The sequence below is a fragment of the Bradyrhizobium sp. Ghvi genome (assembly GCF_900115265.1).
Taxonomy (GTDB): Bacteria; Pseudomonadota; Alphaproteobacteria; order Rhizobiales; family Xanthobacteraceae; genus Bradyrhizobium.
Map to the genome: position 1 here is coordinate 55471 of NZ_FOVU01000008.1, position 230686 is coordinate 286156.

The 230686-nt window shown below is 63.1% G+C and carries 213 protein-coding genes, 1 tRNA gene, 1 other RNA gene and 4 pseudogenes (1 of these 219 cut by a window edge); 94 read left to right on the plus strand and 125 right to left on the minus strand.

The genetic code is table 11. From position 1 onward, the window contains the following. The first annotated feature begins 41 nt into the window (after nucleotides 1–41). From BM374_RS26785 to BM374_RS26795, 3 genes and pseudogenes are all read left to right on the plus strand, one after another. Entirely contained in the window at nucleotides 42–1400 is a 1359-nt protein-coding gene (locus BM374_RS26785; RefSeq protein WP_244552701.1) for a dihydrolipoyllysine-residue succinyltransferase component of 2-oxoglutarate dehydrogenase complex, read from the plus strand. A gap of 26 nt (nucleotides 1401–1426) precedes the next feature. After that, nucleotides 1427–1744: pseudogene (locus tag BM374_RS26790) on the plus strand (MBL fold metallo-hydrolase); the annotation flags it as partial. Nucleotides 1745–2053: 309 nt separating this feature from the next. Then, on the plus strand, nucleotides 2054–4060 hold the full coding sequence (locus BM374_RS26795; RefSeq protein ID WP_092299211.1) for a putative bifunctional diguanylate cyclase/phosphodiesterase: 2007 nt from the start codon (nucleotides 2054–2056) through the stop codon (nucleotides 4058–4060). Nucleotides 4061–4067: 7 nt separating this feature from the next. Here the strand turns inward: BM374_RS26795 and hutU are convergent, their stop codons facing one another. Genes hutU through hutI form a run of 3 tightly spaced genes read right to left on the minus strand, consistent with a single transcriptional unit; the run spans nucleotide 4068 to nucleotide 8536 of the window. Beyond that, complete coding sequence (gene hutU / locus BM374_RS26800) at nucleotides 4068–5738, minus strand: urocanate hydratase (protein ID WP_092299877.1); 1671 nt, start codon at nucleotides 5736–5738, stop codon at nucleotides 4068–4070. A 27-nt stretch (nucleotides 5739–5765) separates the two neighbouring features. Continuing rightward, nucleotides 5766–7325 carry a histidine ammonia-lyase gene (gene hutH / locus BM374_RS26805; protein ID WP_092299214.1) on the minus strand — a complete coding sequence of 520 codons (1560 nt, stop codon included), beginning with the start codon at nucleotides 7323–7325 and terminating at the stop codon, nucleotides 5766–5768. After that, entirely contained in the window at nucleotides 7322–8536 is a 1215-nt protein-coding gene (gene hutI, locus BM374_RS26810; RefSeq protein ID WP_092299217.1) for an imidazolonepropionase, read from the minus strand. Before hutI ends, hutH begins: the two co-directional genes overlap by 4 nt. A 79-nt stretch (nucleotides 8537–8615) precedes the next feature. On the opposite strand from hutI, the gene BM374_RS26815 reads away from it, so the two are divergent. From BM374_RS26815 to BM374_RS26850, 8 genes are all read left to right on the plus strand, one after another. Next, nucleotides 8616–9974, plus strand: coding sequence for a formimidoylglutamate deiminase (locus BM374_RS26815; protein WP_092299220.1), 1359 nt, complete (start codon nucleotides 8616–8618; stop codon nucleotides 9972–9974). Continuing rightward, nucleotides 9971–10699, plus strand: a complete 729-nt coding sequence (gene hutC / locus BM374_RS26820) for a histidine utilization transcriptional repressor HutC (protein WP_092299223.1) — start codon at nucleotides 9971–9973, stop codon at nucleotides 10697–10699. The genes BM374_RS26815 and hutC overlap by 4 nt, the downstream gene beginning before the upstream one ends. A gap of 104 nt (nucleotides 10700–10803) precedes the next feature. After that, the gene (locus BM374_RS26825) at nucleotides 10804–11748 is read left to right on the plus strand and encodes an ABC transporter substrate-binding protein (protein WP_092299226.1); all 945 of its coding nucleotides are present in this window, start codon (nucleotides 10804–10806) and stop codon (nucleotides 11746–11748) included. A 71-nt stretch (nucleotides 11749–11819) separates the two neighbouring features. Beyond that, a complete protein-coding gene (locus BM374_RS26830; RefSeq protein WP_092299229.1) occupies nucleotides 11820–12593 on the plus strand; it encodes an ABC transporter permease in 774 nt (257 codons plus the stop codon). Beyond that, nucleotides 12590–13375, plus strand: a complete 786-nt coding sequence (locus BM374_RS26835; protein WP_177248551.1) for an ABC transporter ATP-binding protein — start codon at nucleotides 12590–12592, stop codon at nucleotides 13373–13375. The genes BM374_RS26830 and BM374_RS26835 overlap by 4 nt, the downstream gene beginning before the upstream one ends. Beyond that, nucleotides 13368–14609 (plus strand): Zn-dependent hydrolase, encoded by a 1242-nt coding sequence (locus BM374_RS26840; protein ID WP_092299235.1) that lies wholly within the window; start codon nucleotides 13368–13370, stop codon nucleotides 14607–14609. Before BM374_RS26835 ends, BM374_RS26840 begins: the two co-directional genes overlap by 8 nt. Nucleotides 14610–14666: 57 nt before the next feature. Beyond that, nucleotides 14667–14963 carry a hypothetical protein gene (locus tag BM374_RS26845; RefSeq protein WP_092299238.1) on the plus strand — a complete coding sequence of 99 codons (297 nt, stop codon included), beginning with the start codon at nucleotides 14667–14669 and terminating at the stop codon, nucleotides 14961–14963. 71 nt (nucleotides 14964–15034) lie between these two features. Beyond that, nucleotides 15035–15757 carry a DUF72 domain-containing protein gene (locus BM374_RS26850; RefSeq protein WP_092299241.1) on the plus strand — a complete coding sequence of 241 codons (723 nt, stop codon included), beginning with the start codon at nucleotides 15035–15037 and terminating at the stop codon, nucleotides 15755–15757. A gap of 2 nt (nucleotides 15758–15759) precedes the next feature. On the opposite strand, the gene BM374_RS26855 is transcribed toward BM374_RS26850, so the two are convergent. The 5 genes from BM374_RS26855 to BM374_RS26875 all read right to left on the minus strand — a co-directional run bounded on the left by BM374_RS26855 (nucleotide 15760) and on the right by BM374_RS26875 (nucleotide 20781). Beyond that, the gene (locus BM374_RS26855; protein ID WP_092299244.1) at nucleotides 15760–15948 is read right to left on the minus strand and encodes a hypothetical protein; all 189 of its coding nucleotides are present in this window, start codon (nucleotides 15946–15948) and stop codon (nucleotides 15760–15762) included. 11 nt (nucleotides 15949–15959) lie between these two features. Continuing rightward, nucleotides 15960–16289 carry a four-helix bundle copper-binding protein gene (locus tag BM374_RS26860; RefSeq protein WP_092299247.1) on the minus strand — a complete coding sequence of 110 codons (330 nt, stop codon included), beginning with the start codon at nucleotides 16287–16289 and terminating at the stop codon, nucleotides 15960–15962. Nucleotides 16290–16365: 76 nt separating this feature from the next. Then, nucleotides 16366–17439, minus strand: a complete 1074-nt coding sequence (locus BM374_RS26865) for a flavodoxin family protein (RefSeq protein WP_092299250.1) — start codon at nucleotides 17437–17439, stop codon at nucleotides 16366–16368. 213 nt (nucleotides 17440–17652) lie between these two features. Next, entirely contained in the window at nucleotides 17653–18261 is a 609-nt protein-coding gene (locus tag BM374_RS26870; RefSeq protein ID WP_092299253.1) for a cysteine hydrolase family protein, read from the minus strand. Nucleotides 18262–18459: 198 nt separating this feature from the next. After that, nucleotides 18460–20781, minus strand: a complete 2322-nt coding sequence (locus tag BM374_RS26875) for an FdhF/YdeP family oxidoreductase (RefSeq protein WP_092299255.1) — start codon at nucleotides 20779–20781, stop codon at nucleotides 18460–18462. Nucleotides 20782–20957: 176 nt separating this feature from the next. On the opposite strand from BM374_RS26875, the gene fdhD reads away from it, so the two are divergent. Continuing rightward, on the plus strand, nucleotides 20958–21725 hold the full coding sequence (fdhD, locus tag BM374_RS26880; protein WP_092299880.1) for a formate dehydrogenase accessory sulfurtransferase FdhD: 768 nt from the start codon (nucleotides 20958–20960) through the stop codon (nucleotides 21723–21725). Nucleotides 21726–21824: 99 nt separating this feature from the next. On the opposite strand, the gene BM374_RS26885 is transcribed toward fdhD, so the two are convergent. The 12 genes from BM374_RS26885 to BM374_RS26940 are packed head-to-tail and all read right to left on the minus strand — an operon-like array spanning nucleotide 21825 to nucleotide 31161. Continuing rightward, nucleotides 21825–22859 (minus strand): Gfo/Idh/MocA family protein, encoded by a 1035-nt coding sequence (locus tag BM374_RS26885; RefSeq protein WP_092299258.1) that lies wholly within the window; start codon nucleotides 22857–22859, stop codon nucleotides 21825–21827. Nucleotides 22860–22865: 6 nt separating this feature from the next. Next, nucleotides 22866–23315: a type II 3-dehydroquinate dehydratase gene (gene aroQ, locus BM374_RS26890; RefSeq protein ID WP_092299261.1), complete on the minus strand. Its 450-nt coding sequence runs from the start codon at nucleotides 23313–23315 to the stop codon at nucleotides 22866–22868. Between the two features lie 13 nt (nucleotides 23316–23328). Next, nucleotides 23329–24075 (minus strand): amino acid ABC transporter ATP-binding protein, encoded by a 747-nt coding sequence (locus BM374_RS26895; protein WP_092299264.1) that lies wholly within the window; start codon nucleotides 24073–24075, stop codon nucleotides 23329–23331. 59 nt (nucleotides 24076–24134) lie between these two features. Beyond that, complete coding sequence (locus tag BM374_RS26900; protein ID WP_092299267.1) at nucleotides 24135–24962, minus strand: transporter substrate-binding domain-containing protein; 828 nt, start codon at nucleotides 24960–24962, stop codon at nucleotides 24135–24137. 51 nt (nucleotides 24963–25013) lie between these two features. After that, on the minus strand, nucleotides 25014–25670 hold the full coding sequence (locus BM374_RS26905) for an amino acid ABC transporter permease (protein ID WP_092299270.1): 657 nt from the start codon (nucleotides 25668–25670) through the stop codon (nucleotides 25014–25016). 10 nt (nucleotides 25671–25680) lie between these two features. Then, a complete protein-coding gene (locus BM374_RS26910; protein WP_092299273.1) occupies nucleotides 25681–26349 on the minus strand; it encodes an amino acid ABC transporter permease in 669 nt (222 codons plus the stop codon). Between the two features lie 51 nt (nucleotides 26350–26400). Next, nucleotides 26401–27255, minus strand: a complete 855-nt coding sequence (locus BM374_RS26915) for a shikimate dehydrogenase (RefSeq protein ID WP_092299883.1) — start codon at nucleotides 27253–27255, stop codon at nucleotides 26401–26403. 14 nt (nucleotides 27256–27269) lie between these two features. Continuing rightward, the gene (aroE, locus tag BM374_RS26920) at nucleotides 27270–28097 is read right to left on the minus strand and encodes a shikimate dehydrogenase (protein WP_092299277.1); all 828 of its coding nucleotides are present in this window, start codon (nucleotides 28095–28097) and stop codon (nucleotides 27270–27272) included. 3 nt (nucleotides 28098–28100) lie between these two features. Next, a complete protein-coding gene (locus tag BM374_RS26925) occupies nucleotides 28101–29342 on the minus strand; it encodes a CaiB/BaiF CoA transferase family protein (protein WP_092299280.1) in 1242 nt (413 codons plus the stop codon). Further along, nucleotides 29339–29806, minus strand: coding sequence for a MaoC family dehydratase (locus BM374_RS26930; RefSeq protein ID WP_092299283.1), 468 nt, complete (start codon nucleotides 29804–29806; stop codon nucleotides 29339–29341). The genes BM374_RS26925 and BM374_RS26930 overlap by 4 nt, the downstream gene beginning before the upstream one ends. Nucleotides 29807–29825: 19 nt before the next feature. Then, nucleotides 29826–30212: a VOC family protein gene (locus tag BM374_RS26935; protein WP_092299286.1), complete on the minus strand. Its 387-nt coding sequence runs from the start codon at nucleotides 30210–30212 to the stop codon at nucleotides 29826–29828. Between the two features lie 4 nt (nucleotides 30213–30216). Next, a complete protein-coding gene (locus tag BM374_RS26940) occupies nucleotides 30217–31161 on the minus strand; it encodes a ketopantoate reductase family protein (protein WP_092299289.1) in 945 nt (314 codons plus the stop codon). A 99-nt stretch (nucleotides 31162–31260) separates the two neighbouring features. Between BM374_RS26940 and BM374_RS26945 the strand changes: the two genes are divergently transcribed. From BM374_RS26945 to BM374_RS26950, 3 genes and pseudogenes are all read left to right on the plus strand, one after another. Further along, nucleotides 31261–32241, plus strand: coding sequence for a LysR family transcriptional regulator (locus tag BM374_RS26945; protein WP_092299292.1), 981 nt, complete (start codon nucleotides 31261–31263; stop codon nucleotides 32239–32241). Nucleotides 32242–32327: 86 nt separating this feature from the next. Continuing rightward, nucleotides 32328–32468: pseudogene (locus BM374_RS39520) on the plus strand (MFS transporter); the annotation flags it as partial. Nucleotides 32469–32675: 207 nt separating this feature from the next. Continuing rightward, a complete protein-coding gene (locus BM374_RS26950) occupies nucleotides 32676–34628 on the plus strand; it encodes an alpha/beta hydrolase domain-containing protein (RefSeq protein ID WP_092299295.1) in 1953 nt (650 codons plus the stop codon). Between the two features lie 181 nt (nucleotides 34629–34809). Here the strand turns inward: BM374_RS26950 and BM374_RS26955 are convergent, their stop codons facing one another. Further along, nucleotides 34810–35322 (minus strand): Lrp/AsnC family transcriptional regulator, encoded by a 513-nt coding sequence (locus tag BM374_RS26955; protein ID WP_092299298.1) that lies wholly within the window; start codon nucleotides 35320–35322, stop codon nucleotides 34810–34812. Between the two features lie 134 nt (nucleotides 35323–35456). On the opposite strand from BM374_RS26955, the gene BM374_RS39200 reads away from it, so the two are divergent. The 6 genes from BM374_RS39200 to BM374_RS26985 all read left to right on the plus strand — a co-directional run bounded on the left by BM374_RS39200 (nucleotide 35457) and on the right by BM374_RS26985 (nucleotide 41728). After that, nucleotides 35457–35723 (plus strand): hypothetical protein, encoded by a 267-nt coding sequence (locus tag BM374_RS39200; protein WP_143270246.1) that lies wholly within the window; start codon nucleotides 35457–35459, stop codon nucleotides 35721–35723. Then, entirely contained in the window at nucleotides 35690–36979 is a 1290-nt protein-coding gene (locus BM374_RS26965; RefSeq protein WP_092299304.1) for a 3-methyl-2-oxobutanoate dehydrogenase (2-methylpropanoyl-transferring) subunit alpha, read from the plus strand. Before BM374_RS39200 ends, BM374_RS26965 begins: the two co-directional genes overlap by 34 nt. Nucleotides 36980–36982: 3 nt before the next feature. Next, nucleotides 36983–37996 (plus strand): alpha-ketoacid dehydrogenase subunit beta, encoded by a 1014-nt coding sequence (locus tag BM374_RS26970; RefSeq protein ID WP_092299307.1) that lies wholly within the window; start codon nucleotides 36983–36985, stop codon nucleotides 37994–37996. 1 nt (nucleotide 37997) lies between these two features. After that, nucleotides 37998–39269, plus strand: coding sequence for a dihydrolipoamide acetyltransferase family protein (locus tag BM374_RS26975; protein ID WP_092299310.1), 1272 nt, complete (start codon nucleotides 37998–38000; stop codon nucleotides 39267–39269). Nucleotides 39270–39276: 7 nt separating this feature from the next. Continuing rightward, nucleotides 39277–40674, plus strand: a complete 1398-nt coding sequence (lpdA, locus tag BM374_RS26980; RefSeq protein ID WP_092299313.1) for a dihydrolipoyl dehydrogenase — start codon at nucleotides 39277–39279, stop codon at nucleotides 40672–40674. 289 nt (nucleotides 40675–40963) lie between these two features. Beyond that, entirely contained in the window at nucleotides 40964–41728 is a 765-nt protein-coding gene (locus BM374_RS26985) for a hypothetical protein (protein ID WP_177248552.1), read from the plus strand. Between the two features lie 37 nt (nucleotides 41729–41765). On the opposite strand, the gene BM374_RS26990 is transcribed toward BM374_RS26985, so the two are convergent. From BM374_RS26990 to BM374_RS27055, 14 genes are all read right to left on the minus strand, one after another. After that, entirely contained in the window at nucleotides 41766–42215 is a 450-nt protein-coding gene (locus tag BM374_RS26990) for a tetratricopeptide repeat protein (RefSeq protein WP_244552703.1), read from the minus strand. 169 nt (nucleotides 42216–42384) lie between these two features. Next, nucleotides 42385–42789 (minus strand): hypothetical protein, encoded by a 405-nt coding sequence (locus tag BM374_RS26995; protein ID WP_092299319.1) that lies wholly within the window; start codon nucleotides 42787–42789, stop codon nucleotides 42385–42387. A gap of 12 nt (nucleotides 42790–42801) precedes the next feature. After that, nucleotides 42802–44424, minus strand: coding sequence for a type II and III secretion system protein family protein (locus BM374_RS27000; RefSeq protein ID WP_092299322.1), 1623 nt, complete (start codon nucleotides 44422–44424; stop codon nucleotides 42802–42804). Nucleotides 44425–44839: 415 nt separating this feature from the next. After that, complete coding sequence (locus BM374_RS27005; protein ID WP_092299325.1) at nucleotides 44840–45259, minus strand: TadE family protein; 420 nt, start codon at nucleotides 45257–45259, stop codon at nucleotides 44840–44842. Next, entirely contained in the window at nucleotides 45256–46671 is a 1416-nt protein-coding gene (locus BM374_RS27010) for a pilus assembly protein TadG-related protein (protein ID WP_092299328.1), read from the minus strand. Before BM374_RS27010 ends, BM374_RS27005 begins: the two co-directional genes overlap by 4 nt. 8 nt (nucleotides 46672–46679) lie before the next feature. Then, entirely contained in the window at nucleotides 46680–47117 is a 438-nt protein-coding gene (locus BM374_RS27015; protein ID WP_092299331.1) for a hypothetical protein, read from the minus strand. 53 nt (nucleotides 47118–47170) lie between these two features. Continuing rightward, nucleotides 47171–47818: a methyltransferase family protein gene (locus BM374_RS27020; RefSeq protein WP_092299334.1), complete on the minus strand. Its 648-nt coding sequence runs from the start codon at nucleotides 47816–47818 to the stop codon at nucleotides 47171–47173. A gap of 2 nt (nucleotides 47819–47820) precedes the next feature. Then, the gene (locus tag BM374_RS27025) at nucleotides 47821–48729 is read right to left on the minus strand and encodes a type II secretion system F family protein (RefSeq protein ID WP_092299337.1); all 909 of its coding nucleotides are present in this window, start codon (nucleotides 48727–48729) and stop codon (nucleotides 47821–47823) included. After that, nucleotides 48726–49658 carry a type II secretion system F family protein gene (locus BM374_RS27030; RefSeq protein WP_177248553.1) on the minus strand — a complete coding sequence of 311 codons (933 nt, stop codon included), beginning with the start codon at nucleotides 49656–49658 and terminating at the stop codon, nucleotides 48726–48728. The genes BM374_RS27025 and BM374_RS27030 overlap by 4 nt, the downstream gene beginning before the upstream one ends. Beyond that, a complete protein-coding gene (locus BM374_RS27035; RefSeq protein WP_092299343.1) occupies nucleotides 49655–51097 on the minus strand; it encodes a TadA family conjugal transfer-associated ATPase in 1443 nt (480 codons plus the stop codon). The genes BM374_RS27030 and BM374_RS27035 overlap by 4 nt, the downstream gene beginning before the upstream one ends. Continuing rightward, complete coding sequence (locus tag BM374_RS27040; protein ID WP_092299346.1) at nucleotides 51094–52299, minus strand: CpaE/TadZ family protein; 1206 nt, start codon at nucleotides 52297–52299, stop codon at nucleotides 51094–51096. Before BM374_RS27040 ends, BM374_RS27035 begins: the two co-directional genes overlap by 4 nt. Then, on the minus strand, nucleotides 52299–53258 hold the full coding sequence (gene cpaB / locus BM374_RS27045; protein ID WP_092299349.1) for a Flp pilus assembly protein CpaB: 960 nt from the start codon (nucleotides 53256–53258) through the stop codon (nucleotides 52299–52301). Before cpaB ends, BM374_RS27040 begins: the two co-directional genes overlap by 1 nt. Before the next feature lies 1 nt (nucleotide 53259). Next, nucleotides 53260–53766 (minus strand): A24 family peptidase, encoded by a 507-nt coding sequence (locus BM374_RS27050; protein ID WP_092299351.1) that lies wholly within the window; start codon nucleotides 53764–53766, stop codon nucleotides 53260–53262. Between the two features lie 101 nt (nucleotides 53767–53867). Next, nucleotides 53868–54083: a hypothetical protein gene (locus BM374_RS27055; RefSeq protein WP_092299354.1), complete on the minus strand. Its 216-nt coding sequence runs from the start codon at nucleotides 54081–54083 to the stop codon at nucleotides 53868–53870. A gap of 1557 nt (nucleotides 54084–55640) precedes the next feature. Here BM374_RS27055 and BM374_RS27060 point away from each other — a divergent pair. Further along, nucleotides 55641–55982, plus strand: coding sequence for an H-NS histone family protein (locus tag BM374_RS27060; protein WP_092299357.1), 342 nt, complete (start codon nucleotides 55641–55643; stop codon nucleotides 55980–55982). 976 nt (nucleotides 55983–56958) lie between these two features. Further along, the gene (locus tag BM374_RS27070; protein ID WP_092299888.1) at nucleotides 56959–57195 is read left to right on the plus strand and encodes a hypothetical protein; all 237 of its coding nucleotides are present in this window, start codon (nucleotides 56959–56961) and stop codon (nucleotides 57193–57195) included. Nucleotides 57196–57721: 526 nt separating this feature from the next. On the opposite strand, the gene BM374_RS27075 is transcribed toward BM374_RS27070, so the two are convergent. The 8 genes from BM374_RS27075 to BM374_RS27115 form a co-directional block, all read right to left on the minus strand. Then, nucleotides 57722–59839, minus strand: coding sequence for a putative bifunctional diguanylate cyclase/phosphodiesterase (locus BM374_RS27075; RefSeq protein WP_092299363.1), 2118 nt, complete (start codon nucleotides 59837–59839; stop codon nucleotides 57722–57724). Nucleotides 59840–59866: 27 nt separating this feature from the next. Continuing rightward, nucleotides 59867–61222, minus strand: coding sequence for a globin-coupled sensor protein (locus BM374_RS27080; RefSeq protein WP_092299366.1), 1356 nt, complete (start codon nucleotides 61220–61222; stop codon nucleotides 59867–59869). Further along, nucleotides 61197–61502, minus strand: coding sequence for a globin family protein (locus BM374_RS27085; protein ID WP_092299369.1), 306 nt, complete (start codon nucleotides 61500–61502; stop codon nucleotides 61197–61199). Before BM374_RS27085 ends, BM374_RS27080 begins: the two co-directional genes overlap by 26 nt. Nucleotides 61503–61718: 216 nt before the next feature. Further along, a complete protein-coding gene (locus BM374_RS27090; RefSeq protein ID WP_092299372.1) occupies nucleotides 61719–62714 on the minus strand; it encodes a PAS domain-containing protein in 996 nt (331 codons plus the stop codon). A gap of 768 nt (nucleotides 62715–63482) precedes the next feature. Beyond that, on the minus strand, nucleotides 63483–66632 hold the full coding sequence (locus tag BM374_RS27100; protein WP_092299375.1) for an efflux RND transporter permease subunit: 3150 nt from the start codon (nucleotides 66630–66632) through the stop codon (nucleotides 63483–63485). Beyond that, on the minus strand, nucleotides 66629–67705 hold the full coding sequence (locus tag BM374_RS27105; RefSeq protein ID WP_092299378.1) for an efflux RND transporter periplasmic adaptor subunit: 1077 nt from the start codon (nucleotides 67703–67705) through the stop codon (nucleotides 66629–66631). The genes BM374_RS27100 and BM374_RS27105 overlap by 4 nt, the downstream gene beginning before the upstream one ends. Further along, nucleotides 67702–68751 (minus strand): efflux RND transporter periplasmic adaptor subunit, encoded by a 1050-nt coding sequence (locus BM374_RS27110; RefSeq protein WP_502689462.1) that lies wholly within the window; start codon nucleotides 68749–68751, stop codon nucleotides 67702–67704. Before BM374_RS27110 ends, BM374_RS27105 begins: the two co-directional genes overlap by 4 nt. A 65-nt stretch (nucleotides 68752–68816) precedes the next feature. After that, on the minus strand, nucleotides 68817–69596 hold the full coding sequence (locus tag BM374_RS27115; protein ID WP_244552705.1) for a histidine kinase dimerization/phosphoacceptor domain -containing protein: 780 nt from the start codon (nucleotides 69594–69596) through the stop codon (nucleotides 68817–68819). 210 nt (nucleotides 69597–69806) lie between these two features. Here BM374_RS27115 and BM374_RS27120 point away from each other — a divergent pair, with 210 nt between their 5' ends. Next, nucleotides 69807–70457 carry a TetR/AcrR family transcriptional regulator gene (locus BM374_RS27120; RefSeq protein ID WP_092299384.1) on the plus strand — a complete coding sequence of 217 codons (651 nt, stop codon included), beginning with the start codon at nucleotides 69807–69809 and terminating at the stop codon, nucleotides 70455–70457. On the opposite strand, the gene BM374_RS27125 is transcribed toward BM374_RS27120, so the two are convergent. The 3 genes from BM374_RS27125 to BM374_RS27135 form a co-directional block, all read right to left on the minus strand. Then, nucleotides 70454–71143, minus strand: a complete 690-nt coding sequence (locus BM374_RS27125) for a TetR/AcrR family transcriptional regulator (protein WP_092299386.1) — start codon at nucleotides 71141–71143, stop codon at nucleotides 70454–70456. The genes BM374_RS27120 and BM374_RS27125 overlap by 4 nt on opposite strands. Nucleotides 71144–71147: 4 nt before the next feature. Then, nucleotides 71148–71585 carry a hypothetical protein gene (locus tag BM374_RS27130; RefSeq protein WP_092299898.1) on the minus strand — a complete coding sequence of 146 codons (438 nt, stop codon included), beginning with the start codon at nucleotides 71583–71585 and terminating at the stop codon, nucleotides 71148–71150. Between the two features lie 76 nt (nucleotides 71586–71661). Beyond that, nucleotides 71662–71904, minus strand: coding sequence for a hypothetical protein (locus tag BM374_RS27135; protein ID WP_244552706.1), 243 nt, complete (start codon nucleotides 71902–71904; stop codon nucleotides 71662–71664). Between the two features lie 161 nt (nucleotides 71905–72065). Here BM374_RS27135 and BM374_RS27140 point away from each other — a divergent pair, with 161 nt between their 5' ends. The 10 genes from BM374_RS27140 (at nucleotide 72066) to BM374_RS27180 (ending at nucleotide 77484) form a co-directional block, all read left to right on the plus strand. Next, a complete protein-coding gene (locus BM374_RS27140) occupies nucleotides 72066–72266 on the plus strand; it encodes a hypothetical protein (protein ID WP_092299392.1) in 201 nt (66 codons plus the stop codon). Continuing rightward, nucleotides 72263–72418: a hypothetical protein gene (locus BM374_RS38765; protein WP_177248554.1), complete on the plus strand. Its 156-nt coding sequence runs from the start codon at nucleotides 72263–72265 to the stop codon at nucleotides 72416–72418. The genes BM374_RS27140 and BM374_RS38765 overlap by 4 nt, the downstream gene beginning before the upstream one ends. A gap of 22 nt (nucleotides 72419–72440) precedes the next feature. Beyond that, nucleotides 72441–72659 carry a hypothetical protein gene (locus BM374_RS27145; RefSeq protein WP_092299901.1) on the plus strand — a complete coding sequence of 73 codons (219 nt, stop codon included), beginning with the start codon at nucleotides 72441–72443 and terminating at the stop codon, nucleotides 72657–72659. A gap of 40 nt (nucleotides 72660–72699) precedes the next feature. Beyond that, nucleotides 72700–73017, plus strand: coding sequence for a hypothetical protein (locus BM374_RS27150; RefSeq protein ID WP_143270247.1), 318 nt, complete (start codon nucleotides 72700–72702; stop codon nucleotides 73015–73017). Between the two features lie 4 nt (nucleotides 73018–73021). After that, nucleotides 73022–73618 carry a PepSY domain-containing protein gene (locus BM374_RS27155; protein WP_092299398.1) on the plus strand — a complete coding sequence of 199 codons (597 nt, stop codon included), beginning with the start codon at nucleotides 73022–73024 and terminating at the stop codon, nucleotides 73616–73618. A 40-nt stretch (nucleotides 73619–73658) separates the two neighbouring features. Then, on the plus strand, nucleotides 73659–74825 hold the full coding sequence (locus BM374_RS27160; RefSeq protein ID WP_092299401.1) for a DUF3734 domain-containing protein: 1167 nt from the start codon (nucleotides 73659–73661) through the stop codon (nucleotides 74823–74825). 27 nt (nucleotides 74826–74852) lie between these two features. Further along, nucleotides 74853–75644: an acetoacetate decarboxylase gene (locus BM374_RS27165; RefSeq protein ID WP_092299404.1), complete on the plus strand. Its 792-nt coding sequence runs from the start codon at nucleotides 74853–74855 to the stop codon at nucleotides 75642–75644. A 70-nt stretch (nucleotides 75645–75714) separates the two neighbouring features. After that, nucleotides 75715–76503 (plus strand): 3-hydroxybutyrate dehydrogenase, encoded by a 789-nt coding sequence (locus BM374_RS27170; RefSeq protein WP_092299407.1) that lies wholly within the window; start codon nucleotides 75715–75717, stop codon nucleotides 76501–76503. A gap of 27 nt (nucleotides 76504–76530) precedes the next feature. Further along, nucleotides 76531–76779: a hypothetical protein gene (locus BM374_RS27175; RefSeq protein WP_092299410.1), complete on the plus strand. Its 249-nt coding sequence runs from the start codon at nucleotides 76531–76533 to the stop codon at nucleotides 76777–76779. Nucleotides 76780–76875: 96 nt separating this feature from the next. Next, on the plus strand, nucleotides 76876–77484 hold the full coding sequence (locus BM374_RS27180; protein WP_143270248.1) for a sll1863 family stress response protein: 609 nt from the start codon (nucleotides 76876–76878) through the stop codon (nucleotides 77482–77484). 320 nt (nucleotides 77485–77804) lie between these two features. Here BM374_RS27180 and BM374_RS27185 read toward each other — a convergent pair. The 5 genes from BM374_RS27185 to BM374_RS27205 all read right to left on the minus strand — a co-directional run bounded on the left by BM374_RS27185 (nucleotide 77805) and on the right by BM374_RS27205 (nucleotide 82642). Continuing rightward, nucleotides 77805–77880 (minus strand) — tRNA-Lys (locus tag BM374_RS27185). A gap of 168 nt (nucleotides 77881–78048) precedes the next feature. Further along, on the minus strand, nucleotides 78049–78633 hold the full coding sequence (locus BM374_RS27190) for a Spy/CpxP family protein refolding chaperone (RefSeq protein WP_092299413.1): 585 nt from the start codon (nucleotides 78631–78633) through the stop codon (nucleotides 78049–78051). Between the two features lie 206 nt (nucleotides 78634–78839). Further along, entirely contained in the window at nucleotides 78840–79844 is a 1005-nt protein-coding gene (locus tag BM374_RS27195; RefSeq protein ID WP_092299416.1) for a TRAP transporter substrate-binding protein, read from the minus strand. Between the two features lie 238 nt (nucleotides 79845–80082). Next, nucleotides 80083–81645, minus strand: a complete 1563-nt coding sequence (locus BM374_RS27200) for a 2-isopropylmalate synthase (protein WP_092299419.1) — start codon at nucleotides 81643–81645, stop codon at nucleotides 80083–80085. A gap of 583 nt (nucleotides 81646–82228) precedes the next feature. Next, a complete protein-coding gene (locus tag BM374_RS27205) occupies nucleotides 82229–82642 on the minus strand; it encodes a hypothetical protein (RefSeq protein ID WP_349510000.1) in 414 nt (137 codons plus the stop codon). A gap of 136 nt (nucleotides 82643–82778) precedes the next feature. Between BM374_RS27205 and BM374_RS27210 the strand changes: the two genes are divergently transcribed. The 10 genes from BM374_RS27210 to BM374_RS27255 all read left to right on the plus strand — a co-directional run bounded on the left by BM374_RS27210 (nucleotide 82779) and on the right by BM374_RS27255 (nucleotide 93044). Further along, nucleotides 82779–83981, plus strand: a complete 1203-nt coding sequence (locus BM374_RS27210; protein ID WP_092299422.1) for an SMP-30/gluconolactonase/LRE family protein — start codon at nucleotides 82779–82781, stop codon at nucleotides 83979–83981. A gap of 96 nt (nucleotides 83982–84077) precedes the next feature. After that, on the plus strand, nucleotides 84078–84830 hold the full coding sequence (locus tag BM374_RS27215; RefSeq protein ID WP_092299423.1) for a 3-deoxy-manno-octulosonate cytidylyltransferase: 753 nt from the start codon (nucleotides 84078–84080) through the stop codon (nucleotides 84828–84830). Further along, nucleotides 84827–85342: a GNAT family N-acetyltransferase gene (locus BM374_RS27220; protein WP_092299426.1), complete on the plus strand. Its 516-nt coding sequence runs from the start codon at nucleotides 84827–84829 to the stop codon at nucleotides 85340–85342. Before BM374_RS27215 ends, BM374_RS27220 begins: the two co-directional genes overlap by 4 nt. A gap of 271 nt (nucleotides 85343–85613) precedes the next feature. Continuing rightward, the gene (locus BM374_RS27225) at nucleotides 85614–86858 is read left to right on the plus strand and encodes an ABC transporter substrate-binding protein (protein WP_092299429.1); all 1245 of its coding nucleotides are present in this window, start codon (nucleotides 85614–85616) and stop codon (nucleotides 86856–86858) included. Nucleotides 86859–86959: 101 nt separating this feature from the next. After that, entirely contained in the window at nucleotides 86960–87835 is an 876-nt protein-coding gene (locus BM374_RS27230) for a branched-chain amino acid ABC transporter permease (RefSeq protein ID WP_092299433.1), read from the plus strand. Nucleotide 87836: 1 nt separating this feature from the next. Further along, nucleotides 87837–88763, plus strand: coding sequence for a branched-chain amino acid ABC transporter permease (locus BM374_RS27235; RefSeq protein ID WP_092299436.1), 927 nt, complete (start codon nucleotides 87837–87839; stop codon nucleotides 88761–88763). After that, complete coding sequence (locus BM374_RS27240) at nucleotides 88763–90244, plus strand: ATP-binding cassette domain-containing protein (RefSeq protein WP_092299439.1); 1482 nt, start codon at nucleotides 88763–88765, stop codon at nucleotides 90242–90244. Before BM374_RS27235 ends, BM374_RS27240 begins: the two co-directional genes overlap by 1 nt. A gap of 41 nt (nucleotides 90245–90285) precedes the next feature. Next, nucleotides 90286–91521: an ABC transporter substrate-binding protein gene (locus tag BM374_RS27245; protein ID WP_092299442.1), complete on the plus strand. Its 1236-nt coding sequence runs from the start codon at nucleotides 90286–90288 to the stop codon at nucleotides 91519–91521. A gap of 171 nt (nucleotides 91522–91692) precedes the next feature. Further along, entirely contained in the window at nucleotides 91693–92592 is a 900-nt protein-coding gene (locus BM374_RS27250; protein WP_092299445.1) for an SMP-30/gluconolactonase/LRE family protein, read from the plus strand. 80 nt (nucleotides 92593–92672) lie between these two features. After that, on the plus strand, nucleotides 92673–93044 hold the full coding sequence (locus tag BM374_RS27255) for an NIPSNAP family protein (RefSeq protein WP_244552707.1): 372 nt from the start codon (nucleotides 92673–92675) through the stop codon (nucleotides 93042–93044). Between the two features lie 11 nt (nucleotides 93045–93055). Here the strand turns inward: BM374_RS27255 and BM374_RS27260 are convergent, their stop codons facing one another. From BM374_RS27260 to BM374_RS38770, 3 genes are all read right to left on the minus strand, one after another. Beyond that, entirely contained in the window at nucleotides 93056–93604 is a 549-nt protein-coding gene (locus tag BM374_RS27260; RefSeq protein WP_092299448.1) for a DNA-3-methyladenine glycosylase I, read from the minus strand. Between the two features lie 84 nt (nucleotides 93605–93688). Further along, nucleotides 93689–95980 (minus strand): hypothetical protein, encoded by a 2292-nt coding sequence (locus BM374_RS27265; RefSeq protein ID WP_143270249.1) that lies wholly within the window; start codon nucleotides 95978–95980, stop codon nucleotides 93689–93691. Between the two features lie 88 nt (nucleotides 95981–96068). Next, nucleotides 96069–96239: a hypothetical protein gene (locus BM374_RS38770; RefSeq protein ID WP_177248555.1), complete on the minus strand. Its 171-nt coding sequence runs from the start codon at nucleotides 96237–96239 to the stop codon at nucleotides 96069–96071. 389 nt (nucleotides 96240–96628) lie between these two features. Here BM374_RS38770 and BM374_RS27280 point away from each other — a divergent pair, with 389 nt between their 5' ends. The 10 genes from BM374_RS27280 (at nucleotide 96629) to BM374_RS27325 (ending at nucleotide 109200) form a co-directional block, all read left to right on the plus strand. Next, a complete protein-coding gene (locus BM374_RS27280; protein ID WP_092299460.1) occupies nucleotides 96629–97483 on the plus strand; it encodes an amidohydrolase family protein in 855 nt (284 codons plus the stop codon). 28 nt (nucleotides 97484–97511) lie between these two features. Next, nucleotides 97512–99068 (plus strand): NAD(P)-binding domain-containing protein, encoded by a 1557-nt coding sequence (locus tag BM374_RS27285; protein ID WP_092299464.1) that lies wholly within the window; start codon nucleotides 97512–97514, stop codon nucleotides 99066–99068. Nucleotides 99069–99110: 42 nt separating this feature from the next. Continuing rightward, entirely contained in the window at nucleotides 99111–100451 is a 1341-nt protein-coding gene (locus BM374_RS27290; protein WP_092299467.1) for a coproporphyrinogen-III oxidase family protein, read from the plus strand. A gap of 308 nt (nucleotides 100452–100759) precedes the next feature. Next, entirely contained in the window at nucleotides 100760–101749 is a 990-nt protein-coding gene (locus BM374_RS27295) for an ATP-grasp domain-containing protein (RefSeq protein WP_177248556.1), read from the plus strand. A gap of 3 nt (nucleotides 101750–101752) precedes the next feature. After that, entirely contained in the window at nucleotides 101753–103108 is a 1356-nt protein-coding gene (locus BM374_RS27300; RefSeq protein WP_143270251.1) for a hypothetical protein, read from the plus strand. A gap of 21 nt (nucleotides 103109–103129) precedes the next feature. Continuing rightward, nucleotides 103130–104389, plus strand: coding sequence for an ATP-grasp domain-containing protein (locus tag BM374_RS27305; RefSeq protein ID WP_092299477.1), 1260 nt, complete (start codon nucleotides 103130–103132; stop codon nucleotides 104387–104389). A gap of 4 nt (nucleotides 104390–104393) precedes the next feature. After that, nucleotides 104394–105614, plus strand: a complete 1221-nt coding sequence (locus BM374_RS27310; protein ID WP_177248557.1) for an ATP-grasp domain-containing protein — start codon at nucleotides 104394–104396, stop codon at nucleotides 105612–105614. 36 nt (nucleotides 105615–105650) lie between these two features. Then, the gene (locus tag BM374_RS27315; protein WP_092299484.1) at nucleotides 105651–106955 is read left to right on the plus strand and encodes a phosphatidylserine decarboxylase family protein; all 1305 of its coding nucleotides are present in this window, start codon (nucleotides 105651–105653) and stop codon (nucleotides 106953–106955) included. Nucleotides 106956–106994: 39 nt separating this feature from the next. Continuing rightward, nucleotides 106995–107837, plus strand: coding sequence for a hypothetical protein (locus BM374_RS27320; protein WP_143270252.1), 843 nt, complete (start codon nucleotides 106995–106997; stop codon nucleotides 107835–107837). A 94-nt stretch (nucleotides 107838–107931) separates the two neighbouring features. Beyond that, nucleotides 107932–109200 carry a cation:proton antiporter gene (locus BM374_RS27325; protein ID WP_092299490.1) on the plus strand — a complete coding sequence of 423 codons (1269 nt, stop codon included), beginning with the start codon at nucleotides 107932–107934 and terminating at the stop codon, nucleotides 109198–109200. Nucleotides 109201–109915: 715 nt separating this feature from the next. Here BM374_RS27325 and BM374_RS27335 read toward each other — a convergent pair. Both BM374_RS27335 and BM374_RS27340 read right to left on the minus strand, forming a co-directional pair. Then, nucleotides 109916–111202 (minus strand): cytochrome P450, encoded by a 1287-nt coding sequence (locus tag BM374_RS27335; protein WP_092299496.1) that lies wholly within the window; start codon nucleotides 111200–111202, stop codon nucleotides 109916–109918. Next, nucleotides 111162–111809 (minus strand): acyl-homoserine-lactone synthase, encoded by a 648-nt coding sequence (locus BM374_RS27340; RefSeq protein WP_177248558.1) that lies wholly within the window; start codon nucleotides 111807–111809, stop codon nucleotides 111162–111164. The genes BM374_RS27335 and BM374_RS27340 overlap by 41 nt, the downstream gene beginning before the upstream one ends. Nucleotides 111810–111850: 41 nt before the next feature. On the opposite strand from BM374_RS27340, the gene BM374_RS27345 reads away from it, so the two are divergent. Further along, nucleotides 111851–112675, plus strand: a complete 825-nt coding sequence (locus tag BM374_RS27345; protein ID WP_177248559.1) for an autoinducer binding domain-containing protein — start codon at nucleotides 111851–111853, stop codon at nucleotides 112673–112675. Nucleotides 112676–112681: 6 nt separating this feature from the next. Here BM374_RS27345 and BM374_RS27350 read toward each other — a convergent pair. Then, a pseudogene (locus BM374_RS27350) lies at nucleotides 112682–113133 on the minus strand (GDP-mannose 4,6-dehydratase); the annotation flags it as partial. A gap of 322 nt (nucleotides 113134–113455) precedes the next feature. Here BM374_RS27350 and BM374_RS27355 point away from each other — a divergent pair. After that, entirely contained in the window at nucleotides 113456–114325 is an 870-nt protein-coding gene (locus BM374_RS27355) for an alpha/beta hydrolase family protein (protein WP_092299505.1), read from the plus strand. Here BM374_RS27355 and BM374_RS27360 read toward each other — a convergent pair. From BM374_RS27360 to BM374_RS27380, 5 genes are all read right to left on the minus strand, one after another. Then, nucleotides 114270–115250, minus strand: coding sequence for an alpha/beta hydrolase family protein (locus tag BM374_RS27360; protein ID WP_244552708.1), 981 nt, complete (start codon nucleotides 115248–115250; stop codon nucleotides 114270–114272). The genes BM374_RS27355 and BM374_RS27360 overlap by 56 nt on opposite strands. 162 nt (nucleotides 115251–115412) lie before the next feature. Beyond that, nucleotides 115413–116372, minus strand: a complete 960-nt coding sequence (locus BM374_RS27365) for an ABC transporter permease (protein WP_092299508.1) — start codon at nucleotides 116370–116372, stop codon at nucleotides 115413–115415. Then, nucleotides 116369–117481, minus strand: a complete 1113-nt coding sequence (locus BM374_RS27370) for an ABC transporter permease (protein WP_092299511.1) — start codon at nucleotides 117479–117481, stop codon at nucleotides 116369–116371. Before BM374_RS27370 ends, BM374_RS27365 begins: the two co-directional genes overlap by 4 nt. Further along, complete coding sequence (locus BM374_RS27375) at nucleotides 117474–119021, minus strand: sugar ABC transporter ATP-binding protein (RefSeq protein ID WP_092299515.1); 1548 nt, start codon at nucleotides 119019–119021, stop codon at nucleotides 117474–117476. The genes BM374_RS27370 and BM374_RS27375 overlap by 8 nt, the downstream gene beginning before the upstream one ends. A 55-nt stretch (nucleotides 119022–119076) precedes the next feature. Further along, nucleotides 119077–120207 carry a sugar ABC transporter substrate-binding protein gene (locus BM374_RS27380; protein WP_092299518.1) on the minus strand — a complete coding sequence of 377 codons (1131 nt, stop codon included), beginning with the start codon at nucleotides 120205–120207 and terminating at the stop codon, nucleotides 119077–119079. Between the two features lie 308 nt (nucleotides 120208–120515). On the opposite strand from BM374_RS27380, the gene BM374_RS27385 reads away from it, so the two are divergent. After that, nucleotides 120516–121826 carry an ABC transporter substrate-binding protein gene (locus BM374_RS27385; RefSeq protein ID WP_092299521.1) on the plus strand — a complete coding sequence of 437 codons (1311 nt, stop codon included), beginning with the start codon at nucleotides 120516–120518 and terminating at the stop codon, nucleotides 121824–121826. Between the two features lie 222 nt (nucleotides 121827–122048). Here BM374_RS27385 and BM374_RS27390 read toward each other — a convergent pair whose 3' ends face one another. The 4 genes from BM374_RS27390 to BM374_RS27405 form a co-directional block, all read right to left on the minus strand. After that, a complete protein-coding gene (locus BM374_RS27390) occupies nucleotides 122049–123218 on the minus strand; it encodes a Gfo/Idh/MocA family protein (RefSeq protein WP_092299524.1) in 1170 nt (389 codons plus the stop codon). A 43-nt stretch (nucleotides 123219–123261) separates the two neighbouring features. Further along, entirely contained in the window at nucleotides 123262–123576 is a 315-nt protein-coding gene (locus BM374_RS27395; RefSeq protein ID WP_092299911.1) for a septal ring lytic transglycosylase RlpA family protein, read from the minus strand. A gap of 103 nt (nucleotides 123577–123679) precedes the next feature. Continuing rightward, the gene (locus tag BM374_RS27400) at nucleotides 123680–124525 is read right to left on the minus strand and encodes a CmcJ/NvfI family oxidoreductase (RefSeq protein ID WP_092299527.1); all 846 of its coding nucleotides are present in this window, start codon (nucleotides 124523–124525) and stop codon (nucleotides 123680–123682) included. A 333-nt stretch (nucleotides 124526–124858) separates the two neighbouring features. After that, a complete protein-coding gene (locus BM374_RS27405) occupies nucleotides 124859–125266 on the minus strand; it encodes a hypothetical protein (protein ID WP_092299914.1) in 408 nt (135 codons plus the stop codon). Between the two features lie 359 nt (nucleotides 125267–125625). Between BM374_RS27405 and glgC the strand changes: the two genes are divergently transcribed. Then, nucleotides 125626–126888: a glucose-1-phosphate adenylyltransferase gene (glgC, locus tag BM374_RS27410; RefSeq protein ID WP_092299530.1), complete on the plus strand. Its 1263-nt coding sequence runs from the start codon at nucleotides 125626–125628 to the stop codon at nucleotides 126886–126888. Continuing rightward, the gene (gene glgA, locus BM374_RS27415; protein WP_092299533.1) at nucleotides 126885–128336 is read left to right on the plus strand and encodes a glycogen synthase GlgA; all 1452 of its coding nucleotides are present in this window, start codon (nucleotides 126885–126887) and stop codon (nucleotides 128334–128336) included. The genes glgC and glgA overlap by 4 nt, the downstream gene beginning before the upstream one ends. Before the next feature lie 250 nt (nucleotides 128337–128586). Here the strand turns inward: glgA and BM374_RS27420 are convergent, their stop codons facing one another. Further along, nucleotides 128587–129378: a DODA-type extradiol aromatic ring-opening family dioxygenase gene (locus BM374_RS27420; RefSeq protein WP_092299537.1), complete on the minus strand. Its 792-nt coding sequence runs from the start codon at nucleotides 129376–129378 to the stop codon at nucleotides 128587–128589. A gap of 156 nt (nucleotides 129379–129534) precedes the next feature. Between BM374_RS27420 and BM374_RS27425 the strand changes: the two genes are divergently transcribed. Beyond that, complete coding sequence (locus tag BM374_RS27425; protein WP_092299540.1) at nucleotides 129535–129714, plus strand: hypothetical protein; 180 nt, start codon at nucleotides 129535–129537, stop codon at nucleotides 129712–129714. 7 nt (nucleotides 129715–129721) lie between these two features. Here BM374_RS27425 and BM374_RS27430 read toward each other — a convergent pair whose 3' ends face one another. Together BM374_RS27430 and BM374_RS27435 are read right to left on the minus strand one after the other, a co-directional pair. Continuing rightward, complete coding sequence (locus BM374_RS27430; protein WP_092299543.1) at nucleotides 129722–131194, minus strand: carboxylesterase/lipase family protein; 1473 nt, start codon at nucleotides 131192–131194, stop codon at nucleotides 129722–129724. Nucleotides 131195–131274: 80 nt separating this feature from the next. Then, entirely contained in the window at nucleotides 131275–131523 is a 249-nt protein-coding gene (locus BM374_RS27435; RefSeq protein WP_092299546.1) for a hypothetical protein, read from the minus strand. 191 nt (nucleotides 131524–131714) lie between these two features. Here BM374_RS27435 and BM374_RS27440 point away from each other — a divergent pair, with 191 nt between their 5' ends. The 4 genes from BM374_RS27440 (at nucleotide 131715) to BM374_RS38775 (ending at nucleotide 135719) form a co-directional block, all read left to right on the plus strand. Then, nucleotides 131715–134402 (plus strand): flavin-containing monooxygenase, encoded by a 2688-nt coding sequence (locus BM374_RS27440; protein WP_092299549.1) that lies wholly within the window; start codon nucleotides 131715–131717, stop codon nucleotides 134400–134402. A 132-nt stretch (nucleotides 134403–134534) separates the two neighbouring features. Beyond that, nucleotides 134535–134810, plus strand: coding sequence for a hypothetical protein (locus BM374_RS27445; protein ID WP_092299552.1), 276 nt, complete (start codon nucleotides 134535–134537; stop codon nucleotides 134808–134810). Nucleotides 134811–134938: 128 nt separating this feature from the next. Next, nucleotides 134939–135253, plus strand: coding sequence for a hypothetical protein (locus tag BM374_RS27450; protein ID WP_092299555.1), 315 nt, complete (start codon nucleotides 134939–134941; stop codon nucleotides 135251–135253). Between the two features lie 70 nt (nucleotides 135254–135323). Further along, entirely contained in the window at nucleotides 135324–135719 is a 396-nt protein-coding gene (locus BM374_RS38775; protein ID WP_177248560.1) for a hypothetical protein, read from the plus strand. Nucleotides 135720–135768: 49 nt separating this feature from the next. Here BM374_RS38775 and BM374_RS27455 read toward each other — a convergent pair whose 3' ends face one another. The 16 genes from BM374_RS27455 to BM374_RS27530 all read right to left on the minus strand — a co-directional run bounded on the left by BM374_RS27455 (nucleotide 135769) and on the right by BM374_RS27530 (nucleotide 153830). Then, complete coding sequence (locus tag BM374_RS27455) at nucleotides 135769–136290, minus strand: septal ring lytic transglycosylase RlpA family protein (RefSeq protein WP_092299558.1); 522 nt, start codon at nucleotides 136288–136290, stop codon at nucleotides 135769–135771. A 152-nt stretch (nucleotides 136291–136442) separates the two neighbouring features. Then, nucleotides 136443–136610 carry a hypothetical protein gene (locus BM374_RS38780; protein ID WP_177248561.1) on the minus strand — a complete coding sequence of 56 codons (168 nt, stop codon included), beginning with the start codon at nucleotides 136608–136610 and terminating at the stop codon, nucleotides 136443–136445. Nucleotides 136611–136764: 154 nt separating this feature from the next. After that, complete coding sequence (locus tag BM374_RS27460; protein ID WP_092299561.1) at nucleotides 136765–139275, minus strand: M56 family metallopeptidase; 2511 nt, start codon at nucleotides 139273–139275, stop codon at nucleotides 136765–136767. After that, nucleotides 139272–139664 (minus strand): BlaI/MecI/CopY family transcriptional regulator, encoded by a 393-nt coding sequence (locus BM374_RS27465; protein ID WP_092299564.1) that lies wholly within the window; start codon nucleotides 139662–139664, stop codon nucleotides 139272–139274. The genes BM374_RS27460 and BM374_RS27465 overlap by 4 nt, the downstream gene beginning before the upstream one ends. A gap of 254 nt (nucleotides 139665–139918) precedes the next feature. After that, nucleotides 139919–141571: an NAD-dependent malic enzyme gene (locus BM374_RS27475; RefSeq protein ID WP_092299570.1), complete on the minus strand. Its 1653-nt coding sequence runs from the start codon at nucleotides 141569–141571 to the stop codon at nucleotides 139919–139921. Nucleotides 141572–141890: 319 nt separating this feature from the next. Then, the gene (locus BM374_RS27480; RefSeq protein WP_092299573.1) at nucleotides 141891–142889 is read right to left on the minus strand and encodes a tripartite tricarboxylate transporter substrate-binding protein; all 999 of its coding nucleotides are present in this window, start codon (nucleotides 142887–142889) and stop codon (nucleotides 141891–141893) included. Nucleotides 142890–142991: 102 nt separating this feature from the next. Next, a complete protein-coding gene (locus BM374_RS27485) occupies nucleotides 142992–145322 on the minus strand; it encodes a mechanosensitive ion channel domain-containing protein (RefSeq protein WP_177248562.1) in 2331 nt (776 codons plus the stop codon). Nucleotides 145323–145877: 555 nt separating this feature from the next. Beyond that, nucleotides 145878–146837: a polyphosphate kinase 2 family protein gene (locus BM374_RS27490; RefSeq protein WP_092299579.1), complete on the minus strand. Its 960-nt coding sequence runs from the start codon at nucleotides 146835–146837 to the stop codon at nucleotides 145878–145880. Beyond that, a complete protein-coding gene (locus BM374_RS27495) occupies nucleotides 146797–147816 on the minus strand; it encodes a branched-chain amino acid ABC transporter permease (protein WP_092299582.1) in 1020 nt (339 codons plus the stop codon). Before BM374_RS27495 ends, BM374_RS27490 begins: the two co-directional genes overlap by 41 nt. Further along, nucleotides 147813–148694 carry a branched-chain amino acid ABC transporter permease gene (locus BM374_RS27500; protein ID WP_092299585.1) on the minus strand — a complete coding sequence of 294 codons (882 nt, stop codon included), beginning with the start codon at nucleotides 148692–148694 and terminating at the stop codon, nucleotides 147813–147815. Before BM374_RS27500 ends, BM374_RS27495 begins: the two co-directional genes overlap by 4 nt. A gap of 7 nt (nucleotides 148695–148701) precedes the next feature. Further along, on the minus strand, nucleotides 148702–149406 hold the full coding sequence (locus BM374_RS27505) for an ABC transporter ATP-binding protein (protein WP_092299918.1): 705 nt from the start codon (nucleotides 149404–149406) through the stop codon (nucleotides 148702–148704). Next, nucleotides 149406–150176 carry an ABC transporter ATP-binding protein gene (locus tag BM374_RS27510; protein ID WP_092299587.1) on the minus strand — a complete coding sequence of 257 codons (771 nt, stop codon included), beginning with the start codon at nucleotides 150174–150176 and terminating at the stop codon, nucleotides 149406–149408. The genes BM374_RS27505 and BM374_RS27510 overlap by 1 nt, the downstream gene beginning before the upstream one ends. Before the next feature lie 221 nt (nucleotides 150177–150397). Further along, nucleotides 150398–151102: a hypothetical protein gene (locus BM374_RS27515; RefSeq protein WP_092299590.1), complete on the minus strand. Its 705-nt coding sequence runs from the start codon at nucleotides 151100–151102 to the stop codon at nucleotides 150398–150400. A gap of 30 nt (nucleotides 151103–151132) precedes the next feature. After that, nucleotides 151133–152158 carry an ABC transporter substrate-binding protein gene (locus BM374_RS27520; protein ID WP_092299593.1) on the minus strand — a complete coding sequence of 342 codons (1026 nt, stop codon included), beginning with the start codon at nucleotides 152156–152158 and terminating at the stop codon, nucleotides 151133–151135. 68 nt (nucleotides 152159–152226) lie between these two features. Beyond that, entirely contained in the window at nucleotides 152227–153012 is a 786-nt protein-coding gene (locus BM374_RS27525) for an ABC transporter permease (RefSeq protein ID WP_092299596.1), read from the minus strand. Then, nucleotides 153012–153830 (minus strand): ABC transporter ATP-binding protein, encoded by an 819-nt coding sequence (locus BM374_RS27530; protein ID WP_092299599.1) that lies wholly within the window; start codon nucleotides 153828–153830, stop codon nucleotides 153012–153014. Before BM374_RS27530 ends, BM374_RS27525 begins: the two co-directional genes overlap by 1 nt. Before the next feature lie 134 nt (nucleotides 153831–153964). On the opposite strand from BM374_RS27530, the gene BM374_RS27535 reads away from it, so the two are divergent. Continuing rightward, on the plus strand, nucleotides 153965–154747 hold the full coding sequence (locus BM374_RS27535; protein WP_177248563.1) for an ATP-binding cassette domain-containing protein: 783 nt from the start codon (nucleotides 153965–153967) through the stop codon (nucleotides 154745–154747). Next, nucleotides 154744–156303: an ABC transporter permease/substrate-binding protein gene (locus tag BM374_RS27540; protein WP_092299602.1), complete on the plus strand. Its 1560-nt coding sequence runs from the start codon at nucleotides 154744–154746 to the stop codon at nucleotides 156301–156303. The genes BM374_RS27535 and BM374_RS27540 overlap by 4 nt, the downstream gene beginning before the upstream one ends. Nucleotides 156304–156398: 95 nt before the next feature. On the opposite strand, the gene BM374_RS27545 is transcribed toward BM374_RS27540, so the two are convergent. From BM374_RS27545 to BM374_RS27565, 5 genes are all read right to left on the minus strand, one after another. After that, the gene (locus tag BM374_RS27545; protein WP_092299605.1) at nucleotides 156399–157361 is read right to left on the minus strand and encodes an ABC transporter permease; all 963 of its coding nucleotides are present in this window, start codon (nucleotides 157359–157361) and stop codon (nucleotides 156399–156401) included. Then, a complete protein-coding gene (locus BM374_RS27550) occupies nucleotides 157351–158337 on the minus strand; it encodes an ABC transporter ATP-binding protein (RefSeq protein ID WP_092299608.1) in 987 nt (328 codons plus the stop codon). Before BM374_RS27550 ends, BM374_RS27545 begins: the two co-directional genes overlap by 11 nt. Beyond that, nucleotides 158334–159500 (minus strand): COG1470 family protein, encoded by a 1167-nt coding sequence (locus BM374_RS27555; RefSeq protein ID WP_092299611.1) that lies wholly within the window; start codon nucleotides 159498–159500, stop codon nucleotides 158334–158336. Before BM374_RS27555 ends, BM374_RS27550 begins: the two co-directional genes overlap by 4 nt. Nucleotides 159501–159746: 246 nt before the next feature. Next, nucleotides 159747–161459: a sulfatase-like hydrolase/transferase gene (locus BM374_RS27560; RefSeq protein ID WP_092299613.1), complete on the minus strand. Its 1713-nt coding sequence runs from the start codon at nucleotides 161457–161459 to the stop codon at nucleotides 159747–159749. 194 nt (nucleotides 161460–161653) lie between these two features. Continuing rightward, complete coding sequence (locus BM374_RS27565) at nucleotides 161654–162304, minus strand: TetR/AcrR family transcriptional regulator (protein WP_244552709.1); 651 nt, start codon at nucleotides 162302–162304, stop codon at nucleotides 161654–161656. 103 nt (nucleotides 162305–162407) lie between these two features. Between BM374_RS27565 and BM374_RS27570 the strand changes: the two genes are divergently transcribed. Further along, nucleotides 162408–163028 (plus strand): ferric reductase-like transmembrane domain-containing protein, encoded by a 621-nt coding sequence (locus BM374_RS27570; RefSeq protein WP_177248564.1) that lies wholly within the window; start codon nucleotides 162408–162410, stop codon nucleotides 163026–163028. 412 nt (nucleotides 163029–163440) lie between these two features. Here BM374_RS27570 and ilvC read toward each other — a convergent pair whose 3' ends face one another. The 7 genes from ilvC to miaA all read right to left on the minus strand — a co-directional run bounded on the left by ilvC (nucleotide 163441) and on the right by miaA (nucleotide 170442). Then, entirely contained in the window at nucleotides 163441–164460 is a 1020-nt protein-coding gene (gene ilvC / locus BM374_RS27575) for a ketol-acid reductoisomerase (protein WP_092299617.1), read from the minus strand. A 133-nt stretch (nucleotides 164461–164593) separates the two neighbouring features. Then, nucleotides 164594–165196 carry a LysE family translocator gene (locus tag BM374_RS27580; RefSeq protein ID WP_092299619.1) on the minus strand — a complete coding sequence of 201 codons (603 nt, stop codon included), beginning with the start codon at nucleotides 165194–165196 and terminating at the stop codon, nucleotides 164594–164596. 7 nt (nucleotides 165197–165203) lie between these two features. Beyond that, nucleotides 165204–166079, minus strand: a complete 876-nt coding sequence (locus BM374_RS27585) for an EamA family transporter (RefSeq protein WP_092299622.1) — start codon at nucleotides 166077–166079, stop codon at nucleotides 165204–165206. Between the two features lie 49 nt (nucleotides 166080–166128). Next, complete coding sequence (locus BM374_RS27590) at nucleotides 166129–166824, minus strand: class I SAM-dependent methyltransferase (RefSeq protein WP_092299626.1); 696 nt, start codon at nucleotides 166822–166824, stop codon at nucleotides 166129–166131. A 3-nt stretch (nucleotides 166825–166827) separates the two neighbouring features. Beyond that, nucleotides 166828–167370, minus strand: coding sequence for an acetolactate synthase small subunit (gene ilvN / locus BM374_RS27595; RefSeq protein ID WP_092299629.1), 543 nt, complete (start codon nucleotides 167368–167370; stop codon nucleotides 166828–166830). 25 nt (nucleotides 167371–167395) lie between these two features. After that, a complete protein-coding gene (locus tag BM374_RS27600) occupies nucleotides 167396–169171 on the minus strand; it encodes an acetolactate synthase 3 large subunit (RefSeq protein ID WP_092299632.1) in 1776 nt (591 codons plus the stop codon). A gap of 329 nt (nucleotides 169172–169500) precedes the next feature. Beyond that, nucleotides 169501–170442 (minus strand): tRNA (adenosine(37)-N6)-dimethylallyltransferase MiaA, encoded by a 942-nt coding sequence (gene miaA / locus BM374_RS27605; RefSeq protein WP_092299635.1) that lies wholly within the window; start codon nucleotides 170440–170442, stop codon nucleotides 169501–169503. 11 nt (nucleotides 170443–170453) lie between these two features. Here miaA and serB point away from each other — a divergent pair, with 11 nt between their 5' ends. Further along, on the plus strand, nucleotides 170454–171359 hold the full coding sequence (gene serB / locus BM374_RS27610; protein WP_092299638.1) for a phosphoserine phosphatase SerB: 906 nt from the start codon (nucleotides 170454–170456) through the stop codon (nucleotides 171357–171359). 94 nt (nucleotides 171360–171453) lie between these two features. Here the strand turns inward: serB and BM374_RS27615 are convergent, their stop codons facing one another. The 11 genes from BM374_RS27615 to BM374_RS27665 form a co-directional block, all read right to left on the minus strand. After that, a complete protein-coding gene (locus BM374_RS27615; RefSeq protein ID WP_092299641.1) occupies nucleotides 171454–172962 on the minus strand; it encodes a Do family serine endopeptidase in 1509 nt (502 codons plus the stop codon). 143 nt (nucleotides 172963–173105) lie between these two features. Then, entirely contained in the window at nucleotides 173106–173312 is a 207-nt protein-coding gene (locus BM374_RS27620) for a DUF2065 domain-containing protein (protein ID WP_092299644.1), read from the minus strand. 72 nt (nucleotides 173313–173384) lie between these two features. Then, the gene (hflC, locus tag BM374_RS27625; RefSeq protein ID WP_092299647.1) at nucleotides 173385–174281 is read right to left on the minus strand and encodes a protease modulator HflC; all 897 of its coding nucleotides are present in this window, start codon (nucleotides 174279–174281) and stop codon (nucleotides 173385–173387) included. Next, on the minus strand, nucleotides 174278–175414 hold the full coding sequence (gene hflK, locus BM374_RS27630) for an FtsH protease activity modulator HflK (RefSeq protein ID WP_092299650.1): 1137 nt from the start codon (nucleotides 175412–175414) through the stop codon (nucleotides 174278–174280). Before hflK ends, hflC begins: the two co-directional genes overlap by 4 nt. 160 nt (nucleotides 175415–175574) lie before the next feature. Further along, the gene (locus BM374_RS27635; protein WP_092299653.1) at nucleotides 175575–176090 is read right to left on the minus strand and encodes a dihydrofolate reductase; all 516 of its coding nucleotides are present in this window, start codon (nucleotides 176088–176090) and stop codon (nucleotides 175575–175577) included. After that, complete coding sequence (locus BM374_RS27640) at nucleotides 176090–176575, minus strand: GNAT family N-acetyltransferase (protein WP_092299655.1); 486 nt, start codon at nucleotides 176573–176575, stop codon at nucleotides 176090–176092. The genes BM374_RS27635 and BM374_RS27640 overlap by 1 nt, the downstream gene beginning before the upstream one ends. A 5-nt stretch (nucleotides 176576–176580) precedes the next feature. Further along, the gene (locus BM374_RS27645) at nucleotides 176581–177375 is read right to left on the minus strand and encodes a thymidylate synthase (protein ID WP_063689078.1); all 795 of its coding nucleotides are present in this window, start codon (nucleotides 177373–177375) and stop codon (nucleotides 176581–176583) included. Nucleotides 177376–177584: 209 nt separating this feature from the next. Beyond that, complete coding sequence (locus BM374_RS27650; RefSeq protein ID WP_092299658.1) at nucleotides 177585–179099, minus strand: tripartite tricarboxylate transporter permease; 1515 nt, start codon at nucleotides 179097–179099, stop codon at nucleotides 177585–177587. A gap of 7 nt (nucleotides 179100–179106) precedes the next feature. Next, the gene (locus BM374_RS27655) at nucleotides 179107–179871 is read right to left on the minus strand and encodes a tripartite tricarboxylate transporter TctB family protein (protein ID WP_092299661.1); all 765 of its coding nucleotides are present in this window, start codon (nucleotides 179869–179871) and stop codon (nucleotides 179107–179109) included. Between the two features lie 92 nt (nucleotides 179872–179963). Beyond that, on the minus strand, nucleotides 179964–180494 hold the full coding sequence (locus tag BM374_RS27660; RefSeq protein ID WP_092299664.1) for a chromate transporter: 531 nt from the start codon (nucleotides 180492–180494) through the stop codon (nucleotides 179964–179966). Continuing rightward, nucleotides 180491–181108: a chromate transporter gene (locus BM374_RS27665; protein WP_092299667.1), complete on the minus strand. Its 618-nt coding sequence runs from the start codon at nucleotides 181106–181108 to the stop codon at nucleotides 180491–180493. Before BM374_RS27665 ends, BM374_RS27660 begins: the two co-directional genes overlap by 4 nt. 97 nt (nucleotides 181109–181205) lie before the next feature. On the opposite strand from BM374_RS27665, the gene ssrA reads away from it, so the two are divergent. From ssrA to BM374_RS27725, 12 genes are all read left to right on the plus strand, one after another. Continuing rightward, nucleotides 181206–181572: a transfer-messenger RNA gene (ssrA, locus tag BM374_RS27670) on the plus strand. A 113-nt stretch (nucleotides 181573–181685) separates the two neighbouring features. Continuing rightward, complete coding sequence (locus BM374_RS27675) at nucleotides 181686–182204, plus strand: SspB family protein (RefSeq protein WP_092299670.1); 519 nt, start codon at nucleotides 181686–181688, stop codon at nucleotides 182202–182204. 85 nt (nucleotides 182205–182289) lie between these two features. Further along, nucleotides 182290–183723: a class II fumarate hydratase gene (gene fumC / locus BM374_RS27680; RefSeq protein ID WP_092299673.1), complete on the plus strand. Its 1434-nt coding sequence runs from the start codon at nucleotides 182290–182292 to the stop codon at nucleotides 183721–183723. Nucleotides 183724–184001: 278 nt separating this feature from the next. Continuing rightward, nucleotides 184002–184190, plus strand: coding sequence for a DUF4169 family protein (locus BM374_RS27685; RefSeq protein WP_092299676.1), 189 nt, complete (start codon nucleotides 184002–184004; stop codon nucleotides 184188–184190). After that, nucleotides 184187–184441: a ribbon-helix-helix domain-containing protein gene (locus tag BM374_RS27690; RefSeq protein WP_092299679.1), complete on the plus strand. Its 255-nt coding sequence runs from the start codon at nucleotides 184187–184189 to the stop codon at nucleotides 184439–184441. Before BM374_RS27685 ends, BM374_RS27690 begins: the two co-directional genes overlap by 4 nt. A gap of 113 nt (nucleotides 184442–184554) precedes the next feature. Next, nucleotides 184555–184830, plus strand: a complete 276-nt coding sequence (locus BM374_RS27695) for a FeoA family protein (protein ID WP_092299683.1) — start codon at nucleotides 184555–184557, stop codon at nucleotides 184828–184830. Nucleotides 184831–184853: 23 nt separating this feature from the next. Further along, nucleotides 184854–186725: a ferrous iron transporter B gene (feoB, locus tag BM374_RS27700; protein WP_092299686.1), complete on the plus strand. Its 1872-nt coding sequence runs from the start codon at nucleotides 184854–184856 to the stop codon at nucleotides 186723–186725. 198 nt (nucleotides 186726–186923) lie between these two features. Next, a complete protein-coding gene (locus BM374_RS27705) occupies nucleotides 186924–187427 on the plus strand; it encodes a GNAT family N-acetyltransferase (RefSeq protein WP_244552710.1) in 504 nt (167 codons plus the stop codon). A gap of 203 nt (nucleotides 187428–187630) precedes the next feature. Continuing rightward, a complete protein-coding gene (locus BM374_RS27710) occupies nucleotides 187631–187864 on the plus strand; it encodes a hypothetical protein (RefSeq protein ID WP_092299689.1) in 234 nt (77 codons plus the stop codon). Nucleotides 187865–188181: 317 nt separating this feature from the next. After that, the gene (locus BM374_RS27715; protein ID WP_092299692.1) at nucleotides 188182–189696 is read left to right on the plus strand and encodes an ATPase domain-containing protein; all 1515 of its coding nucleotides are present in this window, start codon (nucleotides 188182–188184) and stop codon (nucleotides 189694–189696) included. Further along, entirely contained in the window at nucleotides 189693–191399 is a 1707-nt protein-coding gene (locus BM374_RS27720; protein WP_092299695.1) for an ATP-binding protein, read from the plus strand. The genes BM374_RS27715 and BM374_RS27720 overlap by 4 nt, the downstream gene beginning before the upstream one ends. A gap of 124 nt (nucleotides 191400–191523) precedes the next feature. Further along, nucleotides 191524–191886 carry a hypothetical protein gene (locus BM374_RS27725; protein ID WP_177248565.1) on the plus strand — a complete coding sequence of 121 codons (363 nt, stop codon included), beginning with the start codon at nucleotides 191524–191526 and terminating at the stop codon, nucleotides 191884–191886. An 80-nt stretch (nucleotides 191887–191966) separates the two neighbouring features. Here BM374_RS27725 and BM374_RS27730 read toward each other — a convergent pair whose 3' ends face one another. The 4 genes from BM374_RS27730 to BM374_RS27745 form a co-directional block, all read right to left on the minus strand. Beyond that, entirely contained in the window at nucleotides 191967–192212 is a 246-nt protein-coding gene (locus tag BM374_RS27730; protein WP_092299701.1) for a hypothetical protein, read from the minus strand. 25 nt (nucleotides 192213–192237) lie between these two features. Further along, nucleotides 192238–193362 carry a DUF2336 domain-containing protein gene (locus tag BM374_RS27735; RefSeq protein ID WP_092299930.1) on the minus strand — a complete coding sequence of 375 codons (1125 nt, stop codon included), beginning with the start codon at nucleotides 193360–193362 and terminating at the stop codon, nucleotides 192238–192240. A 319-nt stretch (nucleotides 193363–193681) separates the two neighbouring features. Further along, nucleotides 193682–197299 (minus strand): AsmA family protein, encoded by a 3618-nt coding sequence (locus BM374_RS27740; RefSeq protein ID WP_092299704.1) that lies wholly within the window; start codon nucleotides 197297–197299, stop codon nucleotides 193682–193684. A 145-nt stretch (nucleotides 197300–197444) separates the two neighbouring features. Beyond that, entirely contained in the window at nucleotides 197445–198674 is a 1230-nt protein-coding gene (locus tag BM374_RS27745; RefSeq protein ID WP_092299707.1) for a cytochrome P450, read from the minus strand. A 133-nt stretch (nucleotides 198675–198807) separates the two neighbouring features. Here BM374_RS27745 and BM374_RS27750 point away from each other — a divergent pair, with 133 nt between their 5' ends. After that, complete coding sequence (locus BM374_RS27750; RefSeq protein WP_092299710.1) at nucleotides 198808–199419, plus strand: TetR/AcrR family transcriptional regulator; 612 nt, start codon at nucleotides 198808–198810, stop codon at nucleotides 199417–199419. 19 nt (nucleotides 199420–199438) lie between these two features. Here the strand turns inward: BM374_RS27750 and BM374_RS27755 are convergent, their stop codons facing one another. The 3 genes from BM374_RS27755 to BM374_RS27765 all read right to left on the minus strand — a co-directional run bounded on the left by BM374_RS27755 (nucleotide 199439) and on the right by BM374_RS27765 (nucleotide 205995). Continuing rightward, on the minus strand, nucleotides 199439–202024 hold the full coding sequence (locus tag BM374_RS27755) for an EAL domain-containing protein (protein WP_092299933.1): 2586 nt from the start codon (nucleotides 202022–202024) through the stop codon (nucleotides 199439–199441). Between the two features lie 159 nt (nucleotides 202025–202183). After that, entirely contained in the window at nucleotides 202184–203476 is a 1293-nt protein-coding gene (locus BM374_RS27760; RefSeq protein WP_092299713.1) for an MFS transporter, read from the minus strand. Between the two features lie 89 nt (nucleotides 203477–203565). Beyond that, the gene (locus BM374_RS27765) at nucleotides 203566–205995 is read right to left on the minus strand and encodes a bifunctional diguanylate cyclase/phosphodiesterase (RefSeq protein WP_092299716.1); all 2430 of its coding nucleotides are present in this window, start codon (nucleotides 205993–205995) and stop codon (nucleotides 203566–203568) included. A 283-nt stretch (nucleotides 205996–206278) separates the two neighbouring features. Between BM374_RS27765 and BM374_RS27770 the strand changes: the two genes are divergently transcribed. Further along, nucleotides 206279–207445: an ABC transporter substrate-binding protein gene (locus BM374_RS27770; protein ID WP_092299719.1), complete on the plus strand. Its 1167-nt coding sequence runs from the start codon at nucleotides 206279–206281 to the stop codon at nucleotides 207443–207445. 6 nt (nucleotides 207446–207451) lie between these two features. Here BM374_RS27770 and BM374_RS27775 read toward each other — a convergent pair whose 3' ends face one another. The 4 genes from BM374_RS27775 to BM374_RS27790 form a co-directional block, all read right to left on the minus strand. Beyond that, nucleotides 207452–208429: a hydroxyacid dehydrogenase gene (locus BM374_RS27775; protein ID WP_092299722.1), complete on the minus strand. Its 978-nt coding sequence runs from the start codon at nucleotides 208427–208429 to the stop codon at nucleotides 207452–207454. Between the two features lie 12 nt (nucleotides 208430–208441). Further along, complete coding sequence (locus BM374_RS27780) at nucleotides 208442–210295, minus strand: TRAP transporter large permease (protein ID WP_177248572.1); 1854 nt, start codon at nucleotides 210293–210295, stop codon at nucleotides 208442–208444. 22 nt (nucleotides 210296–210317) lie between these two features. Then, on the minus strand, nucleotides 210318–211349 hold the full coding sequence (locus tag BM374_RS27785; protein WP_177248566.1) for a TRAP transporter substrate-binding protein: 1032 nt from the start codon (nucleotides 211347–211349) through the stop codon (nucleotides 210318–210320). 334 nt (nucleotides 211350–211683) lie between these two features. After that, a complete protein-coding gene (locus BM374_RS27790; RefSeq protein ID WP_092299725.1) occupies nucleotides 211684–212127 on the minus strand; it encodes a DoxX family protein in 444 nt (147 codons plus the stop codon). A gap of 96 nt (nucleotides 212128–212223) precedes the next feature. Here BM374_RS27790 and BM374_RS27795 point away from each other — a divergent pair, with 96 nt between their 5' ends. The 3 genes from BM374_RS27795 to BM374_RS27805 all read left to right on the plus strand — a co-directional run bounded on the left by BM374_RS27795 (nucleotide 212224) and on the right by BM374_RS27805 (nucleotide 216499). Continuing rightward, nucleotides 212224–213141: a LysR family transcriptional regulator gene (locus BM374_RS27795; protein ID WP_092299728.1), complete on the plus strand. Its 918-nt coding sequence runs from the start codon at nucleotides 212224–212226 to the stop codon at nucleotides 213139–213141. A 131-nt stretch (nucleotides 213142–213272) separates the two neighbouring features. After that, complete coding sequence (locus BM374_RS27800; protein WP_092299731.1) at nucleotides 213273–214739, plus strand: caspase family protein; 1467 nt, start codon at nucleotides 213273–213275, stop codon at nucleotides 214737–214739. 92 nt (nucleotides 214740–214831) lie between these two features. Further along, a complete protein-coding gene (locus tag BM374_RS27805) occupies nucleotides 214832–216499 on the plus strand; it encodes a SulP family inorganic anion transporter (protein WP_092299734.1) in 1668 nt (555 codons plus the stop codon). A gap of 94 nt (nucleotides 216500–216593) precedes the next feature. Here BM374_RS27805 and BM374_RS27810 read toward each other — a convergent pair whose 3' ends face one another. The 3 genes from BM374_RS27810 to BM374_RS27820 all read right to left on the minus strand — a co-directional run bounded on the left by BM374_RS27810 (nucleotide 216594) and on the right by BM374_RS27820 (nucleotide 219894). Continuing rightward, entirely contained in the window at nucleotides 216594–216956 is a 363-nt protein-coding gene (locus tag BM374_RS27810) for a hypothetical protein (protein WP_092299737.1), read from the minus strand. A gap of 103 nt (nucleotides 216957–217059) precedes the next feature. After that, complete coding sequence (locus tag BM374_RS27815; protein WP_177248567.1) at nucleotides 217060–218361, minus strand: Spy/CpxP family protein refolding chaperone; 1302 nt, start codon at nucleotides 218359–218361, stop codon at nucleotides 217060–217062. Between the two features lie 108 nt (nucleotides 218362–218469). After that, nucleotides 218470–219894 (minus strand): FAD-binding oxidoreductase, encoded by a 1425-nt coding sequence (locus BM374_RS27820; protein ID WP_092299943.1) that lies wholly within the window; start codon nucleotides 219892–219894, stop codon nucleotides 218470–218472. Between the two features lie 87 nt (nucleotides 219895–219981). Here BM374_RS27820 and BM374_RS27825 point away from each other — a divergent pair, with 87 nt between their 5' ends. After that, a complete protein-coding gene (locus BM374_RS27825; protein ID WP_092299742.1) occupies nucleotides 219982–220488 on the plus strand; it encodes a thioesterase family protein in 507 nt (168 codons plus the stop codon). Nucleotides 220489–220547: 59 nt separating this feature from the next. On the opposite strand, the gene BM374_RS27830 is transcribed toward BM374_RS27825, so the two are convergent. Continuing rightward, the gene (locus tag BM374_RS27830; RefSeq protein WP_092299745.1) at nucleotides 220548–220718 is read right to left on the minus strand and encodes a DUF1328 domain-containing protein; all 171 of its coding nucleotides are present in this window, start codon (nucleotides 220716–220718) and stop codon (nucleotides 220548–220550) included. 238 nt (nucleotides 220719–220956) lie between these two features. Between BM374_RS27830 and BM374_RS27835 the strand changes: the two genes are divergently transcribed. The 8 genes and pseudogenes from BM374_RS27835 to BM374_RS27870 all read left to right on the plus strand — a co-directional run bounded on the left by BM374_RS27835 (nucleotide 220957) and on the right by BM374_RS27870 (nucleotide 228934). Beyond that, nucleotides 220957–223542 (plus strand): ATP-dependent helicase, encoded by a 2586-nt coding sequence (locus BM374_RS27835; protein ID WP_092299748.1) that lies wholly within the window; start codon nucleotides 220957–220959, stop codon nucleotides 223540–223542. Between the two features lie 3 nt (nucleotides 223543–223545). Further along, nucleotides 223546–223833 (plus strand): type II toxin-antitoxin system HicB family antitoxin, encoded by a 288-nt coding sequence (locus BM374_RS27840; RefSeq protein WP_092299751.1) that lies wholly within the window; start codon nucleotides 223546–223548, stop codon nucleotides 223831–223833. Between the two features lie 88 nt (nucleotides 223834–223921). Further along, on the plus strand, nucleotides 223922–224338 hold the full coding sequence (locus tag BM374_RS27845) for a hypothetical protein (RefSeq protein ID WP_092299754.1): 417 nt from the start codon (nucleotides 223922–223924) through the stop codon (nucleotides 224336–224338). After that, nucleotides 224338–225004, plus strand: a pseudogene (locus BM374_RS27850) (OmpA family protein). The gene BM374_RS27845 and the pseudogene BM374_RS27850 overlap by 1 nt, the downstream one beginning before the upstream one ends. A 168-nt stretch (nucleotides 225005–225172) precedes the next feature. Beyond that, nucleotides 225173–225691 carry an Mpo1 family 2-hydroxy fatty acid dioxygenase gene (locus BM374_RS27855; protein WP_177248573.1) on the plus strand — a complete coding sequence of 173 codons (519 nt, stop codon included), beginning with the start codon at nucleotides 225173–225175 and terminating at the stop codon, nucleotides 225689–225691. Nucleotides 225692–225724: 33 nt separating this feature from the next. Next, the gene (locus BM374_RS27860; RefSeq protein ID WP_092299760.1) at nucleotides 225725–226756 is read left to right on the plus strand and encodes an NAD-dependent epimerase/dehydratase family protein; all 1032 of its coding nucleotides are present in this window, start codon (nucleotides 225725–225727) and stop codon (nucleotides 226754–226756) included. 28 nt (nucleotides 226757–226784) lie between these two features. Then, entirely contained in the window at nucleotides 226785–227411 is a 627-nt protein-coding gene (locus BM374_RS27865; protein ID WP_092299763.1) for a methyltransferase family protein, read from the plus strand. 218 nt (nucleotides 227412–227629) lie between these two features. Next, on the plus strand, nucleotides 227630–228934 hold the full coding sequence (locus BM374_RS27870; protein ID WP_092299766.1) for a PQQ-dependent sugar dehydrogenase: 1305 nt from the start codon (nucleotides 227630–227632) through the stop codon (nucleotides 228932–228934). A gap of 83 nt (nucleotides 228935–229017) precedes the next feature. Here the strand turns inward: BM374_RS27870 and BM374_RS27875 are convergent, their stop codons facing one another. Continuing rightward, nucleotides 229018–229842 (minus strand): aspartate dehydrogenase, encoded by an 825-nt coding sequence (locus BM374_RS27875; RefSeq protein WP_092299946.1) that lies wholly within the window; start codon nucleotides 229840–229842, stop codon nucleotides 229018–229020. Nucleotides 229843–229880: 38 nt separating this feature from the next. Beyond that, nucleotides 229881–230686, minus strand: the 3' portion of a protein-coding gene (locus BM374_RS27880) for a LysR family transcriptional regulator (RefSeq protein ID WP_092299769.1). Its footprint extends 112 nt past the window's final position; only the last 806 of its 918 coding nucleotides appear in the window; the start codon falls outside the window, past its right edge; the stop codon is at nucleotides 229881–229883.

Consider the following 230686-nt stretch of genomic DNA (forward strand, 5'->3'; position numbering starts at 1 on the left):
GCGTTTGCCTACGGCCCTGAGTACCTCTTGGACAAGTCCCAGTGCTTTCGAGACTGATATCGTTGCTGAGCCGCATTCCCGCGGTGAAATGGGCGTTCAAGCGGCTTCGACCCCCGCCGCCTGGCGGCAGCATCGACGCGGCGCCGAGCGCTGCGGATGAGCAGCCGGCGATCATCGCAGAAGCTGCTCCGGCCCTGGACAGCCTCAGCACCGTGCCGATGCCCGGCGAGACCGTCATCGAAGCGGCAGCACCTGACCGCGAGGATCACGCCACCGTCTCTGTCATCGAACAGCCCCCGTCCGCGGCCGTGATCATCGCCGCCATCGACGATTCATCTCTGGAGACGTCGGCAGAGGTCGCGCCCATCGTCGTCGAACAGGCTTCAGTCCCTTCGATTGAGGTCGCGGGCGAGCCGGTTGATCCGCTTGAAGTCGTCAGGAGCGATCCGCCTGCGGAACGTCTGACCGAGGCTGAACCAGAGGTCGTCAACGACGCACCCGCTTCGCTTGTCGAAGTCGAGGCAATCGACGCTCCCGAGCCGGTCGCCAGCAGCGATCTCGCCGTAGAACTCCTGGCGGATGGCGAACCCGAAATGGTGGAAGAGGCCCCGGTCTCTTCTTTCGAAGTCGAAGCGATCGAAACGGCTGAGTCGATCATCGGCAGCGATGCATCCCCGGAAACGCCTGAGGATGTCGAGCCTGTCCCGGCGGAGCAGGTCCTGGTCGCTGCTGCCGAGATGGAGACAATGTCGGGCCCGGTCGGCGAGCTCGTCGTCGAGGACGAACCGGTGTCCGCCGCTTCCGTGGCGATCGAACCGGTCGCCGTCGACGAGGCCTCGGTCATCGTGGTCGACGCCGGGATCACCGTGCCCGCCTCCACCGAGGCCAGCGTCGACAGCGAGCCCGCTCCCAGCGTCGCAGCGGACATCGAGCCTGATGTCGCCAACGATCTTACGCCCATCGCGCCGATAGCCGCAGAAGTTGGGTCCGCGCTCGCGCCTGCTGGCGCCGCGCAGGTCGAGCCGGCTCCCGCTCCGAAGAGTCCGAGCGCGCCGAAGGTCCGGGCAAAGATCGTGGAGCCCGCCGACCGTGCCACGCTGATCCGGCAACGCTGGTCCGAGACCGGGATCAGGATGTGGAATCCGAGGCTTCACGGCACTGGCGACGCGACCTTGAACATCCAGGGCCGCATCGAGCTGCTGCCGCCCGAGCCCGGAGAGACGATGCCGCGCTACGACACGCTGGAATTCAAGATGCTCGGCGGCCAGATCGTCTGCGAGGGCGTCATCGTCGAGGCGCCCGTGCATGCGAGCCAGCGCAGCTTTACGAGGCTCGCCGAGCCGCGTGGCGCCGACCGGCCTCGCGAAGCGGTGCGGGAACGACAGGCCGCCCTCGCTTGACCCTTCGGGGACACAACGGTCGAGCACGGCGCAAGCGTGAGGTGCTGTTCTTCTGCAGCGGCACCGTAGCGCTGTACCGGTTGGTGGGACAGCCGACCTATCCCGGCATCGTCGACGATTATCGCGCGACCTTCGCCAAGGTCAAAGCGATGAGGATCGACGTGCTGCTCGGACCGCATCCCGAGGTCTACGGCATGCAGGACAAGCGCGCACAGCAGATCAAGAGCGAGACGCCCAATCCGTTCATCAAGCCGCGCGAGCTTGCGACCTACGCGACCGGTCTGGCGGACGATTTCGACAAGGCGCTCGCCAAGCAGACCGCCGCGCTACAGGCCGCGAAGTAGAAGGCGACTTCGCCTCTTCCCAGTGGGAGAGGCTAACCGAGTGCCGTGCCAGATGTGGCAATGCGCGGCACTCGGGCCTATGGTTAGCAGAACCTAGCCGCGATCATTTCGGGACGATCTGTCGCGGGAGACAAGGCTTGCTTCCACCTCACATCCTTAACATCCCCTCACCAATGCACGCGGGCCGGCAATTCGGGACCGGCACGCAACCATAGCTGGTGTTCCCGCATGGAACCAATCTAACGCCGTCTTTACCCGCACCGTGCAACATCGCCTTCGATTTTGAAGGGATTTGGGGCACGTATTGCAATGCCTGCCGTCGATTTGAGAGCTCACCTCGCCGCCGCGATACTGCTGTTTCGCGTACCGGAGGACCCGGATCTGACGCGCGCGCAATTCGACGCCTTCTCCAAGCAGATCCCGCTGCTTTACTGCATCCTGATCAGCAACACGATCGCGGTCGCCTACACCTACTTCAACGTGGCACCGGATTGGCTGACGATGATCGTCCCGAGCGTGCTGACGCTGCTCGCGGCGCTTCGCACGTTCTGGTGGCTGCGCCAGCGTCATCTGGTGCGCAGCGACGCCGACATCCTGCGCAATCTACGCGCCACCAACTGGATGACGCTGCCGATCGGCGCCGGCTTCACCGCCTGGTCGTTCGCGCTCTATCCTTACGGCGATCCTTTCGCCAAGAGCCAGGTCGCGTTCTACATGGCCGTGACCGTGATCGGCTGCATCTTCTCCCTGATGCATCTACGTTCGGCGGCACTGATCGTGACGCTCGTCGTCGACGTGCCCTATGTGCTGTTCTTCTGGGCCACGGGCGAGCCGACACTGAAGGGGATCGCGATCAACAATCTGCTGGTCTCCGGCGCGATGGTGACGGTGCTGTTCATCTACTATCGCGACTTCGCCGACCTCGTTGCCAGCCGCAAATCGTTGCTGGCGCAGCAGGCGGCGACACAGGCCCTGTCGGACGAGAATTTTCGTCTCGCCAATCTCGATGCCCTGACCGAGTTGCCGAACCGCCGCCGCTTCTTCGCCGAGCTGTCGAGCGCCTTCACTGACGCCGAGCGCAGACACGTGCGCGTCGCGGTCGGGATCATCGACCTCGACGGCTTCAAGCCCATCAACGACAATTATGGACACTCGATCGGCGACCGCGTCCTGATCGAGGCCGGGCGCCGCATCCGCGACGTCTGCGAAGGATTTGGGCCGCAACGCGTGGAATTCGCGCGCCTGGGCGGCGACGAATTCGGCCTCGTGGTGTGCGGCGATCCCGAGGATGCCGACCTGCTGCGTCTCGGCGAGCGTATCGGCGAGCAGGTCAGGCTGCCCTACCAGCTCGACACCGCCCATACCGGCCTCTCTTGCTCGATCGGCTTTGCGCTGTATCCGCGCTCGGCGACGACGGCGGAAACGCTCTATGAATGCGCGGACTACTCACTCTACCACGCCAAGCGTCATCTGCGCGGACGGGCGGTGATCTTCTCCAGCGAGCTCGAGGCGGAGATCCGCAGCCGCGGCGTGATCGAGAATATGCTGCGCACCGCCGATTTCGACGCCGAGATGGAGCTGGTGTTCCAGCCGATCGTCGATGCCATGAGCGAGCACACCGCGGGTTTCGAGGCGCTGGCGCGCTGGCAGAGCCCCCGCCTCGGCTGGGTCTCGCCGGCTGACTTCATTCCCGCCGCCGAGCGGATCGGCCTGATCCGTACCCTGACGCAGGCGCTGCTGGTGCGCGCGCTCGCGGCCGCCAGGACCTGGCCGGATCATACCCGCCTGTCGTTCAACCTCTCGGCGCACGACATTTGCTCGCCCGACGGCATCCTGCCGCTGATCGCCATCATCGACAAGAGCGGCGTGCCGCCGCGCCGGCTCGACTTCGAGATAACCGAGACCGCCGTCACGTTCGACTTCGTGCGCGCGCAGCAGTCGATCGCCGCGCTGAAGGCGATGGGCTGCGGCATTTCATTGGATGATTTTGGCACCGGCTATTCGTCGCTGAGCCACGTGCACCGCCTACCGCTGAACAAGATCAAGGTCGACCGCAGCTTCGTCGCCGACATCAACGAAAACCCGGTCAGCCACAAGATCATCAAGTCGCTCACGGGCCTGTGCGACGACATGGAGATCGCCTGCGTGGTCGAGGGCGTCGAGACTCGCGCCCAGCTCGACAGCCTGCGCCGCCTCGGATGCGACTTCGTGCAGGGCTATTACTTCGCCAAACCCATGCCCGGGGCGGCGATCGAGGATTATCTGACCAAGGAACGCGAGCGCCTGGACCAAGGCGCAGCCAAGGTCGTGGCCTGAGGCAGCGCTAGGTCGAGAGGCTCGGCAGATCGAGCCCCATGGCACGGGCGCAGTCGATCGCGAGGTCGTAGCCCGCGTCGGCATGGCGCATGACGCCGCTGGCGGGATCGTTCCAGAGCACGCGCGCGATGCGCTTTGCCGCTTCCGGCGTACCGTCGGCGACGATCACCATGCCGGCATGCTGGGAATAGCCGATGCCGACGCCGCCGCCATGATGCAGTGATACCCAGGTCGCGCCGCTGGCGCAATTGAGCAGCGCGTTGAGCAGCGGCCAGTCCGACACCGCATCCGATCCGTCCATCATCGCCTCGGTCTCGCGGTTCGGGCTCGCCACCGAGCCGCTGTCGAGATGATCGCGGCCGATCACGATCGGCGCCTTCAATTCGCCGCGCGCGACCATCTCGTTGAAGGCGAGCCCAAGACGATCGCGATCGCCCAGGCCAACCCAGCAAATCCGCGCCGGCAGGCCCTGGAACTTGATGCGCTCTTTGGCCATGTCGAGCCAATTGTGCAGATGCTTGTCGCCAGGCATCAGCTCCTTGACCTTGGCGTCGGTCTTGTAGATGTCCTCGGGATCGCCGGACAGCGCGGCCCAGCGGAACGGCCCCACGCCGCGGCAGAACAACGGGCGGATATAGGCGGGCACGAAGCCGGGGAAATCGAAGGCATTCTTCAGGCCCATGTCTTGTGCCATCTGGCGGATGTTGTTGCCGTAGTCGAGCGTCGGAATGCCCTGCGCATGGAAATCCAGCATGGCCTGGACGTGCTCGACCATCGACATCTTCGAGGCGCGCTCCACCGTCTTCGGATCGGATGCGCGCTTGGCTTCCCAATCGGTCAGGGTCCAGCCTTTCGGCAAATAGCCGTTGATCGGATCATGCGCGCTGGTCTGGTCCGTGACGATGTCGGGCTTGACGCCGCGGCGGACCAGCTCCGGAAAGATTTCCGCGGCATTGCCGAGCAGGCCGACCGAAATCGCCTTCTTGGTTTTCGCGGCGTCCGCCATCATCGCGAGCGCTTCGTCGAGCGTCGCGGCCTGGCGATCGAGATAGCCGGTGCGCAAACGCATCTCGATGCGGCTTGGCTGACATTCGACCGCGAGCATCGAGGCGCCCGCCATGGTCGCCGCCAGCGGCTGCGCACCGCCCATACCGCCGAGACCGGCAGTGAGGATCCATTTACCGGCGAGGTTACCGCCATAGTGGCGGCGCCCGACCTCGACAAAGGTCTCGTAGGTGCCCTGCACGATGCCCTGGCTGCCGATGTAGATCCAGGAGCCCGCCGTCATCTGGCCGTACATCATCAGCCCCTGACGATCGAGCTCGTTGAAATGGTCGAGTGTCGCCCAATGCGGCACGATGTTGGAATTGGCGATCAAGACGCGCGGCGCATCTGCGTGAGTACGGAAGATGCCGACCGGCTTGCCCGACTGGACCAACAGGGTTTGATCGGCTTCGAGCTTACGCAACGCATTTGTGATCCGGTCAAAACTCTCCCAGTCACGTGCGGCGCGGCCGATACCGCCATAGACGACGAGTTCGCTCGGGCGCTCCGCGACGTCAGGGTCGAGATTGTTCATGAGCATTCGGAGCGGCGCTTCCGTCAGCCAGCTCTTGGCGCTGATGTCGCTGCCACGGGGCGCGCGGATGGTGCGGTCATTGTCCAGTCGGCGGTTCATGCGGAACACCCCTCAGTCAAGTCTAGTTCAGTCGAGTTTTGGAAATGGATCGGATGAAAGCGCCGCGATCGCCACGGCCGGCAACGCATCGCCTTCGATCAGCGCAGCGGCGCTCGCGAGATCGCCGGCCATGTAGCGGTCCGCGCCGAGCGCGGGCACGTGCTCGCGAAGCTTCGCGATGACGGCAACAAGCGGCGCACTCGTCGCATGCGGCGCGCGCAACGTGATACCTTGAGCGGCAACCAGAAGCTCGATCCCAAGGATCGCGGCGAGATTGTCGGCCATATCGGACAGACGACGCGCGGCGTGCGCGGCCATCGAGACATGGTCTTCCTGGTTGGCGCTGGTGGGTGTCGAATCGATCGAGCAGGCAGCCGCGCGCTGCTTGTTCTCGGCATAGAGCGCGGCCGCCGTCACCTCGGCGATCATGAAGCCTGAATTGATGCCGGGGTCGGGGGTGAGGAACGGCGGCAGGCCGAAATTGAGCGCGGGATCGACCAATGTCGCGATCCTCCGCTCGCTGATTGCGCCGATCTCCGACAGCGCCAGCGCGATCGTGTCGGCGGCAAACGCGACCGGCTCGGCGTGGAAATTGCCGCCGGAGACGATTTCGCCGGTCTCGATCAGCACCAACGGATTGTCGGTCACGGCATTGGCCTCGACCATCAGCGCGCGTGCGGCCTGCGTGATCAGGTCGAGCGCCGCGCCCGCGACCTGCGGCTGGCAGCGCAGGCAATAGGGATCCTGCACGCGTTCATCGCCTTCGAGATGCGACAGGCGGATGTCGCTGCCCTCGAGCAGCGCGGTCAGCGTCGCCGCCGCCGCGATCTGACCGGCATGGCCGCGCAGCGCCTGGATCTCGGGACGGAACGGCACGGTCGAAGCCATCGCCGCATCGACCGACAGCGCGCCGGTGACGAGCGCGGCGCGAGCCAAGCGGAATGCACGCAGCACGCCTGATATGGCATAGGCGGTCGAGAATTGCGTCCCGTTGATCAGCGCGAGACCTTCCTTGGGTCCGAGCGTCAGCGGCGCAAGGCCGGCTGCCGCCAGCGCCTCGGCACCGGACACGGTTTTCCCATCGAGGATCGCCTGCCCTTCGCCGATCATCACCGCTGTCATGTGCGCGAGCGGCGCGAGATCGCCGGAGGCGCCGACGGACCCTTGCTGCGGCACCAGCGGACAGACATTTCGCGCCAGCATCGCCTGCAACTGCTCGATCACCTCGCGGCGCACCCCGGAAGCGCCGCGCCCGAGCGAGATGATCTTCAGCGCCATCATCAGCCGGACGATCGGCTCCGGCGTCACTGGTCCGACCCCGCAGCAATGTGAGACGATGAGATTGCGCTGGAGCAGCGCGGTCTGATCGGGCGGTATGCGTCTCGAGGCGAGCTTCCCAAAGCCGGTGTTGATGCCATAAACGGGATCCGCGGCCTGCGCCGCCTTCGCCACGATCTCCGCGGCCGCCTCGACAGGCGGCCAGAATGCATCATCAAGCACGACGGACGCGCCTCCAAGCACGCGCGCGAGTTCGTCGAGGCGCACCGCCCCAGGCTTGACGACGATCGTTGCGCCCTGCTCCGTCACTGGCCTCTCCAGACACGGCAGTGCAGCGGATTGAAGCCGATGCGGTAGACCAGCTCGGCCGGCCGCTCGACCTCCCAGATTGCGAGGTCGCACCACTTGCCGGCTTCAAGGGTGCCGGCTTCGTCGAGCACGCCGAGTGCCCGCGCGCCTTCACGGGTGATGCCGGCAAGACATTCGGCGACATTCATCCGGAACAGCGTCGCGCCCATGTTCATGGTGAGTAGCAACGAGCTCAGTGGCGAGCTGCCGGGATTACAATCGGTCGCAAGGGCCATGGGGACGCCGTGCTTGCGGAACACCTCGACCGGCGGCTTTTGCGTCTCACGGATGAAGTAGAAGGCCCCCGGAAGCAGCACGGCCACCGTGCCGGCCTTGGCCATCGCCGCGGCGCCGGCTTCGTCGGCGTGCTCGAGATGATCGGCCGAGAGCGCGGAGAATCTTGCGGCGAGTGCAGCGCCGCCGAGATTCGAGAGCTGATCGGCATGCAGCTTGACCGGCAGACCAAGCGCCCTCGCCGTCTCGAACACGCGCGCCGTTTGCTCAGCCGAGAACGCGATGCCCTCCATGAAGGCATCGACGGCATCGGCAAGGCCCGCCTTCGCGACGGCGGGGAGCATCTCCTGGCAGACGAGATCGATGTAACGATCCTTGTCACCCTCGGCCTCCACCGGCAGCGCGTGCGCGCCGAGGAACGAGGTGCGGATGGCAACCGGTCGCTGGCGGCCGAGGCTGCGTGCGGCAGAGAGTTGCCGCATCTCGGTCTCGGCGTTGAGGCCGTAGCCAGACTTGATCTCGACCGTGGTGGCGCCCTCGCCGATCAACGCATCGAGCCGCGGCAATGCACTCGCTATCAGTTCGGCTTCACTCGCCTTGCGCGTCGCCGCCACCGTCGAAACGATGCCGCCGCCGGCGCGCGCGATCTCCTCGTAGCTCGCGCCCTTCAGGCGCAGCTCGAATTCGTAGGCACGGTTGCCACCATAGACGAGATGGGTGTGGCAGTCGACGAGCCCGGGTGTGATCCAGCGCCCTTCGCAATCGATCCGCTCGATGGCGCCGGCATCAACAGGAAAATCCGCGGCCGAGCCCGCGTAGACGATGCGGCCGCCGCGCGCGGCGATCACGCCATGCTCGATCTCACCGAGATCGGGACGGTCGGCCCGCATCGTGGCGAGGCGGGCATTATGCCAGATCCGGTCGAAGCGCTCTGCCATGCGGATACCCGTCGGATGCTTGACTTATATGTCTAGACATATAATCGTAAGGCGGTTCTGTCCAGCCGGCGTGTCATCCATGTCCCGACTGCATTTCGCCTCCGCGCTCCTGCCCTCGGGCTGGGCCAATGACGTGCAGGTGGTGATCACCGCCGGCGCGATCGCGGAGGTGACGGCCGATGTGGCGCCAGCCGCCGGAGACGAGCGTCACGAGATCGCGCTTCCGGGATTGGCCAGTCTGCACAGCCACGCCTTTCAGCGCGGCATGGCGGGACTTGCCGAACTGCGCGGCGATTCCGCCGATACGTTCTGGACCTGGCGCGAGACGATGTATCGTTTCGCACTATCGATGACCCCGGACGACGTCGCCGCCGTCGCGACGCTGCTTTATGTCGAGATGCTGGAGCAGGGTTTTACCCGCGTCGGCGAATTCCATTATCTGCATCACGATCGGGACGGCTCGCCTTTTGCCAACCCCGCCGAGATGGCCGCGCGCATTGCGCAGGCTGCGGAAACCTCAAGCATCGGTCTGACGCTGCTGCCGAGTTTTTATGCGCACGGCTCCTTCGGCGGCGCCGCACCGCATGGTGGCCAGCGCCGCTTCATCTGCTCGGTCGATCAGTTCGCCTCGCTGATGGCGGCGTCGCGCAAAACGATCGCGCGCTTGTCGGGCGCCAATATCGGCATCGCGCCGCACAGCCTGCGCGCGGTGGCGCCGCACGAGCTCGCGGCGATCATTCCCCTTGCGGAAGGCGGACCGGTGCACATCCACGCCGCCGAGCAGGTGAAAGAAGTCGAGGATTGCCTGGCCTGGTCGGGGCAGCGGCCCGTGCATTGGCTGCTGGAGCACGCACCACTCGATCAGCGCTGGTGCCTCATTCACGCGACCCATATGGCGGATACGGAAGTGACGGCATTTGCAAAGACCGGCGCGGTCGCGGGGCTCTGCCCTATCACCGAAGCAAGTCTCGGCGACGGCATCTTTCCGGGGCGGGAATTTCGCGACGCCGGCGGTCTGTTTGGCGTCGGCACGGATTCCAACGTGCTGGTCGGTGTCGCCGACGAATTGCGCCAGCTCGAATATGGCCAACGACTGAAGCATCGCGCGCGCAACGTGCTCTCCGGCGGCGCCGGCCGTTCGACCGGTCGCACGCTGTTCGACGATGCCCTTGCGGGCGGCGCGCGGGCCCTGGCACAGCCCACAGCCGGCCTCTCGCCCGGCGCGCGCGCCGACATCGTCACGCTCGATGCCGCACATCCATCTCTGGCAGGACGCCGCGGCGATGCCCTCATCGACGGCTGGATCTTTGCGGCTGGCGGCGGCGCAATCGATTGCGTCTGGGCCGGCGGTAACAAGGTCGTTGAGGGCGGGCAGCACAAACTGCGCCACTCCGCGCGTGAAGGCTTCAATGCCGCGATTCGAAGGCTCGTAGCATGAGCCTTGCCACAGACAGCGCCGACAAGCCGACGCTCTACAAGCGCATCCGCGCCGATATCGAGAAGCGCATTCTGACCGGCGAATGGCCGCCGGGCCACCGCATTCCCTTCGAGCACGAGCTCGTGGCGCGCTACGGCTGTTCGCGCATGACGGTGAACAAGGCTTTGTCGGAGCTCGCGCAGGCGGACCTGATCGAGCGACGGCGACGCGCCGGCTCGTTCGTGCGCCGGCCACAGCATCAGTCGGCCGTGCTCAAGATCGCCGATATCCGCGCCGAGATTACCGCGCTCGGCCGCAGCTATGGTTACGAGCTGATCGGGCGTAAGTTGCGCGCGGCGACCACTGCCGATCGCGCGCGTCTCGGCATCAAGAAGGCCGGCAAGGTGATTGCGATCGCCTGCCGTCACAGCGCCGACAACGTGCCCTTTGCGGTGGAGGACAGATTGATCGATTTGTCCTCGGTGCCATCCGCTGCGACCGCGGATTTCTCGCGCGAGCCGCCCGGCTCTTGGCTGCTTCATCATGTCCCATGGACTGAAGCCGAGCACACGATCAGCGCCATCGTTGCAGATGACCGGACCGCGGAAGCACTCGACATCGCCGTCGGCGCGCCCTGCCTCGTGATCGATCGCTATACCTGGCGCAGCGCACGCACGATCACCGCGGTGCGCCTGCTTTATCCGGGTGACTCTCACCGCCTTGTCGCGCGATTCAAGGGAGGCTGAGAGAACGATGTCGGCACAAATCGTGCAACGGTTCCCGCAACGGCCCATAGGGGCCGACAGAGATCAACAGGACGTCAAACCTTCTGGGCAAGAGGACGATAATCATGCGTAGTTCGACAGTATTTGCGACCATTATTGCGCTCACGGCCGCCAGCCCCGCGCTCGCCGACGATGTCAAGGTCGGCATCGGCATCTCCGGATGGACCGGCTTCGCGCCGCTGACGCTGGCAAAAGAAGCCGGCATCTTCAAGAAGAACGGCCTCGATGTCACTATCAAGAAGATTCCCCAGAAGGACCGCCATCTCGCCATCGCCTCTGGCGACGTGCAGTGCGCGGCGACCACGGTCGAGACCTGGATCTCCTGGAACGCCAACGGTGTCGCGACCAAGCAGATCTTCCAGCTCGACAAGAGCTATGGCGCCGACGGCATGGCCGTGCGCAACGACATCAATTCGATCAAGGAGCTGAAGGGCAAGACCGTTGCGGCCTCCGCGCCCGGCACCTCGCCCTATTTCGCGCTGGCCTGGATGCTGAAGAAAAACGGCCTCACGGTGAAGGATGTCACCGTCGTCAACCTCGAGCCGGCTGCGGCCGCGCAAGCCTTCGTCTCCGGCCAGAACGATGCCGCGATGACCTATGAGCCGTATCTGTCGACCGTGCGCGCCGCGCCAGACAAGGGCAAGATCATCGCGACCACGCTAGACTATCCGATCGTGATGGACACGTTCGGCTGCACGCCGAAATTCCTAAGCGAGAACCCGAAAGCGGCGCAGGCCCTCGCCAACAGCTATTTCGAAGCGCTCGACATGATCGCCAAGGATCAGGCCAAGGCCTATGAGATCATGGGCGCGGACGTGAAGCAGACCGGCGAGCAGTTCGGCAACTCGGCAAAGTACCTGCGCTGGCAGGACAAGGCCGCGAACCAGAAGTTCTTCGCGGGCGACTTCCTTGCCTTCAACAAGGATGCGGCCGATCTCCTGCTCGAAATCGGCATCATCAAATCAGCGCCGAAAGTCGAGGACCTCTTCGACGCCAGCTTCATCAAGTAAGCTCCGACACGCTGCTGGTCCCGCCGCGCAGCGGGATCAGCGCATGATCGGCCATTCGGATAGATCTGACGATGCGTCCCCTGGATTCCGTGACATCGAAGCAGCGCGTGGCCTATGGCCTCGCGTTCTTCGTGCTGTTCGTCGCCCTCTGGTCCTGGGCGACCTTTGGCGGCCATGTGTCAAAGACATTTCTCGCCAACCCGCTGACCATGGTGCAGGAGGGTTATGATCTCCTGGTCAAGCAGGGCTTCCTGTTCGACATCGGCATGACGGTCTGGCGCGTCGTCGGCGGCTTTGCGCTGGCAGCGATCATCGCGGTGCCGCTCGGCGTGCTGATGGGCGCCTACAAGCCGATCGAAGCTTTCCTCGAACCGTTCGTTTCCTTCGCGCGATACCTGCCCGCCTCCGCCTTCATCCCGCTGCTGATCCTGTGGGCCGGTATCGGCGAACTGCAGAAGCTGCTGGTGATCTTCATCGGCTCGGTGTTCCAGGTCATCTTGATGGTCGCCGTGACCGTCGGCGCCACACGGCGCGATCTGGTGGAAGCCGCCTACACGCTCGGCGCCAGCGACCGCGGCATCATCCGCCGCGTGCTGCTGCCCTCCTCCGCACCAGAGATCGCCGAGATCCTGCGACTGGTGCTTGGCTGGGCCTGGACCTACGTCATCGTCGCCGAGCTGATCGGCTCATCCTCCGGCATCGGCCACATGATCACCGACAGCCAGGCGCTGCTCAACACCGGCCAAATCATCTTCGGCATCATTGTCATCGGGCTGATCGGCCTGCTGTCGGACTTCATGTTCAAGGCGTTCAATGCCTGGCTGTTTCCGTGGAGGCTGGCATGACGATCCTCAGGATCGAGCAGGTCTCGCGCATTTTTCCGGCACGTCACGGCAACGCGCCGACCCGGGCGTTGGAACCGACCGACCTTGTCATCGGCAACAACGACTTCGTCACCATCCTGGGCCCGTCCGGCTGCGGCAAGTCCACGTTGCTGCGCATCGTTGCCGGACTGGACCGCCCCACCAGCGGACGCGTCACGCTCGACGGACGCGAGGTCACCGGCCCCGGCGCCGATCGCGGCATGGTGTTCCAGTCCTACACGCTGTTTCCCTGGCTCACCGTGCGCGAGAACATCGCCTTTGGCCTGCGCGAACGCGGCGTAGCCGAGGCGGAGCGCAACAAGGTCGCCGACGGCTTCATCCGTCAGGTCGGACTATCAGGCTTCGAGAACCACTGGCCGAAGCAACTCTCCGGCGGCATGCAGCAGCGCACCGCGATTGCGCGCGCGCTCGCCAACGATCCCAAGATCCTGCTGTTAGATGAGCCGTTCGGCGCGCTGGACAATCAGACCCGCGCCCTGATGCAGGAAATGCTGCTCGGGATCTGGGAGCGCGACCAGAAGACCGTGCTGTTCGTCACCCATGACATCGAGGAAGCGATCTTCCTCGGCAGCCGCGTCATCGTCATGAGCGCCCGTCCCGGCCGCATCAAGGCCGAGATCGCCGTGGACCTGCCGCATCCGCGCTCCTACAAGATCAAGACCACGCCCGAGTTCGTGCAGCTCAAGGAACGGCTGGTCGAGGAGATCCGCACCGAGGCGCTGAAGGTTGCCGAACATGCCTGATATTCATCCCCGTGCCAATGGCGAGCGCGTCCTCGCCGATCTCAACGCGCTTCGTGCGCTCGGCAGCTACAAGACCGGCGTGCACAAGCCGACCTTCTCGGAGCCGCACAAGCAATCGCTGGACTGGCTGGTGCGGAAGCTACCCGAGGCCGGGCTCACCGGCGCGATCGACGGCATCGGCAACATCGTCGGCACCAGCACCAAGCTCGGGCCGAAACTGCTGGCCGGATCGCACCTGGAAAGCCAGAACTATGCCGGCTGGCTCGATGGCCCGCTTGGCGTCGTCTATGCCATCGAAGCGGCCCGCGTGCTCAACACCGATTCCTCCATGAAAGGCGCTGTCGAGGTCGCTGCGTGGTGCGACGAGGAAGGTCATTTCGGCAACTTCCTCGGCTCACGGTCCTATGTCGGACAAGTGACGGAGGCGGAGATCGATGCCGCGCGCGACCGCACCAGTGGCCGCGCCATGCGCGACGCGCTGACCGACATGGGGCTCGCGGGACGTGCGCGCATCACGGCCGAGCCGGGACGGCACGTCGGATATCTCGAGGCCCATATCGAGCAGGGCGATACGCTCGAAAGCGGCAAGCTCGCGATCGGCGTCGTGACCTCCATCGTCGGCATCTGGCAGTACCGCATCACCTTCACCGGCGAGCAGAACCATGCCGGCACCACGCGCATGGCCGTGCGCAAGGATGCGGGTCTCGCGCTGGCAAAGTTCTGCGTGGCGATCGACGAGCGCTTCCCGGCGGCCTGCGGGCCGCGCACGGTCTGGACCACCGGCCGCATCACGCTTGACCCGGGCGCGCCGAGCATCATTCCCGGTGGCGCAGAAATGCTGTTCCAGATCCGCGACGACGATCCGGCCGTGATCGCGCGGCTGGAGGAATTGCTGCGAACGATGGCAGTCGAAGCGAGCGCGAAGGGACCGTGCACCGTCAAGGTGGAGAAGATCCGCACCGGCGCGCCGGCCATGATGAATGCCGGCATTCAGGACGCCATCGAAGGCGCGAGCAAAGTACTGGCCGGCGGACGATCTATCCGCATGCCCAGCGGCGCCGGCCACGACGCGCAGATGCTCGCGACGATCATGCCCGCGGGCATGCTGTTCGTGCCCTCGATCGGCGGCATCAGCCATCACTGGACCGAGAACACCGCCGACGTCGACATCGTCACCGGCGCGCAGGTTTTCGTCGATGCCTGCCGGAGGATTCTCTGTAGCTCCGCTATGTGACCATCCGCAATGGAACCAACATGCTGATTCGTGCCTTGAAGACCAAGGAGGATCAACATGGCACGAACAGCATGGAAACGTCCCGGCTCGCCGATCGGCAAGAAGGGACCGCGCAAAGCAAATCCCTCATACAAGCGCCGTTCGCGTCAACCGTGGTCGACGGCGGACGTCAGGATGTTGCGGCAGCTTGCGAAGGGCAACACGCCCACGGGCGTCATGAGCATCAAGCTTCAGCGCCCGATCGCAGCGATCCGCAGCAAGGCGCATCGTGAGGGCATCTCGCTGAAGCCGATCAATCGGTCGCCCTATAACCGGCGGGCGACCCGGCCCCGCGCAGCGAAGCGGCGACGCTAACCAAGCAGGCCCGGTCTCCCATATGAGGCCGGGCACCGCCAGGGAAAGCTTCAACCTATGATTGGCCTCGAATGGCGCGCGTTCTGATTGGTACCTCCGGCTGGCACTACGACTCCTGGCGCGGACCGTTCTTCCCCGAAGGTCTGCCGCTGAAGCAGCAGTTGCGGTACTATGCCAGCCAGTTCGATACCACGGAGCTGAACGGTGTATTCTACCGCACACCAACGCCGGAGGCGGTCGAGGCGTGGCAAGAACAGACCGGCGGCGATTTCGTCTTCGCCTGGAAGGCCTCCAAGTTCATCACGCATTGGAAGCGCCTGACCGATCGGTCTCAGAACAGCCTCGAGCTTTTGGAGGACCGCATTTCGCGCCTGCGGGGCAAGGCAGGGCCGATCCTGTTCCAGCTACCTCCGCAATTCGAGGCGAATGCCGACAGGCTCGGCTCGTTCTTCAAGCTGCTGTCACGAAAACGCCGCTACAGTTTCGAGTTTCGGCACCCGAGCTGGTATCAACCTCGCATCCTGCGGATGCTGGCCGACGAGAACATCTCGCTCTGCCTATCCGATCATCACGATGCGCCCGCGCCGTGGAAGCGCACGGCGGACTTCGTCTATGTGCGCGGCCACGGTCCAAGTGGGCGCTATCATGGCCATTATACAAAGCCTGCGCTCGCGCAATGGGCGGGACGGATCAAATCCTGGAAACGGCAAGGCTGCGACGTCTATGTCTACTTCGACAATGACCAGAAGAGTGCCGCGCCGGCCGACGCGCTGAAGCTGAAGGCGCTGCTCTAGAGCTATGGCCCGCCCGCGACCGAGCCGGCGATGACCATGGCGAGTTCGGCGAGATCGATCTTGCCATTGACGACCAGCTCCTCGGCGCCGCCATCGACCTGGAGCGCTTCTACTTTCAGCGCTCGCGGCCGGTTGGCGGCCTGACGCTTGAGTTCGCCGATGATGGCTTCCTTGAGTTTCTCTTCCAGCATGGGACCGGGTCTCACGCTGCCATGGTGCGGCAGGACTCGGCGCAGGCGCGGCACATGGCGACACATTCGTCCATGTCGCCAATCCGCTCGCAATCCTGCGCGCACTCCGCGCAGATCTCGGCGCATTCCCGACACGTGTGCTTGTGGTGGGGCGTGTTGATCAGCATGAAATGCGCCGAGGTACGGCACATCTCGGCGCAGGCCATCATGAGACGGAAATGCTTGGGCTCGACGTGCTTGCCGCCGACTTCGAGGCAATGGTTCATCGCCATGCCAAGGCAAGCCCGGTAGCAGTTTAGGCACAGCTCGATACAGCGAGTCATCTCTTTGGTTTGGGCCATGGTCTCTCCAGCTCTCGTAGCCCCTTTTCCAACCAGTCAAAGCCAGCCGGCGCCCTTCGTTCCCAGGCCCGCCGCGTCATTTGGGGTTGGGATCTTCAAGCCCGGCCGCCGGGTCGTCGCGCCGTTCCCGTGCGAGTCGGACGGCATTTCCGAGCGCGCGCGCCGCATTCAAAACCTCCTGTTGAAACGCGCGGTCTTCATCCAGATCCCGATGCGACGTGGCGTATTTTTCCATGTAGCCGACATAGCCATCCATCTCGCCGAAGCGGCCCGACGAGACCAGATGCATGTCGGTCAGCCAATCGGACAGAGCACGACGCACGCCTTCCGTGCCGACGCTGTCGCCGTGGACAATCAGGCCGAAATGCCGACCGGCGAGATGGCGCGGATACGGCCAGCCCTTCAGCTCGATCGCCTTCGCTTCGGCAGCTTTCTTGCCATGGGTCGACGTCGGATCCGGGTTGCCGCCATCGGCGCAGACCAGGCGATCCATCATCGCCTTGAGTCCGCCGGGAACGTGATACCAGTTCACCGGCGTTACGATCAGAATGCCGTGAGCCGCCACCCAGAGCGGATAGATCTCGTTCATCCAGTCGCTGGTCTGGCCAAGCGAATAGTTCGGGTAACAACTGCACGGCCAGTGGCAGAGCGGCATGGCCGTCGAGACGCAGGATTTGCAGGGATGGATATTCTTTCCGAATTCCGAAGCCAGGCGAGAGAGATCGAGAATGTCGACGGCAAATCCCATCTCGAGAAAAACCGGCTCGGCCAGCTTGACCATGCGCCAAGTCTTCGACATTTCGCCGGGACAGGTGTGCTCACTGCGAGCGGAGCCGTTGATGATGAGGATTCGCGCCGGCACGCTGGCGTCGTCATGGCGGCGCTGGGCGTCCAACACCGCCGCGCGGGTCTCCAGCCAGTCGACTGCCAACTCGTACTCCGGATCAGCAAAGCCTGCGCCCGCCTTCCGCGTTAGCGGCGCCTTGCGTGAATTGCTGTAAGCGTCCCAGGCGGCGCCGATGATTGCATCGAGCTCGCGCTGAAGCGGCGCGAAGGCGGGATCGACGAACTCGCGTCTATAGCGCCGCTCGAACTCGTCTCGCGACAGCTTGACGGGCGGCATCCCCTTGCGAATGTCGGGTTCCGTCATGCCGGGTCCTCGATGAGCGGGTGCGATCCCACCAACCCAAAATCGGCCGTGCGGTTCCAGCGTGCCTCAAAGAGAGGAACCCGCACGGCCCAGCGTATGTCCATTGGCGAAGCAACAGCCACGCTGACACGACCCGAGCTCGTCGCGGCCCACCTCAACATCGATCGCGAGGTCATCGAGAGGCTGCGCAAGGACAAGCAGCCGGTCGTATAGCTACTCGCGCCAAAACTCGCCCAATTCCTCTGAGGTCACCAGGTCGACCTGGCCGTGGAAGCGCGTCCGGTACATCGTCATGAGCGCATCGTGCCCGACATCCGACGAGCTGCACAACGCGTCCTCCACGATGACGACTCTGAAGCCGAGATCGACAGCACTCAGCACCGTCGAGAGGACACAAACGTCCGTCTCGGCGCCTGATACCACCACCGTTCCGATGCCGAGCTCAACCAGAAGACTTGCGAGGGCGGGATTGCTGAACGCCGAGTAGGCCGGCTTGTCGACGATACGCAATGGCGGCACATAACGCGCCAGCGCTGGCACGAGCTCGAGCGCGGATGGCGGAAGCTGGTCGCGGGTCGCCTGGTGCCAACGCCGAAAATAGCTTTGCCACTGGCCCGGCCGGTCTTCCGGAGATTTCGGCGTGATGAAGCGCGTGAAGATCGTCCGCGGTTGATGACATGAAACGATTCCGACGATTGTCGGCAAGACGCGCTCCATCCAGGGCGTTGCCCAAAGGCCGCCGGGAGCGAAGATGTTCTGCATGTCGATGCATAGATGGACTGCATCCCGGATTTTGGCGACATCTGACTTGCCGTCCCTCATCGTTCTCCACCATCACGGTCGGCGACATTCTGCGCGTCTCCGCGCATCCGGCATAGGAACCCTCATAATGCCGAGGCGTTCCACTGCTGCCTTTGTAGAAGGGAAGACGTTTCGCCGATCCAGCGCTCGATCGAAACCTCCGAAAAGCCAACCTGGAGATCGGTCCTGAGATGGATTTCATGACAAGGGCGCAGATTGTCACTTCGCTGAGATCGGAATCTCGCCGCCTTCGATGAGCTCGGGGACGATGTCCTTGAAGAGCCGCACCGGGATTGATTTTGCCGCGGGAACCTTACTGCCCTCTGCGTGGTGCCACAGCGGAATCAAGCAATTGCACTCGGGGTAGTACCCCGCGATTGTCCTCCGCGGGATATCATAGGGCACCACCTGGAGCTCGCTCAGGCTGCGCTCGACGCCATCGCCGGCTTCCGTCACCAGCGTGACGGTATCGCCTGACTTGATACCATCCGCCTCCATGTCGGCGGGATTCATCAGGACAACGTAGCGGCTGCCCTGGATGCCGCGGAAACGATCGTCCTCGGTGTAGATCGTCGTGTTGAACTGCCCATCGGCGCGTATGGTCATCAGCTCGTAGATGCCGTCGCGCTCCTGCGGTGGCGCGAAGGCGGACTTGGGAACGGTGAAGTTCGCTTTGCCGTTCGGCGTCTTCCATTTGCGCTCGCGCGCAGCGAGCGGTCGCGGGAAGCCACCTGGCTCGAGCATGCGCTTGTTGAAATCCTTGAACTGGTCGGGATAGGTGCGCTCGATGGCGTCGCGCACGCGCGAATAGTCCGCGATCCAGGCATCCCAATCGATCCTGGGATTTGGCTTCAGCGTCGCCTTGGCGAGGCCGGCGATGATCGCCGGCTCCGACAGCGCATGCTGGGCCACCGGTTTGCGCTGTCCGCGCGAGCCGTGGATGCATGCGGTGGAATCCTCCATCGAGACGGCTTGCGCACCACTTGCCTGCTCGTCGATCTCGATGCGGCCGAGGCACGGCAGCAGATACGTGACCTCTCCCGGCACGATATGGCTGCGATTCAGCTTGGTCGCAATCTGCACCGAAAGGCGAAGGCCTGACCAGGCCGGCTCCATCAGCGACCGCTCCGGGATGGCACGGACAAAATTGCCGCCGAGGCTGACGAAGCCGCGGACATCTCCCTTCAAGATGCCGTCGCAGGTATCAACGGTTGTCAAGCCATCCCACCGTGGCGGCACGAATCCATAGAGCTCGGCGATCTTATCGAGCGGCACGAGCTTCGTCTTCTCGGAGATACCGACGGTGCGCTGGCCCTGCACATTGGAATGGCCGCGGATCGGCGAGATGCCGGCGCCGGGCTTACCGATGTTGCCGCGGAGCAGCAGGAGGTTGACGATCATCTTGGTGGTCTCGACGCCATGCTTGTGCTGGGTGACGCCCATCCCGTAGTTGGCGATCACCGCATTGGCTGCCATGTAGGCGTTCGCCGCCTCGAGCATGGCTGACCGCTTGAGACCCGACGCCCGCTCGATTTCGTTCCAGTCCTGATCACGGCAGAACGCAGCAAATTCTTCAAAACCCGCGGTATGCTGCGCGATGAAGTCGACGTCGACCACGCGTGGCTCGGCATATTTCGATGCCCGATCGTCTGCCTCGATCACCCATTTGCAAATCCCGAGGATGGCCGCGGCGTCGCCGCCAAGGCGAACCTGATGGTATTGCGAACTGATGCGCGTGCCTCCCGCAATCATTTGAACGGGATCTTGCGGATTGACGAAGCGCTCCAGCCCCCGTTCCCGGAGCGGGTTGAAGGTTACGATCGGCACGCCGCGCTGGGCCGCCTCCTGCAGCGGGTGCAGCATGCGCGGGGCGTTTGTCGTCGTATTGTGGCCAAAGAAGAAGATGCAGTCGGTCTGCTCGAAATCCTTCAGCAATACCGTGCCGACAGGCGAGCCGATCACTTGCGGCAGCGCCACAGAGGTGGTCTCGTGGCACATGTTGGAGCTGTCAGGGAAGTTGTTGGTGCCGTACATGCGGCCGAACAGCTGGTACATGTAACTCGCCTCGAGCGATGCGCGGCCGGACGTGTACATGACGACCGAGCGGGGATCGAGCCTGTTCAGCTCGCTGCCGATCTCGCGGAACGCCTCGCTCCAATCGACCGCCACGTATTTGTCGCTGACGGGATCGTAACGCATCGGATGGGTCAGGCGGCCCTGCTCTTCCAGGTCATGGTCGGACCAGGTGCGGAGATCGGCGAGTGTGTGCTGCGCGAAAAAAGTCGGCGTGACCGTCTTGCCGGTTATTTCCCAAGCGGTCGCCTTGGCACCATTCTCGCAGAACTCAAAGGGGCGCGGATCGGCCGGCTTTGCCCAGGAACAGCTCACGCACATGTAGCCATCTGGCTTGTTCTGCTTCAGCAGAATCTCGCTGCCGAGAATCGCAACCTCTTCCTGCGTGAGGATGTGCATGAGCGCATTGAGCGAGCCCCAGCCACCGGCCGGTGCATCATAGGTTTTGACTTTTGCCTTTTGCCGCATGGCCGGCCCTTCGCTTGCTGGCCCCGTGCGGAAAACGGAAGCGAGCGTCGCTGGTTCCTCCCCCTTCGGAACATTGGGCGCGCTGGCGCGTCGATACTTCGTCGAGGATGAACATCATGCACGGCTCCCGCTCACCCAGACGCGATCGCGCCTCGGCGCCGACAGCTTCGATCAAGATGCCCCGGCTGACGTCGCACGGAACACAGGACGAGCGCGTCATTGCCGAGGAGTGTCCCGTGGCACTCGTCTTTGACGGAACGACCCTTGCCGTTCTGATGGCCACGCCGTCAAATCTCGCCGACCTCGCGCTCGGCTTCAGCCTGACCGAAGGCATCATCGACGACGCCGGCGAGATCGACGACTTGTCGGTCGTCACCGCTGCCGGCGGCATCGAGGTGCGAACCTGGCTGCGGCCGCGGGCCGGACGCCTGCTGAAGGATCGGCGCCGAAGGCTCGTTGGCCCGACCGGCTGCGGGTTGTGCGGTATCGAGAGTCTGGCCGAAGCCAACCGGATAAATCGCATCATTCAACGGCAGATCAGCCTTACGCCGGATCAGATCCGCGCCTCGATCGAGCAGCTCGGCACAGCGCAAATCCTCAATCACGCAACGCGTGCCACCCATGCCGCCGGCCTTTTCCGGCCCGGCCACCATGACATGATCCTGCGCGAGGATGTCGGACGCCACAATGCGCTGGACAAGCTCGCCGGCGCGCTGGCCTCGCAGGGCGTGTCCGGCCGCTCCGGCGCCGTCATCCTCACCAGCCGGATCTCAGTCGAGATGGTGCAGAAGACCGCCGCGATCGGCGCCGGCATCGTCGTCGCAGTCTCCGCGCCGACTGCGCTTGCGATACGAACAGCCGAGGCCAGCGGGCTGACGCTCATCGGCATCGCGCGCGGCAGCGATTTCGAGATTTTCAGCCATCCCGCGGGGGTTTATCGCTGAACCTCCGGCAGGGACGCCCCCGCGCGCGCCTGGTGCCTTGGTCACCCGCGAAATGTCGTGGTTTCCTGCACCGCACTTCGATACCCCGATGTCCCGGTATCAAACCGACACCAAATCTCCGGTTTCCGCTGCGCGCTTGACCGCATCGATCACTCTGAGGGTTTTCAGCCCTTCGCGCCCGCTCACCACAGGCGCGGCCGTACCGCGGATAACCGCACAGAAATTGGCGATTTGCAGACCAAGCGGGTCTTCTTTCTCGTAGCTCAGCCGCTCGCGCTCGATCGGCGCCCACCAGCTGGCCTTGCTTGGGTGGTGCCACAGATCGAGTTGCGGAATAGCCAGCGATGCCCTCGTGCCGCCGATCTGGTAACAGGTCTCGAGCGTGTGGCTGTAGGCGGAATTCTCTCCGGTGGTGAATTCCCAGCTCCAGGGCGACTGAATGATGTCGGAGACATTGACCGTTCCCAGCGCGCCGGAGGCGAAGTGCAGGATCATCACCGCTGTCTCTTCAACCGCGTTGCCGCGCAGTCGATTGGATTGGGCAGCCTGTACCGCCACGATATCCCCACACAGGTAGCGCAGCAGGTCGACATCGTGGATGAGATTCAGGAAGACCGGCCCCGCCCCCTTCTCGCGGCGCCAGGCCACGTCGAAATAATCGTCCGGCTTGATCAGCCAGAACATGCCATGCACCGACACGATCTGGCCGAGCCGACCGCTGTCGATCTCCGCCTTGGCGCGCTGGATCATCGGGTTGTGGCGACGATGATGGCCGGTGAGCAGCGGCACGCCGGCTCGCTCGGAGGCTTCGACCAGGGCTTCTGCAGCGACGACGTCATCCGCTAACGGCTTCTCGATAAGCGCCGGGATGCGAGCTGCGATACAATCCATGCCGTTGGTCACGTGCATCTGATTGGGGGTGGCGACAACCACCCCGTCCGGCCGATTTTCGGAGAGCATGTCGTGAAGGGACGGAAACCAATCCACCTTCAGCGAAACCGCCAACTCTCGTGCCGCCGGCGTCGGATCTACGATCGACGACAATACCGCCTCCGGCCGTGCGAGAATATGCTCGATGTGTCGCTTGCCGATGAGACCCGCTCCCGCCACCGACAGGCGGACGGCTTCACCCATGCGATGCTACCCCTTCGTCTCATCGATCAGCTTGGCGACACGCCGCAGGCCGAGCAGATAGCCCTGCGTGCCGAAGCCTGCGATGACCCCATCCGCTCGTTTGGAGACAAACGAATGGTGACGGAATTCCTCGCGCTTGTGCACGTTGGAAATGTGCACCTCGATCACCGTGCCCTCGAACGTGTTTAGAGCATCAAGGATGGCGACCGACGTATGGGTGAAGGCCGCGGGATTCATTACGATGCCGGCCGCCGTCTCGCGCGCCTCGTGGATCCAGTCGATGATTTCATATTCTCTGTTGGATTGATGAAAGCGAACCTCAAGGCCGAGCTCCCCCGCCAGCGCCCGGCAATCCCGCTCCACATCAGCGAGCGTCTCGTGGCCATAGATGTGGGGCTGACGCTTGCCGAGCAAATTGAGATTTGGCCCGTTGAGGACGTAGACAAGACGACTCATGGAAGAACTCCGTTCAGTGATGGGCGAGGATTTCGCCAAGAAACTGCCTGGTGCGGGCGTGCTTTGGATTGCGGAAGAAAGCGTCGGGCGCACCTTCTTCGATGATCTGGCCTTCGGCCATGAATATCACACGATCGGCAACCTGGCGGGCAAAACCCATCTCGTGGGTGACGCAGATCATGGTCATGCCGTCGTTGGCGAGGCCAATCATGGTGTCGAGCACCTCCTTGACCATCTCGGGATCGAGAGCCGAAGTCGGTTCGTCAAACAGCATCACCTTGGGCTGCATGCAGAGCGCGCGCGCGATCGCGACGCGCTGTTGCTGGCCGCCCGAAAGCTGGGCCGGATACTTCTCGGCCTGGTCACCGATGCGCACGCGCTCGAGGTATTTTCGCGCGATCGCTTCCGCCTCGGTCTTGCTGACGCGGCGCGCGCGAATGGGCGCGAGCGTGCAGTTCTGTAACACCGTCATATGCGGAAAAAGGTTGAAGCTCTGAAACACCATACCGACGTCCTGGCGTACGACATCGATAGCCTTGATGCTGTCGTCCAGCCGATGGCCGTTCACCACGATGCTTCCCTGCTGGATCGCCTCGAGGCGGTTGATGCAGCGGATCAGCGTCGACTTGCCTGAACCGGACGGCCCGCACACCACGATCTTTTCGCCCTTGCGCACGGTGAGATCGACGTTGCGCAGAGCTTGGTACCCGCCGTACCACTTCTGCACGCCTTTCATTTCGATCAGGATCTGGTCCTGCATGCTGGTCTCCGCTGTCGGGCAGCGGCCAACGCGGATCGCGCGTCGGCCGCTTGCGGTGGCTACTGGACTGTGAAGGGAACGCCGGGGACCGAGTCCGGGAAGATCGGCACGGGCGCCTTCATCCACTTGGCGTAGAAGCCGGCTAATTTGCCATTGGACTTGATCTGGTCGATGAATTTGTTGGCCGTCTCGTTCCACTCCTTGTCTCCCAAACGGGTACAAGCCCCGTTGTACAGAGCGGTGAAGTGAAGCTTGGGCTCGAACCCGAGTTCCGGCTTCGCGGCGTTCAGACGCTGCGGGTAGAAGCTGTTTGCGCCGACGGCCTGCACCTGGCCGGAGAGCAATGCCTGGATCGTGGCCGCGTCATCGTCAAACCTGCGGATTTCGGTGCCCGCTGGCGCACTGTTGGTGACCTGAGTGTCCTGCGTCGAGGATCTCGGAACGCCGATAACGTACTTGCCCATGTCAGCATTGCTGTTGATCGGGGTCGCCTGGGCAGCGACGAGCGTGATCTCGTTGGCAACATAGGGCTTGGAATACTGCACGGCCTTTGCACGTTCGGGCAGCATGGCCATCGTCGCGAACAGAATGTCCACGCGGCCCGTCGTCAGTGCCGGAATACGATTGGCGACCGCGAGCGGGACGAACTCGGCCTTCACACCGAGATAGTCAGCGAAGGCGCGCCCCATGTCGGCATCGATGCCATCCTGCTTTCCCGAGCTGTCGACATAGCCCCAGGGAGGATTGTCGCCCTGAATGCCGATGACTACGACGCCCTTCTTCTTGACGTCTTCCAGAGTGCCCGCCTGCGATTTGCCTGCGGCGGCGATTGCCGCCAACGCCAGCAGCGCGCCCCCGAGCTGGCGACGATTGAATAAAAACAACATGAGTATCTCCTCCTGGTGATGGCTGTGTTTGATTGGGTAGGGACGCCATTCCTACCTTTGACTGGCCAGGGCCAGCCTGGCCTCCATCCGGCTGCCCCACCATGAGAGTGGCCAGCATAGGATGAAATACATTGCGCCGACCACGCCGAAGACGAGCAACGGCTGGAAGGTCTGGTTCGAAACGATCTGACCGGCGCGGGCGAGCTCGATGAAGCCGACGATAGCGGCGAGCGAGGTGCCCTTGATGAGCTGCACGAGATAGCCGATGGTCGCCGGCAGTGAGATGCGGATGGCCTGCGGCAGCACGATGTCGCGCATGCGGGAGGAATAATGCAGCCCGAGCGCCATCGCCGCCTCGGTCTGACCGCGAGGGACCGCCTGGATTGCACCGCGCCAGATCTCGCCGAGGAAGGCGGAGGCGTTCACGGTAAAGCCGATCGCCACAGCGACGAAGGCGTCGAGCTTCAGCCCGGTGAGCGCCAATCCGTAATACACGACGAAAAGCTGCAGCAGCAGCGGCGTGCCCTGGAATACCCCGATGTAGATGCGGGTGATCCATTCCACACCCTTGTGACCACAGGTGCGCAGCAATGCGATAGCGAGTCCCGCCGTGCAGCCGCCTGCGAATGCGACCAGCGTCAGCAGCACGGTCCATTGCAGACCACGCAGCAGGAAGCCGAACTCCGGAAGACCAAAATGCGGTGTCATAATCTCCTCCTCAGCGTGTCGGATATGAGAAGAAGCGGTGAGAGATGGCCGCAAAGCCCAGCATCAGTAGCCAGGAGATCCCGAGATAGAGGAAAGTGACGGAGAAATAGACCTCGAAGCTGCGGAATGTGTCGCTTTCGATGCGCTGCGCAACCGATGTCAGTTCGTAAGCGGACACCGCCGAGCATATCGACGATGTCAGCGTCAGCATGATGAACTGCCCTGTGAGCGAAGGGTAGATCGCACGAAGAGCGGGCTTGAGCACGATGAAACGGAATACCTGTCCTTTGTGCAGTCCAAGCGCGTAGCCCGCCTCGACTTGTCCCTTGTGAATGGATTGCACCCCGCCGCGGATGATCTCGATGGCGTAGGCGCCGCCATTGACGCCGAGGGCGATGATGGCGGTGGCTGTCGGATTGAGCTTCAATCCAATGAGTGGCAGGGCGAAGAACAGAAAAAAGATCTGAACCAGGAAAGGAGTATTGCGCACGATCTCGACGAAGCCGATCACGAAGGCACGCAACCAGGCCGCCTTCGCATCGCGTGCCGCGACGCCGGCGACACCGATCATCATTGCAAGCGTCATTCCGGCGAGCGCCAGGGCCAACGTACCCACACACCCCCACAGTAGGGTGGGCATCGCATGCCAAACCACGGAGAAATCGAGCGTATAGCCCATCTTGCGTTTCCTCTCGGGCGTTGTGCGTGCCGCTCGCCCATCGGCTGGGTGTTACCCTCCCAGGGTCGCGAAAGTCGCGAAGAAGACGTCCGGATCGGGTGAGATGCCCGTGAACAGGCGGAATGCCTCCGTGCCCTGGAAGATCGCCATGCCGCCGCCGTCGACCGTGCGGCAGCCGAGGGCACGCGCCGTGCGCAGCAGTGCGGTTTCCAGCGGGAAGTAGACGATCTCGGCAACCCACAGATCGGCACGCAGCAGGCCCGTCGGCAGCGGCGTGCCCGGATACTTGTCCATGCCGATGGGCGTCGCGTTGACAATTCCGTCCGCGGCAGCCACAGCCGCAGCGACATCATGCCCGACCTTCAATCGCCCTTCCGCAAAGCGGGGGGACAAGCCGTCCACCACATTCTGCGCCTTGGCCGGATCGACATCGATGATGGTCAGTTCCTCCACGCCCAGTTTCATCAATGCGAAAGCGACCGCCACGCCGGCACCGCCGGCGCCGAGTTGGACGACGCGGCCGAGCGGCGCCCCGGCCATGTTGCGGCGAAAGTTCTCGGCGAAGCCGAACCAGTCCGTGTTGTGGCCGGTCATTCGGCCATTCCTGATCACCACGGTGTTCACCGCACCGAGCGCCTGAGCGTCAGGCGAGAGCTCGTCCAGCAGTGGAAGGATCGCCTGCTTGCAGGGATGGGTCACGTTTAACCCGTCAAAGCCCATCCGCTTTGCAGCCGTAAGCAACTCCGGCAGCGCCTCCACACCGAGCTTCAACTCTGTCAGATCGATCTTTTTGTAGAGATAGCGGATGCCGGCGGCGTCCGCGGCCGCTTCGTGCATCGGCGGAGTGCGGGAGGCAGCGATTCCACTGCCGATCAGCCCGACGAGAAAGCTGGACTTCGGATGCATGCTCGGCATCGCCGTCAGCTCAATGGGACAGTCAGCTCGGCGATGACCTGAGCCGTGCTTGGTCGAACGCCACGCCACCAGGCAAAAGCTTCCGCCGCCTGCTCGACCAGCATGCCGACGCCGTCGGCGAGCTTGGCTACGCCTTCGGTGCGGGCCGCTCGCAGAAAGGGAGTGAGCCCCTTGCCGTAAGCGAGTTCGTACGCGAGCTCCGCGCCCCGAAAGACATTCCCCGGAAGCGGCGGCATCTCACCGCGCAAGCTGGCGGATGTCGCGTTGACCACGACGTCGTAGCCCTCGGCAAGATCGGCCAACTCGGCATAGCCGCTGACGATCAGGGGACCACAGCCGGCAAACTCTTCGGCCAATGCCACCGCCTTCGACAGCGTTCGGTTGACCAGAACCAGCTCGGACGGCTCCTGGCGCAGGAACGGCAGCAGCGCGCCACGCGCCGCTCCTCCAGCGCCGAGCATCAGGACGCGGCGGCCGGCCATTTTGACGCCAAGATTGACCGTGATGTCGCGCACGAGGCCAATCCCGTCGAAATTCTCGGCAATGATCCGATCGCCCTCGAACTTCAGGCAGTTTGCGGCGCCTGCTCGTTTGGCACTCTCTGAAAGCACGTTTGCATAGGCGAAGGCATCGAGCTTGAACGGGGCGGTGATATTCAGCCCCTTGGCGCCCCCGGTCCGGAATTGTTCAACCCGTTCCTTGAAGCCATTGAGGGGGCCCTCGATCGCCTCATACACAAGGTCCTGTCCCGTCATCTTGGCGAAAGTGCCGTGGATGAGGGGTGATTTGCTGAAGCCGATCGGATTGCCAATCACCGCATAACGATCGCTCATGGCTCACTCCCGCACGGCGGCTTCGTTGTACAACACGCCATCGCGCACCATCGCCTCGACGGCTTCGCTCGACAGTCCGAGCGAGGCCGCAATGCGCCGATTGTCCTGGCCGAGCAGTGGCGCCGGGGTACGCACCGTGGTGTCACACCCGGAGAAGCGGAACGGCAGGTTCGGCAACGTCACCTTACCTAGCACAGGATGTTCCTGCTCGACCAGCATGCCGCGCGCATGGATCTGCGGATCCTTCACGACCTCCTCGATGGTCTGCACGGGAGCGGACGGCACACCTGCTTCGTCGAGGGCCGCGAGACAGGCATCCCGGGACGGTTGCGACAGCGTCCAGTTGCGCACGAGCTCCATCGCTTCGGCATAATGGGCGTTCCGCGCGGCCGGCGTGGTGAATCGCTCGTCGGATGCCAACGTGGCTCCCCCGATCAGATTCGCCAACCGCCGCCACGCGTCGTCGACTTGCGCAGCGATGACAAGATTGCCGTCCCTGGCCGGAAAGACGCCGTAGACAGTCGAGTCCGGCTGGCCGCTGCCGGTCTGCTTCGGCAGATCGGTACCGCCGGAGAGGAAGTAGCGCTGAACCGCATAGTCGTGCATCGAGACCATGCAGTCGTACAGCGCCAGATCGATATGCTGGCCCCGCCCGGACGATGCGCGGCCGACCAACGCTGCGTTGATCGCAGCCACACCGTGAATGCCGGTATACATATCCGCGAGCGGCATCCGCAACAGCGGCGGCGCTTCGCCGGGGGTACCCAATTGCGCCAGGGCGCCCGACATCGCCTCCGCGATCAGGCCGAAGCCCGGACGGTCGGCGTAGGGACCGGTGTGGCCATAGGCGGAGACCGAGCAGTAGATCAGTCCGGGGTTCCGCGCCGAGAGCGCCTTGTAACCGAGCCCGAGGCGTTCGAGTGCACCCGGGCGGTAGTTCTCGATGAAGACATCGGCCGTGTCGACCAGCTTCATCATCATGTCGAGACCGCGCTTGTCGCGCAGGTCGATGCACAGTCCCTGCTTGCCCATGTTCTGCTGCAGGAAGTAGCCGGATTGTCCGTCCTTGAAATAGCCGTGGGCGCGGCCCGCGTCGCCTTGCTTCGGACGCTCCACCTTGATGACCTCCGCGCCCATCGCGGCGAGGCAGCGGCCCATGAACGGGCCGGCCAGAAAATGGCTGTAGTCGATGACGCGAATGCCCTTGAGCGGCAAATTCTGGAGCGGCGGATCTTGCTCGGTCATGCCTGCTCTCCTGCGGCGGCCTTAGGGCGCATCGGGATCATCAGCCGATGCTCACCGAGCTGCACGACTTCGCCGTGCTGATTGATCAGCTCCGAGGGAAGCACCACGATGCCCCACCCATCGCGCTTTGTTGCGCGCATCGAGCCGACGCGGAACTTTACGTGCACGGTGTCACCGAGCTTGATCGGCAGCTTGAAATCCCAGGTCCAGCCCAGCGACATCCCCGGAAGGAAGCGGTAGTCGGCGCGCGTCTTCAGACCGTCGGCGAGGGACAAGCCAAACAGCCCGTGCGCGACCCGCGTGCCGAAGGGTGTAGTTTTGGCGTATTCCTCGTCGACATGAACAGGCGTGAAATCACCTGTCAGTTCGGCATAGGCGTTCACCATCGCCTCGGTGACGGTCACCGAAGGGGTAACGCATTCGTCGCCGACCTTGGCATCGTCCCAGTATCGTTCATCGGTCATGTCGCGTCTTCCTCAAACTCTAGGCACGGGGATTGATCGCCAGGGCCGCTTCTACGGCACCTGCGCTGGCTTGCAGGATTTCGATGTTGAGCCCGCCCGGCAGCTCGAGCCAGTTCGGCCCCGCAGGCAACGCCTTGGCACCCCAGGCGGCGGCACGGGCGAGTACACCTTCGTAATCGTCGACCATGATGCCGAGATGGGCGAGACGGCCCTCCGGTCCGACAAAATGCGGATCCTCGATCAGTTGCACGCTTCCGAGCACCCAAACCTGACGCGGCCGTGCGCCATCGGCGGGCTGCTCGTCGCGAATGGAAAGACCAAGCACCTCACGAAAGAAGCCGACGTGATGGTCGACATCCGGCACACGGATCGCGACGTGTTCGACGTAAGCGCGGGGCAGCGACATCGTCTCAGGCCTTTCCCGGATAGTCGCTGCGGGCGTATTCGAGCCCCTTGACCAACGCGACGAGTGTTGAATTGACGGGGGTCGGCACGTTGAGCTTGGCGCCCCAACGCACGACCGAGCCGTGAATGTAATCGACCTCGGTCAGATTGCCGGATTGCAAGCTCTGCAACATCGATGTCTTGAACTGGGGCGGTAGTCCAGCGGACGCCATCGTCCAGGCGAGGCGCGGATCGGCGATGGAGATCTTCACGCCGGCAGCCTGCGCGACGGCGATGCCCTCCGAGATCGCGGCCAGCGCGCAATCTTCCAGGATCGGCAGCGAATAGAGACCGCCATAGGTCAATCCGGTAATGGCGGTGATTCCTCCTCCGGCGACGTTGATGAACAGCTTGTCCCACATCGTGCCAAGGATGTTGTCGCTCAGCAGCGTGAGAATGCCGGCACCATTAAAAGCCTCGGAAATCCGCTGTGCGCGTTCCGTCAAGCGTCCATCGAGTTCGCCGATGATGGTTTCCTTGCCTACGACCCCGGAGCGAACGTGACCAGGGCCGAGCAGCACGCCACCCACGTAGGTCTTGCCCGCCATGACCCGGTCACGACCGACTTCCTCGGAAAGGATGTCCTCGTGACCAAGACCGTTTTGAAGCGACATGACAACCGTCTGCGGCCCGATGATCGGCGCTGCCGCACGGATTGCATCCCGCGTGTGATAGGACTTGACGAGGACGATGACGAGGTCCGCCACTGCGCCGACCTGGATCGCCGAGGTGCAGGCGGAGACCTTCACGACGGTCTCGGCGTCTCCCTCCAGCATCCGGAGACCACCGGCATTGATCGCGTCGACATGGGCCTGGAACGGATCGATCAGCCAAACTTCGGCTCCGCCACGCGCCAGCGTCCCCCCGATGGTCGAGCCCAAGGCTCCCGCTCCGATAAAGCAGATCCTCATCCGAACGCTTCTCCTCGCCTTTTTGGCGTTGAAGCGTGCTAGCAGGCCGCCCTGTATTTGGATATGCTATGATCCTTATACCCATTATTGCGGATTGCAATGAAGCTCCGGGACCCCTCCGAGACGAATCTGCTGGAGCCTCGCCTGCTCCGGCTGTTTGACGCATTGTTCTCCACGGGCAGCGTCACCAAGGCAGCCGAAAAGCTCGGTCAAAGCCAGCCGACCATTTCGATCTGGCTGGCGCGCCTGCGGAAGGAACTGGACGATCCGCTCTTCATTCGCTCGGCTGAGGGAATGCTGCCGACTCCGCGCGCCGAGGCGCTCATCGGCACGGCCAGACAAGCGCTGGAGATGCTGCGACGTCTGGCGGAGCTTCGTTCCGAGTTCGATCCAGCGACTGCAAAGCGGCGCTTCGTCATCTGCATGACGGATGCGAGCCACATCACACTGCTTCCGGCCATGCTCGCCCACGTTCGTCGTGTTGCGCCGGGCATCCGTATCGAGGCCGCGCAGATCGGCGGCGATACCCCACGAATGCTGCAGTCTGGCGAGGCCGATCTGGCGCTCGGCTACATCTCGGACCTCGACGCTGGACACTTCCAACAGTCGCTCTTTCCGCAGGACTGGGTCTGCCTTGCGAACGCAAGACATGCCCGGATCCGTGACCGCATCACCGCAAAGGATTTCAGGCGTGAGGCGCACGTCCTCATTCGCTCCGGCACCGGACATCAATTGCTCGCGGACGCGCTTCGGGAGCAGCAGATGCTTCTCGACGTTGCGCTTGAGCTCCCGGGCTTTTTGGGGCTACCCGCAATCGTCGGGACGACTGACCTGATCGCAACGCTTCCAAGGCACATCGGCGAAACGCTGGCTCACTATTACGGACTGCGCGTGCTCGATTGCCCACTGGCGATCGCCGATTTTACCGTGAAGCAATATTGGCACGCCCGCTTCCATCACGACCCCGCGAACCAGTGGTTGCGTGGCCTATGCGGGGAGCTCTTTCAACAGCAGGACGTGCGGGGTCTGCATCGTTCCGCTCGGCCAAGGAAACGAAGGCCACGCGATTTGCCGTCATAATCGTTGCACTGCCTGATATCTGAACACGCGCTTCGTCAACGCCCTCGCAAACGCCCAGCTTTCGCGAAGAGCAGCGCGCCTGGCGCTATCTGATCGGGTGGGTCAAGGAAGCCACGGGCCAGACCTCGACTGGCCTCCTGGTGCTCGCAGTGCTGCCCCTGATCGCGGGCATCCTCGCCCTCATCGGCGGCCACGACAGCAAGCACGAGTTTGCCGAAGAGGGGCGGCAAGCCTTTCCTACATCATCCCGGCACGCCAGCGCCTGTGCCTCGCCGGCTCGGGAGAGATATGCAGCCGAACGTTTGCCAGGCCGACAATTCTCGGGTTGGCGACCGTCTCGAGCATCACGATCCGGCGGCTACGCTTGCGCGGCTTGCCACCTCGAGCGCGCCGCGCTCTACTCGCGGAGTCAGGATTCTGGGAGGAGGCACGACATGGTACGCCACCGCGCGCTATTGAGCGGACTGATAGTCCTCGCGCTTGCCACGTCTGCCAAGTCCGAAGTGACCCGCTTCAACGTCCTCGAGCGCACCACATCCGCCCTGCAGGGCCGCAGCTTCGGTGCCGCCGGTCAGGTCGAGAAGATCGCGGCGAGTGCAACCATTGCGCTCGATCCGGCCAATCCCCGCAATGCTGTGATCGCCGATCTCGAGCGTGCGCCGCGCAATGCGGAGGGCAAGGTCGAGGCCACCAGCGACGTCATAATCGTCCGCCCCGCCCATCCGAACGGCATTCTCCTGTTCGAGATCCCGAACCGCGGGCGCCGACTCATTTCGGCTTGGTTCGACGACAGCTCGATCAAGGGCAGCGTGCACCTCGAGGAGGCTGATGACGCCGGCCGCGGTTTCCTGCTTGCGCAGGGATATACACTGGTTTGGGCCGGGTGGCAGGCGGATGCACCTACGGGCCCCGGCCTGTTGGGCATCCGTGTGCCGGTCATCGCCGGACTCACTGAAACCATACGAGAAGAATGGAGCTTCGGCGACAACACCAGCCCGCATCGCGCGACGCTGAGTTATCCGGTCGCCGACCGGGCAAGCGCCCATCTGACGGTGCGCCCCCGCGCCGACGATCCCAGGCAAAATCCACCCGAGCTCAAATTCAGCTTCGTCGACGACACCAGCATCGAGATTACACGGCCGCCCGGCATGATTCCGGATGCGCTCTACGAGATGACCTATACGGCGCGCGATCCAAAGGTGATCGGCATGGGCCTTGCCGCCATTCGCGATGTCGTCTCATTCCTGCGCCGCGAAGGCAGTTCGGCGAATCCGCTCGCGGTCGACGGGCAGAGCAGCGTCTCGCGCGCAATCGGGCTTGGGATCTCGCAATCGGGCCGGGTGCTCCGTGACGTGCTTTACCATGGCATGAATGAGGACGAAGCCGGGCGGCTGGTGTTCGAAGCGATGATGCCGATCATCCCCGGCGCGCGGCGCAGCTTCACCAATGACCGCTTCGCCGAGCCCGGCCGCAATCCGGGGCCGGAGTTCGATCGGCTTTATCCGGTGCTGCGTTTTCCCTTCACCTATGCCGTCACCGAGGATGCCTTCACCGGCCGGCGCGACGGTCTGCTGCTGCGCTGCAGCCTGACCAATACCTGTCCGCGCATCATGCAGGTGGATTCAGAGTTCGAGTTCTGGGGCTCAGAAGCGAGCCTGCTCGTCACCGACACGCGCGGGCGCAATCTGGAGCCACCGCCCGAGGTGCGGCTCTACATGATAGCCGGCATGCCGCACGGCAATGTCGCGAGCGCGGTCGTCACCCGCAAGCCTGCTTGCACGTTGTCGCTCAATCCAGTGTATGGCGGCCCGGCCTACCGGGCGCTGCTCACGGATCTGCGCGCCTGGATCACCGACGGCGTCGCGCCGCCGGCGAGCCGCTATCCCACGCTGGCGCAGAATACGCTGGTTGCAGCCGGCGACGTCTATCCGGTGCCGATCCCGGGGCTGTTCTATCGCGCGCAATATGCGCATGCGGAAGCGATCGAGCAGGCCGCGCCGTTGCCGAAGGTGCATGGCGAGTATCCGCTCTACCTGCCGCGCGCAGGCGCTGACGGCAATGCGCTTGCGGGCATCCGCCTGCCGCTGCTCGCCGCGCCGCGCGCGACCTATACGGGCTGGAACCCGATCGCCGGCGCCGATGGCGCGCAGACGCTCTGCACCCAGATGGGCGGCACCCTTCCCTTCGCCGGCTCTCGCACAGAGCGTCTCGCGAATGGCGATCCGCGTCCGTCGATTGAGGAGCTCTATCCCACGCCGGAGTCTTACGTCGCAGCGGTCAAGGCCGCGACAGCGCGGATGGTCGATGATCGCCTGCTGCTGCCCGAGGATGCCGCCGATGCGGTCGCTGCCGCACAAGCCGGCACGCTGGCCCGGCTTGCGCCTTGATTGGGCCGATGAGGTGGATGCTGACTGAAACGCAGGGTTTGTATTCTGAAAAAATGCGATGCACTGCGCTATCGACTGCACCGCAGCCCGTTCCCGTTCCATCTGCTCGGAGAGGCGTGATTGCAACGGATTCCTGCCGATGCGGCAGGGCGGAGCCGTTGCGATGAAGCGCCACTCCTCGCTAGACCTGCACTGAGGTCAGCTTCTTCAGGCAGCGCAGCGCAAACGATGAGCGGCTGTGGCGGATGCCTGGGATGCGATAGAGCTTTTCGCGCAGGAAACGTTCGTAACCGGCGGTGCTCTCGACCGCGACCTTCACGACGTAGTCGTAGTCGCCGGTGGTGAGATAGGCTTCGATCACCTCCGGCAAGCTCGTGAGCAATTGGCCGAAACGTTCGAGCATCTCCTCGTCGTGGCGATCGAGCGTCAGCTCTATGATGACTGTTTCAGGCAGGCCGAGCTTATCCTGATTGAGCAGCGCGACGTAGCCATCGATATAGCCCTGCGTCTCCAAACGCTTCAGCCTGTTCCAGCATGGCGTGGTGGAGAGCCCGACTCTCTCGGCGAGTTGCGCCGTCGTCAGGCGCGCATCCTGCTGCAACGCGCGCAGGATCTTGCGATCGATCTCGTCGAGCCGAAGCGCATCCTTCCGGGGAGATTTGACCGGCCCTGCGGCACGTTCGACTGGCGCCATACCGAGAACTCCATTCTGGGCTTATAGTCTGAATGTAGAATATCCATACTGCCAATCCAAGCTGCACCCAGATTAAAGGAACAACAATCCTGACCTTTTCCAGTACGTTATGCCAGTAAAACGAGACATATGCGGTGTTTCTTCTCGAACTCCAGACCAGCGATATGCACGCCGCACTCGGTCGCCTGCTCGACCAGGCGCGCGTTGCAGGGCTGCGGCTTACTGCCGTCAGCGCACGGGCAGAAGCGAGCGAATGCCGCATCTCGGCTTCCATAGACATTGATGACCGCGACATCGTCGACCGGCTCGTTCGCCGGGTTGGCGCGTTGTTCTGCATCGATGCGATCGAGGTGAGAGGTGAATGCCAATGCCCGACTCCGACCTCACACATGACACCGTGATCCCGCAGCGCGAGGCAGCTCAATCCACGGAGCCTGCGCCACTGAAGCTGCACGTGCCGGAACCGGCAGTGCGCCCGGGCGGCACGCCCGATTTCTCGAACATCCGCATCCCGCGCGCGGGTCAGGTGGATCGTCCCAGCGTCGACGTGGACGCCGAGGCGATACGCGACCTCGCCTTTTCAGTCATCCGCGTGCTCAATCGCGACGGCGAGGCCGTCGGTCCCTGGGCCGGCCAGCTTAGCGACGACGAATTGCTCGAGGGCCTGCGTCACATGATGACGCTGCGCGCGTTCGACGCGCGGATGCAGATGGCGCAGCGCCAGGGCAAGACATCGTTCTATATGCAGCATATGGGCGAAGAGGCCGTGAGCTGCGCCTTTCGCAAGGCACTTCTCCCGGGCGACATGAACTTTCCCACCTACCGCCAGGCGGGCCTCTTGATCGCCGGCGGTTATTCGCTGGTCGAGATGGCCTGCCAGATCTACTCCAACACGCACGATCCCCTGAAGGGACGCCAACTGCCCGTGATGTATTCCTCCCGGGAGCATGGCTTCTTCTCGATCTCCGGCAATCTTGCCACTCAGTACATCCAGGCGGTCGGCTGGGCGATGGCATCTGCGATCAAGAACGATACCAAGATCGCAGTCGGCTGGATCGGCGACGGCGCAACCGCCGAATCCGACTTTCATGCCGCGCTGGTGTTCGCCTCGACCTACCGCGCGCCGGTCGTGCTCAACATCGTCAACAATCAATGGGCCATCTCGACGTTCCAGGGCATCGCGCGCGGCGGCTCCGGCACGTTCGCCGCGCGCGGCCTCGGCTTCGGCATTCCGGCGCTACGCGTTGACGGCAACGATTACCTCGCGGTCCACGCAGTCGCAAAATGGGCCTGCGAGCGCGCCCGCCGCAATCTCGGCCCGACCCTGATCGAGCACGTGACCTATCGCGTCGGCGCCCATTCCACCTCGGACGATCCCGCGGGCTATCGGCCGAAGACGGAATCGGAGGCATGGCCGCTGGGAGACCCCGTGATCAGGCTGAAGAACCATTTGATCGTACGCGGCGCCTGGTCAGAAGAGCGGCAGAAGCAGGCGGAGGCCGAGATCATGGACACCGTGATCGCGGCGCAGAAGGAGGCCGAGAGCCACGGCACGCTGCATTCCCCTCAGCATGCCTCGGCGCACGACATGTTCGAAGGCGTGTTCTCGGAGATGCCGCCGCATCTACGCCGGCAGCGCCAGGAAGCCGGAGTCTGAGCGATGCCGCGCAAAACCATGATCGAGGCGATCCGCGAGGCCATGGACGTGATGATGTCGCGCGACGGTGACGTCGTCGTGTTCGGCGAGGACGTCGGCTATTTTGGCGGCGTATTCCGGGCAACGCAGGGCCTGCAAGCGAAATATGGAACGAGCCGCTGCTTCGATACGCCGATCAGCGAGCTCGGTATCGTCGGTATCGCCGTTGGCATGGCAGCCTATGGCTTGAAACCCTGTGTCGAGATCCAGTTTGCCGATTACATGTATCCGGCCTACGACCAGATCGTCTCGGAAGCCGCGCGGCTGCGCTACCGCTCCAACGGTCAATTCACCTGCCCGCTCGTCGTTCGCATGCCCACCGGCGGCGGCATCTTTGGCGGGCAGACTCATAGCCAGAGCCCGGAAGCGCTGTTCACCCATGTCTGCGGTATCAAGACCGTCGTGCCGTCGAACCCGCGCGACGCCAAGGGCCTCTTGATTTCTGCCATCGAGGACCCCGATCCCGTGATCTTCCTGGAGCCGAAGCGGCTCTATAACGGCCCGTTCGATGGCCATCATGACCGGCCGGTGACGCCGTGGTCGAAGCATGATCTTGGTGAGGTCGACGACGGACATTTTGCAATTCCGCTCGGCCGCGCTGCCATCCGCAGGCAGGGCACGGCCGTCACCATCCTTGCCTACGGCACGATGGTTCACGTCGCCGAGACGGCCGCGGCGGAAACCGGTATCGACGCGGAGATCATCGATCTGCGTACCTTGCTGCCGCTCGATCTCGATACCATCGAAGCCTCGGTCAGGAAGACCGGACGCTGCGTGATCGTGCACGAGGCAACGCTCACATCCGGCTTCGGGGCCGAGCTCTGCGCGCTGGTCCAGACGCGATGCTTCTATCATCTGGAGGCACCGATCGTTCGCGTTGCCGGCTGGGATACGCCCTACCCGCATGCGCAGGAATGGGACTACTTCCCAGGACCGGCGCGGATCGGTCGCGCGCTAATCGAAACGCTGGAGGCTTGAGATGGCCGAGCGCGTGGTCAGGCTGCCGGACGTCGGCGAAGGCATCGCCGAAGCCGAGCTCGTGGAATGGCATGTGAAAGTCGGTGACGTCGTCCGGGAGGACGCCGTGCTCGGCGCCGTCATGACCGACAAGGCGACGGTGGAAATTCCCGCGCCGACGGACGGACGCGTCACCTGGCTCGCCGGCAATGTGGGCGATCTTCTGGCCATCGGTTCGGACTTCGTTCGGCTGGAGGTCGACGGCAAGGGCGAGCCGGCGAAGGAGCAGGCCAAGCTCGCATCGCACGTGACGGCTGCTGCGGCCAAGAGGTCCGATCCTGTCGCAACCGCGCCGCGGGCGCCGGCGAGCGAGCCGCCGGACGCGCAGGGCTCGCAGCCCTCCGCCTCGCCCCTTCACCGCGCAGTCGAACGCCCTTTGGCCGCTCCCGCTGTCCGCCTCCGCGCCCGCGAGGCAGGCGTCGACTTGCGGCAGATTCGCGGTACCGGCCCGGCTGGGCGGATCACTCACGATGATCTCGACGGCTATCTCGCGCGGGGCCGCACCGGGACGACAGCGAGGCCGCATCCGGCGCAAACTGCGGTCACCGATATCAAGATCGTCGGCTTGCGCCGCAAGATCGCCGAGAAAATGTCGATTGCGAACTCCCGCATGCCGCACATCACCTATGTCGAAGAGGTTGATGTCACGGCTCTCGAGGATCTGCGCGCGAAGGTCAACGGCCAGAAGCGGCCGGGCAAGCCGAAGCTGACATTGCTGCCGTTCCTGATGCGCGCCATGGTACGCGCAATCGCCGAGCTGCCGCATCTCAATGCCCATTTCGACGATGAGGCCGGGATCGTGCACCAGCACGCCGGCGTTCACATCGGGATAGCCACCCAGACCCCGACCGGTCTGATGGTCCCCGTCGTCCGGCATGCGGAGGCGCGCGATATCTGGGATTGCGCCACCGAGGTCGCGCGGCTCGCCGAGGCGGCTCGCCACGGCAACGCGACTCGCGACGAACTCACCGGCTCAACGATCACCATCACATCGCTCGGCGCGCTGGGCGGGCTCGCGACGACGCCCATCATCAATCATCCGGAGGTCGCGATCGTCGGCGTCAACCGGATCGCCATCCGGCCGCACTGGGACGGCACGGCCTTTGTGCCGCGCCAGATGATGAACCTGTCATCCAGCTTCGACCATCGCGTGATCGACGGCTTCGATGCAGCTCAATTCGTGCAACGCATCAAGCTATTGCTGGAAACGCCCGCCATGATCTTCATTGACTGATTGAACGATGCCTGAAATCACCTGCAAGCTCCTTGTCATCGGCGCGGGCCCCGGCGGCTATACCTGCGCGATCCGCGCCGGTCAGCTCGGCATAGATACTGTTATCATCGAAGCCGAAAAGCCGGGTGGCACCTGTCTCAATGTCGGCTGCATTCCTTCGAAAGCCGTGATTCACGCGGCCCACGAGTATGAAACGATTGTCGCTGCAGCCGAGGGTAAGAGCGAGCTCGGAATCTCCAGTACAAAGCCATCGCTCGATTTCGCCAAGACCATAGCCTGGAAAGACGGCATTATCAGGCGCCTGAACGGCGGCGTGGCCGGCCTCCTGAAGAAAGCAGGCGTCAGGCTCATCGCCGGGCACGCTCGCTTTCGCGATGGCAAGTCCATCGAAGTCGAAACGCAATCCGGCCCTCAGATGATCCATGCCGAAACCGTGGTGATCGCGACGGGCTCCGAGCCCGTCGCGCTTCTGCACATGCCACTCGGAGGCCGAGTGATCTCGTCGACCGAGGCGCTTGCGCTCGCCGAGATTCCGAAGAAGTTGGTCGTGGTCGGCGGCGGCTATATCGGTTTGGAGCTCGGCACGGCGTTCGCGAAAATGGGCGCGGCCGTCACGGTCGTCGAGGCCGCGCCACGCATTCTGCCGCAATATGATGGCGAGCTAAGCGCACCGGTCGCCCGGCGCCTGAGCGCGCTAGGAGTCTCTGTTCTGACAAGCGCGAAAGCCAAGGCGCTCGTCGCGGATGGCACCGCGCTCGCGATCGAGACCGCCGACGGCCAGCAGACGACGCTGGATGCCGACAAATTTCTGGTTACGGTCGGCCGTAGGCCTGTGACGTCTGGCTTTGGCCTCGAGATTCTCGATCTCGACAGGAGTGGGCCTTTCATCAGGATCGACGACCGGTGCCGCACGTCGATGCGCGGCATCTACGCGATCGGCGACGTCACGGGAGAGCCGATGCTGGCCCATCGCGCCATGGCGCAGGGCGAAATGGTCGCAGAGATCGTCGCCGGTCAGCGCCGCGCCTGGGATCGGGTTTCGATCCCGGCGATCTGCTTCACGGATCCAGAGATCGTGACCGTCGGCCTGTCACCGAGCGAGTCAAGCGGCAGGGGTTTCGATGTCAAGACGGATCTCTTCCCTTTCAAGGCCAACGGCCGCGCACTGACGCTGGAGCGCGAGGACGGCTTCATCCGGACCGTTGCGCGGGCCGACAACCATCTTTTGCTTGGTATCCAGGGCGTAGGCGTCGGCATTGCCGAGCTTTCAGCCGCATTCAGCCTAGCGCTGGAGATGGGCGCGCGGCTCGAGGATATCGCGATGACCATCCACGCGCATCCGACCCAAAGCGAAGCGTTTCACGAGGCAGCACTGAAATCGCTTGGACACGCGATTCATTTCTAGAACATCTATCGCCGGCATCCTGGCCGTCATCGGCGGCCACGACAACAAGCATGAGCTTGCTGATCAGAAGCGGTAGGAGTCAGCTGCGGGTTATTGATATTCAATGACTTAGCGGTCGCACCTCTGGACTTCTCAAACTGCAGCGGGCGCCGGTTCGCCCTACGCTTGGAGCGACTCACGCCGCGGCTTAGAGTCTTTTCCGTTCCGATTGATCGGCTCCCCGGGTATCCTATTCTGGCCGAGTCGGCGGAACTTCTGAAGTTGATAGATGGCTGCATGGAGAGCGGAGATGGGCCGGCTCGATAAGCAGATGGAGCCCTTCCACCCTGCCGCTCATCTGACGACGGCGGATCGCGAGAATCTAGAGCTAGAGCAAGTCGACACGGAATCATTCGTTGATGCGGCCCGAGGGGAAGCCGCCTCGTCGCCCGCGCATTTTGGGTCGGGCCGGGCGGCGACCGGCGTAACGGGCTCGACCAATTGGCGCGATCGAGCACGTCGCATCTGGCGGCGCCATCTCCAGCGCGATCAACTCCCCCGGACGACCGGAGGGTCGATGGGAAACTTCGAGCGGTGGTCGATCGCACTGCTGAGCGTCGGCTTCGTCGTGAGTTGCGTTTGCGCGATCATGGTCTTCATGCAGGTCAATGCGCACAAATTGGAGATCGCAACACTGCAACGTGACATCATCGCGCTCAAGCTACACGTAGCCAGGCTCGATCAGATCGCAAGCGCCAATGAGATGCGTGAAAAGGCAAGCAGTGGAACGCCCAAGGCGCCGTCGGAGACCCTACCCGACCAGGCTCCGCTCATCCTGTCACGTGAAGAGATTCAGCTTGTCCGAGACTATATCAAGCCTGCACCAGTTGCTGGCCCCGCGACTGAGACGATAAAGGTCGGCGATCCCGTCGTGGGAGAAACCGTTGCCTTTCCCTCTCCGATCACGGAGAAGGTGCGGAAACTGCTCGGCGCACGATTTACCGTTCGCAATGGCGTTGTTGTCATCGTCCGCAGTGGCAGCCGTCACGCTGATGCTGTGATTGGGCCAAATTGACGAGAGTTGGCCGTGATCGCAGCAGCCGATCGACCACTTAAGGCTGGTTGTTTGGCGGTCTTTCAATGAACCGCCGGCTGCCGTTGAGAAGCTCTAGGTTATTGGCAATGACCGGGTTGCCTGGATCGAGCGAATAAGCTTTCTCGAACTTTCGGCGCGCCGCACTCAGATTGCCGCGCAGCATGTACGAATATCCCTGATCGTTCAGGATCTGCACAGTCTCGCCTCCCAGGCGGATCGCCTGAGCATAAGCCTGGTCGGCAAGGTCGAAGCGGCGCAGCTTGTCGTAGCTTGCGGCGAGCCCAATCCAGGCCGTGACGTCCTTGGGTGATTTCTCGACGGCATCCTTGAAATAGCGCTGTGAGATTCCGTAACTGCCGCGATTGTAATGCTCCAGGCCCAGCCGCACAGGCTCGTCCGAGGGGTAGTACTTGACGTCGGTCGGCTCCTGCACGGGGTCGCCGCCCGGCGGATCGACGGGAGCCACGATGGCGGCTTCCCTCGTGGTGTAGTCACATCCCGCAAGGCCTGGCGCCAACCAGCAGCAGGCTAGCATTACAATGGCACGTCGCATAACCCTTGTCCCCCGCCCGGTTCAGCGCATTCACTGCACCAAGCGCAAATACCCGTGGCTCAACTCACTTACCAAAAAACCACTACCTACTTCCTGGCGCTGGCCCGCCGACCGGCACTGAGATTCCCGACGATGTTCCCGCCCCCAATCCTTCCACGCTGATGTTCTGGGTTGGAGCAGTCCGCACGCCCATCTGTTTCGTCGGATCGCCGTTGTCGGGAAGCTGATCCACAGGCTGTTTCGTGTTGCCATAGCGCGTCACGGCGGCGCCCACACGTCGCGCATCGTATGCGATCCGGCGATCACCGACGTATCGCGGCCATGGATGGATCGTGTGGGTGACGGCGTTGACCTGCTTGGCATCGCCGGCGGTCATCGTAATGGTGTCGGAACGCTGGAAATAGCGGTCCACCTCATCATGACCGGCGAGACCATAACACCCCCCAAGGAGGAAGGGCGCGAACAGAGCCAGATACCTTATGGTCATCTCTCGCTTCCTCTAGTTGAGGGTTTTCACGACCGGCTGATCGACAGCAGCGGCCGGAGCCACGACGGGCGCTCGGACTTCAGGAGCGATGATGTGGCCGTAGGGACCCTTCACCTCGCCACCGGAATTGACGTAGTCATTGTAACGTTTGCGAACTTCCATCTGGCCGTTGAGGAAGAAGTCGACATCGTTCGCCGGCAGGCGGGAATCGAGCGGCGACGCCAATTGCTGACCGGGGGCCGCCGGCGCGACCAGGTGCGGCGTCACGATGATCACCAGATCCGTTTCCTCCTGCTGGTACGACTTGCTGCTGAACAAGGTCCCAAGCACGGGCACCGAGCCGATCCAGGGCAATTGCGAAACGTCCTGGCGATTGCGGGTCTGGAGCAGGCCGGCGACTGCAAAGCTCTGGCCGTCGCGCAACTCCACCGTCGTTCGCGCATCGCGTCGGGTGAGGGCCGGAACGGTCGTGCCCTGGATGGTAATCGCATTGGTGAAATCAAGCTCGCTCACGGATGGCTCGACCCGAAGATTGATCACGCCGCGCGAGAGCACGGTGGGGACGAAGGAGAGCTCAACACCGAACTTCTTGTAATCGATCGTGATGGTGGGAAAACCGTTCGTCGTCTGGGTCGGTATCGGCACTGGAAACTCGCCGCCGGCCAGGAAGCGGGCTGCATCACCGGAAAGCGTCGTCAAGTTAGGCTCCGCCAGCCGGCGAGCCAATCCCTTCGTTTCTAGCGCCGAGATCAACAAGTCCACCGAGCCGCCGTTGCTGGTTCGGATGATGCTGGTCAACAAGCTTCCGAACGGGACAGGAGCCACACCGCCCGCAGTGCCAACAAGCGTATTCAATGTACCGAGCAATGGGATAGAGCCAGCCGGCGGGCCCACGTTTGGCATCGCCACTCGGCCGCTATTCGGGTTGATCGAATTCGACCCGCCGAGGCCAGTATTACCAATATTCGATCCGCTGGCGTTCGCGGCATAAAGGTTCATACCAAGGTCGCGGCCAGCCTGCCTGAAAACCTCGAGAAAGCGCACCTCCAGCATCACCTGCTGCGGGGCCGCGACGCTCATCGCGTTGACGACCGTGCCCCCTTTCGCGACCGTGCTGGTGGCGATCGCCATGGCCCGCTCGGCCGTAACCGCATCGGCGGCCGTTCCGCTGAGCACCACCTGGCCCTCGGATGCCGAGACGCGGATCCCCTGCCCGCCAGTGCTGCTGCGAATGTTCTGCTGGAGATTGCCGGTATCGATCACGACCTCGACGTCGAGGATGCCGATCTGCTTCATCGAGGAGTCGAGAAGGATGACATTCGTGGTGCCGGTCTGCTTGCCCTGGACGTAGATGAGGTGATCGCTCAGCGACTTCACATCGACGATGTCAGACGAGCCCGCCACGATCGTCGCAAAGGGTGTGTCGACCTTGAAGGTGCGCGACTTGTTGACGACGACCTTGACCCGCTGGACGTCGTTCATTTCGCTGACGAAGACGCCGCCCGAGGAGCCCCGCCGGTCCGCAGCCGCCGCAGGATCCGCGAACCCATACGAGGCGAGCGCCACCGCCAGCCCCATCGCACCGAAGGCGAGAAGCCGCCCTACCTTCTTACCCGAAACGCGATGACCACCCATTCGAGTCCCCCACTGTGATCCGCGGCTATCCCCGCAAATCTACGTGCTCGATGTCCCCAACAATTCTCCTCTGCGTATCACGACGCAGAGTTTACAAGCTGTCCCACTACAATTCGTTACTTACATGCTTCCAAGATCATCGTCCCTCAAACAGCCTTCTTGCAAGAAGAGACGCTGACTGAACGCTCTCAAACGGCACAGAAAACTTGGCAATGTTGCCAGCAAGCATCATTTCCTCTGCTTCCATCGTCGAATGTCGCTGGCTCGCCCACATGGTGATGTCCACGGACGCGCCAACGCGGACCGGCGCAGCCGCGAGGCGATCGGGTAAACGTAAGGTATGCTGCCATATTCAGGGTGAGTCGGGCCAAGCCCATTGAGGCCGGTCGGGTGCTCATTGGCTGATCCCGGGGTACTAAAAGGGAATGCTCGTGGAGGCGCTCGGCGCATTCAATTTTGTGCCCCATATCGGCATCAGCATTTTAAAGGCTGTTTGAGAAGCTGTAATGGTCAGATTGCTGGGGCTGGATCCTGCGGTCATTGTCGGCGTGAGGCCGCCGAAATACAGGAAAGGCGCAATATTCTTCCTCTGTGCGACAGGCAGGTAGGTGTTGATATCGATACAACCGGAGGGTGATGTGTTGTTGGTCACATCAGGTGTGTAGCACCTGATCATCGTTGCCCGGGCGCCCGCGCTCGCGAGTGTCCGCAGGGATTGTATGGTAATCGCATAGCGTCCGACATCGAAGATTGCGAATATCAATGTGAAAAGCGCTGTGAAGACGAGGACGAATTCGAACGCCGCGACACCGCGATTGTCGAGCTTTCTCATCACAGCACCAAACCGACAACCTGGGTGTAAGCGACGGGACCACACCCTTGCGTGCTCAGGAAGCCGCCCCCGCTCATGGTGAGTGTTTTGGCGATCACCTCTGAACACGTCGTGTTTGAACTTTGAGTCCCTCCATTCCAGGTCACGTCGACGAACGGGAAATACACCGCCCCGCCTAATGCGACCGCACCACCGCCGTTGATCGTGACGGCATTGCTGGACTTCGTCGGCGCCTGATCGTCGATCAAAACGCCGTTCAGATCTGCCGAAAACGTGTTGGTGACGGGAGCAGAGAGAGCAACCGTGCCGCCGCTGATGGAAAGGCTCGAATCTCCCAACAATACCAGGGTCACGCCCAGACCTGTGCCAGCAGGCGGCCATTTTGTGCAGGCGTTGCAGGTGACCGTTCCGCCATTGATTTTTATTGTCGCATTATAAAAGACGTACGTGCCCGGAGCGAAATCCAACCAGTCTCCGGTCGTCACCGTCAGGCTTCCATACGCCCCAGTGGCAGGAGGAGCATTCGGGGACGTCGTATAACAAGTCTTGGTGCCGGCGGGCGGCGCTGGCGAGGTGGGACATGTTACCTTTGTCTTCGGATTGGAACTGCCAGTCCTGCTGTTGAACGATTCGCTGTTCAACTTGCTAAGCGGATTGGTTGCGTTCGGCATAAAATAGTTGTGCGTCACAGTGATGTTGCCGCACGTACTGACTGGGGTGCAGCCAGTTTGACCGTAAACCGCCCATCCCGAACCCGTGAAAGTTGGCGTGCTGGCAAACTGAACGGTGGTGTCCGACATCATCCCGCAGCCAGTTCCGTTGTTGCTGAGGTTGCCACCAAGCTTAAGCGCGCCTGAGTCAGGCCCAAGCGCCAACGCACACAGTTTTGTCGGGTTCTGGACCAGAGCAATGGCTTGGGAGGGAATGTTGACCGATTTAACACCCAGCACTCCCGCCAAGTAGGTCGGCTGTTGCTGGCTGACGATGGCGCGAACGGCATTACCGGTGCCTTTAGGTGGCGTTGTGAATGTGCCCCCATTGTAGTCGCCGACAAAATCGCCGATATCGATCTGCACCGCCCGCGAGATCTTGTTCGGAAGGGTCGTCACACAATGGCTCCCGGGATAGGCCGTGTTGTCCTTTGGATTTGAGTTGCAAAATGCATTCTGTGCCGCGAATTCCTTGCCGCGATAATCCACTGTTTGTGGATCGCAGTTCGACGCGCCGGCAATCGTGCATGCAAGCCGCAAGGCGCCCGAATAGGCTGCCGCATCGGCGGCGTTCTGCGCGTTCTTCTTGGTGACGTACCAGGATCCGGCCTCGGCCCCAAGCGAGACCACTCCGATGAGCGGCACGAGAGCGATGGCTGTCGCGAATGCGGTTGAGCCTCGTCGCGAATGGATCAGATCACGCATGGCAACACCTACTGGAAACGTTCTGAATAAAGCAGCGTGTACGTACAAGAGGTGGGACAAAGCACCGGTCTCCAAAGAGAACCAATCGGAGCCAAAGTGACAGTCGTCGTAAATGTAAAGTATTTCGGTGAGGCAAGATTGCTCGACGAGCAGGCAGCGCCCGCATCTCCGCATATGACCTGGATGTTGCCGATCGTATAACCGCCGACTGTGTTCTGCAGCCCCGGCCTCCAGGTCACCGTACCGTCGGGGCCGAGCGGATTGTAGTACTGCAAATATTGGCCGTAGCCGCGCAACGCCGACCACGCGGCGGTAAACTGGAAGCCCGCGGCGGCTACGTCGGCGAGCGGCACAAGCAGGAACGAAACCAGGAATATGTAAACGATCATGGTCTCAAGCGCGACGGCGCCACGTTGATCCGCGATGAACGACTTATTGCGGCTCATGAGTTACCTCGACCGATATTCACCGGTCCGGTCATGGACCGGATCAACAACACTCACCAAACGTAAGGGATCACCCTCCAGCGCGAAGCCTCGTAACTCGAATATTCAGGGCAGTTGCGCCGAAGCAGGTCCTCTTCGTAATGAATTCGGCAAATCTGGACGCCGATATGCAGGACGAGCAGGATCACTGTCAGCGGCGTCAGGCTTCTCAGCACCACACCCAACAGCGCGATCTCTTCGGCAAGATAGAGCGGGTGCTTGATCCAGCGGTACGGACCCGTTTGCACGACGTTACGCGCCTGCGGCACCAGACTGAACGACCTGCCGAGATGCCTGATGGTGACCAGCATCATGACCATGCCGATCAACACGCAAGCGGTGGACGCCAGATTCGGCAACGCTTTGTCGGTTTCGCCGAAGAAGGCGATGGTCCATGGCATGTAGGTGCCGACGAACGCTGCGATCCTTGGGAGAAGGCCATTCGCGTGCGCCTTTGCCGGCGGCCGCGTGATGATCAACAGCGCCAGCAGCACGTAGAAGACAGCGAGACAGAAACTCGACAGAAGCGACGGCCAGGGATCACCAACCGACGATCCGACCTTGATCGCAACGCCAAGCGCCAGCAACAAGAACCACATGCCGCCGAACAATTGCATGGTCCGGTCGTAAGGGAAGATTTTTGACAGGGCGACCGTGGTCATGGCTACTTACCGAAGCTGGCGAAGGAGCGCACGAGGTGCAGAATGGGACTTCCGCCCAGAATGACGAACATGGCTGGAAGCAGGAACAGGACCATGGGAATGGTCAGCTTGGCGCCCAGTTTGTGTGCTCGTTCTTCAAGCTTGGTAATACGTTCTCGGCGGAGATCGACGGCGATACTCCGCAGCGCCTGACCGATCGGCGTCCCGTATTGCAGGCTTTGAGCGACCATGATTCCGAACCGGCGCAGCCCATCCGACGTAGCTCCCAGCTTCTCGAACGCCTCGCTGCGGCTAGGCAGTACCCGGAGATCATCGAGAAGATTCCTCAAGACCCCAGCTATGGAGGGATTGGTCTCGTCCATTTCCTGCGCAACGCGTGCCAGCCCGCTCTCCAGGCCCATTCCCGACTCGCTGCACACAACAAGCAAATCGATCATATCCGGCGTGCCCAGCCGAATGGCAGCATCAAACCGCCGCTTCAATGCCCCCAGGATCAACCGCGGTCCCACGATTCCGACCGCCATGCCGATCAGCGTGAAGACCAGCACGTCCAGCAACGGCTTCCCCAGGAGCTGAGCGCCCCCTCCAGCGATGATCGGGCACAAGAACATGCTGACTGCCTTGATGCCGATCCAGGTCGGCAGGGCTCGACGATGATTGAAACCGGCTGATTGAAGAATCGCTCGTAGCTGATCCAGATTTTCCTCCGCGTAGAAGCGGCGGTACCGCATGCCGAGCGACGAAAACCAACCCGTCATGTCTTGGAAGGGCGCCGACCGTCCGGCAACGCCCATAACGGCGTTCGACACCCGCGTGTCCAAAGCACGAATATGCATTTCGCGGAGGATCAACACGCAGCTCGCGGCACCGGCTGCGAATGCGAGGGCCACCAGACCAATATCAAGCGTCATAGTGCCGTTTCCCGTCTGACCATCCAACTTATCACCAAGGCCCCGATGAGCACCGAGACCACCGCGTAAGCCAGCAGCTTGTTTCCAACCGGATCAGTGAACAACAGATCGACCGTTTGCGGATTGGCTGCGTACAGCGCCCCGCCCCCGAGCAAGGGCGAGATCGTCAGCGCCCGCGAAGAAAAGATCACTTCTCCCGCCAGCGCCTTGGCCCGCGCGGCCAGTGCAACGCGTTGCCTCACGGTGTCTCCCAGGTTCTGTAAGGTCTCCGCAAGGCTACCACCCGACTTCAACTGAACTGCAAGGGTCACCGCGAACATCGCATATTCCGCCACCTGCGTTCGCCGATAGACACCTTGGACGGCGTCCTCGGGAGGTCTTCCGAGATTCACCTCGCTGCACACGATGGCAAACTGCCCGGCCGTTGGCTGCGGCATGTCGCGCGCGAGGGCGCGAAACGCTTCGTGCACAGGCAGACCCGATCGAACGGTGCTGGTCACGAGCTGGATCGCATCAGGCAGCTGTCGAAAAAGTTGCCTGGCGAAGCGACGCTGCTGCCATCCAAAGAGGCCGCGCACCACGACTATGGCGGCAATTGCCGCCGTGACGGACAGGTAGAGAATGGAGAATCCCAGCAGGCGATTGGTGTAGAGGATCGCTGCTGCTGCGATGGCACCCGCAAGCAACACATAGGCTGGATGCCAGGTGTAAGGTATCTCGCGATTGTAATTGGCCAACCGATGGAGCAACAGCGACGGAGACCCGGCCTCCAACCGGCGAATGGATGGCAGGTTGGCTGGATGGGAAGCTGGCAAAGCAACCGCCAGCCGGCGATTGATGCGTCGCTCCCGAGCGTCTAGCCACAACGCAAGGGCTGCTGCGCACATCGCGAGCGCCAGAAAACACGCGATTACCGACTCCGGCATCATATTTGCCTCATTGCCTCGGCCCATGCTCCATCGAGTCCGTAATAGACGAGACGGCTCTTGAATTTCGGAGTTGCAAGGTTGCACCTGTAGGTGCCCGATAGGCGACCCTGCTCGTCCTCCTCCTTGTATTCGAAGGCTGCGATGTCATTGGTGGTGATCACGTCCCCTTCGAGGCCGATCACCTCACTGATCTGGACGATACGACGTTGCCCGTCCCGCATGCGTTCGACCTGCACGATGAGATCGAGTGCAGCGACGATCTGCGCTCGAATGGCCCGCGACGGCAGATTGACTTGTCCCATCTGCACCATATTTTCGATGCGGGTTAGGGCGTCCCGGGTACTATTCGCGTGGACTGTGGAGATCGAACCGTCATGGCCGGTGTTCATCGCCTGGAGCATGTCGAACGCTTCCGCGCTGCGAACCTCGCCAACGACGATCCGGTCGGGGCGCATACGCAGGGCGTTCACCAGCAGATCCCGTTGCGTCACCTGTCCTGTGCCCTCCAGACTGGGAGGCCGGGTCTCCAGGCTGATCACGTGCGGCTGCTGAAGCTGCAACTCCGCCGCGTCCTCGATCGTTACAATGCGTTCGCTGTGATCGATGAATTGACTCATCGCGTTCAGGAGTGTCGTTTTGCCGGATCCGGTACCGCCGGAGACCAGAACATTGAGCCGAGACCGGGCGGCGATCTCCAGCAGCTTTCCGATGGCCGCGGTCATTGAGCCATTTTCGATCAATCCGGCGATATCCAAACGGAGGCTTGGAAATTTCCGGATTGAGATGCACGGACTATGGATCGCCAGCGGCGGGAGAATGATGTTGACGCGGCTGCCATCCAGCAGGCGACAGTCCACCATCGGGCTGGATTCGTCGACGCGGCGGCCAACCTGCGCGGCAATCTTCTGAGCAACGGAGGCGATATGATCATTGTCCCGGAATCGCACCGCAATTCGTTCCAGCCTGCCGCTTCGCTCGACGTAGACGTTGCTAGGACCGTTCACCATGATATCGCTGATCGATTGATCGAGCAGCAGCGGACGAAGCGGTCCGTAGCCCGTCATGTCGTCGGCAATCTCGTCCGCGAGCTGAAGCTGCTCGCGCCCCGACAGCTCGAGCCGTTCCTGGTTGGCGATTTGATGGATGATCTCCTCGATCTGCCGCCGAAGAACGTCCCGCGAAACGGTTGCCGCCACCGCTGGCTCGATCTGCTCGATGACCCGTTCACGCAACGACGCCGGGATCAGAGGGTGATGGACCGGGTCGTCGCGCCTTGACGCAGCTACGAGCACGTTCGGCGCAAGTGACGCGCCCATTGGCGTCGATGCAGCCAAGCTGGTCGCGGTCGGTGGCAAACCTGGCGCCGATGCAGGCAGGCTTGTCGCCGATGAAGGTATGTAAGCTGGCGCTTCGTCGTCACGCCTCCCGAACTTTTTCATCGCAGATGTGCCGTGAGCACCCTCCTCCACCAGCTCTTCCGTTCGGCGCCGACACCGCTGATCTCCCGTACAATCGGTGCCAGGTGACGCCGCAATTTTCTGACGTGCTTCAGGGCTGGAATTCCCAGATTGAGCGCCTCCGTCATGCCCTTGCCGAGATCGGGAACGACGATGTCGGGCTCTGCACCCAGCGCCTTGACAACCGCCGCCCTCGGAAGCCCCCCGGGACGACCGGCCCGGTTGAGTAAGGTAAAGACCCGGTCTTTGCCCGCGATGTTGATCACGGCGGTGCGCAGCGCATGGGCATTGCGAAGTCCGGTCACCTCGGATTCGAGCAGCACCAATACGTGACGGGAAAGCGCAATCACGGGATAGATCGATGGCGGAAACGGGACGGGTACATCGACGACGATGTAGTTGAACCGTTGACGGAGCAGACCCAGCACGTGTCGTATGCCGGCTTCCGTGATTTCGAGCTGCGCATCGAGGTCCTCGTCGGCCGAGACCAGACAGACCCGCTCGTTGACTTCGATTGCCGCTCGCTCGAGAAAGAGGGTGTCCGCCCGCATCGGATTTTCCAGAGCGATGCGCAGCCCCGGCCCGGGACGGACACCCAACATCACGGCGGCCTCGCCGCCTTGCAAATGAAGATCAAGCAGCGCCACCTTGGCCTTGGTGGTCTCGGCAAGTTGTAGTGCCAGATTGATCGCGATGCTCGTGGCGCCGGCGCCGCCCTGCGCCCCGCAGATCGAAACCACGTGACCGCCACGGTCGATTTGGTTGGTGGCAACGTCGCCGAGCAGCTTGGGGCGCAACTGGTCCAGCACCAGATCTCGCGTGAGCGGCCGCGGCAGATACTCGGCCAGCCCGAGTTCCAGAAGCTCACGGTAGAAAGTGATCTCCCTGTTCTCGCCGATCACGGCTACGCGGACATCGGGCGGACAAACGCCGGCCAGCCTTTCCAGCTCGGTGAAGGGATCATCGATGCCGCTGATGTCTGTTACCAGCGCGAACAGGTCTGTGTCGGATTCCAGCATCCGTATCGCATTGCGGATCGTACCGCGCCTGATCGAGAGGTTGGCGCCTTCGAGGCCCTTGCGCAAAGCCGCGGCGCTGATCTCGTCATTTACGAAACAGACGATGCGGTTACGCGTGACGATCGATGTCGATTCTTCGGGCGGAGGAGCTATGGCGATGTTCATCAACGTTTCTCCGAAACTCTGTTGACATAACCTTCGGCCGTTGCGGTCTGGTGCACAACTTCCGAGGCCCCCTCGCAACTGACGAGAGCGTCCTCGTCTTGCTTTCTGACCGTGTATTGCTTGGCCTCGCCGCCCGAATGAATGACGACTGCCGTTCTCTGGCGTGCGATCGCGTACTGGCGAGCAAGCTCCGGGGACACATCACAGCTCGACATCGCGCCGGTGTCGGCCTTGTCCCATTGATCGACTGCAGCACGCACGGCCAGAGACAGCGTTCCGAGCTGCTTTGCCACGGTGACTTTCTTGACCTGCTCCTGCGCAAGCTCCAGGGACACGGTTTGCGTTTGCTTGCCTGCCATTCCGCCAATTGGTCGTGCACCCTGCGCGATCTCCTGGTCGACCGCGATGACCCGAACGTTGCGCAGAACGGTCTCGCTCAGGGCTCGACGTGCGGTGTCGACCTTCTCGAATACCTGGGTCAATACGACGTCCACGTGATCACCCGGCCTGATCAGGCCGGAGACACCCGCCTCCTCGTCAACCTTGATGCTGATGGCACGGCTGTCCGGTGCAAGGACGCTGGCCAGGAAGCCTCGATCCCGCGGACGCAGAATGTCCTGCAGCGTCACGGGACTGCCCGCTTCAACGAACCTGCGGATCAGAGAACCGGGAAGTCCGGCCTTCGACTCGGGCGTTTCAAGGATCGCGCCCTGGGGAATGCGCTCCGGTGGCACCGATCGCACGGTGAAATCTTCTTCGCGGGCCAAAGTCCCCTTCGGCAAGGGCCGCGCCGCGACAAAGTATCCGACGGTCGTCGCCGGTGCGGGTGCCGTCTCGGTGACTTGCGCCGGAGCCGGAGCGGGCGCCTTCGGCAGGTTCATGTTATAGGCGATAAGCCCGAACGCCGTGGTTGCGAGCAGAAGCACCATGATGATCGACAGACGCAACGCGGATGACATCTCACAATCCTTTGCTCAAAATCGTCCAGATACCCCCGCACGCGATTGCAACTCCGTAGGGCAGCGGGGCGTGTCGCAAATGGCGCCAACGTTCGATCGCGTAAACCCGGCGTGGGAGTGACGATTTGGCGGGTGCCAGTTTGGGATGAGGCAGGTGGCGCATCATCAGATGCACCAGGGCGAGAACGCCGCCGGCCAGCGCAGTTATGGTCACGAGCTGAATCTGGCCGGTCGGCGGAAAGCCGATCGCCAGCGCAGTCAGCAATTTGACATCGCCGCCGCCAATTCCTCCGCGCGCGTACAGGACGAACATCAGCAGAAAGAGGATCGCGGCCGATATCAGCGACTCGGCGACTTGCATTGGGTTGGGCAATTGACTGGCGATCCCTAGAGCCGCCAGCGCCAGACACATTTCGTTTCGGATCAAGCGCGTCGCAACATCGATCGTTGCAACGTGAAGCAACAATACGATTTCAAGAATCGAGGCTGTGGGAGCAATCCAACTCATGAATGCACGCCTCAGAAAAGCGGAACGCGCGCGAGCTAAGGGGGAGTACGAGCAAAGGGGGGCGCATTGGAATTGCCCCCCTCTGGCGCCCGATGGCCGTATCAGCCAGCGATCGCAGTAGCGAAAGCGGTGGTGATAGCGGTGATCCCGGTCGTCAGCGCGGCCCCGATCTGCCCACCGGCTCCACCACCGAACACAGCACCCACTGCGCCAACGATGCAAACCGCGACGATGATGTACTCGAATGACACCACGCCGTTCTGGTCCGTCCGCAGACGCTTCAACGCTTCCTTGGTCTCGATGAAATGTTGCAACATAGGAAGAATCCCTTCGTTCAAGATGAATTTGCAGCACCTCGGCAACTTGCAGCGGCTGCGGATTTATGTCCGGCCCCGCCAGCGACAAACTATTCATTAAATATTTATTATCGTCAACATTTAATGAATTAACGGCTTGGGTATAATTAACGCGCCAAAAAACAGGCAACGAAATCCAGAAAATAGCAAAACCAACGCAATATGAAGGTGTTGGCAGACCGCGGCAGATTATGGACGGGGCAGCCGGCCGAGAGTCGATAAAGATTCACCGGATTATCACGGGGTCACCGGCGGTATAATCTTTATTATTCTGAAGTTCGCGAACTGGATGAGCTATGGCGCTGCATCAGCGTGTCAGCGGGTCGCCGTAGCCGCCGTGCGCCTTGCTCTGCCCCGACATGATCCTTTGCGATTTCTGACGTTGCGATGCCCTGCAGGAAGCTTCGCGTCTCCTGTTGCTGTCCCGCGCGCACCTTTCTCGTTCGCTTTAACGCGCAACAGGGCCCCGGCAAGCCGCATTCGAAATCCATGTGAAGCTGAAACCGAAACCAATTCCCGGTTGGCTCGCAAAATCGATCAAATCGACCGTCATTAAATGACATATTTGATTATTGTATATAATCATGATGACTCCATCGCAAAGTTGAAAAATATGTTGGGAAAAAGAAAACATGGGAGGTTGGAATGGAAGCTGCCCGCCGCTTTCGCGCAATGGCGTTGCTTTGTCGACAGGCCGCCGCACTGCAACCTGAGAGAAGCTGGAAACTGCTTGCAGAGGCAGAGTACTGGGAGCATTTGGCGGCTGCGGCTGTAGCTCATTGAGCTTCGGTCGAACGTTCTTTGTCTTTCTTTTCGTCGACTTCTTACTTCAAGTCATTTTCTGAGGCATGTGATGTCGAGTACGCGTCGGATTTGTTCGAGTGCCGTTCTGAGCGAACGGCACCAGGCGCTTCTGGAGGAGCTTAGAGAGGTGGAGAAGCTTCGAAGTAAGCTCCGACATGTAGAAGCAAAAACAATCGGCAGAAGACGGCGTATCAAAGCGAGCAACAGAGCAAGAGCTGTTTAGAGACCGGCCGGGTCCGAAGCTCGACCCGCGTTGGCTCACTCGCGCTATTCGATGAACGGATTGCCCACGTTCCTCGCATCTGCCACGACCTTGAAAGAGGATTGGGCGCCTCATCCCCGCAGTAGCGAGCCTCGGCGACGACGTTGCTGAGACATGTCGCCGACCGGCTAGGCCGGTTGCTCCACAACGCTTGAACCAACTCGGCGGCGGACAACGCGATGAATTAATTGTATTCTTGGGCACCTAATTGATAACGGTCCAGCACCCCAGGGATGCCGTCAACGCAAGATACCTGGAGGTCACAATACGTCGATAACCCCTCGCAGCGAATTAAAGACTCCGCCACGATATTACCATTATCGCGCCTTTCTCCCTGCCACCTCTCGCATTTAAATGTGGATTGCACCGATCATTATCTAACTGACGGCTTGTCTGCTCCCGGATTTCCGACTTGTCTGCCTGGGCCTTATGCCCAAGATTCGGATGGAGTCATGAACACCGCGCATTTCAGTTCGCTCTCGGTTGACGAGCTCTGGATACTTCATCAAGACATCGCCGCCAAACTCACGCAGAAAATATTGGCGCAAAAAGCACATCTGGAGGAAAGGCTCCGCAGGATTGGACTGGCCAACGAGCTCACACGGCTCAATCATAAGCGCCGCCGTCCATATCCGCCCGTCCGTCCCAAATATCGCAATCCGAAGAACCCAGCGGAGACATGGTCGGGTCGCGGCAGGCAGCCGCGATGGCTGCGGCCGCAGCTTCGAAGCGGCCGAAATTTGGACGATTTCCTGATCGATCAGGCTTCAGAGCAAAAACGGCACACAAATTGAGCGCCGATTGCGGCATTGGATGGGAATGCTAGCGCCGGCTGTCACCTCTGGGGCTCCGAGCTTTTCACATCATCGTTAAAACGCGCGTCATAAGCATGCTTGGAGGCATGGCGATAGGAGGGCACTTGCGGTCTGCGTGATGGTCTAGCTGAATCGCTGGGGAGCGGCGCAATGAAGACATCGACGAGAATTTCAAGCGCGCGACGGCCCGCGTCTAATCATGGTGACCTCTGAAGTGTCGCCCAACCGCATTGCACGCTCGAAGGAATGGAAGGAGGAGGACAAAAAGAACTCTGATTGCGATCGGCGTCATCCCGCGCCGCAGGAGTGGTGGGTCATGATCGTGCAGGCGACCGGCGGTCGTGTCGATCGTCACCGGAGATGGAATTCCTGCGCGCTGAGTCGGTCCCGGTCTGCGCGAGGGCAGGACGACGACAACGAACAGAACGTTCACCAGTAGCCATATTCCCACAATGAGAAGGAAAGTACGCACGAGAACGACCATCGTTGGTCTAAAATCTGCCGGGCTTACTCCTGCCTCATACCCGGCACGCAGCCGGCAACACCGCGTTCGCGGACAGAGCCGCTTCAGCGCAGCCGGCAAATTTGGCATCTCTCGATGCCATGGGTCCTGAGCGCTTCGCGGGCGTCCAGGATTGCTCGCAGCCTAGTCCCGCGCAATACTCGCGTCTGTGCGCTTTCGAACATTCATGCCCCTTCAAGTATGCTAGGTCTATGCATCATGCGGCGAGAGCCGGAACAGGGATGGCTCATCCGTCGGGACGGCCGTCCTCACCCGCAATCCCTGAACAGGGGGCGGGACATGGAGCACGGCCAAATATCGCAGCACGATGAGCGGCGAATTTGGCGGTCTGCACAGAGCCAGTATCGAGTTTCGGCAGTTGACTCCCAGTGGATCCGAACAAGCAAACTGATTGCTCGGGCGAGGATAAGTTTAAAAGCTAAGCCGGCACACATGAAGGACCTCCAACGACGTTTGGAAAAGGTCCGCGCTGACGCCAGAGAGTTTAGGCTGATGAGTCAGCAGGCGACGGACATAGAAAAGCGCGAACTGTTTAAGCGCTTGGCGGATGAGCTCGCCTTCGAGGCTCTCGAGCTTGAGCTAATCGTGAAGAAAAATGAGCCAGCTGATCCGTGCGAAAAGCACGAGGTCGTGGAGTTTAAGCCACCCTCTCAGCGAAAGCGCGGCTGACTTGCGACGGACAGAACAGATAGTCCGTTTTGCCCGCCCCAATATCCTATTCTACGACAAGCACGTAATCAACTTGTCCCCATCGGATCCGTGCGCTGTATCGAATGGGTGAAGAGTAAACAAGGGAAAAGCCGAATCGCAATCCGGCCGCGTTCACCCTGGTTAGAAAACGCCGCACCAGAGGCGCTTTGTTCTATCGAAGAATTTAAAAAAGCCCCGCGGGCCTATTTCCTCAATGGTGGTGGGCGCACCAGGGCTCGAACCTGGGACCCGCTGATTAAGAGTTCAGGCCCCGGGTGGAGCACAATCAATGACTCACCGGTCGCTCCGCCGGGCTTATCGGGCTGGAAATGGGCATTCGTCGCACGATCCTCGTCGTTACAATGCCTGATCTGAGGGGCCTATTCTGACTTTACGGGTCAATGGCGGGTACATTCGGCTTGAGCTGCGGCTTTGCGACAGCGCGCGACAGATCGGGGCAGTGAGCCCCATTTGTGCTGCGCACTCGCAGGGCTCTGTCGCAACATTAGCTCGCGTCCAACAATCCATCAGCGTACGGCATTCCTGTAAGGACCAGCTCTGAACACGGGACAGGCCTGCCCAACAGATAACCCTGAACGAACTCCACTCCCTGGCTGCGCAAGTACTGGAGCTGCTCCACCGTCTCGACACCTTCTGCCGTCACCTGTACCTTGAGCCCGCGCGCCAATGTCATGATGGACGCGACGACCGCCCTGCTCGCAGGCTTGCTCGGCAGCTCGCTCGTAAACGAACGATCGATCTTCAGCTTGTCGAATGGAAATGACACGACGGAACCCAGCGAGGCATAGCCGACGCCGAAGTCATCCAGCGCGAAGGTTATTCCGATATCCTTCAGTTGGCGAAACAAGAGCAGATTCTCCTCCCTGTTTTGCAGCAACATCGACTCCGTCACTTCCAGCTCAAGCCGATGCGGCGGTAGCCCGGTTTTCATCAGCACACCGATGATCGAGTCGAAAAGAAACCCTCCTCGGAACTGAGCCGGAGACAAATTGACTGCTACTTTGATTTCTCCGGGCCACGTCACGGCGTCTGTGCACGCCCTTTCCAGGGTCCATCGCCCCAATGCTTCCATCAGCCCGGTTTCTTCCGCAACCGCGATGAACTCATCTGGATAAAGCAAGCCTCGAGAGGGATGGCGCCATCGCACCAACGCTTCCGCGCCACGCGGCCGCAGGGTCCCTGCCTCGCAGATGGGCTGATAGTGGAGCTCGAACTCACCGCGCGCAACTGACGCACGTAGCTCATTGACGAGCCGGTCGCGGGCTTGCGCGCGGCTGCGCATTTTATCTTCAAAGACTTGAAATCCGCCCCGCCCCTCCGATTTGACGCAATAGAGAGCCAAATCGGCCCTGTAGAGCAGCTCTGGAGCCGTAAGACCATGCAAGGGCGAAATCGATATTCCGATGCTGACGCCGACGGAGGCCTCTTGCGACTCTATCGAGAAAGGTACGGCGATCACTTGCAGGAGATCGATCGCGAGCGCTTGGATCTCTTTACGCTCGTTCCCCGAGCTGAGCTGCACGATCGCAAATTCGTCGCCGCCCAGGCGTGTAATCAGGGCCGCCTTCGGAACGACTGAGACCAGACGTTCACTCAGCTGCTTGAGCAAGGCATCACCGGCGGCATGACCGAGCGTGTCATTCACATGCTTGAAACCATCGAGATCGAGAAGATAAATGATCAGCTTTTGCCGTCTTGCCTGCGTTTGGGAAAGTCGTTCCGAAAGATCGTCCAGGAGCGCTGCACGGTTTAGAAGACCAGTCAGCGCATCGTGGCGGGCTGCATGACAGAGCTGCGCCTCCGCCTTCTTTCGCGCAGTAATATCGATCCGGATGGCCATGTAGGCGACCGGTTTGCCGTCCGGTCCAAGCTGGGGTGTGATCACGGTGTCGACCCAGTAAAGCTCTCCGCTTTTTGCTCTGTTGCAAAGCTCGCCTCGCCAAACACCTCCTCGGGCGAGGCAACGGTACATCTGACGAAAAATTTGCGGTGAATGCACCCCCGATTTCAGAAGGCGGTGATTGCTTCCAACCAGTTCCTCCCGAGCGTACCCGCTGATGTCGCAAAACCGGTCATTGGCGTACGTGATCGTGCCCCTAACATCCGTGATCGCGACAATGACGGCCTGGTCGATCGCATACTGCTTCTCGATCAGCTCCTGCCTCGCTTCTTCAGCCCGGACCTCTGCGAGGCGAAGTTCCGTGACATCCCGATGCCGTTCGACGAACCCCCCGTCGGGCATCGGATGCATGTCGAGCTCGACGAACGACCCGTCCCGCAATTCATATGTGGTGCGGAACGCTTCGCTCCGACGTATGGCCGCCAGGTATTCGGCCAATTGGGCATTCACCTTCGCCCCTATGATACGGGCATACCGGCTTTTCAGAAGGTCCTCCGCCAAGAGACCCGGCGACACCTCCGAAGACGCCAGCGAATAGAGGCTGCGGTGCTGTTCATTGCCTATCACCAGCCTGGACCGGCCGTCGAAGACGCACAGGCCATGAGAGCTGCTTTCGATGGCGGTGTGAAGCAGCTGCTCCCAGTTCACCTCGCGCTTGGACACGCGCCCGGCGATCTCGAAATCGTTCGTTACTGTACTCATTTTGTCGCCGAACTCTGGAATATTACGCTAGGCTGCCCGAATTTCGGCAAAGAACGTCTCCACCTCCGAGCGAAGAGCCGCAGCCTGGACCGATAACTCTTCGGACGCGCTCAGGAGGCTTCCCGCCGTCTGCCGCGTTTCAGCGGCCGCCTCGCTCACGCCGGCGATGTTGCTTGATACTTCCTGCGTGCCCTGGGCGGCCTGCTGGACGTTGCGCGCGATCTCCGCCGTAGCCACGCCCTGCTCTTCCACCGCCGCCGCGATGACTGTCGCGATCTCGCTGACCGACCCGATTGTGCGGCCGATGTCCTGGATCGTCCCCACCGACTCCTTCGTTGCGCCCTGAATCGAGAGGATTTGCTCACCGATCTCGCCGGTGGCCTTTGCCGTTTGCTCCGCCAGGGCTTTGACCTCCGAAGCGACGACGGCGAAGCCGCGTCCGGCCTCGCCGGCCCGCGCTGCTTCGATGGTGGCATTGAGAGCGAGCAAATTGGTTTGTCCGGCGATGGTGCTGATCAGCTCCACCACGTCGCCAATTCGCTGGGCCGCTCTCGCAAGGCTCTGGACCGTGTCGCCGGAGCGGGCCGATTGCTCCACCGCGGTCCGGACGATCCTGGTCGATTCAGATACCTGGCGACCGATCTCCTGAATTGAGGAGGTGAGCTGCTCGGTCGATGCGGCGACGGCCTGCACATTCGTCGATGCTTCTTCCGAGGCGGCGGCTACGGCATTGGACTGCTGGGTCGACTGCGACGCGCTCGCAGCGAGGGTATTCGCAGCGTTCTGAAGATTGCCAGCCGAGTCGCCGATCGCACCCACGGCTGCCTTCATCCGGGCATCGAAGCTTCGAATGGCAGCGCGGATCGTCTCCTGGCGTTTTTCCCGCTCGGCAAGCATTGCCTCCTGGTAGACGGAGATGGCGATCTCCATGTCGAGCATCACGGCGCAATTCACGGCGCTCAAGAGTTCGCAGAGATGCCTTGGCCTCCAGCGGTAGCGGCGAACAGCTAGAGCGACGAGTTGGTTCAGGACAAAATTGTATCCACCAATGTACCAGCGCGGCTCAAGGCCGATCTTGTTGTGGACCATGCCGATGGCACGAACCCCTTTCAAGTACTCGTCGTCGAACCGACCGTTGAACAGCCGCGCCCAGTGCGTGCCCTGGGCCGTCTTCAATCTGGGAATATCGCTCCCAATCAGTGCGGCAAGCTGAGGTTCGCTCGTGACATGCCGGTAAAAGCCCTCCAGAATCCGCGGCACAGCAGGTTCGGCGATCACCCAGAATTCCCGCAACAACACCCCGCTGCGAGATGTGATTCCCATGAAACGCATTCTAGCCTGGCGATGCTCGCCGGAATCAACGCGTGCGGGTAGGCTGATCATTGTTAAATCCTTTCAAGTCTGACTGAAAAAAAATGGATGGGAGTTCGGCAGGTCGCCCTGAGCAGCTGTTGAACAGCGAATGCCAGTGTTCCCTTTGCTTGATCATGAGCCGGCCGATGGTGTGCTCATCCAGAAGAACGCCGGGATGCGACTGCCGCGTTCGCCTGTAGAACTCAGCGATGATTTGGCCACTTGGCGCGTCGACCAAATTCCACAGCTGCTCCGCAAGGAGCTGAGTGCGCGTGTCGATTCCGAGGTACCGAATGATCTGTGTCATCATGCCCGCACGCCTTGCCGGAGCCCAACGTGCAGAACAATAATACCGACCCTGCTAACCTTCTGTTAGGCAAAATTGGCGCGTGCGGTTCGGCTTATGCGGCTATCCGGGATTGGCGATGCACGATTCTGCGCAACCCAACGCCAGATTTGCGAGATGCCGCGTTGGCGATCGACAACTCGACCAATTTTGCAAGATCGGTGCAGGTCAGGCGCCAATTTAGCGGGGACGCACGGCAGGCTTGCCTGCTTCTGGAAACAGGAATTCGACACCCGCTCTTGCAAGGGCCGCTTCGATCAAAGGAAGCGCCGGGTCGTTGTGCGATGGAGCGCCGTCCAGCTCCTCGAGGCGACGGATGGTCGCACGCGTGGTGCCCGCAGCCTGCGCCAGATCCAACACCGACCATCGCAGCAGGCCGCGCGCAGCCCTAATTTGCGCCCCGGTGACGCGGTGCACGCCTGAACGCGTCGTATTGCGGTCGAGATCAACGCTGATGCCGAGCCACTCCTTGATATTCCCAGCGTCATCCAGCAGCGGTTGACCAGTGGAACGCTTCCACCTGAAAGTGCCGTCGGCTTGGAGAAAGCGGTGCACCACGTCATAGCCGCGTTTCTCCCGGCTTGCCGCCGCACATACTCTGAGCATCTTCTCCTGGTCGTCTGGATGGACGAGCTGGAGCCAACCAGATTCGGACGCAACGAGCTGGCTGCCATGATCGCAATTTACGAGTTCGTGGATTCGACCGTCCGATTTGGCGATCCATACCACGGCTCCGGCGGCCTTGATGAGGGCACGATACCGCTCGTCGGCAGTCCGCAGCCGGTTGAGCTGATCCTCGCGAGCCGTGATATCCGTGCAGACGCCGATTGCCTTCTCTGCCGCCCCCTCCGAGTCCACGAAGACGATGATCTGACAGTAGATCCAGGCGATGTTGCCGCCGGGGCGAATGACGCGGAATTTCCGTCTGATGGTCGAGGCCTTTTGGATGACCCGCTCTGCCTCCGCCTGCGCGCTGCGATCGTCGGGATGGGTGACCTGGAGGATGGCCGCAAAGGATGGCGTTACCCTTCCCGGCTCGATGCCCAGAAGATCATAATACCCGCGCGACCAGTGCATTTCGTTGGTACGCAGATTCCAGCTCCACAGCCCGCACCGCAGTTCACGCTCGATCAGGCCGAAGCTTTCTTCGGTGCCCCTCTTCAAGAGGTCCAACATTTCTTGCTCTCATCCAAATGCTGCACAGTTAGCAAAGTTGGGAATGTTGTCCAGCCGCATGCCAGTTGGTCGCCTTGGGTTGAATGACGCTGGCGCCGGTTGACATCGCTATCGGCCGAGCACCGTCGGCTGGCAGGTCAATGGCGGTGACGAGCATGCAGCTTCGGAGCATGACAAACATCAGTTCATATTTGCTTCCGCAATCTGGTTGATGCTGAGACTCACAATGCCATCGGCGAGACCGCTCTATTCAGATGCGCCGTGCTCACAGGCTAATCGCAGACAAGATACCTGCGATGGCGGCTGTAAACGTAGCGGCATTCGCTACTCGAGTAGTCGCTCGAGCGCGTCCCCCCATAGGGGTACCCAGCGTAGGCGCCGGCTGCGTATGCGCCGACATAAGTCGCGGCGCGCGCTCCATAGCCGTAGCCGTGCTCGCCGCCGTAGCGATAGTCGGCACCACCAATTTTGACCGCCGTCGCCCGCGCGGCGCCGACGACAGCCGGCCCGGCGCCAGCACCTCGCGCGGCGAGATCAACACGCGGCCCGGCTGCTGGACCCAGGCGAGGGCCGGGACCAGGGACAGTAGCGGCAGGACCGAGAGCTGCGAGTGGTGGGGGCCCTGCTGGCGCCATCGGCGGAGGAGCGGCGGGCGCCATCGGTGGCGGCGGAAACTGTGCAAACGCAATAGAGGGGGCAAGCGAACTTGCCGCGACCACAGCGACAGCAAGGATTGATAGCTTCTTCGAGAGCATCGTCGTCTCCATTCTAGATTTGGGGCTCGAGCACAGGCTCCGGGGCGCCATGAGCGGGCCTCTCTTCGGCCGGCACGTCGTTCGCAGCCGCTCTGGGATCGTGTGAAGGTGATTCATCCGCATGATCCGGATGGATCCGGAACCAGGCCACATACAGCGCCGGCAGGAAGAGCAGTGTCAGCAGCGTGCCGACGATAATGCCGCCCATCATGGCGTAGGCCATCGGGCCCCAGAAAATCTCGCGCGCGATTGGAATCAGCGCGAGACTTGCCGCGGCAGCCGTCAGCAGGATCGGGCGCATGCGGTGCTCGGTTGCTTCCACCACGGCATCCCAGGCCGGCCTACCCTCCTTCTTCAGATCCTCGATCTGCACGATCAGGATCACGGAGTTTCGTACCAGGATGCCGATGAGGGCGAGCACGCCGAGAATGGCGACGAAGCCCAGCGGCGCGCCGCTCGGCAGCATGGCCATGACGACGCCGATCAGTGCGAGCGGCGCGACCGCGAACACCAGGAACAGGCGCGAGAAGTTCTGCAGCTGCACCATCAGCACGGTGGCCATGACGAACAGCATCAATGGCACGACTGCGATAATCGGGCCCTGGCTCTTGGCACTCTCCTCCACCGAGCCGCCGATCGTGATCGAGTAACCCGCGGGCAGCTGCTTGGTGAACTCCGCCACCTTCGGCGCGAGCTGGTCGACGACCGTCTTCGGCTGAACGCTGCTGACGACCGCGGCTTTCAGAGTAATGGTCGGAATCCGCGCGCGGCGCCAGATCGTGGGCTGCTCCAGCTCGTAGCGCAGATTGGCGACGGCTCCGAGCGGCACCGATTGGCCGGCGAGCCCGGTCAATTGCAGGTCGCGCAGCGTATCGATCGAGGCGCGCTCCGGTGCGGTTGCGCGTCCCGTGACATTGACGAGATAGATGCTGTCACGCACCTGGGTGATCGGCGAGCCCTGCAGCACCGAATTCAGCGTGGTGGCGATGTCTTCCGAGGTGACGCCGAGCTGGCGCGCCTTGTCCTGGAGCACGTCGACCTTGGCGACGCGCGCGGGCTCCATCCAGTCGAACACCACGTTGCCGAGGTCAGGATTGCTGCGAATGACGCCGGCAAGCTTCTGTGAGAGATCGCGAACCTCTGCGATATCGGGACCACTCAGGCGGTATTGCACCGGCCGTCCTACGGGCGGGCCGACCTCGAGCAGCTTGACATAGGTGTCGGTGCCCGGGAACGTCTTCCTCAAATAGTCCTCGAACTGGGACTTGAGCTTGTCGCGCGCGGCGATGCCGCCCTTAGTCACGATCACCTGCTGACCGAACCAGGTGTTCGGTGTCTGCACGTCGAACGACAGCACAAAGCGCGGCGCGCCTGTACCGACATGGGTCGACCAGTGCTCGACCGAAGCATTGCCCTGCAACTGCTCGCGCTCGAAGCGCGCTATTTGCGCGTTGGTCTCGGCGATCGAGGCGTTCTGCGGCAAGTTCCAGTCGATCACGAGTTCGGCACGGTCCGAGGACGGAAAGAACTGCTGCTGCACGAACTGCAAGCCGAACAGGGCGAGCAGGAAGGCGCCGGCCGTTACCGCTATGGTGCTCCAGCGGTGATGCATGCAGAACAGCAGCAGGCGCGCGAACATCTGCGCGACGCGGCCCTTCTGCTCGTGATGTCCCTTCATCTTCGCCGGCAAAATGGTGACGCCAAGCAGCGGGGTAAACAAGACGGCGACGATCCACGAGACGATCAACGAGACCGCAATTACCACGAACAGAGTGAAGGTGAACTCGCCGGCGTTGCTGCTGTTGAGCCCGATCGGGATGAAGCCAGCCACCGTGACGAGCGTTCCCGTCAGCATGGGAAACGCGGTCGAGGTATAGACGTGGGTCGCCGCCTTCTCCAGGGGATCGCCGATCTCGAGCCGTGCCACCATCATCTCGACGGCGATCATGGCATCATCCACCAACAGGCCAAGCGCGATGATCAGGGCCCCCAGCGAAATGCGCTGCAGCGAAATGCCGCAATAGGCCATCACGACGAAGGTGATCGCAAGCACGAGCGGAATGGCGATGGCGACCACGAGCCCCGCCCGCACGCCCAGGCTCACGAAGCTGATGCCGAGCACGATGATCACCGCCTCGAACAGTGCTTCGGTGAAGCCCGAAACGGCATGTTCGACCACCACCGGCTGGTCGGCGACGAGGTGCACCCCGACGCCGATCGGCAGGTCGGCGATGATCTTCGTCATCTGCGCCTTCAGCGCTCCGCCGAACTGGAGCAAATTGGCCCCGGATTTCATGCCGATCGCGAGGGCGATGGCGGGCTGACCGTTGTATCGAAACAGAGTCGAGGGCGGATCGGCGTAGCCGCGCGTGATGGTCGCAACGTCGGTCAGCGGAAAGAAGCGATCGTTGATGCGCAGATTGACCGCCCTCAAGCTCGCTTCTGATGTGAATTGGCCGTTCACGCGAACGCTGATCCGCTCAGGCCCCTCCTGGAACACGCCGGAGGGTGCCACGGCGTTCTGTCCCTGCAGCGAATTCATGATGGCGTGGACGTCGAGCCCGAGCGCCGCAATCTTGCGGGTGGAGAATTCGAGGTAGATCACCTCGTCCTGCGCGCCGAGAATGTCGACCTTGCCGACATCGGGCACGGTGAGCACCTTGGCCCTGACATCCTCGACCTGGTCGCGGAGCTGGCGCTGGCTCAGGTCATCGCTGGTGAAGGCATAGACGTTGCCGAAGACGTCGCCGAAGCGGTCGTTGAAGCCGGGCCCGATCACGCCTTGCGGGAAATCGCTCTTGATGTCGGCGATCATGTTGCGGACGCGGACCCAGGTCGGTTTCACATCGGCCGCCTTGGTCGAATCCCGCAAGTAGACGAAGACGGTAGTCTGGCCCGCGACCGTCACGCTCTTGGTGTAGTCAAGCGATTCCAGCTCCTCCAGCTTCTTCTCGATCCGGTCGGTAACCTGCCGCGTCATCTCCTCGGGCGAGGCGCCCGGCCACTGCGCCTGGATCACCATGGTCTTGATGGTGAAGTCAGGATCCTCCTGGCGCCCGAGCTGGAGATAGGCAAACAGGCCTGCCGCCATGAAGGCGATCATGAAATACCAGACCAGCGAGCGATGGCCGAGCGCCCAGTCCGAAAGGTTGAACGACTTCATGGCTCTTGATCCTGTTCGATGCGGACGTGCTGTCCCGGCTTGAGGCTGTGAATTCCGGCGGTGACGATTCGAGTGCCCGCGGCAAGTCCGCCGATGACGCGGATGCCCGCCGGTTCGGCGACGCCATCGATCTTCTGCAGCGAGACGGTGCTGGTGGATTGATCGACCACCCAGACGAAATCGGCGCCGTCCTTGGCGAGTACCGCTGATGGGGGCAGGCGCAGGTTCTTGCCCTGGTCCTTGCCGAGCGTGACCGTGACGGTCGCGCCGAGACGGAAGCTTTCAGGCGGGTCGTCGAGCGCGATACGGACACGTCGCAACCGCGTCACCGGATCAGCTTGCGGCGCGATTTCGCGGATCCTGCCCACGACCTGAACAGCGGGAAAAAGCTGCAGGCTGATGGTGAACGGAAGACCGACTTCGAGCGGCACGGGAAGGTCTTCGCCGATATCGACGACCGCCTCGCGAATGTCGGGCCGCGCAATCGTCACCACGGTTTGACCGGGCGAGACTACCTGGCCGACTTCCGCGCCGACCGCGGTGACGACGCCACCGAAATCGGCCTTGATCTGGGCATAGCCGAGCTGTTCGATCGCCTTGGTCAGGCTCGCCTGCTCCTGCGCGACGCTGGCTTCGGCGCCGGCGCGGGCCTGCTCGGCATTATCAAGCGTCTGCCTGGTGGTCGCATCACTGCTGATGAGCGTGCGTTGCCGCTCTTCCGTGGCCCTGGCCGTCTCAAGCTGTGCCCCGGCTTTCGCCAGCTGGGCTTTGGCCGCTCGAACGGCGAGATCGAGTGCGTTGGGATCGATCGTGCCGATGATTTGGCCCTCGCGAACGACGTCGCCGACATAGACCGGACGCGATGTCAGGCGTCCGAGCACCCGAAATCCGAGGTTGGTCTTGTAGCGTGGCTCGACGGCGCCGACGGCAACCGCGCTGTTGCCGCTGCTCGGCTCAGCCAGCATGGAGAGCACGGGCCGCACCGGCTCGGGTGCGCTCGTCTCCTGCTGACATCCTGTTAGCAACGAGGCCGCCGCGAGCGTGCCAGCCATCATCATGACCTGCCGCTTCATGACCGGCCTCCCTCCTCAGCGACCGACTGGCCGACACTCAACAGCTTGCCGCCGTCGACGACGACGCGCTCGCCGGGCTCGAGGCCCGCCTTGATCAGCACCTGACCGGCTTCATAAGCGCCGACCGTGACCGGCTTCAGCAACGCCGTCTGCGTTTTCGGATCGACGGTCCAGACCGCGGGCTTCCTGCCCGCGGCCATCAGCGCGCTCCAGGGCAGGACGATCTCGTCCAGGGGCTTCGCCTTGACCGTCCCTGCAACGGCGCTGCCAAGCGTCATCGCTGCCGGCGGGTTATCGATGGACACCTTGACCCGGATCGTGGAGCTCTTCGCATCGATCGCTGGTGAAATCTCCCTCACCTCTCCCGTCGCTGTCACGCCGGGATCAGAGACCAGCGCCAGCGTGACGCGGCGGCTGTCGGTCTGGCCGAGAAAGACGGATTCATAGACGTCGAAGACGGCATCTCGCTCCCCGTCCTGGGCGAGCGAGAACAGGGGTTGCGCGGCCGGCACGACCTGGCCGACCTCGAGATTTCGCGCGGTCACGACGCCGTCGGCTTCGGCGCGAAGGACGGTATAGCCCAGCGCATCCTGCGCGGTGCCGAGCTGCGCCCGGGCCGCTTCCAGCACGCCCTCCGCCGTCCGCAAGCCCTCCTGGGCCTGATCGTAAACGGTGCGGGTGGTGAAGCCGCTTGCGATCAGCGCTTTCTGCCGCTCGAACGTTGCCTTCGCCACGCGCAGCTGAGCTTCGGCGGAGGCCACTGCCGCGGTCGCAGCATCCACGTCGGCCGCCTGCTCGGCGGGATCGAGCCGGGCGAGGACGTCGCCCTTGTTGACATGAGCACCGACGTCCACGGCGCGGGCAACCACACGTCCGCTAACGCGGAACGATAGATCGGCACGGAAGCGAGCCTGAACCTCGCCCGTCAATGTGATGGTGGCCTGCCGCTCGCGCGGCTGCACGATCGCGGTCCGGACCAATGCGGCGCGGTTGGGCGTCTGCGCCGAGTGATCGTTGCAACCGGTCAGAGCAAGGCTGACAAGCACGGCCGCTGCGACGCACCTCGCCGCATGTGGCGCTCGAACGGTACGAATTGGATGAGCCTGGATTGTCATGGCGCGACCGGGCGGCGGGAAGGCGACAGCAGCCCGCCGAGCGCATCGGCGGCTTGGCGGGAAGCGAGCGCGGCGTCACTTGGAGCGGCGGCTTTGGCGCGGCGCGGAGCCCTGATCTGGCGCGTTGCGATGGTCCAGTTTGCGTCCCGCTCGCGCTGGGTCAGCGGGAATGACAAGACGATCGAGGTGAACTCGGCGCCAAAACCCTGCTCGATCCGGCCGCCGAGCCCCCGCGCGATATCCTTGGCAATTCGCAATTCGCGATCGGAAACGTCCCGCGCGGGACGCGAGCCGTTGTCCAGGATCACGCAGTTCACCAGCGCGCCGTTGCGTGTCAGCTTGACCTTGATCTGCCCGGCCCGCCCGTCGAAACAGGCGTGCCTTGCCGCGTGCATCACGAGCTCATGGACGACCAGCCCCAGGTGCCAGCAGCGCTCCGGCTGAAGCGCAAGGGATTGGGTCGCGAAGGCCAATTGAATGTCCATCCGATCCAGGACCGCCCGCCGCATGCCGCCGCCGAGCTTGCGAATGAAGGTGGCGGCGTGGATCAGCGTGTCGCCCGCGGGCGTGGCCAGCGCGCGATGCACATCGGCGTAGCCATGCAGCAGCTCGACGACATCGCTCAGCGCGCGTTTGGCTTCCGTCGCCTCGACCCGGATGGCCGCGGCGGAGACCAAGTCGATGGCGAAGGCGACACCATTGGTGACCCTGTGATGCAGCTCGCGCAGCAGCACGCCTGGGTGCACGCCGGACGGGTCTGGGTTCGAAACAGTCACGACATTCTCCTCATTCGGCTCGGACCATCGGGGCTCGAACGCCCCCAGCTTTGCGACCCGATCGTTCGGGACCACCCGGCTGGCCCGCAAAAGCGTCGAGATCGGAATATAATAAACTATACCGTATATTTTCTTTTTCTTGCCTTTCTTCGCGGGCCGTGTCAAGCGGGAAAGCGAAACGCACAGACTCGTGATTTCGGAGGTTTAAGAATGAAGAAGACGAAGCGAGGCAGACCGCCCAAGGATCTCGCCGGAGACGCGCCGGCACGCATTCTCGATGCGGCCCAGCAGCTGTTTTTGGAAAAGGGCTACCGCAGCGCCAGCATTGACGACATTTCCGAGCTCGCCCCTGCAAGCAAGCCGACGATCTATGCCCATTTCCCCGGCAAGGAAGCGCTGTTCGCGGCGGTGGTGGCCCGCACGGTTGAGGGACTGACCGATTTCGAGGGCTTCTCGCCGGAAGGCCGCACCATTGAAGACAAATTGATGAACCTCGGTACCGCAATCGTCGAAAGATTCGTGGAGGAATCGGTGGACCTGGTCCGCGCGACCATCGCCGAATCGCAGCGATTTCCCGAATTGAGCCGCAACGTTCATGACACCGCGCGTGAACGCTCCCAGGCAGCGGTGTCCCAGTTGCTGGACGATGCCACGCAGAAGCTCGCGCGCAACCCGAGGGGCCCGTTTAGCCCCAAGCGAAGCCGCGCCACCGCGCAGATCTTCCTTGACCTCATTCTACTGCCGATGCTGTTCCGCTCGCTCGTCGGCGAGACGCCGAAGGACTTGGAGAAGGAGCTTCCCGGCTTCGTGCGCGAGCGCGTCGGTTTTTTCCTGGCAGCCTGCGAGACGGATTGGTCTTAGGAGGATGAAGGCCCGTCCTCTTGATTTGGTCGGCGGGGAGGCGTCCGCGTCAGCCGGCGGCGCGACGCCATCTCGACCGACTGCCAGGATGGCGCACGCGCCAGAGCGCCCGCACAAAATCTGAACATCTCGTCGAAGCTTGGCCCCAGCGTCGCAGTGCCTAGCCCTGCGGGATCGAGATGGACATCCATAGCGTCCAACAGGCAGCAGGTCAGCGCCATCGGGCTGCCGCCCTGCACTTCACCACTGGCTTGCCCGGCGCCGATGATCGGTCGTATCAGTGCTCTGATTCTGTCACGGTAGACGAGAACGACGGGCCAGCTCTGACGGACGGCCAACGCCACCAGATCCTGAAGCCCTCCGTGCTTCGCCAGCCGGGATTCATTGCAGTCGGCCAGCGCCTTGAGGATTGCGGCCAGGTGCCGCAGCGTCGGTCCGCTGCCGCCCGCCGCTTCAGATGCCGCGTCGACCATTTCGTCGAGCATGCGCTCGACGACGGCTGCCTCGATCGCGCGCTTCGAGGGAAAGAAGCGGTAGATGTTGGCCGGGGACATCGACAGGCGCCGCGCAACATCCGCAACGGTGGTCTTGTTGTGACCGATCTCGCAATATAGCTCGACCGCTGCCTGGATGATCCTGTTCCGGACATCGTGCCTGCCGAGGTGATGCGCATGTTCTCGCTTCATGTGATCACTGCGCCGGAAGGTTCAGCAGTTCGCTGCGACAGGCTTCGCTGAAATCGCGCAGAGGATCCATTTCGTCGATAAAGTCCGGAAGGTCGACCAATGACCGGTTTGGCGACAGATAAGTCTCGATGATCAGGCGACCGGTTCGCTCGGCGGCGTGAACGACGTCGTCACTGGACAGGATCCGCATGCGGCCGATGAGCGTATAGAGCCCGACGAGCTGCGGGATTTCCGCCCTGTCGCTGACGAGCGCGTCGGCATAGAGCCGGGACGCCTCCTCGATAAAGCTCTTGTACAACCGTTCGCGCTTTTCGAACGAGCGAGCATGATGACGCTCTCGAAGCCTTCGGCGCCGGCTGAACCATCCGCTCATGATGGTCGAGATCGCCCCGAAGGCGGAGCCGCCGAAGGCGGCAAGGGCCGGGATATACATTGTGGTCATCGATCTTTCCTGTGGCCGGTCGCGGCGCGGACGCATCAGGAGAGTGCTCAAGTGGCGCCCGCCGCGACGTCGCGCCTTAGCGGCTCCTCGCCGATCCGGTGCTTGCCTGCTCGAATACCGTCCTGCATGCCTGGCTAAGGCTCGATTTCTGCTGTCGCAGACAGGCTTCGACTCCCGACGGATCGGGAATGTAGGCGCTGCACAGACGAAAGGCGTCGGGCGTACACGCTGCCCTCTGCTCTGCCGTGCCCTGGTTTTCCTGCGCCGATGCAGCTGCGCTGCCAATCGCCACCACGATTGCTGCGAACAGCGCCGGCATCAATCTCGTCATGTCAGTTCCTTTCTCTGCGTGAGACTCTGGCTTGCTGGCGGACTTGCCCGCCCGATCCGCACACGCGCTTGTGAGGCCTTCGTCTTGACTTCGGTCCCGGCGCGTGATTTATATGAACTATACGGTGTATTTTATTAAGGAGGCGCGGAATGTCAAGCCTGCTGTTCGCTTTGATGCGCGAAAACCCGATACCGGGCCTCGCTGTCGCATCACTGAATGTCGTCATCGCCCTGTGCCTCATGGCATTGAGCCTGCTGCTGGGAATCACGATCGCAATGATCGCATGGGCCCATTCGCTCGCCACGCGCGAGCCCGCCCCGGTTCAGTTGGAGCGGAGGACGGTCGCATGACGCCGGCCCTGCTGATCGCCCGCGACTGCATCATCTACTGGGTCAACGTCTGGATCGCGCCGGTCGAATACGTGTTCGACATGATCGAGACCGAGCTTGCGCGCAGAGGCGTTGCGTCTGACCAGACCGACAACCTTCCACTTACTGTGTGAGACGATGCCGGATGGCCCCACGATGCTGAACTTCATCGAAGTCTTCGATGTGATGGACGTGGATCCAGACAGCGGCGATGCCGTGTGGACCGGCCTCACCGGCACGCGGTCGGCGCTCAGGCGTGACGGATTCACGATTGATCCTGACGTCGCGACCTATTGTCCGACCGATTGGCTCGACGAGCGCGGCTATCTCGACGCCGAGCTCGCACGCAAGCATCCACGGCCGTGGAGCATCTGATGATGCGACGTAGCGATGCCGTTGTCGGGAGTCTCGTGCCGTGAGCCGACAAACCATCATGGCCATGCGCGCTGGCCGAGGGACCGAAGCCTCCCTGCCCCTGCGCGGCTACTTTCTGTCCGTCGGCGGTGCGCTGCTCTTCCTGCTTTGGGCAGCGGGCTCAATGCTGCCGGCGCCATGGCCTGGCCGCTTTACCGAGCCGGATCCCGCGGTACCTCCGATCCGCATCCACTCTGCGATGAAAGGACCGGAGCTCGTGGTGATCGACACCAACCAGTCACTGCCCGCGCCCTCCGCCAAGGAGATCGTCGTCGCCCACGCGGCCGCGCAGGCCATCGACCGACCTGACCGAGATTGATCCAATGCCCAAGCAACATCTGTTAGCCCTGATCGTTTGGACCGCCATGCTGACAGCGAGCGGCGCCGTCGCGGACGTCCAGAGTCCTGCGGATACCGATAGAAGCACGACCGCGCCAGCCGACGCCGAGGACGCCACAATCCGCCGCGTACTCACGGAGTTCCGCACGGTTCGCGTCCCGCTCAGCCGCGCCATGGCGATCGCCGAGCGTCTGCATGAGGGCTCGAAGACAGCCGACATCAGCTTCGAGTCTGCCGGCGCCCCCATCTACCGCGTCCGCACGATCCGGAATGAACGGGTATGGGAGAACACCGTCGACGCGAACTCCGGCGGCATCGCGGGAAAGGAAGTGACGTCTTCGCTGCGGCAGCTCGGCCGCGAAGACCTCGCCAACATGATCGCACTCAAATGGATCAAGCAGGAGTTGTCTGACGCCGTGCAGGTCGCAGAGCGAGCCGCGGCCGGCAGCGCGCTTGCCGGTGGGCTGGTCAGGCAGGACGGCAGGCTCAACTTCGTCGTGGTCGTCGCCGCGGGTGACGATTTGAAGGAAGTCATGCTCGCTCCGCCCAATGTCGCAAAGCAAGGCCCGATCCGTCGCTAGGCCTGCGAACTACGCCCGAAAATGAAAGAAAACACTCACGATGAACTTCCAGCCTCGATCACAGATCTCGTCCGCCTCACGGCGCCTGCCCTTCGATTGCATCGCCCTGCTGTTGCAGGGCGGGGGTGCGCTCGGTGCCTATCAAGCCGGCGTCTATGAAGCCCTGGCTGAAGCCAGCATTCATCCCGATTGGGTCGCCGGCATTTCGATCGGCGCGATCAATGCCGCCATCATCGCCGGCAATCCGCCGGAGTCCCGCGTCGACCGTTTGCGCGATTTCTGGACCCAGGTCACCTCGACGGCGCCGTGGGAGTGGTCCGCTTTCAGCGATTGGGCGAAGACCGACAGCACGCGGAACCTCATCAATCAGATGAGCGCCGGTCTGGCGGCCACGTGTGGCGCAACCGGCTTTTTCTCCGCCCGTCCCGTCCTGCCCTGGCTGCAGCCCGGCGGAGCCAGCGATGCGACCAGCATCTATGACACGCGCGCGCTCAGGACCACGCTGGAGCGTTTGGTCGACTTCGATCGTCTCAACGCCGGGCTGACGCGCTTCAGTGCCGGCGCAGTCAACGTTCGGACCGGAAATTTCGTCTACTTCGACAACACGACCCATACGATCCGGCCAGAGCACGTCATGGCCAGCGGCGCGCTGCCGCCCGGCTTTCCGGCCGTGGAAATCGAGGGCGAGCATTACTGGGACGGCGGCCTCGTCTCCAACACGCCGCTGCAATGGGTGATCGAATCCGACGCTCCGCAGGACATGCTCGCATTCCAGGTTGATCTCTGGAGCGCACGCGGCCAACTTCCCCGCAACATGGCTGAGGTCGTCACGCGGCACAAGGAAATCCAGTTTTCGAGCCGGACGCGCGCCAGCACCGACCAGTTCAAACGCGTACAGCGGCTGCGGCGCGCGCTCACGCATCTGCTCGGCCGGTTGCCCGACGATCTCACCCAGCATGAGGACGTGAAGCTGCTCAGCACCGCAGTCTCCCGCAACGTCTACAACATCGTCCATCTGATCTATCGCGCGCGCAATCACGAGGGACACTCGAAGGACTACGAGTTCTCGCGGCTTTCCATGCAGGACCATTGGCGCGCCGGCTATCAAGATGCGCTGCGCACCCTGCGCCATCCCGAGGTGCTCGCCCGGCCAACGAGTCCCGACGGGGTCTTCACCTTCGATCTCGAACATGACGGCCGCGAGTAGCGGTTCCTGACGACACGGAGAACGCATATGCGTGAGACTGACGTGAAACGGCGAGCCTTTGCCATGCCCCTCACCAATCCGGCCTATCCTCCCGGGCCCTATCGATTCGTCGATCGCGAATATCTGATCATCACCTATCGTACCGATCCGGCCAAGCTCCGAGAAATCGTTCCGGAGCCGCTGGAGGTGAACGAACGGGAAGCTCTCGTCAAATACGAGTTCATCCGGATGCCAGACTCCAGCGGCTTTGGCGACTACACGGAAAGCGGTCAGGTCATTCCGGTCTCCTTCCGCGGACGCGAGGGCGGCTACACGCACTGCATGTTCCTGAACGATGAAGGCCCCATCGCCGGCGGACGTGAGCTGTGGGGATTCCCGAAGAAGCTGGCGCAGCCGACACTGCGAACCGAGACCGATACGCTGATCGGCACGCTGGATTACGGCCCACTGCGCGTCGCGACGGGAACGATGGGCTACAAGCACCGCGAGGCCGATCTGGCGAAGGTCAAGGCCGCTCTCAACGAGCCGACCTTCCTGCTCAAGATCATCCCGCACGTCGACGGCAGCCCACGGATCTGCGAACTCGTTCAATATCGTCTCGAGGACATCGTGCTGAAGGGTGCCTGGACCGGGCCTGCGGCCCTCGCGTTGACGCCACATGCCCTGGCGCCCGTGGCCGAACTGCCGGTCCTGGAGATCATCTCCGCCGTCCACATCCGCGCCGATCTCACGCTCGGCCTCGGAACGGTGGTGCACGACTATCTGCAACATCAGGCGCGCGGCTCGACCCGCACCAACGAGAAGGCTCTGGTCTTTTGACTTCAACTGCGCGTCGCGATCCCCGGTGCGGCGCCGATCCGGCTTTGCGTGTTGCGAGGAAGTGTAAGAAATGGGAATTCTGAACGGTAAGACGGCGGTCGTCACCGGCTCGACCAGCGGCATCGGTCTCACCTGTGCAAAGGCCTTCGCTGGCGCCGGCGCCAATGTCGTTATCAATGGCATGGGCGCACCTGACGATATCGAGCAGGCGCGTGCTGCCATCGAGCGCGAATTCGCGGTCAAGGCGATCTACTCTCCCGCGGACATGACCAAGCCGCGCGAGATAGCCTGGCTCATCGCACATGCCGAAGAGACCTTCGGCAGCGTCGACATCCTGGTCAACAATGCCGGCATCCAGCACGTTGCGCCGATCGAGGACTTCCCCGCCGAGAAGTGGGATGCGATCATCGCGATCAACCTGTCCGCCGCCTTCCATGCCATCCGTGCGGCGGTACCCGGCATGAAGAAGCGCGGCTGGGGCCGCATCATCACCACCGCTTCGGCACATTCGATGGTCGCCTCGCCCTTCAAGTCGGCCTATGTCGCGGCTAAGCACGGCATCGCCGGCCTCACCAAGACGGTCGCGCTGGAGCTCGCACGCTCCAAGATCACCTGCAACTGCATCAGCCCCGGCTATGTCTGGACGCCGCTCGTCGAGAAGCAAATTCCGAACACGATGGCGGCCCGGCGCATGCGCAGAGACGAGGTGATCAGCGATCTCCTGCTCGCCGCGCAGCCCACCAAGGAGTTCGTCACCGTCGAGCAGGTCGCCTCGCTCGCGCTGTTCCTGTGCAGCGACGACGCCGCCCAGATCACAGGCGCCAACCTCTCAATGGATGGGGGCTGGACGGCGGCCTAGCCCGTTCAATTCAAGGAGCATTCGATCATGTCTTCCCTCAAGGAATCCAGCACCTTCCACCAGACCAGGTGCTTCCAGCTCAACCTTGCGGAGGACAACGGCCTGCGAGATGCCCTGCGCGTCTGCGAGGTCACCTACAATGCGGATGTATTGCCGCGCGATACCGAGCTGATGGCTCCGAGCGACTTCTATGCGGCGATGTGTTTCGGAGCATCGCGCACTCGGCCAAGAACCGGGACCGAAAGGGCAAGGCTTTTTCCCTATCTCGCGGCCTGAGGGACCTCGGCCAGACGGCGAGGCCGTTGACCCAAGTCAACGCCAGCAAAGCCGATCTCGGGGATCATTCAACTCGAACAGTCAATGGAGACGGTCATGTCAGAGCAGAGCAGCATGCATTTCTACCTGAATTGGGCCAAGGAGCGCATCGACGAGATGGACGCCGCGCTCGCCTCGTTCGAGGTCAGGGCCGACGAGGCGAAAGCCGAGTCCAAGGTCAAGGCCGAGCAGATCATCGCCGATCTGAAGAAGCGCCGCGACGAATTCCAGGTGCAGCTCAAGGCGCAAGCCGAAGCCGGCGAAGCGGCTTGGGCCCGCAGCAGGACTGAACTCGAGAAGCAATGGAACGGCTTCGAAGCGCAGATGAAGACCTATTTTGAAAGTGCCGGCAAGCAAGTTGAGCAGCAGCAAGAGACCTTCAAGAATATCGCCGCCGCACAGGCAAAGGCTTGGCGTGAGGCCGCCGACAAGTTCCGAGAGGCCGCGGGCAAGGTTGCCGCCACGCACACCGGCGACTTCGATGCCGCCTTCAGGCAGATGAAATCCGATGCGTCCGAGGCGGAAGCACGCCTGCAGAAGCTGAAGCAGGTCGGCAGCGACTCATGGTCCGTGCTGAGTGCAGCTCTCGCGGAGTCTCGCAGGGCTTTCGATCAGGCCAATCAGGCGGCATGGAATGCGCTGAAGGGCCCCGGCTCGAAGAGCTGAAGGCCGTGTGGTTTTCGACGTGGGGGACTTGAGACGATTATCAAGCTCTCCCGACCGCACAAGTCCTTCAAGGATTTGCGCGACACTGCATCGGTGGGCGGAACAGACCGTCCGTTTCGCGCGCCACAACATCCTATTCCACGACCAGCGCAAGACTGGCCTGTACACTGGCGATGCGTCAGCTGTATCGAACCGCGTGAAGACACAGGCCAGTCGCTCAGCAATGCGCTTGTGCGACGTCCAACTTAGAAAGCGTCGCACGAAACGCCACTCGTCTAGCGCGTGAAATGAAAAAGCCCTGCATTAGCAGGACCTTGATATGGTGGGCGCACCAGGGCTCGAACCTGGGACCCGCTGATTAAGAGTCAGCTGCTCTACCAACTGAGCTATGCGCCCGAAAGGCGGTCAATGCCTTGCGAGGCCGGTCGTTTAGCAAAGCGATCCGGGTCTGGCAAGCGATGTGGCGCATGTTTTCCAAGCTTCTTCCACAGCCCCCGGAAATGCGAAAAGCCGCTGGATTCCAGCGGCTTCGCCAAGGTTAATCCCCGGGAATTTCCGGTGCCCTCAAAGGCGCCCTTCCCGATCCGGGCCGTCATCGCGGTCGCCGCCGCGGAAATGGTCCATGCCGTGCTCCATCATGCGGCCCATGCCACGCTCCATGAAGTGGTGGCGCGGGCCGTCCTCGCCGCCGCCGAACGGGCCGCGGTGGCGGGTCAGCACGGCGAGACGGCGCTTCTGGCCGTCATCGAGGGTCTTGTAGAGCGGGTCGGCGGCGTCCGCGATCTTCTTCAGCGCTGCCGAGCTCGCGCCCATGTCGTCGGCACGTTGGCGCAGGCGGGCGATTGGATCGTCAGGCTTGTCGGCGTCACCAGGACCGGCGTTCATCCGCGCATTGGCGCGGTCGATGCGCAGCTTGGCGAAGTCGCGCACGGCGGCCTCGACCGGCGGCCACAGCTTCTCCTGGTCGGCATTGAGCTTCAGCCCGGCATGCACGGCAGCGATTCGCGCGTCGACGAAGGCGGCGCGATCTTCGGGGTTCATGCGCATGTGGTGGAAGTGCTCCATCCACGGATGATGATATTGGGCGTAGACCGCGCCCGAGCCGGCGATGCTGAGCACGGCGATGGCGGCGATGGTGAACTTCCTCATGAGAACCTCCTCTGGAAGGGTGTTCCGAAGATGGGCGCCGGCGGGCTGACGTGCAACTTACAAGTTGGACAGACAGGACGATCTTACGAAGGTGTAACGCTCGATTTTACCTCCGGCCGCAATCGGAAATCATTCGCAACAAAAAGGCTTCCGTGCGGCCCGCACGGAAGCCTTCATTCATCGCCCGTAAAGATCAGTTCGTTGCGCTAGTTCGTCGTACTCTTGGCTTCCTTCTGGAATTCGTCGATCAGCGGCTGGCCGACGCGGCTTGCGGCGTCCTTGTAGACCGGCTCCATTGCCTTGCGCATCGCCTCGTCCTGCTCCGGCGTCAGCTTGATGATCTCGGTCTTGCCGCTCTTCTTGATCTCGGCCAGCGCGTCCTCGTTCTCCTTCTGTGACTGCGCATTGTTGAAGTCGGTCGCCTCCTTCATCGCCTTCGACAGCGGGTCGCGGATATCCGCCGGCAGATCGTCCCAGAACTTCTTGTTCACGATCACGACGTAGCCGATGTACCCGTGATTGGTCTCGGTGATGTACTTCTGCACCTCGTGCATCTTCTGGGTATAGATGTTCGACCAGGTGTTCTCCTGGCCGTCGACGACGCCGGTCTGCAGCGCCTGATAGACCTCAGAGAACGCCATCACCTGCGGCAGCGAGCCGAGCGCCTTGAACTGAGCCTGCAGCACGCGCGAGGACTGGATGCGGAATTTGACACCCTGGTAGTCGGCCGGCGCGATCAGCTTCTTGTTGGCGCTCATCTGCTTGAAGCCGTTGTCCCAGTAGGCGAGCCCGGTGATGCCCTTCGGCTCGAGCAGCTTGAGCAGCTTGGCCCCGAGCGGGCCCTCCGTCACCTTCCGCAGCGTCTTCAAATCAGGAAGGATGTAGGGCAGATCGAACACCTCGAATTCGCGGATGCCGAGCGGTCCGAATTTCGAGTTGGAAGGCGCCAGCATCTGCACGCTGCCGAGCTGAAGCGCCTCGAGCTCTTCCTTGTCCTTGTAGAGCGTCGAGTTCGGGTAGACCTCGACCTTGACCTTGCCGTTCGTGTACTTCTCCGCGAGCTCCTTGAATTTCTCGGAGGCCTTGCCCTTCGGCGTATCGGTCGCGACGACATGGCTGAACTTGATGATGATTGGCGATTGGGCCGATGCCGGCACGGCCAGGCCAAGTGCCAGAACCGCGATGGACGCGGCAGTCGCGAAGATGCGCATGATGTCTCCCTTGTTGTTCTTTTGGGCAGCCTAACACGGCCACCTATCCTCTAGCCGGAAACATCAATAGCGGCTCGCGAATCGAGCCGCTATTGGCTGTTAGCAGGGCAGCTATTCGCAACACCGTCATTCCGGGGCGATGCCGAGCATCGAACTACGGTGCGCAGTTGCGCACCGGAGAATCTCGAGATTCCGGGTCTGGTCCTTCGGACCATCCCGGAATGACAAGCTTCGCTCGTCAGCTCGCGGCAGCGGTCGTCACGGTGTCGCGCTGGCGCTTCATTACGATCTTGTTGAGCGCACCGAGATACGCCTTTGCGGATGCCACCAGCGTATCCGGATCCGCCGCGCGCGCCGTCATCGAACGGCCATCCTGCGACAGCCGCACCGAGACCTCGGCTTGCGCATCGGTGCCTTCGGTGACCGCGTGAACCTGGTACAGCTCGAGCTTGGCATCGTGCGGGACGAGGCGCTTGATGCAGTTGAACACCGCGTCCACTGGACCGTTGCCCTCGGCCTCCTCGATCTTGATCTGGCCGTCGACGTCGAGCTTCATGGTCGCCCGCTGCGGGCCATGGGTGCCGGCGATCACGGTCAGCGAGGTCAGCTTGATGCGGTCGTGCGATGCCGCCATCTCCTCGTCGACCAGCGCCTCGATGTCCTCGTCGTAGATGTCCTTCTTGCGGTCGGCGAGCGCCTTCATCCGCGTGAACGCATCTTCCAGCTGGTTCGGGCCGAGCTTGTAGCCCATCTCCTCCAGCTTGTGCACGAAGGCATGGCGGCCGGAATGCTTGCCGAGCACCAGCGAGGACTGCTTCAGGCCGACCATCTCGGGCCGCATGATCTCGTAGGTGGAGGCGTCCTTCAGAACGCCGTCCTGGTGGATGCCGCTCTCGTGCGCGAAGGCGTTGCGGCCGACGATGGCCTTGTTGTACTGGACGGGAAACGAGGTCGCCGCCGACACCAGCTTCGAAGCGCGGGTCAGCTGCGTGGTGTCGATCTTGTTCCAGTACGGGAATTTGTCGTTGCGCACGTTGATCGCCATCACGATCTCCTCGAGCGCGGCGTTGCCGGCGCGCTCGCCGATGCCGTTGATGGTGCACTCGACCTGGCGCGCGCCGCCGACGACGCCCGCCAGGGAGTTCGCAACGGCCATGCCGAGATCGTTATGGCAGTGCACGGAGAACACGGCCTTGTCGGAGTTCGGCACCCGCTCGATCAGCGTCTTCATGAACTGGGTGTATTCCTCCGGCACCGTGTAGCCGACGGTATCGGGGATGTTCACCGTGGTCGCACCGGCCTTGATGACGGCTTCGACGATGCGGCACAGATAGTCCATCTCGCTGCGGGTGCCGTCCTCGGCCGACCATTCGACGTCGTCGATCTGGTTGCGGGCACGCGCCACCATCGCGACCGAGGTCTCGATCACCTGCTCCGGCGTCTTGTTCAGCTTCACCCGCATGTGCAGTGGCGAGGTCGCGATCACGGTGTGGACACGCCCGCGCTTGGCGAATTTCACGGCTTCGGCGCAGCGGTCGATATCGGCCGGATGGGCGCGCGACAGGCCGGCGATGATCGAGTTCTTGGAGCGGCGGGCGATCTCGCTCACCGCCTGGAAGTCGCCTTCGGAGGTGATCGGGAAGCCGGCCTCGATGACGTCCACGCCCATATCGTCCAGCAGCTCGGCGACCTCGAGCTTCTCCTCGAACGTCATGGTGGCGCCGGGGCACTGCTCGCCGTCGCGCAGCGTGGTGTCGAAAATGATGACGCGGTCCTTATCGGACTTGTTCGCGGGGGCCATTTCAAATTTCCTTTTGAGCTTTCGCGCCGTCAGTCTTAGGGGCGCTTGAGGTGTCCGGTGATCTCGACCAACCCCTGAGCGCCCAGGCGCGTCGCGCCCAGCCGGCCCTCAGGGGCAAGTAAGAAGAAGGCCGCCAAGAAGGAGGGTGGGCAGCAGCGCGGCCGGGATCGTGGCGGCGGCCAGAGCCACCTCCTCCGAAATCCCATCGATTTGGCCGCGAATCAGCATTGCCAGACCCTTTTGAGCCCCAAATTCTCGGTCAAAACCGTTGACGGTTGGTTGCCGGGAAGGCTCGGTGCGACGTTTCTAGACGAGAAATGGCGACAACTGCAACGCCAAAAAGATGGTCAGGAAGACTGACCTGGTTGGACGGCAGTCCGGCTGACGGCGTTAGATAGCGCGCGCACGGCAACATCTTTCCCAAAGCAATTACACGCCCTCGCCTTCTCGCGGCGCATGTGGCCCGACAAATCCGAATTTCTGAGAAGTGGAATATTGTCTGACGCGGCGCGTGTTGACCCAGCGGCGGGATGGTTTGCCCGTCGGGCAGCACAACGAATTGTTGCACCATGTCGAGCCGAGCCTATCCCACCCGGCGGGCGCGGGCCCTGGTTTCCCAACGGTCCAGCATCTGACCAAGTTGACCAAGCTCGCCGGAGGCCGGTCGCGCAATCTGATTGGTGGCGATCACTTCGTTGGTGTTGGCGGCCGGATGCGCGTTGAGCCAATCGGGTTCCACATAATCGCTCCAACGGCGAGCTTCCGCACGGCGTTTGCGGGACATCAGGTCGCGCACGAAAAAACCCGCCGCGAATGCAATCCCGAGCAGCACGATCAGTATGACAACACCCACAACCAACTCCGACCTTTCGCCCCAGACGTTTTTTTGCGAAGCATCGCGTGCGAGGTCAAGCCTTGACATGGCCGAAGCTCGCTGCGGCGAACTGCAGCGAGAGAACGAATTGCGCTTGCCCATTCGCAGCCGCAATGCGGCCATGTTTCGACCTCGGCGCATCAGATTGTATCACGCAGCGGATGCGAACCTTCCTCTCGCAACCAGACGCAGACCGGACTAACCTTACGCTGGCTCGGCCGGATCAACCGGCCAGCCAACATGACCCGGGAGGACACGAATGACACGCCAACAGCAGCGTGAGCAGGATGTTGCGCTTTCACGACGGACCCTGGTTCAGGGCCTTGCGCTCGGTGCCGCGGCGACGATGGCCGGAACGGGCACCGCGCTGGCCCAGACCGGACCTGCTGCGCCACCGACGACGATCACCACCCCGCCGCGCGATTTCAGTCCACGCGGCGCGCCGACCACCTATTTCTGGGACCCCGATATCATCGCGGTCGATCCTTCCTTCAACGACCTCGCGCAGCCCAACACAGCAATCAAGCGGCTCTACACCGGCGTGCTCTGGGCCGAAGGCCCGGCGTGGAGCGCGCAAGGACGTTATCTCTTGTGGAGCGACATTCCCAACAACCGGCAGATGCGTTGGAGCGAGGATGACGGCCATGTCAGCGTGTTCCGCACGCCGTCGAACTACAGCAACGGCAACTCGTTCGACTTCCAGGGCCGCCAGCTTTCCTGCGAGCATCTGACGCGGCGGGTGACGCGCTACGAGAATGACGGCACCGCCACGATCCTCTGTGACAACTTTAACGGCAAGAAGCTGAACTCGCCGAACGATGTCGTCGCGCATCCCGACGGCAGCTACTGGTTCACCGATCCGCCCTATGGCGGCCAGCTCTACGAGGGCGAGCCCGATTCAGGCGGCAAGCTCAATCCCAGGATCGGGCAGCCGGCCGACTTCATGCCGAAGCAGCGCGAACTGCCGACCAACTGCTATCGCATCGACCCCTCAGGCCGCGTCGATCTCGTCGTCAGCGAAGACCAGGTGCCAGATCCGAACGGCCTGTGCTTCTCGCCGGATTACAAGAAGCTCTATGTCGTATCGACCGGCAAGGGCCCGGGCGACACCGGCCCCGGCGGCAAGGGCGATGTCTTCGTCTTCGATGTCGGCAGCGACAACAAGCTGTCGAACCAGAAGAGGTTCAGCGATTTCATGATCGATGGCGTGAAATGCGGACCCGACGGAGTGCGCTGCGACGTCAACGGCAATCTCTGGGCCTCCAGCAATGCCGGCCGCGCCGTCGGCTATAATGGCGTGACGGTGTGGTCGCCGGAGGGCAAACTGCTCGGCCGCATTCGCTTGCCCGAAGTATGCGGCAACATCACCTTCGGCGGCCCCAAGCGCAACCGCCTGTTCATGGCCGCGAGCCAGTCGCTCTACGCCGTGTACACGGCGACGCAAGGTGCAGGGGTGGGCTGAGCGACTGAGCTGAATTGCGGCGAGGCGCCAGCGTACCCCCGCTGGCGCCTCAGACTTGCGTGCTGAATTCTGCGTTTCAGGAAGCGAAAGGTTTCCATGCGTCCGATCGTGATCATACCCACCCGGCTTGGTTCGACCAGGCTCCCAGGCAAGGCGCTCACCGAGATCAACGGTCAGCCAATGATCGCCCACGTCTGGCGAAGAGGTCTCGAGGCCGATGTCGGCCCGGTCGTTGTCGCCTGTGGCGATCAAGCCATCGTGGATGTCATCGCGAGCCTGGGCGGCCGTGCGGTGCTGACTGACCCGAACCTGCCGACGGGATCGGATCGCGCGCACGCGGCGTTGCAGTTGATCGACGCGGACGCGGCATATGATGTCGTTGTCGTGCTTCAGGGCGACCTGCCGACCATCGATCCGGCGACGATACGGGCGACCATGGAGCCGTTGTCCCGGCATGCCGATTGTTCGATCGCGACGCTCGCCACCGAGATAGAGGATCCCATCGAGCTCCAGGCGCCGAGCGTCGTGAAGATTGCCCTTGCGATCCATCCCGAAGATACCATCGGTCGCGCAGTCTATTTCAGCCGGGCCGTGATCCCCTCGGGCGCCGGCAAGCACTATCATCACGTCGGCATGTATACCTATCGCCGCGAGGCCCTAGCGAAATATGTCGGCCTGCCGCGTGGCATCCTCGAGCAGCGCGAAAGCCTCGAGCAGCTCAGAGCGCTCGAGCACGGCATGCGAATGGACGCCAAGGTAATCCGGACCGAGCCGCTCGGCGTGGATACGCTGGCCGATCTCGAACGCGCTCGCGAGTTGTTGGCGGCCAGAGCGAGGACATCCAAATGACACTTACCGTCCGTGCAATGACCTTGCCTGAAACTGCGGAGATCATCGCGTATTTCCACACAGCGACCCCGGAGCATCTGGAAATGCTCGGCGTCGATCCGACGCGGCTGCCGCAGCCGACGCAATGGCAACGATTTTACCAGCAGATGTTCGACCTGCCCGCCGAGCAGAGGGGCAGCCTCTTGGTGAGCTGGCTCGACGACGATCGGTTCCTGGGATTCTCGACCGCCGACAAGATCCGCATCGGACAGCAGGCGAACATGCACCTTCACATTGTCGACGCCTCGGGGCGCAAGCAAGGCATCGGCGCAGAGTGTGTCAGACAGACGATCGAGCTCTATTTCCAGGCGCTCGATCTGAAGCAGCTCTTCTGTGAGCCCAGCGCGTTCAATGTGGCGCCGAACCGCACGCTTCAGAAGGCAGGCTTCAAATACGTCAAGACGCACATGACCGTTCCCGGTCCCCTCAACTTTCACCAGGCCGTCAACCGCTGGGTCATCGATAGAGGTTGAGGGCAGTGTGCAGCGGCCGAACTCAAACCACCTGATCTGCCGGCGGCAATGGCGATGACGCAGGTGCGCCCCGCGAGATAGATGCATGCCCATCGACGAAATCTGCATGCCTGCGCGCGGAATAATGCTCCGCGCTGCCCGATATTTACGCAGCTAGACTTTAGTCCCCATCGTGCAATCCTGAATACGGTTTTACTTGCCGGGGTTTCTCTCGCCGTTATAGTCGCGCCCCAATAGCTCAAAGAAGCTTGGTTCAAAGGGAGAGAACAAAATGAATAAAGCACTCTCTGGTGCATTGCGAAGTGCGTTTGGTGCGGCCGCGGCGGCCGCATTGCTGGCAGCCTCAGGCCCCGCCTCTGCGGCTGATCCAATCAAGATCGGTGTCATTGCGGAAGCACAGGCCATTGCCGGCGCATCGATCCCACAGGCGGCGCAGCTCGCTGCGGACGAGATCAACGCCAAAGGCGGCGTCGAGGGCCGCAAAATCGAGATCATCTCCTACGACAACCATTCCTCTTCCGCCGACTCCGTGCGCGCGTTCCAGCGCGCGGTGAACGAGGACAAGGTCAACGCGGTCATTGCAAGCTACATCAGCGAAGTGGTGCTGGCGCTCGAGCCCTGGGCGGCTCGACTGAAGACGCCATTCGTGACGCCGGGCGCCGCCTCCAACGAGATCAGCAAGAGCGTCCACGCCGACTATGAGAAGAACAAGTACACCTTCCATGGTTACCTGACCTCGGCGGCGCTAGCGCTGTCGGTCTGCGATGCCGCCAAGGACCTCCTCGTCGACAAGTTGCACATGAAGTCGGCGGTGATCATGAGCGAGGACGCCGCCTGGACCAAGCCGCTCGATGTCGGTTACGAGGAATGCCTGCCCAAGATCGGGCTGAAGGTGCTCGATCACATCCGCTTCTCTCCCGATACCACGGACTTCACCCCGATCTTCAACAAGATCGAGGGTGCCAAGCCCGACGTGATCATCACCGGCATCTCCCATGTCGGCGTGCAGCCGACGGTGCAGTGGAAGAACCAGCAGGTGCCGATCCCGATGTTCGGCATCTCCTCGCAGGCGACCAACGAAACGTTTGGCAAGGACACCAATCAGGCCGCCGAAGGCGTGCTCTATCAGGGCGTCTCAGGCCCCGGCGTCGCGGTGACGCCGAAGTCGGTGCCGTTCGCGGAAAACTTCAGGAAAAAGTTCGGCAACTATCCGTCCTATGCCGGCTACACCGCCTATGACGAGGTCTATTACATTGCGGATGCCGTGAAGCGGGCCGGGTCGCTAGATGCCGACAAGCTGGTCGATGCGCTGGAGAAGACCGACTGGGAAGGCACGATCGGCCGCGTCCAGTTCTACGGCAAGGACGATCCGTTCACACACTCGATCAAATACGGCAAGGGCCTCATCACCGGGCTGATGCTGCAATGGCAGGACGGCAAGCAGATCGCGGTCTGGCCCAAGGAGGTCGCCAAGGCCGATATCAAGTTCCCGAGCTTCATCAAGCTCAGCAACTGATCGGAGCCGCTCCCGGGACCACCTCCCGGGAGCTTCCACTTGCGGCACACGCAGCACTTTCCCTCAAAGCGGCAGCCTGGCTGCCACGCGGCCAATCATCAATGCGAGCTTTCCAGATTCTGATCGATGGCTTTGCCATCAGTGCTCTCTACGCTCTTGGTGCCACCGGCTTCACGTTGATCTTCGGCGTCTCCGGCGTGCTCAACCTCTCCCACGGCGCCATTATGGTAGCGGCAGCGGTGGCGGCCTGGGCCGCGGCCAGCATCCTTGGCGTCGGCACCTATGCCGGCGCCCTGATTGGCGTCGCCGTCGCGCTCATCACTGCGTTTGCCACCTATTTCGCGGTGGTGAAGCCGATCCAGGACTCCCGGCGCATTCCCAATGAGGAGAAGGAGATCTTCGTCCTGACGGGAACGCTGCTCTGGGGCATCATGATCCAGGAGCTGATCGCCTATTTCTTCACCAACAACGCCAAGACCGTGCTGCCGATCGTCGAGGGCGTCGTCGAAATTCTCGGCGTCCGTACACCGAGCAACGAGATTTTTACGGCGATCGTCTGCTGCCTCGTCATCGCCCTGCTGTGGCTGTTGGTGAACCGCACCCGCACCGGCAAAGCCGTGCTGGCGGCCTCGATGAACCCGCGCGGTGTCACGCTGCTCGGGCTCGAGCTCACCCACATCTACATCGTGGTGTGGGCGATCTACGGGATCCTGGCCGGCATCGCCGGCGTGCTTCTCGGCATGTTCCTCGGCGTCAGCTCCTACAGCGTCGGACCGCTGACCGCGAGCGCGTTCTCGATCGTGGTGCTCGGCGGCCTCGGCAGCGTCTCCGGCTCGCTGATCGCGGCCTTCGTGGTCGGCTATTTGGAGACGCTGACGGCCTATCTGGTCTCGCCCGCCTATCGCACCATTCCGGCGCTGCTGCTGCTCGTCTTTGTCATGTATATCCGGCCCCAGGGCCTGCTGGGGAGGCGTTGAGATGGCGGGTTTCTTCACCTCGCGGCTGTTCTTCGTCTCGCTGGCGCTCGTCATCATCGCGGCGACGCTGCCGCTCTATGTCTCTGGCTACGTGCTGGGCCTCCTCACCGTCGCATTCTATTTCGGCGTGTTCGCGATGGCCTGGGACCTCCTGTTCGGCTTCGCCGGCGAAGTCAATTTCGGGCCGACCTTCCTGATCGGCGTCGGCGCCTACACCGCCGGCATTCTGAATGCGCAATTCGGCTGGTCGGTCTATCTCTGCATCGTGCTGGGCGCGCTCGCTTCGGTCATCGCAGGTCTGGTGCTGGCGCTCCCGGCGCTGCGCGTGCGCGGGCCTTATTTCGGCCTGACCACGCTGGTCGCGGTGCTGATGCTTCAGAACTTCGTGGTCGTATTCGCTGATCTCACCGGCGGCGAGATCGGCCTCACAATCCCTGATGTCATCACCATCAACGCCGGCGCCAATTACTGGATCGCGCTCGGCTTCATGACGATCTCGGCCGCGATCCTCTACGGCCTGTCGCAATCGCCCGTCGGCCTCGTGCTGCAAGCCAGCGGCCAGGATCCGGTGCAGGCAGGCGCGCTCGGCTTCAACATCGTCAAGCACAAGCTTGCCGCCTTCATCGTCAGCGCGTTCTTCTCCGGACTGTCGGGCGCGCTGCTGGTGTTCTATTTCGGCACCGCCTCGGTCGGCACCGTCGTCGACGTCGCGGTCGGCGTCAACGTCATCGTCTCGGCCGTGCTCGGCGGGCGGCGCACCGTGCTCGGCGCAGCGCTGGGCGCAATCTTCCTGATCGTGGCAGGTGAATTCCTTCGGCCGACCGGCGAGCTTGCGACCTTCATCGTCTCGGCGGTCGCGCTCCTCGTCGTGCTGTTCTTCCCCGGCGGCTTCTTAGGGGCGGCCCTCTCGCGCGAGGCTCGCTCGTAATGGATCAGAGGCTTTCAAACCGGCCCGTGCTCGAAGTGCGTGGCCTGACCAAACGCTTCGGTGGATTGACGGCGGTGAAGAACCTCGGCTTCGACGTCAATGGCGGCGAGATATTCGGCCTCATCGGGCCGAATGGCTCGGGCAAATCTACCGCGATGAAGAGCGTGATGGGCATCGAGCGCCCGACCGCGGGCGAGGTCGTGTTCGAAGGCGAAAATGTCGCCGGCCTGCCCGCGCACAAGATCGCGCGCAAGGGTTTTGGCATGGTTTTCCAGCACTCGCGGCCGCTGAACCGGCAGACGGTGCTGGAGAACATCATGGTAGCGCTGCTGCCGGACAGCCTGTTCATGCTGTTTCCGGACAAGGCGCTGGTCGAGCGCGCCAAATGGATCGCAGATCGCGTCGGGCTCGGCAGCGTCATGAAGCGCCGCCCGCCGACGCTGCCCTTCGCCGATCTGCGCCGGCTCGAGCTTGCCAAGGCGATCGCGCGCGATCCGAAAGTCGTGCTGGTCGACGAGCCCTTCGCCGGCCTCACCCGCGCCGAGGTCGACGTCTTTTCCGACCTGATCCGCAGCTTTCGCGACGAGGGCCGCGCAGTGATGCTGGTCGATCACAACGTCAAGAGCGTCGCCGCGCTGGTCGACCGCGTGCTCGCCATGTATCTCGGCGAGGAGATCGTCACCGGCAAGGCCGATGAGGTCATGCGAAACGAGACGGTGCGGCGGGTCTATCTCGGCGGCGCGATTGAGACCCATGCGCGGCCCGAGACCAGCTTCAAGGACAAGGTGCCGCTGCTCCAGGTCGAGAATGTCAGCGTGCACTACGGCAAGGCGCAGGCGCTGGAAAACGTCTCGATCCACATCCACGAGGGCGAGTTCGTCTCCATCGTCGGCCTCAACGGCGCCGGCAAGACCACGCTGTTCAACACCATCTCCGGCTTCCTGCCCTACACTGGCGAGATCATCCGCGGCGGCGAAAAGCTGCGCGGCACGAGCCCGGCAAAAATCGCCCGCAGCGGCCTCGTGCAATGCCCTGAATCGCGCGAGCTGTTCGGCGAGATGACGGTGCGGGAAAACCTCGATCTCGGCGGTCAGCACCTTTCCGACGAGGCGCGCGCCACGCAGCTTGCCTGGCTTTTCGAGCTGTTCCCGATCCTGAAGGAGCGCCAGGGCCAGTTGGCGCAGACGCTGTCCGGCGGCGAGCAGCAGATGCTGGCGATCGGCAGGGCGCTGATGATGCAGCCGCAGATCCTGATCCTGGACGAGCCGACGCTGGGCCTTGCGCCCGTCATCCTCGAGCTGCTCTCCAAGGCGCTGGAGAAGCTGCGGCAAACCACCTCGATCACGGTTCTGCTCGGGGAGCAGAACGTCACATTTGCGCTGCCGCATGCCGACCGCGTCTATGTGCTGGAGCATGCCAGGATCGTGTGGGAGGGCGATCCCGCCCGCTTCGCCGCTGAAGCGGGCGCCGATTTTCTGTAAGTCGATCAACAGCAACAAAAAGCATAGAAAGGGAAACGACCATGCGACCTTCAGCTCTCAGCGGCAGCTTCCTGGTGTCCGCGCTGGCGCTCTGCCTCGCCGCGCCGGCCTACGCACAGTCGAACGACCCGATCAAGATCGGCGTCATCGCCGAGGTGCAATCGATCGCTGGCGCGGCAACCCCGGGCGGAGCGCAGATCGCCGCGGACGAGATTAATGCCAAGGGCGGCATCCTCGGTCGCAAGGTCGAGATCGTCACCTACGACAACAAGAGCTCCTCGGCCGATTCCGTGCGCGCCTTCCAGCGCGCCGTGAGCGAGGACAAGGTCTCGGCCGTGATCGCGAGCTACATCTCCGAGGTCGTGCTGGCGCTCGAGCCCTGGGCCGCGCGGCTGAAGATGCCGCTGATCACGCCCGGCGCCGCCTCGAACGAGATCACCAAGGCGATCCACAACGACTACGAGAAGAACAAGTACACCTTCCACGGCTATCTGACCTCGGCCGCGCAAGCCCAACTCGTCTGCGACGCGGCCAAGGACCTCCTCGTCGACAAGCTCAAGTTCAAGACCGTCGCGATCATGAGCGAGGATGCCGCCTGGACCAAGCCGCTCGACGTCGGCTACGAGGGTTGCCTGCCCAAGGCCGGGCTGAAGGTGGTCGAGCACGTGCGCTTCTCGCCCGACACCACCGACTTCACGCCGATTTTCAACAACATCGAAGGCAAGAAGCCCGACGTGATCGTCACCGGCATCTCGCATGTCGGCGTGCAGCCGACCGTGCAGTGGAAGAACCAGCAGGTGCCGGTGCCGATGTTCGGCATCAGCGCGCAGGCGCTGAGCCCGACCTTCTGGAAGGACACCAACGGCGCCGCCGACGGCATCCCGTCGCTCGCCGTCGCGACACCGGACGTCGCCGTGACCTCGAAGACCAAGCCGTTCGCCGCCGCCTTCAAGGCCAAGTTCGGCGCACCGCCGGCTTACACGGGCTATACCGCCTATGACGAGGTCTACATCATCACCGACGCCATCAAGCGCGCCGGCTCGACTGATCCCGACAAGATGGTCGCGGAGCTCGAGAAGACGGATTACGAGGGTACGATCGGCAAGATCCAGTTCTACGGCAAGAACGACGAGTTCACCCACGGCATCAAGTCCGGCCCCGGCTTCGTGACCGGCCTCGTGTTCCAGTGGCAGGACGAGAAGCAGGTCGTGGTCTGGCCGGAGAAGATCGCGGAAGGCAAGCTGAAGTTTCCCAACTTCGTGAAACTGTCGCAGTAAAAATATCGGAAGGGCGGCTTCGCAGGCGCGCAATGCCCGGGTCTAGCCCGGGCATTGTCGTTTCTGTCTCAGGCACTTCGGCTGAAGCCCGCTTGCAAATCTCGCAGCGTCGATCACACTAAGGATCGCACGCAGGCAGCTCCAAGAATCTGCGGCCAGCACGGAGGACGCATGCTCCCTTATGTCGCTCACGATCCCCGCTTCGAGCGGCTGGTCATCGGCCATGTCAATCTCGAAAAACTCTTCACCGGCTGCCGCTGGGCCGAAGGCCCCGCCTATTTCCCGGCCGGCCGCTATCTTGTCTGGTCCGACATCCCGAACAACCGGATGATGCGTTTCGACGAGACCGACGGATCGGTGTCGGTGTTCCGCTCGCCGAGCTTCAATTCCAACGGCAACACCACCGATCGCCAGGGCCGGCTGGTGACCTGCGAGCATTTCATGCGGCGTGTCACCCGGACCGAGCATGACGGCTCGATCACCGTGCTGGCGGACGCGTTCGAGGGCCGTCGGCTGAATTCGCCCAATGACGCCGTGGTCAAATCGGATAATTCGATCTGGTTCTCCGATCCGACTTACGGCATCGACAGCGACTATGAAGGGCAGCAAAGCCCGTCCGAGATCGGCGCCTCCAACGTCTACCGGATCGACGGCGCTACCGGCGCCATCACGCGCGTCGTAGCCGACCGGGTGCAGCCCAACGGGCTCGCCTTCTCGCCTGACGAAACCAGGCTCTACGTCGCCGACACCGGCGCGACGCATGTACCCGGATTGCCGCCGACGATCTGGTCTTACCAGGTTAAAGGACAGGCGCTCGGGGAAGCCTCGCTGTTCGCCACCTGCCCGGACGGGCTGTATGACGGCTTTCGCGTCGACATCCACGGCAATATCTGGACGTCGGCCGGACGCAGCGTGTTCTGCTATGCGCCTGATGGCACGCATCTCGGCACGGTCCCGATGGGCGAGATCGTCGCCAACGTCTGCTTCGGCGGCCCGCGCCGCAACCGCCTCTACATCTGCGGCCAGACCTCGCTGTACTCGATCTATCTCAACACGCGGGGAGCGGTTTAGTCTATTCGCGGACCAACGCGACGTCGGTGTGCGCGTTCGCCCTTGTCACGGCGCAAGGGACAGCTACGACTACCGTCCGGGTGAAACTCGACACCGCGGCCACGGCCGTGGCCGGCATCGGCGACTACGTCGGCGCATCGGACGTCAACGGCACGCTACTCGGCTGCTGGGCCAGCAAGATCGGCGAGCTCAATCAGCTCCTGGTGCTGCGCTCGTTCAGGGACCACGAGGCATGCCGTGTCGAGCGCGAGCGTACGCTTCGCACCACAAATCCCTTCGGGGCCGGCGAGGCCATCTCCGAGATGAGCTTCGATATCTACGCGCCGTTTCCGTTCCTTCCGCCGGCCGTGCCAGGCAAGTACGGCAGCGTCTACGAGATCCGCACCGAGCGACTCAAGCACGGCGGTGTTCCACCGACGGCGCGGGCCATCTTGCGCTCAGCCTTCGAGTAACGGGATTGGGTCTACTTGTCGCGCTTGGAGACGTACCAAGGAGGGCGACTGGTCAGAATCCGGGCATAGACCGGACAATCCTCAGAATGTGCGCCGCGAAGATAACCCAAGCTCATCAGGAACTCTCCGACGATCTCTCCTCCAGTGAATTTGAAGGTCTTGCGGAAAAGCTTCACCCATTCCTCCTTCTCCCGCGGATGGTGGGCATCCAACCAACGTGCGAAGCCGCCGTGGCTCTCGCGCATAGCCTGGACGCGCCGTGCGTTCTCGACGACGGCCCTCACCTTCAGCCGGTTCCGGATGATGCCGGGATCCGCCAACAGTCGCGCCTCGTCGGCCTCTCCCATCGCAGCCACGCGGTCGACGTTGTAGGCCGCGAACGCTCCCCGCATCGTCTCCCGACGCCGTAGCACCAGCCCCCACGAAAGGCCGGCCTGCATGATCTCCAGACAGAGGCGCTCGAACAGGACGGACTCGTCGCGCTGCGGAAAGCCATATTCAGTCGAATGATATGCATCGTGCAGGGGATATTCGGACGCGACGCTGCAATAGCTGTTCATGGCCCCTCACCGCTCTAAGAGCCGGCCTCCGACCCACGCAGCCGCTTTTGGGTCCGGACATGCTCTGATTTCATTCTTGCCGGGTCAAATCGTGTTGACGATCGAAACATGATAGCGAACCTGGACCAACCCTCCATTGAGGACACCGACAAGGACAAGCGGATAGAGTCCCGGAGCAAGCCCGCCCGAAATCGGCAGAGAAATGGAGAACGCCCGCTCTCCACCCGCCTCGATGATCAATTCGGTCGGCTCGACCGTATCGTGTAGGGAGTGAAACCAGCTCTCTCGAATGAGCGTGAGGAAGCCGTGCACCGATGCAGACCTCTCACTCTTGATCTCAAACCGTGCGGTCAGCGTGCCATGGCACGCCTCGATCGGATCACACGCGCGCACGGCGATTGCGGGCGGCAGCTCACCGAGCACGCCGCATACCGTGCAATGGAGAATCTGGTGCCGATCCGACGGATCCGTATGGGAGTGATATGAAAGTGCACTGGTTTCGCGCGTGCAGCTCGGACACTTCTGGTGTCCCCCGTCGCTGCAGCTGCGGGCATAGAGCTTCTGCCACGCATGAAATAGGAATCCGCCGGTTCGCTGGACATAGAGACAGACGGCATCGAGCACGAGCCGCTGCCAATTGCGCCAGCGATCCATGACGAGCATATGCACAGCTATGGTCGATGAGGTCGGAAGCGCGCCGTCCTTTTCGAACGGACGCGCCGACAAATATCCCAACAGGATCGATTCCAGTTCGAGCGAACCAATATCCGCAACCAGCCGCTCACCCTCCGGGCCGAGAGCAGCGGCTAATGGGCCTGAGGCGGCGGTGAGGAGCAGGCGCCAGAAGCCCAAATATGGGAGCGCGTCGCGGAGCGTAGCCAAGTCGCGCTCGAAAGATTGCCGAGGCAACACAGACAGCTCGACGGGCTCCTCAAGAGCAGTCATCCCGTCGGTTTGAAGAGCGACGAAGATGAGCGATTCATCGTCGGCGCCGAGGACGACGGAGATCGCGGCGCCTTTTAAAGGGCGCGGCGCATGCAACGCCATCGGGAGCCGCTCCACCGACGTGCTCCTGAACTTGAGGATGGCCCGTCCTTTGTGGGAGAACGGAATCGCGTCGGAGGGAATACTGACCGGAAAGTCCTCTTCTGTGCGGAACGCTCCGAGGTCATGTATCAGGCTTGACTTCAGCCGCAGGCCCGGATGGCCGACGGCAACGAGCGGTCCATAGCCTTCCTTGGCGGGGGACGTCGGTCCATAGGATGCGCGATGCCACGCGTTGAAGAGACGCACCGCCGTGCCGAACTCGTGGCCGTCAAGGAGAAACGACAGCAGCGCAGCCTCGACATTCAAATCATGATAGAAAGCCCCAAGCGTAGCCACTGCGGCTAACGCCCCGCTCTCGGCCATGCGCCACAAGATCGTGCCGCTGCGGTGAAAGGGCCGGTCGTCGAGCGGGAGCGTGCCGCAGCCCAGAAGGAGAACCACAGGGTAACGAAACAGTGCTGGATCACTAAGTCCCTCGACGGACGCTGGCGAGCGTCCGAACAGGGGCTGCCTGAAACAGAGGCCATCCGCGAAGCAGGGATAGAGACCCGTCATGTTGCCCGGCGACCTGCTTTCGTCGGGCCGGGTTCGGGGACAAATAACCACTCCCCGTCCGCCGAGATCAACGGAATTTCCGTGTCCGCTCAATAGAAGGATACGCCGGTCGCGATCCGACGGCCCGCCTGTCGCACCTGTGATGGAGCGGTCCACAATGGCTTGGGAGGCAAGGTCTTCGATCTGGTCGACATCTCTAATCTCGACCGTCGCGAACAACAGGGACTTGAGGAGCGACAATCGTCCTCGGTCCGAATCATCGGCAGACAGCACGCCAAATGAGACGTCGTGCTGCGCCAGCAGCGCCAGCGCCCGGCAGAAATCGTCAGCTGGAGTCTGCGGACTAAACAGGACCAGCACTTTTCGGAACGAGCCGGGAAGCCCCTGATATAGCGCGATATCAGAGAGAACCGCACCACCGCAGAGATGCTCGGTCAGCAGGATCGCCTGATCAGTCACGCCGGCGAGCGGCAGAATCGCAAGCTCGTGGCGAAGGCACGAATCGGAACAGCCTCGTTGTTCACTCCGGCCAGGCCCTCCTGCCAGGAACTCGCTGACGTCAATGACACGAAGAGCGTAATCGTGAGCCGAACCGATGCGGCACACGGCGGGGACGAGATGATTGACAACCGGCACAACCTTGGCGCCCGCCTGACCAACATTCCGACCTGAAGCCGGACGCGGCGATACATTAAGCGCTTGGAGGACTGCGAGCTCTTCGGCACCATCAGCTACGCGGACAACGACGACCTCTCGCGAGCCAGAAGGTTCCATCGTCGTCAGCCGGTTATCAAATTCGGTTCAGTCTGTCGAAAGCCAACAAAAAGCGGGGAATGGCAGGAATTGCCATTCCCCATCGACATCACCAAGCCAATGGGTTGGCAGCAATTTCCTTCAGGAGCACTGCGGCCTCTTCGCCGCTGGATATGTGCACCAAAGCCTTATCCCATGCGTCTCTTTGAGCTTTCAGCCTCGCATCATTGGCCTTGCGTTGGGTGTCCAACAATGCTTTCAGGTTCGACACTGCATCCATCAGATCCTCCATCAGTAAGCGGCGTCAAATGACGCTCTCTATCAACGAGAGCGCCATATGCTAATACGACTTTTGCGCGAAATCAACCAATGGACGCAAACTGCGCCATTACAACCCGACCGTTCGCGGGTGAGAGCGCGCAGGGCAATGCGAAAGCCAAATTGCGTAGACAACTTGCAAATGAGGCTTGGCTCTCACTATGCCGAGATGCGCGATTCTGCCTGTGATCCTCCCAATCAGCCCAGATGCGGAATGACGGAATCGTGAGCATTCAAGCTTCAGCGAACGCACAACTAGACCGGGCACATTAATCGTTGCGCTCCATTATGGTGTTGTGTATTAGTAAGTGTGACTTAATAGATAACGTCTCTAGGTTGTGAGGTCGCAAAATGAACTCCCGCTCGGATGTTATCGATTTTCATGTACATGTCGGCGATTTCCGGCGCTTGCGGGCCGACATCCAGCGCCTGCTGCTTCAGCTGAAGGCCGAGCAAGACTTCAATCTGGAAGAATTGATTTCGCGCCCCAAAGAGCTCGCCAGATACCTGCGACGGGAGGGCGTCGAGAAGGCGGTGATCCTTGCCGAGGACGGGCCGGGTACCAACTACCACATCACAACGGAGTTCGTTTGCGACTTTCGCGATGCAGCGGCTGAAGAAGCGGGCATGTTCATTCCCTTTGGCTGCATGAACCCCACCTACACGTCCAACATTATCGAAAAATACGAATCTGATCTGAGCAGAGGAATTCGGGGCTACAAGCTCTACCCCGCCGATCACAACTACCATCCGATCACCGACGAGCTGATGCGGTTCTACGAGCGGCTCGACAGCGACGGACTCATCCTGATGTTTCACACAGGGACGACCGGGCAGGATGATGGCATCGACGAATACGGCGATCCCGCAATATTCCGCCCGATTCTCGAAAGCTTCCCGTCGCTGAAGGTCGTCATGGCGCATGCCGGCAAAGGCAAGCCCGCCTACTGCAAGGAAGCCGAGATCTGTGCGTTACAATATGCAAACTGCTATCTCGATACGGCGTTCATTGCAGCGGACAAGCTGCTCGCCTACCAGCCGAACCTGGAGCGTTTCTCCCACAAGATCCTGTTCGGCAGCGACTGGCCAGCCGGCGTGCGTTCGCTGTCCGGCCACATCGCCGCACTCGGTCGTTCTGGCATTTCGAGTCAATCGCTCGACCGCATCCTATCCGCCAATGCCCGCCGGGTGCTTCAGTTGAATTGAACTGCGCTTGATCGACAGGTGAATTGCAATGGAACGGTTCGACATCGTGATCATCGGCGCCGGTCCAGGCGGCGTACAATTGGCCTTGACGCTCAGAGAGATCAGCCGGCGTGGCCATGCTAAGATCAAGTACTGCATCATCGAGAAGGAGAGCGCACCCGGCGGTTTCTTTAAGCGATTTCCGGTGCATGGTCAGCTGATCAGTAACAACAAACTGTACTCAGGACGGGATCCCAAGAGCCGGTTTGCCGAGCGCTTCGACTGGAACAGCCTGATCACAGAAGACCGGGAGATTCTGACGAGGAATTACTCCCGGGATTTCTATCCGCGCAGAGAGATCATCTGCAAAATGCTGCAGGACCTGTGTAGCCGCTATGCCCTCCCGATCAAATATGATCTGACGGTCACCAGCGTTGAGCGGCAGAGCGACGGTCAGTTCCTGATCGAGACGGAGCAAGGCCCGGTCAAATCGCAGCTCGTCGTTGTTGCCACCGGGCTCAAGCCAATCACGGCCACAATTCCCGGGATAGAGCACGCGATCCCCTATGCCGAGATGGGACCAGCCAGTCGCTATCGCGACCAGCAGGTCCTGATCATCGGCAAGGGCAATAGTGGGTTCGAATGTGCCAACCATATCCTGAACGAGGCTTCAGTCATCATGTTGGCGAGCCGCAATCCGGTGCGATTGGCGTTTCAGACGCACTATGTCGGCAACCTGCGCAGCATCAATGCCCTGGCCATTGAGAACTATCAACTCAAGCACCACACCGCGCTTCTCGACTGCGAGATCAAGCAGATCGAGCGGTTGTCCGATTCATACAACGTTACCGTCGCCTACAAGCACGCCAACAACGAGGTAGAGAGCCTGCGCTTCGATGCCATCATCGCCGCAACGGGCTTCACCGGTAACCTGGATGTGATCGACGAGACGTTCGCGCCGCCGCGGCTCCACGGCAAGTTTCCCGATATCGACCACGAGTTCGGATGTCGTGGCGTCGAAGGGCTCTATTTCGCCGGCGCGCTCACTCACGGGCCCGACTACCGTTCATTTTCCTCCAGCGGCTTCATCCATGGCTTCCGCTACAATTCAGTAGTGCTGGCGCACCATGTCGCCGCAAAGCTCGGAGTGGTCGAGGCGCCCGCCTGCATTGCCGGCGAGCGACTGCTGGATCACCTGATGATCGAATTCGAGGAGGATGCCGGGTGCTATCTCCAGCCCGGCTACATCGGCCGATGTTATCGTTGCACGGGCGACGGAACATGGTCGGACCTCGGATATCAGACACGGCGCTGGTTCGATACGGCGCCACCCTCGGACGCCACCCTGCTCCTCGCCACGCTGGAATATGGGGACATCCACACTTTTCCGAATGTCATGGAGATCCCGAGGAGTCCGGGCGACCCCGACAAGAGCGTTCATATCCATCCCGTGGTCCGAGCGTGGAACAGGGGACATTCGCGGGAGGTGCATCTGGAGGAAAGCCTGCTGAACAGGTTCAGCGGCATTACCGCCAATCGCCAACGCCTCGAGGGTTTTCTCGCCGCGCTAAACGTCCGCGAGCCTACTCTGCTATCGGCGATGTGAGCCGGAAAGCCCAAGACCTTCAAATGCGGAGATCGAAAAGCGATGACGTACGATCAGCTCTTTCCGGTAACCCATCACTTCTATCCGCTGCAGCACTGCTCCGACCCCGAGCTGTCGCCATTTTCCGACTTCGTACGCGGACTGGGACAAAGAAAGCGCAAGCCAACCGACAATCTCATCTACCTTCACATCCCATATTGCGAGAAGCGCTGCATCTTTTGTCCCTTCCATGTCCGCGTCAAGCGAGACGAGACGATCTTCGAGCGCTATGTCCGCGCGCTCGAGCGCGAGATAGAGATGCTTGCTCGGCTTCCCTATGTCGACGACATGCGCTTCAAAGCGGTGTATTTCGGCGGAGGCTCGCCCTCGATGCTCAGCACCGCATTGGTGCGCCGCCTCTACGATGCCCTGCGCAGCCATTTTGACATTGACCAAGATGCCGAGTGGACGTTCGAGGGGGAGCCCCACAGCCTCTCCGATCCAGAACTTCTGTCCTATCTTGCGGAGCAGGGCACCACGCGACTGAGCTTCGGCGTTCAGACCTTTGATCGCAAATTGCGAGAGACGTTGAATATCGCCGCAACTGTGGAAGATGTAATCGACTGTACCGAAGTGGCGAGAGCGGCCGGCATAGGAGAGATCAACATCGATATGATGTTCTTTCTCCCGGGCCAGACGCCGGCGGATCTGGACGATGATATCGCGGAACTCGCCCGGCATGACTTCGACAGCATCGACTATTACTACATGTCCTACTACGGCCTTCCACAGAAGGCGTTCCAGGATATGGAAACCGGTCTGTTTCCCAAGCGGCCACCTGAAGGAGCCAGATTCTCAATGAACCGGCAGGTGCGCGAGCGCATGTCCGTGGCAGGCTACCACCACGTCACGGATCACGTTTTTTCGAGGTCGCAAAAGGGGTCCGAATATTATCGTCTGCTCTGGGGCGGCGGCTTTGGGCGGCATGATGCCGAGACGCTCGGCATTGGAGCGTCGTCACGCGGCTATATCAACGGCTATAGCTACGCCAACAACGTGGCGCACGATGCCTATATGGCCGAAGTCGAAGCCGGCAAACTCCCGGTCTTCAAGGTCTCGGATCGGCTGCGTGACGAGCGCAACAGAGGCCTCGTCTTCTTCCCGAAGTTCTTCTCGATCGACGAGAGCATGGTGCCAGACGACGGCCGCACCATGACCGTCCTGCAGAAATTGATCGACGGCGGATTGGCACGCCGGCAAAATCACACCATTGCGATCACTGAAGATGGCAAAGACTGGATTCCGAACATCACCGTCGATCTCTTCGAGCGTGAACAGAGGACGATCAATGACAAATGGGTACAGCAACTTGCTTCGCGATTTTCCAACCGCGTCACCTTGTAGCAATCCAGCATGGCGCGTGGCCGTCTTTCGGTGACAGTCGATAGCATCCTGCGTCAGGGAAGGGACCAAGTGTGACGCAAACCATTGCCGTGATCGGTGTGCCATGGAGCGTTCATGAACTCGTACCGGCCGTACGGGATGCCAAGAGCCTCGGCGCGCGTTTGCGGCTAGTCGATACGCAGGACATGCTGGACCGAATTGAGGCATCGCTCGATCTCGAGATGGTTCCGGTTGCCAATTTGACGGCTCCAGAGATTGTTGCGGCGCTTGGGGACGGCCGTGCGGATTGCGTGGTGTCGATCACGGAGATGACCCTGGAGCTTGCCGCTGAAGTGCGCGAGCTGCTCGGGCATGTTGGAACCTCGACGAGCTCCGAGCGCAGCATCACTGACAAAGCCCTTACGCGCATTGCGCTCTCGGAGAGCGGCCTGACCCACGTGCAATTCTGGCAGACGTCGCTCGCAGAGCTACGGTCGCTCGTCCAGACTCTGCAATTGCCTCTGATCGCCAAGCCGCGCGCTCTGACCGGAAGTACGGCCGTCTGCCTTCTGAGCACAACAGCCGATCTCGAGTACCTTGAGGCCCAATACGACCACGCCGAGGCCGCCGACCGAAGCCGCGACCGCCTGCTCCTCGAGCAGGTCATCGCCGGGGAAGAAGTGAGCGCTGAGGCAATGGTGGTCAATGGCAAGCTCACGCTTCTCGCCATCACCGACAAGTTCAATACCGGCAAACCCAATTTCTTCGAGGTCGGCCACATCATGCCGAGCCGCCATACCACAGAATGGTCGATGAAAGTCGCCGAATATCTCCAACGGATCGTGGAAGTACTCAGCATCGTGACCTCGCCCATTCATGCCGAGCTGAAGCTGACCGACAGGGGGCCCGAGCTGGTTGAGATCCACAGCCGTTTCGGAGGTGGCAACATTGTTCGGCTGCTCGAAGACGCATTTGGCATTCGCGCATTCGAGATCTATTTTGCCGCGATGCTACGGGGATGCGCGCCTCGCGCCGTCAGCGCGAGGCAGTTTTGCGGTGTCGGCTTCTTCACCGGCCGCATCGGGCAGGACTATCGGCTAAAGTCGTTTGATTTTCCTCATCCGGGGACCATCGTCGAGATCGATTTCAACAGACAGCGTAGGCCAAAGTTGGAGGCCTATGAAGGTGTCAGACTGCAATACTGGCGCCCGGGACACTGCTTGTTCGCCTCGGACCGCTACCATGAGATCTTCGAGAACGTGTCGTTCGTCGTCGACCGGCTATGCGGAGCTGGAGCCACAAGCGCGCGGGGAGCATGAGCCGTGGTTTTCGCGCCAGCCCTACAGATACTCCGCCCGTTACTATCGGTCGCCAGTCGTCGCGCCGACTTCGGAACCGCGTTTGCGCGCTTTCCGAGCGAGTTTCTCTCTCATCACGCTGGCTATGCAAGGGTCCAGCCTGCGCTGCTCCCGCTGGGGGTGCCGAACGCGCTGGCTGGGCACATCTGGCGCGCCACCGCGACCGTGCTCTCGCAGCTGAAGGACATTTTTCACCGGCAGGCCGAGAGCAATCCGGCTGAGTGGATGCGCGGGCTGGGCTATACCGAGGATGAACGCAACTGGTTGCAGACAATGGCCGATCCCCGGTCGGTCCAGATCGCCACCTCGTTCGCGCGCGCCGATTTCATCGTAAGCGAAGCCGGGCCGAGACTCGTCGAGGTCAATGTCGGGCCCACGATCGGCGGCATCGGTGTCTTGGACCGGTACAGCGATGTTTTCGACTTGACTTGCAGGGACCTGATCGGCGGCTCCCCCGCGAGCGGAATTTCGCTGCCGCGACCGGCAGTGATCTGGTCGCACGTTCTGCGTCGGCTCGCGGGATCCGACGGGTCGGCCGGGAATAGACTGAGAATCGCGCTGGTCGTCGCTGATGACGAAATCGATATCCCTCATCCACACGAGGCAGCAAGTTACCTCCGCCGCGAGGGAATGACAGTCGACATCGTCTGCGTCGACGAAGTGCGGTTCCATGATGCGCGCGCGGAGACGCCGCGAGGTCGCGTCGACGTCGTCTACGCCTGCTTCACCTATGATCAGTTCAGGACTCCGGTCTATCGGAAATTCGCCGAACAGGCGATGGCCTGCCATCGTGCAGGCGGCCCCCTCTACATCTCGCCGCCGGCGTTCACGGTATTTGGGAACAAGGCGATGTTGGCGGAGGTCGGCGATAACGCCGACTTGGCCAACGCGAGCCTGCTTCTCAAGACGCGGCGCCTTGCGCCCGATCTCCTCACCTTTGCTTCGGCGAACCGAGGCGCGCTCGTCCTGAAGCCTTCGATCGGTTATGGCGGCGATGGAGTTGTGGTCGGCGCCGACTGTGAGCAAGCGGCCTGGAACGATGCCCTCGACCGTGCCACCCAGGCGCAAGCGGCGTACGTTCTGCAGGACTATGCCGCCCCATCCCCGATTTTGATGCCGACGTGTCAGGGCTCGATCGCCTACCATTTCAACATTGGCTGCCTGTCCTTCGGCGGGCAGTTCGCTGGTCTTCTCCTGCGTCAGGTACCAGCAAGCTCGCAAAGCGTCACCAATTGCAAGCAGGGAGCAACCTTCGCGGCTGCTTGCATTGTCGATGACGACACCGCGAGCAAGCTGGCTAAGTCTGCGGGTGAGGATTAGCAAAAAGACCTGGTGAGGCCGATGACTGTCGGAACAGCACTCATTGTTCATCCGGCGCCGGACGAAACCATGCTACGCGCGCTCCTATCCGAATGCGCGAACGTGGTGGTGATGAGTGCGTCGAACGGGACAAGCAAGCCGACCGATCGACAGGCGAGCATCACACGGCACGTTTTCACCAGTCAGCAGCATCTCGTCGCTTCGGCGCACGAGATCAATCGTACCAGCCGCATCAGCGCGATCCCAACTGTTTGGGAAGGTGGAGTCGAGGCAACAGCTGCGCTCAGTGCCGCGCTTGGATTGCCGGGCAACTCCATTGCCGCCGCCCGAGCCGCCCGTGACAAGCACGAGGCGGCATTGTGCTTCGAACGACACGGCGTTCCCCACCCGCGCACGATGGTGGCTTCCGCGACCACAGAGGAGTGTAGCCGCATCGAGAGTGAGTTTACGTATCCATTCATCGTGAAGAGCCCCTGGTCTACGAACAGCCAGTCGGTCACTCTGGTTCGAACGCGCGAGGAGCTGAACGGGGCCCTGGCCATGTTGAAGCGCCTGTACAGCCCGAACCGTGACAACCGGCTCTTCGGGCTCTACGCCCAACGGGCCGCGCAGCAGCCGGTGCTGGTTCAGGAATACGCCGATGGGATCGAGCTGAACATCGATCTCCTGATCGCGCCCGATGCGCACCGTCTGCTTGGCATATTCGAGAAGTATCCGATGCACGGTCCAACCTTTGAGGAGGTCCAGAGCGTCTACCCGCCACGTATCCGCGCCTCCGAGATGGAGGAGTGTGTTCAGGCCGCGGTGGGCGCCGTCAGGGCACTCGGCGCAACCATCGGAGCTGCGCATGTGGAGCTACGCTTGACGAAGGGAGGACCGGTAATTATCGAGGCGGCGCTCCGGCCGGGCGGCTTCCTCACACCGCTGGCGATAAATCATCTCACCGGAGTTCACCCCGTCTCCGCGTTGGCGCGGCTTCTGATGACGGGCGAGTTTCCTGACATCGAAAGTCTGCCGGCCGGCGTTTCGTGCCTGTATGGCGCGGTGAATTGCGGCATCGAAGGACGCATCAAATCCATCTCGGGCGAGCGAGCGGTCAGGAACTCCGTGCCGGGTCTCTCGATGTTCAAGCTCCTGAAGCAGCCCGGTGACCGCCTCGTTCCGCTGCCGTTGGGTTCGGACTACCACATCGCAAGCTTCATGCTGGTGGGAAGTCGCCGCGAGACGCTCGAGACCGCCGCACAGGACATCCGGCGTCGCGTGAGAGTGGATGTGGAGTAGTCCCATGACATGTTTGGTGATCATCGGCACGCCCCGAACCGACTACACGCTCGCTCAGTCGATCATTCAGGCTCGCTTACGCGGCATGGACGTCATTCTGGTCGATAGGCCGTCCCAGCTCGAAGGGTGCCGAGAGTTGCTCCCCGACGCAAGCAGGATCGGCCTCGACCAACTGGATGCAAAAGGGGTCGTCGAGGCGATAGGCGGGCTCAATCCTCGATTCGTCGTTTCCTTTAGCGAGTTCAATCTTGAGCTCGCGGCGCAAGTCCGCGAGCGCCTAGATATCGATGGACCGTCCGTGACTGCGGTCAGGCGAACCCGGAACAAACATGAGACCCGCAGCCGCCTCAAGGCATGCGAATTGACGCAAGTGGACTTCCAGGTGACGACGCTGATCGAATTGGACAAGGTCACCGAACGGTTCGAGGCGCCATTTGTCATCAAGCCCGTGTCGATGACGGGCAGCATCGGTGTCCACGCAGTCCGATGTCGCGCCGAGGTCGCCGCGTTCAAGGCCCGATTTGTCGATCCGGCGGCCGAAGAAGAGCGCCGACGACAGTTCGTCATCGAGGGCTTCCTCGAAGGCGAAGAGTTCAGCATCGATGGGATCTATGCCGCCGGCAAGTTTCATGTCTTTGCCGTCGTACAGAAGCGCACGAATGGATTCCCGAACTTCGCTGAGGTCGGACACACAGTACCGGCTCGCCCGCGCGACGATGTCGATTGCGGCGGCTTCGTCGCGGCCGTTGCAGCCGCGCTCGACCTCGATACGACACCGATCCATGCAGAGGTGAAGATCAGCGGGCGCAACATCGAGCTCATCGAAATCCACACGCGGTTCGGCGGCGACTACATTCCCATGCTGATCGAGAACGCATTCGGGTACAATGTCTTTGGCGCCTACTACGATGTCCTGCTGGGCCGCCAGCTTCCGGCAGTGAAGCCAGTGCGCGCCGTGACCGGCATCCAGTTTCTTCATGCAGGCGAGCTCGATCGCATCACGCGCCTTCCGCGCGCATGGCCCGGCGTCGACTATTGCCTCCGCTTGACCAGGACCGAAACGCACGATGCGACGCTCGACCACGACAACATCCGCATCTTGAACCATCGGATTGGTCATATCGTCTTCAGCGCGGCGGACCATGACCTCGCCGATGCCTTTATCGACGGTCTTTATGCGTCGGACGACGCTTTCGTCACCGGACGGGGTGAGGTTGGGATGTAAGTACGTAAGCCGGAAGGGATCAAACAGGAGGGCATCATGGGCGACGAGAACGTAAACGCTGTGCAGGAGCTCAACGAGAATTATTCCCGCAGCTTCGGCGTACTCGCAGGCTACCTGCCGCAGGATCGCAACAGCATCGATGAATGGCAACGCGCGATCGTCGAAGAGGCCCGCAACGAGACGGACGACGTCAGGCAATATGAGACGTCCGTTCAGGAACTGGCGACCCTGATCGAACGCAACGGCATTGTCCGGATGTATGTCACGGAGATGATCAACCAGGTGCCGGCCAGATACAAGACGGTCACCACCATTGGCGAACTCCTCAAGGCGCTGAACCACATCATCAAGCATGCGCCGAGATACAATCCCGATCCGAAGAAGCAGAACTTCTTCCCCTTCTACACCCTCTTTCTCTACATGATGTATACACCCGCCGGAGCCGTGGCGTTCAGGAATGATGCGTTTAACTCTGCCCTTTGCGGGATTCTCGACCAGTGGCGCGCTCTTCTCGACTCGCCGAAGTCCCAGGACGTGTTGAACGAGGGCGAGTTCGGCTGGCTCTCGCCACCCGCACGCAAGTATTGCGGTCTCGATGAGTTCATCATCCCGGATCGCCACGCGCCTCATTGGGGATTCAAGTCGTTCAACGACTTCTTCCACCGCCAGGTGAAGCCGGAGTGCCGTCCGATTGCTGCGCCCGACGATCCTGATGTGATCGTATCTGCCAATGACGGGACCGTCTATAAGCTGGCGCGGAAGGTCCAGCGCTCCGATCTATTCTGGATCAAGGGCCAGCCCTACTCGCTCGTCAACATGCTGGACAATAGCCCCTTCGTGGACAGATTCGTCGGCGGCGACGTGTTGCAGACGTTCCTGGCCGCGAACAACTACCATAGATGGCGGGCCCCGATTGCCGGGGTGGTGAAGGAAGCGAGGCGCGTGCCGGGGCTGATGTTCAGCCAGCTGCTCTCGCTCGGCTTTCACCCGGACGATCCCACCAAGCTCCCGCAAGGATACGACTCGAGCGTCAACGCGAGAGGCCTCATCTTCATCGAAAGCGACGAACGTTCACTCGGGATGGTTTGCGTGATCCCGGTTGGAATCACCGAGGTGTCATCGGTGACAATCGAGGTCGCCGTCGGGCAGCGGGTCAATAAGGGAGATGAACTCGGCTACTTTAGCTATGGCGGCTCGTCCCTCTGCCTGGTGTTTCAGAAAGATGCGATCGATCACTTCACCATCGTGCCCCCGAACGTGGGCGCCGATGAAAGCTGGTCGGCCCCCGTCAAGGTCAACGCGGAGATCGCCGTCGTACGCTCGTCACACCGCGCGCCCTGAGTGGAGCGCGGACGACCGCGCAATAGAGAGGAAACAGTCATGCTGCGAATGCCCGCAATCATGTCGACGCTGGCGGCCATCACCGGCCTTTCGATCCTGCTCGTGTTGTTAAGTTCGGCAAGATCCGACCCAAGCGAGGGCTTTCGTTGTGGCCCTGGTTTTCTCACCTATTCTGTCCAGGTGCAGCAAGGTTCGACCGGCGGCGGCGTGCGCTGCGTGAAATTCATCGACTACCAGCTTGTCGACGGTCAAATCACAGGCGTGTACTGGTACGGCGAAGGCACCCTGAACCAATATATCTATCGGCATCTCGGCAACGTGTACCTCAGGAAGGATCCGGCGACCGGCGCTACCACGATCGTCAGCTTGGCCTCCGATATCTACGGAAATGGCGAGAACGCGAAATTCTCGGCGAATGACCTCAAGCTGACGCCGATCAATGGCCAAGATCTCATCCAGGAGACCAGCGAGTGGCCTGAGAAATGGATCCTGGAGAAATCGGGCGTTGCGAATTACACGAGCCATCTGGGGCCGGTCGCAAACTGCGGCCGCTTCTTCACCAAGCTCACGGTCGCCGCCGGTATGGGCGTCCGCTGCGCAATGCGCTCGGATCGCGGCGAGGAGTATCCGGACCTGGTCTGGTATGGCGATCAGGAGAACGGATCGCATCGACATCTCGGCATCGTGACGGGCAAGGACGCCAGGGAAGCGCGAGCGACCGCCGTCGCATTCTGTAGCAAGGGGACCTGTCCGGCGCCTCCGGAAGGTCGCCTCGTTCTCACGGGGCTCAACCACTGCGATGAGCCGTTCAAGATCCGCGTCTCCGGCGACTGGAACGAACTTTGGACAAGCGCCGAGCGATTGAGTTGCGCAACGCGGTAGCCGCAAGGTAGCGAGCGGCGCGTTCATGCGTTGCCGCGAACCTGGCAGTCTCCCGATACCTGCATTTTAACAGATCACAATCATGGGGTGACCGATGTATCAAACGGAAAGCGTTCTCAGTTCGGTACTTCTGCAATTGGTGATCATTGTAATCGCCGCGCGCTGCGCCAACGAACTTTCGCGTCGTGTGGGTCAGCCGGGTGCCGTAGGAGAGATTGTCGCGGGACTGATGCTCGGGCCCTCTCTGCTCGGCTATCTTGCGCCGAGTGTGTCGCAATTCCTCTTCAAGTCGTCGGCCGCCGCGCCGATAGCCATCATCAGCCAGATTGGCCTCATCCTGCTGATGTTCCAGATCGGCAGCGATTTCGAATTCTCGCACTTGAGAAGCGGACGCAACCGAAGGATGGCGATCGCAGTCGCCGCCGCCAGTGTCACCGCGCCGCTAGTCTGTGGCATATTGATCGGTCGCGTCGCGGCGCCGATTCTGGCTCCCGACGTCGACGTTTTCACCTTCAGCCTCTTCATCGGCGTCTCGCTTGCCATCACGGCCGTGCCGATCCTCGGGCGCATTCTGCACGAATATGGCTTGAGCCGTACAGAGGTCGGCGTCATCGCCATCTCGGCGGCAGCGTTGAACGACGTCGCTGGTTGGATTCTTCTTGCTGGCACGGCCGCCTATGCATCCGCGGATTTCTCCGCACAGCACACTGCATTGCAGATCGGCAGTATCGTCACCTTTGCTGTCGCACTGAGGTTCGGCGGCCCGCCCCTCGTCAACTGGCTCTTTCAGATGTTTCCACTCGTCAACGGGCGGGTCTCGTCGAATCTGATGGCCGCGACAGTCGCCCTGCTCTTTGCCTCGGGCATTTGCACCTACATGATGGGCATCTTCTCTATCTTTGGCGGATTTGCGGCGGGCCTCCTGTTCTATCGCAAGCGCGAGTTCGTTGACGCCTGGCGCCATCAGATCGGGCATTTCGTGCTCGTGTTCTTCCTGCCGATTTTCTTCACCTATACCGGCCTGCGCACCAACGTTCTGGGTCTGACGACTCCCTCGGACTGGGCGTGGCTCTCGTTGATCCTGGCTGTTGCCGTGCTCGCAAAGGTCTTCCCCGTCTACGCTGCAGCCCGACTGTGCGGCTTCAGCCAAGCGGAATCCTCGGTGATGGGGGCATTGATGAATACGCGCGCCTTGATGGAGCTCGTCGTCGTCAACATCGGCTTTGATCTCGGCTTCATTCCGCCGGCTGTGTTCACGATGCTTGTGATCGTAGCCGTGACGACCACCGTGATGACAGCGCCGCTGTTGCGCGTCCTCCTGCCGCGTACGGGCCATGTAATCCCGCTCGGCGTCGAAGCGTAAGCCGCGAGCCCGGCCAGTTTGCCGCGTCACCCTTGCATCGGGTTCGGCGGCAACTCTGCCCAAACCGCTGACGTCCGGCGCTAAAAGCAGACGGACGCTTCGGTAAACAGGAGGTTGCCTACTTGCCGGAGCTGGACGCTTTCGCTGCCCGGCCGGGGAGCGGTGCACGCCTGGGTCAGAACGGCGGATCACGCGATGGTAGCAGGAGCATCTGTTCGAGGCTGTGCAGCATCGCCTTGATGCAAACCCGCACGCCATGCATTGCCCTGGAGGGCGATTACAGGTTCGCAACGAGGAAGGGGCTTACCTGCCCTTGCCGGAAGGCCTCGAACTGGGCATAGTAACCCCGTTGTCGTTATCTGTTTGATCAACCTCCAGGCGAGCCATTTCGAGAATAACGAGGACGAAGGTCAGATCGGCCTCCTCCGCGCATGCAATTGCTTCATCAAGTGCTTTGGAAAGTCGTTCAATGTTCGCTCGCCGTGTCATTGCGCTATCCATGCCGAAGGAACCCAGATGGACGACTCCTGGCTTGCCGAGCTTCTGCGATCCCAAAAGACACGGGACGCTTCGCGCGATGCTGTCGAAGGTTTGCTATTACTCAAGATGTTCATCAGGCTCTCACCGGAGCAGCGCCGCAAGATACTCGCCCTGGTCGAACGATACGTTCAGCACTAAGTGCAACGCTCGTGCGCCCGGGGTGATCTGCCAGCATCTAGGCGACATACCGGTGCCTCACCTGACCACGCGGCCGCAATCGCAATTCGATACGCGGCGGCAAGAGTGTGATCTGAGGCGTTGGCTTTCCTGCCGGAACGCTGGACAGGACTTCCAGACTACAGGATGCCGACAACTCGAGCGCCAGCAACTGGAGCTCAAGCAAACCAAGGCCGATACCAACACAGGCGCGCGGCCCGAGGCCAAACGGCATGAAGGCCGGCGTGTTGTAGGCACGGTCAAGCCGGAAGCTGGCCGGATCGCTCCAGTAACGTTGATCGCGCTGCAATTGCCATGGACTGATGATAAGCGAAGTTCCGCGCTTCAATTGTACGCCCGCGATTTCCTGGGGCGTTCGTACTTCCCGCGAAAACCAATAGAAGGGGGGATAAAGCCTCAGTACCTCGCGCGCCACCCGAAGGCTGATTTCGGCTTTCGGTAGTCTGAGCGGATCTATCTCTCCGGACTCATCCGTGATCGAGTGCGATTCGTCCGCGAGGCGCATCGCAAGTCCGGGCTCAGTTGCCAGATAATAGAGCAACCAGGCAGCGGCGTTTCCCGTGGTGTGATGACCCGCGAGCAGTAGCAACAAGATCTCATCGCGCATATCGTCAGGGGGCAGATTGAGACCCTGCAAGGCCTGCACCAGGGTACCCTCACGCGCGCGGTTACGGACGCGATCTACGACCTCTCCCATGATGGCCCGACTTCGTCGCAGTTCGCACCGCTTCGAGAGGCTGCGCCATGGCATGCGCGGGAAGACTCGAAAGAGACTATCGGCCATTTCCTCTTCCGCAACATGGACGGCTTCCATCAACGCCGATTCATCGGCTGCTGTCAGTGCTCCGTGCCCGAACAGCACAGCCACAACCATTCGCAGAGCCAGGGGTGCAGTCACTTGATGGGCATCGAACGACCGCTCGTGGGTCAGAAGCGATGCCTGTCGTCGGATCAAACCTGCGATCCGCGGCACGAAGTCATTCATGATGCCGCGCGCAAGATGAAGATGGATGACCGCGCGTCGTCGTTGATGCTCCGCACCGCTCAAAGTGATCGAGCTGCTGCCGATAACCGTCCGGAGCTTGTGGACTAAGCGCCCCTTGTCGATCGAAGCTTCGTCCGCTCTAAGAACGGACTTGGCGATTGCCGCGTCCGTCACCAGAAAGACGGGTGAGGGACCAAGGTTAAGTCGAACGAGAGATGCGGCCCCCTGAGAGCTGCGCTCCTCGAACAACGCGAGTGGATCACGCCGAAAGGCGTTCACATCCGAAAATGGATGCTTCATCGCTGATCTCCATGAATTGAGTGAGTGAAAGAAGCGCCCTGAGCGCGGGCGTAGGCTCTTGAGGAATTGGTATCTCGCCGGCAACTGCCAGAATCCACGCTCCGTCATCGCGAAATCCGACGATCTGGGGGTTGCCGTAGCGAGAGGTCGGAAGGCCAATGCGGTTAAGCAGCCTCTCGTGATTGAGCTCGGCCAGCGCAACCAGGCCAACGGCGTTGCGTGCCAATGCAAATCGGATCAGGAGACTATAAAGGACCGTGCCGGCCTGCCGGTGGGCGGCCACAACGCCGAAGCGGCTGATTTCCACATAACCTGCACAGGTTGGGAATGGCTTGTGCGTGGCCATATGCGGAAATATCGTCTGTGCCAAATACGGTCGCTCGCAACCGATAGCGCGGAAGCAACCAATCATTTCGCCGCCTATCGACAGGCCGCAGTAGATGGCGTCATCGGTGTCGAATTGGTCCCGCTCATGGCCGCTGTCGACCGAAAGCGACCAGCCGAGCTCCCGTACGAAGAGTGCGTATCGCAGCCTAAACAAGGCCTCGGCGAGGTCAGGGCGCCTCGCGGCAGAAAAGAACGTCGCCGTGTATCGCGGTTGTTGCACGTCCCGGCTCCCCATGACCTTGCGTCAGCTGGGGGAAGATGATGGGATCGATTCAGGATTTGAAATTAGGAATTTTCCTAAGGTTTGACCGGATGGGCGTTCTTGAAGACGATTTGAACGCAATCGAAGCTTGCGCTTCGACAGCTGAGATTCGCCAAGTGTTTCAACGGATTATTGAAGATTACGGCTTCTGTTCGTTCGGTTTCATGGACGCATCGCATCCCTGGGAGGACGAGCCGCTCCTGGTTTCGACACACGTGCCAGCCTGGATCGACACCTATAGGGCTGAGAACTTTATCAGCACCGATCCCTGCTTGGCGGTGGCCCGACGGACAAACCTACCCTTTCATTGGGGAAGCGTGCCGCTACCGCCGGTCACAGGCAAGCGCAAGCCGGGCGCCGTTAAGACCATGGAGGCTGTACGCGATTTCGGAATCAATCAAGGACTTACCATTCCGGTTCACTACAATGACGCGCTCGGCCGCCGCTACAGCAGTGTCTGCGCGCTGTTCTGGAAGGATCCCGTCCAAAAGTTCTTTGCAAATCTCAGATATAACGGCGTACAGCTGCATGTCATTCTGATCTATCTAGCTCAGAAAGTTATCGACCTTTACGCCGTCGAGACCATGGGTTCGAAGCGCACCGATTATTTCGCCGAGCTGCGGACATCGCCTCTGACGGATCGAGAAAAAGAGGTGCTCAAGTGGGCCGGAATGGGAAAGACCTCGGATGAGACCGCCATGATATTGAGCGTAAGTCGCAAGACCGTGGAGGCTCATATCAAGAGCGCGATGCTCAAGCTCGGCGCTAACAACAAGACCCAGGCAACGGTCCAAGCGGTCTACCGTGGTCTCATCAACATCTGACATGCTGGCTACTTTGATTTCGAGTTTATACTGAAGGTGATAGTCGAAGAATAGCGTCTCGGCGCAGCACTTGCCCTCGTCGTAGCAACTGCGGACGCCGATCGGGTTGACCATGCCCCAATAGCCTTCGTGCTGCGGATGAACCTCGGGATCGCCATACACCTCGGACGTTGAGGCCTGCAGGATCCGCGCTCCGACCCTCCTGGCGGGGCCGAGCAAGTTGATTGCACCGTGGACGCTGGTCTTTGTCGTCTGAATCGGATCGTGCTGGTACTGAATGGGGCTCGCCGGGGATGCGAAATTGTAATCTGGCCCGCCTCTACATAGAGCGGGGAAGTCACGTCGTGTCGCATCACCTCGAAGGCGGGATCGCCGATCAGTGGGGCGATGTTGCGCTTCGAACCGGTGAAGAAATTGTCAACGCAAAGAACCTGGCGGCTGCCCTTGTCACGGCGCAAGGGACAGCTACGACTACCGTCCGGGACGTGGTGGGCGCTCTAATGTACCAAGCGCGGCCAACCGCCACTATTTCGTCCAAACATCATGGCCCGTTTGCCACCAGCATTCTGTAACGCGAAGATGGCTGGGCAAAGATGCAAATGAAAGTCAGAGCCAATGAAGGCCAGATTGGCCTGACTTGGTTATCGGCTGGAATACTGTTTATCAGCCTTGTTTCCATGTCCGCGGCGCAGACGTCACGTCCGTTTCCAGCGCCATCCCATTTGGCCAAAACAGTTATCGAGCAAGACGTCGCCATCGACGTAGGGCACGACAAAATCATTGACGCTTTCTCTCCCCGCAACAGGGACGACTTTTCCAGCTGTCCTTATCCTCCACGGCTTTGCACCTGAACGTGATGGCATACCCGTAAGAGCGACGCAGGAAGGCATGTTCTCAAGGCCAGCCAGGCAGTGGGCGGAGCAAGGCTATGCGACCCTTCGCATCAGCACCCGAGGCTCAGGCGGCTCGGGTGGCAGCTATGAAAACATGACTATCGAAGGTCGCATTGAAGAGGCGATGGCAGCAGTCGCGTGGCTGGCAAGTCAATCCAATATCGATCCACATAAGATCGGAATTCTTGGCTATAATCAGGGCGCCATCGTCGCGACCGCAACTGCGGGTCGCATGCATGACACACCAACCATCAAGTCGATCGCGCTTTGGCTGCCCATCATCAATCCCCTATTTTATTACGGCAATCGATCCGGCGTTTCGCAATTGGCGGATGGGTTGAATGCCAATCATGGCGGGCTTGTTCCTCTTACAACCAAGTCAAAAACGTCTCGCCCTTTGAAGACGGGCTTTTACAGAGACATCTGGACCATCAGCCCCGCAGCAGAGCTGCGTTCATTTGACGGCAGCATGCTCGTGGCGATAGGAACGAAGGAAGCAGAGGATGTGCCGAAGGCCTCTGCCGAAGCTCTCTGCGCTACCATCATGGCCCGCATCAACTCGTTTCATTTCCCACTGACCAAGGGATCGGAGTGTTCGAGGGCAGCGAAACGTTGGACGAGCTTGCGGCTCGGACACTGGAATGGTTCAAGAAGCAACTTTGAGCACGGCAACGCTTTGAGGCGGCGGCAGCAGCTTCGGGCTAGTTTGATATGCGATCTGACTGCATCGGCATCGCGCGCAAGGTTTGCAGCATGACGTCAGTCGCCATCCCGGTCGCGCACATTCCTTCCGCCGCTTGGCCAAAATCAACGAGGCTATGATACGTCGGTCCCCGGGCCTTCGTGAGCGGGACCAGCCAGGCAGCATGTCCATGCGATTTCAGCCCATTGAAGTACAGTTCCTGCGTAGAAAACGGGATGTTGGAATCACGCGGGTCTGAGATCAAGAATATCCTGCGCGCCGGTTGATCCGGTATCTGATTCAAGGAATCATAAGGGTCAAAAAAGACTTCGGTCTTCAAACGGTTGACCCATCTCCTCGCCCTCAATCGCGCGCGATACGCTGCGGCCGAAGAAGAAAGAACGACGCACTGAAGATCCTTGCGCTGAGCAAGCAACTCTGCCGCAAGCGTTCCACCTCCACTATGCCCTCCAAGCACCCAGCGGCCAATATGGTAGCGCGACTTCAAGGCATCGATTGCAGAGGCCATCAGCTTCGCTTCCAGTGGCGTATGCCTGATATCGTAATGCTTGCCTGCACTTCCATATGTCCCCGGCCTGGCCAGGAAAACGAACGGCACGCCGTATCGTCCGAATTGCCCTTGTGATTGCTCGATCATCGCTGCAACACCGAGTCCTGCCTGATGGCGAACGCCTTTGGGCCCGCCCATCACGTCACCCGGCATCCAGGCTACTGCCAGTGGATTTGGTCCGTCTGCCTTCAATCCTGCGGCGTAATATCTAAGGCAATATCCTTCGCTCTCGACGCTGACCCAGACCGCGGTTTGCCGCGCCTCCATCTCTTTGCAGACCTCAGGCGAAATCTGCGTTCCATTAATGACTTTAACCGGATCGAACACCCCATCGTCTGGCCGGGACTGGGCTAAAGCTTCCGACGACATCAGGAAGGAATTTGCAATCACAATCAAAGATATGAGGGTCGGGCTTCCAGCGAATTTCACTTGGCACTCCAGAGATGCAACAGCGCTTGCCTCGTGACGCCCCTCTGAAGGCGTCGTCGGCAAGATTTGGCAGCCTCAATTACATCTGGAAAGCGGCAGAGTCGGGACCAGAGCGCGGAGGGCAGCGAACGGATCGTGACTTCGGGTTGACGAGTCGACGTCCTAGCTCGTGACCCGCTCTCCACGTCCGTACACCAGCAACATGAAGATGATGACGAGGCCGTAGATCACCTGGCGGCCGGCCTCGGGCATGTCCATGATCGACAGCACGCTGTTGAGCAGCACGATCAGCACGACACCGATCAGCGTGCCGAGATAGCGGCCGCGGCCACCGAGGATGTTGGTGCCGCCGATCACGACCGCCGCGATCGACGGCAGCAGGTAGGCATCGCCCATGCCCTGGTAGGCCTTGGTGGAATAGCCTGCGAGCAGCACGCCGGCGAGCGCTGCTGCGACACCGCACAAGACGAAGCAGATCACCGTGATGCGGCGGGTGTCGACGCCTGCGAGATACGCGGCTGCCTCCTTGTTGCCGATGGCATAGACGTAGCGGCCGAGTGCCGTGCGCTGGAGAATGATCGTGACCAGCACCGACACCGCGGCCCAGACGAACAGGGCGTTGGGGATGCCGAGCGTGCGGTCGCCGGCAAGCGTCCGCATCAGATCGGTGGCAGCGGTCTGCGGGGCATAACCGCCGGTATGCGCGACCATCAGCCCACGCATCACCGCGTTGACGCCGAGGGTGAAGATCATCGATGGCACACGCAAGTAAGCAACGCCAATGCCGTTGATGAGACCGACCAGGAGCCCAATGCCGAGCCCGACGGGAATTGCGAACGGCCCGCCGATCGAGGTCGCCATCATGGCGGCGGCGGCGAGCGTCCAGGGCACCGACAGGTCGATCTGGGCGATCAGGATCACCATCATCATCCCGGCGGCGACGATGCCGAGGAAGGCGCCGATCTGAAGCTGCTGCAGCAGATAGGTCGGCGACAACAGCGGCGCGCTGCCGAAGCGGGCAAACGTATAGACCGTGCCGGCGACGAGGATGACGAGGATGAACAAGGCCGCGATCAGGATCGGGCGGTCGTCGCGCGAGAGACTGAGGGAGGCCGAACTCATCGAAACAGCTCCAGCGTATTCTTGACGCGCAGCACGCCGAGCGCGCCGATACTGACTGCCGCCAGCAGGATCAGCCCCTCGAACAGCGGCTGCAACAGCGGCGCGATATCGAAGATCCGGAAGAAGAACGAGATGACGCGCAGCACCATGGCGCCGAAGATCGAGCCGATCGCGCTGCCGGTGCCCCCTAGCAGGGACGTGCCGCCGATGACGACAGAGGCAATCGAATTCAGCGTATAGGCTCCGGCCTGCGGGATGTCGGCATTGCCTGAGGAGGTCTGGATGGCGAGGAACAGGCCGCCGCAGCCGGCAAAGAAGCCGGCAAGCGTGAAGGCCGCGATCTTGGCGCGGTCGATGGGCAGGCCGGACATATAGGCGGCACCCTCGGCCGAGCCGACTGCATATACGGCGCGGCCGAGCACGGAGCGGCGGAACGGCACCCAGACCACGAGCGCGATCAGGATCAGCAGCACGAACGGCACCGGAATCCAGGCCACCGGCGCAAACCAGCTTGCTGCGCCATCGTCGAAGATGTGGACGGTCGCGGCAAAATCGCCGAGCGAGTTGGTCATCGCCCAGTTGAGGTCCTCGTCGATCTTGCCGCCCGGCGTCGGTCGCAGGAACAGCGCGATGCCGATATAGACCGCGCCGGTCGCAAGCGTCGCGATGATCGGCTGGATGCGTCCGTAGACGACGATGCAGCCGTTGATGAAGCCGGCCAGCGTGCCGGTCGCAAGACACACGACGATCCCGAGCAGGATGCCGCTCACCCCGCCGGGAAAAGTGCCGAGGCCGAGTTGCAGGCCGAAGATATCGAGATGCAGCGGCGTGCCATCCGCAGCCCCCGTGAGCAGATAGCTCGCGAAACATCCCACCATGGTCATGACGGCGCCCACGGAGAGGTCCAGGCCCGACGCCAGCACCGGCACGGTCTGGGCCATCGCCAGCATGGCAAGCGCAAAGATCTCGTCGCCGTTCTGCACCAGAACCGCCGACGAGAAGCCCCTGGGGTGAGCGAAATTATAGAGCAGATAAAGCACGGTGAATAATAGAACGGCGGTGACGATGCCGATGTTCTGGCGGACCCTGATGGCGATATCGTCAAGCATGGGCCGCTCCGGCAGCGTCCGGCGTCGCCGCGTCGATGTTCAGCGCACTCGCGATGATGTTGGTCTCGGTGAGCTCGTCGCCTTCGAGCTCGCGCACGATCCGCCCGTCATACATGATCGCCACGCGGTCGCAGCAGCCGATGAGCTCGTCATAGTCGGTCGAGTAGAACAGGATGGCCGCGCCCTGGTCGGCGAGCTCGCGCATCAGCCGATAGAGCTCCTGCTTGGTGCCGACGTCGATGCCGCGCGTGGGATCGTTGAGCAGGATGATACGCGGATCGGTCATCAGCCATTTGGCGAGCACGACCTTCTGCTGGTTGCCGCCGGAGAGCGTGGACACCGCATCGCCCGGCGCGCCGATCTTGATCTGGAGCCGCGCGATGGCGCGCTTGATCGCCTCGTTCTCGCGGGCGCGGTCGACCAGAGGCCCCCTCGAGATCGCATCGAGCGAGGCGATCACCAGATTGTCCGCGATCGACATCGGCAGCATCAGGCCTTCGGTCTTGCGATCTTCCGGCACGAGCGCGATGCCGACCGACTTTGCCGCCGCCGGTGAACCCGGATGCACCTCACGGCCTTCGACCGTGACCTGCCCGGAGACGCCACGTAGCACGCCGAACAACGCCAGCAGCAGGGATTTCTGCCCCTGGCCATCGAGCCCGCCGAGGCCGACGATCTCGCCGGCGCCGACGCGCAGCGAGATGCGGTCGAGGCGCTTGTCCCAGCTCAGGTTCTCGATATCGAGCATCGGCTTTGGCGCTTCCCGCGCGGGCTTGGGCGGATACTGGGCGGCGATGTCACGCCCGATCATGAGCTGAACGATATCGGCGGTCGAGCGCCTGCCCTTGTCGAAGGTCTCGATATGGCGGCCGTTGCGAAACACGGAGGCGCGGTCGGCGAGCGCCTCGACCTCGTGCATCCGGTGCGAGATGTAGAGAATGGCAACGCCCTCGGCCTTGAGCCGCGCCAGCATCGCGTACACCTTCTCGACGTCGGCACTGGTGAGAGCCGATGTGGCTTCGTCGAGGATCAGGAGCTGCGGCTTCTTGCCGAGCGCCTTGGCGATCTCAACCACCTGCCGGCGCGACAGCGGCAGGTCGCGCACACGCATCAAGGGGTTGACGTCCTCGCAACCGATCTCGGCAAGGAGCTGCTCGGCGCGGCGGCGCTGTGCCCGCGCGTCGATGAGGCCGAAGCGACGCGGCGGTGAGGCGATCGAGATGTTGTCCGCGACCGAGAGGTCGGGCATCAGCGACAGCTCCTGGAAGATGCAGACGACGCCGGCTGCATTGGCCGCCGACGGCGTCGCGAAGCTCACCTCGGATCCGCCGAGCCGCATGGTGCCGCTATCGGGCTGGACGACGCCGGCGATGATCTTGATCAGGGTCGACTTGCCGGCGCCGTTCTCGCCGAGCACCGCGTGGATCTTGCCGCGCTCGCAGGCGAAGTCGACGCCTTCGAGCGCGCGGACGCCGGCATAGCGCTTGGAGATTCCGGATAGCGTGAGGAAGGCGGACTGGGTCAGGGCGGCATCCGTCATGGCGGGACTCACGCAGCGGCGGCCCGGCAAAGGCCGGGCCGCAATCGTAACATCCTCACTGCGTATTCTTTTCGCTCTGCGACATGATTTCCGGCGCCGTGAAGTTGACGCCGCAGGGCGTGAACTGGTTCGGCGCGAAGAAGTTCGCATTAAGCTCCGGCCAGTAGTTCACACCAGGCTTCAGGTCCTTGTAGGTCGCAACCGGGATCGGGATCGAGATGAGCTGAGGCATGATATTGCCTTGCAGCGCGGAGATCGCCGCCTTGGTGGCAATGGCGACCAGCGCCGGAGACTGGCCGTAGGACATGCCCTTGAGCCCGTCCTTGGCGTGATCGGCGATCTGCTTGCGGTACTCGTTCTCGCCTTCGCCCGACATCGGCACGAAGGGGTGCTTCGCCGCCATCAAAGCCTGGACCGTGCCATCGGAGCCACCTTGCGTGAAGATGCCGTCGAAATGACCGTGCACCGCGAGCGCGTCCGCCGTCACCTTCTGCGAGGTGCCGGTGTCCCAATTGCCGACCACTTCAGTGATCTTGAAGCTGTTGCCGGGTGCTTCCATCACCTCGCGGAAGCCGAGATGACGGTCACGGTCGACCGAGTTGCCCGGCAGGCCGCGGACCTCGAGGATGTCGCCGCTCTTCTTGCCGCCTTCATCGATGAGCCACTTCGCCGACATGCGGCCCATCTCCTTCTGGTCCTCGTTGACCATCATCACCTTGTCGGTGTCGAGGACGTTGTCGAAGGGGACGACGACCACATTGTTCTTGTCGGCGAGGCGGATGATGCGATCGAAGCCGTCAGGCGCCACTGCGATGGTGACGATGGCGTCAAAGCCTTGATTGATGAAGTCCTCCATCGCCCCGAGTTGCGCTGCAACATCGGTGCCGGTCGAGACGACCTTGAACTCCTTGATATTCTCCTTGATGCCCGGCTGCGTGGCGAAGGCCTTTGCGGTCTTCACCATCTGGATGCGCCAGGTATTGCCGACGAAGCCGTTGACGAGCGCGATCTTGTAGGGGCCGGGCTTCTTGGGCCACTGGAAGAACTTGGTTTGCGACGACCATGGCTTGAAGCAAGCGGGATCGGCGCCCGGGCCGGACACGACCTTCGGCCCTGCCAAGGCACCGACCGGAGACAGCAGCAGGCCGACGCAAACCAGCCCCGCAAAACGAAGCGTCCACTCCATATCTCTTCTCCCTGAGCTCTTGTGTTCCACCCTTAACGTGGCGCGAAGGCCAAGCCGGGAATTGAGCTTCCCGTGCAATTTGCCCGGCTAGGATGGCACGCGGCCTCGGATGCGCACAAGCCGAATGCCGGATGCCTGATCGGCGCAGCGCAAAAAGAATGATACTCAGGGAAAAATGCCGACGCGATCCTGGTCGCGCTGGATGTCCGAATGGTGGTGCGGCGCATGTTGACTTTCGGGCACGCTCTCCAAATACTCGCGGAAAAATAAAGACCAGTCGCATACGACTGACCGGAGGGAGGGATAGGATGCCGACTTCACGCAGGCAGCTGCTGAAGGGTACGGCGGCTGCCGCCGCCACTCTCAGCCTCGATTGGACCCGGGCCCAGGCGCAAGCCGAGAATTTGCGCATCGGGCTGATCTACGATCTCACCGGACCATTCGCCGCGGGCGGCTCGGTCGCCTCCTCGGTCGGCGCGCAGATCGCCATCGATCTCGTCAATGAGAAGGGCGGCATCGGCGGCAAGACCAGGATCGTGCCCGTCTCCGCGGACTCCCAGAGCAAGGCCGACGTTGCCATCAACGAGGCCGAGCGGCTGATCAACCAGGAAAAGATCGACATCATCAACGGCGTCTATTCGAGCGCGCATGCGGTGCCGATGGCAGCCAAGGTCGAGCAGCAGAAGAAGATCCTCTGGATCACCACGGCGGTCTCGACCGCCGTGTTCAAGGACAAGAACCTGCAATATGTGTTTCGCGCGCAGATCCACTCCGACCAGTACGGCCAGGCGTTCGCCGGCTTTCTCGCCGAGCACGCCAAGGCCAAGCTCGGCACGGAGCCCAAGGACGTCAAGGTCGCGCTGATCCACGAGGACGGGCCCTATGGCGTCGGCGTGGCCGCGGCCGACGAGGCCTATGCCAAGGAGGCCGGCATCCAGGTCGTGCTGAAGGAGGGCTATTCGGCCTCGGCGCCCGATCTCTCGGTGCTCGTGACCAAGCTCAAGCGAGCCAAGGTCGACGTGATCTCGCACGCGGGCTACAACCCCGACATCACGCTGTTCCTGCGCCAGGCGCGCGAGAGCGGCCTGCGGTTCAAGATGCTGTTCGGCGCAGGCGCCGGCTACAGCCAGCTCGACAAGCTGCGCGCGACTTTCGGCGCCGACATCGACAATTTCTGCAACATCGATCCGGTGCCGGCACAACTGCTCGATCCGTCGAAGCTCGCGCCGGGGATGGGCGATCTGATCAACGCGATGGTCACGCGCTACAAGGCCAAGACCGGCGCCACCGACGTACCCCCACATTGCTCGATGGGCTTCAACCAGACCTGGGTGCTGCTCAACAACGTGCTGCCGGTGGCCAAGGAGAAGTACGGCAGCTTCGAGCCGGACGCCATCCGCAAGGCCGCTCTCGACGTCGACATTCCCGCGGGCGGCACCATTCAAGGCTACGGCGTGAAGTTCTTCCCGCCGGGCACGCCGCTGTCCGGTCAGAACGAGCGCTCGACACCGGTGGTGATGCAGAACGCCGGCGAGCACATCTCCGTGGTGTGGCCGACCAACATCCGCACGCAGGATCCGGTGTTTCCGCTGCCGAAGGGATCGACCTACGGGGCCTAGCTGTTGCTGGCCGCGACGACGGTGCACCCTCTCCCCTTGTGGGAGAGGGTGGTTTCGCGGAGCGAAGCCGGGTGAGGGGTTCTATCCGCGAATCCAACTCTCAGCGAGCTTGCGGAGCGAACCCCTCATCCGGCGCTTCGCGCCACCTTCTCCCACAAGGGGAGAAGGGTTAGCAGCGTGCCGGCGGCTAATCTAGCTGTTCCGCCGCGGTGACGATCTCGCCTACAGCACCACCCTCCGCCCCTCCTCCGCCGCCCAATATCCCGCGTAGTTTACCTTGATCGTCTCGTAGGCGAGTGCGAGGTCCGATAATGGTTGCCGTCCGCTGGCGGCGCATTCCATGAAGTCCTGGATCTCCTGGAGATAGCCGCGCGTCCATTCCTCCTCGAGGCAGACATATTGCCATCCGGTTTTGCGGTCGACCTTCTCGGTGATGTAGACCGAGGCGAGCTTTTCCTCGGAGGTTTGGTAGCTCATCAGATGATTGTTCCGGGTGATATTGGCGAACAGCGAGCCGCCGCTCGTATAGGTCTCGATCAGATTGCGCACGCCGCCCATGATCATGTCGCCGGAGAACACGGTGGCTTTGGTGCCGTCGGAGAAGGTCGCAGTCAGCGTGCCCCAATCCTCGACATCATCAGGCTTGGCCTTGATATAGGTGCGCTCCTCCGGCTTGAGACTGGCGGTGACGTTGCCGACATCGCCGGTGACGCTGGCGACGTGGATTTGCTCCCCTCGCGCGCGCGCCTCGACCTGCTTGAGATAGAGCACGGCCGAGAGCGGATGGCAGCCCATCCGGATCAGTGAACCACCACCGGTCATCGCCCATTGCGCGGCATGGGGCGCATGCGAGCCGGAATGGCTCTCCTCGCCCTTCATGAACAGGATCTTGTCTTTCGTTGCCTTGAGGATCTCCGCGGTCTTGGTCACCGCGGGCGCGTAGATCCAGTCCTCGGCATACATGAAGAGTTTGCCGGTGCGCTCGATTGCGGCGCGGGTGGCGTCCATCTCTTCGAGCAGGCGTTCGTACATCAGCGCCTTCGGCACGTGCTTGCCGATCGGCTGCCTGTCGCCGTCACGGCCGAAATAGCCGGCAAAGGGCTTTTCACAGATGACGTGCTTGCCGGCCTGCATGGCTGCGACGATCATCTCGGCATGAAGATTGGGCGGGGTGCAGATGTCGACGACATCCAGCCCGCCGTCGGCGATCAGTTCAGCGAAGCTGCGATAGACGCGCGGGATACCATGGCGGGCGGCGAACTCGACCACACGGTCGCCGCGCGCGGCAACGGCCGCGACCTCGACGTCCACGCCGTAGACGCGCCGGAACGCATACATATGCAGCTCCGACACGAAGCCGCAGCCGACGAGTCCGACCCTGATCCTGGCCATGGCGCCCCCTTGCTTGCAGCGGCACTATAGCGCGAGGAGAGAGCTATTCCACCGAGACCCGCACCACGCCGGCACTCATCATGCCGAGCGCACGGGCGGCGGGCACGGAGAGATCGACGATTCGGCCACGGATGAACGGACCGCGATCGTTGACGCGGCATTGGATCGAGCGTCCGCCGTAGGACACTTTGAGAACACTGCCGAACGGTCGCGTCCGGTGGGCGCACGTCATCTCGCCGCCTTTGCCGGCTTTCCCGTAACCGTAATATGAAGCAAGTCCGCTTTCCGCGTGGGCGACAGAAAATGCAGCAAGCGAGAATGTGGTCAAACAAAATAACAACGTCGGCTGTGCTTGCACGGTACCGCTCCCCGGTTGGCCCTGCCGGCGCAGCAACGTTCCCCGGTTCCGCTTGGTTCCGGGAATCCCGCCGAGTCGCACCCGGCGGGTCCATCACACATTGTTACTGTTTGTGAAAAACCGGCGTGCGCACCTCGATGCTCTCGCGCGGGGCGGCATCCGGCGGCGTGGTCGGATCAACAAAAGCGGTGTGTGGCCCGAAACGGGTCCGGCCGTCCGTGGCTGAGTCGTAGCATTTGAGCAGCAGCGCCTCATCCGGTGTCATTTCGGGGAAATAGAACCAGCGATGAGCAGGATTGTATTTCACCGAATAGGTCTCGCCGCGACGATTGGGATAGATCAGGTCTGATGCGACGAGATCCTCCGGCGCGACAGTCGTGCCGTCGGCCATCGCAAGTGGCGAATCCCGCAAGGGACCGCGGATCGGCCGCCAGAGATTGATGACCTGCACGCGGCCCTTGAGCAGTTCATCGGCCTCGTCAGGCAGATGCTCGCGTACGCGGTTAGCGCCGGAGACCGCGGTCTGGTCGACATGCACACGCGTCGCCGGCTGGCGCGGTCCGACACCGCGAATGTCGGCGGCACCCTCGACGCGCTTGCGTACGGTGTGGTCGAAGATGACAACGCGATCGGCCTTCAGCGTCGCCCGCAGGAAGGCTTCGACGGCGGGATAGTAAAGGCTGCGGATTTCCTCGTCGCTGTAAAAATCCTTCACCCTGTTGGGATGGCGTACCAGCGCAAAGCCTTCGCGATCGAGCGAGAAATTTTCCGCGACCAGCCGCGCATCGAAGATCGGCACCAGATGCGGCTCCGGGAGCGAGGTGGTCTTGGCCTCACCCGGCGGCGGATCGAAAGCGTAGGTGCGTGGTTTGCCTGAAACAGGCGCGAGGTAGTTGAGTTCAGCGGTGACGAAAGGAAGCGATTCGATTCTTGTTTGTTGCAGGCCCATGGCCGGTCTCCCGATGTGCTCGTCGGGATGATCTTTGAGGGAGCAGGACGCGGCGCAAGTGAGCAGTGCAAAATAGCAAGGGGACTGTCGTTCTCAGCGGGAAATGCAGAACGAAACTGTCGACGAAGCTGATTGGGTTGGAATAGGCGCCGTGCACTTCACGGACGCTTGAGAGCCATGTGAGCCTCTTGCCGCGGATGCCGTGCATCACCGTAAGCGCGTCGAGGCGTTTCGACGCGCCATGGCGGTGCGCTGCCCGAGCCCATTTACGAAAGCCGTATGCGTGGCTGCTTCACGCGGACGAGCGATCGACGACCTCGTCCGCCTTCGCGGTCACCAATAGCGGCGATAGTAGTGACGGTAGTACGGCCTGTAATAGCCGTAGCGATAGCCGTAATAGGGACGATAGGGCCGGTAGTAGGGCCCGTAGCCGTAACCGTAATAGGCCGGCGCATAGCCATAGCCGTAACCCGGATAACCGTAGCCGTAATACGGTCCCCCGCCATAATAACCGTACGGTGCTCCAGCGATGGCGCTGCCGATGAGGGCGCCGGCCGCGAAGCCGCCCAGTCCCCATCCCCAGCCGCCGCCGCGCCAATGCACCTGGGTGACGTCATCGCCGGCCGCGGCCTTCATGGTCGCGACATGGGTCGGCATCGGCGCCGCGGCCGCCTGCCCGACTTGGCCGGCCATGACCCCGACCGTCAGCGAGCAGGCAATTGCCATTTTCCAGATACTCATCGTCTTACTCCCTGTCTGACGTTTCGTTTGGAAGAGCATCGCAAGCGCATGATCGGGCATCCTTGCGCCAAGTCAAAGGCCGGAATTAGCGTGCAATGCACAAGACGTCGTGCATGCCTCATTTGTGATCAGCCGATGACGTCTCGTCCACACCGATGTGACGTCAGGACATGGGTACGGGAGGCCCGCGCGCCGGGGCAAAACGTTAAGCTTCCCATCCGTTCGCAACCAACAAGCATCTTCCCGATTTACTATTCGTACCGTTACTATCGGTTCCAATGACGCGCGGCCGGAAGGCACTTCGCGAGGGCCTTGGTTTACGCCAGAATTTGGCTTGCGCCAGACAAGGGGAGGATGACATGAGTGCCGCCGGAACTGAGCCGCTTGCCCGCCAGGCTTTGGCGTTTGTCCTGGCCGGCGGTCGCGGCAGCCGGCTGCTGGAGCTGACCGACCGGCGCGCCAAGCCCGCGGTCTATTTCGGCGGCAAATCCCGCATCATCGATTTCGCGCTGTCCAACGCGGTGAACTCCGGCATCCGCCGCATCGCGGTCGCCACCCAGTACAAGGCGCACAGCCTGATCCGGCATCTGCAGATGGGCTGGAACTTCTTCCGCCCCGAACGCAACGAGAGCTTCGACATCCTGCCTGCAAGCCAGCGCGTCTCGGAGAACATGTGGTACGTCGGCACGGCGGATGCGATCTACCAGAACATCGACATCATCGAGTCGCACGCCTGCCGCTTCATCGTCGTGCTCGCCGGCGATCACATCTACAAGATGGACTACGAGGTGATGCTGCGGCAGCACGTGGATAGCGGCGCCGACGTCACGGTCGGCTGTCTCGAAATGCCGCGCGCGGAATCTTCGGGCTTCGGCATCATGCATGTCGACGAGAATGGCTGGATCCAGCAATTCCTCGAGAAGCCCAAGGATCCGCCGCCTATGCCGGGCAAGCCCGATGTCTCGCTCGCCAGCATGGGCATCTATGTGTTCAACGCGAAATTCCTGTTCGACGAGCTCAAGCGCGACGCCGAGGATCCGAACTCCAGCCACGATTTCGGCAAGGACATCATCCCCTACATCGTCAAGAACGGGCGCGCCATCGCGCATCAGTTCTCGACTTCCTGCGTCCGCTCCGGCAGCGACCCTCGCGCCTACTGGCGCGATGCCGGCACGGTTGATGCCTATTGGGCCGCCAACATCGATCTCACCGACGTGGTGCCGGAGCTCGATCTGTTCGACCGCGCCTGGCCGATCTGGTCCTATGCGGAGATCACGCCGCCCGCCAAGTTCGTCCACGACGAGGAGAGCAGGCGCGGCCAGGCCGTGAGCTCGCTGGTCTCGGGCGGCTGCATCATCTCCGGCGCGTCGCTGCGCCGCTCGCTGCTGTTCACCGGTGTGCGCATCAACTCCTATGCCAATGTCGAAAATGCGGTGATCATGCCTTACGTCAATGTCGGACGCGGCGCTCGCTTAAAGAACGTCGTGATCGATCGTGGCGTCGAGATCCCCGAAGGGCTCGTGGTCGGCGAGGATCCCGAGCTCGACGCCAAGCGCTTCCGCACCACCGAGCAGGGTATCTCGCTGATCACCCAGCCGATGCTCGACAGGCTCAATACATGACGCCTGTTCGCGTCCTCGCGGTCGCTTCTGAAGTCTACCCCATCGTCAAGACTGGCGGCCTCGCTGACGTCGCCGGTGCGCTGCCGATTGCGCTGAAGACGCATGGCGCCGAGATGCGCACGCTGATGCCGGGCTATCCCGAGGTGATGCGGCGGCTCACGGGTGCGGACGAGATCCGGCGCTGGCCGGATTATTTCGGCGGCCCGGGCCGCCTGCTTGCGAGCTCTCACGAGGGGCTCGACCTGTTCGTGCTCGACGTGCCGCATCTCTATGCCCGGCCGGGCAATCCCTACGTCACCAGCGATGGCGTCGACTGGCCTGACAATGGCGTGCGCTTCGCAGCGCTGTCTCGCGTGGCGGCGGACATCGGCCGCGGCCTGGTTCCGGCTTTCATGCCTGATGTCGTTCATGCCCATGACTGGCAGGCCGGGCTCGCGCCAGCCTATCTGCACTACGACGGCGGACCGCGACCAGGCACGGTGATGACCATTCACAACATGGCCTATCAGGGCAAGTTCGACCGTGCGCTGGCGGATGGGATCGGCCTGCCCAGGGACGCCACGTTCGACGTCCACGGCCTCGAATATTTCGGCGGCATCAGTTTTCTGAAAGCCGGCCTGCAGTTCGCCGACCGCATCACCACGGTATCGCCGACCTACGCGCGTGAAATCCAAAGCGACGAAGGGGGCATGGGGCTCGGCGGCCTCTTGCGCGAACGCTCGAGCGCGCTGAGCGGCATCCTCAATGGCATTGACGTCGAGGTGTGGAATCCAGAAACCGATCCACACATCGCCTATCGCTTCGGCAGCGAGGACCTCGCGTTCCGGGCCGCGAACAAGGCGATGCTGCAGCAGCAGTTCAATCTCGATTCCTCCGACGAAGCGCCATTGCTTGGCGTCATCAGCCGGCTGTCCTGGCAGAAGGGGCTCGATCTCCTGCTCGAGGCGATCCCGACGATCCTGGGCCAGGGCATGCAGCTTGCGTTGCTCGGCAGCGGAGATCGCGATCTCCAGGACCGCTATCAGGCCGCCGCGCGCGCCAATCCGGGCCGGATCGGCGTCATGATCGGCTATGACGAAGTGCTGGCGCATCTGATCCAGGCCGGCTCCGACGCGCTGCTCGTTCCCTCGCGGTTCGAGCCGTGCGGGCTGACCCAGCTCTGCGCCCTGCGCTATGGCGCGATTCCCATCGTCTCTCGCGTCGGCGGCCTCGAGGACACCATCGTCGATATCGGCGAAGCCGGACGTGACGCCACCGGCTTCAAGTTTGGCCCGGTCACGGCAGATGCTCTCGCCGGCGCGCTGCGCAACGCGAATGCCGCTTTCCATGACAAGGCGAGCTGGCGACGGCTGCAATTGAACGGTCTCGCGACCGACGTATCCTGGCGCAACCGTGCCGGCGAGTATGCAGCGCTGTATCGGAGCCTGGTGGCTTCCCGCGGCGCGTGAAGCCGGACGTCGCCAACATCATCACCATGCAGCTCGCCGGCAGCATCTGGTGATGAAGTCGCCCTAAGCGAGGTGCACGTTGATGCGCCCTCTCCCCTTGTGGGAGAGGGCAACGACGCCACTAGACACAAACTCGCTCGGGTGAGGGGTCTCTCTCCACGAGTCCAACTCTCATTTCAATGCGCGGATAGATACCCCTCATCCGGCGCTTCGCGCCACCTTCTCCGACAAGGGGAGAAGGAAACAACCATCACCCAAACACATACGACGCCATCGCGACGCTTGCGACCTCGTCGACGAAGACACGCTTGCCCACGTCGTTGCCGGCCGCCCCTGCCGCGACCATCAGCGGCAGAAGATGATCTTCGCGCGGATGGGCGAGACGCGCGCTCGGCGCGGTCTCCCAGTCGACCAGCATGGCGTTGCGACGCGCCGCATCCGCGCTGATCGCCTCGTTCAGATAGGCTTCGAAATCGTAAGAGACGGGTTTGGACTCCGCTCGCCCGAAGCCGCGCATGTTGTGATAAGTGAGCCCGCTGCCGACGATCAGAATGCCCTCGTCCCGGAGCGAGGCAATTGCCTGCCCGACCTTGATGTGCTCGGCTGCGTCATAGCTCGACTTCAGCGACAGCAGCACGATCGGCATATCGGCGTTCGGATACATCAGGCCGAGCGGCACGAAGGTGCCGTGGTCAAAGCCCTGATTGGCGTCCTCGCGGCACTCGAGCCCGGCGCGCGCAAGCAGTGCCTTCACTTCTGCTGCGAGGGCGGGCTGGCCCGGCGCCGGATATTTGATGTGGTAGGTATGCTCGGGGAAACCGTAATAGTCGTACACCATCGGCGGATGCGCCGAGGTCGATACGGTGAAATCATCGGCCTCCCAATGGCCGGTGATGACCAGCACCGCCTTCGGCCGCGCGGGCAGAAGCTGCGGCAAGCGGCCAAACTCCGCAGCGGTCTTGGCATATTGCACCCGTCGATCCTCCATGAAGGGCCAGGGGCCGCCGCCATGAGACAGGAACAGGGTCGGAAATCGCGTCATGTGTGCTGGCTCTCGAGGACATCATGCGCGTGTAGCTGCCCGCGCGCTTCGCAGCGAGCATAGGCAAACCCGTATGGTTAGCAAGTCGTTAACGATTTGCCGCCCAAAATCCTGATGTGGCCGAAGCAATCGGCCAGAAGACAAGCGGGTTGTGAGATGAAGAAGTTTGCGCTGGGGGACGTCGTCAACAGTGACAAGGGCCGCCGCGGCGTCGTTCGCGCCGCCTACCGATCGAAGGAAGGCCAGCAGTTCTATGCCGTCGAGAAGGACGGCGCGATGGACTATCTGGAGGAAGAGCGCCTGACACTGGCGCCGCGCGTCGAGCTCGCGGCCTAACTCCAGCTCATTTCCCGCTCTCGCGCCTGAGTCGGTCCAGACGTTCCGCGAAGGGATCGTCGCCACTCGCGATGCGATCATTGCCGATCAGCAGCTGATGGTCGCGGTCCGCGGTGGCGTCCCAACGCGGCAGCTCTGCGCCGTTGGGATCGCCGCTCCTGGCGAAATTGATCCAGTAAGCTCGCAAGCTGTTTGCGACCTCGCGATCCCGCCGCGAGAAGATCCCGGCCCCAGGCACGCCCTCCACGCCGAAGATGAACTGCAATTCGCGCCCATGGCCTTCGTCGGGATTGGCGCGCCTTGATTCCGGCACATAGGCAAAGCGATAGCGGAAGGTGGGCGCGCCGGTTGCGGCATGAAGCCGGGCAAGCATGCGCACCGGTTCGGAGAAGACCTTGTCGGTGTAGAAGCGCGCCGCAAGGTCAGACGGTCTCGCGGCATCAGGATAGAGCTTGCGCAGCTCATCGATGCTCTCACCCGATGACGACAGAGTCTCCTTGACTTCCAATTCGCTGTCGAAGCGGGTCTCATCGTCGTTCGAGCCGATGATCAGGGGAATACGGCTCTCGTGTCCCATCGCAAATCCCGCGGCGATATCTTCCGTTACCAGGTTTCCATCCATCGCCGGCGCAAAGCCGCGCGGTGATTTTTCCAGCACACGCTTTTCAGCCGCGAGCAGGCGCGACGGTGCGACGGCGCGCAAATCCGCCTCTTGCCCGAGCGCGGCGACAAACTGTCGACCTATGGCCTCGGCCTCCTGCGGCGACGGCAGGCGCGCGCGGCCGGGTATCGATTGCAGAATCGCTTTCTGGAAGAGATCGCGTGATTGGCTGCACAGCATCAGAAGCGCGATCGATGTCGCGCCGGCGCCGTTGCCGAACAGCGTCACGTTGCTCGCATCGCCGCCGAAGGCAGCGATGTTGTCATGCACCCAGCGCAGCGCCGTGATCTGGTCCATCAGGCCGAAATTGCCGGAGCCGCCGTCCGACAGTGCGGGATGGCTGAGCCAGCCGAGCGCGCCCAGGCGGTAATTCACGGTGACCAATATGAGCCCGGCCTGCGCGAGCCTTGCGCCGTCGAACAACGGATCGTTAGCGGTCCCCGCGACAAAGCCGCCGCCATGGATGAACACCATCACCGGCAACGGCCCGTCGACGCCGAAGGGACGAAAGACGTTGAGCGTGAGGCAATCCTCGCGCGCGACCGGCAGCGAGGGTTGAGGGCATGGCGCCCCATACTCGTAGGCCGTGCTCATCTCCGAACTCTCGGGCAACGCCTGCGGCGGACGCCAGCGCAGCCTGCCGATCGGCGGCGCGGCATAGGCCAGCCCCTTGAAGGATGCCACCTCGCCTTCGACCGCGCCGAGCATCTGGCCTTCGCGCGTCAATGCAAACGGAAACTGGCCGACTGCCTGCGGGACGGCGGCACCGGCCCAGCAAAGACATGAAGAGGCCGCAAGGAGCGTAAACAGCCACCGCATCTTGGGATCTCGAGGCGCGGGAAGGTTCCCTTGCAGATTACGTCTGCGGCTCGTGGGGAGGCAAGCTCTGCGGTGTCGAGCTACTTGGCCTTGGCAAGGATCTCCGCCAGCGCACGCCGCGCGATGATGCCGAGTTCGCCGAGCGTGGAGTGGCCGGCCTTCGCGGCCTGGATCAGACGCTCGGCGATGAACTTGCGGCTGTCATGATCACCGCCATGCGGCAATTGGCGACACGTCTCCTCCAGGACGACGTCCATGTTGGCTTTGGTTCGCTCACTCAACTCTGTCATGACGCCGGGCCGGTACGCGTGGCTTGTAACCGCAAGCATACACAGACGGATCGGGCATGATTAGTCCGGGTAATCACGGCCATTGTGCATCACGACGCGTGTAGCGGTGCGAGATTCACCTGGCCACGATGCCGCCGCAAACGACCACCGAAGATTGCACTTGCTCTGATGACAAGCTGAACCTGCAGCGATAGCCTGCCGGCAAAACAAAACATACGGGAGGAAATGCGATGTCTGACGCAACGGTTGCTACACGTGCCTCCGAAGACCGGGGAACCCCTCAGCAGGTCGACGTCGCCGTGGTCGGCGCCGGATTTGCCGGCCTTTATCTGCTTCATCGGTTGCGCCAGGCCGGCCTCTCGGCCGTCGGGCTCGACGAAGCCGGCGATGTCGGCGGCACCTGGTATTGGAACCGCTATCCCGGCGCCCGATGCGACATCCAGACCATCGACTACAGCTACACGTTCGATCCGGAACTCGACACGGCCTGGACCTGGTCGGAGAAATACGCGACCCAACCGGAGATCCTGCGCTATCTCGGCTTCGTCGCGGACCGCTACGATCTGCGCCGCGACATCCGCTTCAACACCAAGGTCACCGAAGCCAAATGGGATGAGAAGACCGAGCGCTGGCTCATCACCACCAACAACGGCGCGCCGGTTTCCTGCCGCCACTACATCATGGCCACCGGCTGTCTCTCCGCACCGAAGCCGCCGGAGATCGATGGCGTCAAGGACTTCGAGGGCGAGGTCTATTTCACCGGACGCTGGCCGCATGACGGCGTCAATCTCGCCGGCAAGCGCGTCGCCGTGATCGGAACCGGCTCGTCGGGCATCCAGTCGATCCCTGTCATCGCCGAGCAGGCCGCGCATCTGACCGTGTTCCAGCGCACGCCGAATTTCGCCCTGCCTGCACACAACGGCCCCTCGCCGTCCGATCGCAAGGAGCTGTTCCAGAGCGATCGCGCGGCCTATCGCGCGCAGGCGCGGCAATCAATGGCCGGCGTGCCCTATCCGCAGCAGACGGAAGTGAGCTGGCAATTGAGCGATGCCGAGCGTCGTGAGCGGTTCGAACGCGCCTGGGCGGCCGGCGACCTCGTCCACATCCTGTCGCAGCTCTGGGCCGACCAGGCGGTCGATCTCGACGGCAACAGGATCGTCCAGGACCTGATCCGCGAAAAGATCCGCGCGGCCGTCAACGATCCCGAGACGGCGGCGGCGCTGATGCCGGACGATCATCCGTTCGGCGCCAAACGCCCCTGCCTCGAAACCAATTACTACACGACCTACAACCGGCCCAATGTCACGCTGGTCAATCTGCGCCAGGAGCCGATCAAGGCGATCACGGCAAGCGGTATCACCACCGGCAAGCGCAACTTCGATGTCGACGTCATCGTGTTCGCGACCGGTTTCGACGCCATGACCGGCGCGATCCGCGCCGTGCATCCGATCACCGGGCGCGGCGGCAAGTCGCTCAGCGATGTCTGGGCGCACGGGCCGCAGAGCTATCTCGGCCTCACGGTCGAGGGCTTCCCGAACTTCTTCATGATCACCGGGCCCGGCAGCCCGTCGGTGCTGTCGAACATGGCGGTCTCGATCGAACAGCATGTCGACTGGGTGGTGGATCGCCTCACGGCGCTGCGCGACGCCGGCTTCACCACGATCGAGCCGACCCCAACGGCGCAGGCCGGCTGGAACAGGCACATGGCGGATTGCTCGATGCTGACGCTGCACCGCCTCGCCAACACCTGGTACACGGGCGCCAACGTGCCCGGCAAGGCGCAGGGCCTGATGCCCTATACCGGCGGCGTCGGTCCCTATCGCAGCATTTGCGACGAGGTGGTCAGCCGCGGCATGCTCGGCTTCAGGCTGGCAGGCCCCAACGTCGCAACGCAATGCAATGACGGTGAGGTGGTGCGGCTGCAGCCGGACGTGCGGCTGGTCCTAAATCTGCTGGAGTCGCTCAACCTGCCGCCGATCGAGTCGATGGGTGCGATCGGCGCGCGCGCCTTCGTCAACGAGTTCAACAAGAGCCGGCCCGCGGGACGGCCGATCGGCGAGATCGTCGATGGCCGACTACCCGGCGCCGACGGCCCGCTGCCGTACCGCCTCTACAAGCCGGCAACGCCGGGGCCGCATCCGGTCGTGGTGTATTTCCACGGCGGCGGCTGGGTGCTCGGCGACGAGCAATCGGACGAGCCGTTCTGCCGCGACATGGTACGGCGGACCGGCATGATGTTCGTCAGCGTCGGCTATCGCCACGCGCCAGAGCACCGTTTCCCTGCTGCGGCCGAGGACGGGTATGCGGCGACGCGCTGGATCTCGGAGCATCTCGCCGAGCTCGGCGGCATCCAGGGGCCGGTGCTGGTCGCAGGCTGGAGCGCCGGCGGCAATATCGCGGCCGTGACCTGTCAGCTCGCGCGCGACCGTGGCGGGCCAGAGATCTCCGGCCAGCTCCTGGTGTGTCCGGTCACCGACTGCAGCTTCGACCGGCCGTCCTACAACGACAACGCGTCAGGCTACTTCCTGACGCGGTCGCTGATGTACTGGTTCTGGGACCTCTACTGCTCGCCTGATGATCGCACCGATCCGCGGGTCTCGCCGCTGCGCGGCAAGGTGGCCGGCTTGCCGCCAGCTTTCGTGGTCACCTGCGAGTTCGATCCGTTGCGAGACGAAGGTATCGCCTATGCCGAAGCGATGGCGGCCGCCGGCGTCCCGGTCGAGCAATTGAGGGCGCACGGCCACTTCCACTCGTCCTTTGCGATGGTCGATGTGGTGATCACCGGCGTTCAGGGCCGGATGCAGATGGCGGAAGCCTTGCGGCGTTTTGCAGGAATTCCGCCGGAGGTCAGACGCGGCGACGAGAGCAGCCATGGCCTTGCCAGCCCGGGGCACAAAATCGCGGCGGCCGCGAGTTAGCCCGCGACCGGCCGGGAACCCTTTCCCGGCGGCCGCGTTGTCGAGGCGTGGCATTGAGATGCAGCGATGGGTATGGGCCCTGGCACGCAGGCCTTTGCGTGCCAGGGTTCTTTTTTGCGTGAGGGGGACGATATGGGGGACGCATCTGTCAGCGATTCAAAGGTCGATTTCGCCGCGCCCGCAGTGCTGCAGAAATGGCCGTCGCTGGGAAATCAGCGCCTTCCGGACCGTGCGCCCTATCAGGTCAGCGAAGGCACGCTCGATGCCTGCATCTCGGCCTTCATGCAAAAACCTGCGCCGACCCGACATCTCTACGAGATCCGCACGGCGGCCCAACCGCCGCTGGTCACTGACATCCTGTCGCCCGAGCATGTCATCGAGCTGTCGCGGCTGAGAGACTTTCTCTGATTGCCGGAAACCGCACGCACACGACAAACGTCTTGCTCACTTCAGCCAGCTCGGCAGGAACTTTCTTCCGGTTTTTCCCGTTAACGGAGATCGGGAAGCCAAGTTGTATCAAGACGTGAGTGTCTGAGATGCTTGAAGCTGTGCCATCCCCGGTCGTGCCCTATGGCGCCGACCAGACCCTGTTCGTGGTGATCGATCGCCTCGACGAGGCAACCGAGATTCGTGTCGAACGAAACGATCTCGACACCGCAATCAGCGAGATGGTTGCAGGCTGTTTCACCGATCCGATCAAAGTGATCTCGTTCAACACGCTCGAACACTGGATGCACGACATTTCGACCGATGTCGCGGGCGAGATCCAGGCGCGCTGCGATATCGATGGCATGACGCTGCCCGACTATCTCAGCGATTTCGTGGAGAGCCACAGCGAGAGCCGCAGCTGATTTCGTCCCGCTTTCGCAACACATCAAATTGCAGGCAACAAAAAAGCGCCGCTTCCGCGGCGCTTTTCGTATGTCGCTCTCAGTGATGCCAGAACAACGCCAGCAGCAGGATGATCGGCAGCGGCACACCGAGCAACCAAAGCAAAGCACCTCGTCCGAAACCCATGATGTCCTCCTCCTCTTGCCTCGCCGGGATGACGCCGGGAAAAAGGAGAAGTTCCGCGCCTCGCAGCGAGGCGGAATGCAATCAGAGCATGGAACGCCGGACTTAGTTGCTGCGCCGCCTGCTCGCGATGACCTCGATCTCGCGGCGGCGTTCGCCCGCGAAGGTCAGGAGCTTTTCGATCGTTGGCGTATCCGTGATCCGTTTGGCAAGCCGCTCGGCGCGCGCAGCCTGATCTTCGAGATACTGGATCGTGTTCAAGCGCGGTCTCCCCAAAGCCCCGAATTTGCCGGACGCTCATAGTGCGTGAGAGCCGCTAACAGCCGGTTAAGCGCAGCGCGCCGACAGCGCCCTATTGCACCACGTCGAGCCGGACATTGGTGACACCCTTGTCGAGCATGCCCAGTGCCTCGGCTGCAGACGGCGAGACGTCGACCACGCGTCCGCGGACGAACGGTCCGCGATCGTTGACCCGGACGGTCACGAAGCGGCCGGAGGACACGTCGGTGACGCGCAAGCGTGTGCCGAACGGCAGCGTCGGGTGAGCTGCCGTCATCTCGTCCTTGTCGAACTTCTCGCCGCTCGCGGTCTCGGTGTCCGAGTAGAAGCTCGCCACGCCGTGCAAGGCGGGCTTCGCGTCGGCGGCTTCATCGGGAGCACGCGCCCGGCTGACGGGATGCGGATGGAGCGCCGCCACGCGGTGCGGCCGCTCGATTGCCGCCTGCCGGCTGGTCGCGCCAAGATCGGCCCTCTGGCGGCCAACCGGCGATTGCGCGCAGGCGGCAAGCGAAGCGGCACCGGCGATGGCGAGCAACAACCGGCTCGAGGTTACCAATGAAGTCAGGGGAGTTTCGGCACGTGCGAAGCGAGACATGATACGCCCTCCGAACAACCCCAAGTTTCGGTGGGCAATGAGGGCAGAACCTTGGCTGAACAGAAGCGGCCTTGAGGCCAGCTTCGTTTCGCGCCGGCTGTGATGAATCCACCACAGTCACCTGTCCTGAATCGGCACAGGATGACCAATGATCAGCCCGATACGACGCGCCAGACGATCGGCCGCGTCTCTGGCCGGGCCTCGCCGGCTTCGGCGCCGCCCCTGATGAGCCGTATCAGTTCACGCCGATAGAGCAGCCGCCAGCCGGTTTTCAGGCTGGCGAGAAAGTCGAGCTCCCGTTGCGTCAGCGTGCACATCATGAACCCGATCCGACTGCGGGCCGTGCCAATCTTCCAGGGCTGCGGCCGAACCGAAAAGGCGCAGGCTACCATACGTAGTGCTACATCATGTAACACTACGCCCCGGTGATCGCAAGCCGGATTGGCGGCATTGCCGCTCCATCCCCGGCACGCTCTAGAAATTCGGCCCGAGCGCGATCTTGGTGATCGTCCCGTTTCTGACGCCGATACGCCATTCCGCCGCGCCGTTGGCGAACTGGGCGACATAGATGTCGCTGTCCAGCGCCGTGACGCCGCGGAACGAGACCGCGCGCAGCGCCCCGAGCCGCGCAAGGATCGCCTGATCGAACGGAAGCTGCGCACGCGTGATGTTGGCCACCTCGGTGGTCATGTGATCGTAGTCCGGCTGGCCCTTGGCGATGCCCTCGAGATATTGCCGCAGCATCGCCTCGCCATTGGCGATCGGGACGGCGCGACGCGCGGCGCGACCCGGCCGCGCCACGAGGCTCAAAGCCTCGACGTTGTGGAAGCGCGTCTGCCGGCCTGGCACCAGGACCTCCATGCACTTGCCCGACTTGTCGGCAATGACCCATGGACTGTTCACGGTGGTCAGCGCGACCCAGGTCATGTCCGACCGGACAACGCTGTGCGCCCTGCGCTCGCCGTTCGCATCGAGATTGAAGACCTGAATATCGTCCTCGGTCTCGTTGTAGAGCATGATCCGGATCGGCGAGGTGCCGGCGCGAGCGCGCACGCTCACCTCTTCGGCACAGGAGACGATGCCGCCGAGTTCGTCATTGCCGTCGGGCCGGAAAGTCACATCGCCCGCCTTGCCGTCGGGTTCGAGCAGCACACGGAATTCTGCCGTGCCGTTCTCGAACTTGGCACCATAGATGTCGTAGCCGCCGGGTCCGACACCGCGGAAGAAGATCGACTCGATCGGCCCTAGCGCTGCGAATGTTGCGCGCAATTCGTCGAGCCGACCGCGGATAGCGGCCGCGAGCGGCGCGCTCATGCGGTCATAGTTCGGCGTGCCGCGGCGCAGGTCTTCGATTCCGGTCAGAATGATCTCCTTGCTGCCCGCAGCCGGGACCTGCTCCCGGAACCTGTCAGGCACTTCTGCGAGGCGGCGGGCGAAGTCGGCCTCGATCGCCTGAGCCGCCGCCGCATCGATCCGCTGCGCGAGGCGAGCGCCGGAGACCGCGCTGTGGACCAGCACGCGCGACACTTTGGCCGCATCATCGCGCAGGAAGATCAGCAGGCGATCGCCGTGGAGGGAGAAGGCATCAAGGCCCTCGGCCAAGGCCAGTGATCGACCCTGCCCGGTCTCCTGCACCTGCAGGCGATCGCCGTCGCGCCGCACGGTGAGCACGCGGTTCGGCGCGACCCGGTACCAGCCGACATATTGATCGAGCGAGACCGGATCTGCGGCCGGCGTCGGCATCTCGGCGATGCGGGCAGCGCGCACGTCGCGGCCGTTCATGTGCAGCATCAGCTCGGACGAGCGACGCTCCGCATCGACAGGGAACGTGATCTCGCCGAACGAGGCCGCGTAGGACGCCGTGCCGTCGCTCGCAACGGTCATGCGCAGCCGACGCTGGCCGGTGAGCTGCCCGTAGATCTCATCGCCCTCGCGAAAGATGGCGAACACCGAGGCGGGGCCCATGGCATAGAAATTGACGAACGGATGGTAGTGCTCGGCCGGCGCCTGGCCGAGATCAGCGCCGGCGGGCACGGGATCCGGCGTCCGATATGCGATCATGCCGGCCGACACGATCACCACAGGCACGATCGCGGCCGTGATCCACAGCCGCTTGCGCCAGCCGACGGCAACGGGCATGGCGGCCGCCGCGATGATGCGCTCGACGCGCGCGCGCACGGTCGAGACCTGCGCCATCGCCAGCTCCATCGGCCGCGGCTTCACGGAGGCGACGTCGAGCAGGATTTCGGCATAGGACAGGCGATCATCGATCATCTCGATCGCCCGGGCGTCGCTGATGATCTCGGCGAGTTCCGCAAGACGCGCAAGCTGCCACCAGGAGAACGGGCTGAACCAGAACATCACCCGGTTGAGCGAAGCCAGCAGCAGGACGTAGAAGTCCCTGTTGGCGACATGCGCGCCCTCATGCGCGAGCACCGCGAGGCGCTTTTTTGCGTCCCAACCGAAAAACTGCGGCGGCACCAGGATGGTCGAGCCGAAGGTGACGGGGCCGCCGACGTCGCGGCTGACACGCACATCGGCATCGATCATGCCTTTCACGGGCTTGGCGGCGCGCGCCAGGCGCCAGGTCAGGCAGAGGCCGATGGCCAGGCGCAGCAGCAGCAAGCTCGCGATGCCGACATAGACGACGGTGGCGACCATCCACCAATTGATCGAAATACCCGCCTTTCTCGTCGCTGCGATCGTAGCATCGGGCGCGATCGGCAGGGACGGTTGTGGCCGCTCCAGCATCGAAATGTTGGTCGGCCAGGATTCGTCCGGCACCGGCACGGACAGAGGCAGCCGATCGATGGTGAGCGTCGGCCAGTGCATCACGACCGGCATCGCCACCGACGCCAGCAGTACGACGACCCATGCCGTCATGTGGATGTGCGGATTGCGCACGCGAAACAGTCTGAGACCGATCCAGACGACGCCTCCCAGCGCGAAGGAGCGTAACGCCGCCTCAGCCAGAGCTGCGATCATTCCTTTTTCACTCCCCTCGCCTTTTTCGCCTTGGCCACCTGGTCGGCCAGCGCGCGCAATTGCTGCTGGTCGAGCATCGCATTGTCCACCATGCCGACGAGGACTTCCTCCATCGAGCCATTGCAGAACCAGTCGACGATGCGCTGTACCGCCTTGGCCGCGACGCGCGCGCGCGCCTCGGTAGCGTGGTAGACATAGGTGCGTCCGTCAACCGTATGGCGAGTATAGCCCTTTTCTTCCAGCCGGCGCAGCACCGTGCGCACCGTCGATTCCTTCAGATGCCGCGACAGCCGCTCCCGCACGATTTCGGCCGTCACTGGCCCATGGGCCCATACTATCTGCATGACCTCATGCTCGAGATCGCCCAGGTCGGGCAAACGATCGTCCATGGCGGCTTACCTGAGTTGAGATTCTTGTAACGCTACGGAGCGTCGCATATAAGGCCAGGGCAGACAATGGCGATTCCGGCAGTGCCCGGCGTTGCTACGCCGTCATGCCCGGGCTTGTCCCGGGCATCCACGTACTTCGTACTCCACGGCAAAACGTGGATGGCCGGGCATAGGCGAGCGGAAGCGACGCCGTCCTTCGGACGGCTATGCCCGGCCATGACGATGTGGCACCGTCAGCGCAATAGTCGCAAGCCTCAGTACTTCGGCTCGTACATCTGCGACTGGACCAGGGTCTTGACGTCGTTGGGCGCGGGTCCGTCAGCGAGCCCTCGCTGAAAAGCGACGTCGGCGACAGCCGCCGCAATGCGGACCGACACCTCGCGGATGCGCGGCAACGCCGGATAGAGACTGCCCTGATCGAGGTCCTCCTTCCCGACGCAATTGGCCAGCGTATGGGCAGCCGCCATGAACATCTCGTCGGTCACGAGCCGCGAGCCACTCGCGATCACGCCGAGACCGACGCCGGGGAAGATGTAGGAGTTGTTGCCCTGGCGCGGCACGAAGGTCCGGCCGTTCAGCTTGACCGGATCGTAGGGACTGCCGCAGGCAAACAGCGCGCGGCCCTCGGTGTAGCGATAGGCATCCTCCGCCGAGCACTCGGCCTTCGAGGTCGGGTTGGAAAGTGCGAACACGATCGGCTGCTCATTGAGCTCCGCCATCGTCTTGAGCACCTCGGGCGTGAAGGCACCGCCGACCGCGGCGACGCCGATGATCGCCGTGGGCTTCAGCGTCTTGATCGCAGTGAGGAAGTCGGCGATCGGCGGCTGGTCCGCATGCGCATAACGCAGCTTGTGCCCGGAGAGGCCCTGGCGGGCGCTGACCACCAGGCCGCGGGAATCCACCAGCCAGTTGCGCCGGAGCGCCTCGGCTTCCGTTGCCCCCTCCGCCATCATGGCGGAAACCACGAGATCGGCGATCCCGGTCGCCGCCTCGCCTGCCCCAAGGAACAGGATGCGCTGATCCCTGAGCTTGCCGCCGCTCACCTTCAGCGCCGAAAACAGGCCGGCGAGCGCAACCGCTGCGGTGCCCTGGATGTCGTCATTGAAGACGCAGGCTTCATCCCGGTATTTGTGCAGCAGCTTGAACGCGGAGTGATTGGCGAAGTCCTCGAACTGGATCAGCACGCCCGGAAAGGTTTTTCGCGCGGCCGTCATGAACTCGTCGACGAAGCTGTCATAGGCCTCACCGGTGAGGCGTCGCTCGCGCAGGCCGAGATAATAGGGATCGCTCAGCAGCTCTTCGTTGTTGGTGCCGACATCGAGCACGATGGGCAGGCATTGCTCGGGATGCACGCCGGCGCAGGCCGAATAGAGCGAGAGCTTTCCAACCGGAATGCCCATGCCGTTGGCGCCGAGATCGCCGAGACCTAGAATGCGTTCACCATCGGTGACGACGATCAGCTTGGCCGGATAGGGCCAGTTCTTCAATATCTCGGCGATCTGGCCACGATCGCGCGAGGAAATGAACATGCCGCGTGGCCGCTGGAAGATCAGCCCATATTTCTGGCAGGCGAGCCCGACCGTCGGCGTGTAGATGATCGGCTGGATCTCGTCGATGTTGTCGACGACGACACGGAAGAACAGCGCCTCGTTGCGATCATGCAGCGCGTTCAGGGCGACGTATTTTTCCAGGTCGGTCGGCAGCGCGCGCAAATTTGTCAGCACGCGCTCGACTTGCGTCTCCATCGTCAGCACGCACGGCGGCAGCAGGCCGCGCAGGCCTAGATTGGCGCGCTCCGCCTCGGTAAAGGCCGTGCCCCTGTTGAGCAAGGGATCGCGCAGCAGCGTCATGCCACGTGCAGAATCGGGTAATGCCGGTTGGGCAACGACGCGGGCAGGTCTATTCACGAATTCCCCCAGGAAGCTTCACATCGAACCACGACATTGTCGGCCACCGCTCAATTGAGATCAAGGACCGAGCGAGGCGCGGGACGATTGTGATCTCGCACCGCAGCGAGATTTTCGCGAACGATCCGCAATTGCGCGCGACGCAAAGGTTAATGCGAGAGAGCTCTCGCCCGTCATTCCCGGGCGCGCGTCAGCGCGAACCCGGAATCCATTGCGCGGCCGTCTCTGCGGCTCGATGGATTCTCAGGTGCCCAATTGCGCACCGCAGCTCTCGCCGACGCGCGCCCCGGAATGACGAAAGAAACCTGCGGCAATAGCGTCATTCCGGCTTGATATCCGCAGCCTTCACGACTGGCCACCATTTCTCGATCTCGGCCTTTTGGAAGACGCCGAGCGCTGCGGGCGATTGCTGGTCTGCCGGTGGAATCTCCTGGCCCAGCTCGGCAAAGCGCTGCTTCACGGCCGGATCGGCAAGAGCTGCTGTAATTGCCGCGTTGAGCTTTGTGACGATCTCCTTCGGCGTGTTCTTAGGTGCCCAGATGCCATGCCAATAGGAAATATAAAGCTCGGGCAGCCCCGCCTCATCGACCGTCGGGATGTCGGGCGCGGAGGCAAGGCGCGTCGGCGAGGTCACCGCGAACGCCTTGATCGCACCGTTCCTGTATTGCGGCAGCGAGTTCGAGGCCTGATCGAACATGATATCGATCTGTCCGGCGACAAGATCGATCATGGCGGGCCCGGCTCCACGGTAGGGCACGAACTGGAAGTCGGTGCCGGTCTTCGCCTTGAAGAAGACGCCGGCAACGTGCGCGCCGGTGCCTGCACCGGCCGTCCCCGCGGTGGCCTTGCCGGGATTGGCCTGCAGCCAGGCGATCAGCTCCTTCAGATTGTTCGCCTCGAGCGAGCTCCGGCCGACGATCAGCTGCGTCCCCATTGCGACCAACGCGACCGGCTCGAAATCGGCAAACACGTCGTAAGGCAGCTTGAAGATCGCGCCGTTGAGCACATGCGTGCCCCAATGGCCGATGGTGATGGTGGTGCCGTCAGGCGTTGCGCGCGCGACCCGGGCGCCGGCGATGCTGCCGGAGGCGCCGGCGACATTCTCGACCACGATCGTCGCATGCAGCTCCGCTGCGATCCGTTCCGATAAAATTCGCGCCAGCGTATCGGTCGGCCCGCCGGCCGCGAACGGGACCACCAACGTGATGGGACGGGACGGGAATGACTGAGCATGACCGGGAGCGTTCCACACGCCGCATCCGATCATCAAGCACATGACGATGACATGACCGCGCAATCCGGCCCATAGCCCCCGCATCGTCCTCTCCCAAGCGTCTTGTCGCCCGCATGTCGTCAGCGGGCTGGAGCGCGAGTGAACGCTGCCGGGTGGGCGGAGGCAAGCGGTAAGTTGACCTGGCCGCTATCCCGCGGCTCGCCGCGGCGCGAGGTTTGCGGCGTGATCTGCCGGCGGCGCGACGTGCATCAGGAAGGTCTGGGTCGCGGACGCGACCTCGATGCCGTGCTGCTGGAAGCGCTGCTTCATGCGGCGGTTGAACTCGCGCTGGACCGGCCAGCGGCCCGCCTCGGTGCAGCGGATCTGGCCGACGATCGACACCATCGCACCGTCGACCTTGTCGATACCCCAGAGCTCGAGATCGCCGCGGATCAACGGGCGGAATTCCGTCTCGCGGCGCATCTCATCGACGATCTCCTTGAGGATCTGGCCGGCGCGGTCGGTATCTTCCTTGTAGGCGACGTTGACACTCACCGAGGCATTCCCGGCGCCGCGGCTGGCATTGGTGATGGTCGTCACCGCGCTGAACGGCACGATATGCACGGCGCCGTCGCCGGCGCGCAGGCGGATGGTCCGGATCGAAACATTCTCGACCACGCCTGACAGGCCCGACACGCTGACGGTGTCGCCGACCTGGACCGTATTCTCCAGCAGCAGGAATAGGCCCGTAATGAGATCCTGCACCAGCTTCTGCGAGCCGAAGCCGATGGCAATGCCGACGATGCCGGCGCCGGCGAGCAGCGGGGCGACATTGACGCCGATTTCGCTGAGCGCGGTGAGGCCGACGACCGTGGCGATCAGGCACAGCAGCGCCGTCCGCAGCATCGGCTGGAAGGTGCGCAGGCGTGCCGCGCGGGCATAGTGTCCGTCGCGCGACAGCGTATTGATCTGCCGGTCCAGCAGCGCATTGCTGACCTCCCAGATCGCCGCGGCGATGATGACGGCGACGCCGATCGTCGCCACCGCCGAGAGCAGCCGGCTGCCGATCTGGCCGCCATAGAACCAGACGATGGCATCGACGCCCCAGACCTCGAGCACGGCAACGAAACCGATGAAGGCGATCACCGCGGAGACGATCTTGCGCAGCAGCGGCAAGTAGCGATTAGCGCGGATCTCCAGTCCCGGAAAGCGATGGAGGATCTCCGGCTGGATGCGAAAGCCGCGGTCGATCAGGCTCAGCGTCACCATGATGGTAACGCGGGTGATCAACGCTACTGCGATGGTGCCGACGAAATATTGCAGCAGCAGCGAATAGCCATTGTGGATGTTCAGCGCCCAGACCGCCCACAGCGCCAGATCGAGCGCGATGGCCAGATAATGCCAGCCGCCGGCAATGCGATTGCGCAGGCGCGCTGCGATTCCTTGCCGCTCCGCCGGCGCGCGGATGGCATCGGCGACCTGGCGGCGGCATTGCAGGATGATGACGACGACGAACAAATGCACCACCAGCATCACCATGCGCACCAGCGCGGCGTAGCCGGCGCGATGCAGGCCGAGCAACAGCGCCACGTTGGCAAAGGCGATGCCTGATACGGCGACCCCGACGATGCGGCGCGCCCAGATCTCGACATAGGCCGCAGTCTCGGCGCGCACCGGAAACAGGCCGAACGGGCCGGCCAGTGCGCGAACCACACAGATGAGCCCGCGCGAGAACGCATAGGCATTGACGACAGCGAGGATCACGAGGCGAACGGTGGCGGGCTCGCCGATTTCCGTTCCGAGCAGTGCGGTCGCCAGACCGACGAAAACGACCACAGGAAGCAGCTCGAACAACAGTCGTCCCAGCACGAAGGGCAGCCGCAGCAACAGCTGCCAGACGCGCGCCAGACTGTGCCGGTGCTTGTGCAATTCAGGCTCGGGGGTGACATCCACGACCGATGGCGGCGGATCGGCAATGGGCAGAGTCTGCGCTGCCAGGCGTGCGGTCTGCGGCACATGCCCTTCAAGAAACGCGACCGGACGCCGGATGAGGCGGACAGCAACCCATTCGGCCGCGAGCGCGCAGCCGAACACCAGCGCCAGCTTCCAGGTGATTTCGATCAGCAGATTGTACGCTTCGGGATCGTTGGCGGTGTCCACGATCCAGTAATAGAACGCCCAAAAATGCGTGAGCGTCCGCGCCATGTCGGCGACGTCGCGCGAGATTTCGCCGATCTCCTCCGATACCGTGAGCAGAAGTTGCGCGCCGAGGCCATCGGCCGAGAGCGGGATCGGCGATTTCTGCTCAGGCGCAGGCTGCTGCGGACCGGAGGCATTCGCGATCGCGCGCAGCGTGTCGATCATTTGAGCGCGCTTCTGGCCATCCTGGAGCGTTTCGAGTGCACGCCTGGCCTCGTCAGGCGACAGCGCTGCAGCACTATTGCTCGCTGGCGCAGGCGGCTCGGCGTGGGCTGAAGAGAACGACGAAATGGCAAGAAAGAAGGCAGCGAGAAACGCCGAGGCAAGCTTGTGCGACACACGGATTCCCCAAGAGTAAATGAAATGCGCCGGCGGAATCGTGACCGCGCGAAGCACTGCGTCATGTCGGATCGGCGCTATTCGCCCCGATCCTGTGTCGGAAGTTTGCCGACCAGACGACAATGTCTTGGCATTTGCCGCATCGCAGGGGGTTCAAAACGCACAGCGCCGGGCAGGTAGGGGCTTTGCCTCACTGATGCAGCCCTCTAGACCTTGACCCGGCGTGCCGTTCGCGGTTTGCGCCGCTATGCGATAGTCCGAACGAGCTCCATCGCACTTAACGCGGCTGGATTTGCGGAGGTGGTGTCATAGACCTCCCCTTGCTCATGAGGTGGACGTTACGCGTCGCTTATTTGCGACCACATCCATGGTCCTCCCCCCACATAAAACTGTCAAGCGGCGATCAATGGCCCGAGGATCACATTTGCACGCCTGTTCCACGACTGCCCCATCAGAACGCGATGATGGCATCATGCCCCTGTTTTGCCCGACGCGTCAACGGAAATTCTTAAAATCCGAATAACGGGACCAAGCCTTTGATTCCGTTGTCGTCGGCTACTGTGCATGGGGTTGTTTTCGCATTTTTCCTTTCGCCCGCTTCCTGGCTCCCTTCTCCTCTTTCTCCAGCGCCTCACGCACGTTCTCGAACTCCTGCAGCGAAGCCTTGTCGGCGCGCGGAAAACGCAGGTCCAGCTTTTCCAGCTCTGCAACGATCACCGAGCCGATCACGACGCGGGCGAACCATTTGTGGTCGGCGGGCACGACATACCAGGGCGCATGAGGCGTAGCAGTATGCCGCACGATGTCCTGATAGACGGCCTGATAGCGCGGCCACAAGGCGCGCTCCTTGATGTCGTCCATGGAGAACTTCCACTGCTTGGCCGGCTCCTCGAGCCGGTCGAGGAAGCGTTCGCGCTGCTCCTCCTTGGAGACGTTGAGGAAGAACTTCAGCACCAAGGTGCCATTGCGGCAGAGATAGCGCTCGAATGCGGAGATGTCCTCGAACCGCTCCTTCCAGATGTTCTTGGTGAGCAGCCGTGACGGCAGCTTCTCCCTGGCGAGGATCTCCGGGTGCACGCGCGTCACCAGGCATTCCTCGTAATGGGAGCGGTTGAAGATGCCGATATGGCCGCGCTCCGGCAACGCGACCACGTGGCGCCAGAGGAAATCGTGGTTGAGCTCCTTCGTGCTCGGCGCCTTGAAGGCGGACACCTCGCAGCCCTGCGGATTGATGCCCTCGAAGATCGCCTTGATCGCACTGTCCTTGCCGCCGGCATCCATGGCCTGGAACACGATCAGCACCGACCAGCGATCCTGGGCGTAGAGCTTCTCCTGGAATGCGATCAGCCGCTTCTTGTTGGCGTCGAGAATCTCCTGCGCCGTCTCCTTGTCCAGATCGCTCTTCTCGTTGGTCTTGTAATCCTTCAGGTGAAACTTGCCCGCACCATCGTGCCGGAATGGCGTGATGTAGCGGTCAAGTTCCTGGGCGAGCGATTTGGACGGCTTTTTGCTCATGAGCGCGGGGCACCTTGCGTTGCGGCTTCAATCGGTCGAGCAGGCTACCAAGGATGCCCTTGGGAAGGAATATGATGAAGAGCACCAGCAGCACACCATAAACGAGATTGTCCCAGCCGACCGCCTTGGTGCCGAATCCGATGCGCAGGGTTTCCGCAAGCAGGATGGTGATGACGGCGCCGACGGTGGGACCGAGTGAGACGAACAGGCCGCCGACGATGGCCGCGAACACCATCTGGAGCGACACCGCAATGCCGCTGACCGTGTCGGGCGTGATGAACATCTGGTACTGACAATAGACCGCACCCGCCAGCGCCGTCATCACGGCGCTGATCAAGGTGATCTTGAGTTTCTCCGCAGTGACGTTGACGCCTGCGGCCGCCGCGGCATCCTCGTCCTCCGAGATCGCCTCCAGCGCGTAGCGGCTCATGCTGCGGTCGACCAGGTGCCAGACGATGATGCCTGCGAGCCAGACCGCAAGTGCGATCAGATACCAGCTGGTCTTGTCGTCGAATTGGAGAGCCAGAAGCCTGTTGCCGGCGGCGCGGTTCGGCGTGTAGCCGAGCGAGCCGCCGGTATAGTCGCGCGTCGCCGTGATGATCTGGAGCACGATGCCTGACAGCGCCAGCGTCACCAGCACGAAATAGTGGCCGGTGATACGAAAGCGAAAACAGGGATAGCCGACGATCAGCGCCAACGCACCGGCAGCGACCATGCTGACGGGAATGCCGATCCATGGCGTAAGGCCGAGATGATTCCAAAGCAACGCCGTGACATAGGCGCCGATCCCCATGAAGCCGCCGTGCCCCAGCGAGACCAGGCCGAACCGGCCCATCATCGACCACGATGTGTAGGCGAACGACCAGATCAGGATCAGCACCAGAATGTGCAGATGATAGGGATCGCGATAGACGAATGGCAGCGCGACCAGGGCCGCCAGTGCAGTTCCGCAAGCGACGATCCGCCCCTGCCCCATCATCGGCGCCTCGCCAGCAGGCCCGCGGGCCGGATGAACATCATGACGATGAAGAAGGCGAAGGCGAGCACGTAGCCCCATTCGAGATCCGAAAACAGGCCGCCGAGCGAGATGATCTCGGCGAAGACGAACGCCGCAATGAAGCCGCCGATGAAATTACCGAGGCCACCGAGCACGCAGATCAGGAAGGTGATCGGCCCGAAGGAGAGGCCGACGAAGGGATGCACGTCGTATTGCAGCACCAGCAGGCAGGCGGCGAGCCCGGCCAGCCCGCCGCCAATGGCTGACGTGATGAGATAGATCCGTTTGGTGTCGACGCCCATCAGCGCCATGATCTGGCGGTCCTGCGAGATGGCGCGGATCGCGGTTCCGGTGAAGGTGCGGGTCATGAACAGATAGACCGCAACCATGCCGACCAGTGCTGCCAGGAACGACAGCACTCGTGCGTAGCTGAAGTTCATGTCGCCGAAGGCGAGCACCGGCAGGCGAATACCGAGGTTGCGGAAGTCGATGCCGAAGGCGACGGTGGCAAAGCTCTGCAGCACGAACAGCACCCCGCCTGTTGCGAGCAGCTGGTTGATCGGCGGCGCGGTGAGCAGCGGCGCAATAACGAGATAATGCAGCAATGCGCCGAGGATCGCGACCAGCAGGATCGTCAACGGCGCCGCGATGAAATAGCTGATGCCATAATATTGGACCAAGAAATACATCGCGTACATGCCGATCATCACAAGCTCGGCGTAGCAGATCCAAGTCACGTCGATGACGCCGAAGATCAGGTTCAGCCCGAGCGCGAGCAGCGCCAAGACGCCTCCGAGCAGGATGCCGTTGATGATGGCCTCCAGCAGATAGATGTCGAAAATGTCCAGGAATGCCTGCATATATCCCTCACACTCCGAGATACGCTTCCTTGACCGTGTCGCTCGCCAGCATCTCGGCCGAGGTGCCCGAGGCGCGGATCGTGCCGGCCTCGATCAGATAGGCGCGATCGACCACGCGCAGCACCTGCTGCACGTTCTGCTCGACGATCAGCACCGTCAGCCCGCTGGCGCGGATCCGCTTCACCAGCTCGAACACCTGCTGTACCACCACCGGCGCCAGCCCCGCCGAAGGCTCGTCGAGCAGCAGCAGTTTTGGATTGGACATCAGCGCGCGGCCAATCGCGCACATCTGCTGCTCGCCCCCGGACATGGTGCCGGCCATCTGATGGCGGCGTTCCTTCAGCCGCGGAAACAGATCGAACACGACCTCCAGCCGCTCGGCGTAGCGGCCGCGCGCCTCCTTCATGAAAGCACCCATCTTCAGATTGTCGTCGACCGAAAGCTGCGGAAACAGCCGCCGGTTCTCCGGGACATGCGCGATCCCGAGGCTGACGATCTTGTGCGGCGGCGTCGCCAGGACATCGGCGCCCTCCATGGTGATCGAGCCGCGCGTGGGGCGGATCAGGCCGGAGATGACGCGCATCAAGGTGGTCTTGCCGGCGCCGTTCGGCCCGATGACGCCGACGGCCTCACCGGCCTTCACCTCGAGATCGACGTTGAACAGCGCCTGGAAGGTGCCATAGCCAGCGTTGACGCCGCGAAGCTCCAGCATCATTGGCCTCCCGCATGGCGGCGCGCTTCGGCGGCCGCAGCCTGCGTGGTCTCGGCATCGGTGCCCAGATAGACCTCGATCACACGTGGGTCAGCGGCGACGGCGCTCGGCAGGCCCTCCGAAATCTTCTCGCCGTGGTCAAGCACCATGACGCGGTCGACGACGCGCATCAACACGCCCATGATGTGCTCGACCCAGATGATGGTGATGCCGAGCTCGTCGCGGATATTGCGCAGCATGTCCGCAGCCTGGTCCATCTCGGCCTCGTCGAGGCCGCCGAGGCTCTCATCGGCGAGAAGAAGTTTGGGGGCGGTGGCGAGCGCCTTCGCAAGTTCGAGCTTCTTCAAGCCAGCGGCGCCCAAGCCGTCCACGCTGGCATGGCGATCGGTCGGCAAGCCGACCATCGCAAGCGCGCGCGCGGCCGCTTCCTCGGCCTTGACGCGACTGTTGCGCCCCTGCCCGTAGAAGCCGGCGAGCGCGACGTTCTCGAAAATGGTGAGGCGTCGGAACGGCCGCGGGATCTGAAAGGTACGGCCGATGCCGCGGTTGATGATCCGGTGTGGCGCCAAGCCTGCGATTTCCGAACCATCGAACCGGATCGAGCCGGAGGTCGGCGAAAGCGTGCCAGAGAGCATGTTGAAGATCGTGCTCTTGCCCGATCCGTTGGGGCCGATCAGGCCGAGGATCTCGCCTCGATCGACTTTGAATGACACGTTGTTGACGGCAGTGAAGCCGCCGAACCGTTTCACCAGCCCGCTAACCTCCAGCACCGCCCGCTCCGCTAGCTGCCTTCTTCGGGCGACAGGATGGACTCGCGCCACACCCAGGCGGTCGAATGTCTCGCTGCAATCGCGATCAACAGCCCTCGTACCGAGCGGGCAGCCATGCGCAGGCGCATCTAAACCTCCCTGGACGATTGTGCATTGCAGTCTTCTTGCTTTGCTTTTCGCCCATCACATGGGCTTGACCGCGCGATGTCAAGCCTTGCGCATCAGCGCGAGGCGAACTGCTGCGCCATGAAGTCCGTCACAAACCGCGGCATGGTCGGCGTGAGATCATCCATCCCGCGCACGAGATGGATAGCCGAGAGCTCCGACTCATCCTGACCAGCCAGATTGGCCTCGATCCGCGCGCGAGCCGCCTCGCCGGGCATATCCAGGTTCAGGATCTGCATCATTGCGATCGAATGGCCGGTGACGACACAGTGCCAGTCCGTCTCGGCCGAATAGTCGGCGGGGAACAGACCAGTCTCTTCCTCGATCTCGCGGACGACGCTGCCGGGGATATCGAGCCGACCGTCCTTGATGTCGTTGAGGTCGGGCGTGCCCGACGGAAAATAGATGCGCCCTGAATTAGCGGTGTGGTGCGCCATCTCGCCCATCACGAAGGCGCCATCGGACGCTCGTAGCGCTCCCATACCGAAACCGTTGAATACTGACCGATCGGGAAAGCCCCAGTCGCGCCAAGCCAGGAAGCTGGCGAAATCCGTCTCGAAATAGGTCGCCGCGAGACGACCGTCCGTAAAGACGGCATCTCGCCCGAGCAGAATGCGCCCGTTCCAGAGCTTCGGCCGCGCGCGTTGCTGCTCGGCGAAATGCGCGGCGATCTCGGCGCGCCGCTCCTCGGCGAACGGCCAGGCGACGGGGCGCACGGCAAGGTCGAGCGTCGTGACGCGATGAATGGTTGGTGACGGCATGACCGCTTGACTACCAAGCCTTCGCGTCGGTTATTTGGCGCTCCCGGTGGACTTCTTGGCCTGCTCGACGAACTTGTTGGTAAAAGTCTTGCTGACGTCGATCTTGGCGTTGGCCACCTCGGGTGAGCCGATGCTGAAAACGGCGAGCACGGCCTCCGCGCCCTTCGGATCCATCCTTCCGGTCTCGGAGAACATCGGGATCGTGTTCTTCAGCGCGGCGAGATAGAGGTCCTTGTTCTTTCCGACCATCTCGTCGGGCATCTTGGCCATGATCTCCTCGGCTGAATGTGAGTGGATCCAGGCGATCGTGGCCAGCATTGCGTTGGTCAGCGCCTGCGTTTCCTTCTCGTGACCGTTGACCCAGGCCGCGGTCGAGTACAGAGCGCCACCCGGATATTCGCCGCCGAAGGTCTCGAGCGTGTCTTTCTGGGTGCGGGTGTCGCTGAGGATGCGCAGATCCTTGTGGCTGCCCTGGAGCACGGTGACGGAGGGATCGAGCATCACCGCTGCGTCGATCTGCCCCTGCTCCATCGCGGCCACCGCAGTGGCACCGAGGCCAACGCCGATCACGGCCGTGCCGGCGGGATCGAGCCCGTTCTTCTTGAGGAGATATTTCAGGAAGAAATCGGTGGAGGAGCCCGGCGCGCTGACGCCGACCTTCTTGCCGGCGAGGTCCTTGATCGACTTGATGTCCCCCGTGTGCGAGGGCGCAACCACCAGCACGAGGCCGGGATAGCGGTCATAGACCACGAACGCCTGAAGCTCCTGCTTCTTGGCCGCCAGGTTGACGCAATGGTCGAAATAGCCTGAGACCACGTCGGCACTGCCGCCAAGCACGGCCTTGAGCGCGTCCGAGCCGCCCTTGAGATCGACCAGGTCGACATTGAGACCGGCCTTCTCGTACTCGCCGAGTTGCTTGGCCAGCACCGTCGGCAAATAGCACAGGCAGGCGCCGCCACCGACCGCAATCGTCACCTTGCTTTGCGCTGCGGTAATCGAGGTGGTGAGCGTCAGCGCGAGCAGCGCGCCGGCGAGCCTGGCAATCGTGTTCTTCATTGGTTTCCTCCGTTCGGCCGCGGCACCATAGAGCAGCGGGACTGGCTTGAGAAGGCGACTAACGACGACTAGCCGCGCCCGTCCACGGTCGGTCGCCAAACCAGGAGCCTTCGCTCCACCAGCGTCACGCCCATGTCGATCAAGATAACGAAGGCCGACAGCACGAACATCCCGGCGAACACGCCGGCGACGTCGAACACGCCCTCGGCCTGCTGGATGAGATAGCCGAGCCCGGCGGCCGAGCCCAGATATTCGCCGACAACGGCGCCGACGACCGCAAAGCCGACCGAGGTGTGCAGCGAGGAGAACATCCACGACAGCGCCGAAGGCCAGTAGACGTGCCGCATCAGTTGCCCCTCGCTCATGCCGAGCATCCGGCCATTGTCGAGCACAGTGCGGCTGACCTCCTTCACACCCTGATAGACGTTGAAGAACACGATGAAGAAGACCAGCGTCACGCCGAGCGCAACTTTGGACCAGATGCCGAGGCCGAGCCAGAGCGCAAAGATCGGCGCCAACACGACGCGGGGTAGCGCATTGACCATCTTCACATAGGGATCGAACACCGCGGCGACCAGCGGCTGGCGCGCGAACCAGAAGCCAATGAGGACGCCGCCGAGCGATCCGATGACGAAGGCCAGGATCGATTCCACGAGCGTGATCCAGAGATGTTTCCAGATCACGCCGGAGACGAACCATTTGACGATCTGATCGAACACATCGACCGGATTTGAGAAGAAGAACGGCGGCAGCAGGATCTTGCCGAGCACCGGCACTGATGACAGCAGCTGCCATAGCGCGATGCACACGATCGCGACCAGAACTTGCAGCGCGAGCAGCATTGCGCGCGACATCAGACCGCCTCCGCCGCGTGGGTGGATTGCGCGTAGCCCTTCATCACCTCGTCCTTGAGCACGCTCCAGATCTCGCGATGCAAGGCATGAAACTCCTTGTCCAGCCGCACCTCGAAAATGTCGCGCGGGCGCTGCAAGTTCACGCGCCAGTCGCCAATGATGCGCGAGGACGGCCCCGCCGACATGATCACGACGCGGTCGGCGAGCGCGATCGCCTCTTCGAGGTCGTGGGTCACGAACAGCACGGCCTTGCGGTCGGCGTTCCAAAGATCGAGCAGCAGATTGCCCATCACCTGGCGCGTCTGCGCGTCCAGCGGCCCGAACGGCTCGTCCATCAAGAGGATCTTGGGATCGCGGATCAGCACCTGCGCAAGTGCCACGCGCTTGCGCTGGCCGCCGGAAAGCATGTGCGGATAGCGGCCGGCGAAGGCGCCAAGGCCCACGGAAGTGAGCCATTTCTGCGCCAGTGGCAGCGCCTCGGCGCGTGGCGTCCCCTTGATCTCGAGCCCGATCGCGACGTTGTCGAGCGCGGTCTTCCAGGGGAACAGCGCATCGGCTTGGAACAGGTAGCCGGCGTCCCGGTTCAGCCCCGCAAGCGGCCGATCGAATATCCTGACGCCGCCGGCGGCGGGTTTGAGCAGCCCGGCGGCGACATTGAGCAGCGTCGATTTCCCGCAGCCGGTCGGACCGACAATGGCGACGAACTCGCCTTGCGCGACTGTTAAATGGGCCTTCTCCACTGCCGTATAGACGCGGCCGTCCCCCAGTCGGAACGCAACCTTGGCATCTTCCAGCGCCACTGCCGTGGGCGTCGTCATGTGTTTCCTCCGGGCTTGGCCTGATGCCTTAGCCGCTCGCGCGGACAAGTTCAATCAACCGGTCAAGCGTGCTAAGCATGGGGCCTCGACCATCCCCCTCCCTCTGGAGGGCAAGCGAGCTGAGTGCACGTCTGATGCCTTCCAGACCAATGATTGGCTATGCGCACGTCACCAAGAGCTACGGCTCCCTCAGGGCCGTCGACGACGTCTCGCTCGACATCGCCGAAGGCGAGTTTTTGGCCATCGTCGGCGGGTCAGGATCCGGCAAGACGACGCTGCTGCGGCTTGCCAACCGGCTGATCGAGGCCGATGGCGGCACCATCGCGGTCGAGGGCGACGACATCAAGAACATCGATCCGGTCACGCTACGGCGCCGGATCGGCTACGTCTTCCAAAGCGGCGGGCTGTTTCCGCATCTGAGCGTCGCCGACAACATCGGCATCACGCCAAAGCTCCTCGGCGAGCCGGCCGCCAACATCGCGGAGCGGGTGGACGAGCTCATCGAGCTCGTCCAGCTCGATGGCACCGCGCACAGAGACCGGCTGCCCGAGACGCTCTCCGGCGGCCAGCGGCAGCGCGTCGGCGTGGCACGGGCGCTCGCAGCAAAGCCGCGCATCATGTTGATGGACGAGCCGTTCGGCGCGCTCGATCCCCTCACCCGCGACGCCCTCGGCGACGACTACGGCTCGCTGCATCGCCGCCTCGGGCTGACCACCGTGATGATTACGCATGACATGACGGAGGCGATCCTGCTCGCCGATCGCATCGCGGTGATGCGCGGCGGACAGCTGCTGGCGCAAGGTACGCCCATGGAGCTCTCGAAAAGCAGCGATGCCTATGTGCTGGAGTTGTTGCGCACCCCACGGCGCCAGGTCGAACGACTGAATTTGCTGCTGTCGCAGGACGGTGCGGCATGAGCTTTTTTGCAGATCCACGCTGGGGCGAGGCACTGTCGCATTTGCCCGATTATCTCGGCAATCACGTGCGGGTGAGCCTCGCCGCACTCGCGCTTGGCCTCGCCATCAGCCTGCCGCTGGCGATCCTCACGCGTAACCGTCCGGCGCCGCGCGCCGCCCTGCTCGCGCTCGCGAGCATCGTGCAGACCGTGCCGGGACTGGCGCTGCTTGCGCTATTCTATCCGCTGCTGCTGCTCGGTGCCTCAGTAGCGCTGAAATGGTTCGGAGTCTCGTTCTCGGCCTTCGGCTTCCTCCCGGCGATGCTGGCGCTCGCGCTCTATTCGATGCTGCCGGTGCTGCGCAACGGCATCACCGGGCTGAATGGTATCGACCCCGCGCTGATCGAGGCCGCCAAGGGCGTCGGCATGACCGCGCAGCAGACATTGTTGATGGTCGAGCTGCCGCTGGCGCTGCCGGTGATGATGGCGGGCATCCGCACCGCCGCAGTGTGGGTGATCGGCACCGCGACGCTGTCGACGCCGATTGGGCAGACCAGCCTAGGCAACTACATTTTTGCAGGGCTGCAAACCCAGAACTGGGTGTTCGTGCTGTTCGGCTGCTTCGCCTCGGCCATGCTCGCGCTCGCCGTCGATCAGCTGCTTGGCCTGATCGAGAGCGGACTGCGCCACCGCAGCCGCCTGCACGCCGGGCTCGGTGCGATCGGGATCGCGGCGCTGGTTGCGGCGACACTTGTGCCGACGATGGGACGTTCGCCGTCCGGTTATGTGGTCGGCGCCAAGACCTTTGCCGAACAATATGTGCTCTCGGCCCTGCTGCGCGACCGCCTCCAGGCGGCCGGTCTTTCCGCGAGCGCGCGATCGGGTCTTGGCTCGAGCGTGATCTTCGGGGCGCTGAAAGCCGGCGACATCGACCTCTATGTCGATTATTCCGGGACGCTCTGGGCCAACCAGCTGCACCGCACCGATATCAAACCGCGCGCGGAGCTGGTGGCGGAGTTGAAGACGGCACTCGCAAAGGACAACATCACCCTGCTCGGCGAGCTCGGCTTCGAGAATGCCTATGCACTGGTGATGCCGAAGAAGCGCGCCGACGCGCTTGGCATCCACACCATTGCCGATCTCGCCGCGCACACCTCGACGATGTCGATCGCCGGCGATTACGAGTTCTTCTCCCGGCCGGAATGGGCGGCGCTGCAAAAGGCCTACGGTCTTCAGTTCAACGCCCAACGCCAGATGCAGCCGGACTTCATGTATGCGGCGGTCGCGAGCGGCGAGGTCGACGTCATCGCCGGCTACACCAGCGACGGGCTGATCGCGAAATACGATCTGGTGGCGCTCGACGATCCCAAGCAGGCGATCCCGCCCTATGACGCGATCCTGCTGCTCGCTCCCAAGCGCGCCGGCGACGAGCGGCTCAAGGCGGCGCTTAGCCCGCTGCTCGGTAAGATCGACATTGCCACCATGCGTGAGGCAAATCTGCGCGCGGCCGGCAATGACGCGAATTCATCGCCGGATGCGGTGGCGAAGTGGTTGTGGGGGAAGATCGGACGACCGTAGAAGAGATGAGGGGGTGGCCGCAGGGGACGTCCAGCCACCCCCTCCTGCCCATCTCTTGGAGGACGAGAAGGGCAAAGCACAGTCAGGTCATCAGGTCACGCCCTCACCTCCTGGCGCTGGAACAGCACATAGCTGAACGCGAACAGAATGATGGTGCCGGCGACGAGGCCGACGGTCTGCGGCCATGCAATCATGATGCTTTCACCGAACGGCAGCGGCGCGCCCATGACGGCGCCGCGAAGCTGATCGAGAAACACCGGTCCGAGCGCACGAGTCGTTGGTGACAGCACCGCCAGCATCGCTTCCCCGAACAGGTCGTTCGGCGACAGCCGGAGCAGCTCCTGCGTCCAGACCGCCGTAGCCGGATCGTTCAGGCCGAGCAGCGCGTAGCGCGGGTCGGCCGGCGCGATCGCCTGCGCCAGCGCCGGAGCCAGCATCGGCCAAAGCACCGTCAGGAACAGCCAGATGCCCAGCGCGACAAGCGCTGCGGTGGCAGCCGAGCGGAACACCGTGGACAGCAACATCGCCAGGGACAGCCAGACGCCGGCGTAGAAGATCGCCACGATCAGGAACACCGCCGATCGCGCGATCTCCTCGCCTCCCGGCGGCACGCCGAGGAAGATCAGTCCGAGACCAATCACCAGCAGCCACAAGGCGGTGAGACTGATCCCGATCGTGGCGAGGGCTGCAAGGAACTTGCCCATCAACAGCGCATCACGATAGATCGGCTGCGCCAGAATCCGCGACATTGTTCGCCTGTTGTGTTCGCTGTTGACGGCATCAAAACCCAGCCCGATCGCCATCAACGGAATGAGAAAGCCGAGGATCGCGACAAAGGACGGCAGGGGCGCCTGGTCGATGGTGAACAGCCGCAGCAGGAGGAACGGATCTTCGGCGGTGTTCTGCCTGAGGCTGCTGATCGCTTCATAGAGCGCGGCAAGCGCTGTGGAGACGATCAGCAGCTCCAGCACCAGCATCCGGATGCTGGAGACGTGGTCGGAGAGCTCCTTGACGAATACGGTCGACAAGCCCCGGAACGGTGATCCCTCACGCCGCATGACGAACGTCCCCCGTGGGCTGCGCCTGGAAGTAGCGCGCGTAGATCGTTTCGAGGCTCGGTTCGTCGACCGACAATCGTCGCAGCGCCCCGTCGCCCGCAACGACGGCGCGCGCCGCATCCGGCCGCACGTCGCGCTCGGCCGTCATGCGGAAACGGTCGGCAGCAAGGGTCTCCACCTGGGTCACGCCCGGGATCATCGCGAGCCGCCGGGCAATGCCCGGCCCTTCCGCCTCGACCTCGACGACGAAGCCAGCGCCGAGCACCCTGACGGCAAGCTCCGGTACCGTGCCCAGCAGCACGATGCGCCCACCCCGAAACAGCGCAACCCGGTCACAGACGCGCTGGACCTGGTCGAGCATATGGGATGACAGCAGCACGGTGACGCCCTCGGCTTTCAGCTCGCGGATCAATCCGAGGAATTCCTGCGTGGCTTGCGGATCAAGCCCGGATGTCGGCTCGTCGAGGATCGCGATCTCGGCACGCTTCATGATGATCTCCGCCAGACCCAACCGCTGCCGCATGCCGCGCGAGAACGTCCCGACACGCTTCTCGGCAACCTCGGCAAGTCCAACGCGAGCGAGCGCGGCCTCGATCCGCGCCGCCCGCTCGGCGCGGGCAAGCCCCATCAGCTTGGCGGTGTAGGCGAGATTCTCCGTGGCCGTAAGCTGGTCGTAGAAGCCGACGGCATCGGGCAGATAACCGACGCGCTGCTTGACCTTCAGCGGCTCGCGCGCCGGATCGAAGCCGAGCACGCTGACTTCGCCCGACGATATCTCGGTCAGGCCGAGCATCATCAGGATGGTCGTGGTCTTGCCGGCGCCGTTCGGGCCGAGCAGGCCGAATACCTCACCGCGCGCGATCCCGAAGTCGATGGAATCGACCGCAATCGACTTTCCATAGTGCCTGGCAAGGCCGCGCGCGCTGATGACGAGATCGCGGGGCGCGCCATTGGCTTCGGTTTGTTGCTCACTCATCGCCGTCCGTACCTTGCGACTGCACCAAGCATCAACAATAGCGCGACGCCGATGACGCCGGCGCCCGCCACGCCCCACACCGTCGAGGTGGCGACAGTGACGCGGAATTGGCTCGAGGCGCTTTCACCACGTGAGGAGGCGCGGATGGTGGTCTGATAGTCTCCGGCCAGCGACTTGTCGCTCGGAGTGAGCAGCGCCTGCACCTCGCTGTCCTTGCCGGGAACGAGGCGATCGATCGTCGCCGGCTCAAACGTCACCTTCCACCCATTCGGCGCGGTCCCAGCCAGCGCGATGTTCTCGGCAGGCGCGGTGCCGGTGTTGGTCACGACGATCGGAATCGAACTTTGCTTGCCCGCAACCGCACGCGCGCTCAGAAGACCGTCGCGTCCGGAGATCTGGAGCTGCGGCTGTCCGACGACATCGAGCGCGAGCTCGGTGGAGGCCGAGGCGTCCTCCGCCTTCACGGTCACCTTCACCGGGAAATGCCCGGCATCGATCGTGGTGGGCGGGCGCACCTTCAGCTTGACGTCCTTGGACTGACCAGCATCGATCGGGATCGAGGAGAGCTCCTGGGTGCCATAGGCTTCAGTGAAGGAGGTCTCGAAATTGGCGGGCGCTTCGGCGGCAAAGCTCGCGATGAGATTGCGGCCTGAATCGTTCTTGATCGAGAGCGTGTAATCGAAATTGGACTTCGGGCTGCCGCGCAGGGACGGCAGGCTCGATTTGACCGTCAGCTTCGCCGGCAGCTCCTTGGCGAGCGAGACTGCGATCGGAAGCTCCGCACTGCTGCCCTGCCCCTCGGCCTTCACCGTGATCGTATGCGCGCTGAGATCGTTGCCGGCGGGAACATCGAGCCTGAGCTGAAGCGCGACGCTGCCGTCAGGCGCCGGCATCGCCGCCGCGACGGGCTGGCCGCCACCCAGCAGCGTCGCAGTCCAGCCACTCGGCACGCCCGCCACCGAAAGCTGGTAACGCTGCGGCGACAGGTCGTAGTTCTGCAGACGCAGCGAGATGTTGCTGGTCGTGCCGGGACGCACCGTGACCGCCGGATAGTCGGTCATGAGAAAGAGCCCCTTGATATCATGCGCCGGTTCGGCGGCATGAACAGCTGGACTCAGCAGCATGAAGGCAAATGCAAGGCGCGCAACATCAAGCGCTCGCATGGAGGTTCTCCTGCAAGAAGGGGGATCAGAGATCGGCAACACCGCCGGAAAGTCCCTGGTGGCGGCGTCTGGGATGATGGCAGCAATCGTGACAAAGTTTGGGAAGCAAGGCGCCGCGCCAATTACAAGTCGGTGATTTCAGGCATTTTCGGCTCAGACTTTAGTTTGAATAGCACCCCGTCAAAAGATTAATACGTCGTAATACGATATATTTGTCGGCCATACGATCCAGCCAGTCAGATCCGGTTAAAGGCCGTGAATCATCCCCGCATTGATCAGCAACCGGTTCAGCCGCCGTGCTTCCGCACCGTCGTTGCAGCCATAGAAGATCCCGTTGCAGCGAAGCATGATCTTTTTCTGCTCGGCGAAGGACGGATCGAGCGGAATGCCGGCGGCCTCCTGGATCACCAGCGGCAGATAGGCACCGTCGATGCTGTCCATCACCGCGTCACTTTTCACCGGCTCGAAATTGACGGCATCGATTGCGTAATATGTCGCGTAGAGGCGCGGATCGTAAGCATCGAGCTTCCTGCCGATCGCGCCTTCGTCGAGCCCGGGCTCGAGGATGTTGGGAGCGAACTCGGGCTGATGGTCGCCATAGCGCACGATCAGGAAGGGCTCACCCGGAAAACTCTTCTTCAAGCCTGCGACGAAGCCCTTGTATTGCTCGGCGCTCATCGCCTGCCGGCGCAGATATTCGTCGATGGACGGCACATTGCCCGGCGCGCGCCAATTCGGCATCAGATCGGGACGGAAGCGCGTCTCCCACGGGAAATGATTGGCGCCGAGATAGATGAAGGTGAAGAGCGGCTTGTTAGGCGTCCGCTCGCCCATCAACCCCAACGCCTTGTCGTAGAAGAAACTGTCGGGCTCGACGTCCCTGGCGCCGAGATCATGAGCGTCGAGGAAGCGCTCGACACCCGTCGTGATCTGAAAGCTGCGCGCGCCCATGAAGCCGCCATAGGCGGGATAGAGCGACATTGTATCGTAGCCGCAGCGGCGCAACGCCAGCGGCAGGCCCCGCTCGACCCGGCCCGACGCAATGCGCGTCACGAAATAGGCGAAGCGGCCAAACGAGCGCGAGGAGAGACCGGCCAGCACGTTGTATTCCGTGAACCAGCTCGGCCCGCCATTGCTCTCGGCCAGGAACGTGCGCTCCTTGCCGTCCCAGGACTTGAAGTGGCTGCCGTAGCCCGGCGGCACCTTGATGCCCTGCGCGGCGCGGATGTCGAAGCTCGACTCATCGTGGATCATGATGATGTTCGGCCGGCGGCCGGCAGGATGGCAAGCATCGATCAACGGGATGTTGAGCCGCTCGTCGACCGGGGCGGCCGATTCCATGAACCCGTACTGCACGAAATCGGAAACCGCCGTGACGCCCGAGCGGAAGAATTTCGAAAGGTAGCCGTCGTCGTAATAGCCACGCCAGGCTTCGTCCGGATGATAGACGGAATAGAAGACCAGGGCGGCGAGGCAGGCGAGCTTGCAGGCCAGGGCCGGCAGGCGGCGGATGCGAAATGGATCGAGCCACCACAGCGCATACATCAGGGGCAGCGTGATCAGACCTGCCCCGATTACGGACCAGCGCAGGTTCGGGAAGATCGTGAACAGAAACGCGACCGTGTCGCGGTCGATCATCATCAGGTCGATGAAATTGACCGTCATCTGCGCGACGTCGTGCTTGAGCCGCGACAGCAGCACCAGCACCACGACCATAGTCAGCGACAGCGCACCCGACAGGGCCGGCCGGCGCAACAGCGTGATCCAGAAGAAGTTGAGGATACCCCAGGCGAGCAGGAAGGACAGGCGCGAGCTGAAATCGGTCTCGGTCTCGTACATCAGCGCCAGCGCTGCCAAATGCGGCGCGGCCACCGCGAGCAGCCGCCAGATGCCGAGCGCAGCGACGCTCGCCAGAACGGCGGTGGTGGCGGAAGGACCTGGATCAGGCGCGGGCGCCATCGAGGACACGCTGAACACGTTCCGGCGCGGTGAAGCCAAGCCGTCTGGCCCGTCTCGAGACGGCCAGGGCGTCCGGCGCAGCCGGCTGCACCGTGTCACAAAACTGTAATAGAACGGTCTCGGGCAGGCAACGCGAACCAGCGTCCGACCTTCGCTTAATGTTAGCGAGCTGCGAAGGCCTTATCCGGGCGAGGCTAGGGCTTTGATATCCCGCTGATGAACAGATCGATCACGCCTTCCGCCATCTCTTCAATCTCGGCCTCCTCCACACCCCAGCGCGGGAAATGGCCGTCGAGGTTCATCCGGGCGAAACCGTAGATCAGGGCGCGACCGGCGATCAGGACCCGCTTCAGATCCGTCGACCTCAGCAGGCCCTGCGCGACCGCCTCGGTCAGCATCCGTTCGGTCAGCGCGATCAGCTCGGCGTTGTCGCGCGTCAGCTCAGCCGAGCTGCCATGGGCGAAATAGCGCCCTGTGGAGATGATCTCGAAATGCGCGGGGTTGCGCATGGCCCATCGCACATAGGCGAGGCCGAAGGCGCGGAAGCGTGCCAGAGCATTGGCGGCCGGAGCGTCTGCCAGCGCGGCTTCGATCTCGACGCGAAAGCGCCGTTGCGCCTCCTCGGCCACGGCAGCCATCAAGGCGTCGCGGTTGGGAAAATGCCGGAATGGCGCTCCTGGCGAGACCGCAGCCCGGCGCGCGGCCTCGCGGACCGAGACCTCGGCGCCTTCGGCTGCCAGCTGCAGCGCAGCATCGATCAGCACGCGACGAAGGTCGCCATGATGATAGGGCCGGGCTTCCCGTGTCTGGCGAGCGCGGGGTTTGGAGATCTGGCGTGGAGACATGGCGCTTTCTAGCATCACTCCAACGTGAATGTAAGCAGCGATTACACCATTGACGATCGCGCAGCAGCGCGATGTAATCAACGCTTACATAATGGAGGCCACCATGCCGCGACGTCAAAGCTGGCTTGAAGGGCGGCGGCTGCTCGCCGTCCTCACGCTGAGTCTGATCGCCCTAAGCCTCTCGATCGCCTCGATGCGGCAGTTCGACGTCGATGGCATCCGCATGGTGATCCGCTTCACGGCGCGCAGCTCGTTGCTGCTGTTTTGCCTTGCCTTCAGTGCCGCGGCGCTGGCGCGGCTCTGGCCCAACCCCTGGACGCGCTGGCAGCGCCGCAACCGGCGCTATCTGGGCCTGAGCTTTGCGGCGTCCCACGTCATCCACGCGATCGCGATCGTCGTCTTCGCGAAGATGGATCCGGCCGGCTTTGCGCAGGCGACCTCACCGGCCTCCTACATCTTCGGCGGCATCGGCTACCTCGTCATCATCGCCATGAGCGCGACCTCGCTCGACCGTACGGCCGCGCTGATCGGCCCGCGCGCCTGGCGCGCGCTGCACCTCGCGGGTGGCTATTACCTCTGGCTCCAGTTCATGGTGTCCTTCGGCAAGCGGGTGCCGGCCACGCCGGTCTATGCCGCCTTCCTCATTCCGCTGCTCGCGGTGATGGCGCTGCGGATGATCGCCATGGCCGCCCATCCACGCGCGCGAACGGCCAAAGCGAGCTAAACGTCCATCAACCCCTGCGGCAACAGCCCCAGCCGCTTGGCAATGATGCGGTCGAATGTCCGCTTCGGCAGCATCGCAGCAAATGGCGGGGGCCGATTGATTGTGCGTTGAAGCCGCGGATGAAGAGTTGAATCCTAGCCTCTGAAGACACAGCGCTTTCGGCGATCGCAAAGCTCGCGAAAACTCTGAATAACGACGCGAATCCAAGAATGTGGTTTAAGCGTCAGTCCTTGGCTCTCTGGGAGCACTTCAACTCGCGAAGAATTTGGATGAAGTCGCAATGCTTCGCGCGAGATGAAAAGAGCGAGACCGCTGTCCGCGATCTCGCTCCAATATATCCGCGAAGATTTAAGATTTGGTTGGCTCGTCATTCCGGGGCGCATAGCGCGCCCCCGGAATGACGGCGATGCCGTCAGTTCTTCGACTTGTCGACCAGCGCGCCCTTCTTGATCCAGGGCATCATGTCGCGGAGCTTCGCGCCGACTTCCTCGATCGGATGGGAAGCGAGCTTGGCGCGGGTCGCCTTGAACGAGGTCTGGTTGACCTTGTTCTCGAGCATCCAGTCGCGGGCAAACTTGCCGCCCTGAATATCGGCCAGAACCTTCCGCATCTCCTTCTTGGTCTCGTCCGTGATGATGCGCGGACCGGTGACGTACTCGCCGTACTCGGCCGTGTTGGAGATCGAGTAGTTCATGTTGGCGATGCCGCCTTCATAGATCAGGTCGACGATCAGCTTCACTTCGTGCAGGCACTCGAAATAGGCCATCTCCGGCGCGTAGCCGGCCTCGACCAGGGTCTCGTAGCCGCCCTTGATCAGCTCGACCAGGCCGCCGCAGAGCACGACCTGCTCGCCGAACAGATCGGTCTCGCACTCTTCCTTGAAGGTGGTCTCGATGATGCCGGCGCGGCCACCGCCAACAGCGGAGGCATAGGACAGCCCGAGGTCATGGGCGTTGCCCGAGACGTCCTTCGCGATCGCGATCAAGCAGGGCACGCCGCCGCCGCGCTGATACTCCGAACGCACGGTGTGACCGGGACCCTTCGGCGCGATCATCAGCACGTCGAGGTCGGCGCGCGGGTCGAGCAGGTTGAAGTGGACGTTGAGGCCGTGCGCGAACACGAGAGCAGCGCCCTTCTTCATGTTGTCGTGCAGGTGCTCGCGATAGATGTCGCCCTGGAGCTCGTCCGGGGTCAGCATCATGACGAGGTCGGCCCATTTAGCGGCCTCGGCGACTTCCATCACCTTGAAGCCGGCAGCTTCCGCCTTCTTCACCGAGCTCGAGTCCTTACGCAGCGCAATCGCCACTTCCTTGACGCCGGAGTCCTTCAGGTTGAGCGCATGGGCATGGCCCTGGCTGCCATAGCCGACGATGGCGACCTTCTTCCCCTTGATCAGGTTCAGGTCGGCGTCGCGATCGTAATAAACACGCATAGTCGTTTCCTCGTTGAGGGCCAAAATCGGCCGATGGGTCAGTGTCCGAAGGGTGGAATTTGCGGATTTCGGGGGCTGTCTAGAGCATTTTCAGCCCTGAGGGAAACCCGTTTCTGCATGGAAATCCGCGACATCATGCATCCATGAAAACGGGGTAGAGCGAGGCGAGCAGCAGCAGCGCCATCAGGATATTGAAGGCGCGGACCAGCCGCTCCGAGGTCAGCACGGGTCGTAGTGCAGTGCCGAAGAGAGCCCAGACCACGGTCGAGACCGTGCCGACCAAGAGGCTGATCAGGGTCTGGATCGCGATGTTGACCGGAAACTGGGCAATCGCCGCATAGGCGGTGATGGTGCCGATCACGATCACCCAGCCCTTGGCGTTGATCCACTGGAACATGGCAGCGCCCCAGAAGGTCATCGGGCCGCGGCGGTCCGCTTCGCCCGGCTTGGCCGGGCCGGACACGGCGATCACGGCAGCAAGATAGATCAGGTAAGCGGCGCCGGCATATTTCAGGATGGTCTGGAGGATCGGATAGGCCAGGAAGACGGTGCCGAGCCCGAGACCGACGGTGCCGACCATGAAGGCAAAGCCGAGGACGATGCCGACAATGTGCGGAATGGTGCGGCGGAAGCCGTAGGTCAGGCCGGAGGACAACAGCATGATGTTGTTCGGCCCCGGCGTGAAATACATCACCACCATGAAGGCGAGAAAAGCGTAGAACAGCGAATAGGCCATAGTTACCTCACGCAGTCTTCGGTAAGGCTTGCGGGCGTCGGACCAGCACCATGACGGCGATCCCGCCGATCACGGTGAGCATGCCGGCGAGGCGCAGTGGGCCGAACCGTTCGCCGAACACGATGCTGGAGGCGGCGGAGCCGACGAACGGCACCAGCAGCGCGAATGGCACCACCTGCGCCGCCGGATAATCGCGCAAGAGGCGGCCCCACAGCCAATAGGCGATGCTGGTGGAGATCGCGCCAATCACCAGCAGACAGACGAGGCCGGTCAGCGACATATGGATCAGCGACAGAAAGGTGGGCGCCGGCCCGTTGACGACGAGCGTCAGCGCGAACAGCGGCACGGCGGTCACAAGACAGAGCCAGGCGAACAGATCGAACATCGGCACACCGCGGGCGCCACGCAGCAACAAATTACCGATCGCAAAACTGACCGGTGCAATCATCAGCACCGCGAAGGCACCGACGCTGAAATCATAGCCGACCGTGCCGCAGATCATCAGCAGCCCGACGGCGGCGATAGCGATTCCCAGCGTCTGCGCCGGCGTCGGACGCTCGCCGAAGGCGATCGCGGCAAAACCGATGGTGAACAGCGCCTGGCTCTGTACGACGACCGACGTCAGGCCCACCGGCACGCCATGGGCAATCCCGTAGGCCTGCGACAGGAATTGCCCGAGAAACAGCGTAAAACTGATCGAGATGAGGAGCGGCCAGGCGACCTTCGGTCTCGGAATGAACAGGCACGGCAGCGCAGCGATGGAAAAACGCATCGCTGTCATCAGCTCCGGCGAAAATTCATCGAGCGCGATTCGGCTCGCCACGAAGGCAAGTCCCCAGATGATCGCCACCATGAGGGCGATAAGGATGTCGGCCGGCTTCATTGTTGTTTCCGGTTCTGCCCTGTCGTGCAGCCCTGCCAATTGTTCTTGTTTAGCCTTGCTCGCCGGCTTTCGGTTTCCTCAGCAGATAAGTGCCGTGCATCGGTGCGTGATAGTCGGCCGAGACCAACGTGAAGCCGACATCGGTCAGCATCCGCTCCATCACCCAGCCGAAGGTGGAATATTCGTCGCGCATATGCGTCACCACGCTCTCGCGCGAGAAATCATGATTCTTGATCTGGTAGTCGGCCCATTGCTCGACGTCGCGCTCGATCGCATCGGGCATCGACGCATAGACGATGTCGCGCAAGTAGAAGCTCGCGCCGGGCTTCAGCGCACGAAATATCCGCGACATCGCCACCACTTTCCAGAAGTCCGGCAGATGATGCAGCGTGAACTCGCTGACGATCAAATCGTAGGAGTCCGGTCGGTAGGCGAAGCTGAGCAGGCCGGCCGATTGCATGCGCACGGGTGCCTTGCGGTCGCGCGCATAGATCTCGGCGAGCGCCAGCATCGCCGGCGAGATGTCGATGGCATCGACCTCGGCGCCCATCAGCGCAGCTTCGGTGGCGAGCACGCCGTTGCCGCAGCCGATGTCCGCGATGCGCCAGCCACGCTGGACTCCAAGCATCTTCAGTGCGGCGCGCGCCCGCAGATCGGCATCGTCGTGGGCGTCGTAGATCGACGCCACCGCGGGCTCGATGCCCATCCGGTTCCGCTCGTTATAGTACCAGTCGCGCGCCAGCATGGTTCACATCCCTTCAGGCCCGCGACCGATCGCGGCAACGCCGGTGCGCGACACCTCGACAAGACCGAGCGGGCGCATCAGGTCGATAAACTGGTTGATCTTGTCCGTATTGCCTGTGATCTCGAACACGAAGCTCTCGGTGGTGGCGTCGATCACGCGGGCTCGGAAGGCATCAGCCAGCCGCAGAGACTCGACGCGGTGTTCGCCCTGCCCGCGCACCTTCACCATCGCCAGCTCGCGCTCGATCGAGCGGCGGGTCTGGGTCATGTCGACGACCTGGTAAACCGGAACCATGCGGTCGAGCTGGTGCTTGATCTGCGCGATCACCATCGGCGTCCCTGTGGTGACGATGGTGATGCGCGACAGATGCTTCTGCGCTTCGGTCTCCGAGACCGTGAGGCTCTCGATGTTGTAGCCGCGGCCGGAGAACAGGCCGATGACGCGCGCGAGCACGCCCGGCTCGTTCTGCACCAGCACGGCCAGCGTGTGTGTCTCGTTCGGATCGTGGCGTTCTTCGATGAAGTACGCGGATGCGGGCTGGTTCATTATCATCCCCTCAAATCTATCGTGCTCACACCAGAGCCTTGCCGCCGGCGAAGGCCTTGGCCGTGGCCTCATCATTGGCCTGCTCCGGCAGCAACATCTCGTTATGAGCCTTGCCGGAGGGAATCATCGGGAAACAATTCTCCAGCGCTGCGACACGGCAGTCGAACAGCACCGGGCGCTTGACCGCGATCATCTCCTTGATGGCACCGTCGAGATCGGCAGGCTTGGTGACCTGGAGACCGACCGCGCCATAGGCTTCCGCGAGCTTGACGAAATCCGGCAGCGCCTCGGAGTAGGAATGCGACAGGCGGTTGCCGTGGAGCAACTGCTGCCACTGCCGCACCATGCCCATGTACTGGTTGTTCAGGATGAAGATCTTGATCGGCAGTTCGTACTGAACCGCCGTCGACATCTCCTGGATCGTCATCTGCACCGAGGCGTCGCCTGCAATGTCGATGACGAGGCTGTCCGGGTGCGCCACTTGCACGCCGACCGCGGCCGGCAGGCCGTAGCCCATGGTGCCGAGACCGCCCGATGTCATCCAGCGATGCGGCTCCTCGAATCCGTAGAACTGCGCCGCCCACATCTGATGCTGGCCGACCTCGGTCGTGATGTAGGTGTCCTTGCCGCGCGTCGCCTCGAACAGGCTCTGGATCGCGTGCTGCGGCAGGATGACGTCGTTGCTCTTCTTGTAATAGAGCGAGTTGCGCGCGCGCCACTGCGCGATCTGCTGCCACCACGCCTTGATGTCGGGCTTCTTCGCCTCCGCCTTGAACACCTGGAGGATGTCACCGAGGACGTTGCCGCAATCGCCGATGATCGGCACGTCGACGCGGATGTTCTTGTTGATCGAGGAGGGATCGATGTCGATGTGGATCTTCTTCGAGCCCGGCGAGAACGCATCGACACGGCCGGTGATGCGATCGTCGAAGCGCGCGCCGACGCACAGCATGACGTCGCAATCATGCATGGTCATGTTGGCCTCGTAGGTGCCGTGCATGCCGAGCATGCCGAGCCAGTTCTTGCCCGACGCAGGATATGCACCCAACCCCATCAGCGTGGACGTGATCGGGATTCCGGTGACCTCGACCAGTTCGCGCAGCAGCTTGGTCGCTTCGGGGCCGGAATTGATCACGCCGCCGCCGCTATAGATCACGGGGCGCTTGGCACTGGCGAGCAGCGACACGGCCTTGCGGATCTGCGTCGCATCGCCCTTGACGCGCGGCGCATAAGAGCGGTGCACGTCGGATTTGCGCGGCGGATGATAGGTGCCGGTCGCGAACTGCACATCCTTGGGAACGTCGACCAGCACCGGGCCCGGACGGCCCGTGGTCGCGACGTAGAAGGCCTCGTGCAGGACCTTTGCGAGATCGTTGACGTCGCGCACCAGCCAGTTGTGCTTGGTGCAGGGGCGCGTAATCCCGACGGTGTCGCATTCCTGGAACGCATCGTTGCCGATCAGATGCGTAGGCACCTGGCCGGAGATGCAGACCAGCGGGATCGAGTCCATCAGCGCATCGGTCAGCGGCGTCACCATGTTGGTCGCGCCAGGACCTGAGGTCACCAGCGCCACGCCGGGCTTGCCGGTCGAGCGCGCATAGCCTTCGGCGGCATGACCGGCGCCCTGCTCATGGCGGACCAGGATGTGCTGGACCTCGCTCTGCTGAAAGATCTCGTCATAGATCGGAAGCACGGCGCCGCCCGGATAGCCGAAAATATCGGTCACGCCGTGATCGATGAGCGCGCGGACGATCATCGCGGCGCCCGTCATCTGGTTCGAATCGTGGCTCTTGTCGCTCATTGGCTTGCTCCGGATGCGCTAACGTCAGCGGCTTCGTTCGTGTCGGTTTCGGGAAATAAAAAAGGCCCCGAAGAGGGACCCTGCACACCGCCTGTCATGTGGATGGCAGCTAGCCACCCCCGGCGGTGTGCCTGGGTACGACGGCGATAAGGAGTTTGGTAATAATGTTACGCATGGCAGGCGCTCGGCTTCCCAAAGGTTGCGCGAACCATAGCGGCCAAAGCCTGGATGTCAAGGCAATGCGGCTGTTCCCGCGCGATTTTAGCAGTGTAGCGGCGTTCCCCGAGTTCGGCGAGAGGTAAAATCGAGAAGCTCGGCACAAAAGCGTGTCAACCAGAAGCCCGGGCCCCGTCGGCAGCCGCCGCCAGCCATCGCTTCGCCTGCTCCGGCTTCACCCATTCGAACTCCGGCAATTGGTGCCTGAACCAGGTGAATTGCCGCTTGGCATAGTGGCGGGTATCGGCGCGAGCGATCGTGGCAGCCTCTTCCAGGCTGAGCTCACCGCGCAAATGCCGGATCAGGGCCGGTACACCATGGGCCTTCATGGCTGGCAGCAGCGGGTCGAGGCCGCGGGCGGCGAGCCGCTCGACCTCATCGAGGGCGCCCGCGCCCAGCATGGCGTCAAACCGGGCGTCGATGCGGGCATAGAGTTCGTCGCGTTCGGGAGCGAGAAACACCGCACGAAAGCTATCCTTCGACAACAGCGGCGGCTGGCCCTCATGGTGCCAGTCGAGCAGCGAGCGGCCGGTCGCCTCGATCACCTCAAGCGCACGCGCGATCCGTGTGCGGTCGCGCAAGTTCAATCGCTCGGCCGCACGCGGGTCGCGGATCGCCAGTTCCGCATGCAGCGCCTCGACGCCGTTCCGCTCCAGTCGCGCGCGAACGTCCTCGCGCAGCTCTGCCGGGATCGGTGGCACCACCGAGAGGCCTGCCGTCAGCGCCTTGAAATACAACCCGGTGCCGCCGATCAAGATCGGCAGGCGGCCCCCTGCCCTCGCCTCTTCCAGCGCTTTCGCGGCATCAGCCACCCAGGCACCCGCCGAGAAATTCACGGCCGCATCGACATGGGCATAGAGGCGGTGCGGGACGCGCGTTTCCTCATCCTGCGTCGGACGCGCCGTGATGATGCGGAGGTCACGATAGACCTGCATCGAATCGGCATTGATGACGACGCCGTCCGCGCGCGAGGCAAGCTCCAGCGCCAGCGCCGACTTGCCGCTGGCGGTCGGGCCTGCGATAAGCACGGCCTTGATCGGATGCCCCTCGCTCACGAAAACCTCAAATGTCCCTCGTCGCCACGCTGATCTGCAATCCCGCCAATCCCGCGCTCGACTCTACCATCGTCGACGGCGCCCGCGCCGTGCTGCCGAAGGCGCAACCAGCGCACTGGCTGTTCGACGGGGTTGCGGTCGACATTCCCTTCGGCGCCGACAGTAACCTCGAAAGCGACCGTCACGCCATCGAACAGCGCCTCCGCGAGCTTCGCGGCGACCTGCCGATCGACATCGTCGTGCAGCCTGCCGGCTTCCGGCGCAAGAAGCTTTTTCTCGCCGACATGGATTCCACCATGATCGGCCAGGAATGCATCGACGAGCTCGCCGATCTTGTCGGGATGAAGGCCCACGTGGCCGCCATCACCGAACGCGCGATGCGTGGCGAGATCGAGTTCGAGCCGGCACTGCGCGAGCGCGTCGCGCTGCTGAAAGACCTGCCCGCCAGCGTCGTCGACGAAGTGCTGGCCAAGCGCATCACGTTGACCCCGGGCGGCCGCGAATTGGTCGCGACCATGCGTGCCCACGGCGCCTATACCTGCCTCGTCTCCGGCGGCTTCACGCTGTTCACCAGCGCGGTCGCCGCCAAGCTCGGCTTCCAGGAGAATCGCGCCAACGAGCTTGTCGTGCACGACGGAAAATTCAGCGGCGAGGTCAAGGAGCCGATCCTGGGCCGTGCGGCCAAGCTCGCGACGCTGGTGGAGCTGATGGAATCGTTCGACCTCGACGACGTCGACTCGGTGGTCGTAGGCGACGGCGCGAATGATCTGGCCATGATCCAGGCGGCAGGACTGGGTGTCGCGTATCACGCCAAGCCGGCGGTCGCTGCGGCAGCGGCCGCACGGATCGATCACGGCGATCTCACCGCGCTGCTGTATGCGCAGGGGTATCGGCGGGACGAGTTCGTGGAGGGGTAGCCGCGCGTCGTTCCGGGATGGTGCGCAAGCACCAGACCCGGAACCTCGAGATTCCGGGTTCGATGCTGCGCATCGCCCCGGAATGACCGATGTACTACTGCACGCTCAGCGCCACAAACCGAAGCTCGCCGTCACCGTTCGACACCAGCAGCAGCGCGGACTTCTTGCCGTCCTTCTTGATCTGGTCGATCCGCTTCTGGACGTCGGCGCCGCTCGAGACGGCTTCCTGCGCGACTTCGACGATGACGTCGCCGGCGGAAAGCCGCTTCTCGGCGGCATCGGAGTTGGCGTCGACATTGGTGACGACCACACCCTTGACGCTGTCCTTGATCTTGTAGCGCGCGCGCAAATCCTTGTTCAGCACGGCGAGATCGAGGCCGAGCGCCTTCTGCGTCACCGGCTTCTCCGGCGGAGGCTCGTCGGTCTTCACCGCGGCCTGCACCTTTTCGGGATCCTGCAGGCGACCGAGCGTGACCTTCTTGGTCTGCTCCTCGCCCTTGCGGATGATGACGACGTCGACCTCCTTGCCGACGGCGGTGTCGGCGACGACGCGCGACAGGTCCTTCGGGTCCTTGACGTCCTTGCCGTCGAACTTGACGACAACGTCGCCGGGCTCGATGCCGGCAGGCTTGGCCGGGCCCTTGTCGTCGATACCCGCCACCAGCGCGCCTCGCGCCGGCTTGATGTTGAGGCTCTCGGCGATTTCGTCGGTGACGCTCTGGATGCGCACGCCAAGCCAGCCGCGACGCAATTCGCCGAACTGGCGGAGCTGGTCGACGACTCCAGCGACCGTCTTCGAAGGCACGGCGAAGCCGATGCCGATCGAGCCGCCGGAGGGCGAGATGATCAGGGTGTTGACGCCGATGACATCGCCTTCGAGATTGAACAGCGGGCCGCCGGAATTGCCGCGGTTGATGGCGGCATCAGTCTGGATATAGCTGTCATATGGTCCCGAGGAGATGTCGCGATTCTTGGCCGAGACGATGCCCGCGGTCACCGTGCCCCCTAGGCTGAACGGGTTGCCGATCGCGACCACCCAGTCACCCAAACGCAGCTTGTCGGAGTCGCCGAACTTCACTGCAACGAGCGGCTTCGGCGGCTTGAACTTCAACACGGCGAGGTCGGTCTTCTTATCTACACCGACAAGCTCCGCCTTGATCTTGGTGCCGTCGTTGAGGATGACGTTGATCTCGTCGGCATCCGCAATGACGTGGTTGTTGGTGACGACGACGCCTGACGTGTCGATGATGAAGCCGGAGCCAAGCGAATTGGTCTTGCGCGGCGGGCCACTGCCGTTGTCGCCGCCCTTGCTGCCGCCGGGACCCTTGCGGTTCTTGAAGAAGTCGTCGAAGAACTCCTCGAACGGCGAGCCAGGCGGCAGTTGCGGCATGGTGTTGCTGCCGCCGCCCTTGGCCTCGACGGTCTGCGAGGTCGAGATGTTGACGACCGCGTCGATTACTTTCTCGGCAACGTCGGCGATGCCCTCCGGTCCGCGCGCATGTGCCGGCGAGCCGAACACGCTGAAAGCACCGAGCGCGAGCGCGGCCAGCCCAAATCGCGCGTGTTGGCGCAAACGGGTCGGGACAATGGTGGCAGCGGTCATTGTGGTCTCCAGAGAAAAGGATTCGGCGTCAAGACTGCGCTCGAACGGGGGCACGGCGCAAGCGCGGAGCTTAACGGGCCTCAAGTCGACAATCATACGGCGAAAAGCCGCCTCTCGCCTTCACTTTGGCGTTGGCGCTGCGGCTACATCGGGCGTCGCATGACCCAGATCAGGATCAAGCCGGCGACCGCCGATCCGATCCCGACCGCCCGGAGGATATTGTCCGGCGTGGCAATGGCGCTCTTCATGGCCTTGCGCATCCAGGCCGGACTTGCCGCGAACATCAAGCCTTCGAGCACGAACAGGATGCCTAAGCCGATGAGGAAGTCGGCGAACGCAATGGACCTCATCGGATTGGAACCTCCCGTGATGCTGTTCTTTGTTTGGACGAAGGGCGGCCGAAACCGCCGCCCTTGTCTAGCTTATGGTTTCGCCGGCGTCTCGGCCGGCGTCTTGCCGGACGGGTTACCAAAATACCGGAAGAAATCCGAGTCCGGCCGCAGCAGGTAACGGGTGTCGTCCTTCTTCAGCCCGGTCTCATAGGCCGTCATCGACCGGTAGAAGGCGAAGAAGTCAGCATCCTTGCCATAGGCTTCGGCAAAGAGACGGTTGCGCTCGGCATCGCCCACGCCGCGCGTCTGCTCGGCCTGCGAGTTCGCATCGGCAATGATGACAGTGACATCGCGGTCCGCTTTGGAGCGGATTTCCTGCGCCTTTTGGCCACCCTGCGCGCGGAACTCGGCTGCTTCGCGCTGGCGCTCGGACTTCATCCGGTCGTACACCGCCTGGCTGTTCTGCTCCGGTAGATCGGCGCGGCGAATACGGACGTCGACCACCTCGATGCCGTAACCGTCGGCCTCGTGGTCGAGCTGCTCGCGGATACGTCCCATCAGCTTCTCGCGCTCATCACGCACCACGGTGATGAAATTGACCTCGCCGAGCACGCGGCGCAGTGCCGCGTTCAACAGCGAGGTGAGCTGGAGGTTCGCCGCCTGGATCGAGCCGACGCTCTGATAAAAGCGCAGCGCGTCCTTGATGCGGTAGCGGGCAAAAGCGTCGACCACGAGCCGCTTCTGGTCGGAGGCAATCACCTCCTGCGACGGGTTCTCGAGATCGAGGATCCGCTTGTCGATGTTGATCACGGAGTTCCACGGCGCCTTGAAGTGCAGCCCGGGATCGGTGACGACATCCACGGGCTTGCCGAATTGCAGCACGATGGTCTGCTCGGTCTGCTGCACCGTGAACAGCGACATGTAGCCGACGATCACGACCAGGAGCGCCGCAAGCAGCGCGACAAAGCCTGTCACGGGAGACCTCATCGGGTACCTCCGCTCGGCTGCTGGCCTGCTGTCGTGGGCTTCTTGGCCGACAGTTCATTGAGCGGCAGATAGGGCACGATGCCCTGGCCCGACGAGCTTCCGTCATAAATCAGCTTGTCCGAGCCGCCGAGCACGCGCTCCATCGTCTCCAGATAGATCCGTTCACGCGTCACGTCGGGCGCCTTCTTGTATTCCTCGTACACTTTCAGGAAGCGAGCGCTCTGGCCCTTGGCCTCGGCGACCGCCTGCTCCTTGTAGCCTTCGGCCGCTTGGAGGATCTGAGCTGCTTTGCCGCGCGCTTCCGGCACGACCTTGTTGGCATAGGTCTGTGCTTCGTTCTGCAACTGCTCGAGATTGGCTCGCGCCGCCTGCACGTCGCGGAACGCATCGATCACCTGCGCCGGCGGATCGACCTTCTGCATCTGCACCTGGGTGATCTGGATGCCGGCGCCATAGCCGTCGAGCGTCTTCTGCATCAGATCCTGCACGGTGGTCTCGGTCTGCGTCCGCGCGCCGGTCAGGATCGGCTGGATGTTGGAACGGCCGATCACCTCGCGCATCGCGCTTTCGGCGACCGCCTTCACGGTGCCCTCCGGATTCTGGATGTTGAACAGGAAGTTGCCGACGCCGTTGGGCTTGATGCGCCAGAGCACGGTGAAGTCGACATCGACGATGTTCTCGTCGCCGGTCAGCATCAGGCTCTCTTCAGGCACGTCTCGGATCGAGCGGCCGCGGCGGGCCGGATCGTCGATCAGCGTCATGCCGATGGAAATGGTGGAGACGCGCAGCGCCTTCGGCAGCAGCACGGTCTCGATCGGATAGGGCAGATGGTAGTTCAGGCCCGGATCGACGGTGCGCACATGCTTGCCGAAGCGGAGCACGACGCCCTGCTCTTCGGACTGCACGCGGAAGAAGCCCGACAGCAGCCAGAGCGCGACGATGATGAGCAGGATCAGCGTGATGCCGACGCCGGAGAAATAGCCGCCCGGCATGATCTGCTGGAGCCGGTCCTGGCCGCGCCGCAGAAGGTCTTCCAGATCCGGCGGCCTTGGCCCGACCGGTTGCGGGCCTGTGCCCCATGGTCCTTTCGGACCCGAGCCCCAAGGGCCACCGCCCTGATTCTTCCACGGCATTCGACGCTCTCCTCGGCAGACCGGGACTAGAACTTCAGCCGGCCCGCATTGTCCGGTCCGGCTTTATAGGGGACCGAAAGGGCCCTTACAACGCAAGCCTGACCGCCCTTCGAGCTAAGCTCGGAGGCAGAAAAGTCAATGTTAACATTGGCGAACGCAGTTAATGGGGTGGTCGCCGACGATATGTCACATAGGAGTAGTCGGCGGTGTCGTCAGGTCCGGCCGGATGGCGAACACGCTCGGTCTCCTGCCACTGCGCCTTGTCGATGGCGAAATGCGTGTCGCCGTCGGGACGTGCGTGCACTTCGGTGATCTCGAGGCGGTCGGCACGATCGAGCCATTGCCGGTAGATTTCGGCACCGCCGATCACCGCGATCTCGGCGACCGAACGCCGCAGGGCGTCGCCAAGCGCGACCGCACCCGCGTCGACCGCCGATGTCGTGACGATGGCGCCAGCAGCGCGATAATCCGCATCGCGCGTGATGACGATGTTGGTGCGGTTCAGAAGCGGGCGGCGCCCGGGCAAGGATTCGAAGGTCTTGCGGCCCATGATCACGGGCTTGCCGATGGTGAGCGCCTTGAAGCGCGCCATATCGGATTTCAGCCGCCAGGGGATCGCATTGCCAGCGCCGATGATTCCGTTCTCCGCGATCGCAACGACGAACACGATCTCCATCAGGCCTCGCCTCCTGCAAGCCGCGTGAGCGCAGGGCCAGAGACGCGGCAGAGCGTCCAGTCGTCGAGCATCACCGCGCCGAGCGACTTGTAGAATGCGATGGACGGCGCGTTCCAGTCGAGCACCGCCCATTGCAGGCGCGGCCAGCCATTGTCGACGCATTCCTTTGCGAGATAGACCAGCAGCGCCTTGCCGAGGCCTTTGCCGCGATGCGACGGCCGCACGTACAAATCTTCGAGATAGATGCCGTAGCGGCCGCTGAAGGTGGAGAAATTCAGGAACCAAACCGCAAAGCCGACCGGCTCGCCGTCCCAGCAGGCAATCGCACAAAACAGCCTGGGATCGCTGCCGAACAATGCGTCCGCGATATCAGCTTCGCTCGCTTCGACCTCGTGCGAGAGCTTTTCGTATTCGGCAAGCTCGCGGACGAAATCAAGGACGAGCCCGGCTTCGCCCGGGCGCGCGCGGCGGATGCTGAGCGGCATCGATGCTAGACCGCGACTTCCGCCTTGATGTGCGGATGTGGGTCGTAGCCGACGAGCTCGAAGTCCTCGTAGCGGAAGGAGAAGATGTCCTTCACATCAGGGTTGATCCGCATCACCGGCAAGGCGCGCGGTGCGCGCGTGAGCTGGAGACGCGCCTGTTCCAGATGATTGGAATAGAGATGGGTGTCGCCGAGCGAATGCACGAAGTCGCCGGGCTTCAAGCCGGTGACCTGCGCCACCATCATGGTCAGCAGCGCGTAAGACGCGATGTTGAAGGGCACGCCGAGAAAGACGTCGGCCGAGCGCTGATAGAGTTGGCACGACAGCTTGCCGTTGGCGACATAGAACTGGAACAGCAGGTGGCAGGGCGGCAGCGCCATCTTGTCGACGTCCGCCGGATTCCAGGCGGTGACGATCAGCCGGCGCGAATCCGGGGTGCGCTTGATCATGTCGATGACCTTGGCGATCTGGTCGATGCTGCCACCGTCCGGCGTTGGCCATGAGCGCCATTGATGGCCGTAGACCGGGCCGAGATCGCCATTGGCGTCGGCCCATTCGTCCCAGATGGTGACGCCGTTGTCCTTCAGATATTTGATGTTGGTGTCGCCCTTCAGGAACCACAACAGCTCGTGCACGATCGCTTTCAGCGGCAGCCGTTTGGTGGTCAACATCGGAAAGCCGGCGGACAGATTGAAGCGCATCTGATGGCCGAACACCGACAGGGTGCCGGTGCCAGTCCGGTCGGTCTTCTCGGCGCCGTCTGAAAGAATCCGCTCGAGCAGGTCCTGATACTGGTGCATATGCCCAAACCTTTAGAAACACGGCAGCCTTTGGGGAGGCGGCGAACTTAACGGCCACCCCCGCGCCGCGACAGCGGCGATTCGCTGTCTCCACCGATTATACCCGGAAAAGTGAGAGCCCCCGGCGCAAACGACAAGGGGCGGAACTAGCGTCCCGCCCCGCGCCTATCGGCTTGATCTTACTAGTTAAATCGCCTGTTGCACTGCGATCAGTTCTCGGATTCGGTGAACACCTCATCGCGCTTGGCGCGCAGCATCGGCAACAGCGTCAGCACCAGCAGGAAGGCCGCGATCGCGAGCAGCACCGCCGACAGCGGTCGCGTCAGGAATACGCTCCAGTCGCCACGCGAGATCAGCAGCGCGCGACGCAGGTTCTCTTCCATCAGCGGTCCGAGCACCATGCCGAGCAGCAGCGGCGCCGGCTCGAAATCGTGCTTGATCAGCCAGTAGCCGACCAGACCGAACACGCCTGCGAGGATGACGTCGACCGGTGCGTTGTTCACCGAGTAGATGCCGATCGCGCAGAAGATCACAATCGAGGGGAACATCAGCCGGTACGGCACGCGCAAGAGGCGGACCCAGATGCCAACCAACGGCAGGTTGATGATGATCAGCATCAGATTGCCGATCCACATCGAGGCGATCATGCCCCAAACAAGGTCCGGCTGCTTCTGCATCACCTGCGGGCCCGGCACGATACCATGGATGGTCATCGCGCCGACCATCAGCGCCATCACCGCGTTCGGCGGAATGCCGAGGGTAAGCAGCGGGATGAATGAGGTCTGCGCCGCGGCGTTGTTGGCGCTTTCCGGAGCCGCCACGCCCTCGATCGCGCCGCGGCCGAACCGCGATGGGTTCCTGGCGAGCTTCTTTTCGAGCGTGTAAGCCGCAAACGATGCGATGACAGCGCCGCCGCCGGGCAGGATACCGAGGATCGAGCCGAGCACTGTGCCGCGCAGGATCGCAGGCGTCGAGTCGATCAGGTCCTTTTTGGTCGGCATCAGGCCGGTGATCTTCTGCTGCACGAGATCGCGGTTCATCTCGGCGCCGGCGTCGAGGTTGCGGATGATCTCGGCAAAGCCGAACACGCCCATCGCCACCGTCGCAAAGCCGAGGCCGTCGGCAAGCTCCGGAATGTTGAACGCCATGCGCGAGGCACCGGTCTCGATGTCCGAGCCGACCATCGACAGCAGCAATCCGAACACGATCATCGCGATCGCCTTCAGCACCGAGCCCTTGGCGAGCACGACGGCGAAGATCAGGCCGAGCACCATCAGCGAGAAGTATTCCGCCGGACCGAACGCCAGCGCGAGCTTGGTCAGCGGCGCGCCGAGCACGGCGATAAGCACGGTCGCGACGCAGCCGGCGAAGAACGAGCCGATCGCGGCGATCGCCAGCGCCGGGCCGGCACGGCCCTGCTTGGCCATCGCGTGGCCATCGATGGCGGTGACGACCGATGTCGCTTCGCCTGGAATGTTCACCAGGATCGAGGTGGTCGAGCCGCCATACTGGGCACCGTAATAGATGCCGGCGAGCATGATCAGGGCACCGACCGGCGGCAGTCCGAAGGTGATCGGCAGCAGCATCGCGACGGTGGCAATGGTGCCGATGCCCGGCAGCACGCCAACCAGCGTGCCGACGAGCGCGCCGATCAGGCACATCAGAAGGTTGATCGGCGAGAAAGCGACGGCAAATCCGTGAGCGAGGTTGGCAAAAAGCTCCATGACAGCCTCACTGAGCCAGGAAACGCGGGAACATCGGCATCGGCAGGCCGAGCACGTAGGGAAACAGCAGCGCGCAGCCGACCGTCAGGCAGGCGCCGACGATGGCCGCCTCCACCCAGCGCGTTTCATGCGATCCGAGCGCGGCAATCATGAAGCTCACGAACGCCGAGAACACGAGGCCCAGCGGCCGGATCGCCAGCGCAAAAAACAGGATCGCGCACATCACGAACAGCGGCCCACGCCAGGAATAAGGTGCGAGCGCCGGCCCCTCGTTCAAAAGGCCCGTCAAGGCGATGCCGGCGGACAGAGCCACAAGCAGTCCGCCGAACATGCGCGGTGCGGTGCCTGCACCGAAGGAGAAGCCACGCATGCCCTGCAAATCGCTCGAGGCCCACAGGGCGAACAGCGCGAGCGCCATCAGGATGACGCCGCCGATATAGTCCTGGCCCGACCTGATCGTCATGAACAGCGTGACGATCGCCACCGCAAACAGCGGATAGGAATAGATCAGCGCCAGCAGAACGTCCGACGACGCCTTCTTGGCGTCACCGCCGACCGCGCCAATCAGCGCAGCGGGCGCACCCGCAACGAGCGCTGTGACGTGGCTGATCAAGACTGTGGCGGGACCCCGCCCGGCACCCCAGCCAAAGATGGTCCCGATCGACCAGATGAATTCGAAAATCTGCGGCGCGAGCGCCAATAGGCAGAAGCCAAGCGCCACCGACGCGTTTCGGCCGGCTGTCGTCGCCGAGTGGCCCATTGTGTCGGCCATGCATGTCTCCTCCGCGACCCGTAAGTCACGAGCACTGTTGTTCTAATCGGCTGGAACTGGATACCCGCCCGGATCCTGCCTAGCGATTTTCATCACACAATGCCAGCAAAACCCAACAGGCCTCCTATGAGCAGAAGCCACAGTGGATTGACGCGCGAGATCGAGGCGATCGCTGCAACCGTCGCGGTCAGAAGCAGTGCAGCAATGGTGCGATCCGTCGACTGGGCCAGGATCAGAGCGCTGGCTGCCATCAATCCGATCGAGAGCGGAACCAGTGCAGCCTGAATCAAGGCGGGCCAGCGGGACTGGCTCGGCCGGTTCAAGAGGCGGCTGACGCAATAGGCAAGCAGCGCCGTCGGCAGGCACATCGCCAGCGTTGCCGCCAGCGCGCCAGGAATGCCGGCCACGGCATAGCCGATTAACGTGACGATAAGCACGTTCGGACCCGGCGAGAGTTGCGCGATCGCATAGGCGTCGGTGAACTGCTTGTCGGTCATCCAATGGTGCACATCGACGGCGATGCGATGCATCTCGGGCACAGCGGCCGCTGCGCCCCCGACCGCGAACAACGACATCAGAGCAAATGTCGAGATCAACGCCCAGATCGGATTCTCGCTGCTCATGCTGCTATCTTCCGTCGCATCACATAGGTGGCGCCGACGCTGAGCGGGATCGCGACCAGCAGCACCGCCTGCAGCGGCAGGCGCAGCACGCCGATGGCCAGGAATACGCCGAGCACCAAGACGAGCACGACGATGTCCATTCGCTTGAGCAGCGGCGTCATCATCCGGAAGACCACCGCGATCAAGAGGCCAACCGCGGCGCAGGAAATGCCCGCGAGACTACGACGGAGCACCTCCACGTCGCCAAACCGGGCGTAGATGATCGCAAGCACGGTCATGATCAGCGTCGGTGGCAGCAGCAATCCGGTGAAGGCAGCGACGCCGCCGGCGATCCCGCGCAGCCGGGATCCGAACACCATCGACAGGTTGACGATGTTGGGCCCCGGCAGGAAATGGCAGAGCGCAAAGGTCTCGTTGAACTGGTCTGGCGTCATCCAGCGGTGCTGCTCGACGATGGCGCGCCGGGCGAAGACCAGAACGCCGCCAAAACCGGCCAGCGACATCCGGGCAAAGGCCAGGAATAGGGCGAGCAGGCCGGGCAACGGGGCGTGGGCGGCAGGGAGAGCAAGTCCCTGATCCGGCTCTTGCAGGGCCGGTGCTGAATCCGTGGACATGTCAGGAGCTTAGAACGCGGCTTGGGATGCGGCAAAAGATCGGGCCGTGCACCATCACCGACCTATCCAAAGGGAACCGTGCCTTGCCCACTCGAAACCCCTGTTTTTTGAAACCTTTGCCCCCTATATTGGGGGTGCCGGTTCGCCGGCTATGGAAATAAACGGTCGTCGCAATAAACCATTCGGACCCGGGGGCGGTACCCGGCGCCTCCACCAAAGCCCACCAGCGGGCTCACCCGAGAGCGGGCTTTGGCGGGGGCGAAATAGGATCGACGAGGGCGTAAAGGGCGTACTTTTTCCCGGTATTGTTCCGCCGTTATCGGGCTACTGCAATAGTTGCCAACGACAACTTTGCTCCGGTTGCTCAGGCTGCGTAACGCAGTTTGAAAGACCACTTTAAAGTCCTAACGGGTTAAGCTCCGTTAGGCGGGGTTCGGAGGCACCTGGCAACAGAAGCCTCCACTTACCTCTGATTTCCTTCCCGGCGGGGACTCCTGCTGACCCGTCAGCCGCGGTACTATTGCGGCTTGGCGAGTCGGGCCGGCAGGGCCTGGCTTCGGGATGCAACAGGACCATCATGGCGACCGATCATATCCGATACGATGTGCTGGCCCGCGACGCGTTGCGCGGCGTGCTGCGCAAGGTGCTGACCGATGCCGCAGCCAACGGTCTGCCGGGCGAGCACCACTTCTTCATAACCTTCGTGTCCAAGGCGGAGGGCGTGAAGCTGTCGCCGCGGCTCCTGGCGCAGTATCCGGAAGAGATGACGATCATCCTGCAGCACCAGTTCTGGGACCTGACCGTGCTCGAGGACCGTTTCGAGGTCGGGCTGTCCTTCGGCGGCATTCCAGAACGGTTGGTCGTGCCGTTCAGCGCCATCAAGAGCTTCCTCGACCCGTCAGTGAAATTCGGCCTCCAGTTCGACACCTCCGATGTCGCCGAAGTCGCGGGCGAGAATTTGCCGGCGGCCCCTGCCCCGTCCGCCGTCGCGATGCCTGCGCCAGCTACCGAGGCGGCAGAGAGCACGGACGAGCCGCCACCGCCGAACCAGGGCGGCGCCGAAGTCGTTCGGCTCGACCGTTTCCGCAAGAAATGATCTAGCCTGGGCGTGAAGCCATCGCGCCCGGCCAAACTCCCTATATAGATGAGCATGAAAGCCGCGCGAAATTCCGCACGGCAGAATGGATGTGCTCATGGCCAAACCTGCCCGCGGGAAGACCGCCCGCCCCGCGACCCGCATCGAGACCGACAGCTTTGGTCCCATCGAGGTCCCCGCCGATCGCTATTGGGGAGCACAGACCGAACGTTCGCGGCAGAATTTTCGCATCGGCGTCGATCGCATGCCGATCTCGCTCGTGCATGCCCTCGGCGTCGTCAAGCTAGCGGCCGCACAGTCCAATCTTGAGCTCGGCCTGCTCGACAAGCGCCGCGCCAACGCCATCATCCGCGCCGCACATGAGGTGATCGAGGGCAAGCTCGATGACCATTTTCCTCTTGTCGTGTGGCAGACCGGCTCGGGTACCCAGAGCAACATGAACCTCAACGAGGTCATCGCCAACCGCGCCAATGAGCTGCTCGGGGGCGAGCTCGGCGCCAAGAAGCCGGTACATCCCAACGATCACGTCAACATGAGCCAGTCGTCGAACGACTCTTTCCCCACCGCGATGCATGTCGCGGCCGCAGGCCGCATCATCGCTGATCTCATTCCCGCTCTCGGCGAGCTGCACCGCGCGCTGCGCAAGAAGGAGAAGGATTTTGCTGACATCGTGAAGATCGGCCGCACTCACACCCAGGACGCGACGCCGCTGACGCTCGGTCAGGAATTCTCCGGCTACGCCGCCCAGGTCGAAAGCGGCATCACGCGGCTGAAGCTCGCGGTGAAAGACCTCTATCCATTGGCGCAGGGCGGCACCGCCGTCGGTACCGGCCTCAACTCCAAGCCACGCTTTGCAAAGCTGTTCGCCAAGCACGTCGCCAAGATCACGAAACTGCCCTTCACCAGCGCCGCCAACAAATTCGAGGCGCTGGCCTCCAACGACGCCTATGTGCTGGCGCACGGCGCCATCAATTCCGTCGCGACAGGCCTGTTCAAGATCGCCAACGATATCCGCCTGCTCGGGTCGGGCCCACGCTCGGGCCTCGGCGAATTGATCCTGCCGGAGAACGAGCCGGGCTCGTCGATCATGCCGGGCAAGGTCAATCCGACGCAGTGCGAGGCGATGACCATGGTATGCTGCCAGGTGTTCGGCAATCACATGGCAATCACGGTCGCAGGCAGCCAGGGCCATTTCGAGCTCAACGTCTACAAGCCCGTTCTCGCCTACAACATGCTGCACTCGATCCGCCTGATGGCGGACGCGGCGCGCTCCTTCACCGAACATTGCGTCAGCGGCATCCGCGCCGACCGGAAGCACATCAAGGAGCTGATGGAGCGTTCGCTGATGCTGGTGACCGCGCTGGCGCCGAAGATCGGCTACGACAACGCAGCCAAGGTCGCCAAGACCGCGCATGCCAATGGCACCACGCTGAAGGAAGAGGCGCTGCGGCTCGGCTTCGTCTCGGCCGACGAATTCGACCGCTTGGTGCAGCCGGACAAGATGACGCGGCCAGGATGAATTCCGAATTCCGATAGCCATCCGTAATGATACGGAGGCCTAAAGTTCATAATTATTGGGGCTTAAAGGACGGGATTTGATTACCGTCAATGTGGCCGGGGGCGCGGGTGGTACGCAAGGCCCTACAGCCCCTGATGGGCGAAATCATCGTTTGATGGTCCCTGAGGCCGATTGACGAGGACGAGCGAATGACGATCAAGTCTTTTGGGGCGCAACGCGGCGCCCGGTTTCTGAATGTTTCATCCTGCCCGGAAAGGATCGGATGATGGAGACGCGGCATGGGGAACGTCATCAACCTGAATCGTTTCAGGAAGCGCGCCGAGCGGGAAGCGTCGGCGAAGCAGGCGGACGCCAACCGAACGAAGTTCGGCCGTACGAAAGCCGAGCGATCGGCGGAGGAGAAGCAGGCGGACCAGGCGAAGGCACATCTGGACCAGCATCGGATCGATCGCGAGGACCAGCCATGAAGTCGCCCGTCGTGAAGCGTTCGATCGTGGTCGCCGGCCACAAGACGAGCGTCAGCCTGGAAGAGGCGTTCTGGAACGGCATGAAAGAGATCTCGAGCCTGCGCAACATGACGCTGTCCGAGCTCGTCGGCGAGATCGACGGCGCGCGCCAGCAGGGCAATTTGTCCTCGGCGATCCGCTTGTTCGTGCTCGACTACTTCAAGAGCCGCGCCATGGCCGCCATGCAGCCGGACAAGGTCCCGGCGCAGTAGCGCCGGGGCGTGCCGCCCACGGCTTCGTGATCTGCACTTTAAAATCGCTCTAAGGTGCAGTTTCAGCGGGCATGCGCGCTTGACCTCAATGCCCTGCGTTGAAAATACAGGGCATGACCGACACCCGTGATATGCGCCGCGAGATGCCGCTGGGCCTGGCCCAGCGCGGCTATACCGGCGTCATTCAGCACCTCTCCGCCAAGGACTCGGGATCGGCGCTCTCGGACATCGAGCTCGAGAGCCGGCTGATCGAACTCGGCTTCGTCGAGGGCGCCCGGGTCGAGGTGCTGCACGAGGGGCTGGTCGGGCGCGATCCGATCGCCGTGCGGGTCGACAACATCACCATCGCGGTGCGCCGTCGCGAGGCCATGGCCGTCATCGTCGCCTGAGATCGCGACCGGATATTTGATCCATGGAATTACCTCTTCTGCATGTCGCCCTGGTGGGCACGCCAAACAGCGGCAAGACGTCTCTGTTCAATGCCCTGACCGGCAGCCGGCAGAAGGTCGCGAATTACCCCGGCGTCACCGTCGAGCGCAAGGAGGGTTTTTTCGTTACCCCCCTGGGACGCCAGATCTCGGTCGTCGACCTGCCCGGCACCTATTCGCTGCGCGGCCGCAGCCCGGACGAGGAGATCACCCGCGACTTCGTGCTCGGCAAGGCCTCAGGCGAGATCTTGCCGGATCTCGTGCTGTGCGTGGCCGATTCCACCAATCTGCGCCTGACCATACGTCTGCTGCTGGAGCTGAAGCGCACCGGACGGCCGATGATCCTCGTGCTCAACATGTTCGACATCGCGAGCCGCCGCGGCATCTCGGTCGACGTCGACAGGCTCGCCAAGGAGCTCGGCATGCCCGTGGTCACCTCGATCGCGGTGCGCAAGGGCGGCACGGCCGACCTCCTGGCCCTGACAGACCAGATCTCGGCCAAGCTCGCCGCTGAGCCTTCCGAGAACAGCTGGCGCGCGCTCAGCGTTTCCGAATTGCGCGCCACCCAGCGCGAGGCGGACCGCATCATCGCCGATTGCGTCAGCCTGCCTGCTAGACCCGACACGTTGACCTCGCGCATCGATGCCGTGGTGCTGCATCCGGTCGGCGGGCTGATCGTGCTCGCGGCGATCCTGTTCGTGATGTTCCAGGCGGTGTTCGCCTGGGCGCAGCCGCTGATGGAGCTGCTCCAGTCCGGCTTCGATGCGCTCGGCGAGTTCGTGCATGCCGCCCTGCCTGCCGGCCTGCTGCAGAGCTTTCTTCAGAACGGCGTGATCTCCGGTGTCGGCAGCGTCATCGTGTTCCTGCCGCAGATCATCATCATCTTCCTGTTCATCCTGCTCTTGGAAGATTTCGGCTACATGGCGCGCGCCGCCTTCCTGATGGACCGCATCATGGGCGGCGCGGGGTTGCACGGCCGCGCCTTCATTCCGCTGCTGTCGAGCTTCGCCTGCGCCATTCCCGGCATCATGGCGACACGCGTGATCGACAACAAGCGCGACCGGCTGACCACGATCCTGATTGCGCCGCTGATGACCTGCTCGGCGCGCATCCCGGTCTACACACTGATCATCTCGGCCTTCATTCCGGCCAAGGACGTCTGGGGCTTCATCAACCTCCAGGGCCTCGTGATGTTCGGCCTCTACGCCGCCGGCATCACCAGCGCGCTCGTGGTCTCGTTTCTGATCAAGTTTTTCATGCTGCGCGACTATGCGCCGGCGCCGTTCATGCTGGAGCTGCCGGACTACAAGGTGCCCAGGCTGAAATCGATCGCGATCGGCATCTACACCCGCGCAAAAATGTTCCTGCAGCGCGCCGGCACCACGATCTTCTCGATGATGGTGCTGATCTGGTTCCTGGCCTCGTTCCCGCAGCCGCCGGCGGGCACGACCGAGCCGGCGATCGACTTCAGCCTCGCTGCCATCATCGGCAAGGCGATCGCGCCTCTGCTCGCTCCCGTCGGCTTCAACTGGCAGATCGCGGTGGCACTGATCCCGGGCATGGCGGCGCGCGAGGTCGCGGTCGCAGCGCTCGGCACCGTCTATGCGATCGAGGGCGGCAAGGAAGCGGCCGAACAGATCGGTCAGGCGCTGGCAACCAAATGGTCGCTCGCAACCGCCCTGTCGATGCTCGCCTGGTACATCTTCGCTCCGCAATGCGCGTCCACGCTCGCCGTGATCAGGCGCGAGACCGGAAGCTGGACCTGGATGGCCGTGACCTTCAGCTACATGCTGGTGCTGGCCTATGCGGCGAGCCTTTTGACCTACAACGTCGCGGTTGCCCTGGGCGCGGGCTAGGCCCTTTCGAAACCAAACCGAGAAAACAACCCCATGCACCGTAGGCGGCGTGTGTGGAATCAAGGGTTTGGCCCGCGCAAAAATCCTTCGCGGCATCGAGTTCGGAAAATCCGTTGACCCGTCGGGCAAAACACTGGCATGATGGCATCATCGGCTCCTGCGGCATCAAGATCGCAACCAGCTCCAACGCGGCCATCTGTGTCCCTCGATCATTTCAGCACCAACAGACTCGCCGCCGAGCGGCTTCGCGATGACCATCTCGCCGATCTCGTCGCACTCCATCTCGATCCCGAGGTCTCCCGCTTTCTCGGCGGCGTACGCTCGGCGGAGACGACGAAAACCTATCTCGCAACCAACATGGCCCATTGGGACGCTCACGGGTATGGGCTGTGGGCGATGCGCACGAAGGACGGCGCGTTCGCCGGGCGAGCCGGCATCAGGCACATCCTCGTGGACGGCGTGGACGAGATCGAGATTGCCTACACGTTCAAGCGTGATTTCTGGGGCCAGGGGCTTGCGAGCGAGATCGCGGGCGCGCTGACGGAGATCGGGCTGTCGCGGCTCGAATTATCCTCGCTCATCGGTCTCGTCTCTGTCGAACATGGCGCCTCGCGCCGCGTGCTGGAAAAGGCGGACTATCTTTTCGAGAAGACCACGGCGCATCACGGCGAAGACGTCGTCATCTACCGCATCCGGCGGTAATGCTCGAAATGCCGGCGGCGCACGACATGGGGCCGAGGCGATACAAGTGTTCCAGATCGCAGGTAGAACTCGGCACGCGCATCGATTCTTTCTCGATGGAACGGTCGAAACATGAACACCCATTCAAGAAAGTTTCTTGCCCGTTCCAGCAACAGGCCCGGGCGGCAGCAGTTGACTCCCCGACAATGCGGAAGGAGGAACAGATGAGAAAGCTGATTTACGCTCTTGCGGCAGTCACGACGCTCGCAATCGGTGCCCCGACTATCGCCAATGCGGCTGGGGTCGGCTTTTATATCGGCGGCGATAGCGACTATTATGGCCCCCGTGCACGCATCTACGAACATGACCGCGGCTGGCATCATGGCTGGTACCACCACGATCGCGATTACGACCGCGGCGTCGTGATCCGCCGCCATCACTGGGATGATGACGATTAGCCGTACCAGCATCTGAAACAAGGAGGCCTCGCTTCGGCGGGGCCTTTTTGTATCGGATGCATTCGGCGCGGGCGCCTGCAGCTTCGTCGGACACGTCACACATCTCAGAAATCCATTCTACCGGCGCCTCCTGAGCTGCCTGCGTTCAATCCTGAACCGACAGGCTTGAAGCGTTTGCGCCTACTCGTTCCGGCAAGCCGCACAGGCCGCCGGGAACTCGGTCCTCGCTGGAGAGTTCCTATTTCGGGGGCCACCAATTTTTCGAGCCTCGGCCCCTGCACGTCGGACAGCGGGCTTCCGCAATGCGTAGGGGTTCAATGACCGGTTCATTTCAAGCAGCTTCAGGCAGCGATCCCACGGAGTCGCCGCGAATTTCGACCGGCAGCGAGGGACTGGACGATATCCTGGGGGGCGGGTTCGACGCCAACCGGATGTACCTCTATGAGGGACGGCCCGGAACCGGCAAGACCACCATTGCGCTCCAATTCCTGCTGCGTGGCGTCAAGGATCGCGAACGTGTGCTCTACATTTCGCTGTCCGAAACCAGACGCGAACTGACTCTGGTCGCGCAGCGGCACCGATGGTCGCTGGATGGCGTCGACATCTTCGAGCTGGTACCGCCGGAAACGACGCTCGATCCCGCGCGCGAACTCACCGTGTTTCATCCCGCCGAGATGGAACTGGGCGAAACCACCAGTCTGATCTTCAAGGAGGTCGAGCGGACCAATCCGACCCGCGTGGTGCTCGACAGCCTGTCGGAACTTCGCCTGCTGGCTCAGAACCCGCTGCGCTACAGGCGCCAGGTGTTGGCTTTGAAGCACTTCTTCACCAACCGCAATTGCACAGTCGTCCTGCTAGACGACCTGTCTTCGGCTCAGGACGACCTGCAACTGCATTCGATCGCGCACGGCGTCGTCATGCTCGAGCAGCTCGCACTCGACTACGGCGCGGAGCGGCGCCGGCTTCGCGTCATCAAGATGCGAGGCATCCGATTTCGCGGCGGCTACCACGACTTCATCATCGAAACGGGCGGCCTCAAGATCTTCCCTCGCCTCGTGGCAGCAGAACATCACAAGTCGTTTCTCGGGGATTTCACGCCGAGCGGCAACGCGGAGTTCGACCAGCTTTTGGGAGGCGGTCTGGAGCGGGGAACGAACGCGCTTCTCATCGGCGCGGCCGGCGTGGGTAAGTCGTCGCTCGCGCTGACCTATGCGATCGCGGCAGCAAATCGCGGCGAGCATGCCGTGTTCTTCGCATTCGACGAGGGCCGCGGAACGGTCGAGGCGCGTGCCAAGACGTTGGGGCTGGACCTGGAGAAGCATATCGTTTCAGGCCGCATCCGCTTCCAGCAAATCGATCCCGCCGAACTCTCGCCCGGAGAGTTCGCGGCCAATGTGAGGGCGAGCGTCGAGCACGACAATGCCCGAATTATCGTCATTGACAGCCTGAACGGCTATCTCAACGCGATGCCGGACGAGCGCTTTCTCATTCTGCAAATGCACGAACTGCTCAGCTACCTTGCCCAGCAAGGCGTGCTCACCATCCTGATCCTTGCTCAACACGGCTTGATGGGTCCGACAGAGTCCAACCTCGACATCAGCTATCTGAGCGATGCCGTGCTCATGCTGCGCTACTTCGAGCTCGGTGGAACGGTGCGGCGCGCACTTTCCGTGGTCAAGAAGCGCAGCGGCAACCACGAGCATACCATCCGCGAGTTCCGGCTCACCGGCAGCGGCATCAAGCTCGGTCCACCGCTTAGGGATTTCAGCGGCATCTTTTCGGGCACGCCGCGTTACACCGGCCCGGCGATCTCCGAAGGAACCGTTGAATGAGCGGCGCGCAAGATCAACGGGTTCTCGTCTTTGCTCCGGTCGGACGGGACGGGCCTGCTTCGGTCGAGCTGTTCCGCAGCTCGAATCTAGAATCGATCAACTGCCGGGATCTTGCCGAACTCGTCAGCGAGATGGGGAACGGCGTCGGCGCCGTTTTCGTCGCCGAAGAAGCCCTGTTCGGCAAGGACACGGAGCCGCTGGCACAATGGATAGAGAGCCAACCGCCCTGGTCCGATCTGCCCTTCGTCGTCCTGACCAGCCATCGTGAACTGCCGGCGGTCGTGGCTTGGCGCCGAAGCATCGTCTCGCTTCTGCGCAACGTTTCTCTGCTCGAAAGGCCGGTGCAGCCGATGACGCTGACCAGCGCCGTGCAGTCGGCGTTGCGGGCCCGGCGACGTCAATACGAGATCCGGGCCCTGCTCGCCGCGCGTGAGCAGACGGCTCAGGAGCTCGAAAAGCTCGTGGCCGAGCGGACGCGCGCACTGGCAGAGACCAACGAGCAGTTGCGCCTGGAAATGGAGGAGCGCGCGCGCGTGGAGGAAACGCTCCGCCAGGCTCAGAAGATCGAAGCCATCGGTCAGCTCACCGGCGGCGTGGCTCACGACTTCAACAACCTGCTGATGGTGATATCAGGCGGGCTCGACATGCTCGACCGCCAGACGGATCCGAACCGCAGGCGCCGCCTCATGGAGGGAATGATCCAGGCCGCGCAGCGCGGTGCGAGCCTGACCAGGCAGCTGCTGGCGTTCTCTCGCCGCCAGACGCTTCGCCCCGAGCCCGTCGACGTTGCCATGCAGATCGGCGGAATGCGTGAATTGCTCGATCGAAGCCTGCGCGGCGACGTGCATGTCGAGTTCGATTTTCCGGATCAGCTCTGGCCGGTGGAGGTCGACCCCGGGGAGCTCGAGTTGGTCATCCTCAATCTGGCCGTCAACGCCCGCGACGCCATGCCCAATGGCGGCACGATCGTGGTCCGTGGCGAGAACCTGCCCGAGGTGAGTGAGAAGGAGATCTCGGGAGACTACGTCCGGCTATCCGTCATCGACACTGGCGTCGGCATGCCTCCGGAAATCCTGTCCCGCGCCTTCGAGCCTTTTTTCACGACGAAGGAGATCGGCAAGGGCTCCGGCCTCGGGCTTGCGCAGGTCCATGGCTTTGCGACCCAGTCACGCGGAACGGTTCGCATCAAATCGCAGCTGGGCCAGGGCACCAGCATCGAGCTGTACTTGCCGCGTTCCAAAGATCTGCCTTCGAAGCAGCGCCACCTCATCGACTTCAACAAGGCACGACCCAAGAAGAACGACGAGGGCCAGGTTTTGCTGGTTGAGGACGACGAGGAGGTTGCCGCGCTGGTCGGCGAGATGCTCGCTCAGCTTGGTTACGGAGTGACGCGAGCCGCCAGTGCGGCCGCTGCGCTCGGCGCTTTGGCCGATGGTCGCCCGGTCGATCTGATTTTCTCCGATATCATGATGCCCGGCGGCATGAATGGTGTCGAGCTCGCGCGGGAGATCAAGCGACGACGTAGCGATGTTCCCGTACTGCTGACCAGCGGTTATGCCCAAGCCTCGGTTCACGAGGCGCAGGATGCAGGCATCCAGATCCTGCCCAAACCCTACCAACTCGAAGAGTTGGCCGCGGCCTTGTCTGCAGCAAGGGCAGGCCTGCGGCTCGATGCAGTGGCCAAACGGTCCAATTCCTGCTGAGCGCCGCGCCTCGCCTTGCGATGACACTGTCGCGCAGACTCCCCGCGACCATCCTTTGAATAGCAAACTGAATCCCGCTCGGATTTGAATGGCTTTCCCGCAAGCGACTGTCTATGGTCTGCTCATGTCGCGCCTTCTGTGTCTTCTTGTTGCTGCCATTCTGTCGCTGCTGCCGGTCACCGCGCCGGCCGCGTCCGCCCACAAGAAGCCCGCGCAAGCCTGGCACGGCTACGGTTTTCTGCCGGGTTATCGTCAGCCGCTGAACAACAGTCAGCCGCTCTATGCGCAGAAAAACGGGTTTCGGCGCTACGCGCGCGAAAACCAGCGCCCCTGGTATATCGATCCCGTGCCGGTCTATTACCGCTACTTCAACGGCGAATGGCACTATTTCGGCCGGCCCGGCTTCGGCGGCTCCCGCTATAACGGCGGCAGCTTCGGTCCGTGCTGGACGCGCACGCCGATCGGCGCGATCTGGAATTGCGGCTGATTGTTTGCCCGCGGTCACCGTTCGACGACCGCAAGTAGAGGCTACAAGACGCTCGGGACAGGCGGCAGGCTCTGGCGCCCTTACCGGAAATACCCCAGCACGAGCTCGGTATCTGCACTGCCCGGCGCCGTGCCGTTCAGTTCGGCATCGATGACGCGCCGGCAGGCGTCGATCGCGGCGTGGTCGCCGAGGTCATTGGCGGCTTCCAACACGAGCCATGCGGCATCGACTGTGGCCTTCTCCGGAGCCGATCCGCTCGTCTCCACGACCAGAGTCTTGGCAAGGCTCTTGTTTTTGCGAACCGCGGTGCCGAATTGAGGCAACATTGCAAATACTCCCTCGATGTCCCGTTCAGTGAACCTGGAGCTCTGGCTGACGCCCCGTCGCGGGATCGGCCCCGGCGCTGTTCTTGCGCGACTGGTAGAACTTCAAGATGCTGCGTGAGGTCTCGATCTTGAGCCGGGCGAAATCGCGCTCGTTGTCGTGGAGCTCGCGCGCCGTGATCAGGTGATCCTTGGCGCCGAGGAACAGCAGCGACATCGTCGTGTCCCAGGAGAAGTCGAGCGCCTTGCACAGCACCAGGATCATCTCGCGGTTACGGTCCATCAGCGCGCGCTCGATCACGTCGACCGGCAGCGACGACAGCAGCGACAGGCCGATCTGCACCTCGTCGAAGCGGTGCTGGCGCGCATAGTTCGAGATCGAGACCTGGTTGAGGTTGCCCTGCCGGTACTGCGTCGTCACTACGCGCTTGGCGACGAAATAGCTGCGCGAAGACGGACCGAACTTGGACTGCAAATCGCCGGTGACCTCGGTCACCGAATTCTGGATCTGCGACATCATCTCGGGGCGCTCGGTCTCGAGCCGGCGGCGGACGTCTTCCGACGCCTTGGAGATGAGCTGCTGGAAGACGTGGCGCGGCACGTCCTTGCGCAGGCCAAGTTGTTCAGCAAGAATCGAATCTCCTTCGGCGCGGCGGACCATGTGCAGCAGGCCCGAGCCGGAGAAGCGCGCGCCCTCGTTCCTGGCGACCGAGGTGACAACCTCCTGGTTACCACGCTTGACGAGCACGTCGGTCACGGCCTCGCCGATCGCCTCACGCTGGGAGATCGCGAGCAGATGCGCCTGGCCCTTGGTCATCGCGCTCTCGACCAGGACCTTCTCGCCGATGCGGTTCGAGTCGCGCAGCACGGGGCCGGCGACTGCGATCTCGTCGTCCAGAGCGAGCTTCTCGATGACATTGAGCGGCGCATGATCGCAGCCCGCCATCAATTCGGAGAGCTGCGCCCGCGCGGCGACCTCGATCTCGTCGGCAAGCCGGCCGATGACCTCGCCGAACATGCTGATCTCGTCGTCGACGTAGCGACCGGTGATCAAAAGATCGGTCGCATGCCACAACGCCTTCGCCCGACTCTCATCGGTACCGCGCGCGATTGCGTCGTCCAGATCCTGCAGAAGCGTCTTCGCTCCGTTCATCTCGATCACCCCAGTTCTTGGAAATTCTTTGGCGCCATCCTGCTTGTGCGGGCAGGACTTTCGGATTCCTCTGGGAGCCGAGACTAGGGAACAAACGCGAGAATCCAGTAAAACTGTCAGATCAGTTTTGCCGACGAAAATTCATTCAAATGCGAGCGAGTGTGGTGACGGTCGCGCAACGTGACAGCCCCCCAGAGGAGAGAACCCTCACCCGGCGCTCGGGCCGATGCTTCGCATCGCCCGTGGCGCGCCGACCTCTCCCGCAAGCGGGAGAGGTAAGAGGAGCGTGCGGCTCGATCTCTCCTTGTTAGACTTCGCCCTACGGATTCTGCGGCGTCAGGACCAGCGGGGGCTTCGGCCGCGGCTTGGCGGGCGGCGGGCCCGGGGCGGGCCGTACGTCGATCGGCGGCGGCAGGGGCACGACCTGCTGGCTTGCGAGCGGTGGGCTCGGGACGGCGGGCGCGGCCAGCGGCGCCTTCGGCGCCGGTGCGGCCTTGGGTTTGGGCGGCGCCCGGCGCGGATCGCGGCCGGGCAGCGGCACGTCGGTCAGAGCCGGCTCCGGCGCGGGCTCGGGCGAGACCAGCGTCGGCAGCGCGGCCGTCGCCGGCGGGGGCTCGCCGCGCTCGATCGCGTCCAGCCGGCGCGTCTCGCGATCGATCGTACGCACCGCAAGCCACGACGACAGCGGCGTGAGATCGACCGTGCGGCTGAGCTTGTCGGGGGGACCGGCCGCAAACAGCTGGATCTCCGGCGGCGCGCCGGACAGGCCCGTCATGATCGGCGTCAGGCTGGCGCGGATGTCGGCCTGGTCGGCGGGAATGTCGTAACCGCCGGAGACGATGGCGCGGGCGTTCTTGGTTTCGAGCGGGGTTGCGCCGACGCGCAGGCGGCCGTCGCGGATCGTGAACGCGATCTGCGCCGAAGCGACGGTAATAGGTGCTGACAATGCGGGCTCGACGAGCTGCCGCAATTTGGCGTCGTCACTCACCTGCCCGCCGTCGCTGGCGCGGATGGCGATCTCGAAGGCGCGCGGATTGAGGCCGCTGATCTCGACCGAGTCCAGCGTCACGGTGCCGTTGCCGGCGAGCGCGCCTGTCAGTGCCGAGACGCTGCGGCCCTGGCTCGTCAGCGCCATCTGTACCGAGGCGCGCCCCTTGGGCAGCGCCAGATCACGATAGCGGAGCGAGGCCGCATTGACATTGCCGAGATCGAGATGCGCGTTCAACGCCAGACCGTTGGCGCCGTTGCGCGCATCGAGGCTTGCCGTCATCTCACCGCCGCCGAGGCCGCCCTTGAGGGAATCGAGCGCGAGCGACTGGCCGTCGCTCCTGATCGTGCCGCTGAAGGGACGCAGCTCGATGCCGCCAGGTAGACTGCCGCGCAAGGCCTGGAACGCGATGCGGCCGCGCCAGCCGCTGACGAGTCCCGCACTCAGCGGCTCGCCGCTGTCGCGCCCGGCGGCGCCGACGGCAAGCGCGAGCGCAGACGCCAGATCGAGCGTGTCGAGCCCGACTTCGCCGTCAACGCTTTTCTCCTGATCGAGCGTCAGGGCGAGATGGCCGCGCAGATGAGAGCCCAAAGCCGTGCTGTCGAGATCGTCGAATGTCAGGCGGTTGCCCGACAGCGTGAGGCGGGACGACAAGCTCACATTCTGGATCGACTTGTCGGCGGGATTGGTCCCGAGCAGCGGCGCCAGATTGGCGTTGCGCACGTGCAGATTCACAGCGCCTTTCGGCTCCGGCCCCGATAGTTCGACACTGCCTTGCGCATCTGCGTCCAACCCACCGCCACTGAGCCTTGCGTTCAGCTGCAAGGGCTTTCGCCATGCGCCGCTCAACTTGCCCTCGACCTGCGAAGCGCCCTCGCTGGCTGCGACCATGCGATCGAGGCCGAGCAGCGCCAACAATGCGCTCGCCTGCGGCGTCGACACTTTCGAGTCCAGCGCGAAGTCGCTGTTACGCAATTTGTCGATATCAATGCCGTTGACCGCGGCCACCGGCGCCTGCGCGGCAAGCGTGGCGGTGGCCTTGAGCTGCGGCGCATCGAGGTCGAGCACGACACGCGCGTCGCTGCGATCGGCATGTTCTGCGCTCTTGTCGAGGCTGAGATTGAGCGTCAGGCGCGTTGCGCCTGACAATGCCGGGATGGCGTCGAGGCGGGCGCGCATCGCAGGGGCGATCGGCTCCAGCAGCGCCGTGAGATCGCGCAGCGAATTGGCCGACGATTTCAGCGCGAGCTTGCCGGTGGCCTTGGTACGATCAAAGCTGCCGCTCGCCTCCGTGGTGACGCCATTGGCCTGGCCGAACCGCAACTGCTCCAGCGACAGCGAGGTGGGCCCATAGCCGAGCCTGGCCGCGAACGGCCGCAGCTCCTGTCCCGCCGACATCGCGCGACCGATGTCGAGCGAGAGCTTTGCTTCCTCCGGCCATTCGCCCTGGGGACCCGCGAGCGCGCGGACAAAGCTCGCGGCGGCATCGAGGTCGAGACGGTCGGCCTTGAGGTCGGCATCGATCCGCGAGCCTTTGCTGGCGCCTGACTGCACGAAAGCGATGCGGCCCTCGACCGCGCCGCCTTCGATCTCGGCCTTGAGCTTGTCGATGGCGAGATGGTTGGCGGCGATGGTCACCTCGCCGGCAAGGCGCAGCGGCCGCGTGCTGCGTCTGATCACCTCGTTGCGGCCCTGCAGCCAGGCCACCAGGGTATCGGGATCGGAGGACTCGACGCTGAGGCGGCCGCTAAAGCTATCGGCGCCGGGCGTGGCGCCGTTGAGCGACACTTGCGTCATGCCGGGCGCGCGCAGCTCGAGCCGCTGGAAGGTCCAGGACCGGCCATCGGTCTGCAGCTCGGTCGTGATGTTCTGGAGCGGACGGCCGCCCAGCATGATCTGGTCGGAGTTGAATTCGATCTGCGCCGGGATCGGCGCCTGCGGGATCGCGGCGAGACTTGCGCGCAGGGCCGGCAGGATGCGCAGCGGCTCGGTATCGTCGCGGCCCGCCAGCCTGTCGGCATCGACCTGCCGCGCCGACAGCACCGCGCGCAGCAGCGGCGAGGCGCCGAACCCGAGATCGCCGACGCCGCCGACCTTCAGCGCGGTATCCTCAGCGCCAAAGCTCGCCTCGATCTGGTCGAACTTGGCACCGGCCGGATCGGCCTTGAGTTTTGCGGTGAGCTTCCACGGCGTCGGCCCCGCCTCGCCGGCTTTCTTCGCCGGCGGCACCGCCAGTGTCAGCGCACCGTCGAATTTCGGCTGGCGGTTGTCGAAGGCGAGGACGCCTTCGAGATCGGCCAGAACGGCGCGCTCGCCGGGATCGATATTGAGGTGAACGCGGGTGGCACTGCCGTCAGGGCTCGGACCGGAGGAGATACGGAACGGATAGCGGGCGCCTGCGGCGGTGAAATTGCCCTCCCCCCGCACCGAGCCTGCGAGCGAGCGCACGTCGCCGGAGAAGACGATGTCGTTCAGCTCCAGCGTCGAATGGCTGGCGGCGTCATGCAGGGCAATCCGGCCGGCAAGGTTGAGCCGCTCGATCGCGAGCGAAGCCAGGTTGAAGGTGCCGCTCGCAGTGGAGGGCAGGTCGACCCTGCCCCTGGCATCGAGGCCGAGATCCACCGCCATGCCGCCGACCGAAAGCTCGGTCGCGCGCCATTCGCCCCGCATCAGGGAGCCCAGGCTGAACTCGACATCGAGCTTGTCGGCGCGCAGGCGGCCGAGATCGTTGTTGCCGCCGAAGGTGACCGAGCGCAGCCGCAGCGTCGGCGTCGGCAACAGCCGTGCATCGAGCTCGCCCGCAACGCGCACCGGCACACCGATGATCCGGCTCGCCTCCGCCTCGAACTGGGGCCGAAACTGGTTCCAGTCGACGAAGTAAGGCCCGATCAGCGCGGCCAGAAGCGCTAGAATAAAGGCAATCGCCAATCCGAGCAGTGTCGTCTGCACGGGTCTCCCCTCGGCCAAGCCGGCACCCGGGTCAAACCCAAGCTGACAAACCAAGCTTCAGGCGCGCCGGAACTGCCCCTTATATAGGGGGAAGTGTGGCGAAGTCACAGCGACTGTTGCGCACGGAGGTTAACCCCGTCCGGCTTCACCAACTGGCCGGCAGGCGCTTCAGGCCGCGCAGCACGAAGGTCGGCCGCCATTCCGGGTTTTCGACCTCGTCGATGCGCAAGCCGGGTAGCCGCCGCAACAGCGTGGCGATGGCGATCTCGGCCTCGATGCGCGCCAGTTGAGCGCCCAGGCAGAAATGAATGCCGCCGCCGAACGACAGCGGCCGGACGTTGGACCTGGTGATATCGAGCCGATCAGGACGATCGGGATAAACGGCCGGATCGCGATTGGCCGAGCCGAGCAGGCAGAGCACGGTCTCGCCCTTGGGGATCCTCTTGCCGCCGAGATCCTCGATCTCCTCCAGGCTGACGCGGCCGGTCATCTGCACCGAGGAATCGTAACGCAGGAATTCTTCGATCGCGTTGGTGATCAGGTCCGGCCGTGCCTTCAGGAGCGCAAGCTGGTCCGGATTACGATGGAGCGCCAAAAGACCGTTGCCGATCAGATTGACTGTGGTCTCGTGTCCGGCCCCGAACAGCAGGATGATGTTGGCGGTCAGCTCCTCATTGGTGAGCTTGTTGCCGTCTTCCTCGGCCTGCACGAGCTGGGTGATGAGGTCGTCGCCGGGATTGCGCCGGCGCAACTCGAACAGCTGCTGGAAGTACATCTGCGCCATCAAGTTGGCGGCGTTGCCCTGGGCGATCTCCTGTGGGGACAAGGGCACGGGATCGAGCAGCCGCCCGCCGTCGCGCGAGCTCTTGTAGAAGACCTCGCGATGATCCTCGGGGATACCGAGCATCTCGCAGATGACGGTGACGGGCAGGCGAAAGGCGAAATCCTCGATCAGGTCCATCTGGCCGCGCGCGATCACGGCGTCGATCGCCTGGTCGACGATTTCCTGAATCCGCGGCCGCATGTCCTCGACGCGGCGGGCAGTGAAGGCCTTCACCACGAGACCGCGCAGGCGAGTGTGATCGGGTGGATCGGCCTGCAGCATCCAGTGCCCCATGCTGCGGAACACCGGCTCGTTCATGATGTCGGGGCCGTAGCGGCGCGTCGTGCGCTCGACAAAGTCCTTGCCGAACCGCTTGTCGCGCATCACGAGGCTGACGTCGGCATGACGGCTGGCGACGAACTGGCCGAACGGCGTCACATGGATCGGATCGATCCTGCGCAGCCGGTCATAATGGGGATAGGGATCGCGAATGAAGTCCGGCGCCAGCGGATTGAACAGCGGATCGCCTGCGGGTTGCACTTGCTCGTTCATGGTGGACCTCGCATCGGTTGCCGCATGACACGATACGCGAGGCAGCCCCGAAGCCCCAGCGTAACCATCCCTGTGTGAATTATCAACTCGATACATTGTTGTATCGAGTTGCATTTTGCCCTAACCTGCCCCGATGTCAAGGGTGAGAACCAGACCGACCAGGGACGACACGCGCGAGGCGCTGTTCGAGGCGGCCGCACGCGTGTTCGAGCAGGACGGCATCGGCGGTGCCAGCATCGAGGCCATCGCGGCAGAGGCAGGCTTCACCCGCGGTGCGTTCTATTCGAACTTTGGGAGCAAGGACGAGCTGATCTTCGCCATGCTCGAGGATCACGTCGAGCAATCGATCCGGCGCAACATGGAGATCCTCGCGAAGCATGACAATCTCGACGACTTCATCGGGGCGCTCAAGTCGATGGATCGCGGCCGGCAGGATCCCCTCACCCGCTCCCCACTGCTGCACATCGAGATGATCCTGTTCGTCGCGCGCGCCGAGAAGCGCCGGCCTGAGCTCGCCAAGCGCTTGCGCGCCCGGCGCAAGCTGATCGCCGACATCGTCGAAGCGACGTTGAAGGACAAAGCGAATGGCGAGAGGCTTAATCCGCCCTGGTTGGCCTCGGTCGTGCTGGCGCTCGAAGACGGCTTTCGCCTGCACCGGCTGATCGATCCCGAGACCACGCCGGCCGACAGTTTTCTGCGCGCGATCACGGATTTGCGGCGCAGGACGGGGCTGGCTGCAGATTAGGTCGGGAGTGTTCAGCTAGCTACGCCGACCGCTTCACCGCGTCTCGTCCCGCCAGGTTAGCATCCAGCCGGTCCAGCATCGCCCTCGCCTGCTCGGCGCAATGTTCGATCAGCCAGCGCTCGAAGGCGACGGGAGCGAGTGCGGGGGCGTAGAGGAAGCCCTGGACGACGTCGCAGCCGAGCTCGGCCAGCATTTTGCGTTGGCCTTCGGTCTCGACACCTTCGGCGACCACGGTCAGCCTGAGGCCCTGGCCGACGCGCACTACCGCGGTGGCGATCGCGAGCGCGGCTGCATCCTTGTCGATGTCGCGCATGAAACTGCGATCGATCTTCAGCTCGCGGATCGGCAGATGCGCGAGCCGGCTGAGGCTGGAATAGCCGGTGCCGAAATCATCGACCGAAAGCCCGACGCCGAGCTCGCGGATCGCGTGCATCGTCTCCAGCGCGGCAGCACCATCCTGCATGAACGTGCCTTCGGTGATCTCCAGCATCAGCGCATCCGGCGGCAGCGCGTATTCGGTGAGGATATCCTTGAGGCGCGCGGCCAGCGCAACGTTGCGGAAATTGAGCGGCGACAGGTTCACGGACACGCTCGGAATGTTGAGCCCGGCGCGGCGCCAGGTCGCCATCTGCCGGCAGGCCTCGCGCACCGACCACAGGCCGATCTGCTCGATCAGGCCGCATTCTTCGGCAAGCGGAATGAACTTGGCCGGCGAGACGTCGCCGAGCGCGGCATCGTGCCAGCGCGCCAGCGCCTCGACGCCGTGGATGGCGCGATCGCAGCTGCGGACCTGCGGCTGATAGAACAGGCTCAGCCCATTGTCGGCAATGGCGCGGCGGAGCGCGGCGATCATCGCCAGCCGCTGCTCGGCAAGCCCGTTCATCTCGGCGCTGAACATGCGATGGGTCGACCGGCCAGCCTGCTTGGCCATGTACATGGCGGCGTCGGCCTGCTGCATCAGCGTGTCGATGTCGGTGGCGTGGTCGGGATAGAGACTGATGCCGATGCTGGCCGACATCGGCATCAGCTTCGATCCGAGCCGCAAGGGGGTGGCCAGCGCATCGGCGATGCCGGCTGCGACGCGTTCAGCATCTTGCGCATTGCGGTGCGGCAGCAGGATGACGAACTCGTCGCCGCCGAGCCGGCCCAACATGTCCTCAGGCCCGATCTGCTCGCGCAGGCGCCCCGCCAGCTGAACCAGGAGCTCGTCGCCGGCGGCGTGACCGAGCGTGTCGTTGACGTCCTTGAAATGGTCGACGTCGAGAAAAGCCAGCGCGACATGGCCGCCGGTCGGACAGGCGTCGATTGCGGTCGTGATCAGGTGCCGCAGTTGCGCTCGGTTCGGCAGGCCGGTGAGGATGTCGTGATAGGCCAGCCGCGCGATCTCGGCGCGCGCCTCCTTGCGCTCGATCGCGAAAGCACCGAGGTCGACGCAGGCCTCGACGATGCGCCGATGCCAGTTGCTCGGCGCGCGCGGCTCCCGATAGTAAAACGCAAAAGTCGCGATGACCCGGCCGTCCTTGGCCTTGACCGGTGTCGACCAGCAGGCACGCAGGCCGATCGCGAGCGGCATCGTCTTATAGGGCTGCCAGCGTGGATCGGTAGCGAGATCGATCGCAAGCACCGGCTCGCCATAGAAGGCGGCTGTGCCGCACGAGCCGACATCGGGGCCGATCGCAAGGCCGTCCAGGGCCCGGGAATAGTCCTCGGGCAGGCTTGGACCGCCGAGCGGGTGGATCAGGCCCGCGGCATCGATGTGCAGCAGCGAACAGACCACGTCGGGCGCGATTTCCTCGACGCGGCGGCACAGCCTGTCGGCGATCTCGGTGATCGGAACCTCGTCGGCGAGCGCGCTCATGATGAGCTGCTGGAGCGAGCGCAGCTGCTTGGTCTCGGTGATGTCCTCGAGGAGCGCGAAGATATGCCTGACCCGGCCCTTCTTGTCGCGAAAGACATCGATCCGCGCGCAGACCCAGATCTCCTGGTCGTCCTTGTCGTAGACCAGCACCTCGGCCTCGCCGCGATGGCCACCACGCATCAGGCGCTTGATCACCCTCGCAATGGCCTTCCGATCGGTATGACGGCCGGCGATGAGATCGCCTGCGCGGCGCCCTTCGGCCTCGCCGCTGGCATAGCCGAACATCGCCGTGAAAGCTGAATTGACGTAGACGATGTTCTGTTCGACATCGGTGATGATGACCGCGCGGTTGGTCTGGTCGGAGACGGTGTTGAGCAGCCCGATCCTGACGCGCCGCTCGGCATCGGCAGTAACATCCCGCGCGAACACGATGTGATGCAGCGCGCCGCCAGTGATCGTCGAGGATAGCGCGATCGCTGCCTTGATCCGGCTGCCGTCGCGCCGAACCAGGCTGATCTCGTCGCGAAAATCAGCGACCGGGTCGGCCTGAAGGCATTTGAGGGTGAGAATTGCGGCGTCGCGGCCGAGCACGTCGGTCCGCTCGAGCTTCCAGATCCGCTCCGCGCCGGCGTTGAAATGGATGATGCGATGCGCCTCGTCGACGATGACGATGCCGTCGTCGGCGCATTCGAGCGCCGCACGCACCACGTCAGGCATTTCGGTCACTGAGGCGTCGGAGGCAGGCATCGCAAGACCCGGCAGCATCGGGAAGATATATGACAATGAACCCGAAGCTAACGCTTCGATGGTGTCCAAGACGTTCTTGTCGCTGGCCTCGGTTCCGACAAGCCGCGACATGCTTAACGTTCTTTGAAAGGCGCGAAAGTAATCCGCTGCTGAAGGAACCTAATTCGTCGCGCGAAGCCTGTGCAGCCGGCCGGCCACCGCCCGTACCTTGCCGGGCGAGGCACGCCAGACCGACAGCGCCGAGAGCAGGCTCACGAGAATGGCGATGGCGAAGGCGAGCGTATAATCGCCGGCGCGATCGTAGAGCAGGCCCGTCAACCAGGGACCGGCGGCACCGCCCGCGAGCGCCGCGAGCATGATCATGCCGAAGATGCTGCCCTGATGTCGGCCCTGGAAGATCTCGAACACCACCGCTCCCATGATCGAGGTGAGGCCGTAGCCGAGCGCGCCTTGCGTGAACACCATCAGCCAGACCAGCCAGAGCGAGGGCTGATATTTCAACGCGATCAGCGCCGAAAAGCAGATCGCAAAGCCGGCGCAGCTGATCGCCCAGACCCATTCCCGTCCGATCCGGTCGGAGACGTGGCCGAGCAGGATCTGGCCGGGAATGCCGAGGAGGCTGACGGCGCCGAGTGCCCAGACCGCAATGCTCGGGCTGAAGCCGATGTCGAGCAAGAACTTGGTCTGATGCACCTGCACCGCGTACCAGATGTACAGGCCGCAGAAATAGCCGGACGCGATCCACCAGAACCGGGCCGTCGCAACCGCCCGTGCGAGTGTCCAATCGGTGCTGGCCCAAGCCGGATCGACGATGTTCGAGACCGGCTTCGCGGCATCCACGGCCGGCGCGGCGTCGCCGTCCGGCTGAAGGCCAAGGTCTTCGGGACGTTTGTGGAGGAGCAGGTTGATCGGCGCCAGCACGATCAGGATCATCAGGCCCATTGCGGTGCAGGCGGTGCGCCAGCCGGTCTGCTCGATCATGTGCTGCACCCATGGCAGCAGCGTCATCGAACCGATGCCGACCCCGGCAAAGGCGATACCGATGGCAAATCCGCGCTTGCGGATGAACCAGTTCGGCAGGAACAGCGACTGGCCGGAATAGCCGAGGCACACGGAGCCGGCGCCGACCATGACGCCGAGCGTCAGATAGAGATGCCAGGGCTGGCTGGTGAGCGGCGCGAGCAGCAGCCCGCCGGCCATCAGCGCGACGCCGAGCTCCATGACCGAACGCGGGCCTGCGCGATCCATCAGCCGTCCGATCAACGGACTGGCGACGCCCGAGGCGACGAATCCGAACGAGAAAGCGCCCGCGGTGACGCCGCGCTCCCAGCCGAATTCGGAGAGGATCGGCGGAAAGAACAGCGAGAAGGCGGTGCGTGCGTTGACGCCGATGGCCATGGTGACGAACGTCACGGCAACCACGACCCAGCCGTAGAAGAACGGAAGTCGCATTTTCCTGTTTCATCCCTGGACGATCCTTCGGACCATCTGGGGGCGCGCGGGTCAAGCGATTTTCGCAGATGCAGCTTGGGGCCGAGCGCTCAGGCTGCGTCGCGATGCGAACTCGAGCACGGCCCATCGAGCTCGACGTCATCGACCGGCCGCGGGCGGCCGAAAAGATAGCCTTGCGCAAAGTTGACGCCGAGCGCCTTCAGCCGCTCGAACTCCTCTGATGTTTCGACCCCCTCGGCGGTGACCGACATATCGAGCCCCCGCGCCAGCGTCACGATCGAGGAAATGATGGCAGACGAGCGCGGCTGATGCGTGAGATTGCGGACGAAGGATTTGTCGATCTTGATCTTGTCGAACGGGAACGCGGTGAGATAGCTGAGCGAGGAATAACCTGTGCCGAAATCGTCGAGCGCAAGCTCGACGCCGATGCTCTTCAACCGCTCCATGAAAGCATGGTTCTCGGTGCCGCGCTCCAAGAGCACGGATTCGGTGATCTCGATCTCGAGCCGTTGCGGCGACAGGCCGGAATCGCGCAAGGCGCCGCAGATGACGTCGAACAGATCGGCTTCCTTGAACTGGATCGGCGACAGGTTCACCGCGACCATCAGATCGGACGGCCAGCTCGCCGCATCCGCGCAGGCGCGGCGCAGCACGAATTCGCCGAGCGGCACGATCAGCCCGGTCTCCTCGGCGAGCGCGATGAACTGATCCGGCGGGATCAGCCCGCGCACCGGATGGCGCCAGCGCACCAGCGCCTCGAACCCGCGCCGCGCGCCGGTGTTGGCATCCATGAAGGGTTGATAGTGAACCTCGAGCTGGCAGCGCGCGATGGCATCGCGCAGATCCCCTTCCAGCGTGTTGCGCGCCTCGAGCTCGGCCGACATCGCCTCGTCGTAGATCGTGAAGCAGTTGCGGCCCGCCGATTTCGACCGGTAGAGCGCAAGGTCGGCTTTCTTCAGCAGCTGCTCCTGGTCGCTGCCGTGATCCGGCGCGATCGCAATGCCGATGCTGGTGCCGATCTCGACGCGATGTCCCGGCAGCAGGAACGGCTCGGACACGAGCTTGGCGATCCGCGCAGCCAGCTCGGTCGATGAGGCGCGCTGGTCGTCGCAGCCTTCCTGGATGATGGCGAATTCGTCACCGCCGAGCCGCGCCAGCACATCGGTGGCGCGCACCGCGGATTTCAGCCGCTGCGCCACCAGCCGCAGCAGCGCATCGCCGGCACCATGGCCGAGTGAATCGTTGACGTTCTTGAAGCGATCGAGATCGAGCATCAGGATCGAGAAGGTCCAACCGCCGTTCCTCAGCTGTGCGTTGAGCTCGTCGAGCCGGGCGAGGAAGAACGCACGATTCGGCAATCCCGTGAGCACGTCGGTCTGCGCCAGCTCGAGCACGCGCCGGTTGGCCAGCGACAGCCGCCGCGAATTGCGGCTTGCGAGCATCAGATAGGTCGAAAGCGACAGCGTCAGCAGCATGCCGACGGTCAGCACGGCGCCCGCGCGATCATAACTCGTCTCCAGCGGGCCGCCGACGGTCGGAACCGCCCGCACCTGCCAATCGGTGTCGCCGATCTTGAGGCCGGCCGACCAGTGCCGGCCGCGCGCGACATCGCGCATCGATTGCGGCGCGGCCGCTGCCGAGGCGTAGTCGGGCAGCATGTCTTCCAGGCTGATCATACGCGCGTTGAAGGGCTGATAGACGTTCACGCTGACGGCGGGACTTGCCCCGGTCCTGGCGCGAATGGCCTGCATCAGCAAAGGCAGGTCGAAGATGCCGACCACGAAGCCCGTGATGTTGCGGCGGCGATCCGCGATGGTCTCACGCGAGGTGCCCTTGGCGTAGACGGGCACGATCACGAGCACATTCGGCAACTTGCCATCGTCGTTCCGGGCGTAGAGTTCGGTGCGGATGGCGGTGATGTCGTCGTTGTCGCGAGCACGCTCGAGCACCGTCTTGCGGTCCGGCACGCTCATGTAATCCATGCCGTAGACGGGCGACGTCTTCGGCTGCGTTGAATAGAAGACGGGGAAATACTCCTCCCCTTGCGGTGCGGTGACGAAGCCGTCCCCACCGAGCGCCTTGATGCGATAGCCGGACACGCCGTCGGCAATCGCGGCAGCCTCGTATTCGGCGCGCTCCTTGCGGGTGATCCGCGGCAGCCAGCCGACGCGCAGCAAGCCGGGATAGCGCTCGAACAGCCGGCCGCTGAACGTCTCGAACTCGCTGCGCGTGACCACCTCGTTGGACGATTCGAACAGGGTCCGCAGCGCCACGAGCCGGCTGATATATTCGTTCATGCCGTTCTGCATGACGATGGATTGCGTTTCGGCCGCGTTCTCGAACTCGATCTTGTTGACGCGGTCCTCCCAGCGCGCCACCGCCGCGGCGCCCGCGAGCGAAAACAGCAATCCGAGGGCAGCCGCGACCAGCGCAGGGCGATACAGGCCGAGCAGCGACACGATGCGCCGCCATCCAGCCACACGCCTTCGACCCAGATCGTTCTGATCGCGATCGCCCATCCGAATTCCGCACGTCCCCTCGGCGCGGCGGCCGAACTCAGGGTTGAGCCACCGTCGCGACTATCGGACAAGGATCGGGGTTAAGAACCGTACAACATTGGAACCGGCTCATCCCGCATCCCGAGATGTAGTTAATGATTGACCTTCGCATTGCCGAAATCAGGTGGCCAATTGCCGTTTTTACCCGGAGTCTTACGGAGGACTCCCTCGACGCCGGTTAGCGGCCTGTTGAGGCTGCGGACCTATCGTTGGCCCAATTCTTCCTGCATCCGGCGAGCTCCCTATGAAACGATCGCGCGCAGCAATAGGCGTCGCACTTGCCGCCGCGTTGCTGACAGCGGCAACGCTGACGGCACGCGGCGATGAGGCCGGCGTCAGCGAGGACGCAATCCTGTTCGGCCAGGCTGCGGCGCTGGAAGGTCCCTCTTCCGTGCTCGGGCAACGCATACGGCATGGCATCGTCGCAGCGTTCAACGAGATCAATGCCAAGGGCGGCGTTCACGGCCGCAAGCTCCGGCTCATCAGCCGCGACGACGGCTACGATCCCGACCGCTCGGTGGCGGAAACGCTGAAGCTCATCGAGGACGACAAGGTGTTCGCGTTGATCGGCGCCGTGGGGACGCCGACTGCGATCGCGACCATTCCCGTGACGAGCGTTCGCAACATCCCCTTCATCGGACCGTTCAGTGGCGCCGAATTCCTGCGCGACCCCGAACTCTCGAATGTGGTGAACATTCGCGCCAGCTACAGCGCGGAGACGGAGACCCTCATCAAGCGCCTCACCGAGGATCGTCACTTCACCCGGATCGGCATCTTCTACCAGGACGATTCTTTCGGCCGTGACGGCCTTGCCGGCGTGAAGAGCGCGCTCGCCAGGCGTGGGCTCGAACTCGCCGCTGAAGGCACTTTCGAACGCAACACCCGTGCGGTCAGCGCGGCCTGGCGCACCATCAAGCGCGCCGAGCCCGAGGCCATCGTCATGGTCGGCACTTACGGCCCGAGTGCCGAGTTCATCAAGCTCGCGCACCGCAACGGCGCCTATCCCACCTTCGTCAACATCTCCTTCGTCGGCGCCACCGCGCTTGCCCGCGAGCTTGGCCACGACGGGGAAGGCGTCATCGTCTCGCAGGTCGTGCCGTTTCCCTGGGATCGTTCGATCAAGCTTGTCGCCGACTACCAGGCCGCACAGACCGCGCTCGATCCCACGACGACACCGGACTTCGTGTCGCTCGAAGGCTACATCTCCGGCCGCCTCGCGGCAGCGGCACTGGAAAAAGCCGGACCGAATCCGACACGCGCCGGCCTGCTGGACACAATCAACGCGACCGGCCGCTTTGACATCAGCGGCAGCCTCGTCATCGTCGGCGCGCGCGCCATCGACGCGCCGCCGAAGGTGTTTCTGACGGTGATCCAGAAGGACGGGACGTTCAAGGCCGTGCATCGGCTGTAGGGGCGCTCACGACCGCCGCGTCCAGCGCTCGGCGTTGACGGCGCCCTGCGGCGCCTCGCCTTTGATGATCGCCTCGACCTGCCGCACGGTTTCCAGCGACTGATATTCGATCGCCTGAGGCGTCAGTCCGCCGACATGAGGGGTGGCGACGACGTTCGGAAGTTTCGCCAGCTCCGGCGTTGGCATCTGGTCGGGCGCGCGGCCGACATCCATCGCCGCGCCCGCGATGCGATTCTCCAGCAGCGCCTTCGCGAGTGCCGCCTCGTCGACAAGATTGCCGCGCGAGAGATTGATGAAGACGGCATGCTTCTGCATGCGTGCCAGCGCCGCCTCCCCGATCAGGTTTTCGGTCTGCTCGTTGGCAATGGCGAGGCAGACGACGTAGTCAGACGCCGCGAGCAGCTCATCGAGCCCGACCTGCCGGATCGCGCTGTCGCTGACATCAGCGAAGGGATCGGCGACCAGCACCTTCATACGCATGACTTTTGCGATTTCGGCGAGGTAGCGCCCGATGCTGCCATAGCCGATGATGCCGATCGTGCTGCCGGCGAGCTGGCGTCCCATCCGCGCCTCCGGCTTGCGGCCGGCGTGGTAATCCGCCGTGGTCCGCGACACGCCACGCGACAAATCGACCATGAAGCCGACTGCGAGCTCGGCGACCGCCTGCACGAAGCCGGGACCGGCACGGGTCACCAGCACGCCCGCTTGCGAGGCCGCCTCGACATCGACGTTGCGGATATCGACGGCGCAGCGGACAAAGGCACGCAGGCGCGGCAGTTGCGCGAAGATCTCGCCGCGGCCTTCGGTCATGCGATCGGCGACGATGATGTCAGCATCCTTCGCGGCAGTCACGAGGCCCGCGGCATCGAGCGCCTGGTCACCCTCGTGCAGGATCACGTCAGCAATGGCGCGCAGGCCGTTGAGGCTGCGATCGCCATAATAATTGCGGCGCATCTCCGGCGTATGGGCCAGCAGGACTTTCACGATAGCACTCCTTCAATAGCCGAATGCGCGCGGCAAGGCCGTCGAGAGCCAGGGCACGAAGGCGATGACGAGCAGGCAGAGGAACAACAGGCCGAGATAGCCCAGGATCGGTTTCACCGTCTGCTCGATCGGCACGTTGCCGATCAGGCAGGCGCCGTAGAGCCCGAGCCCCAGCGGCGGCGCGAACAGGCCGATGCCCATCGCGATGACAAGCACGACGCCGAAATGCAGGGGGTCGATGCCGAGCTGCACCGCGACCGGCAACAGCAGCGGTCCGAAAATGATCAGCGCGGCCGCGCCTTCCAGCACCGAACCCATCACGATCAGCACGGCAATGGCGAGCAGGATGAACAGCCAGACGCCTGAGGTCTTGGACAGGCCCAGCATGAAGTCGCCGACCGCATGCGGCACCTGTTGCAGGGTCAGCGTGAACGCCAGCGATTGCGCGGCAGCCACGATGAACAGCACCAGCCCCGCGCGCGTCGCCGCCTGCACGAAACTATGCGCGGCGGTCTTGAAGCTGAGCTCGCGGAACACGACGCTGCCGACGACGAGCGCATAGGCCACGGCAAACGCCGAGATTTCGGTCGCCGTGGCAAAGCCGCTCTTGAAGCCGAAGAAGATCATGAAGATGAGGCCGAACGAGGCGATCGCGCCGCTCCACAGGCCCGACACCGGCACCTGCGGCTCGACATCATCGGTTTGCGCCGGCGGCTTGCCCGAAATGATGGAGAACGCGATCAGAACCGCCGCCATCAGCGCCGCCGGCAATAGCCCTGCCATGAACAAGCCGCCGATCGACAGGTTCGCGACGAAACCCAGGATGATCAGGTTGATGCAGGGCGGAATGGTCTCCGCCATCACCGCGGACGCCGCGAGCAGCGCCACCGCACTGCCGGGATTCTGCCTGGAGCGGCGTGCCGCCGGGATCAGCACGGAGCCGACCGCGGCAACATCGGCCATCTTCGAGCCTGAGATCCCCGAGAACAGCACCATCGAGGCCACCATCACCACGTTCAGCCCACCGCGCATGCGGCCGACCGCCCGCTGCAGCAGTTCGATCAGGCGCACCGACATGCCGTTGGCTTCCATGAGGTAGCCGACCAGGATGAAGAACGGGATTGCCAGCAGCACGAAATTGTCGATGCCGCGCGCCATCTGCTGGGCGAAGATGACGCCCGGCAGCGCGCCCTCGACCCAGATGAAGATCAGCGCGGCCAGCGCCAGCGCGAAACCAATCGGCAAGCCACCGAACAGCGTGGCGAAGAATCCGATCAGCATCAGCGTGCCCGCCGACGGCACCGACGACGGCGATAGATAATCCCAGGCGAGATAGAGGCCGGTGACAATAGCGACCGCGACCAGGCCCTTCGTGATATCGGGCAGCGGCCGCGCGCAGAGATGATCGATCGCGAACACCGTCATAAACAGTGCGCCGACGCCCATCGGATAGAAGGTGAGCTCCAACGGAAGGCCCGAGCCGGTGGTCTGCCCCGATGTCAGCGAGCCCAGCTTGATCGCATTGTAGGCGACGTAGCCGGAGATCAGCACGACGAGCACGGCACTTGCTGCGTCGACCAGCGTTCGCAGCCGCTGCGGCAACAGATCGCGAAAGAAGGACACGCCGACATTCTCGCCGCGCGCGAGTGCGCTCGCCGCGCCGAAGAAGGCCGAGCCGACCATCAATCCGCGCGCAACGTCATCCGACCATTCGACCGGCGCGTTGAAGAAGAAGCGCAGCAGCACCGAGCCGCAGACGACCGCGAGATCGGAGGCAAGAAGTGTAGCTGCGATCGCATCGCTCAGGCGAAGCAGCAGCGCGACGCTGCCGTGACGACCGCCCGAGAGGGACAAGGCGCCGGTCATCGCCATCCCGGATTTGGCCATCTCAGGCTTGCGTCGAACGGATGATGTCGATGACTGCCTTGGATTCCGGCCGCGCCTTGATGAAGTTCTCGGTCTGCGGCGCCACGCGCTTCTTGAACGCCTCGCGGTCGCACTCGGCCACGGTCACGCCCTTCTCGGTGAGCGCAGCCAGCGCCTCCTTCTCGACCGCGAGCCCGTGGGTCCGCGTGTCGGCCGCGGCCTTCTTGGCGGCATCGAGGAAGCCCTCGCGCAGCTTCGGATCCATCCGGTTGAACGTCGTATCGCTGAAATAGATCGCGAGCGGCGAGAAATTGTGCTGCGTCAGCGCGTAGAACTTCGCGGTCTCATAGAACTTGCTGGCGAGGATCGTCGGCGGATCGTGCTCGAGGCCATCGAGCACGCCCGCCTGCAGCGCCGTGTAGATTTCGCCGAACGCCAGCGGCGTCGCGGCAGCGCCCATCAGCCGCAGGCATTCGGTGATGACAGGATTGGGCAGCGTGCGGATCTTGAGACGGGCCAGATCCTCCGGCGTCTTCACCGGCTTCTTCGCAAACACGCTGCGTGAGCCGAAATTGTAAGCCCAGGCGATGATGCGGATGTTGCTGCCCTTGAGCAGCGCGTCCTCGATCGGTTTGGCGGCGCCGGCGTCGAACGCCTTGGTCTGCTGCGGGAAGCTCGAGAACAGGAAGCCGAGGTCGTAGGTGCCGACCAGCGGCACCAGATTGGCCGAGATCGACGAGCCCGAGACCATGAGATCGATGACGCCGAGCTTCACCGAATTGATGACGTCGATCTCCTGCCCGAGCTGATTGTCCGGAAAGAAGGCGACCTCGACCTGCTCGCCGAGCCCGTTAGCCTTCAGACTCTTGACGAGGTTGTCGTAATAGACCCGGCCGTTGGCGAATTTGGGATCGTTCGGCAGCGATGAGGAGCATTTCAGCTTCAGCGTTGCGGCTTCAGCGCGGCCGATGATGGCGGGAGAGAGGATGAGACCGGCGGTCACCGCCGTCGACGACTTCAGGAACGCGCGACGGCTCACGGGCACGATGGGCATGATATCTCTCCCGATTTTTCTTGTTCGCGGCCGCTGTCGTAACCACGGCCTGTTGCGCGAACTGTATGGCCAAAGCGACGGGGCAGGCAAGGCTTGCAGCCAGGGACGATGCGAGCGCACGAGCGGCAGGCGCGCGGGTGAGATTGGAACGCAATGCCTGTGTTTGCCGATGTTTTCGATCATGCCGCATCGCGGCCAGACGATGGGTGGGGCGAGATTATGCGGATCAATCCAATTCAGGCATGGATCGATGCCAAACGCATATTGATGGATACGCAGCAAAGAGCTGCGGGACCGGGATCCCGCAGCTCTCTCATTCTAGCGATCGATGAGATCAGCGCGACGGCGCGACGCTCAGCTGACCGTTCGCTGCCTCGGCATCGCGCGAGGGCCGCAGTGCAAAGGCGCCATCGCCAAGCAGCGCCTGCGCGACCAGCGCGATGGCCCAGAACGCGGGAAATTCCCAGCCGCCCTTCGGGTTGGTGAAGAAGAAGCCCGCCCCGCCATGGACCGTGAAGATCGCGCCGAGCAGGACCGGAATGCCTGCGAGCGCCGCATAGCGGGTCCAGATGCCAAGGATCAGCGCGATGCCGCTGAGAACTTCCACGGTCATCACGAGGTAGGCCAGTTCCGGCGGGAAGCCGAGGCTGCCGAAGAACTTTGCGGTGCCGGCGGGGGTGAAAACGAACAGTTTCAGGCTCGCATGGGCCAGGAACAGGGCGCCCAAGGTCACACGCAGGGCCAAGGCGGCGTAAGGGGCGGTACGGGAATCGATCATCGGGGTCTCCGTTGTTCGAGACATCCATGATCTATTCTTGATAGGATGATAATAAGCTATTTTGGAAATACACCTCACACCAACGGAGTGAGATAGATGCTCGACCGGCTGACCAGCCTGGAAGTCTTCGCCAAGGTGGCGGCAAGCGGCAGTCTGTCCGGCGCGGCGCGGGTTATGGGCCTGTCGCAGACGATGGTGACCAAGCATGTCGCGTCGCTGGAGGCGCGACTTGGGGTCAAACTGTTCCACCGCACCACGCGGCGGCTGTCGATCACCGAGGCTGGCCGCCTCTATCTGGAATCGTCCGAGCGGATCCTCGCCGACATGGAGACGGCCGACGCCGCGGTCGCGCGCGAGCGCGTCGAACCGCGCGGATTGTTGCGGGTCAACGTGCCCGTTGTGTTCGGCACACGACAGATCGCTCCCCTGATTGCCGAATTCTCCGAGCGCCACCCTGAAGTCACGCTCGAGCTCGGCCTCAATGATCGTCTCGTCGACCTCGCCGAGGAGGGCTGGGACCTCGCGATCCGCATCGGCAAGCTGCGCGATTCCAGCATGGTGGCGCGCAAGCTCGCGCCGAACCGCCTGGTCGTCTGTGCCGCGCCGTCATATCTGGCCAAGCACGGCACGCCGCGCAGCGTCGCCGATCTCGCCGCGCATAATTGTCTCGGCTACACGCTCTCGCAGCAGGCAAGCGCAGCGGAATGGCTGTTCGGCGCGGATGGCGAGATCCGCGTCCAGGTGTCGGGAAACCTGCGCGCCAACAATGGCGATGCGCTGCGCGCGGCGACGCTGGCCGGGCTTGGCCTCGCCCGGCAGCCGACCTTCATCATCGCCGATGATCTGCGGGCCGGCACGCTGGTCGCGCTGCCGCTCGACCAGCCCGAGATCCAGTCCTCCGCGGTCCATGCGGTCTACCTGCCCGATCGCAGGCCACCGGCGAAGGTGCGCGCCTTCATCGACTTCCTCGCCGCGCGCTTTGCGCCAGATCCGCCCTGGGACCGTGGTCTGTGATGCGTTGGCTCCGGCAGAGGCCCTACCCCATTCCGCCGCACGGGCGTCCGTGAGCTAGCGCACAGACGGCGCCTTGGCGGACGACTAGAAAAGGTGACATCCTCGCGCCCATTGCCGATGGAGGTGACACCATGCGCCGTCCAGTCCTTTGCAATTTGATCTTTGCCGCCGGCCTGTTTGTCCTCACCCAATTGATGGCGCCGACGGAAGCTGCGGCCGAAGCGCGGCTTGCGCTGGTGATCGGCCAGTCCGCCTATCGCACGGTGCCGGAGCTGCCCAATGCCGCCAATGACGCCAAGGGCATGGCCGAGTTGCTCGGCAATGCCGGATTCACCGTCACTGCCGCACCGAACCTCGCGCAGAACGAGATGCGCCAGGCGATCTCGGATTTCGCAGGCAAAGTCAGTGCCAGCGGCGTCGACACCGTCGCGCTGGTGTTCTATGCCGGCCACGGCCTGCAGATCGACGGCGAGAACTATCTGGTGCCTGTCGATCTCGATCCCAAGCGCGAGGCCGACATTCCGTTGCAGGGCGTGCGGCTGAACGATCTGCTCAACACGCTCGGCGCATTGCCGACGCGGGCGCGCATCTTCATGCTCGATGCCTGCCGCAACAATCCGTTCCCGGCGCTTTCAGGTGCCGGCCACGGACTTGCCATCGTCGACACCAAGGCCGGCGCGCCCGGGTCCTTCATTTCGTATTCGACCTCACCCGGTGCCGAGGCCGAGGACGGCTCCGGCGCCGACAGTCCCTACACGACGGCGGCACTGTCCGTCGCCAAGCAACCGGACATCCCGATCGAGGAAGTGTTCAAGCGCATCCGCATCGCCGTGGCGCAATCGACCGACGGGCGACAGATCCCGTGGGAAAGCTCTTCGCTGACCACCGACTTCAAATTCTTCGGCGACAGCAGCGGCCAGCCGCCGGCGCCGGGCGCAAACGCCATGGCGCTTGCCAGCACTCCGCGCAGCGTCGCGGACTGGCGCAAGGATTTGAAGGGCAAGGATGCCAGGGCTGCCTATGATCTCGTGATCGCTGAGGACACCGTGGAGGCTTATCAGGCCTATATCGAGCTCTACGCGGAGGCCTCCAACACGCCGCGCCTGCGCACGGTGCTGGAGCGCCGGCGCCAGATGCTGGCGTGGGACCGCGCGGTCGCGATCAACACCCGCGCCTCCTTCGAGGCCTATCTCGCGAACTGGGGCAACAGCGATCTCGCCGCGACCGCGCGCCGGCTGCTGCTGCGCGTGCAGAACCGCAATTATGCCTTGCCGGTTGCGGCCGCCGCGGTCCCGGTCGCCGTCGCCATGGCGCCGACCTGTCCGTGCTCGGCACCAACGCCGCCGGCAACGCCGATTAACCCGACGGTTGCGCCCGTGATCAAGAAGCGCGTCGACGACACGCCGCCAAAGCGCAAGGTGGTCGACACGCCGCCGAAGCGCCGGCCGCCGCCCGATGAAATCGTCGTCGAGCGCGCGCCGCCTGCCGGTCCGCCGCCCGGCGCCGTGATGCAAGGCATCGGCATCGGGATTGGCATCGGGATGGGAATGGGTGGCGGAGGCCGTGGCGGCGAGTATCACAACGAGCGCAGGTACTGACGACGGATGTAGAGAAATCGCGTCTGGCGCCTTCCAGACCGGAAATGCTGTAGTCTAATGGCAGACGCGCGCTTTCCGGGGATTCGAGATTGATGCTGCACGACGCCGACGCCAAGCCTGCCTGGCCGCTGTTCCGCTCGCTCGCATCCTACGCCCTGCCCGGCGACCTGATGGCGGGACTGACGTTGGCGGCGATCGCAATCCCCGAGCAGATGGCGACCGCGCGGCTTGGCGGCTTCGCACCGCAGATCGGATTCTTCGCATTCATGGCGGGTTCGCTCGGCTTTGCGCTGCTCGGCGGCAACCGCTTTCTGTCCTGCGGCGCCGATTCCACGATCACGCCGATCTTCGCCGGCGGGCTTGCGGCGCTCGCAGCCACGGGCTCACCTGAATATCAGGGGCTCGCCATCGCGCTGGCCTTGATGGTTGGCGCCATGATGCTTGCCGGCGGCGCGTTCCGGCTCGGCGGCATCGCCAACCTCTTGTCGATGCCTGTCATGGTCGGCTTCCTTGCCGGCATTTCCGTCCACATCATCGTATCGCAATTGCCGGGCGTCCTCGGGCTGGACCCGCCTGATGGCCCGACACTCGATCGCATCGGCGTGCTTGCAACCGAGATCGGCCGCACCAATCCCGTCACGCTCTGCATCGGCTTCGGCGTGCTCGCGGTGGTCTTCATCTCCGAGAAGATCAGCGCAAAAATCCCGGGCGCGCTGATCGGGCTGGTTGCCGCGACGCTGGCGACGATCGCGCTTGGCCTCGAGAACAAGGGCGTCAACGTCGTCGGCAGCGTGCCAGGCACGCTGCCGCGACCGACCTTCCCCGTCCTTGCGCCGGAGCACTGGGTTCGCCTGCTGCCGCTCGCCTTCGTGGTCACAGTGGTCGTGATGGTGCAGACCGCGGCCACCACGCGATCGTTCCCATCCGATCCCGACAAGCCTGCCGATGTCGACCGCGACTTCCTCGGTGCGGGCGCGGGCAGCGTGCTGTCCGGCCTGTTCGGCGCCTTTCCGGTCAACGCCAGCCCGCCGCGCACCGGCATCGTCGCCGAGACCGGCGGACAATCCCAGTTCGCAGGCCTTGCCGCAGCAATGATCGTGCTGGCGCTGCTCGCCTTCGGAACGGGATTGTTGCGCCATGTGCCCGACGCAGCGCTCGGCGGCATCCTGCTGTTCGTGGCTCTGCGGATCATCCGCACCAAACAGATCGTCACGATCTATCGCCAGTCGTTCAGCGAATTTCTGCTCATCGTCGCCACCGCCGCGCTGATCATCGTGCTGCCGATCCAGCAGGGTGCGTTCCTCGGCATCATGCTGTCGCTGCTGCACGGCATCTGGAGCACGACGCGCGCACGGCTCGTCGAATTCGAGCGCGTGCCGGGCACCACGATCTGGTGGCCGGCGCATCCACACATGACCGGAGAGCGAATCGAGGGCGTTACCGTAATCGGGTTCCAGGCGCCGCTGTCGTTCCTCAATGCGCCGAGCTTCCGGAGCGACGTCGCAAAAGTGCTCGGCACGGCAGCGCCGCAACTGCTGGTGCTGGAGGCGAGCGGCATGGTCGAGATCGACTTCACCGCAGCGCAGATCCTGCTCGACGTCTTCAAGGTGTGCAACGCGCAAGGCGTCACGGTTGCGCTGGCCCGGCTGGAATCGGTGCGCGCGCAGGACGCGTTCGAGCGTTTCCGCCTGTTCGACGCCTTGCCGAGGGAGCACGTCTTCCACAGCGTGGACGAAGCCGTGCAAAGACTGGCGAAGTAAAACGGTGGCTCTAGGTTAAGCCAGTCGTGCCGCGGGTTCCAACCTCTCCGCTTGCGGGAGAGGGAGCGCACCGGCTTCGTGGAAGCAGTCGCGCTTACTCCACCAGCGTGGGGTGATCCCGCTGCACCGTCTCGCGGATCCAGCTGGCGTGGATCGCGCGGAAAAGGATCTGCGCCGTCTTGATGTCGTTCGCCGTCATGCAGAGGTCGACGATGCGATGCACCGCGTCGTCACGCATCAGATCGTCGGAGATCTTCATCGCGATCTCCATCGCGACCTTCGCCGCGCGCTCATAACGAGCACGCTCGCCCTTGTCGCTTCGTGCACAGCCGATGGCGCTATGGGCCGCGGCGCCACAGATGGCGCTGATGCGCGCGACGGCGTCGATGTCGCCGAGCGGCCACTCGATCGCCTCGTCCCAGATCTCCTGTCGCGATTTGCGAGCGAACCACTTCATTGCCCCATCACCCGCGGTCTTCCGCTTCAGGGTTACTCAGCATAGAGAGATCAATCGAGATCGGCGAGCCGATTCTTGCACCATGCTCCTTCGCCTGATGCATTCAAGATGTTCGACGCGGTCCGATGGCTTCGAATTGTGCCTTCTGCTCGTCATTGAGCGTGCCGTAAAAATCCTCCAGCGCCGCGCGAACCGACTTGACGCCGTCGAGCATGATTTCGAGCCGCTTGCGGACCGCGGCCATGCGCGCCGGCGGCGTCATCACCTCACCTGGCTGACACGCCGCCTTCAGAGATGCGCTGACCTTGTCGCTGGTATCCTGGAGCACTTGCAGCGCTGCGCGCTGGGTGTCGTTGGGATGAAGCCTCGCCTCGAGGTCGGCGCCGGGCCAGTCGGGCGCAACGGGCGCACCGCAATTCTGGATCAACGAGGCCCCGGCACTGCCGGAAGCTGTCGCGCGCCGCTGGTCTTCAGCCAGTGCATTGAAGCGCGCCTTCTGTTCGTCGGTGAGTGAGCCGTAGAATCTTTCGAGCGCGGGTTGAACGAGATCGACGGCCTTCTCCATCGCTTCGATCCGTAGCTGCATCGCTGCCAGCCGGCCGGGCGCGGTCGCCGCGACTTGCGTCGGGCAGGAGGCACGGATCATTCCGGCTGCATCTATCGAGGCATTGCCGAGCACGTCGAGGCTTGCGCCTTGCGCTTCAGTCGGCTGCACCGCTTCGGCAATCTGGTCGATCGGCAGACCGACGATCTCACGACGGTCGCTGCCACAAAGCTGATCCAGTGCAACGCCACGCGCGTGCCGCCGTCCGCGTCCACGCTGCGGCGCATAGGTCGCGAGGCCGTCATAGCCGTAGGGCCCGAAGATGCCGGCATAGATATCGGGATAGCCATAACCCCAGAAGCCGAGACCGTCGCCCCAGATCGTGTAGTCGTAGAGGTCATTATAGGCGAATGGCCAGAACAGCGGTCCGACCCAGCCATAACCGCCTCCTGCGTGTTGCCACCATCCGCTGCTCGCGCCATGCCAGCCGGCCAGTGCCGCCGCCGCTGCAATCTGGGCGCGCGCCGCGGGATTGCCGATCAGACGGCCGTTGCGAAAGACCCTGGAGTGCAGATTCAGCGCGTTGCGGACATTCGAAGGACGGATGGATGCATTGCGCATCTGACCGAAGTTCGGACCGCCATGTCGAGCCCCTGTCGCAAAGCGAGCCCCGCCATGATGCCCGCCGCCACGCGCATGTCCACCGCCATGCCCACCAAAATGTCCGCCACCATGATGGCCACCGCCGTGCCCGCCGCCGTGACCACCGCCACCATGACCGCCACCGCCTTTACCCAGAGCCACGCCCGCCAGCATGCCGGCAAGCGCCATCACGGCAATTCCAATGACCGGTCGCAACATTCCACAAACATCCCGAGAGAAGCCGCGCCATTGAGGCATCGGAAATTGACGGGAATGGGAACCAGCATGGCCGCGGAAAGTTCCGCGACCGCGACGCGCCAGGCCGCGCTACGCCTCCGGCACGATCTTGCCAGGGTTGAAGATGTTTTGCGGATCGAGCGCCTTTTTCAGCGCACGCATTGCGTCCAGCGCCTCGGGCCCGAGCTCGGCCATGAGGTATTTCTGCTTGCCCTGGCCGATGCCGTGCTCGCCGGTGCAGGTTCCGTCCATCGCCTGCGCGCGTTCGACCAAGCGATGCATGAACTCCTCGCCGCGTGCCATCTCGGCCGCATCGTTGGTGTCACACACCAGCGAGCAGTGGAAATTGCCGTCGCCGACATGGCCGACGATCGGCGACAGCAGATTGAGCCGCTTGAGATCTTCCTCGGTCTCGCTGACGCAATCGGCAAGCCGCGAGATCGGCACGCAGACGTCGGTCGCCACCACGCCGATGCTGTCGCCGGGGCGCAGCGCCTTGACGGACCAATAGGCATCGTGCCGCGCCTGCCACAGCTTTGTGCGATCCTCAGGCTTGGTCGTCCAGGAGAAATCGCCGCCGCCGCACTCTTTGGCGATCTCGCCGAAAGCCTTGGACTGTTCGGCGACCTCGATCTCGCTGCCGTGGAACTCCAGCAGCAGCAGCGGCGTCTCCGGCAAAGTCAGCTTCGAATAGGCATTGCAGGCCTTCACCTGCGCGGCATTGAGCAGCTCGATGCGCGCCACGGGAATGCCGGTCTGGATCGCCAGGATCACGGCCTGACACGCCCCATGCACTGACACGAACGACACCGCGCCGGCCGCGATGGTGTCGGGGATGCCGCGCAGGCGGATGGTCAGCTCCGAGATGATGCCGAGCGTGCCTTCGGCGCCGACGAACAGATGGGTCAGATCGTAGCCGGCCGATGACTTCTTGGCACGCGTGCCCGTGGTGATGATCTCGCCGTCGCCGCGCACCACCTTCAGCGCCAGCACGCTTTCGCGCATGGTGCCGTAGCGCACCGCGTTGGTGCCCGAGGCGCGGGTCGAGGCCATGCCGCCGAGGGACGCGTCTGCGCCGGGATCGATCGGGAAGAACAAGCCCTGGTCGCGCAGATGCTCGTTGAGCGCCTTGCGGGTGACGCCGGGCTGGATCACGCAGTCGAGATCCTCGGCGTGCACCGCGAGCACCTTGTTCATATCACGCAGGTCGATCGAAATACCGCCGGCGGGCGCATTGACCTGGCCCTCGAGCGAGGTGCCGGTGCCGAAGGGAATGACGGGCACGCCATGCTTGGCGCAGATCCGCACCACGTCCTGGATATCGGCCGTCTCCTGCGCCATCACCACGCCGTCCGGCGGCTGGTTGACGATCCACGTCGTGGTATGGCCGTGCTGCTCGCGGACGGCCTGCGAGGTGATGAGACGGTTGCCGAACCGTGCGGCAAGCTGCTCCAGCGCGCTTGCGAGGGCTTTCGGTGCCGGCCGCGGCGGATTATTGGTGATGGTGGTACCCACGGACATTCCTCCCGACAGAAGAAACCGTGGCAAAGGACATAAAGCCGGTCAAGTCAAGCGACCGGACGCATAGCTTGGGAAGGACACATGCCGGACAGTGCCGCCGTAGCCGCTACGCCTGAGCCGTTCCGCTCATCGATCATGCAGGTCGAGCCGCAATGGATCGACTATAACGGTCATCTCAACATGGCCTACTACAACGTGATGTTCGATCGCGCGATCGACCAGATGTGGCTGCAGCTCGGGATCGGACCCACCTACATGAAGGAGCGCGGCGGCTCGACCTTCACGGCCGAATGCCACGTGCGGTACTTGCGCGAGATCCATCTCGGCGATCCCGTGCAGGTCTCGGTCTGGCTGCTGGAGGCCGATGACAAGCGGCTGCACACGTTCGAGGAGCTGCGGCACGCCACCGAAGGCTGGCTGTCGGCGACCTCCGAGAACATGTCGCTGCATATCGACATGGGCTCGCGCAAGGTGGCGGCGTTTCCGCCCGACATTCGCGAGCGCATTGCAGCCGTCGTCAAGGCTCACGGCGCCGTGCCGCGGCCCGAGGGCGTCGGCCGGAACGTGGCGATGCCCTCGAAGCGGTAAGCAGCTCAGGCGCCGCTTGGGCTTCACCTCTCCCCGTCGGGGAGAGGTGAAGATCACAGTTATATCCTGCGCCCGCGCGCCAGGCCGACCACGGCCGAAACCAGGAACAGGATGACGGCCACGAAGAAGATGATCTTGGCGATCTCGACCGAAGCGCCGGCGATGCCGCCAAAGCCGAGGATGCCGGCGATCAGTGCGATGACCAGAAACGTTACGACCCAGCCTAGCATGGTGAAACCTCTGTCTTGATGTCTGTCTGCGATCGACGCGGCTGGCCGCGCCTCATGCCTTGACAATCTCGACCCCGGAACGATGGTTCCGGTGCAGGCTGGCTGGAATTTAATGCCGTTCCGAGGAACAAATCGGCCCGCCGCGTACGTGGAAAACCTCGTCCTGGCGCCCCATATAGCCAGCAATCCCTGTTAAGAAGGCTCCCTTCCGCTACCCCGCGGTGCCATCGTGGGGCCAATGATTCGCATGACCGAGCCGAGCAAGATCACAGGCGATCCCGACCACCAACCCGCAGCCGGCGGCATCGCCGCGCGTGCGCGCGCCTCTGTGGGGCCGAAATACCTCTCCGGGCTCAATCCGGAGCAGCGCGAGGCGGTGGAGACGCTGGATGGCCCGGTCCTGGTGCTGGCGGGCGCCGGCACCGGCAAGACGCGCGTGCTGACGACGCGCATCGCCCACATCCTGAGCCAGGGCCGCGCCCGCCCCGCCGAGATCCTGTCAGTGACCTTCACCAACAAGGCCGCCCGCGAGATGAAGCACCGGCTCGGCCAGATGCTTGGCCACGCCGTCGAGGGCATGCCGTGGCTCGGTACCTTCCACTCGATCGGCGGCCGCATCCTGCGCTTCCATGCCGAGCTGGCGCAGCTCAAGTCGAATTTCACCGTGCTTGATGTCGACGACCAGGTGCGGTTGCTCAAGCAGCTGCTGCAGGCCGAGAACATCGACGACAAGCGCTGGCCGGCGCGCATGCTGGCCGGCCTGATTGACGGCTGGAAGAACCGCGGCTTGATGCCATCACAGGTGCCGTCGGGCGAAGCGGCGATGTTTGCCAACGGCAAGGGCGGCAAGCTCTATGCGAGCTACCAGGAGCGGCTGAAGATCCTGAACGCCGCCGATTTCGGCGACCTGCTGCTGGAGAACATCAGGATCTTCCGCGAGCATCCGGATATTTTGCGGCAGTACCAGCAGCGCTTCAGGTTCATCCTGGTCGACGAGTACCAGGACACCAACGTCGCGCAATATCTGTGGCTGCGGCTGCTGTCGCAGGCGCCCGCGAATCCTGCCGCCGCAAATGCCGTCATTCCGGGGCGCGTCGAAGACGCGAACCCGGAATCTCGAGATTCCGGGTTCGATGCTGCGCATCGCCCCGGAATGACGGAGCATGCGGTCGGCGCGCCTTTGACCACGCCTCACGTCAAGAACATCTGCTGCGTTGGCGACGACGACCAGTCGATCTATGGCTGGCGCGGCGCCGAGGTCGACAACATCCTGCGCTTCGAGCACGATTTTCCGGGCGCCAAGGTCATCCGCCTCGAGCGCAACTATCGCTCGACCGGCCATATCCTCGCCGCCGCCTCGCACCTCATCGCGCATAATGAAGGCCGGCTCGGCAAGACGCTGCGCACGGAGGACGTCGAGGGCGAGAAGGTCACCGTCACCGGCTCCTGGGATTCGGAAGAGGAAGCCCGCGGCATCGGCGAGGAGATCGAGCAGCTGCAGCGCCAGGGCGAGAAGCTCAACGAGATCGCCATTCTCGTGCGCGCGTCCTATCAGATGCGCGAGTTCGAAGACCGTTTCGTCACGCTCGGCCTGCCCTATCGTGTCATCGGCGGCCCGCGCTTCTACGAGCGCGCCGAAATCCGCGACGCACTGGCATATTTGCGCGTCATCAATTCGCCCGCCGACGATCTCGCCTTCGAGCGCATCGTCAACGTGCCCAAGCGCGGCCTTGGCGATGCCACCGTGCAGATGCTGCACGACCATGCCCGCAAGCGCCGCATCCCGCTGTTCGAGGCGGCGCGCGCGGTGGTCGAGACCGACGAGCTGAAGCCGAAGGCGCGTGGCAGCTTGCGCGATCTCGTCGCCCAGTTCGACCGCTGGCGCGCCCAGCGCGAGGTGACCGCGCATACGGATCTCGCCCAGATCGTGCTCGACGAGAGCGGCTACACCGAGATGTGGCAGAAGGACCGCTCGGCGGACGCGGCGGGCCGGCTGGAGAACCTGAAAGAGCTGGTGCGCTCGATGGAGGAGTTCGAGAACCTGCAAGGCTTCCTCGAGCACATCTCGCTGGTGATGGACCGCGAGGGCGGCGCCGAGGACGATGCGGTGTCGCTGATGACGCTGCACTCGGCCAAGGGCCTCGAGTTCGACAACGTGTTCCTGCCCGGCTGGGAGGAAGGCCTGTTTCCGAGCCAGCGCACGCTGGACGAACAGGGCCGCGCCGGGCTCGAGGAAGAGCGCCGGCTCGGCCATGTCGGCCTGACCCGCGCCCGCCGCCGCGCCATGATCTATTTCGCGACCAACCGCCGAATCCATGGCACCTGGTCGACCACGATCCCCTCGCGCTTCCTCGACGAGCTGCCCGCGGCCAATGTCGAAATCACGGAATCCAAGGGCGGCTCGGCCTGGGGCGGCACCGGCGGTTACGGCGCTTCGCGCTTCGACGACATGGAGGCGTTCGGCTCGAGCTATTCGACGCCGGGCTGGCAGCGCGCCCAGGCGAACCGCAACCGTGGCGGCGGCCGTAATGGCGGTGGTGGTCGCGGCGGCTTCGAGGAAGAAGCCGCAACGTTCTCGTCCTCCTCATCATCCGGCCCCGATTTCGGCAGCTTCTCCTCGCGCCGCCGCGGACCGCTGACGATCGAAGGCGAGCTGGTCGCCAAATCCACCGGCACGACCTCGGAATTTTCGCTCTCGGACCGCGTCTTCCACCAGAAATTCGGCTACGGCCGCGTCACCAAGATCGACGGCAACAAGCTCACCATCGCCTTCGACAAGGCCGGCGAGAAGAAGGTCGTGGACAGTTTTGTGCAACGGGCGTGAGGCATGCCTCACTACGTCGCCATCATCGAGGACGCAGGGCCCGATGACGTCAGCCTGTGGTTTCCGGACCTGCCCGGTTGCATCTCCGGCGGCGACGATGTCGACGAAGCCCTGGAGAATGCACCCGAGGCGATCGGCTTTTACGCGCAGGATCTGACCGAGGACGGCCGTCAGCTTCCTCCGCCGCGGACACTGGATGAGCTGAAGGCCGACCCCGAATTTGCCGATGCGATCCGGAACCACACCGCCGTCCTGATCGAATTTCCTCCCAGCGACGAGGCCGAGGAGTGAGGACTGTTCGCCGCACTGGCCGGACTCTCGACAATTCCGCAGCGAACAGCCCTTGACCATCGCGAACTTCCCCGTATCAGATGCAGCCATGGTCCGGGGCTCCATCACACTGATCTTGCTGGCATTGGGGATGCCGTCGCTTGCGGCGGCGGAGACCATGAGCTTTGGGGATTCGATCGGGCTCTTGGCGAAAAGTTGCGGTGCGGAGATCGTTGCCAATTGCCGCGGCGTCAATCCGGACTCCACCCGCCTGAAGGAGTGTCTCTCCCGCAATCGGGACGTGCTCTCCCAGCAATGCTTAGGCGACTATCTCACCGCGTTCGACGCCATCCAGAAGCGCATCGCCGCCCGTGTCACGGTCGCGAATGCCTGCCAGCGTGAAATCGTCAAGGTCTGCGGCGGCTCGACCAAGGAGACCAGCAAGTCGATCCCCTGCCTGATCTCGACGCCCAAGGGCGTCAGCAACAATTGCCTGAAGGCCGTCGACGATGCGGGGTATCGCTGATGCGCGCGACCGGCCACGTCACCCTTGCGATCGGTTTGGCACTGGGCCTCGCTCTGCTCGCAGGCAAAGCTGGCGCGCAGACGGCACCGACCCGCGACGACATCGTCGGCAAGCTGAACCATTTCGAGGAAGCAGCCGAGGTCGACATTCCCGCATTGAAGCAGCAGGTGATGGAACGGGCCAGGGCGCGCATCAAGAACGATCCCGGTCCGGTGAACCGGCCGCTGATCGCGCCTGATCTCGCCAAGCTGCCGGTCTTCAACGCCCAGATCCAGTTCGATGCAGACACGCCGATCATCCAACCTGAGTCCTACCAGACCGTCGGCCGGATCGCCGACGCGCTGGTTCACGCTTCCCTGCTGCCCTACACGTTCCTGATCGTGGGCCACGTCGAGTCCAATTCGAAGACCCGCGAGGCCAACGATCCTGAGCCAGCGCCGTGCTGACGCGATCCGCGATGTGCTGGTCAACACGTTCAAGATTTCGACCAAACGGCTTGTGCCCATCGGCCTCGGCGAAGAGCAGTTCCTGGACCGCGCGAAACCGACCTCGGCCGTCAACGGCCAGTTGCAAATCATGACCTTCGCCAAGCTGCCCGAGGATGCACCGGCGCGTCCCGCAGCAGCCCCTCCGCCTGCGACCAAAAAGCCCGCCAAGAGGCACTGAGCGTGCGCGTCCCGGCCGAAACGGGAACCCTTTGAACCCTCGATTATTTTGCGGCCTATCTCAGCGCGCGACAGCACGGCCCTGCGCGACAAATGCGCCGGTTTGTGCACTGCTCTATCCGGTGCTATAGGCTCTGTTCGTCCTTCCCCTGTGCTGCATGAGACCGAGATGGGTGGCTTTTTTCAACGCCAACTTGCCCTTTATGTCGAGTACCATCGCGATCCCCGGAACACGGCGATGCATGTCGTCGGCATCCTCCTGCTGTTCACGGGCGCCGTGATGCCGCTGACGCTGGTGAAGCTGCCGCTGTTCGGTGGCGAGATCAGCCTGGCGGCGATCCTGGCCCTGCCGGTTCTGGTCTATTGGCTGCTGCTCGACGTGGCGCTCGGGCTCGGGATTCTGGCCGTTTCCATCGTGCTGTTTTCCATCGCGTCGACCGTTGCCGCGCAAGTCAGCATCATGACGATGTGGGCGATTTTCACCGCCTTGGTCGTGCTCGGCCTCGCCGCGCAGACCATCGGCCACAAGGTTTTTGAGGGGCGCGAGGCCTCGTTGTTCACTTTTCCTTCGCACCTTTTGCTTGGACCCATGTTCGTCATGGCAAAATTATTCATTGCACTGGGTTTTCGTCGTGACCTTGCCGCGATTCTCGCGCCTCTTCCGACCAACTCCCTTTCAACCCGATAGGCTTCCCGAAGCGGAATAGTAGCAACCTACTTCATGGCTCTCGTACTGGTTACCGGTGGCAGCGGCTTCATCGGACATCATCTCGTCGAAGCGCTCCGCAGCAGGGAGCAGCGGGTGCGCGTGCTCGACGTGCGACCGCCGGCCGCACCCTGTGCCGACGTCGACTACGTGACAGGCTCGGTCCTCGACGGCGCCGCGGTCGATGCCGCGCTCGCCGGCGTCGATCAGGTCTATCATCTCGCCGGCCTGCCAGGGATGTGGGTCGCCAACAAGCAGGACTTCCACGACGTCAATTGTCGCGGCACCGAGATCGTGCTGGCGGCGGCGATGAAGCGCGGCGTGTCGCGCTTCCTGCACTGCTCGACGGAATCGATCCTGTTCCCCTACGCCAGCCTCAATGGCGTTGCCGCCGAAGAAGCGCTGCAGCCGGCCGATGCGATGCCCGGCGCCTATACGCGCTCGAAGTCGCTCGCCGAGCATCACGCCGCGAAAGCGGCAGCGAGCGGTTTCCCGCTCGTGATCGGCACGCCCACCATGCCGATCGGCGCTGCCGACCACAATCTGACGCCGCCGACGGCGATGCTCTGGTACTTCCTCCAGAAGAAGGTGCAGCCGCATCTCGACTTCCTGGTCAATCTCGTCGACGTGCGCGACGTCGCCACCGGCCTGGTGCTGACCATGGAACGCGGCCGTATCGGCGAGCGCTACATTCTCGGCGGCGACTGTGTTCCGCTCGGGCGGATCCTGCGGATGATGTCAGCCATGAGCGGTCGCCGGCAGTTTCCGATCGTCGTGCCCGGCCGGATCGCCGAGCTCTCCGCGATCATGCTCGAGTTCATCTCCGACCACGTCACGCGCCGGCCGCCCAACGGCACCGCCGAAGGCGTGCGCATCGCGCTTGCCGCCAGCGACCTTTCCATCGGCAAAGCCCGAAACGAGCTCGGCTATGCGCCGCGACCGATCGAACCGGTTCTGCGCGAAACCATCACCCATCTGCTCGCCCGCAACGGCCAGCAGCCCACCGGCGCCATCAAGCATCACGCGCTGTCCTCGCGCGCGAGCTGAAGCCGCCGCCCAAACGCAAAGAACCTTCATGTCCTTCGATTTCAGCAAGCTTCTTTCTGTCGCCTGGGGCGGCTGGACCACGACCTGGCCGACCGAACTCCTGGCCCTGATCTGGCTTGCCTTTCTCGCCAGCTGGGTGGGCGCCTCGTTCTGGCAGGGGCAGACCAAGAAGCAGGTCATGACGCTGGAGTCGCAGCGCTATCGCTTGCCGATCCTGATTGGCGGCATCCTCTACACGCCGTTCATTGCGCAGATCCTGGGCTGGAAGCCGCTCTGGGTGCTCGGCAACACCGGTATCGCCCTCGCCGCGCTCCTCTCGGTCGCCGGCATCGCCTTCGCCTGGTGGGGCCGGCTGCATCTCGGGAAGTTCTGGTCCAACACCATCACCCACAAGGAAGACCACCGCGTCATCGACACCGGCCCCTACGGCCTCGTGCGCCACCCGATCTACACCGGCCTGATCTTCGGCATGCTGGTCACCGGCATCGCGATCGGCCTGGTCACGACGATCCTGGGCGCCATCCTGATCTCGCTCGGCATGTGGCAGAAGGGTCGGATGGAGGAGGTGTTCCTGTCGAAAGAGCTCGGCGAAGACGCCTACGGCGCCTATTGCCGCCGCGTGCCGATGATCATCCCGTTCACGTCGCCGCGGTGAGCGGGGCCTTATCTCCTGTTCCCATGGGGCGCGTTGAGCCCCATGGCTCGCGCCTCCAGCGACAATGGCTTCGCCATTGCGCGGGGATGACGGGTCGAGAACTCCCCATGCAAATTCGATCGGCTGCCATTCCCAGGGAATAGGCCGCATCAGCGTGCCGCACAGGTTGACGTCTGCCCCGTCAGCCAGTTGGATGCGCGCGCAAACAGGGGCTTCGCATGACCTTTTCCAGCATCTTCGCGCAATTCGTCGCGGTTCTCGGCGGCATCGCGCTGCAATGGCGGAAGCTGACGGGCACCGAGCCGGTACCGGCCTGGGGCCAGACGCCCGCCATTCCCGAGGCGAAGCCGCAAGGCGCGATCCCGACCCTGAAGATGCCGACTGCGCGCGGCTGGAGCCAAGGGCAGAAGCCGACGGTCGCGGCCGGGCTCAAGGTGAACGCATTCGCGACCGGGCTCGACCATCCGCGCTGGATCGAGGTGCTACCCAATGGCGACGTGCTGATCGCGGAGGCGACACAGATCGCGGGGCCCCCGCGCAGCGTGTTTCACTACGCCATGCAGGCGACGATGCGCCGCGCCGCGGCGCTCGGCGTCTCCGCCAACCGCATCACGCTGCTGCGCGACAAGGACGGTGACGGCGTTGCGGAAGTCCGCGGCGCGTTCATGGAAAATCTCAACCAGCCGTTCGGCATGGCGCTGGTCGGCAACACTTTTTACGTCGGCAACACCGACGGCGTGATGGCATTTCCGTACGTCGCAAATGCCGACCGCATCACGGCACCGGGCAAGCGGCTCACCACGTTCAAGCCGAGCGGCCACTGGACGCGCAGCCTGCTTGCAAGCCCGGACGGCAAGAAGCTCTATGCAGGTGTCGGCTCGCTGAGCAACATCGCCGAGATGGGCATGGAAGTCGAGGAGGGCCGCGCCGCAATCTACGAGCTCGATCTCGTTGCCGGCACGCACCGCATTTTCGGCGCCGGCTTGCGCAACCCGGTCGGCCTTGCGTGGGAGCCGACCACGGGCGTGCTCTGGACCGTCGTCAACGAACGCGACGGGCTCGGCGACGAGACGCCGCCGGATTATCTCACCTCGGTGCGCGACGGCGGCTTCTACGGCTGGCCCTATTGCTACTGGGGCAAGACGGTCGACGACCGCGTGCCGCAGGATCCGGCGATGGTCGCGAAAGCGCTCCAGCCGGACTACGCGCTCGGCGGTCACACCGCTTCGCTTGGCCTGTGCTGGATGCCCGCAGGCACCCTGCCCGGCTTCGGCGACGGCATGGTGATCGGCCAGCACGGCTCGTGGAATCGCAGCAAGCTGTCCGGCTACAAGCTGGTGTTCGTCCCGTTCGACAACGGCAAGCCGTCCGGCCCCTCGCGCGACATCCTGTCGGGCTTCCTGTCTCCGGACGAGAAGGAATCCTACGGCCGCCCGGTCGGCGTCGTGATCGGCCCCGACAAGAAGTCGCTGCTGATGGCCGACGACGTCGGCAACGTGATCTGGCGCGTGACGGGGGCGTAAATTGAGGTAGGCGCTCCGGGCTCGCTGCACCTCTCCCGCTCGCGAGCGCACCGGTGTCCGGGCTAACGAAGTCTCACGCCAAGTCACGTCCCCACACAGAGCGTCGCCCGCTGCTTGCGCAGCAGCGCGATCACGGACAGCGCGGTGATCAGCCCCGTCTTTGGATTCTCGGACGGCATGTTCTCGATGCCCATCGAGAACCGCGCCGAGTCCGCCTCGACCTCGATGCGATGAACATTGCGCGTTACGGTAGGGTCGGCCCAAACCTGGATCCGGGTACGATCGGGCCCGATCCCCGCCAGCGACAGCGCAACCGCGACGTTGACGTTGGCCGGAAAGCCCTTCGCCGCATCGCGCGCGCTGCCCTCGAACAGTTTCAGCGGTTCGCGCAGATTGTCGATGTCGATGTTGTTCTGAACGATGAACGGCGCGCCCTTGAGTCCGTCGATCGGCTTGCGCGTCACCATCTTCACCGAATGGATGGTGCCGACAGCTGCGGCGTTGACGGCATCCAGCCCGATCAGCGCGCCTGTCGGCACGAGGATGCGGCCGCCATTGGCGCGGGCGAGATCAACCAGATCGTAATTGTCGAGCAGCCCACCGACGCTGACGACGACCGCTGACCTGCCGCGCTTGACCGCGGGCTCCACGATCGCGCGCAATTGGCTGCTCGGGGCGCATTCCACCACGATGTCGGCGGCGTCGCCGAGCTGTTCGATCGGCAGGATTTGCGGTTGATGGCGCAGGGCGTTGATGAACGTCTGATGCTTGGCGGGATCGCGCACCGCGACAGCCGACAGCGTCAACCCTTCGATGCCCTGATCGAGCGCGGTGGCAACCTTGCTGCCGATCGAACCTAGCCCTGCAATGGCCACCCGCAATTCGCTCGAAGCTTTCTGATCCGCCATCATATCCCGCCGTTTGTCCGAGCCAATGTCATAGCCGCTCACGCCTCCCGCGCATAGCCACGCAGGCGCGCCTCCAGCACCGCCAGCATGGCATCGCGAGCCGGATCGCGCGAACCGCGCAGCCAGGCCGCAGCCAGCGGCAGCCGGCCGACGGGACCGCTCTGCTTGGGACGGAGCGGCACGAAGCGCACGCCCGTGACCGCCATCCGTGTGGTCCAGCGCGGCACGATGGCAGCGCCGAGCTTCGCGGCGACCAGGTTAATGATGGTCTGCTTCTCGTCGGCAACCTGAACGATGCGCGGCGTCAGCCCGGCCTGCTCGAACAGCTTGACCGTGAGGTCGTGGCTGTGCGGCCGCGAGCGTCGGTCGGGCACCAGCATCGCTTCGTCCGCGATGTCCGCCAGCACGATCGATTTCCGCGAGGCGAGCACGTGGTGCTGCGGAAACGCCACGATCGCGGTCTCCTGGAGCAACGGGCGAAACTCGAGCCGCTTGTGCGGTCGGTCGGGCGGTCGGACGAAGGCAAGATCGAGCGCGCCGGTCAGGATCTTTGGCAGCAACCTGACGGTCTTGTCCTCCACGAGCTGGACGGAGATCTCGGGATGCCTGCTGCGGAAGTCGCGCAAGAGCGGCGGTAGCAGGCCCGCTGCGGCGCTGTCGATGGCACCGATCCGCAGCCGCCGCGCCGCGCCTGCGCGCGAGCGGTTCCGTAAGTTGCTCTCGACAGCTTCGACCTTGGCAAGGATGGCGCGGGCGTCACGCAGCAGCGTCGCGCCGTCCTCGGTGAGCGAAACGGCGCGGGTCGTGCGCGCAAACAGCCGCGTGCCCAGATCCTCTTCCAGCA

Coding starts and splice junctions, on each gene's coding strand:
- BM374_RS26795 (WP_092299211.1), top strand. CDS start 2,054: ATGCCTGCCGTCGATTTGAGAGCTCACCTCGCCGCCGCGATACTGCTG.
- hutU (WP_092299877.1), bottom strand. CDS start 5,738: ATGAACCGCCGACTGGACAATGACCGCACCATCCGCGCGCCCCGTGGC.
- hutI (WP_092299217.1), bottom strand. CDS start 8,536: ATGGCAGAGCGCTTCGACCGGATCTGGCATAATGCCCGCCTCGCCACG.
- BM374_RS26815 (WP_092299220.1), top strand. CDS start 8,616: ATGTCCCGACTGCATTTCGCCTCCGCGCTCCTGCCCTCGGGCTGGGCC.
- hutC (WP_092299223.1), top strand. CDS start 9,971: ATGAGCCTTGCCACAGACAGCGCCGACAAGCCGACGCTCTACAAGCGC.
- BM374_RS26825 (WP_092299226.1), top strand. CDS start 10,804: ATGCGTAGTTCGACAGTATTTGCGACCATTATTGCGCTCACGGCCGCC.
- BM374_RS26830 (WP_092299229.1), top strand. CDS start 11,820: ATGCGTCCCCTGGATTCCGTGACATCGAAGCAGCGCGTGGCCTATGGC.
- BM374_RS26835 (WP_177248551.1), top strand. CDS start 12,590: ATGACGATCCTCAGGATCGAGCAGGTCTCGCGCATTTTTCCGGCACGT.
- BM374_RS26840 (WP_092299235.1), top strand. CDS start 13,368: ATGCCTGATATTCATCCCCGTGCCAATGGCGAGCGCGTCCTCGCCGAT.
- BM374_RS26845 (WP_092299238.1), top strand. CDS start 14,667: ATGGCACGAACAGCATGGAAACGTCCCGGCTCGCCGATCGGCAAGAAG.
- BM374_RS26850 (WP_092299241.1), top strand. CDS start 15,035: ATGGCGCGCGTTCTGATTGGTACCTCCGGCTGGCACTACGACTCCTGG.
- BM374_RS26855 (WP_092299244.1), bottom strand. CDS start 15,948: ATGCTGGAAGAGAAACTCAAGGAAGCCATCATCGGCGAACTCAAGCGT.
- BM374_RS26860 (WP_092299247.1), bottom strand. CDS start 16,289: ATGGCCCAAACCAAAGAGATGACTCGCTGTATCGAGCTGTGCCTAAAC.
- BM374_RS26865 (WP_092299250.1), bottom strand. CDS start 17,439: ATGACGGAACCCGACATTCGCAAGGGGATGCCGCCCGTCAAGCTGTCG.
- BM374_RS26870 (WP_092299253.1), bottom strand. CDS start 18,261: ATGAGGGACGGCAAGTCAGATGTCGCCAAAATCCGGGATGCAGTCCAT.
- BM374_RS26875 (WP_092299255.1), bottom strand. CDS start 20,781: ATGCGGCAAAAGGCAAAAGTCAAAACCTATGATGCACCGGCCGGTGGC.
- fdhD (WP_092299880.1), top strand. CDS start 20,958: ATGCCCCGGCTGACGTCGCACGGAACACAGGACGAGCGCGTCATTGCC.
- BM374_RS26885 (WP_092299258.1), bottom strand. CDS start 22,859: ATGGGTGAAGCCGTCCGCCTGTCGGTGGCGGGAGCGGGTCTCATCGGC.
- aroQ (WP_092299261.1), bottom strand. CDS start 23,315: ATGAGTCGTCTTGTCTACGTCCTCAACGGGCCAAATCTCAATTTGCTC.
- BM374_RS26895 (WP_092299264.1), bottom strand. CDS start 24,075: ATGCAGGACCAGATCCTGATCGAAATGAAAGGCGTGCAGAAGTGGTAC.
- BM374_RS26900 (WP_092299267.1), bottom strand. CDS start 24,962: ATGTTGTTTTTATTCAATCGTCGCCAGCTCGGGGGCGCGCTGCTGGCG.
- BM374_RS26905 (WP_092299270.1), bottom strand. CDS start 25,670: ATGACACCGCATTTTGGTCTTCCGGAGTTCGGCTTCCTGCTGCGTGGT.
- BM374_RS26910 (WP_092299273.1), bottom strand. CDS start 26,349: ATGGGCTATACGCTCGATTTCTCCGTGGTTTGGCATGCGATGCCCACC.
- BM374_RS26915 (WP_092299883.1), bottom strand. CDS start 27,255: ATGCATCCGAAGTCCAGCTTTCTCGTCGGGCTGATCGGCAGTGGAATC.
- aroE (WP_092299277.1), bottom strand. CDS start 28,097: ATGAGCGATCGTTATGCGGTGATTGGCAATCCGATCGGCTTCAGCAAA.
- BM374_RS26925 (WP_092299280.1), bottom strand. CDS start 29,342: ATGACCGAGCAAGATCCGCCGCTCCAGAATTTGCCGCTCAAGGGCATT.
- BM374_RS26930 (WP_092299283.1), bottom strand. CDS start 29,806: ATGACCGATGAACGATACTGGGACGATGCCAAGGTCGGCGACGAATGC.
- BM374_RS26935 (WP_092299286.1), bottom strand. CDS start 30,212: ATGTCGCTGCCCCGCGCTTACGTCGAACACGTCGCGATCCGTGTGCCG.
- BM374_RS26940 (WP_092299289.1), bottom strand. CDS start 31,161: ATGAGGATCTGCTTTATCGGAGCGGGAGCCTTGGGCTCGACCATCGGG.
- BM374_RS26945 (WP_092299292.1), top strand. CDS start 31,261: ATGAAGCTCCGGGACCCCTCCGAGACGAATCTGCTGGAGCCTCGCCTG.
- BM374_RS26950 (WP_092299295.1), top strand. CDS start 32,676: ATGGTACGCCACCGCGCGCTATTGAGCGGACTGATAGTCCTCGCGCTT.
- BM374_RS26955 (WP_092299298.1), bottom strand. CDS start 35,322: ATGGCGCCAGTCGAACGTGCCGCAGGGCCGGTCAAATCTCCCCGGAAG.
- BM374_RS26965 (WP_092299304.1), top strand. CDS start 35,690: ATGCCCGACTCCGACCTCACACATGACACCGTGATCCCGCAGCGCGAG.
- BM374_RS26970 (WP_092299307.1), top strand. CDS start 36,983: ATGCCGCGCAAAACCATGATCGAGGCGATCCGCGAGGCCATGGACGTG.
- BM374_RS26975 (WP_092299310.1), top strand. CDS start 37,998: ATGGCCGAGCGCGTGGTCAGGCTGCCGGACGTCGGCGAAGGCATCGCC.
- lpdA (WP_092299313.1), top strand. CDS start 39,277: ATGCCTGAAATCACCTGCAAGCTCCTTGTCATCGGCGCGGGCCCCGGC.
- BM374_RS26985 (WP_177248552.1), top strand. CDS start 40,964: ATGGGCCGGCTCGATAAGCAGATGGAGCCCTTCCACCCTGCCGCTCAT.
- BM374_RS26995 (WP_092299319.1), bottom strand. CDS start 42,789: ATGACCATAAGGTATCTGGCTCTGTTCGCGCCCTTCCTCCTTGGGGGG.
- BM374_RS27000 (WP_092299322.1), bottom strand. CDS start 44,424: ATGGGTGGTCATCGCGTTTCGGGTAAGAAGGTAGGGCGGCTTCTCGCC.
- BM374_RS27010 (WP_092299328.1), bottom strand. CDS start 46,671: ATGCGTGATCTGATCCATTCGCGACGAGGCTCAACCGCATTCGCGACA.
- BM374_RS27015 (WP_092299331.1), bottom strand. CDS start 47,117: ATGAGCCGCAATAAGTCGTTCATCGCGGATCAACGTGGCGCCGTCGCG.
- BM374_RS27020 (WP_092299334.1), bottom strand. CDS start 47,818: ATGACCACGGTCGCCCTGTCAAAAATCTTCCCTTACGACCGGACCATG.
- BM374_RS27025 (WP_092299337.1), bottom strand. CDS start 48,729: ATGACGCTTGATATTGGTCTGGTGGCCCTCGCATTCGCAGCCGGTGCC.
- BM374_RS27030 (WP_177248553.1), bottom strand. CDS start 49,658: ATGATGCCGGAGTCGGTAATCGCGTGTTTTCTGGCGCTCGCGATGTGC.
- BM374_RS27035 (WP_092299343.1), bottom strand. CDS start 51,097: ATGAAAAAGTTCGGGAGGCGTGACGACGAAGCGCCAGCTTACATACCT.
- BM374_RS27040 (WP_092299346.1), bottom strand. CDS start 52,299: ATGAACATCGCCATAGCTCCTCCGCCCGAAGAATCGACATCGATCGTC.
- cpaB (WP_092299349.1), bottom strand. CDS start 53,258: ATGTCATCCGCGTTGCGTCTGTCGATCATCATGGTGCTTCTGCTCGCA.
- BM374_RS27050 (WP_092299351.1), bottom strand. CDS start 53,766: ATGAGTTGGATTGCTCCCACAGCCTCGATTCTTGAAATCGTATTGTTG.
- BM374_RS27055 (WP_092299354.1), bottom strand. CDS start 54,083: ATGTTGCAACATTTCATCGAGACCAAGGAAGCGTTGAAGCGTCTGCGG.
- BM374_RS27060 (WP_092299357.1), top strand. CDS start 55,641: ATGAACACCGCGCATTTCAGTTCGCTCTCGGTTGACGAGCTCTGGATA.
- BM374_RS27070 (WP_092299888.1), top strand. CDS start 56,959: ATGAAGGACCTCCAACGACGTTTGGAAAAGGTCCGCGCTGACGCCAGA.
- BM374_RS27075 (WP_092299363.1), bottom strand. CDS start 59,839: ATGAGTACAGTAACGAACGATTTCGAGATCGCCGGGCGCGTGTCCAAG.
- BM374_RS27080 (WP_092299366.1), bottom strand. CDS start 61,222: ATGATCAGCCTACCCGCACGCGTTGATTCCGGCGAGCATCGCCAGGCT.
- BM374_RS27085 (WP_092299369.1), bottom strand. CDS start 61,502: ATGATGACACAGATCATTCGGTACCTCGGAATCGACACGCGCACTCAG.
- BM374_RS27090 (WP_092299372.1), bottom strand. CDS start 62,714: ATGTTGGACCTCTTGAAGAGGGGCACCGAAGAAAGCTTCGGCCTGATC.
- BM374_RS27100 (WP_092299375.1), bottom strand. CDS start 66,632: ATGAAGTCGTTCAACCTTTCGGACTGGGCGCTCGGCCATCGCTCGCTG.
- BM374_RS27105 (WP_092299378.1), bottom strand. CDS start 67,705: ATGAAGCGGCAGGTCATGATGATGGCTGGCACGCTCGCGGCGGCCTCG.
- BM374_RS27120 (WP_092299384.1), top strand. CDS start 69,807: ATGAAGAAGACGAAGCGAGGCAGACCGCCCAAGGATCTCGCCGGAGAC.
- BM374_RS27125 (WP_092299386.1), bottom strand. CDS start 71,143: ATGAAGCGAGAACATGCGCATCACCTCGGCAGGCACGATGTCCGGAAC.
- BM374_RS27130 (WP_092299898.1), bottom strand. CDS start 71,585: ATGACCACAATGTATATCCCGGCCCTTGCCGCCTTCGGCGGCTCCGCC.
- BM374_RS27135 (WP_244552706.1), bottom strand. CDS start 71,904: ATGCCGGCGCTGTTCGCAGCAATCGTGGTGGCGATTGGCAGCGCAGCT.
- BM374_RS27140 (WP_092299392.1), top strand. CDS start 72,066: ATGTCAAGCCTGCTGTTCGCTTTGATGCGCGAAAACCCGATACCGGGC.
- BM374_RS38765 (WP_177248554.1), top strand. CDS start 72,263: ATGACGCCGGCCCTGCTGATCGCCCGCGACTGCATCATCTACTGGGTC.
- BM374_RS27145 (WP_092299901.1), top strand. CDS start 72,441: ATGCTGAACTTCATCGAAGTCTTCGATGTGATGGACGTGGATCCAGAC.
- BM374_RS27155 (WP_092299398.1), top strand. CDS start 73,022: ATGCCCAAGCAACATCTGTTAGCCCTGATCGTTTGGACCGCCATGCTG.
- BM374_RS27160 (WP_092299401.1), top strand. CDS start 73,659: ATGAACTTCCAGCCTCGATCACAGATCTCGTCCGCCTCACGGCGCCTG.
- BM374_RS27165 (WP_092299404.1), top strand. CDS start 74,853: ATGCGTGAGACTGACGTGAAACGGCGAGCCTTTGCCATGCCCCTCACC.
- BM374_RS27170 (WP_092299407.1), top strand. CDS start 75,715: ATGGGAATTCTGAACGGTAAGACGGCGGTCGTCACCGGCTCGACCAGC.
- BM374_RS27175 (WP_092299410.1), top strand. CDS start 76,531: ATGTCTTCCCTCAAGGAATCCAGCACCTTCCACCAGACCAGGTGCTTC.
- BM374_RS27180 (WP_143270248.1), top strand. CDS start 76,876: ATGTCAGAGCAGAGCAGCATGCATTTCTACCTGAATTGGGCCAAGGAG.
- BM374_RS27190 (WP_092299413.1), bottom strand. CDS start 78,633: ATGAGGAAGTTCACCATCGCCGCCATCGCCGTGCTCAGCATCGCCGGC.
- BM374_RS27195 (WP_092299416.1), bottom strand. CDS start 79,844: ATGCGCATCTTCGCGACTGCCGCGTCCATCGCGGTTCTGGCACTTGGC.
- BM374_RS27200 (WP_092299419.1), bottom strand. CDS start 81,645: ATGGCCCCCGCGAACAAGTCCGATAAGGACCGCGTCATCATTTTCGAC.
- BM374_RS27205 (WP_349510000.1), bottom strand. CDS start 82,642: ATGGCCGCATTGCGGCTGCGAATGGGCAAGCGCAATTCGTTCTCTCGC.
- BM374_RS27210 (WP_092299422.1), top strand. CDS start 82,779: ATGACACGCCAACAGCAGCGTGAGCAGGATGTTGCGCTTTCACGACGG.
- BM374_RS27215 (WP_092299423.1), top strand. CDS start 84,078: ATGCGTCCGATCGTGATCATACCCACCCGGCTTGGTTCGACCAGGCTC.
- BM374_RS27220 (WP_092299426.1), top strand. CDS start 84,827: ATGACACTTACCGTCCGTGCAATGACCTTGCCTGAAACTGCGGAGATC.
- BM374_RS27225 (WP_092299429.1), top strand. CDS start 85,614: ATGAATAAAGCACTCTCTGGTGCATTGCGAAGTGCGTTTGGTGCGGCC.
- BM374_RS27230 (WP_092299433.1), top strand. CDS start 86,960: ATGCGAGCTTTCCAGATTCTGATCGATGGCTTTGCCATCAGTGCTCTC.
- BM374_RS27235 (WP_092299436.1), top strand. CDS start 87,837: ATGGCGGGTTTCTTCACCTCGCGGCTGTTCTTCGTCTCGCTGGCGCTC.
- BM374_RS27240 (WP_092299439.1), top strand. CDS start 88,763: ATGGATCAGAGGCTTTCAAACCGGCCCGTGCTCGAAGTGCGTGGCCTG.
- BM374_RS27245 (WP_092299442.1), top strand. CDS start 90,286: ATGCGACCTTCAGCTCTCAGCGGCAGCTTCCTGGTGTCCGCGCTGGCG.
- BM374_RS27250 (WP_092299445.1), top strand. CDS start 91,693: ATGCTCCCTTATGTCGCTCACGATCCCCGCTTCGAGCGGCTGGTCATC.
- BM374_RS27260 (WP_092299448.1), bottom strand. CDS start 93,604: ATGAACAGCTATTGCAGCGTCGCGTCCGAATATCCCCTGCACGATGCA.
- BM374_RS27265 (WP_143270249.1), bottom strand. CDS start 95,980: ATGGAACCTTCTGGCTCGCGAGAGGTCGTCGTTGTCCGCGTAGCTGAT.
- BM374_RS38770 (WP_177248555.1), bottom strand. CDS start 96,239: ATGGATGCAGTGTCGAACCTGAAAGCATTGTTGGACACCCAACGCAAG.
- BM374_RS27280 (WP_092299460.1), top strand. CDS start 96,629: ATGAACTCCCGCTCGGATGTTATCGATTTTCATGTACATGTCGGCGAT.
- BM374_RS27285 (WP_092299464.1), top strand. CDS start 97,512: ATGGAACGGTTCGACATCGTGATCATCGGCGCCGGTCCAGGCGGCGTA.
- BM374_RS27290 (WP_092299467.1), top strand. CDS start 99,111: ATGACGTACGATCAGCTCTTTCCGGTAACCCATCACTTCTATCCGCTG.
- BM374_RS27295 (WP_177248556.1), top strand. CDS start 100,760: ATGACCCTGGAGCTTGCCGCTGAAGTGCGCGAGCTGCTCGGGCATGTT.
- BM374_RS27305 (WP_092299477.1), top strand. CDS start 103,130: ATGACTGTCGGAACAGCACTCATTGTTCATCCGGCGCCGGACGAAACC.
- BM374_RS27310 (WP_177248557.1), top strand. CDS start 104,394: ATGACATGTTTGGTGATCATCGGCACGCCCCGAACCGACTACACGCTC.
- BM374_RS27315 (WP_092299484.1), top strand. CDS start 105,651: ATGGGCGACGAGAACGTAAACGCTGTGCAGGAGCTCAACGAGAATTAT.
- BM374_RS27320 (WP_143270252.1), top strand. CDS start 106,995: ATGCTGCGAATGCCCGCAATCATGTCGACGCTGGCGGCCATCACCGGC.
- BM374_RS27325 (WP_092299490.1), top strand. CDS start 107,932: ATGTATCAAACGGAAAGCGTTCTCAGTTCGGTACTTCTGCAATTGGTG.
- BM374_RS27335 (WP_092299496.1), bottom strand. CDS start 111,202: ATGAAGCATCCATTTTCGGATGTGAACGCCTTTCGGCGTGATCCACTC.
- BM374_RS27345 (WP_177248559.1), top strand. CDS start 111,851: ATGGGATCGATTCAGGATTTGAAATTAGGAATTTTCCTAAGGTTTGAC.
- BM374_RS27365 (WP_092299508.1), bottom strand. CDS start 116,372: ATGAGTTCGGCCTCCCTCAGTCTCTCGCGCGACGACCGCCCGATCCTG.
- BM374_RS27370 (WP_092299511.1), bottom strand. CDS start 117,481: ATGCTTGACGATATCGCCATCAGGGTCCGCCAGAACATCGGCATCGTC.
- BM374_RS27375 (WP_092299515.1), bottom strand. CDS start 119,021: ATGACGGATGCCGCCCTGACCCAGTCCGCCTTCCTCACGCTATCCGGA.
- BM374_RS27380 (WP_092299518.1), bottom strand. CDS start 120,207: ATGGAGTGGACGCTTCGTTTTGCGGGGCTGGTTTGCGTCGGCCTGCTG.
- BM374_RS27385 (WP_092299521.1), top strand. CDS start 120,516: ATGCCGACTTCACGCAGGCAGCTGCTGAAGGGTACGGCGGCTGCCGCC.
- BM374_RS27390 (WP_092299524.1), bottom strand. CDS start 123,218: ATGGCCAGGATCAGGGTCGGACTCGTCGGCTGCGGCTTCGTGTCGGAG.
- BM374_RS27400 (WP_092299527.1), bottom strand. CDS start 124,525: ATGGGCCTGCAACAAACAAGAATCGAATCGCTTCCTTTCGTCACCGCT.
- BM374_RS27405 (WP_092299914.1), bottom strand. CDS start 125,266: ATGAGTATCTGGAAAATGGCAATTGCCTGCTCGCTGACGGTCGGGGTC.
- glgC (WP_092299530.1), top strand. CDS start 125,626: ATGAGTGCCGCCGGAACTGAGCCGCTTGCCCGCCAGGCTTTGGCGTTT.
- glgA (WP_092299533.1), top strand. CDS start 126,885: ATGACGCCTGTTCGCGTCCTCGCGGTCGCTTCTGAAGTCTACCCCATC.
- BM374_RS27420 (WP_092299537.1), bottom strand. CDS start 129,378: ATGACGCGATTTCCGACCCTGTTCCTGTCTCATGGCGGCGGCCCCTGG.
- BM374_RS27425 (WP_092299540.1), top strand. CDS start 129,535: ATGAAGAAGTTTGCGCTGGGGGACGTCGTCAACAGTGACAAGGGCCGC.
- BM374_RS27430 (WP_092299543.1), bottom strand. CDS start 131,194: ATGCGGTGGCTGTTTACGCTCCTTGCGGCCTCTTCATGTCTTTGCTGG.
- BM374_RS27435 (WP_092299546.1), bottom strand. CDS start 131,523: ATGCTTGCGGTTACAAGCCACGCGTACCGGCCCGGCGTCATGACAGAG.
- BM374_RS27440 (WP_092299549.1), top strand. CDS start 131,715: ATGTCTGACGCAACGGTTGCTACACGTGCCTCCGAAGACCGGGGAACC.
- BM374_RS27445 (WP_092299552.1), top strand. CDS start 134,535: ATGGGGGACGCATCTGTCAGCGATTCAAAGGTCGATTTCGCCGCGCCC.
- BM374_RS27450 (WP_092299555.1), top strand. CDS start 134,939: ATGCTTGAAGCTGTGCCATCCCCGGTCGTGCCCTATGGCGCCGACCAG.
- BM374_RS38775 (WP_177248560.1), top strand. CDS start 135,324: ATGTCGCTCTCAGTGATGCCAGAACAACGCCAGCAGCAGGATGATCGG.
- BM374_RS27455 (WP_092299558.1), bottom strand. CDS start 136,290: ATGTCTCGCTTCGCACGTGCCGAAACTCCCCTGACTTCATTGGTAACC.
- BM374_RS38780 (WP_177248561.1), bottom strand. CDS start 136,610: ATGATGTGCACGCTGACGCAACGGGAGCTCGACTTTCTCGCCAGCCTG.
- BM374_RS27460 (WP_092299561.1), bottom strand. CDS start 139,275: ATGATCGCAGCTCTGGCTGAGGCGGCGTTACGCTCCTTCGCGCTGGGA.
- BM374_RS27465 (WP_092299564.1), bottom strand. CDS start 139,664: ATGGACGATCGTTTGCCCGACCTGGGCGATCTCGAGCATGAGGTCATG.
- BM374_RS27480 (WP_092299573.1), bottom strand. CDS start 142,889: ATGCGGGGGCTATGGGCCGGATTGCGCGGTCATGTCATCGTCATGTGC.
- BM374_RS27490 (WP_092299579.1), bottom strand. CDS start 146,837: ATGAGCAAAAAGCCGTCCAAATCGCTCGCCCAGGAACTTGACCGCTAC.
- BM374_RS27495 (WP_092299582.1), bottom strand. CDS start 147,816: ATGATGGGGCAGGGGCGGATCGTCGCTTGCGGAACTGCACTGGCGGCC.
- BM374_RS27500 (WP_092299585.1), bottom strand. CDS start 148,694: ATGCAGGCATTCCTGGACATTTTCGACATCTATCTGCTGGAGGCCATC.
- BM374_RS27505 (WP_092299918.1), bottom strand. CDS start 149,406: ATGCTGGAGCTTCGCGGCGTCAACGCTGGCTATGGCACCTTCCAGGCG.
- BM374_RS27515 (WP_092299590.1), bottom strand. CDS start 151,102: ATGCCGTCACCAACCATTCATCGCGTCACGACGCTCGACCTTGCCGTG.
- BM374_RS27520 (WP_092299593.1), bottom strand. CDS start 152,158: ATGAAGAACACGATTGCCAGGCTCGCCGGCGCGCTGCTCGCGCTGACG.
- BM374_RS27525 (WP_092299596.1), bottom strand. CDS start 153,012: ATGTCGCGCGCAATGCTGCTCGCGCTGCAAGTTCTGGTCGCGATCGTG.
- BM374_RS27530 (WP_092299599.1), bottom strand. CDS start 153,830: ATGACGACGCCCACGGCAGTGGCGCTGGAAGATGCCAAGGTTGCGTTC.
- BM374_RS27535 (WP_177248563.1), top strand. CDS start 153,965: ATGCCTTCCAGACCAATGATTGGCTATGCGCACGTCACCAAGAGCTAC.
- BM374_RS27540 (WP_092299602.1), top strand. CDS start 154,744: ATGAGCTTTTTTGCAGATCCACGCTGGGGCGAGGCACTGTCGCATTTG.
- BM374_RS27545 (WP_092299605.1), bottom strand. CDS start 157,361: ATGCGGCGTGAGGGATCACCGTTCCGGGGCTTGTCGACCGTATTCGTC.
- BM374_RS27550 (WP_092299608.1), bottom strand. CDS start 158,337: ATGAGTGAGCAACAAACCGAAGCCAATGGCGCGCCCCGCGATCTCGTC.
- BM374_RS27555 (WP_092299611.1), bottom strand. CDS start 159,500: ATGCGAGCGCTTGATGTTGCGCGCCTTGCATTTGCCTTCATGCTGCTG.
- BM374_RS27560 (WP_092299613.1), bottom strand. CDS start 161,459: ATGGCGCCCGCGCCTGATCCAGGTCCTTCCGCCACCACCGCCGTTCTG.
- BM374_RS27565 (WP_244552709.1), bottom strand. CDS start 162,304: ATGTCTCCACGCCAGATCTCCAAACCCCGCGCTCGCCAGACACGGGAA.
- BM374_RS27570 (WP_177248564.1), top strand. CDS start 162,408: ATGCCGCGACGTCAAAGCTGGCTTGAAGGGCGGCGGCTGCTCGCCGTC.
- ilvC (WP_092299617.1), bottom strand. CDS start 164,460: ATGCGTGTTTATTACGATCGCGACGCCGACCTGAACCTGATCAAGGGG.
- BM374_RS27580 (WP_092299619.1), bottom strand. CDS start 165,196: ATGGCCTATTCGCTGTTCTACGCTTTTCTCGCCTTCATGGTGGTGATG.
- BM374_RS27585 (WP_092299622.1), bottom strand. CDS start 166,079: ATGAAGCCGGCCGACATCCTTATCGCCCTCATGGTGGCGATCATCTGG.
- BM374_RS27590 (WP_092299626.1), bottom strand. CDS start 166,824: ATGCTGGCGCGCGACTGGTACTATAACGAGCGGAACCGGATGGGCATC.
- ilvN (WP_092299629.1), bottom strand. CDS start 167,370: ATGAACCAGCCCGCATCCGCGTACTTCATCGAAGAACGCCACGATCCG.
- BM374_RS27600 (WP_092299632.1), bottom strand. CDS start 169,171: ATGAGCGACAAGAGCCACGATTCGAACCAGATGACGGGCGCCGCGATG.
- serB (WP_092299638.1), top strand. CDS start 170,454: ATGTCCCTCGTCGCCACGCTGATCTGCAATCCCGCCAATCCCGCGCTC.
- BM374_RS27615 (WP_092299641.1), bottom strand. CDS start 172,962: ATGACCGCTGCCACCATTGTCCCGACCCGTTTGCGCCAACACGCGCGA.
- BM374_RS27620 (WP_092299644.1), bottom strand. CDS start 173,312: ATGAGGTCCATTGCGTTCGCCGACTTCCTCATCGGCTTAGGCATCCTG.
- hflC (WP_092299647.1), bottom strand. CDS start 174,281: ATGAGGTCTCCCGTGACAGGCTTTGTCGCGCTGCTTGCGGCGCTCCTG.
- hflK (WP_092299650.1), bottom strand. CDS start 175,414: ATGCCGTGGAAGAATCAGGGCGGTGGCCCTTGGGGCTCGGGTCCGAAA.
- BM374_RS27635 (WP_092299653.1), bottom strand. CDS start 176,090: ATGGAGATCGTGTTCGTCGTTGCGATCGCGGAGAACGGAATCATCGGC.
- BM374_RS27640 (WP_092299655.1), bottom strand. CDS start 176,575: ATGCCGCTCAGCATCCGCCGCGCGCGCCCGGGCGAAGCCGGGCTCGTC.
- BM374_RS27645 (WP_063689078.1), bottom strand. CDS start 177,375: ATGCACCAGTATCAGGACCTGCTCGAGCGGATTCTTTCAGACGGCGCC.
- BM374_RS27650 (WP_092299658.1), bottom strand. CDS start 179,099: ATGGAGCTTTTTGCCAACCTCGCTCACGGATTTGCCGTCGCTTTCTCG.
- BM374_RS27655 (WP_092299661.1), bottom strand. CDS start 179,871: ATGGCCGACACAATGGGCCACTCGGCGACGACAGCCGGCCGAAACGCG.
- BM374_RS27660 (WP_092299664.1), bottom strand. CDS start 180,494: ATGAGCAGCGAGAATCCGATCTGGGCGTTGATCTCGACATTTGCTCTG.
- BM374_RS27665 (WP_092299667.1), bottom strand. CDS start 181,108: ATGTCCACGGATTCAGCACCGGCCCTGCAAGAGCCGGATCAGGGACTT.
- BM374_RS27675 (WP_092299670.1), top strand. CDS start 181,686: ATGGCGACCGATCATATCCGATACGATGTGCTGGCCCGCGACGCGTTG.
- fumC (WP_092299673.1), top strand. CDS start 182,290: ATGGATGTGCTCATGGCCAAACCTGCCCGCGGGAAGACCGCCCGCCCC.
- BM374_RS27685 (WP_092299676.1), top strand. CDS start 184,002: ATGGGGAACGTCATCAACCTGAATCGTTTCAGGAAGCGCGCCGAGCGG.
- BM374_RS27690 (WP_092299679.1), top strand. CDS start 184,187: ATGAAGTCGCCCGTCGTGAAGCGTTCGATCGTGGTCGCCGGCCACAAG.
- BM374_RS27695 (WP_092299683.1), top strand. CDS start 184,555: ATGACCGACACCCGTGATATGCGCCGCGAGATGCCGCTGGGCCTGGCC.
- feoB (WP_092299686.1), top strand. CDS start 184,854: ATGGAATTACCTCTTCTGCATGTCGCCCTGGTGGGCACGCCAAACAGC.
- BM374_RS27710 (WP_092299689.1), top strand. CDS start 187,631: ATGAGAAAGCTGATTTACGCTCTTGCGGCAGTCACGACGCTCGCAATC.
- BM374_RS27715 (WP_092299692.1), top strand. CDS start 188,182: ATGACCGGTTCATTTCAAGCAGCTTCAGGCAGCGATCCCACGGAGTCG.
- BM374_RS27720 (WP_092299695.1), top strand. CDS start 189,693: ATGAGCGGCGCGCAAGATCAACGGGTTCTCGTCTTTGCTCCGGTCGGA.
- BM374_RS27725 (WP_177248565.1), top strand. CDS start 191,524: ATGTCGCGCCTTCTGTGTCTTCTTGTTGCTGCCATTCTGTCGCTGCTG.
- BM374_RS27730 (WP_092299701.1), bottom strand. CDS start 192,212: ATGTTGCCTCAATTCGGCACCGCGGTTCGCAAAAACAAGAGCCTTGCC.
- BM374_RS27735 (WP_092299930.1), bottom strand. CDS start 193,362: ATGAACGGAGCGAAGACGCTTCTGCAGGATCTGGACGACGCAATCGCG.
- BM374_RS27745 (WP_092299707.1), bottom strand. CDS start 198,674: ATGAACGAGCAAGTGCAACCCGCAGGCGATCCGCTGTTCAATCCGCTG.
- BM374_RS27750 (WP_092299710.1), top strand. CDS start 198,808: ATGTCAAGGGTGAGAACCAGACCGACCAGGGACGACACGCGCGAGGCG.
- BM374_RS27755 (WP_092299933.1), bottom strand. CDS start 202,024: ATGCCTGCCTCCGACGCCTCAGTGACCGAAATGCCTGACGTGGTGCGT.
- BM374_RS27760 (WP_092299713.1), bottom strand. CDS start 203,476: ATGCGACTTCCGTTCTTCTACGGCTGGGTCGTGGTTGCCGTGACGTTC.
- BM374_RS27765 (WP_092299716.1), bottom strand. CDS start 205,995: ATGGGCGATCGCGATCAGAACGATCTGGGTCGAAGGCGTGTGGCTGGA.
- BM374_RS27770 (WP_092299719.1), top strand. CDS start 206,279: ATGAAACGATCGCGCGCAGCAATAGGCGTCGCACTTGCCGCCGCGTTG.
- BM374_RS27780 (WP_177248572.1), bottom strand. CDS start 210,295: ATGACCGGCGCCTTGTCCCTCTCGGGCGGTCGTCACGGCAGCGTCGCG.
- BM374_RS27785 (WP_177248566.1), bottom strand. CDS start 211,349: ATGCCCATCGTGCCCGTGAGCCGTCGCGCGTTCCTGAAGTCGTCGACG.
- BM374_RS27790 (WP_092299725.1), bottom strand. CDS start 212,127: ATGATCGATTCCCGTACCGCCCCTTACGCCGCCTTGGCCCTGCGTGTG.
- BM374_RS27795 (WP_092299728.1), top strand. CDS start 212,224: ATGCTCGACCGGCTGACCAGCCTGGAAGTCTTCGCCAAGGTGGCGGCA.
- BM374_RS27800 (WP_092299731.1), top strand. CDS start 213,273: ATGCGCCGTCCAGTCCTTTGCAATTTGATCTTTGCCGCCGGCCTGTTT.
- BM374_RS27805 (WP_092299734.1), top strand. CDS start 214,832: ATGCTGCACGACGCCGACGCCAAGCCTGCCTGGCCGCTGTTCCGCTCG.
- BM374_RS27810 (WP_092299737.1), bottom strand. CDS start 216,956: ATGAAGTGGTTCGCTCGCAAATCGCGACAGGAGATCTGGGACGAGGCG.
- BM374_RS27815 (WP_177248567.1), bottom strand. CDS start 218,361: ATGTTGCGACCGGTCATTGGAATTGCCGTGATGGCGCTTGCCGGCATG.
- BM374_RS27825 (WP_092299742.1), top strand. CDS start 219,982: ATGCCGGACAGTGCCGCCGTAGCCGCTACGCCTGAGCCGTTCCGCTCA.
- BM374_RS27830 (WP_092299745.1), bottom strand. CDS start 220,718: ATGCTAGGCTGGGTCGTAACGTTTCTGGTCATCGCACTGATCGCCGGC.
- BM374_RS27835 (WP_092299748.1), top strand. CDS start 220,957: ATGATTCGCATGACCGAGCCGAGCAAGATCACAGGCGATCCCGACCAC.
- BM374_RS27840 (WP_092299751.1), top strand. CDS start 223,546: ATGCCTCACTACGTCGCCATCATCGAGGACGCAGGGCCCGATGACGTC.
- BM374_RS27845 (WP_092299754.1), top strand. CDS start 223,922: ATGGTCCGGGGCTCCATCACACTGATCTTGCTGGCATTGGGGATGCCG.
- BM374_RS27855 (WP_177248573.1), top strand. CDS start 225,173: ATGGGTGGCTTTTTTCAACGCCAACTTGCCCTTTATGTCGAGTACCAT.
- BM374_RS27860 (WP_092299760.1), top strand. CDS start 225,725: ATGGCTCTCGTACTGGTTACCGGTGGCAGCGGCTTCATCGGACATCAT.
- BM374_RS27865 (WP_092299763.1), top strand. CDS start 226,785: ATGTCCTTCGATTTCAGCAAGCTTCTTTCTGTCGCCTGGGGCGGCTGG.
- BM374_RS27870 (WP_092299766.1), top strand. CDS start 227,630: ATGACCTTTTCCAGCATCTTCGCGCAATTCGTCGCGGTTCTCGGCGGC.
- BM374_RS27875 (WP_092299946.1), bottom strand. CDS start 229,842: ATGGCGGATCAGAAAGCTTCGAGCGAATTGCGGGTGGCCATTGCAGGG.